The sequence below is a fragment of the Pseudoalteromonas sp. CNC9-20 genome, from assembly GCF_022347875.1.
In the GTDB taxonomy this organism is placed as follows: domain Bacteria; phylum Pseudomonadota; class Gammaproteobacteria; order Enterobacterales; family Alteromonadaceae; genus Pseudoalteromonas; species Pseudoalteromonas ruthenica.
Window position 1 is genome coordinate 519043 of sequence record NZ_JAKRFS010000002.1, and the last position, 230686, is coordinate 749728.

Consider the following 230686-nt stretch of genomic DNA (forward strand, 5'->3'; position numbering starts at 1 on the left):
ATATGCGCAAGATATTGAAAACGTGTTCTTCTTCTCTCCAAATCTTGCCAACCCAGATGAGGGTTATGATGGCGGTCAGTCGATCATTGCCTCGCAGAAGCAGGGCCTGCGCGCCACATTGAATACCTTGATAGATTTTGACAACACCGAAGCCACCTTTATTTATGGTATTGATGCGCTGCAAGACACCACATCTCAACCCTTAGTTGATGGCCGTGAGTGGGTCCCGGAAATGGACATGAGCAACCTTGCCGGCTTTTTTCAAAGTAAATGGGTGATGTTTGATGACTATGTTATCAAAGCCGGTGTACGCCATGAGGACATCGACCTCGAAGTTGATGATTACCGTACCCTTAAACTGTGCCGCAACGCCCAGCAATGCTCTGTGGCGTTCGAAGTGCGTGGTGACACCCTCAATTACACAGCCACCACCTACAATGTCGGGCTAAAATATAATGCGTATGAGCAATTTAGTCCGTTTTTTAGTTACTCTCAAGGTGCAGATATCTCTGATATTGGCCGCTTGCTGCGTAGCGCTACCGTGGATGATATTGCTCTGATCCGCACTGAAGCCGCGCTTATCGACAATTACGAAGTGGGCTTTACGTCGGTACTTGATAGCCTGCGAATTGAAGCGTCTTTATATCGCAGCACCTCTGATTTGGGAACCACTAACCGTTTTGATGAAGCCACTGGCGTATACATGCCTGTACGTGCTCCACAGGAGATTTGGGGGTATGAAGCGCTAGTGGATTACCGCTTTCACCCTGCTTGGCGAGCCACTGCCACCTATTCTTATGTCAAGGGCAAAAACACGGCTGAAGATATTTATCTCGGAGGCAAACAAATTAGTCCACCCAAGGCGACTGTGAACCTACAATGGCAAGCTACAGATGATGCCGCGCTCACGTTATCAAACTTATACGTGGGAAGCCGCAAACGGTTTACCGCCAACGATGCTGGCGAGTATGTTGGCGATCAAGGGCCGATTGACGATTATTTTGTCATGAACCTCAGCGGTAACTGGCAATTCAATTCAAGCGCCAATGCCTATTTCGGCATCGAAAACCTTCTAAACCGCGATTACTATCCCGCAAGAGCGCAAGCTTACACCTATGGCGGCTACAATATAAAAGGTTTAGGCACCACAATCACCGCCGGTATCCATTACCAATTCTAGGGCGGCAATAAGCAATCCAGTTGTATCAACAGTGCAAAGCCGGTTTACCGGCTTTTTTATTCGGCTTGTCTCACTGCGGTTAAAAAAGAATCACTCACAAGCATTAATCGAAACTTGAATGCGAATACTTTTTAATTGTAACCCTATGATTTATATATAAAAATTTGATTTATTCATAAGATCGACTACACTAGGGCTACATCTTTCTAAGGAGATTATGGCAAATGCAAGGTAAACAACGAGTTATAGACGCATTCAATAAGCTGCTTGCAAATGAGCTGGCCGCAATTGACCAATATTTCATTCATTCGCGCATGTACGAAGACTGGGGTTTAAATAAACTTTATGAGCGTTTGGAGCACGAGCGCGACGAGGAGACGCAACACGCTGACTGGCTTATCAAGCGTATTTTATTTTTAGAAGGCGTGCCCGATTTAACTAAACGTCGAGCTCTGCTTGTTGGTGGCAACGTCAAAGAAATGATGGCCAACGACCTTAAGCTTGAGCTTGAGGTTGTACAGTGTGTTAAAGAAACCATCAAAATTTGCGAAGAAGAACAAGACTATCAATCTCGCGAAGTACTTGAGAAGCTCTTGTTTGATACCGAAGAGGACCATGTTTATTGGCTTGAACAGCAACTGGGTCTTATTGAGAAGATCGGTATTCAAAATTATCAACAATCGCAAATGGGTGAGTCTGAGGCTTAATTATGAAAGGTGATAAAGACGTCATTGCAGCCTTAAACCAAGTGCTTGCAAATGAGCTAGTAGGCATTAACCAATACTTTTTGCATGCGCGCATGTTTAAAGATTTTGGTTTTAGCAAACTAGATAAAGCTGATTACAAGGTGTCTATCCAGAAAATGAAAAATGCCGATAGACTTATCGAGCGCATTCTGTTTTTAGAGGGGCTTCCTAACCTACAGGATTTAGGGCGCCTGCGTATTGGTGAAAATGTTGAAGAGATGATAGCTGCCAACATGCATTTTGAGCTGGAGTCATTAAAGGACTTGCAGGCAGCGGTAAAGCTTGCCGAAGAGCGTTTAGATTACATCAGCCGTGAGGCGCTAGATGCAATTCAAAATGAGCAGGAAGAGCAAATAGATTGGCTGGAAACGCAGCAACATCTAATCAAGGCCACGGGCCTCGAAAACTATCTGCAATCGCAGATGTAATCCTTGCCGCGCCTGATCTTCATTAAAAAAAGCCGCTAAGTTGCGGCTTTTTTATTTAAGTGTGGCCAACATGGCTGTGCTATAGAACATCTTCTATCGGCAATAAAGACATAAGCCATACTTTAAAACGCAACCATGCACTGGTATCAGGCTCAGTGGTCAATCGCTGTTGGTTCTTTCTGTCTTGCCACACAATATCGCCCTGCTCGTCGAGGCTTAGTTGCCACGCATATTTAGGCATCTCCGTTGTGATCCATCGACTTAATAAGCGATTCATACGCACGGAGTGAATCAACAGCCCTTGCTCTGTGTTTAAATTAAACGAGCGCGGGTCTAGATTTAGCGAACCCACAAATATTTTGTCATCATCCATGGTCATGCTTTTAGCGTGCAAGCTGGCAGTGGAAGAGCCACGAAACCCTTTACGCTTCGGTTGCTGCGCGGCTAAGTCCAGATTACGCTTAAGCTCCCATAATTCGACGCCCATAGCCAACAGCTGCTGACGATAATCGGCATACCCAGCATGCACAACCGGCACATCGGTGGCGGCAAGCGAGTTGGTGAGAACAGTCACAGCAACCCCCTGCTCACGCCATTTCTTAATGAGCTCTAATCCCTTATCTTTGGGAATGAAATAAGGGGAGATAATGTTCACGCGCTGGCGAGGCTCTCCCATGGCTGCAAACAGCTTCGGTGCCATGTGCGTACTATTATTACGGCTATCGGTTAACAGCTTATTAGGGTCATCAACATATAACTGCGCTTCTGCCCAGTCCATAGACAGCTTACCGTTAACCAATGTTTGTACCAAAGTGGACTCTTTAAGCCTTTGAATATAGGGGCTTTCGTTGTGAAATGCGGTGCTAACGTAACGACTTAGGCGGCTTGATAACTGCGCCAAATCTTGGCTGTCAGCACTGCCAGACAATTCATTGATATCCTCAGCGAGTGGATGATTCCAATATAAGTCGAAAGCCATGGTTGCCTTATCAACGATTGGGCCGACACCCAGTACGTCAAAGTCAACAAATTGTGAGTTATGATCACCGGAAAAATAGGCGTTGCCAATGTTCCGCCCCCCAGTAATGAAGAGCTCGCTGTCAACGATAAAGCTCTTATTGTGCATACGCCGCGATACACGGGAATAATCAGTGATAAAACTTAAGAACCGCAACCGCCTGTGATTCAAAGGATTAAACAGTCTCACTTCAACGTTGTTATGCACCGCCAAAGCACTTAAATCTTGCTCTAAGTTCGCTTGAGATAGGTCATCAAGTAACAGGCGAACTCGCACGCCACGCTCGGCAGCACGCAATAAATAGGCACTCAACAGCTGTGAGGTTTCTTCGCGATGATACAAATAGTACTGTAAATCGACAGAGTATTGCGCTGTCTCTATCAGCGCAATACGTGCAGCGAAGGCATCTAGGCCATCAATCAAGGGATAAAACCCCGACAGTTCAGGGCTGGGCTGTTCGTCTATAACATTCGATATCAAAGCTGTTCCCTTCGCTGGCATGGAATAACTGGCATCATCTAAGTTGTGCACGTTATACGCTTTAGGGGCTACGCAACCGGCAACAACCACCACGGCAAAGACAAGTAATAAACGCGCGTTGATAAGGGCATCCATTGTGATTACCTAAGCAACGTAGTCTATTGTTAATATAACAAATTCAGGGGGATATAAAAGGAGGTAGGAGGATCATACGTCGCTATAGGGATTAAGCGACGTCGTCAGTCACATCAACAATATCAATCAGCTTTTGGTTAAGAATTTTTTTGGTGCAATTGCAGCATTTGCCACACTGCGAACCAACCTTTAGTTCTTTTGTAAGATCGCGCATTGAACGGGCTCCATCATCAATCGCCTGCTCAATTTTTTTGTCTGATACACCATGACATAAACAGATATACACGAATACAAACCACTCTCAATTGCGTTATTGGCTATAGTTTAATCTAAACAAAAATAGTTATCAATAAAAAATTATTGCTCTTTTATTGCGCTATCTACACTTTGCTAACAAGCAATTAGACATCTAATCATTGGTGCTGATAAAAAAATTTTGTATCTCTATTCTCGAGCTGTACCCGCCACCAAAAAAGCACTTTGACAGAACTATAACTCAATGTTTTAAATTGATATTTATCAATTCACCGACCAGTAAAAATTAGCCTTCTAGTCAACATAGATCTTTGCCTACGTTTGGATCTGAACAAACTCTGAAGCTTGATCATTTCAGCTCAAACTATTAATCTTTATTTTAATTGAACGGTCAATTAATAAAAATATGCCTAAAGTCGGAATGGAACCTGTGCGGCGTCAACAGTTAATCGACGCCACTTTAAACTCAGTTGCTGAGCTTGGCTTACATGCCACCACCATCAACAGCATTAGCAAACGTGCCGGATTATCTTCGGGCATCATTAGCCATTACTTTGGTGGTAAACAAGGTTTGATTGAAGCAACGGTGCGTTACTTATTAACCCAGCTGAAAATTAACTTGCTGGCGAAGACCACCGCTGACGACACGCTCAGTCCACGAGAGCGACTAAACTTAATCGTTGAGTCAAACTTTGCCCCCGTACAGCAACAGCATGACAGCACCCGAACTTGGCTGAGCTTTTGGGCGCAGTCACTGCACGACCCTGCCCTATTCCGACTGCAGCAGGTCAACAGTCGTCGCTTACGCAGTAATTTACAGGTGTCGTTTAATACCCTGATGCCACGCGACAAAGCCAAGCAGGCCGCCGAGTTGGCCGCAGGCATGATTGACGGATTATGGCTACGCTGTGTACTCAGCCGCGGCGAAGCCGATGACTTTCATCACGCTGAGCAGTTAAGTAAAAGTTATATCGATACCCTGATAGCGCAATTTGGAGAACAGTAAATGTCTTACCCTCGCTTACAAAGTTTTATTGATGGTGCCCCCATGGCCAACGCCAGTGGCGATGTGTTTGATGTCATTAACCCAGCAACTGACGAGGTCATCTATCAGGTCGAAGTGGCCGATGAGCATATCCAACAGGCCGCCATCGACAGCGCTAAAGCTGGTTTCGCGCAGTGGTCAGCGATGCAGCCTATCGAGCGTGCCCGCATTTTGCACAAAGCGGTGGCCTTGTTACGCGAGCGTAACGATGAGCTGGCGAAAATTGAAGTATTAGATACCGGTAAACCGTGGCAAGAAGCCGAGTGCGTCGATGTAGTCACTGGTGCCGACGCCATTGAGTACTTTGCCTCATTAGCGCCCACCGTAGTCGGTCAGCAGCAAGAGGTTGCCGGCGACTTTTACTATACCCGCAAAGAAGCATTAGGGGTGTGTGCCGGCATTGGCGCATGGAACTACCCTCTGCAAATCGCGTGTTGGAAATCTGCACCGGCATTGGCCGCAGGTAACGCCATGATTTTTAAGCCTTCGGAAGAAACCCCAAAAGGCGCCAACATGTTAGCGGAGATTTTCATTGAAGCCGGCGTACCAGCAGGGGTTTTCAATGTCGTCCATGGCGCCGCCGAGGTGGGTCAGTGGCTTACAACCCACTCAGAAATCGAGAAGGTCTCTTTCACCGGCGAAGTGGGCACAGGTAAAAAAGTAATGCAAAGCGCCGCCAGCAACTTAAAAGACGTCACCATGGAGCTCGGCGGCAAATCACCGCTATTGGTATTTGATGATGCCGATATTAGCGAAGCGGTCAGTGCCGCAATGCTTGGCAACTTCTACACCCAAGGTGAAGTGTGCACTAACTGTACTCGTGTGTTTGTGCAGCGTGGTGTTTATGAGCAGTTTATGAGTGAACTGCTCGAGCGGACACAAAAGAATATTATTGCCGGCGATCCGTTAGACCCTGAGGTGAACTTAGGCGCGCTGATCTCGAAAAAGCATCAACAGCTTGTGCTTGAGTACATTGACAAGGGTAAACAAGAAGGGGCTACCGTTGCCATCGGCGGTCATGCACTGACCCCAACAAGTGCGCCGCAAGGCTATTTTGTGGCCCCAACCGTGTTTACCGATTGCGATGACAACATGACTATTTGTCGCGAAGAAATCTTTGGTCCGGTTATGAGTGTCTTAGTGTTTGATGACGAGCAAGAAGTCATTGAGCGCGCTAATAACACACCTATGGGCCTGGCCGCTGGTGTAATGAGCCAAGATCTACGCCGCGCCCACCGTGTGATCCACCAGCTTGAGGCTGGTATTTGTTGGATTAATGCTTATGGCGCCTCCCCGGCAGAAATGCCTGTCGGCGGCTATAAGCTATCGGGCATTGGCCGCGAGAATGGCTTAGAGGCTATCAACCAATACCTACAAACGAAATCGGTGTACGTGGGTATGAACCAACTTGAGAGCCCTTTTTAAGGAGGTGTCATCATGAACAGCGAATTTGATTATATTATCGTTGGCGCCGGTTCAGCAGGTTGTGTACTGGCAAACCGCCTGAGTGCCGATAGTAACAACCGGGTGTTGTTACTTGAGACCGGCGGCAGTGATAAAAGTATTTTTATTCAAATGCCTACGGCGCTGTCTATCCCTATGAATACCAGCAAATATGCTTGGCAATTCCACACTGAGGCAGAGCCGTATTTAGATAATCGCAAAATGCATTGTCCTCGCGGCAAAGTACTCGGTGGCTCATCATCTATCAACGGCATGGTGTATGTACGCGGTCACGCCAAAGACTTTGACGAATGGCAACAACACGGTGCACAAGGCTGGAGCTATCAGGACTGCTTACCTTATTTCAAAAAGGCCGAGCAATGGTACCTCGGCGGTGACACTTATCGTGGTGGCGATGGTCCTTTGGGCGTAAATAACGGCAACGACATGAAAAACCCGTTGTATAAAGCCTTTATTGATGCCGGTCAGCAAGCAGGCTATGCCTTTAGCAAAGATTATAATGGTGCACAGCAAGAGGGCTTTGGCCCTATGCACATGACCGTAAAAGACGGCAAACGTTGTTCGGCGGCGCGTGCCTATCTGGATCCGGTCAAAGAGCGTAGCAATCTCACCATCGTCACTCATGCGAAAGCGCAAAAAGTGTTACTAGAGGGCAAACAAGCTCGTGGCATTCAGTATCGCGTTGGTGGCAAAGTTCATAAAGCCATGGCCAACAAAGAAGTGATTTTAAGTGCCGGGCCCATTGGCTCTCCACATTTGTTGCAGTTGTCTGGCATCGGTGACAAAGCCCATTTAGATAATGCCGGTATTCCCTGTACACACCATTTACCCGGTGTGGGTCAGAACCTGCAAGATCACTTAGAGTTTTATTTCCAATTTAAGTGTAAGCAACCTATTACCCTCAATGGCAAGCTTGGGCTGTTTTCAAAAGCCATGATCGGGGCTCGCTGGTTATTATTCAAAGATGGCTTAGGGGCGACCAACCACTTTGAATCATGTGGCTTTATTCGCTCTAAAGAAGGGGTTGAGTGGCCTGATCTACAGTATCACTTTTTACCTGCGGCGATTCGTTACGACGGCAAGAGTGCCTTTGCTGGCCATGGCTTCCAAGTCCATATTGGTCACAATAAGCCGAAAAGTCGTGGTCATGTGTTGGTTAAAAACAGCGACCCTGACTGTGCGCCAAAAATTCAATTTAATTACCTTCAACACCCGGACGATATCGAAGGCTTTCGTGCCTGCGTGCGCCTAACGCGCGAAATTATCAATCAAAATGCATTTGATGCATTCCGCGATGAGGAAATTCAACCGGGTACTGACGTGCAAACAGATGAGCAAATTGATGCCTTTGTGCGCCAAGCCGTTGAAAGTGCCTACCACCCTTCTTGCTCGTGCAAAATGGGTGAAGATGAAATGGCCGTGGTTGATAGTCAGGCAAAGGTACATGGTGTTGAGGGTCTGCGTGTGGTTGACTCCTCAATTTTCCCGACCATTCCTAATGGCAACTTAAATGCGCCCACCATTATGGTAGCGGAAAAGGCAGCCGACCATATCTTAGGAAAGACTCCGCTTGCGTCGCAGCATGTTGAAGTGGTCAACGACCCGCAATGGCAGCAGCGACAGCGTAGCCAAACTCTGTAACTAATACGATTTCACAAGGCTTTCTTGGTGCAGCTCAATAGCTGCGCCCTGGGCGCCTTATATTTTAAAAACAACAAAATGGAGAAAATATGAACTATTTCTACTTATATTGGGAGGGTGATAATGACTTTATGGCTTAGTGCTGGCATTTTATTTACCCTACTCGCTATCGTCTTTATCTTGGCGAAATGGGGGAATGTGCAGTGCGTGGGTGTCACCCCAGTACGAACCTTCACCTTTATTGCTATCTTGTTCACCTCCGGCCTGGATGTGGGACTGATCATGTTCCCATTGACCGAGTTTGGCGGTTATGCAGACATAAACGCAAGCCCAGAATATGCATTCACTAACCCGCTCGCCATTGAGTTTGGTTTTTGGGGCTTTTTCATCTGGAGTTTTTACTTCCTCACCTGCTTTTATTTCTGCGTAATTGAGCCCAAAGTAAAGTTCTTTGAGATCCCTTGGGTGAAGTTTATTAATAACGTGGTGATTATTGGCACTTGTGCCTTTACCGCTTCATTATTGTTGGCCAACTTACCATGGTATTTGCCTAGCATCGGTGATGGCGAGAGCATCATTCCGTTATTTTACCTCATTGTCTTTGCCGCTATTGCCTTTTCTGTTTACTCCAGTACCGACATTAAATATGTACGTGTATTGAGTGTATCCACGACGTGGGTCTTTATTGGTCTTATCGCCTTTATGTGGGGCAGCGCCTTCTTATGGGGTGATAGCGCCATGGGTGAGTACGCTCAGTCAGTGGCCATGCTGGGAGGCTATTTTGGCAACATCCACGAATTTATCTTCCCTATCAATGATTACCACGCCTTCTACCTGTTTTGGTGGTTCGCATGGAGCATCATGATTGGCCAATTTACCGCCCGCTTTGTCGGTGGTCTTAAAACCTATCAGGTGCTAGCAGCAATGTTGATCTTCCCCTCTATTCCAATTGCGCTGTGGTTTGCGGTGTTATACCACTATCACGATGCAGGGCTAGATACGACGGGTATCCGTAACTTCGCCATGGTGTTTGTCGGCATTATCTTCGTGATCAACTCGTTGGACTCATTAATCCGTCTTTATAGTGACAACCTCAATCTGACGACTAAGCGTCTGGGTAAATGGCGTTACATGGGCTTCCATTTTCTAGCCTTAGCAGCGCTGACACTGTTGTTTACTTTTGACTTCTTACAAATCCAATGGGTCGGTGCCTTGGTAATTGGTCTATTCTTTAGTTGTTTAGGCTACATTTTGTACACCAAATTCAAAACCGTGAGCAACATCGATAGCTCACCAAAAGAAAACCGTCTTGATTATAAAAAAATAGAATCCGTACATTAGGAGCAATGATGAGAAAAACAATTTACTCTTTAAGCGCAATCTCGTTAATGATGGCCTCACAGGTCGCATTGGCTGATTGGTCAGCAACAATTACTGGTGCTAGCGACTACACCTTTAATGGTGTAAGCCAAACTGAAAACGACCCAGCGCTGCAAGGGAGCATTGATTACGCTGCCGATAACGGTTTCTACGCCGGCAGCTGGGCGTCAAACGTCGACTTTGGCGATGGCACTGACTTAGAGTGGGATTTCTACGTCGGCCAATTTCGCCAGTTGAACAACCAGCTGTCTGTGGATTATGGTATCGCTTATTACAGTTATCACGGCGCATCTAGCTCCAGTGACGGTAACTATTTTGAAGCCTACACCAAATTTGCCTATGACTCGCAACTGGGTACTACCGAGGCCAACTTCTGGTACACCTGGGATTACTTTGGCACCGATGCTGGCCATGTTATCTCCATGCTAGCTCATAACTATGCACTGGCAGAGGGTCATAACTTGCGCTTAAGCGTAGACGCGTCAAACTCGCTAGATGGCGATAAGTTCGCGTGGCAAGCGGATGGCAAATCCTACGTACATTACCGTCTCGCCTATCAAACCTCCTATTCAGGCTTTGATTTCGAGTTAGCGGCAGAAGATACCAACCTTGATAGCGAATACGCTGATGAGCGCTTGGTACTGTCAGTGAGCAAAACGTTCTCACTGTAAATCCCCACAATGGGCGCCGACCATGGCGCCTATTTTATTAACGCTAAAACCTCTTTAAATTGCGGATGCTCGCAACTGTGCATCCATCCGAATATAGCCGTTTCTGCAGAGCATACTTGCACGCCAGCTTGACGCAGTTGCAAAAGCGCCCATTGTTTGTTTTCTTGTTTTCGTGAACACACTGCATCGGCTATCACACTCACTGTGTAGCCCTTAGCCAATAGATCCATTGCCGTGAAGTAGACACAGACATGACTTTCCATACCACACAAATAGATGTGCTGGTGCGAGCCTAATGCTTGCTCAAAATCTTTATGCTGGGCGGCACTGAACGTTGTTTTGGTAATATAGTTGGCGTTCCCTATTTTAAGTTGTGCATCGGTTGGCCCAAGACCTTCAGGGTATTGCTCTGTCACCACACAATGAATATCAAGGCAGTGACTGGCGCTAAGTAGCAACTGCACCTGAGCACGTATATGGGTGTACTCGCTCATAGCGGGTGCTAACTTAGCTTGCATATCAACAACCACTAAGGTTGCATTTTGTGCATTATTGTTCATTAAACGCTCCACTTTGTTCCTTTTTGTTTTCCGAAATTCATCATAAGGTGTGGTTTTTTCAAAGTAAAATTATAAAGATATAGTGACGAACCAAGGTTCTATGCTAAATTTATGTATTATTGTTAACGATTAGTTGATGCCTAAATGCCCTGAGGGATTTAAGGCTAATATGTTGGTTTCAACTTCAATTGGGGTCAGCCATTGCGTCGTCTACATAGCGCATGTATTACTGTGCTTTTCATGCTTTTGCATTTATTTGCTACACCCTCACAGGCACACGTCAACGATGCTGGATACGGCTATCAGCTCCAACGTTTATCCACTGATGAGGGCTTGTCTCAGGGCTCGGTTAGTGCCATAGCCCAAGACGATTTCGGCTATATGTGGTTCGCCACAGGGCGTGGTTTAAATCGCTACGACGGCTATAAGGTGACGCTTTTTGAGAGCCAACACTCGGCACTAAGTAGTGACTTTATTTTGACCATGCTTAAACTAGCAAATGGCAAACTACTCGTGTCGACGCAGTTCAGCGGCGTGTACTTGGTCGACCCGGCCACGCTCACTTCCAAGCAAATCATTGCCAACACCCTTAGTGAACACAAGATAGACTATGTTAGCGTCTCTGCAATCGCTCAAGATCCCCTGAACCCTGAGCGTGTTTGGCTTGGCTTAAATCATCATATTTTCAGTCTCGATTTAACCGATAACTCACTCACCCATGCCTTTAGTATTGCCAATGAAACCCATATCATCCGCGCCTTGCTGCCACATCAAGATGGGCTTTATGTCGGTGCATCTAATGGCCTTTACCATTATCAACAAGGCCGAGTGAAGCAAATTAACTACCTACCCAAGAGCGAAGCGCCGAGCGGCGATCAGCAAAACGTGAAACTGTTGCGCTTTGACAGTGAATTCGGCCTGATGATCGGCACGGTAGAAGGCTTGTACAGCATGAGCCTCTCGAGCCCCAATACATTTAGAACATTATTGCCAAGCTACAACATATGGGGCTTCCAACGCTATGGGCTTTATGACTTTATCGCCACAGATGAGGGCTTAAAACAATTTAATCGGCAATCTTTGCGCGCGCAAACACTGGTCCAATTTAGTAAATCGCGCTTTGCCGTCAGCGACAACAGTATCCAAGTACTCTTTCGCGATAAAGGTGGCATGTTGTGGCTCAGCTCTCGCTCCCAAGGAGTATTCTCGTGGTCGCCGCTGTCTATGCGTTTTCGCCAGCGAACGCTTCCTAGCGGCCAATATAAACATGGGCATATCGCTTGGGGCATGCATGAGCAGGCCGATGGTACATTGTGGGTGGGCAGCGATAACGGCCTCAATCGTCTCAGTGCCAATGGTGAGAGTGAGGCATATTTGGTCAATAAGGACGATAAGCTCGCCATTGGCCAACAAACTATCTATCGTATCTCACCAGCTACACATCAACCAGACTCGCTTTGGTTAGATTCGAGCTACGGCAGTGAGCTATTTAACATCAAAACCAGTACCCTCACCCGACCGTTAGAAAAAGCAGATAGACCACAAAGCTTCGACCCCCAGAGTTACTATGGCGGGCTTGTGCAGTTACCTGACAATCGGGCGTTTTTTATCGCCCCCAGTGGCTTTTATATGTATGACCCCGAGGCCAACCGCATTACCGATGTGCCAGCACTAAATCGTGCGCTTTTGCCTGATTTAGCCACGCACTTTCTATCGCCGCTGCCTAATCATCCGAACGACCCACTGCTCAGCCATAGCGGTACGCTTTATCGCTATGACACCTCGCGCCAACAAGTTGAGGTGGTTTATGAATCCGCCAACACGAACCCGCAGCACTTTAATTATATTGATGGCTGGACGGTCGATCAGAATAATTCCTTGTGGTTAAGCATCGATAACGAGGGCTTAGTTGCTCTTGATATGGAAACACTTGAGGTTCGCGCCCGAATAGGCCTCGAACAAGGATTAAAAAATCTTGGCGTGTATACGCCGGTGGTGGATGATTTAGGTTACTTGTGGTTTGGCTCCAACAACGGCTTGTATCGATTAAATATAAACTCTGAACACGTGCGCTATTTCACCGTAGAAGATGGCCTATCCGCATCGGAGTTTAACGCCTTCGCGGTACTTAAGCGAAGCAACGGCGAGCTGGTATTTGGGACTGTAAAAGGGTTATTGGAAATAGACCCGACGGACTTCGTCTCTGGCAACACCCAGTATATTGCACCACCACCGCAAATCACCAATATTGATTTATTATCTCGTTCAATCGATTACTCCCCTATCAGTTATATTGACAAGCCGCTACAGTTACAACACGACGACCTCGGGCTGACAATATCCTTTTCTAGTTTTAACTTTTTACACCGTAGCCAAGTGCGCTACCGCATTAGTTTATCTGGAGCCAGCGACTTTACTTATAACGATTACAAAGACAACACCTTACAGTTTGCAAAACTCAACCCCGGACGTCATGAACTAAGCATTCGTGCTTTCGACCCGGTCTCCGGCAAGTACTCGCGTGAGGCGCGTCTTATTGTTAATGTGGCCTACGCGCCATGGCGTTCGCCGCTTGCAAAAACCATGTATGCCTTACTCGCCTTTGCGATTATTGGCGCTTGGCTAATGTACTTACGCGCACAACAACGCAAACTACGTGACGCCCACAGTGTAGCGATCAACTCGCAACAGCAAACCAACCTAGCTCTGCAAAGCAGTAACAGCGGTGTGTGGCACTACTATGTATCTGAGCGCCAATTTGCGCAGCGGCGTCTAAGCGACGAACTCGGTTATGCTAACAGTTTTTTGAGCTGCTCATTTGAGCAACATGCCGAACTTATTCATCCCCATGATGTGGAGCGCTATCGTACCCAGTGGAAGCGCTTTTTAAAGCAAGGAGAGCAAGGCACTTGGGAGTGTACCTATCGCATTGCTCACAGCAGTGGTGAATGGCTGTGGTATCACGAAGTTGGGCGCATTACCGAATGCGACTTACAGGGGCATGCGCGAGTAGTATCAGGCATCTATACCAATATCACCGACGCGAAAGCCTCAGCGCAGCAAGCCACAGTATTAGGTGAAGCCATCAGCCAGATCAGCGATTGGTTACTTATTTTAGATGAGCATATGCAGCCGTTCTCCGCCAATCATAGTTTCCTGCAAGCCTTTGCCAGCAAACAAGCGCCACAACTTAATATTCAGCCATTTGTGCGTGCTCTGGGTAAACACAAATATAAGAAGTACATGAGTATCATTGGCCGCTTAAAAGCGGGGCAGAACTGGCGTTGTGAAGAGCAGATCCGCACCAAGCATAACCGCCACCATCCGGTGCAGATAAGCGTCACTGCGGTGTGCCGTGATAATAACGACAACCGTGATGAGGTAAGCTACTACGTCATCGTGATCACCGATTTGACCGAGCAAAAGCGTGCTGAAGACGAGTTACGCTACTTAGCCAATTACGACCCCTTAACCGGGTTACCGAATCGCACTATGATGCGCTCAAAAATATCCCAAGCAATTGACTATGCTAAAGAAAATGCTTCCCTTTTGGCCCTATTATTTATTGATTTGGACAAATTTAAGCCGGTAAATGATTCGTTTGGCCATGCCGTAGGTGACCAAGTGCTGTGCTGCATTTGTGAGCGCATCAGCGAACAGTTAGACGACAATGCGCTGCTCGCGCGTCAAAGTGGCGATGAGTTCTTGTTACTGATAGAACATGTCCATTCACCACAGATGCTCAGTGAATTTGCTGAGCACTTAGCCAAGGTGTTAGAGCAACCCATAAAAATTGGCAATATTACTATCAATATCTCTGTCAGTGTGGGAATTGCGTTGTCTCCTTTCGATGCGGATAACGCCGAAGATCTTATTCGTAATGCCGATATGGCGATGATCCATGCCAAGAATGCGGGCCGTAATGGCTATAAGTTCTTCACCGAACAAATGAACAACCGCATTACCCATAAGTTAATGCTAGAAAATGCGTTACAAGATGCCTATCGCGATGAGGTGTTACTCAACCACTACCAGCCCATTGTGCATGACTTCCAAAAGCGCATCGTAGGTGTGGAGCTCCTTCTGCGCTGGCCACATGAAGGCACTTTTATCTCTCCGGGAGAATTTATCCCCATCGCCGAGGAAATAGGCTTAATTGATGCCATTACCGAGCAAGCACTACACAGAGCCCTGCGCGATTTAAAGCCTTGGTTTGAGAGCTCTGATGATTTCTATTTATCTTTGAACCTGTCGCCTATTCATATCTTAAAGTCGAATTTAAGCGACCGCCTACAAGATATTTTGGCTCTTCACCATGTTAGCCCCACCCAGCTTCGCTTGGAGATCACCGAAAACACCCTACTAGAGGATAAAACCAAAGCGGCAGAGCAACTTAACCGCTTGCACAGCGCCGGATTCAAACTTTTCCTTGATGACTTTGGCACTGGTTTCTCATCACTGACCTATTTGAGTCAATTCCCCATTGATGTCATTAAGATAGACCAAAGCTTTGTACGGCAAATTGGGGTAAATCCAACCAATGAATCCATTATTCGCACCATTCACAACTTGGCGCGCAGCCTTGGCCTATACTGTATCGCCGAGGGGGTGGAGACCAGAGAGCAAATCTTTTTCCTCAATAAGTTAGGGTGTCACCATTTACAAGGATTCTTCTTTGCTCGACCAGTGGACGCACAAACACTGCTATCGAGTGAGTTTATCGATGGCGTGATTGATAAAACCAAGAGTTTGTAGTGCTTGAGTGTCGTCGATGCTTTGAGTTTACGCCTAGTTAGTGGGAAATATTTAACACAGCGCGAAGACTGCGGTGCAACTCATGCGCTTGCAGTGGCTTGGAAACGAAGGCATTCATCCCCGCCGCCAAACAACGGTTTTTGTCCTCTTCATAGGCGTTGGCAGTAATCGCGATAACGGGCATGACGCCATATTTATGCGGCTCTTTGCGAATATGTCGGGTACATTGATACCCATCCATGTGCGGCATTTGGCAATCCATGAGCACCACATCATAGCGTTGCTGCTGGAGCATATCCAAAGCTTGCACCCCATCTTGAGCGATGGCCACCTCACAGCCCAAAGGTTCAAGCATCTTGGCAAGGACTAATTGATTTACAGCGTTGTCCTCAACCACAAGAACGTGTCGCTCAGTTAAATCAGGCGCCGAGAGTTCGCTATGTTGGTTAACCTCGATGTCCTCACAGGCTGGCGCTTTGATGGTAAAACTAAAGCAGCTGCCTTCTCCTTCATCGCTGGAAACGCAGATATCGCCGCCCATTTTTTGTACCAACGAGCGACAGATTGCCAGTCCCAGACCAGTGCCTCCGTACCGCCGAGCTGTTGACACATCAGCCTGAGTAAATTCCGTAAAGATACGTGCTTGCTGCTCTTCGCTCATGCCTATGCCAGTATCACGCACCGTCACTTGAAGCTCATCATCGCGGTATTGCACGCTAAGGACAATCTCTCCTCGCTCGGTGAATTTTTTCGCGTTGCTTAATAAGTTGGTGATCACTTGGTTGAGTCTGAGCTCATCAACACGAATACTAGAGGGCACATTCGGGGCAGTTTCGCACGCAAAGCGCACCTCTTTGTTGTCGTTGGCGCTATTAAATACCTGCTCTACGTGAGTGAAAAATGCCCGTGTAGCCAATGGCTGTGCGTTCAATTCCAAGGCATTGGCTTCAATTTTACTAAAATCCAGTATGTCGTTAAGAATTTGCAGTAGGTTTTGTGCACTTGCATCCAAGGTGGTTAAATACTGGCGTTGCTGGGCGCTCAGCTGCGAGTCTTGCAGCAAAATGTCGGTGATCCCAAGCACACCGTTCATGGGTGTACGCAGCTCATGGCTCATGTTAGCTAAAAACTGTGACTTTGCTCGGCTGGCCTGGTTCGCCCTATGCACCGCAGTCTTGAGCTCTGCAGTTTGCTCTTGTACTTTACGCTCCAGCTCTTGATTAAAGCGCGTTAGTTGTTTGTTCAAATCGCGGTTGCGGTCATCGGATTGTGCTAGCTGCTCAAAACTCTGCTGGAGTTGCACCACCAGCGAATCAAACTGTTCGTGTAGTTGCTGAACTTCCTGCCATTCGTGTTGGCTAAGCGGCGTCTTATTTGGCAGCATCGGGTAGCGCTGCATTACTTGGGTTAAAAAGTTAAGTGGCGCCACCAATCTTTGGCTTAGCTGGCGAATGAAAATTCCTGCCAGCAGCAAGAGTACCAGCGTGAGCAGCAACACGTACAACCAGGTTGAAGCGACCACAGAGTTTACATGGAGGCGGTTCATCATAGCGATGACCGTCCAACCTGTTTGGGAGCTATTAAGTGACCGGCTGTAATACAGCTCATTGTTAGCAGAGCGGTATAAAGCGCTTGAATCACCGTTAAACTCCGCTAAAGCAGGTTGCTCGAGGTGGCTTAGCACTTTGTAAGTATTTACACTGCTATACACCACGTGATTGTTGGCATCAATGACCAGCAATTCCCCTTGTTGCTCAAACAAGTAGGGCCGAAAGCGACGAAAGGACTCTAATCGCAGCGAACCTTCAATCACGCCTGCAAACTGTTGTTTTTCGTATATCGGTGCAGAGATGCCAACAATGGGGTTGTCACCTAAGCCACGACCGCGAAAAACACTGGAAATATAGCCGTTAGGGTGGCTGTGCGCTTGCGTGAAGTAATCGCGGTCTGTCACATCTCGCTGCTGTGCGGAGAGCCCATCGAGAAGCGACTTGGGCCATCCCACATACGCCACCCCTTGCTGATTGATCAGTACCGTAGAAATAAAGCCAGGGTACATTTGCCCTAAATGACTAAGCTGCCAACGCTCATCAACACCTTGCGCCAAGGTATCGCGCGCCGAAACAATAGCATTTTGGTGCTGTTCTAGGTAGCTATCTATTTGTTGCGATACCCTATCTGCATGGGCGCGTAATTGTGTATTGACCTCATACTCTATACGTTCATAGTGGTCGTTAACCAAAATCACGGTCGTCAACAGCACCACCAATAGAATCAATACACTGACCACGTAGCTGAGAATATGTTTGAGCGAGTTTTGCCGATAGTGCCAAACTATAAAGGGTAAAAAGTAGCTTAATAGGTCAACTACAGCTAATGAAATAATGGCGTTAAGTAAATACTTGAAAATAGCAGTGGTAAGCGATAACCACGGCAACTCGACCATCCAATGGCCAAAAGCCACCAGCAGCGGCAAGCCAATCAGCAGCCAAAAGACTCCACCCCATGGCAATAACGGACGCCTTAAGCGGCGACAACAAAACCAATGCAGCCATATCAACTCGAGCAAAAATGCGATACTGGGCCAAGCATGTTGCCAGCGATAAAAGATAAAAGCAGAGGCAATAGCCAAGGTGATAACACTGTAGCGTAAGCCCAAGGCAACGAGGCTCAGCAACACAAAAATTTGCCCGAATAAAAACTCAGAACTGTCCAAAAACCATACAGGTATTAGGTGCGTCAACCCGCCAATCAGGCCGAGTAAGCAAGCCACCATGAACTTGTTGCTGCTTTGAAGTCCGGTGCGAATTGTGCTCATTTGTAGGAAAGCTTAAAAACTTATAGGAACTGCATAGTCTTAGTGTTGTACACAGTGATGCGCTTGTCCATCTTCGGAGTGCGGATGAGCCTCTATTTGCAGTACGCTGTGCTCAACATTAAAGCGTTGTTTTAACATCTGTTCGGCATTGTTTCGACAGACAGCATCATGAGCCGCGACAGTACATTGATGTTTCAACACGATATGCGCGCCAACGGCGAGCTGCTTGTCAATTCGAGATACGGTCACATTGTGCACACTGTGTACGTGAGCGAGTTTAGTCATCGCCTTTTCAATAGCTTGTGCACTGGGCAAACGCCCTTCTTGATTCTGCAACCGCTTTATACACTGCACAATAAGGCGCAAACCGGTGAATAACACAAAGACGGCTATCACCATGCTAAAAAGCACATCCAATTGCTGCCACCCAGTGAGCGCGATAGTGACACCGGCCACTAAGGTACTGACGGTGGAGAGCAAATCAAAGAACGTATGGAGAAACACCGCGTACACATTAATGCTGTCTTTGCGGCCCTTGTACAGCACCCATGCGGCGCATCCGTGAAAGACAAAACCGATACTTGATACCCACGCCATAATGGTGGTGTTAACGTCTTTGTGATGCCCCTCATGCATTTCAAAATACCGCTCAGAGCCAAGAAACAAAATGGTTAAGCTAATTCCCAAATACAGACTGCCATTAATAAGCCCGCCCACTAATTCGGCTTTTTTATAGCCTTCATTAAAGTTGCGTGCCAAATGAATAGCGATAGAGGACGCCAAAATAGCGATAAATAACGTGCTGTTGTGCACAAATAAATGACCGGCATCGGCGAACACCGCTAAAGAGTTTGCGTGATAAGCCCCTATTAGCTGGATGACCATAAAGCTACAGGTTATAGCGAGCGCAATAAGTAAGCGTTTGCGAGAAGCCTGGTGTGTGGTGATGTCGGTCATGCGCGCCGGATGATACTCGGGAATGATATATAGTCGCAATTGTACTTGTTTTGCGACTATATTACACCCGTTTTCATCACCACCCATTGTGAATGCACAAGAACTGCTCATAAAAGAGTGATAGGCGCCACTGCCCGCTTTGGAACCAATCACCGCTCTAACTTGCCGGTCATATCGATAACTAAATTTCCCTAAAAATCATCCATATGTAACTTTTTTGTTAAATTAGCATTGAAACTATGCTTTTTTTAGCTAATCTCAAAGTCGCGTGGTGACACAACAGGACTGAAGGATTGCTCTTGTGTGTAACCAAAACGCAAAAACACATTTATATAAGGAAATATAATTATGAAACTAGTGAAATCACTCTCTACTGTGGCCTGTGTTATCGGCCTATCTCTTGCTTCAACCTCCTCTGTATTAGCTGCGTCTTCGACCTCGGTAGTCGGCACTTGGCGCAACCATGTCAATTGGAATTGTAATACTGCGGGCTCAACGCCGATTACCGCTGCGTTATTTACAATTAATGCCGATGGCACATGGAGCTACCCATACGGAGGCGGTAACTGGTGGCAAGAAGAGGGATTGGTGATCATCTCTTTCGATAGCTACCCGACTTTGCAGTACGTGGGTAATGTGACTAAAGATGCCGTTGTTGGCATTCAAGGCTACTCCGACAATCCAGGTTCTCGCGGCTGCTTCTATTTGTTGCGTGAACAAGCGGGTAAAGCCAGCGACGTTAAACATTATGTTGATGGTAAGGATGCGGTTACCAATCGTTGATCACTTTTATGGCGGTGCCCTATACACCGCCTTTTGTCCTTATTGCCCATTGCTGCGCAAATAAAATTCATGCTAAGTTGCTGAGGTAATAAATAAAAGCGTATGCAGGGTTTTACCTATCTCCAATTCATCTCTAAGCCATGCCCTTGTTGTTGAAGGGGGCGCGATGCGTGGTATTTTTGCCACCGGCGTACTCGATACGTGGCTGCAACAACGCTACCAGCCCTTTGATATGTATTTTGGTGTGTCCGCTGGCGCAACCAATATCGCCGCTTATTTGTGCCAACAACACCAGCGCAACTATAAGGTGATCACGGATTACTCGTGCCGGCCCGAATTTATTAATTACCTACGTTTTGCACGCGGCGGGCACCTGTTTGATTTGGATTGGCTATGGCAACAGACCATTGCTGATATCCGCTTAGATTTAGCGACATTTGCGAAGCAAGTCGCACCATTTTATGTGGTGGCCACCAACATCGCCAATGGTCAAGCCGAGTATTTAAAAGCCAACGCCGATAATTTAGAAGCGATTTTAAAAGCCTCTTGTGCGCTGCCTTTGGCCTATCGCGATTACCCGCAAATTGGCGATAAGCAATATACCGATGGGGGTCTGAGCGACTCCATCCCCGTGCAACAGGCTTACTTACAAGGAGCGAAACGCATCACCGTGATTTTGTCCCAGCCGTTGGGCTATCGCAAAAAACCGAGTCGCTCACACTGGGTAACACGACGCCTACTGCGCGACACCCCGGCACTGATCAGTGCCTCGAGCCGCCGAGCAGAGGGATATAACCAAAGCTTAGAATTTATTCATTCACCGCCGCCGGATTGTCATATCGAGGTCATTGCCCCCGAACCAGAGTTTGCTGTGGGCAGAACCACACGCAATGCGGCCAAATTACGCCACGGCTACACTCTAGGCTGTCAGCAAGGGCTAAACTATTTGCAGCGGCTAAGCATCACTTAGCGAGAGCGTATTTAGACCACAAAAGCTTTCACTTGCTGTTGCAGGCTATCAGCGAGCTGCGCCAATTCTTTACTGGCATCGGCGTTTTGCTGTGAGCTTTGCGATACGCTGGTAATGCTGTCGTTAAATTCATTAATATTTTGGCTTATCTCCGCAGCCACTGTCGTCTGCTCTTCGGTGGCTGTAGATACTTGTAAATTCATATCGGCAATGTCAGCGACCGCTTCACGAATACGGTTAATGGCGGTTGCCGATTCTTGGCTGTGATGCTCACTTTCTTTGGCGCTGTCATCGGCACTCTGCATCGCTGCCACCGCCTGGCCAGCCATATCCTGCAGCTTGGCGATCATGGTATTGATGTTTTCTGTGGCCTGTTGAGTATTGTGTGCCAGTGTACGCACTTCATCAGCAACCACCGCAAAGCCACGCCCTGAATCTCCGGCGCGGGCAGCTTCAATGGCAGCATTCAGCGCTAGCAAGTTGGTCTGCTCAGCCACCCCTTGAATCATGAGCACCACTTGGTTGATCTCATTTGACTGGGCATTCAGCTCACCAATCAATTGGGCGTTTTGCGCAACAATACGAGATAAGGTGCGAATAGCCTCAAGATTATCATCGATGGTTTGACTGCCCTGCTCTGCCAAGCCATCCGCAGATGCAGCATGTTGCGAGGTATTTTGCGCGTTTTGAGCCACTTCTTGAATCGCTGCACTCATTTGTGTAATGGCGGTGGCTATCATCGCACTTTGTTGCTCTTGCTGGGTTGCAGTCGAGGCCACCTGGGCACTGATCGCTTGCATTTGCTCTGACGCCGATGACAACGTCAGTGTCGCACCCGTGACGTCAGTAACCAAAGTGTGGATTCGGCTAAGCATATGATTGAAGTGCTCAGCTGTAGTGGCTATTTCGTCTTTCCCGGTGACTTTGGCACGCAGGGTCAAATCGGCTTGTTCGGCAATGGTTTGAATGGTGCCCTGCAAGTGGCTCAAAGGCCCATGAATAGAGCGGTAGATAAACCAAGCCAATAAAGACATGAAGGCAATGGTCAAGATGATAAAAACTAACAACAAGGTGGTGACGTGGGAAACTTGCTCATCGGCACTGTCGCGAAACCGCTGCGCTTCTGATAGCTGCAAATCGATAAGTGCCGCGTAGCTGCCACTGAGTGGGTCAAAAACACTGTAAAGGTCGGCTACAAACTGCGATTGGTCCATCGCTTTAAAGGTGCCATTTTCTATGGCCCGCATGTACGCATCAGTTTTCTCAGCCACCGGTGCGAGGTACTCATCCACGTCTTCGGTTAAGCGCTGCTCTTCAGTTGTGAGTTTAGTTTGTAAATAGTCCTGCCAGTGCTGCTGCGCGGTGGCTTTCGCCTGTTCAATCAAAGATATAACTTGCGATTTGTCGATAACGCCAGCGCGATACTTATGCAATAAATCGACAATGTTGACCGCGTAATTATCTGACACCACTTTAATTTGCTTTAATGGCACCACCCTATCTTTATAAATACTGTCAACGCCCTCGCCAATGGTATTAAGTTGAGACATACTCAGCGTCGCTGAAATAATAAGTAATACAATTGGAATTATGGACAAAATAATCAGTCGCATCTTTACAGACATGGTATTGAGCATGGGACACCCTCGTAATTTAAACTAAGATTTTTGTGCCTATCCATGCACTTCATGCAACAGCAGTTGCTACTTAATTATTTTCGAAGATAAGCAAATGCGCCAATCCAGTTTAAAAAATTACCGTTCTCACCCCGAGATAATATGTAAAAAACGAGTGTGATTAGCTATTCGCGCTAACCCATATGTGATCAATACGATGGACTACAGTTGGTCTTTTAATGGCCACGAACCCAACCATTACTTAACAAGTAACGACTGCCTGAGGTGACCTTAGTAACTGCATGCTCACTGATATCGGGGCGAAATAACTTGATTCGTTTAGAGCTGTAAATAGGCGATTTACAAACAAACTGACCGCCACAGCGTGCTTGTTTGAGGATAATATTAAGCCGATAATGCCTGCCTGCGGTTACTTTGTCAGTGTGCGTGGGCACCTCACAGCCTTGTGGGAACTTGAGCAAGTAGACATCGAATTTTAGCGGCCACCATGCCCTTGCCAGCAACATTTTCTCATAACCGCTTTTCTGGCGGCCTTTTTGCCATCTAAAAAGTGTATTGAACATGCGCATAATCACCTTAGGAACTCACTATCTTTTGCAATACTCAGTTATTCACTTATTTCATTACGGTCGCCATGGCGCGCAGGGATAGAGGCGACAAAAAGTGCAAATCAACCAAACTTGGCTGCCAGCCTTGGGCCAGATGTTAAGCTTTGTTGAGCATCGCACAGGACTGGCCCACTAAATAGCCATGTACTAGTTGCTTAATTTTATCTTGCAACCATCTTGGGCCGTGATCCGAAAGATCATTATGGCGAGCGTCAGGTATTTGCACTACGCAGATATCGCTTTGCACTGTGTTTGCAGGTAACACTCCTTCATCGGCAGCAAAGTCGCTTGTCCGAATTGAGAATATGTTGATATCGGTATTTCTAGGTAAAGGAACACGGCGGTGATCCAATGTAATTATTGATTTAATATAAGGCTCCTTTTCATTTCCTAGCCACGAAGAAATATCGCCACCATTGGAATGCCCAATTAAAAGCAGCTCATTAAACGCATAGTTCGAATAGCGAGACTGAAGCTGACTCTTAAGAAACGCCAATGTCTTGGCACCCCTGACCCAATTCTCGCGTCGAGTCTCGTATAGATTCCCCGTTACCGACAGTGGCGGATCTTGAGGGAGCTCGTGAGCGACAGAAACCACCATATAGCCCAACTCACGAAGCTGCTCCTCTAAAAAAGAATACTGGGTGTGAGCAACACCGTACCCCGCGCTGAGAAATGCGACAGCACACTTGCTCTCGATGGTGCAGTCCTGCTCATTAATTGGATAAGATATTTTAACAGGAATGCCTCTATCCCTAGCTTCATCATAGATAATCTTTGCTTGCACCAGGGGGATACAAAAAATAGGGATAAGTAGCCATATATACAGGTACTTCATTTTCTCTCCTTAAGGCCTCACACCCTACTCAATGGGCAAAGTTACTCATGGTATTTTCTTATTACCGCAATTTTGCCGTCTTCAATTTCCAATACTTCCATCATGACTTGGCTATATTCTATCGGTTGATTATTTTCAGGGTGGGTGCCCTTAGCGTAGTTTTTATATCTTATAGCAACTGCTGAGTGGTTAAATGTAAATACATCCAATAGCTCTGCATTGTATTCGCTGTGGGCGCCAAGATAAAAAGTCATCCCTTTTCTCATTGCCTCTTTGCCATTTGGTAAGCGCGAATCATCTGTCACCCAAGGTAAGTGCGAATGCCCAACATCCTCTGTAAGTAAATTAAGATGGGTCTCCAGCTCTTTCTTTGTTGCTCCTGGGCTTTGCGTGGCAACCATGGTATCGAAATACTTTTGAGCAAGTTCATTTAGATCAATTTTTGTCTCTTTGGCGGATAGCGATGCTGAAACCAAAATTGATACTGCAAAGAATAGGTATTTTTTCATTGAAAACTCCGTTTTCGGTTAATTCATATAACATGTTTATAAAGACCCAGCCGCGTTCCTCGAAGCCAGTAATGCGATTGAATTCAAGCGACTCATTCGCAAATTTATCCAAAGCGAGCACTGAATGCCACCCTAAGTTTTGGGTAATGTGACGAGTTACACCATTGTACGATTACAGTAAGTGGCCATTTCAAAGTCACTGATGTTCATGGCGATATTCGGAACATTCGGAAATAACGTTACCAGCTTTGATACCATTTGCTGCGATAGCATCGCCTTTTGCTCAGTCGTCCTGCCTTGCATGATGGAGGCGAAAACATGAATGAAGGGCTCTCGCTTATTACCTACAGAGTATTTTTCGAAAGAGTTTATTCTGACTTTGATATCACGTTCATCAAACAAATTGGTAGCACAAGCTTGCAAAAAAAGTTGTTCAATAATAAAGGCTTCATCATGGGAGACGAAGATGTCCTGTGAGCAATCCATTACAAAATGTGGCATTAATCCTCCGCCGACGGTCTGACTAACAGGTATTGTCCCTGCTTTACACGCTAGCATACCTTGTAAAATTGAAATTCGCTAATGAAGGTAAAGCAATGAAAAATAGACTGAAAAATGACAGCTAACAACACCGGTAGCGCGGCATAAGTATAAGTGGGCGGCATTCAAATAAAACCACTTAATCGGTAGGGGGACATGCACAATCAGCTTTACCGCTTACATTGGCAGCTGCTTTCAATTTTCACAGCACAGGAAAAAAGCCGCTCATTGAGCGGCTTGGGGACTACACATCTGGAGATTTCAGGGTGTGTGCAGTATCTACTTTAAGCGGCATCACTTTGCGCTTGGTCGTCGCTGTGACGAATTAAGTAATCAAAGGCGCCAAGACTGGCACTGGCTCCTGCGCCCATGGCAATAATGATTTGCTTAAAAGGCGTGGTAGTGGCGTCCCCAGCGGCAAAGACCCCAGGCAGGTTAGTCGCGCCTTTATCATCAATCGTTATTTCACCAAAAGAGCTTAAATCCAGACCACTGTCTTTCAGCCACTCGGTATTAGGCACTAAGCCGATTTGTACGAATACGCCGGCTAAGGCTACATGCTGCGATTGTTGTGTTTCGCGGTCGGTGTAATTAAGACCGGTCACCTTATTGCCATCGCCAACAATTTCGGTGGTCGCCGCATTGGTAATGATAGTGACATTAGTAAGGCTTTGCGCCTTTTTAACCAGTACGTCGTCAGCACGTAAGGTATCGGCAAATTCCAGCACCGTCACATGTTCAACAATGTTAGCTAAATCGATCGCTGCTTCAATGCCTGAATTACCGCCACCAATCACCGCTACCGACTTACCTTTAAAGAGCGGACCATCACAGTGCGGGCAATAAGCAACCCCGTGGCCTCGGTATTCACGCTCACCTGGCACATTCATTTCCCGCCAGCGTGCCCCCGTGGCGAGGATCAGAGATTTGCTCTGCAGTGTGGCACCATTATCCAAGGTGATGGCGCGGTTATCGCTGTCTAAACGCGCGGCGCGCTGATTATCGATGACATCGACATTATATTCTTTCACATGCTCTTCTAGCTGAGCTACCAGTTTCGGGCCCTCTGTGGCTTTGACCGAGATAAAGTTTTCAATGGCCATGGTATCGGCTACTTGGCCACCAAAGCGCTCAGCGACAATACCGGTGCGCAGCCCTTTTCGCGCCGCATAGATAGCTGCCGATGCACCCGCAGGACCACCGCCGACTACCAATACGTCATAGGGGTCTTTTTCATTCAATAGTTCGGCTTGGCGCGCCGCAGCTCCCTCATCGACTTTGTTAAGAATATCATTGAGGCTGATAGCGCCTTGGCTAAATAGCTCGCCATTCAAGTACACCGTAGGCACCGCCATGATGTTGCGCTGCTCGACTTCCTCTTGGAACAAGGCACCGTCTATCATGGTCACATTCACCTGAGGGTTCAAAGCCGCCATGGTATTGAGCGCTTGCACGACGGCTGGGCAGGTTTGGCAGCTCAGCGAGATGTAAATTTCAAAATTAAGGGTTTTATCTAAGGCCTGGATTTGCGTGCGTTGCGCCTCATCGGCCTTAGTTGCCACACCGCCGCTGTGTAGTACAGCGAGCACTAATGAAGTAAACTCATGACCCATCGGGACCCCAGCGAATGTAATCGAGGTGCCTTGCTCGCCAAGTACTTGCATCGCAGGGCGTCGCGCTGCTTGGTGGTCTTGTCGTATACTAATGCGCGGGCTCAACTCGGCCAAATCGTTGGCCAAGGTGTCTAATTCTTTACTTTTATTGCTTTCATCGAGGGCTAGAACCAGCTCTATATTGCCCGTCAATGCGCTAAAATGGCTTGATAATTGATTCTTAATGGTACTGTCTAACATGGTTAGCCTCTTCAAGCGTTAGAAAAATAAGGCGGTGTTGCCACCGCCCGAGTGTTGCGATTTAGGCGTTATTAGATTTTGCCGACAAGGTCGAGCGAAGGTGCAAGCGTTTCTTCACCTGGCTGCCAAGAGGCTGGGCATACTTCACCGTCGTGAGTAGCGATGTACTGTGCCGCTTGTACTTTACGTACTAACTCTTTAGCGCTGCGGCCTATGCCTAGGTCGTGCGTTTCAACCACTTTAATTTCGCCTTCTGGGTTGATAACGAAAGTACCGCGTAGCGCTAGGCCATCTTCTTCAATCATCACACCGAAGTTGCGAGTGATTTTGCCAGTTGGGTCGCCAATCATTGGGAACTCAATTTTATTAATGGTTTCAGAAGAATCGTGCCACGCTTTGTGGGTGAAGTGAGTGTCCGTAGACACTGAATAAACTTCAACACCCATTTCTTGCAATTGAGCGTAGTAGTCAGCCAAGTCACCTAGCTCCGTAGGACATACGAAAGTAAAGTCCGCTGGATAGAAAAACACGATTGACCATTTACCTAATAGGTCTTGCTCGCTTAGCTCAACGAAGTCACCTTGGTGATAAGCCGTGGCGTTAAAAGGTTGGATTTTGGTGTTGATCAATGAGTTGCTCATAAATTACCTCATGTTGTCTGTCATCAGTTTTAAATAATTAGCGGCGTGTGCCGCTTCGTTGATGAATAAGATAGAGGTTGTGCTTTAACAAATAAAACAGATTGATTCGATTACAACCATCGATAAATATGATTAACACTTAAACTTACTGCGATTTCTCAGACCGTTAATGGCTTTTTCGCCTGAACTCATTGAACTCTTTAACCTGCGCCACGTACAATTAGGAAAAGCATCCGCGCTGAGGTCTACTTTGTCTATTGCCCGTTATATCAATCATATCCAACTAGGTTACTTAGGATTACTGCCGTTTTTAGCCTTGGTTGGATGGAGCATGCTCAGTGGTCGCACTGAGTACGCTGGCACCATGTTCATTTATTATGGCATCGCGATTATGAGCTTCCTTGCCGGTCAGTTATGGCGCCCCGGTGAGCAAAGCTATGGGCGCGCTATTGCTGCCGTTATTCCCACCATCCCGCTGCCGCTGTTGGCGCTGGGCAATGAGCTGTTTACATTGGCGTGGTTAAGTGCCAGCTTTTGGCTGGTGCTGGCCATTGAAGTAAAACAGCCACAATGGGCAGAGCACCACAAGGACTATCGCAAGATGCGCTTTGTGCTTACCTCAGTGGTATTTGTGTGTCACTTGCTGATGATTGCCGCCATGCTCGACAGACCTTAGACAGCTTCACAGCAATACAGTACACTGCGCGCTCTGATTTTTCGGTGAGATGGCCATGATTGACGATTTACGCAGTGCCCTTGAGCAGTTGGGCGAACAGTTCAGCGAAAAAAACGCCGCATTCAAGGTAAAGGTGGTGCCGTTTTTTTGCTCGGTACGCATTAAAAAAGACCATAAGCACGAAGGCACCCTGCACTTTTATGCTAACCAATTTATAGATGCGTGGTTGGTGTGTTTGTTTATTTTATTCGGGGCATTAATTTATCAGCCTGAGCTTGGCCTTACCCACGGCCCTATCCACTTTGCCATTGCCGCTTTTGTGGCCCTGCGTTTAATTATCCGCCAGGTGGCTATTGAATCACTGAAAGCTCGGCTCTATTTGTTGCAACCCCGCTCCAATGCCCCGCAGAGTCACGAGTAACGATGTACTTAAGTGCTCAGTGGCGTATTTTAACGGTCGGCGACGGCGATTTAACCTTTACCCGGGCGCTTAAACGACGCTTTGCAGACGCCCATATCGTCGGCTCGGTGTATGACTCAGAAGCGGTACTGCGAGAGAAGTATTCCAGTCACGGCATTGATGAGTTACGCCAAGCCCAGGTACCGCTGTATTTCAGCTTTGATGTGACCAACCAGACCTGCTGGCAACGCCTTAGCACGGGCTTTGATGTCATCATTTTTCAGTTTCCATTGCTCAGCCAACTAGGCTCTAAAAGCGCCTTTGCTGCAGCGCAGCAACAAGGTGGCCTCAATACCTTGAATCGCGCCCTGTTACACCAATTTTTACGCTATGGTAGCGCCTATGGCCTAGCTAAACACGGTGCCGGGCTTTGCTATATCACCTCAAAAGACGTCAAACCTTACAGTCATTGGGGTCTTGACCACGCTCTGTGTACTGGTCTTGATATACAGTATGTCGGTGAGCAGCCCTTTAATATTGATGATTTCCCCGGTTACCGTATCCGTAACGTGGACCGCAATAAACATGTCAAAGACACCAAAGGAGTCACCTACAGCTACGCGCTGAACCCCAAAAACGTTGACTTTCCCTATCACCGTCCGCGTTATTTAGATGATACCAACTATTGCCCACTGTGCCATGCTGGCCCTTTTTGCAGTGAAAAAGACCAGGCTCAACACTTCGAGAGTCGCCAACACCAGCTTATGCTGGGTTATCAGCAACACTGGCAAAATTGGCTTGCGCACGCTTACAAAGGTTATTCATGACCTGATGCTGCTGTTGCAGTTTCGCCACTTCATGACATAACAAGGTTTTGCGCATTCGCAGTTGGGCTCGTTCCCACAAAAGCCAGGCGCCATCTCGTTGCACTAATGCTCGTTGCAGTTGAATACGCAGTGCTTGGCGCTGCTCAGCATTGAGTTCAGCGTAATATAAAAGGTAAAACTCAACACTGGTGATATTAACCTCTTTTATAAAGGGCCCATATTGTTGCGCCTGTTTTAAATACTGCCACACCGAATCGTTGATTCCATCCAGAGAATAGCTTACTTTTGCCAACTCCAGCCAAGTATACGGCCAGCTCGGTCGCAAGCTCAGTGAGTGCAACAATTGTTCTTTGGCTGTTCGCAGTTCAACGCTATCGGCATAGCCATGCGCAAAGCCATACAATGATAGCTGCGCCTGAATCGTGTGGTATTGTGCATGGTTAGGAACGAGCTCAGCAGCGCGCTGCAGACGCATGTGGGCGCGCATGTAATGGGTCGAGCCGACGGCTGGCCCCAACTCATCTTGTTGCAGCTGCAAGTGCGACAGCAATGTTTTACCTTGTAAATAGGCTAGATTGCCCTGCAAGGCAGCAATGGAGCCCGCTGCCAAGCCAATACTGATCAGCATAAGCACGGCGGCTGCCAAGTGCCGAGGAGTTAACCGAGCTAAAATAGACCTTGGCATAGACGCCATGGGTTCTCCTTGGTGTAGCGTTGGGCCAGCTCCTTGCCGACCAGTTGCTCAGAGCGCTCACGGGCCTGCGCTAGGCGAAAAGGTCGACGTTCGCAACTGTGGGCATCACTGGCTATCAGGTCAACGTCACCCTGCTCTAGCCACTGTACTGCGAGTTTTTCACTGTCATCACCAAAATCCCCTAGCAAACTCCCTGCCGTCACTTGAATTAAGCACCCCAAGCGCTTAAATCGTGCCAGCAAATGTGGCTTCGCCTTAATTTCTCTATTGCGCTCAGGGTGCGGCAGCACCACTGTTAAGCCTTGGCGATTTAACCAAGTGATCAGCTTGTCGGCACCGAGAGGTACATGCGAGTGCGGCAACTCTAAGAGTATTGCCCGCTCTGGGCCTTGACCATGAAATAGCGCAATGAGGTCCCTGGAGAGGGCTGCCATAATTTGCGAGTCAATGCGCACTTCACTGGCAAAAGCAACGTGAATATCGAGCTGTTGCTCACGTATAGCTTGCTGCAACCGCGCAAAACTTTGCGCGACTACGGGTTGGGTGTTGTCAAAGCGACCAAAGTGCAGATGCGGTGTGGCAACCACATGGGAGATCCCTTGCGCCTTAGCTTGTTCGAGCATGGCGATACTGTGTTGCCACTGCTGCGGTCCATCATCTATCCCGGCCAACACATGGTTGTGAATATCAATCATAGCAAGCCTTAAGTTGGTGCATTTGCTTGGGTATACCCATGGCTATCGTAGTAGCCATAATGGGCATTATGACCCTGCTTTTGTTTGCCATTAACTTGGTTCAGCAGCACCCCACAAACGTTTGCTTTAGCATCAATTAAGCGGTGTAGCCCGGCCTTCACTAATCCCTGACGTGTCGACCCTGATTTAACGACATAGATCACTGAATCGCTGTGCTGGGAAACAACAAGCGCGTCACTCACCGCCTCTAAAGGTGCCGTATCAAGCACGATATAATCGTATTGCTGGCGCAAGTGTGCCAACAAGGCCTTAAAGTTTTCGCTACTGAGTAGCTCTAACGGATTAGATGGGATTTGCCCAGCACACAACACGTGAATATTCGAATGTTCATCAACGTGAATACACTCCTCAAGCTGCTGAGTGTTCGCAAGGACATTCGCCAGACCTGGCTGGTAAGCCGGAAGAGAGAAGCGCCCAGCCAGCGAAGGACGACGCATATCAGCATCAATTAATAACACTTTTTCCATTTGCCCTAGCGAGAAAGCGAGGTTGATGGACGTGGTTGATTTCCCTTCACCCGGCACCGATGAAGTCACTTCAATCACTTGATTGTCACGGTCCATCTGACTGAGTACCAGCGACGTTCTAAAGGTGCGCACCGCCTCCGCAAAAGCCAACTTACCTTTATCAAAGAAGGTGTGCGTTGGCAGCGGCTTACGTTTTGATGACGGTAAACTCGGCAACACCCCTAGCAGTCGCTGACCGAGCTTATTTTCTACTTCTTCAGCGTTGTTCAGCGTGTCGTTTAGCGCGTCGGTTAGAAACGCCAGCACGATACCGAAACCTAAGGTCGCAACGAACGCCAATACGACGATTAACTTACGGTTTGGCTTCGCTGGGTTCGTCGGCTGGTAGGCATAATCGGTAAACCGAGCGATTGGCGAATTGAAATCACTGGTGACTTCGGTCTCTTTTGAGCGCGATAAAAAGGTATCATAGATATTGCGGTTGGTTTCCACTTCACGTTTGAGCTGATGATACTCAGTTTCTTTACGCGTTAGCATTTGAAAACGCTGACGCAATTGCTCCACATCTTGCTGCAACGCTGACACCGTACTATTGGCGGTGCGCATCTCTTTTTCTAAGCCCATCACCAAAGAGCGAATTTGTGCCGATAAGTTTTCCTGCACAGTAGCAAGCTCCGCTCGCGCGGCAATCATTTTAGGGTGTTTAGGGCCATATACTTGTCGTAATTCACTCACTTTGCGCTGCGCGGTCACAACCTCGCGCTTCACGTCTTGAATCACTTTGTGAGTGGTGATTTCGTTGATCGATTCCAACCTGGCAATGTCATCACGGCCATACTCATCCACCACGCGCATAATCGCGTTGAGCTCGCTTTGGTTACGCTTCGCTTCCACCAATTGTTGCGCGGTTTGCTCTAATTCACGACGCACTAACCCTACAACGCCCTCAATATCTACTAAATCCTCACGCTCTCGGTAGCTTTGCAGCTTCTGTTCGGACTTATCCAAGCGCTCTCGCAGGATACTTAGGCGGTCGTTTAACCACCCCGAAGCCTGTTTAGCAATGCCCATTTTCGCTTGCATCGCATGAGTAATGTACGCTTCACCAACGGCATTGGCGACATCAGCAGCCAGCGCCGGATCGCTCGACTCATAGGCGATAACCACCAACTGGGTTTTACGGATCGGATGAATACTCAGCCGCCGCGAAAACGCGGTGATAATTTTCTGCATTCGTTTTTCGTAAGCTTGCTGCGCATCGGCGGTGCTTGGCAGTGTCTGTGGCTTTTGTGGAATATATTGCTTCACCCATTGCTTAATATCGTACATAACCCAACTGAGCATACTAGGCTTGGGTTGAAAATCTCGATGCTCAAGCAGGTTCAATTGCTCTATCACATCTCTGGCAATGGCTCTGGAGCGCAGAATCTCATATTGGGTTTGATAGTACTCTTTTTTTGAGGCATCTAAACCATAGACCTCTTCAAAACTGACCGCTTTACGCTGCTGCGCCTCAATCAGTAAGGTGGCGCTAGCACGGTATGAAGGAGTCAATTGCAGCGCCCACACCATAGCTAGGGTGGTAACTAAAATCGCCAAGAGCGCAATGCGCCACTTAAACTTGTTAATGACTTTTAAGTAATAGCCCAGAGTCACAACCTCAGCGGCGCCTGTATTGCGTGTTGCTGTTTTCATTCTCTACCCTGAAATTAGAAGAACCGTTGCTCTATTTTTATGGTGTCACCGGCGGCGACCTGAGATTGCAAAGACGCTTTACTGCGCTTTGCCTGTTGCTGCTGTTCACTGAGCAAAAAGATTTTGTCTGTGGAGGCTCGCTCAGTGAGGCCACCGGCCAAGGCGATAGCTTGATCCACCGTCAGTCCTGGTTGATAGGGGTAGGCACCAGGCTCTTCAACTTCGCCATGAATATAGAAAGGTCGGTAGCTGACCACTTGGGCGTAGACATTGGGCTCAACGAGGTAGTCGCCTTTCAAGCCACTGTAGATCAGCTGCTCCACTTCTTTTACTGTGAGTCCTGTCAAGGTAAGCTCACCCAAAAAGGGGTAGCTGACTACGCCACTTTTGCCCAATAAAGCATCTATATTAAGGTCCGGCTGACCAAACACTCTAATTTGCACTTGATCGCCCGGCCCGAGCTTATAATCGCTGTTGGCAACCGCCCATTGACTACATAGTGCCAGCAGCACTGCAGCTAGCCACCGCATTAACGACTCCCCATCAACGCAAACTGTACAGTCAAACCAATGCGATTGCGGTCAAAGGCTAAATCGTCGCGAGTAGAGTTGTCATTGCGCAGTTCGTAATAACTTGATAGCACCACGCTTGGGCTCAACGCGTAATCCATCGCCAAAGTGAGCCCACGTAGCGAGTCTTGACGGTTTACACCGACAAACTCATCATCGGTGTACGAATACGCCACCTTAGTTTGCAGGTTTTCACGCCATTGGTGCACCCACTGCGCCTCGTAGAACGTCTCGCGAACATAATCGCCTTCAACTAAAGGGTCGCGAGCACTGCGTGAAGTGGTAAAGCGAAAGTGGCTATAAGTCAGCGGCTGCCACTTAATCTTGGCCTGCCAACTGACCCCAGAAAAGTTCTCACGGGCAGCATTAGCAAAGTCCTTTTTTTGATAACCGACTTTGATCTCACCTTCTGTTAGCGCCGTTGCTTCCCAGCTGTACCCAGCATAAGCCTGATAATCATCGGAATCGCGAGTGACACCATTGATGTCAACAACATCGTAGCGATAGTTGTTTTGATGTACGGAGACGAACACGTCTGAGCGTGATTGTGAATTAAAGTAAAGTGTGGCGCCGAAGTTTGCTTTGTCGTAATCACGATACTGCGTAATGGTCTCAAAACGCGTGTAGTTTTTGTTGTAATAACCCGCATCAAACTTAACACGGTACATCGCTGTTTGTGCGCCAAACTCATAGTCGGCGTGGTAATCCTGCTGCTCGTAAGTGAGCGGCTCAGCAAAGGCATTAGGTTGTCCTTCAGACAGGCCTTCACCACGGCGCTCAACATTCCAATCGGCGTCAACACGCACATTGAAGCGATGACGTCGTGACGGTTCAAAGTGAGACAAGTAACCAATATGGCCATCGGTATAATTGTCTGCACTACTTTGAATATAGGCCGCTGAGCTCAACCGTGTGGTAAGCTGATGACGGTTAATGCCGTCATCATACGCCATCTCTAACTCTGGCGTGGCAGTGTAAATCATACTGCTTTGTTCATTGTTGGCCGTACTGAAAATATTATCATCGTACATCGCGCCTACACTGAGCTTGGGCGTTAATTCAAGGCCATTTTGGGTGATATAGCTGCCTGGCTTTGGCATCGCTGCATGGGCTGTTGTCGCACTCAATAACGCTGCTGCCAGCATCGACTTTCTCATTCTCCACTCCCTGATATTAATACGCATTTTTCCCAACGAAGCCTTTGAAAATAGTCATAAATATAATTTTTATATCAAACCACAAAGACCAACTTTTAATGTATTGGAGATCGAACTCCACCCGCTTTTCCATTTTCTCTAAGGTGTCTGTCTCACCGCGCCAGCCATTAATTTGTGCCCAACCTGTGATCCCAGGCTTAACCTTGTGACGGATCATATAAAACTCGACTTTCTTACGATATTCCTCGTTATGTGCCACAGCATGCGGACGAGGGCCGACAATGGACATATCGCCGAATAAAACATTAAAAAACTGCGGTAATTCGTCCAAACTGGTGCGCCTCAAAAACCCACCGATGGGGGTAATGCGTGCGTCGTTTTTCGTCGCTTGACGCACCACAGCATCGTTTTCCATTACTTTCATTGAACGGAACTTCCAAACCCGAATACGCTCGCCGCCGAGGCCATACCGGTCTTGTACAAACAACACTGGTCCCGCAGAGGTTAATTTAATTGCAATTGCTATAGCGATAAGCAGTGGTGAGATGAGCAATAGGATTAACGCCGCGACGACGATATCTTCAGAGCGTTTGATAAATTCTCGCGCACCTAAATAAGGCGACTCAAACACGCTTAGGGTATCAAACCCACCGACGTGGTCGATGCGCGCATGAATCAAGTTCGAGAGTAAAAAGTCAGGGACAAAGTGTACGTCAACAGTGGTATCCCCAAGTTGACGCAAGATATCGGCAATACGCTTGTCGGCTTTCATCGGCAGAGCAATGAACAGCACATCGACTTCACCGCGACGAGCAGCGTTGACGGCCTCACAAATTGCTCCTTGAACATGGAAATGCAACTGCTCGAATACTCTATCTGGTTGGCGGTCTTCAAAAAAGCCCACAAAATCAAAGCCCAACTCATCATGCTGACTTATTTCCCTAAATAAATTGGCCCCTGACTCGGTCGCGCCAATAATAGCGACTCGTTTTAAGCTAAAACCAAGCTTTCTTTTATTCACTTTATATAAACGAATAAACAACCGCCAACTAAACAGAAATATAAATGAACTAAGAAACCAAATAAACAAAGTTAAACGTGACAAATTTTCACTAAACTTAAAACCAAAAGCGAAGATGAATAATGCACCAGTTGCAATAACTAAAGAGAGCCAAGACCAGCTCACCATATGCTGAAACTTACCCGCTCGCCAACTGCGATAGACGTTAAAAACTTCCGCAGTGTAGAGGTAGCAGATCATCAAGATAAGAAATGCTACTAGGTAATGCTGATCCAGCTCTACGCCACGTATAGCAGCGGCTATAAAGAGCCCGGCAGTGATCGAAAACAAATCCATCAAGCGGTAGAAAACACCGCTGGAGGTTGGGTTATTCTTAAATGTTTTATCGCTGGTCATGGGTGCTCCAAGCTTAAATTCAGCCATCCTAGTAACAGGTGAAATTATAATCCACAATCCCACCAAGTAAAATAGATTTAACTAACTTATCTATAATAAACATTTAACCATGAACAACGGGTTAACTATAAGCGCTGTCATCTATTTGTCATGCGCTCTTTCATTAACAAATAAGCGAAGCGGCTATTCGTAACAAGGTAGCGTTTCCACATTCGTCCGGGTTCTTGCAAAACGCGATATAGCCATTCCAACCCCGCATTTTGCATCCACTTTGGCGCCCGCTTTACTTTACCGGCAACAACGTCAAAAGTGCCGCCAACGCCCATAACGAAGTTGACGCCGAGCTGGTCTTGCCAGCGGTTGATAAAGTTCTCTTTTTTCGGCGAGGTGATGGCCACAAAAAGTAGCTGCGCACCGGATGCCTTGATTTTCTCAACCACAGCCTGCTCATCATCCCAAAAATAGCCATGGTGATACCCCGCTACATTTAATTGCGGATTTTGCTTTTGCACCACCTCAGCTGTACGAGCCACCACTTCGGGTTTAGCGCCAAGTAAAAACACACTGAATTGTTGCTCGGCGCTCATTGCCAGTAGCTCATGAAACAGGTCAACGCCGGCAACGCGCTCTGGTATGTCATGACCACAGGCTCTTGCTCCCCAGACCACACCCATGCCATCAATATTGATGATGTCACAAGCTTTAACTGAGTCAGCGAGTTCAGCATCACGTTGCATATTGACCAATTTGGCGACATTAACCACCACGTGCTGAAGAAAGTGCCCGCCCTTAATATGATCGCGGATCACCGTTACCGTCTCCGTCATTGTGGCGCTATCCATAGGGGCATTTAAAAATTGAATTCTTTTCATGATTTCTCCTTAATATCCGGCAATATAGCGACTATATCGCTTGCCGATAAGCCGTTGGCCAATAGTGAGCGCACCGCACGCAAGCGCAAGACACAGCGCCATTGCGACCACGGAGCTAAGTACATAGCTAATGTGTGCCAAGGGTTTGGTAAGTAGATACAACTCGTAGGTAAACAAGCCGTGAATAAAGAAGATGCCAAAGCTCATCATCGCCAATTGTGACAGCGGCTTGAGTAAACTGGGGTGTCGTTGCAACCACTGCTCTACGCGTAAATCGCTTAATAACAATAACAACACGCAACTGAGCATCGCTTTTTGTACAAACAGCCAATCAACAGCATACAAACCTAAGCGTGGATGATGGGCATTGCCAAACTGCTGTAAATGCAGGCTTTGATATAGCCATACGCTAGTAGCAGCCGCAGCTAAGCTGACTATCAATGCTGTCGATACTGGTCGACAGCGCTGCAGCTTTTCACAGCTCAAACCCAGTAAAAAAGCAGGTAAGAAATAGAGTAAATTGTGTGCGAGATGGGTCAGCTCTTGCGGGCGCCCAATACGCATGGAGAGGTAGCATAAGGGGATTAACATTAGGGCCTGCAACCACAGCGACTGAGCATGATACAGTTTGAGCATTGGCGTAAGCGAGAACATCACCATAATAAAGGGCACATACCAAAGCGGGAATAACGCTCCCCCTAAGCCCACCTCTATAAGCTGATAATCTTGGCAGTACAAACTTAAGGTGCATTTAGAATACGCTTTGGTAAGCGCCAATAAAGAGATACACACAAAAGGTGGAATCAACAGCGCCTCTTTCTTGCGCATAAAATCAGTCCAGCGCTGCTTCGGCCAGCTGATATGCGCCGCTAAAAAAGCGGACAAAGCAACAAAGAATACCGATGAGTTAGCGACCAAATTTTTATATAGATAGTCAACGGCAGTCTTTTCGTCGCCCATCAATGAGGTGTGCTGCGCGACGACCAAAATAATCGCCAGTGAGCGCATTGCGTCAACCCCAGCAAGCCTCACGCTGCCTCCTGCTCAACGCGGGTACGCTGCTGCACAAGCGCCAACTCACTAAAGCTGTAATATACCCAGGCCTGGGTCCAACGCATATAATTGACTTTATTGGTGTAGCGTTTGCCTTTTTGATACACAAAACGGCCACTGCGCTGCTCGTAGAGCAACTCCACGCTGCGAGTGAGTATTTTATCCGCCAATGCGAGTTGCTCGGCATTGGGGTTAACCTTTAGCAAAGTTAATAGCGCCTGGCAGACGCTGTGCATATCCAGTGGGTAGGGATTATCGTGATAGTACTTCGCCGTGCCTTGGCTATCAAACAAGTGCTCAGTATAAAACTGCAAACCACGTTCTATCGCCGCGTCAAACTCTGTCGTTTGCAATTGCGAACGCACAATATCCAACGCCTCGAGGTTATACCCGGTGTGAAAGCCGTCAATGAACTGATGATGATGACGTGTTCCATAGACCCACGCACCCTGCTCATTTTGTGCTTGTACTGATTGTCGCGCAACCTGCAAGGCTAAGTCGCCGTATAGGCTGTCATCATAATACGCAGCGTAGGTCGCCACCCAAGCCGCTGCCCACAAACTGGCATTGTGTACGAATGCCGACTCACCTGGAATATAGGCAAAATAGCATTGCTCTCGCCCCTGTTCGTCCGTGGTCTGCGTATATAAATGGTTTACCATAAAGTGGGCGCTTTGCATTGCACACTGTGTGTACTTATCTTGCTTCGTCACTTGCCCAAAAGCATGTAAGGCTTTGGCAACATACAGGGTGGTGATCACATTGGGCTTGCCTTTGGGCACATAAAACGCCCGGGCATTCCAATCAAAGTGATACCCCCAGCAAGGCGCTCCCCACTGCTGCTCATCGCATTTCTGCGTAAGTAACCAGTCCGCTAAATGTTGTGCTTCATGCAAGTACTTTTGCTCACCACTGCGCTGATAATCATTCACCAAGCCTAAGATAAATAATGCCACGCCTTTGGGGTTGCGTTTCTTGGGCACCAAGCATAAGGGCCTGAAGTTGATGGGCGAGCGTTTGAACAGCTGCGTCCATGCCAGCCCAAATACGCCCTTGCGCAATATAGGAGCAACAGAAAACAGTCGACTGTTCAGGCCATCAAAAGGGTCATAGCCGGCATAATCATCCGCTTGCGCTAAATTTAAGGTTTGCTGAGCCAGTGTATTAGCAGTCTTAGTGTTCATCGTGTAGCTCCCGGTACAGGGCGTCTAACTGCGGGATCACCGCCTGCTTGGAAAAGTTGTCTTCAAAGCGTTGTTTCGCATTAGCGGCTAATCGCGCGTTAAGGCCACGATCGCCAATGGCATTGATGAGCAACTGGGCCAACGCTTTAACGTCACCGGCAGGACACATCAAACCGCTATGTTGATGTTGCAAGGCGTCAGGTATGCCTCCGGCATTGGAGGCGACCACGACTTTTTGCGCAGACATGGCCTCGAGCACACCCATAGGGAAGCCTTCGTTGTAGCTAGGCAGGCAATAAATATCCGCTCGAGCAAGATAGTCGAGCTTTTGCTCACCACTGATCCACCCTAAAAAGCTAACATCCTGCTCTAACCCTAATTCAGCAACCTGAGCTTTAAAGGTGGCCATATCACCATCGCCACCGAGTGCTAAGCGTGCGTTAGGACACTGTTTTTTTACCTCAGCAAATGCCGCAATTAAATCTCCAACCCCTTTGCGTTGGCCTAGACGGCCCAAAAATAGAATCAATCCAGGCTCGGTGCGCTCAGTCCCTAATTGCAAAGAGTCCACGGCGTTGTATATCACTTGTACTTTACTGGGGTCATTAACTAAGCTCTCAACCCAGCTTTGCCACTGTGTGGAGAGCACAATCACCTTATCTGCGAGCTCGTAGGTATGACGAATATGGGCTTGTTTTTGGGCGTCACATTCGTTTTCGAAGAATTCACGAAATTCGGCGCCATGCAAATGCAACACAACCTTCACTCGAAAGCGTTTTAGCAATCTAATAAGCAGCGATTTGCGTTGATAACTGCCCCGCGATGCCATATGAATATGCGCCACCGCCACACGGGAACTCAATAAAGTCCACGCTGTTTGGGTATAGGCGAAGAGAAAAGTAAACAGCCGTTTTAGGCCCAACTTTGACGTGTCACGCTGATGGGTGGCGATATGCTTTACATGCCAGCGGGAGAAAAACCCCGAAGATTCCAACGTATGCAAGACCGTAGCTATACCGCCTTGGCCGCCTCGCGCGGTGGCTAACGTAATGTTTTTGTACTGTTTCATCCTCATTCCTCAATGCTACAAAGCGCTTGGCGTACCTTGCCCGATGCGGTTTTTTCTAGTTGCGATACCGGTGTTACTTTCACCTGCATGCTTTGACCCAAGCGCTCCTTGGTATTGCTTATTAATTGCTGGCGCTGGTGCTCATCAAAGCGCCTATCATCTATTTGCACTCTAACCTCGACCGCGCCTAGGCGATGTTGCACAAACTGACACCCTAGTAAGCCGTCAACTCCTTTAGGAATATGGTTAAGCACGTAGACCTTCTGCCCTTGTTCGGCCACCAAGTAATCCCCTTGGCGGCCCTCAATGGCGCTAATAACAGGATAATGACGACCGCAGGGACAGCTTTGTTCATCGCTAAGCTGGACAAAATCGCCCGTGCGATAGCGAATGAGTGGAAATAAAGAGTTGTTAAGGTTGCTTCCGATCAGTTCATAACGATTACCATCGATATGGTGCAACTCAACTTCAGCGTAATCGTTGAGAAGGTGGTAGTTACCATGCTCACAATTGGCGATCGCTGCAACACGCTCAAATAGACCATACCAATCAAATACTTTGCACTTAAAGCGTGACTCAATCAGGGCTCTGTCTTCGGCGCTTAAAGATTCTGATGAGGTGATGACTGACTTTAATGGCGCCGGGTAATAGGTATCACAACTTTGTAAATATTTTGCCAAGCTGACAATTGACGAAGGGTAGGCTTGGATAACATCGACACCAAACTCCACCATGGCGTCGATGTAACTCGCCATATTAGCTGTGGTTAAATGGAAGGAAGACAGCATGATCATATCTTCGAACCACGAATAACGCCAAAACGGCGCCTTTCGTTGCTCACCTGGGACAATCATATCTCCGCGAAGCCACGCTCGCTTATCTCCTTTTTGATACCCCGCCCACTGTCGGTGGCGATTAGTAAAAGCTCGCTCACGCATGACCGATTCTTTCGATTGGTAAATCACTAAAGGACTGCCTGTGGTGCCACTGGTTGCCCCTTTGATCTTGACCCCTTGATGTTCGGAGTCTAGAAAATCACGATGCTGAGCTTTGACAGTGGCTTTATCAATCACACTGTATTGCCCTAAATCAGTGCCTTTATCGCGATAAAAAGGAACCCGGCGAGCCGCGTGTGTAAGCATTTTTTCAAGCCGCGCTTGGCGATAGGCATCGCATTTGTGCACATCGTATTGCAACTGTTCAAGCTGCGCTGTTAGCGAGCGAGTGTGTCGGTTATCCCGTAGCTTCTGACGCAAACCACCATAGACCGAGGCCAACACATTTTGCAGCCAAATCGGACTGCGCTTGTACATACGAGACGTATACATTTACACCGTCTCCCGCGCATCTGAGAGAGTGATAAATTGACCCTGACGCTGTGCTCGTTTAAGCGTGTATGCAAAAGGAGAAAACCATGAATAGTCTTTGGCATGTCCAATAAGTACGGTGGTAGACAAGCACTTTTGCTGCGCCAAAGCTAAAAATCGCTGTACTTGTGCTCGGCTACTTAGACACACATCGAAGTTACTGTTTGTCAATTTGTGTGGCTGCAAAGGGGCAGCTGGCTTAACGCTACGCTGATAACCAATGCGCTTTAATTTTTTATTAAATAACCGCGTGTATAAACGCGCCAGAGAGATTTTTTCTGGTAACGAGCTGCGCAGCGTAAGCAGCGGGTACTCGATGACTTGTGTAGGCTCATCACTGCCAGGCATGGGCTGAGGCAAGAATGAGTCACAGTCGGTGTAGTCGTATTGACACAAGGCCTTATTGGCATAAAAGCCCGGGCACAAAGATGATTCAGTATCAAAGCCTGCAGCGCTTAGTGCTTTCACACTCTGCGGATTAAAGCCGATATTGTAGCCACCTGCACGAAAAGCATGACAACGATATTCGCTGTTGAGGGGCTGAATTAATGCTTCCAGAAAAGCTTTACCGGCGAGCAATAAATCAAGCTGACCTGGGGTGCCATCAGCACTGGTTTGATAAGGCAAGGCAGAAAATCGCCACCAGTCAAAGTTGAGCTGCCATTGTCCTTGACGGTACTGTGCTTGATACCATTGAGGGTGCAGGTGTAATTGTAAGTCGTGACCTAGAGACACCATACGCTCGAGCTGGGCTTTAATATGCTTGGCATCGTCGATAAAAAGAGCGTTGCCGCTGTCGGCTTCTTTAAAAATCGCTTCGAGCTCAAGATATTCGATGAAAAAAGTAGCGCGTATTCCCAACCGTTGCATGGTTTCGAGCATTTTGTCTGTGGGCGCGACCAAGTGCTTAAGCACATCGCCCTTGCCACTGCCAAACAACTCATAATCAAACGTCAAAATGTACTTCATTAGCTCTTCTTCCTTGAGATGTTTTGCGCGAATAGCTGCTGGCATTTAGGCAACAGTTTAGAGTTGTCGATAGCATAACAAGGCGAAACTAAACGCTGACTTAAGGTAACCAATTGGGGACAATGCAAATCAAAAAATGTGCTCGACTCCATCAGCGGCTCGCGAATGTCATGCACAAAAGTGGTTACGCGATGTTGTTTGCCTTCATGAATCACCGTTGCTGCAAAGGACTTGTCGCCATAGAGATATCCCAGATCTTGCTCATACAGGTCTTCAGCACAGTGCACCATCGAACAATTACGTACGCCCAAACCGATGGACTTGGAGTGCTCCAATTGTGCCAGCAAGTAATAGGGGCTATGCGCATCATAAGGCGTCTGGCTGCGCTGGTGATGAGCGGTAATTAGTCGGCTGTGTTGGCCCCAAGCGGCAACGGCTTTAATAGGGTGGATACTGATGTGACTGTGCTCATCATCAGCTAGAGTTTGCGCCAATACCCCGGTGCCACAGCGCATATGAGCGCTATCAAAAATACGCCCGGCCTTTAGCCAATCTTGCGACAACCCTGGCGGGTAAAATGGCATGGCCAAGGTCCCTGTAGGGCCGACAATTTGCTTTAGTAGCTCGAGCAATTGCTTGGGAGTAAAATCAGCATGCAAAAACCCAAAACCACAGTGCACTAACAATGCATCCCCTTGCGCTATCTGCAAATCATCGAGCAACACCGCTCGCATCTGCGCCAGCGTGGTTTTAGGTTGCGCGTTTAAAGCCTGACGTTGGCGACGGTACTTTATTTGCCGTAAATGGGCATAAATAGACGATGACTTAAGTCGCGCAAGCATGGCTAGCTCCTTGGGCCCGAATCGATTGTTGGGCTTTTTGTTGAAGTTTTAAAGCACAGAACAAGGCACAGTAAAGTAGTAACAATACCGGTGTTTTTGTTGTTAATGAGTTATTGGTTACCCCCACAATCATAAACACACCAATCGCGGTACGGCTGACTAAGTTCCCGTGATAAAAGAAATAACCTAGGGGCAAGAAAGCGGCGATAAAAAGCGGCACAGCACCAATCAAGCCAAAATTAAAAATCCATCCTACGAGGTAGTTTTCAATAACCGAGATATCAATATAAAACTCGATAGCAGCCATCAAACTCGCTGAGGCGCCGAACACCCACTCTTTTGGGCTTAACTGCTCAAGCAGATAAAACACATCTAAACGCGCTGTAGCACTGTGATCGATATACATTTTCGAAGCGATACGTTCCGTGATCCCCGACTCGATAAGCACCACAATAAAAGCAATAAAGGCGAAATAGCCGAGCATCATAAGTACCGCTAGATACCGCCTGTCAACGGCCACACCACGGGTTAAAAATCGCCACAATGCGGGCACGGCACACACTAAGGCGCCAAGGCAAAAGAGTGCTAACGCTGCCCGCCCACCAAAAGCAAACAGCGCCAAAATCACTAGGCCGATATAAGCAAAAGCAGGGAGTCGAGTGTAGGAGCAGAGCAACAAGGCTAAAGCCACGGTGATCAGGGCATTGTTCAGGGGGTGTGTCATCAATGCGGTTGAGCGAAAAAAAGCAAAAGAGTCAAACTCAACGCTTACTATACGAGTATTTAATACGTACTCCCCCACGGCAAGTAAGGAATTAAACAGCAACAAGTAAGCAAGTAGCACCAAAATACGCTGCAATTGCGAGTGTGATAATTGCGCTAGTAGCACTAACAACAACAATGGCGCTAAAAAGGTATTAACCATATAGGCCATGCCTGACGTGCCTTGTGTGGCTAGGCCATAGACGATAACAGCGCTTAGAGCGATAAATGACCACCACCAAATAGACGCTAACTGACCTAATTCAGCAACACTTGCTGCCATGCCTCTGCTCAACACCAATAACCCAAATAACGCCAGTAAAATGTATGCATAAAGGTGTATTTTAACCACTGGCGAGCCGCCTTCTGATACGTAGGCGATACCGAGATTTTCAAGCAGGTAGCCACCGAGTACCACTGCACTGAATAAGGCTAATTGTAGGTATTTTGCTAATTTAATTTCAGACACTGCGCCGCCTCCAGTTGAGGCTCTGGCTACGTATAGCGAAGGTATTTAGTAACCAGTGCATCAGCGCATAGGTCGTGATCCCTACCAGTACACCAATAACAAGCTGCTGCCAAGGCGCAAGTGATACAAGGGTGCTCAACAATGTATAAAGCACTGCGCCCATCACCGTTGTCGCCAGTAGCGTTTTATAAAGCTGTGCTGGCCAGGTAAAGTGGTAACGGTAATAATGCCCAGTTATCAACGACAGCAACGCTGCGACACTCATAGCAATAAGCAACGCCAATGCAGCACCTAAAGCACCTAGCTTGGGTACCCATGTAAACGCTAAAGCGAGCTGCAAGGCAAAGCCCACAGCAGTGATCAGCGGTAGCCATTGAGTGCGCAACCTAAACTGTAAGCCATGGTCTAAATAGTGGCCGCGTAGATTCAAAATAAAGGTGGCGGCGGCGATAGCATAAAATACGCGTAAATCTAGCTGCTGATAGCGCTCACCTAAAAACACAGTGATCAGCGGCTGTGCCAGTAAACACAGCCCGGTCAGCGCCGGTATCGCTAACGCACACAAATACCCACCATAGCGGCTATGAGCCTGACGCAATTGCTGCGGTTTGTCGGTGAGTTTGGTCAGCTCTGGATACAACGGCAGTGCCACGACCATAAACACCAGTGCCATTAAGCCCACTAACAAGTTGGCTATGCCGGCGTAGAGCCCAGCTTGCTCTAACGAAGTAAGCTGAGCAATGACGATACGGTCACTGCGTGTCGCCAATACTCCGAGAGCACCGGTAAACATAAAAGGTAAACCATAGTGTAGAAACTCTCGGCGCAGCACCGGTGTGCCCTTATGTCCCTGAGGGTTTCTACGCAAAGTAAATAACAAGGCGATGGCGTTACTCGCTACCAAAGCAATTAAGGCGCTATGCAGGGCACCATCAAGCCACAGGCAACCCAAGGTAAGCACCACGGATAACACCGCTTGGGTCAAGGTTGCATAACGATAGCGATTAACTTGCTCACACACTCGAGCGCGCTCAAGGTAGTAGGTATATGTTCCTTTGGCAACGAACAGCAGAGCAACCCAAAGCATATTGCTCCATGAGAACAGCGAAAACACCCACAAGCATAAGGCTACAACCAGTACTGCTACCGCTGCAAATAACCATAACAACGAGCTACTGAGGCACAAAAGCTGCTCACGCTCTGGACTTTGTGCACTGGGGTAAAAGCGTAACAGTGCAGTATTAATCCACTGCGCAAACATAGAGCGTGTGCTTTCCATGATCACCAGCAGTACTGCCAAAAGACCGTATTCGCTTACCGCGAGAAAGCGAGTTTGTATAGCTATGAGCGCAAACACACTCAATGCTGAAAATATCTGTACTGGGGCGTAGCTGAGTAACTTATTAAACACCCGCTAGCTCCTTGTACAACTGCTGATACTGGGCATTGACTCGTTGCGCCGAAAAAGCGTCGGCGATGAGCTGAGGCTCAGCACTGCCGCTATCCTCGAGCACCTGACTAACTCTTTGCACCGCAGCGTCGATATCATTGCTATCGATAAAGGCGCCACCCGCACTGATGAATAACTGTGGCTGCTCAGCCAATACACCCACGCGCGTCGAGACCACGTTAAGACCAGCAGCGACCATTTCCAAGGGGGCCAAGCCAAAAGTCTCCTCTTGTGAACAAAACAAGCCCACATGTGCTTTGCCATAATGCTGCGCCACTTCAGACATTGACAAGGCACCGGTAAATTGCACGTTAGTCGAGATCCCAAGCCGCTCGATTTGAGCGTCTAACTCCGCTTTATAGTCATGATCACGTACCGGGCCGATAATGCACAAATTTACCTCACGGCTTTGATTTAGCTTCGCCACAATATCAATAGCGACATGAATGCCTTTTTTCCGGTGGATCATTGCACAGGTCACTAAGGTGGGGGTGTTAAACTTCTCTACCGACGCTGTATTTACAGCAAAAAAAGTGGGATTAATGGGGTTTGCAACGACCTCTGCATTTATTCCCGTTTGCTGGGCAATACACTGTCGCAGCTGCTCGCCTACACAGGTAACTTTATTCGCCCTATGGCGTGACAAGCTCGGCAGAATACGCTCATAGAGCAAGTCATTGAGCATCGACACTGACTTACGCCCTAACTTTCCAAACGAATGCACTGTCACCATTTTCGCAATGTGTTTGGGCACGCCAAGCAACAACGACCAATAATGACTGTGCACCACATCCGCGCGGTGCGCCCGGCAAAACTTGCGCACTTGCCAGCACTGATAAATCACGCCAGGTACTGGCACTCCCGCGATCTTGCCCTTGCTAGGTACAAAGGTCACATGCACTTGTTCGCTTAGGCGATAACGCGTGAAATACTCTGCTGAAGACTGACCAACTTTCAACGCGAGCACTTCGTACTGACACCCGGGCGTTGGCGTCGTTATGAGTGCTTGCAATAACTGTTGGCACACACTATCGACGCCCCCGGCGTTATCGCTGCCCCAGTCAATGGTGCTTAACGGTGCAACAATCACTACTTGGGTCATGAATTAACCTGCACTGGATTTGCAATATAGGTTGCCTCACCATGTTCGCGCACCACTTTAGCCGGGTTCCCGACAACGGTGGCATGCGCAGGTACATCCTTGATCACCACAGCTCCCGCGCCTACCTGAGCACCATCGCCAATATGTACGTGTTCAACCACACTGGTGTGTGGTCCAATGTATACATTGTCACCAATATGCGCTGCGTGACCATGGTTTGAACCAATCACGGTATAAGGGCTTAAATTACAGTTAGCGCCAATTTTAGCGCTGGCATTAACAATAATGCCGGTGCCATGACCCAAGTACAGCCCAGGCCCGACCTGCACTTCCTTGGGCAACTGAATCTGATACCGTACTGATAAATGTTTATGCATCAACCGCGCAAAGCCGCGCACCAGGGTGCTGCGAGCACGACACAAGCGAAACCAAAACACATAGTTGAACGAGGGGTTCACTAATAAATGCTTGATCAGTAACACCCTAGAAACCCGCCCGGTTTGCCGATATAAATCGGCCTTAATGAGCTGCTTAGGTGTCATCACGCCAACACACCTCGGGTATCAATCACCACTTTACGGGCAAACTCGGTTTTGTCGGCATTTTTAAATTGCTTATGATCAACCAGTACAACGACGATATTTGCAAGCTCTAGCGCCTGCTCCAGGGAGGTCAGTTCAACCCCTTGGGCACCAAGGTGACTAGGAAGCTCATCGATGTTCGGTTCAACAGCCAATACGGCACCGATTTGTTGTTGCGCTAAGTCACTGACAATGTCTAAAGCGGGGCTTTCTCGTAAATCATCAATATCAGCCTTAAATGACAGACCAAGGCAAGCAATAACCGGGCGCTTAAACTCATCCGCCGCTTGCTTTATTTGCTCAACCACATAGCTTGGCTTGCCGTCATTGACCAAGCGCGCTTGTTTAATCAGCTTTGCCTGCTCGGGAGCACTGCTAACAATAAACCAAGGGTCGACTGCGATGCAGTGACCCCCCACCCCTGGACCGGGATTAAGGATATTGACGCGGGGGTGGCGATTGGCCAAGCGAATGAGTTCCCACACGTTGATTTTTAGCTTGTCACAGATCAACGATAATTCGTTGGCAAAGGCGATATTCACATCGCGGAAAGAGTTTTCGGTTAACTTAGCCATTTCTGCGGTGCGTGCATTAGTGATAATACACTCGCCGCGAACAAAGTTTTCATACAGCTCAACCGCGCGTTTTGAGCATGCTTGCGACATACCACCAATGACGCGGTCATTGGAAACTAGCTCCTGTAGTACATAGCCAGGTAGTACACGCTCTGGACAATGGGCGATTTTAATATCTGCGTTGTCACCCACTTGCTGTGGAAAGCTCAAATCTGGACGCGCTTCGCTTAACCAAGCAGCGAGTTGTTCGGTGGCCCCAACCGGGGAGGTCGATTCAAGAACCACTAGATTGCCTTTTTCCAACACCGGCGCAATCGCTTTGGCCGCACTTTGGATATAACTTAAATCGGCCTCTACTGGTCCACTGTCATTATCTTTAAAGGGAGTGGGCACCGCGACCATAAACGCATCCGCTCGCTGAGCTTCGGTCGTCGCACGCAGGTTGCCGGTGGCAACCACACCGCGTACCACAATGTCTAAATCAGGCTCAACGATGTGGATTTTTCCTTCATTGATGGTATCCACTGCTTGCTGATTTACATCAACGCCAATGACATTAATGCCACGCGAGGCGACAACGGCGGCGGTAGGCAGGCCAATATAGCCCAAGCCGATAACTGAAACTGTTTCAAAATTCATAGTAACTATCCTTATTGGGCATGAAAGTGAGCGCCGATGGCATCGGCAATGCGTTGACTGGCTTGACCATCACCGTAGGGGTTATGAGCACGGCTCATGCGCTGGTAGGCCTGCTCATCAGTCATTAAACGTTCAACGGCAGTGAAAATGGTTTGCTCGTCAGTGCCTACCAGCTCGACTGTGCCCGCCGCCACCGCTTCTGGGCGTTCAGTGGTATCACGCATAACTAATACAGGTTTCCCAAGGCTTGGAGCCTCCTCTTGAACGCCGCCAGAGTCAGTTACAATAAGGTGCGCACGATTCATTAAATAAACAAAGGGAAGGTAATCCAATGGCTCAATAAGTGAGATATTTTCCAAGCCTTGGAGCAGACGATTAACCGGCTCACGCACTTGCGGATTCATGTGCATAGGATAAACAATCCGGCTTTGTGGAAAGCGCTTAGCAATACGCGCCAATGCCTGACAAATACGCTCGAAGCCGCCACCGAAACTTTCTCGGCGATGCCCGGTCACTAAAATCACTTTCTCATCTGCGGCCAATGCCAATTGCTGCTGCAACTGTTCGCTAAGACTTGGCTCGGTATTAACCTTATCGACAACATCCAGCAACGCATCAATCACCGTATTACCGGTTACGTGCACGTTGCTCGGGTCAATATTTTCCTTCAGCAAGTTGTTCTTTGAAGTGTCTGTTGGCGCAAAGTGCAGCTGTGTCAATGCGCCTGTAAGCTTACGGTTCGCCTCCTCAGGCCACGGCGAATATAAATTCCCGGTGCGCAGCCCTGCCTCTACATGGCCGACGGGAATTTGCTGATAGAACGCCGCCAAACTCGCCGCAAAGGTGGTGGCGGTATCACCATGCACTAATACGATATCGGGTTTAAATTCATCAAGCACAGGAGCTAAACCCTGCAAAATGCGACATGTCACATCATTGAGTGACTGCCCTTTTTGCATAATGTCGAGATCATAGTCGGCTTTAATGGCAAAAAGGGCCATAACTTGATCGAGCATTTCTCGGTGTTGTGCCGTGATACACACGCGCGCTTCAAAGCGAGAGTCATTCGCCAAGGTTTTCACTACCGGCGCCATTTTGATTGCCTCAGGACGTGTACCAAATACACTCAGTACCTTAGTGGCCATATAAATCCTCTAATTTTTTAATTCGCTTAACAGGTGTTATGCCGATGCGCTGGCACTGTGCTTGGCTTGCTCGATAGCTAACATGCTTTCCAATGCAGCTTGAAATTCGCTGCCAAACTGTTGGCTGCGCATGGCATAGTGCACATTGGCAATCATGTATCCGAGTTTAGAACCACAGTCATGAGAGCGACCCTTCAAATGGAATGCCTCCACGGTTTGAAGTTGGCGAAGCTGATGTAGGGCATCGGTTAATTGGATTTCGCCACCGGCTCCTGGGGGCGTGTGTTCGAGCAGATCCCACGTTTGCGCACTGAGCACATAACGGCCGGTTATCGCCAAACGGCTTGGCGCTTGTTGCTGTGAGGGTTTCTCTACCATGTCACGAATAACAGCGCTGTCACCCGCGTGAATCGTCTTACCGTCAATGTCAACGATGCCATATTTGTCGACATCAGTGGCTGCTACAGGCTCAACCATGATTTGCGAATGCTCACTGTGCTCATAACGTGCAATCATCTGCGCAAGGTTTTCGCTGCGCAAGTTACACGCAAACTCATCAATAATCACATCAGGCAGTAACACCGCGAACGGATTTTCACCAACGATTGGACGCGCTGCTAATACCGCATGGCCTAACCCTAGCGGCTTGGCTTGGCGTACTGAAATGATAGTGACATCGTCTGGCACAATGCTGCGCACCTCTTCGAGCAAGCTACGTTTGACTCGTTTTTCCAACGTCGCTTCGAGCTCAAAGCTGGTATCAAAGTGATTCTCTACTGAGTTTTTTGAGGAATGAGTCACCAGCACAATTTCCTTGATCCCCGCCTCAACGGCTTCACGGACCACATGCTGGATAAGGGGTTTGTCCACTAATGGGAGCATCTCTTTAGGGATGGCTTTGGTCGCTGGGAGCATACGTGTTCCGAGACCGGCGACCGGTAATACCGCCTTTTGCACTTTCATATATATTTCCTTTGAAAACGGTGTGAGTGGCAAAACACTCAGTGAGCCCACTCCGTCCTTGGCACTGCACATCTAGTCTATAAGTACTAAACATTGTACTTGTTAACAAATAGATTTCAATAACTAGCACCAAAGAATTAGATTAAGTTTTTATTTCGCGTGTACCTGTTGTACATTTAAGTGATATCATTCTGGGAATGAACGCAAACTTATAAGGGACTGCAAAATTGTAACCGGAATCAAAACAGCAGTAAGATTTGCTGTCGCAGTCGCCTTAAGTTGCACGGCTGCATTGACCTACGGACAATTGTTGCAGCCGCAGCAGCTCGTTGAGTACGTGCAAAATAAAGGGAACATTAGCGCATCAAGGCGGGCCCAACACTGGCTAGAGATGCTTGTTATGCAGCAACATGCAGATGCATGGCGCCAGCTGCAGAGCGTCAACCAGTTCTTTAATGAAGTGGTGGCCTACCAAAGTGACGAAACGCTGTGGCATCAAAGTGACTATTGGGCCACACCGGCTCAACTGCTGATCCAAGGTGCCGGTGATTGCGAAGATTACGCCATCGCCAAGTTTTTTACCTTGGTTAGTTTAGGCATCCCCGATGAGCAGCTACGCTTAATGTATGTGCGCCATTTAACGCTTGATCAACCACATATGGTAGTGCTGTATTTTGATGGTCAAGATGATGAGCCTTACGTACTTGATAATTTTGATAATCGTATTGTCAAAGCCAGTGAACGCGAAGATTTAAAACCGATTTATAGTTTCAATGGCCAAGGATTATGGTTGGCTAAAGCGCAAAACCTCAGTGGCCAAGCCACTGGCAGTCGAGTGTCTGCTTGGGAGGAGTTGATTAAGCAGATCGAACAGGAATCAGCGAACAAGGAGTGAAAAGTCAATGAACAAACCAAGGATGAGTTTACAAACTCAAGTCTACGCCCTCATCGTGTTACTGGGAATAATCACTTTTGCAGTGAAGTTAAAGCTTAGTAGCGAACAAACCCAAGCCTTTTATCAGCAACAAATGGCGACTCACGCTCGTGATACCGCGACCAGTTTAGGTCTGGCTATTTCACCCTATTTAAATGAGCGCGATATGATGGTGGCACGCACCATGGTTCAAGCTATTTTTGACTCTGGTTACTATGCTCAGATAGAGCTTAAGGATGATCAAAGTAAGTCGCTTGTTAACCTCAATCACAACCCCGAAATACAAGGGGTGCCATCATGGTTTATGCGCCTATTTCAGCTCACAGCACCGACCTACACCAAGGAGCTCAATAGTGGTTGGAAAGTGGGTGGCTTTTTAAGTGTCACTACACATCCAGGTGCTGCATACATCGAGCTTTGGCAGCAGGTGAAGCAAGCGGCAATCAGCTCAGCAATGATTTTAGTGATTGCTCTAAGTCTTGCTTATTTCGTGCTGCGCTCGGTATTCAGGCCACTGCGCAAAGTAGAACAGCAGGCACAACGCATTGGCCAAAAACAGTTTGTTCAAAACAACGCGAGTCCGAAATCTCGAGAGCTGTTCTCCGTCACAAAAGCGATGAATGACATGGTGACAAGTATTCAGCGTACCTTTGATGCGTTAACCAAACAAAGCGATGCCTACTACCGCCAAGCGTATCGTGATGAGTTAACTGGGTTGGGGAATCGTCGCGCCTTTGATAATCAACTTAGCGCAGTGACTGAACAGCTGCAAGATGAGCATACCCACAGCGTGGCAATGGTCACCTTGCCTAGCCTGCAATTAATTAATGAACATCATGATTACCGTCAAGGTGACGCCTACGTGCTCGCGGTGTTGGAAGTCATCAAACGCTACCTCGCCCACCTAGGTGACTACCATATCTATCGCATTAGCGGTGGTACATTCACTATTCATATGCCCTACCCTTGCGACTTTGTTGCTGAAACATTATCGCGCTTACATCACAGCCTTCAAAAAGAGCAACACCATCGTTATGAGAAGGGCTTTGCACATCTGAGTATCGCCTCCGTTAACAGCTACAGTACCGTGGGCAGTATACTTAGTGAACTGGATACCGCCATTTCAACAGCGAGCCCTAACAAGCCGGCAATGTGTCAAACACACAATTTAGTGCAATCGCAAAGCCAATGGCGAGAGACCATTGTGAGAATTATCGAGCAAGGTAATTTTAGTTACTCATTTCAACCCGTTCGCAAACAACAGCAGCAGCAGGCTCATTATTTTGAGACCTTCGTGCGCATTAGCGACCAAGGTAAGTCTATTGATAACCAACAACTATTCGCCATGGCTGAGCGCCTCGGCTTGGCGTGTGAGTTAGAGAAAAAGCTATTCCAAGCTTTTATTAACTTTCGTAATACTCATACGGAGTTAGCCCTTGCAGTAAACCTAAGTAAAGAGGCGTTTTACAATGAAGATTTTATTACTTGGGTGTGTCGTCAGGCTCATCATTACGGGTGCTTACGCCACAACACGGTGTTAGAAATAGGTGAAGCCACCCTATTGGCCGACATCGCCATGGCCAAGAATGTGTTGGCGCGACTGAAAGCATTCAATATTAAAGTGTGTATAGAGCACTTTGGTTCCAGCCTTACCTCATTTAGGTATCTGCGTGACCTCAATATAGATTACGTGAAGGTGGATGCGGCCTATACCAAGGACTTACAGCAGAACGATGATGCACTTGCTTTGTTACGCTCCATTGTCACCACTTGCACAGGAATTGGAATAAAAACAATTGCCTGTCATATCGAAAACGCGGTGAGCTTTGACAAAGCTATGCAGCTGCAGTTTGACGGTCTGCAAGGAAACTACATAAAGCCGCCGATGCAATTAGAAGAAGGCCCCGAACAGGCTATCTTCAACTTTCAAACACGAACATTATAGCGATAAAGGAGTAGATCATGAGAAAGACCGGTTTAGTGCTGTGCATAGGGATGATATGCGCCATGATGATAGGCAATGCGCACGCTGTCGAAGCGACCGCTAAAAGCGATGCGATTATTACTGAGGCTATCGACCAAGGGCAGCCACTCAGTGAACAAATTACCGCACTTATGAGCCGCTACCCAGCATTAAACGCGGCTTTGGTTAATTCTGCTATCACCGCTGTTGGGGCTGATACCCGCGCAGCCAATGAGCTATTTTCCCGAGCCCTAGTCCACGTGGGCGTGACCTCAGATGAGGCCATGAATATCGTTGCAGCGGCGCTCAGTGCAGGCATGAACCCTGATAATGTGACCGCGTTAGCGATTGCCAACAATATGGATGCAACCTTAGTGTCACAAGCAACTGCAGCAGGGCCGGCAACAGCCCCAAACTTCGCACCATCCCCCATCGTCGGTCTCGGTGGTTCAGGCGGGGATGGCGGAATTTCTGAGTCGAACCAATAAGCGTTGATTCTTCAGTGTTAAGCCTGTCTCTGAAGACATCCGAAAGCTCGGATAATCGCCTTAAAGCGCATGGTTCACGTGCTATCTTTGCGCTGCTACTCATCATCTTATTTATAGCCCCCTTTGTATTAGGGGGCTTTCGTCTTTGGGCCAGTGCATTATTGTGCCTAGCTATCGCTGTAGTCAGCGCTTTGCATTGTGCTTATGCTATGACAACTCAACAACCGCTATGGAATATAAATAAGACACACCGCTGGCTTATCATCCCCATGCTAAGTTGTGTGTTTGTAGTGGGTATGCAGGATGTACTAGAGCTGAGCGCCAGCCCCGGTGCGACCAGGCATGCTTTGCTGGTCACCGTAGCACTGACCCTCTACGCCGTTCTGCTGCTCACTTACTGCACTAGCTATCAACGATTGCGGGCACTGGTCGTGTTATTGGTGATAACCGGGTTGGTGCAGGCAAGTTATGCCTGTATTTTGGTGTTAAGCCCTGACTTACCTAGCCTAGTCTTACAGTGGCAACGCAACGATAAAGCCTTCGGTAGTTTCACCTACCAGAACTTTTTAGCTAATTACCTTGGTTTGGTTTTAAGTTTAGGCGTTGGGCTCATCATAGCTCAGCTAAGCACCGGGCAAAATCCTCTCAGCTTTAAACGTCTGATCCAAGTATGGTTAAGCCCCAAATTAATGATTCGCTTAGCATTAATGGTTATGGTTATCGCGCTTATCCTGACCCGTTCCCGCATGGGCAATGCTGCTTTTTTCATTGCCTTGGCCTTAGCCTGTTTATTAGCACTGTTTTTTTACCGCAAGCCCTCAAAGCAATTTAAATGGTTAATTTTTAGTTTTTTCGTGCTTGATTTCATTCTTATTGGCGCACTGTTCGGGGTTTCCCAAGTGAAGGAACGTTTGAGTAACACCGCTTTGCTTTTCGAAAGCCGTGATGAAGTGCTTCGTGACGCATGGACACTGCTGTTCGAACACCCTTTTTTAGGCCATGGTGCGGGGAGTTTCTACACTGTATTTCCAAGTGTCCAACAAGGGCCCTACTCTGGATATTACGATAACGCCCACAATGACTATCTGCAGTTTTTAATTGAGCTTGGTTGGCCTGCTAGCATTGCCTTGGCAGTGGCGATTGGTGGTTGCTTATGGGTCTCGGTACAAGTAATGAAAAAGCGCAGAACGCGGCTTTATCAGGGGCTCGCATTCGGAGCAATAACCGCCATTATATTTATGTTATTGCACGCAAGTGTAGATTATTCCCTGCAAGCCATGGCCAATGCGCTCACTTTTATTACCGTGTTATGTATTGGGCTATTATGCAAAACCCTATCACCGCCTGTGCTTGCCCGTAATTAGCGTTTATACACTTGCTTACATTTGAATGTTGGCGAGGCATTAAAAGTTATGTCACTGTAAAGAAGTCATCTTGGGTCTGTACTTGCGTGAGTCGCTGGCCCCAAGGTAAATACCAGTGACAATACATAACAATAATGAGGTTTAACGTGACAGGAAGACACTTGCCAATTAAAAGTGCCATTGCCGCACTGCTTTTGCTAAGCAAACCAGTATGGGCTGACGCTTTTAGTGAACACCATCTTGATGTTGACTTTAACATTACTCAGGCCCCTATTAGCGCCGATATTTCGCCTCATCCGGGTAAAGAGATAATCGCTATCGGCCGCAGCAGCGCCAAAGCACAGCAAGTGGCCGTTCTGGCGTTGGTTGACGGGACACTAACCCAGGTGGACCGCTTTGCCATTGGTGAGCAGTATTTTGCCTATGACATTGGCAACGACCCACAGGGCAAACAGACTCTGTATTTCCTCGCCAAAGACCATGTTGGTCGTTATCAGTATCCACAGGGCCCTTCAGAGCCAAGGTTATTGTCCTATCTCGAAGTCAGCTCCGTATTCCAAATTCAACGCAGTAACTTTATGCGCCGCATGCCATTTATATTTGATTTTAATGGCGATGAAAGTGCTGATGTGATGCTGCCTAACTTTAATGAGTTACAGGTGTGGTTTAGCCAGCAAGATAAAGCGCACAAGCTCTCTAAATTGGCTATTACCGGCCAAAACGTATTAACTCGCGATGGCTTGAGTGTGACTCCGGCACAAACCTTTACCTTAGATATTAATAACGATGAGCGCATGGATATTGCTCATCTCACCCCCGGGCAGCTGCACATTTACACTGCTGCCAAGCGCCATTTTGACCATCAAACAGTGGCCATTCGCGAGGATATTCACGCCATCGACTGGTGGGATCAACTCGATGATGATGGCCGCTCTTTGGACCAAAGCGATCTCAACTACCGTAAGTTGGAACGCTTCGAAGACGTTAACGGCGATGCAATAGTGGATATGGTGGTGCGCTATACCCAAAGCTCCGGCGTGCTAGATAGAAAAAACGACTACGAGATATTTTATGGCAAAAACACCGCTGATGGCGAGCTTCGTTATGGTGCGCAAGCCGATACCACAGTCCGTGCAGAAGGAACGCTCACTGGCCTTGAGCTGCAAGACATTGATGGTGATGGCCGCAAAGAAGTGATGGTATCCAGTTTTGAGTTAGGGGTCTCGCAGGTAGTCTCTGCGCTGCTAGCAAGTAGCATTGACCAAGACGTGCTGCTCTATCGCCAAAATGCGCAAGGACAGTATCCGGAACAGCCGAGCATGGACTATGAAACCGAAATGGGCTTTAGTATCAGCAAAGGCCGCGCCAGCGAACCCTTGGTGAAACTCGCCGATATTAGTGGCGATGGCATTCTTGATTTACTACTTTCTGAGGACAGCGATGAGCTTATTTATCGCTTAGGTAACAAAGACGGCGGCTTCTCCCGCAAAAGCAGTCAAGATATTGCCTTGCCACAATCCGCAGCACAGATTAGCCATGCCGATATCAATGGCGATAACAAAGCCGACCTTATCGCCTATTATGGCAAACTCGATAGTGCCAAGCTGCACAAGCGCTTAACTCTGTTGGTCGCTAAATAACTGGCTACGTAATCACAGGCAGCGCGTTATTTCTGGCCGCGCTGCCTGAGAAAACCATTAAAAGTTAAGCACCATCGGCGCTATCACCAGAGTTGCCAGCGTGATCAGTACAATAGCAATAATGTTCAAAGCAAAGCCTGCACGGATCATATCGGTAATTTTTATCTCCCCCGAGCCAAATACAATCGCGTTCGGTGGTGTGGCCACCGGCATCATAAAGGCGCAACTGGCGGCAATGGCAGCGGGCACCACCCACACTAAGGGCGTACCAGTAATCGACTCTGCCACCGGCCCAAGTAAAGGTAAAAACCCGGCGGCAGTCGCCGTATTGCTGGTGATCTCGGTTAAGAAAGTAATTAACGCGGCCACCACGAGAACACTTATCACCAACGGCATAGCACTGGCCCCACTCAGCAGATTAGCGATGTAATCAGCCAAGCCTGAGCTTTTTATCTGCGCCGCTAAGGTCAAGCCGCCACCAAAGAGCAACAAAATCCCCCAAGGCACGTTTGCTGCGTTTTGCCAGTCTAAAACCCGCTCTTGAGAGTGCTTTTCTGCCGGTAACATAAACAACAGCAACGCCGCAGCAATAGCAATACCGGTATCTGATATCGCCAGCCCGGTGACATCACCGAGCACAGGGCGCAACACCCAACTCACCGCCGCTAAGGCAAAGACCGCGAGGACACTTTTCTCAGCCCGAGACATCGCTCCTAACTGCGCTAGTTGATTGCGAAACATGCCTTTGGTCTCTACTTGGCTGGCAGTTTTATCCACTTTATACATCACTTTCGTTAACCACAGCCAGGTTAGGGTCAGCATCACTAAAGACAAAGGGACGCCTATCATCATCCAGGTAGCAAAGCCGATTTCAATATTGTAACTGTCGGCCAGATACGCAGCCATCAAGGCATTCGGTGGCGTGCCTATCAAGGTTCCAATACCCCCAATGCTAGCGCCATAGGCAATACTCAATAGCAGCGCCTTGGCAAAATTATCACATTGGCTGCCATTATCCTTTAATAGGTGGACCACCGATAAAGCTATCGGTAGCATCATCACGGCTGTTGCGGTGTTTGACATCCACATTGATAAAAACGCGGTCACCGCCATCATCGCCATGATTTGCAAGCTTGGCTTGCTGCCCGCCAGCAATAAGGTAGTCAAAGCAATGCGTTTATGCAGCCCCCAACGCTCCATGGCAATTGACAGTAAAAAGCCGCCTAAAAAGAGGTAAATAAGAGGATGGGCGTAAGGATCTGCAACCGCCTTAATCGGTGCAATCCCAGCCAAAGGCACAATCACCAAAGGCAGCAACGAGGTGGCCGGAATAGGCACCACTTCGCTGACCCACCAAGACGCCAACCAAATTGTTAAGCCGGTAGTGCGCCACGCGGCCATAGACATCCCCGCTGGTGGGTCGAGCAAACAGGTCAACAACATGACGCATGGCCCGAAGGCCAACAACAGTTGACCCCGAAGTTGAGTAAATTTCGAATCTGACATGCTAAGACCTCTTAGAATTTATATTTTAGTCCAATTGCAGTACTGGTATCGGAGACTTGGTTGAGCTCAAGTTTAGTCGCTAAAAAGTAAAAAGATGTTTGCTTATCAACTACGTAGTCAACACCCGCTGAGAGCTGCTCGCTATCGCTGTCATGGCGAAGCTGGCTGGTATCACGCGCATATTGCAATTTGGGTTGCCATGCGTCACTTGCATAATAGCGCAAACTCACAAGCACACTATTACCGTCTTTATCACCGGCTAAATTTTCACTGCGCTGCACCAGCACCCCACCTTGCAGTCGTTGCCATTGATACACCGCATTGACGCGCAACGCTTGAATATCAGCTAAGGCATCGGTGTAGCTTAGGGCTAAATAATAAGGGGTCTGCTTTAGGGCGCGATCGCCATAACTCAATAAGGCGGCGACGCCGTTCTTTTCGGTTTTAGCGTCATCTTTCGGCGCAAAAGTCAGCGCCCATTGCCATTGCCCCCACTTTGGCGAGGTATAGGTAATGCTATCGGCAATACGGTCTTGACCGCCTATTGTTTGCGCTATGTCACTTTGGGTCTCATTGAATTGGTCAATTTTGCCCTCACTGTACTTGAAGCGGCTGTCATTACGGCCAAATAGCACCGTGCCATAAGCTGATTGCACCCCTAAGTAGGTGTTGCGTGCACTGAATGGCTCGCTGGTGTCGTCGCTTTCAAAGCCTTTCACCTGCACTTCGTATTTATATACCACTTGGGCTTGCGCACTGATATCGTGCTTGCCTTTTACGCCAATGCGCGAGAATGGCGCATCAATATGGGTGCCCTTATCGGTGTAACGCATCAACCCTTTATCGGTGTGCTCAAGTTGCACCTGTGCTTTACCATAAATGCTGTAGTCGCCGGCCGCAGCGCCATGTGCAGCCACCCCAAGTATCACGCATGAATATAATGTTATTGGTCTTATCATAGTGTTGTCCTATTGTTGTCTGCAACACTACACTCAAGAACCTGACCAATTTTAATAACCTAATATAAACAATGAGTTGTCATAATTTAAAGCATGTATAAGGCGTGACATGTGTGGATTCCCGCACATTCTTTTACTTATTTATCACCAATTCCACCCATTAATTAGGTTCGGTATAACTTGCTCGGGTGAGCTGGTACTTGGCCATTTTGTCATACAGCGTTTTGCGTGGGATTTGCAACAGTGCCATGGTCTGTTTGATACTGCCTTGGCTTTGGGCTAATGCATCTTCAATGAGTGACTGCTCATAGTAAGCGACTTTTTGCGCCAAACTCAGTACTTCTTGCTGCGATTCAAGCGCTTGTATTGAGTGAGTGGCTAATTGCTCGCCAAGCAATACCGTACGCTCAGCATGGTTGCGCAGCTCACGTACATTGCCCGGCCAATCGTATTGCATCAGTTGCGCACGCAGGGGCTCTGTTAACGCCATACTGGGTTTATGAAAACGCGTGGCGGCAATAGATAAGAAGTGCTGATACAAAAGGGGTATATCGGCTTTTCTTTGCCGTAGTGCCGGGATCGGCACTTTTAAAAGATTGAGGCGAAAGAACAAGTCGGCGCGAAACTGTCCAGTATCCACTAAGGTTTGCAAATCGACTTTGGTTGCCGCAATCACTCGCATATCAAGATCAATGCTCTGGTTCGAGCCGACGGGGGTGACTTGGCGCTCTTCGAGCACACGCAGTAATTTAACTTGTAAGCTTGCTGACATCGCTTCGATTTCATCGAGAAAAACCGTTCCGCCATTGGCGTAAGCGAACTTGCCTTCGCGTGCCTGATTAGCCCCAGTATACGCACCACTGGCAGCACCGAAGAGCTCACTTTCAATCAGCTCTTCTGGAATTGCGCCACAGTTAATTGCCACAAAGTGGCCTTGGCTGCGATCGCCATGTTCGTGTAAATAACGCGCGACGAGCTCCTTCCCGGTGCCGGTTTCACCTTCGATTAATACATCTGCGGGGGTGTCTCTAATCGCATCAAGTAACTGCATCATCTGCTGTATTTGTGGGGTTTCCCCCAAAATACGCACCCCAGGAGCACAATGATGCTCTATTTGCCGTTTTAATTGGCGATTCTCTAACACTAGTTTGCGTTTATCCAAGGCCCGCGCCAAACAATCTAATAGCTGTTCATTGACCGGTTTTTCAAATAAATCATAGGCCCCTTGCTGCATCGCCTTTACTGCGGTACTCACATCGGCATAGCCAGTTAAAAACACCACCGGCAACTCAGAGTCAAACTGCTGAACCTGCTGCAAAAACGCCAAACCATCCAGTTTAGGCATATTAATATCGCTAAGCACCACACCGGCAAAGCTACGGTTAAGCTTATGCAAGGCTTTATTGGCATCGTCAAAACACACGACCTGATAGCCCTCAAGCTCTAACAATTGCTTTAAGGAGTCACGGATACTTGGTTCATCGTCAATAACGTAGATAGTCTGTGCATTGCTCATATTTGTGGCTCTTGTTGATGCAAACTAATTAAAAATTCAGCGCCGCCATCGGGGTGATTATGAGCGCTAAGCGTGCCTTGAAAGGACTCGATAATTTGCTTAGAAATGGATAACCCCAACCCTAGGCCAAGCTCGGATTTGGTGGTGTAAAATGGCTCAAAAATGCTGCTTAGCGCATGATGCTCTATCCCCGAGCCGGTGTCGATAATGGATAAATACACATTCTCGTCGTCACTATCAGCTTCAATACGCAACCGCTTCACCGCCTGTTTTTCCATGGCTTGGCAGGCATTAGCAAAAAGGTTCACCAGCACCTGCTCAAATTGATAAGGGTCAACCCACACCGTCACATTGGGCGGGTGGTAGCATACCTCAACACCGTATTCTTTGAGTTGTGGCCCTGCAACCAACAAAGCGTTATCTATGGTTTGCGCCAATGACGTTGCTTGCATTTTATGCTCACGCTTTTGACTAAAAGATTTTAGTTGCGCCGCAATGGCATGAACGCGATTAACTAATTGCTCGATTAGCTGTAAGTTGCTGAGCGCTTTATCATATTGACCACGAGCAATAAGCCGTTTACTGGCGGCAATATACGCACTCATGGCACTGAGCGGCTGATTAATTTCATGGTTAACGCTGGCACTAAGTTGACCGATAGTGGCGAGTTTAGCGGTGCGTACTAGGGCATCTTGGGCTTGCTCCAACTCCTGACTTCGCTGCTTCACCTGCTCTGCAAGGGAGCGCTCGCTGTAAAGCAGTTGCCGATAACCCGCTACTTTCACCAATAAATACTCAACCAAGGCAATCAAGACCAATAAACACATGAGGGTGACACCAAGGCGCGCCACCAAGGTTTCATTAAGGTAATTGCGAGGTACGAGGGTCAATAGTTGATACGGTGCACGCGCCAAAGCGGTGTCATCAATCACAAAGGTGCGCTTGCGCTTTGCAATGTAAACCTGCGCTTGACCTTGCCACTGCCAAGGCGCCGGTGCGATGGTGCGTTCAAGAAATTGCTGCGACTGCTTTAGCTGCTGGCGCTGGGGCGTCGTCATTGGCGACAACGAGGTTAATCGCCACGGTTCAGCGTTCGACATCAACACCACATTGTTCTCATCAACCAATGCAAACAGCGTATCTTGCACGCTATCGAGTGCCGCTTTATCGGCCTCAAACTGGCTGGCATTCACTTTAACTACGATGACGCCGGCCGCCTCACCTGCGACTATGACAGCTTGAGAAAAGTAAAAACCGCGCTTGCGAGAGCGCTGCCCTAGGGCAAAATCAATGGCGCTATGGTGGCGCATAGCATCTCGAAAGTAGCCGCGAAAAGCAAAGTTATTGCCTTTGTAGCTGTAGGGTAAATGCCAATTACTGGTCGCAACCACAGTGCCTGATGTGTTGAGTAAATACACATCAGAGGCGCCACTGGCCAGTTGCATATCGTGCAGATAGCGGTCGGTATCTTGACTGGCCGCGCGCTTTATATCCAAGGCTTGGTGCACTGCTTTACTGCGGCTCAAGGAATCGACAATACGTTGATAGCGGCTAAATTGCCTATCGATATAGTCACTGAGGTGCGCCCCTTGCACCCTTGCTTGCTGGTGCGCACGTTGTGCCTGCTGCTGCAAGGTTACCTGCACGGTCAACACCATAGCGACCACCAGCACTACGCTATAAACAAGAAGCTTAATGACCAGCTTATTTGACACTTATTATTCGCTTATTGATGGTGATATTCGCTCTCAGTCTACCAGTGTGACGACCACGATGGTAGCGGTGCAACAACAAGCGATGGGCGAGTTTAGCGCGCATTCGAGCAATAAAAAGGCCGCTAATGCGGCCAACAGGAGACACAGCGATGACGCTGAAAAGGCTATTTTTGTAGCACTAAAGCAATGGACTCTGGTGCCACGAAAGCATAGCTGGCATCTGCACTGACATCCCCACTGACACGGTTAAGGATATTATCCCAGCGCATCACCAAGCCATTGGACTTTTCTGCGAGGTATAAATCGCGCCCACTGAACATAATGTCTACTGGGTTTCCTAACATCGAATTAGGCCCGCTAATAGCAATATCAATGTTGGTTAGCCCAGAGGCCATGGCCGCGCTATTGAGCACATAAATTTTACCGTCGGTAGCATCGGCGGCGCTGCCCACATCTGTCACGATTAAGGCATCGCTCAGCGGGTCGTAGTCAATGCCATGAATATTGGTGGGCGCCGCCACAGCCATACCTGACATTGCCGGGACAATAAGTCGGTCTTCGCCGGCCAAGGTGCTCATTCCACCATACATCTTAGCGCTAACTTCATCGAACACGGCAATGGTGCCATTGGTTAAGGCCACAAAAGCGCGATCGCTTTGGGCATCATAATCAACATCCCAAGGGCGTGCATCGTTGGCTGGCAGCAAGGTCATCAGCGGCGCCACATTGCCCGACGCACAGCGCGAAAAAACTTTGATACCGCGTTTACTAGTCGAGAATTCGGCAACAAACATGAGCCCTTGCTTTGATGCGATATCGATCCCTTTCGGTGAGGTTAACGTGGTGTTGGTGCCACTTACCATACGATCCTGACTCAAGGTGAACATGCCGTTATCACGGGTGTTGGCAATACGGTTTGCGATGATAACACCGCCAGAGCTGCCATCACTGCTATCGAAAGTGGCGTAACCGTTACCCTCAATATCAAAGGTCACGCTTTCAATGGTCGCTTGCGTATCAAAGCCCATGCTCATAGCCGACAGCGGCGCATTTAGTTGCGCTATCATTCCAGTTGTCGGCCCAGCAGTTCCCGGATTAGATGACACCGCAACGCCACGCACTGTGGCTGGCCTATCAATATCTGAAGCATCAAGATGCGTGGTGTGTTGTTTGCGAGCAAGAGACTCGGGTTTGCTGGTCATGGTCACAAAATCAGGAGCGATATCACCGCTGGCACCATTGAAAATATTGGTGTACACCAAAATCGCATCGTTCGACTTCTCGGCCACTCGCAAGGTAGCGCCCTCTAGGAGAATATCAACCGGATTACCTAGGCGGGTGTTTGGGCCCGCTATCATACGGCTTACAGGAGTATTGCCATCAGCCATTGCCGCACCTTCAATGACAAACAGCGCGCCATCATCGGGACTCTGCGCACTGCCAACATCAGATAACACCAAGCGGTTTTGGCTGCCATCGAAGGCGATGCCATGTAAATTTACGCCAATGGCGTCGCCGTTACTGTCGCTTGGAACAATCGTACGAGCTGGGGTGGCTGTCATACCTGAAGCAATGTAATTGTCGTACACCGCGACAGTGCCATTGGTGAGCGCAACGTAGAGGCGGTCATTAATATCGTCATAGGCGAGGTCCCAAGGAGCGGCATCGGTGGCGGTTACGGCAACTGGTACGTTATCACCACTGGCCATCGCACCAAAAGCGCTGATTTGCATAGCGCCAAAGTCAGCAACCAATAAAATCCCGTGCGCGCTGGCGAGCGTCATCCCCTTGGGGTTTACCAAGGTGCTATTGGGGCCAGATATTGCGCGATCCCAAGTGCTAGAGAAGCCATTGTTTTGTGCCCGTAGCGATGTTGCGCACAGAGTTTTAATACTGCCAGTATCGGCATCCCCGGCTTGAATAAGCTGATCTTGATGGCCGTATACCAGCCCTTGATTGTTGGTAGTTTCTAGCGTGTATAACAGTTCACCGTATTCATTAGTGATATCAACGGTGCCGGCATTATCGCTGCCATTATTTGCACGTAAGAAGGTGCCTGCTGACAAGGCCGGGCGGCCGTCTTCTCCGTCGTTGCCATCGCTACCTGGCGCGCCATCTGCTCCTGGCGCACCATCACTGCCATCATCACCGCTACAGCCAGCAATGAGTCCGGCGCAGGCCAAGGCGATGATACTCAGCTTTATCGCATTGGAGTGGGTAGAAGGTGTGAGCTGCTGCGATGCAGCAGAAGTATGTTGATTACGCATATCCATTCCTCGCAAGTTGTTAAACCGTGTTATAACGTGTCTTCGCTATACTGCTTCACGTCCTAGCCCTGACGTCGCTATCTTTCGTTACATCAGGGGCGTAACGGCTTAACCTCGCAATTGGATGCAAAATTATTCAAATTATCAGTGAAAAACTGGTAACCATCTGATTTGAAAGGGGTAATGATACCCCTTATTCAGTAACTAAAACGCCTTAAGCGTCTTTGAGTACCAGTTGTACCTCAATATTATCTCGGGTCGCATTTGAGTAAGGGCAGACTTGATGAGCTTTTTCAATCAATTGTTGCGCTTCATCTGTAGCCATATCTGGCAAATGGATCTCCAATTTGGCCTTGATGCCAAAACCGCCTTCAATCGGCCCTATTGAGACCTGCGCGTCAATGGCGGTGCCCTCAGGTAAAGAGGTATTTCCCTCGTTGGCAACATGGCGCATAGCGCCGATAAAACACGCTGAATACCCTGCTGCAAATAACTGCTCCGGATTGGTCCCCTGGCCATCATCGCCGCCTAACCCTTTAGGCGTGGACAGGGTCACGTCCAAACGACCATCGTCTGATTGAGCATGGCCTTCGCGGCCACCTTTGGTATGTACTTTCGCGGTGTAAGCAACCTCATTAAGTGTCTTCATACTGTGCTCCTCTTTAGCAGTTGATGCTAAGTGTGATAAGCGAATTACCAAGTTTTCCTTGGGCCTATAATGGGTGTTGCGACGCGAGCGATGGTTTTCAAGACCAATGACAATAAAAATGCGACCAGCAACCATTGGCCATGTTTACCCCACCAGCTCCCTTAGCTACACTAGCGCCACCTCATCAAACACGGATGATTGCTATGTTTTCTCCCCAATACCGTGTGCTACTCAGCGCTATTTTTTGTGTTTTATTGGCCATGGTCACGATTCAATCGGGCGCTTCAATTGCCAAACAGCTATTTCCCCTAGTAGGCCCTGAGGGGACTACAGCCTTGCGCTTAGGCTTCTCAGCCTTGGTACTGTGTCTGGTTTTTCGTCCCTGGAAAGCGCTTCCCCAGGGCACCGAGTGGCGCAGTATTATCACCTATGGCCTGTGCTTAGGCGGTATGAACATCACCTTTTATTATGCTATCGAGCGTATCCCCTTAGGGATCGGTGTGGCGCTGGAATTCACTGGGCCTTTGTGCGTTGCATTGCTGAGCTCAAAACGTAAACGTGATTTAGTGTGGGTGGCATTGGCCATCGCAGGTATTGTGTTGCTGCTACCGGAGATAGATGCGCAAACGGGCCTCGACCCCATCGGTGTTATTCTCGCATTAGCGGCCGGTGGTTTCTGGGCCGGCTACATCCTATTTGGTAAGCGCACCGGTGGGCAAAGCTCCGGTGGACGCACTGTTGCTTTAGGCATGAGTGTAGCAGCCCTGGTATTAGTCCCCTATGGCGCAGCATTTCAAGGCATGGACTTGCTGCGTTGGCAGGTGATCCCGCTTGGCCTATTGGTCGGTGTGATGTCCAGCGCCTTACCTTATACGCTGGAAATGATTGCTCTTAGAAATATGCCGGCCCAAGGCTTTAGCGTGATGATGAGTATGGAGCCGGCCATTGCCGCTTTGGCCGGATTCATGATCTTGGGCGAATTGCTGACGCCATTACAATGGCTGGCCGTAGCCTTAGTGATCACCGCGTCCATTGGCTCATCATTACAACCTAATAAAACATAACCGGGTCTATTTCGCTGGTTTTGAAAATAAAAAGTTAACTAATGTAAGCAAATTTGATCGTTTCTCATATGGCTTTCGTAATCGCCCTAGTTGGACACGCAGTATACGTCCCTCTGTGAGCAATCAATTTACAGGAAGCCATTATGAGATACCTACTGTTACTGAGTAGTCTACTATTTGTGAGTGCCTGTAGTGATGACGATGACGACAACGTTACTACACCGCCTCCCCCTCCTCCCGCAACAGAATTTTCTGCCACACAAACTTATGAGCTAACGCTCAGCGCCAAGCAAGAAGTACCGATGAACGATTCTATGCAAAGCGCTGCTGCCACTGTTGAGCTCGATGAGAACCTGATGCAGTTTCGAGCCTCTCTCGATGTCAGTGATGTCGAAGGCTTTAGTGCTGCCCACATTCATGATGGAGATATCGGCGAAAATGGCGATGTTGCCTTCACCTTTAGCGCTGCCAGTGAAGGCATGTTAGAGGTGGCCATCACCGATCTAAGTGAAGACTTAGTATCGGACTTAATGGACGGCGACTGGTACATTAATGTCCACACCGACGCCTACCCAGACGGAGAACTTCGCGCCCAGATTGTGCCTGATACCACCTCCATTATCACCTTTAAGCTAAGCGGCGAGCAGCAAGTTCCCGCTAACGACAGCGCCGGTCTTGGTTATGGCTATGCTGCCTTTGACAGCACCAACAATGAGTTAGCGCTGCGCGCGGTAACCATGGGCGTGGACGATGCCACCGCCGCACATATTCATACCGGACGCATAGGTAGCAATGGTGAGGTGTTAGTGGTACTCGAACAAGATGATGAGGTCATGACCGATTGGGTTGCACCTGAGGGCACGCAAATCGACGCCGATACACTCGCTGTTCTGCTCTCTGGCGGCCATTATGTTAATGTTCATACCCCTGATTTTCCCGATGGTGAAATTCGCGGGCAAATTCTCACAGATAACTTTGTTGTCGCGACTTTCCCACTAACCGGTGCTCAAGAAGTTCCAGCCGTTGACACTATGGCATCTGGTGACGGTTATGCCCTAGTTAACACCGACGACTATGGCGTTGAGCTGAAGGTCAACACGACCGGCGTTGATGATGCCAGCGCGGCGCATATCCATACCGGCCGTGTAGGCACCAATGGTGAAGTGTTGGTCGCCCTTGAGCAATCTCTTGACGATGCAGGTACGTGGATGGCCCCTGAAGGCACACAAATCAATGCCGATATTTTTGCTGTGCTGGCCTCTGGCGGTCACTACGTCAATGTGCATACGCCAGCCAATGCTGGCGGCGAGTTACGCGGACAAATACTGACCAGTAATTATGCGCTGGCCACCTTTGCCCTCTCCGGCGCGCAAGAAGTGCCGGCTGTTAGTACGACCGCCATGGGTAGCGGTTACGCCTTGGTGAATACCAGCGATTACAGCACCGAAGTACGGGTGGTAACCGAGGGCGTCGATGATGCCACCGCCGCCCATATTCACTCCGGTCGTGTAGGTACCAATGGCGAGGTCTTTGTTGCCTTGGAGCAGTCGATGGAGGATGCCGGGGTGTGGATGACCCCAGAGGGCACGCAAATTGATGCCGATATTTTCGCAGTGCTGGCTTCAGGCGGTCATTATGTCAACGTGCATACGCCAGCAAACACCGGCGGAGAAATACGCGGACAAATACTGACCAGTAATTATGCGCTGGCCACCTTCGCGCTAAGTGGTGCCCAAGAAGTGCCTGCGGTATCCACTTCCGCCTCAGGCAGTGGTTACGCCCTGGTGAATACCAGCGACTACAGCACTGAAGTACGGGTTGTCACCGAAGGCGTCGATGATGCCACAGCTGCACACATTCATACCGGCCGTATTGGTACCAACGGCGAGGTGTTTGTTACGCTCGAGCAATCCATGGATGATGCTGGGGTGTGGATGACCCCAGAGGGCACACAAATTGATGCCGATATTTTCGCAGTGCTGGCTTCAGGCGGTCATTATGTCAATGTGCATACACCAGCAAACACTGGGGGTGAGCTGCGCGGACAAATTCTTACTGATAACTATGTACTTGTCGCCTTTTCTTTGAGTGGCGATCAGCAAGTACCCATGGTGACCACAGACGCTTTTGGTGATGGCTATGCCTTAGTTAACACCAACGACTATAGCGTCGAGCTGCAAGTGCTTACCAGCGGTGTCAGTGATGCCACTATGGCGCACATTCACACCGGTAACCTGGGTGAGAATGGCCCGGTCTTAGTCGCCCTAGAGCAAGACATGGATGACGCCAACCGTTGGATGGCACCAGCGGACACGGCCATTACCGCAGAAATTTTCGCCATTTTAGCCAGTGGTGGTCATTACGTGAATATCCATACGCCTGCGTTTCCAGACGGAGAAATACGCGGACAGATTCAATAAAGCTTACATATAAGGCCAGCAAAGCTGGCCTTTTTTATTTCCTCGCCGTGCTAATTCATTCTTTATCTACCTGCTGGCGCTGCTTAGTGGTTAATTCATCGGCTACGGTTGCCCCACGCTCCCCTCTTGAGCGAGGCTCGCCTATAGTGCTATCTGTCAAGGTTTGTTGCTCAATACTGGCGTTAATCGCTGCGCCCAGAATGACAATATAGGCGCTGATATAGAGCCACATCAACATGATCACCACACCAGCCAGTGAGCCATAGGTTTCACTGTAAGAGGCGAACCGTGAGACGTAAAAAGAAAAGCCAATCGAGGCGACAACCCACATGCAGGTGGCAATGAGCGCACCGCAAGAAAGCCATCGCCATTTAGCCGCTCGACGATGCGGCGCGTAGCGATAAATAATACTCAGTGACAATAAAAAGATGGCAGCCAGCAGCGCCCACGTGATTAATTTTATAGTCCAGTCTATGTTACGCTCGAAGCCCACATAATTGAGTATTACCGGCAATATACCAATGGTGGCAAGGGCCACCACCGCAATAATGATGGCGCCAAAAGCAAAAACAAAACGCGTTAATAGGGCAATAAATAAATTGCGCTTTTTACTCTCGTGATAACTAATATTGCACGCAGTGATCATCGCTTGCGCGCCTTTGGAACTACTCCAAATGGTCAACACGAAACCGACAATGGCACTGATGCTTAGGCTTGCTTGAGATTGCGCATTCAGCTCTTGTACTTGGCTCATGACCAAGTCTTGGCTCGCCGGTGCAAGTAAGCTCAGCACTCTATCAAGTTGTTCAACCATATCTGCTGCTGAGAAGAAATAGCCATACAGTGATAATAATGCCGCAAGAGCTGGAAAAATCGCCAACAAGCCATAAAATGCTACCCCCGCAGCGACGAGGGATAAGTTGTCTTGGCCTAAATTATTGACCAGCCGTTTGCTTATATCCCACCAGCCCCGTAGTGGAACATCACTGGGCTTTTGAGCCTGATAACCTCGCTTTTTCAACATATTACTCCGTTATCTTGGCGGCACAGCCGCACCGTCATCGTACTTTGTTAACTAGCAATAACAGCGCCAACATAGTGGCACTGGATTTGCTCTTATATACCCCTATTCGTTCATTTGTGGGCTAAAAACACCATGAGTATTGACCTCACCACTGTGATTTTAAAGGCGGCTGAGCGCATTGCACCGCCAATGCCTGAACCCTCTTGGCAAGCATTGAGTGAACAGTTTAGGCAGTTTTTACACAATGCTTGGCAAATGTTACCTAATCTCAGCCTTGGCCTCGCAGTCATGATCCTATGCTGCCTGCTCGCTCGCCCTGTGGCCTACCTGTTGATCAAACCTTTGCATCGGTTCAGCCAAAGCCGTTTAGTTCAGGTGGTCATGCGCCGTTTTATCAGTATTCTCATTATGCTGCTGGGTGTTTATGTGTTTCTTCGTCTGGCCGCACTGACTGAATTTGCTGTCGCAGTAATGAGTGGTACCGGCCTTATCGGACTCATTCTCGGCTTCGCCTTTAAGGACATTGCCGAGAATTTCATCTCTAGTATGCTGCTAAGCATACAGCGACCTTTTAAAATAGATGATGTAATCGAGGTGGACGGCCGTTTAGGCGTAGTGCGTAAAGTGACCGCTCGCGCGACCACTTTGGTTGACTTTGATGGCAACCATATTCAGATCCCCAACGCCACCGTGTACAAAAATGTGATCAAAAACTTCACAGCCAACCCCAAGATGCGGGGTCACTTTATTATCGGCGTTGGTTACGACAATAACTTAAGGCAGGCTCAACAGCTTGCTTTACAGTGTATTAGCAGTAAAACCATGGTATTGAGCGACCCACCACCACAAGTGTTAATTGATAATCTCGGTGCATCCACCGCTAACCTGCAGGTTTATTTCTGGGTTGATAGCGAACGCTTCAGTGTGCTTAAAGTGGCCTCGCACCTGATGCGCGAGGTGGTCGATACCTTTACCGAACAGGAGATCAGCATGCCTGACGATGCTCGAGAGCGCATTATTGTTAACCAACCTGACGGCTCAGCCGAGACTACGCATGCACAGCCACAAAAGGCAAAGCCGCGTACTGGCGCCAGCCGCCATAATCAAGCGGTGGATGACATCAGTAGCGACGCCGAAGATATCCGTGAACAGGCGCAAAAATCCCGAGAGCCCGAACAAGGCAACAACATCATCTAGCTGAGTTCGGCTATCAGCGCATCAAGTTGCAGTGCCATGGCATTAAGTTCTTCTCGCTGACACTGCAGAGATTGACTTAGGGTGTCTCGCCACTGCTTAGCGTTGCTTTGCAGCGCCAAACCCGCCTCAGTAAGCGCTATTTGCAATTGCCGTTCATCATCATCACTGCGCACTCGAGATAGCAGCTCCTGCTTTTGCATCCGTTTTAACAGCGGCGTCAATGTGCCTGAGTCAAGGTGCAGCTCTGCGCCAAGTGATTTAAGGCTCATGGGCAATTGTTGCTGTTCATGGCGCTGCCAAAGCACCAAAAGCACTAGATATTGAGGATAGGTCAGGCCCAGCTCATTCAACATAGGTTGATAGCCCCGCACAACTAGCCGAGAGGCAGTGTAGAGCTTAAAACACAGTTGGTTTTGCAAATATAAGGTGCTGTTATCTGTCATTTAGGGTGCTAATAGTTGTTCAATATCGGCGCGTATAGCTTCGGGTTTTGTCGTCGGTGCGTAACGTTTCACTACCTGCCCTTGCTGGTCAACTAAGAACTTAGTGAAGTTCCACTTTATGGCCTTAGAGCCTAGCACGCCCGGCGCTTGTTGCTTTAAATAGGAAAACAAAGGGTGGGCATCGGCACCATTAACATCCACCTTAGTCATTACCGGAAACGACACGCCGTAATTAAGTTCACAAAACTCACTTATCTGCGCATCATCACCGGGCTCTTGAGCGCCAAACTGGTTACATGGAAAAGCGAGCACCACCAACCCCTTATTTTCAAAGTCTTGATAAAGTGCGTTCAACCCTTGGTATTGCGGTGTAAAGCCGCACTTACTTGCAGTATTGGCGATCAGTAAGACTTTGCCTTGATATTGCTCAAGTGACACTTGCTCGCCACGGTTATTGACTGCGTTAAACTGATAAATAGACATAAAAACCTCGAGATTTGATTGTGCACAATATAATTGATCGCAATATAAATGCTTTCAAGTTTTATTTATTGTATACAATATACATTAAGTGTATGGTCTAGCTAAATAATAAAAACTGATTCAGTATGAAGATAATAACGCTCATCCTTTTACTAATACTCATCACTGGGTGTGCATCACTCCCTCGTGATGAATCCACTCTTGCCCCCGCAATCGATGGCTGGTCGAGTACGCCAAGATTGGCCGAGGCAAAGCAAGCCGTTATCTTTTTGCACAGCCAAGCGAACCAGACACACCCACAGTGGCAGCAGATTAATGCGGTGCTTTATTTCTTACGCTCATATAGCTATCTCGGCGAACCCGATAAACTCAGCGAGCACCTGCGAACTAAGCTCGCCAACTCTTTACAACGCTTAGCTAACAAGGCCAAAGAGGCGGATAGCGCCGAGTATGATCGCTTTATGGAGCACTATGCGGTGAGCATCTATCGCTTGCTTGATACCCCCGCATTGCACCCTAAGGCACCCTCTTGGATTAGCACGCTCACTGACTTTATTGCCATGCAGCCTGATACTACAACCATTCACGCTGACTATGCGCTATGGGAAAGTTATCGGGCACTGGCCTTTTTGGCTTTCAGCGCGCGCACCGAAGCGCCGCTGCAACACACTCTTGTCCACTCGCCCTCAACCTTGACGGTGCTTAGTGATGCCCTTTCCCGCTCGCAATGGCAACAACAGCATGCACTTTGGGTATTGGGCTATTGGCATCAATTGTTGCCTCTGCCACAACAACACGCGCTTGATGCCGCGATTTGGCGAGCAGTGCAACAAAGTACTGACGATGAAAACGAGCAACAGCGATTGTTTTCGACCGTATATTTGGTCAACAGTTTTCGTGGTTTGAGCTACTGTAAAGAGGGCTTCCAAGCGCGCTGTGCGAGCCCCAATATTGATGATGTACTACCTATTAACCACCGGTGTAGTGAACGCTTGTTTATCCGCGCCACTTCCCTTAGCAGTGAGCAACTGCAATACAGCTGCCGCCGCTTAATCGCCCAAGAACAAGACTTTCATGAACTATTCGCCAGCGACTATACGCCCGTGGCCAACGATCATAACCATGCCCTACGGGTGGTCATATTCGACAATTACAGCGACTACAATCGTTATGGTCAGCTACTGTTTGATATTCAAACTAACAATGGTGGTATGTACATAGAGGGGACGCCCAGCGATCCGCAAAACCAAGCAACGTTTTACTCATTCCGTGCGTTTTGGCTAGCCGATACTAACCGGGTGTGGAATCTCAATCATGAATATGTGCACTACCTTGACGGCCGTTATAATAAATATGGCGGTTTTGGCCACTTTGCCGAGCACCTAGTGTGGTGGAGCGAAGGCCTTGCAGAACTCATCGCCAAAGCTCAGCACAACCCTCGTGCAATCGAAGTCATAAAAGACACCGATGCCATCGAAAGACCAAGCTTACAGGCTATTTTTGCCACTGATTACAACGATAGCAGCGAGCAAATTTATCAATGGTCATACTTAGCTATGCGTTATTTACAGCAGCATGATATTGATGCACTGCGCTCACTGCAGCGCCACCTTAGCGGTGACTTTTATCAAGGCTATACGCGTACACTCGCACATATCGCTAAGCAGCATCAACCGCACTTTGCGCGCTTTGTCAATGCGCTTGCAGCTACTGAGCCCAAGCAGCAACCGAGTGAGACTAAAAACCGACTATACCGATACCTTTATCGTGACTACCTAATGCCCTCACACCTAAGCTACGACGCGCATCACCGTCACTTGTTGTAATGTAAAGCCCCTTTACGCACGGTGCTAAGGTAAGGTGTTAGCACCGTGATTGCCCCTCGCCGCTTTACCGCCATAAAGCTATAACTTAATGTTTTGTGGTCAGTTTTGTGAAAACATCTATACTGCTAAGGGTAAGCAATGGTGCGCGCCCTGTATCTGCACAGCAATATCATCTTGGAGGCGAAGTGACGTTCACACATAGGTTATATCGGCTTTATCATTTCGGTCTTCGCCTCGCAGCGGCGCTTTTGCCCATTCGCACGCCGCATGTTTATGCCGGGCAGCAAGCGGTGTCACAATGGCTTTGTGAGGTTAAAAAGCAAAATCTGCGCACCTTGTTAGTGGTCAGCGACCCGGGCATCGTTGCTTTGAATTTGCAGCAACCCATAATTGCGGCATTACATCAGCAAGGGGTTAATACGGTGCTCTACAGCGATGTTGAGGCCAATCCAGGGATACCTTGCATTGAGCATGGGGTAAGCTGCTATCAGCAACACCATTGCCAAGGCATTATCGCCATTGGCGGTGGTTCGGTGATGGACTGCGGCAAACTGATCGCCGCACGCATTGCTCGACCGAGTAAATCCCTGCAGCAAATGCAGGGGTTATTTAAGGTGTTGCGCCCCTTGGTGCCACTTTATGCAGTGCCAACCACGGCGGGTACCGGCTCGGAAGTCACGGTCGCCGCCGTAGTCAGCGACCATCAGCGACAAATAAAGTTCGCTATCAATGACTTATGCTTAGTACCAAAAGGGGTACTCTTGCTGCCTGAACTAACCCTTGGCTTGAGCCCACAGCTCAGCGCAACCACCGCCATAGACGCCCTCACTCACGCGATTGAGTCCTATATTGGCATTAATGCAACGCGCTTTAGTAAAGCAAAAAGCGTGGCTGCCACTAAGCTGATCCTCACTCATTTACCCCTGGTTTACCAACAGCCCAACCACATCGATGCGCGCATGCATATGTTGTGGGCGGCCTTTTATGCAGGCCAAGCCTTTACCCGCACCTCGGTGGGTTATGTGCATGCTATTGCCCATCAATTGGGAGCGCTGTACGGCATTGGCCACGGCCTAGCCAACGCCCTGCTGTTAGCGCCAGTGCTCAATGCCTATGGACAGCGCATCGATGCTCAGCTCACGGCGCTGGCACAACAAAGCTTGACAGCAAATAGCGATGCTCAAGATATGCGCGCGGCGATTGCCACCTTGCTACATGACTGCGCTATCCCTAATACCATTGTGCAACTGCGCCAAGAAGACATAACCACAATAGCTAAACGAGCGATTGCTGAAGCCCATCCTGACTACCCGGTGCCCTGTTTTTTTAACCAGCACGACATCGAAACAATACTGTATTCGCTATTGCCACAACAGCAGCACTCCAAGCAAACAAGCGAGCAACAGTCGTTGGCAGGCCAGTACCACTGAGCGTGAATGCATAACAACGTCCCCGCGCTTGCTAATATAAAGCCAGCGCGGCGGTGCCGTATGGCTATAAAGCATATATGAATTGACTCGGCCGCCGTATCGGTAGGTCAACAAATAAGGCCTGAGGCTCATCAGCTCCAAGGGCATAGCCCGTAGGCTACGCCCCCGGGTGATTGTCAGTACTTCGCAGCACTGCACTTTGACTTTAGCGGTCGCTGAGTTGCTGGTACACATAATTGGCCGCAATGAGGTCACTGAGCGCAGTCCCCACGGATTTAAATAAAGTGATGTCATTATCACCTTGGCGCGCCGGACGATTAATGCTGGCCAAATCACTGAGTTGCCCTTGTATTTGCTCGGGTGAGAATACCCCCTCACTGATGGGGATTAATAGCTCCCCGGCTTCATTGAGAACGTTATCGCGGCTATCCACGTACACGCGACTGCGTTTTATCGTTTCGCTATCGCACTCACGAGCATCGCGATGATGATTGCCTATTAAGTCGATATGAGTCCCTGGCGTTAGCCATTGACCACTAAACAAAGGCGCGTGACTGCCGGTAGCACAGCAGATGGTATCGGCACTGGCAATAAGCGCTTCACTGGCTGAAGCATGCTCAAATTGACAATGAGCAAACTCTTGGCGCAGTTGCGCGAGGATGGCTTCAGCTTTGGCGGTGTTGCGGGCAACCAGACTGACTTGTTGATAATCTCGCACGCTTAGGTGCGCGCGGATCATAAACGGAGCGAGCTTGCCCGAACCAAATACCACCAGCTTTTTCGCCTGCTGCACAGCCAAATAACTGGCCGCTAATGCCGACACCGCTGAGGTGCGCCACAAGGTGATTTCGGTGCCATCCACCAGCGCTCGCGGCTCGCCATGCTGGCGCGAAAATAACATCACCTTGGAATACAAACTGGATTTACCATGGTGCTCATTATCTGGGAAATAAGTAAAAGCTTTAACCCCGATGACTTGATCATTCCATGCCGGCAGCACCGCGAACGCATCATGGTTATCGCTCTCGGGGCTGAGCGGGTAGACATTGCGTCTGGGCATAGTGGCTTGACCAGCAAAGCCTTGTTGTAGCGCTTTTAACAATGGCGCATAGGCCATCACTTGCTGTACTTGCTGTTGATTAATAATCTCCATGTTCACTCCTTAGCGCGAATTGTTGAGGGGCCTGAGTCAGGCGCTGATAGCCTGTCTCGGTAACGACAATGTCTTCTTCTAAACGCACACCGCCATAGTTGGGAATGTAAATGCCGGGCTCAATGGTGATGACGTTGCCACTTTCTAGCTGATAGGGGGCATTGGCTTTAATAAAGGGCAACTCATGAAGGGTTAAGCCAACACCGTGCCCCAACCCTTCGCCGGCATAACGATGATACGGGCTCGAGGCCAACACTTGCTGAGCGGCGTGGTTTAACTCATGGCAACAAGTGCCTGCACAGACCTGTTGCAGCGCTGCTTGTTGTGCCTTAGCAACGGTGTCAAACAAGGCTTGCTGCTCGCTAGTGGGCTCGCCCCACACATAGGTGCGGGTCATATCTGAGCGATAGCCGCTGCGCACAGCGCCAAAATCAATCAATATTAAATCGCCCTCGCATAAGCGCTTTGCTCCCGGTTCACCATGGGGCAAGGCCGTACGCTCAGCGAACAGTAAAATCGTGTCAAAAGACACCCCTTGCGAGCCACGTCGTTGCATTTGATAATCAAGCTCTATTGCCAATTCTCGCTCAGTTATGCCGCTTTCAAGCAAAGTGAGCGTATCGGCTAAGGCCGCATCGGCAATCTCAGCAGCGCCACGGATACAGGCAACCTCTTGGCTATCTTTAACACGGCGTAACCTCTCGACCACCTGTACTGTGGCAACACAGGTATTAGCGCGCAAATGCTCGGCGATATGCTGCCATTGACCAACACTAAAATGCTCTGCTTCAAAGCCCAGAACGCTGTGCTTGGCGCACACCCGGGCCAAACATTGCCCAAGGCTTTCGCGGTCGCGATCGCGCTGAATAACCTCCATCCCTGAGGTTTCCTCTAGCGCACGCAAGTAGTAACGGTAATCGGTGATCAGTAACGCTTGCTCGGCGCTGACAACTAAAGTGGCGCCATGTCCACTAAACCCGCAGAGATAAGCAATGTTTTCACCGCTGTGAATGATAAATGCCTGTACTTGATGACTCTCAAGCTGTGCTCTTAAGCGCGCCATACGGCGCTGAAAATCAAATGTTATCGCCATAATTCCTCGCTCTAGTTCCTCTATAGTGATTGCCGCTAAGGCGCACATATCGCACCTTAGTCGTTAACGAAAAATGCCGAGCACCTAAGGTGCCCGGCGGGGTTGCGTCATAACGCAGTTCAGGGAATTAAAAACGAATACGCGCCACCAATGAGGCGTAACGCGCCGCTGGACGCCAGGTTGTCATGCCATAATCTGGGTTCAGCTCGAGGCCATTGGCACCATATTGCGTGCGCTCTTCGTTAATGGCGATGGCGGTATCATCGTTCAGCACGTTATACACGGTACCCTTAAGCATCAGCTCTTGACCAAATAGCTCGCCGTAGTAGCTTAACGACATATCTATTTGTGTACTCCAGGGCAAGTTGCCTTTGCTGCCACGCGGTGCTGGCTCACCGTTTTCATCATAATGCGAGGCATGATCGTAGTAGCGGCTGATACACGCATCCCAGGGGTTGCCTGGGGCACAGCTATCAACGCCCTCAGGGTGCACACTGAAATAGCTTTTCGGGCGACCTGATATGCCCCGGGCAACCAAGCCAAAGGTTAAATTGTCGGTAATATCATACGTTCCCGAGAGCTTAATTGCGTGGCGGTGATCATTCGGCAGGTTGCCATAACCATGGTCCATTAAATCGCCATAGTCATAGGAGGTTGTCCAACCGGGGTCGGCTTGATCGTTGTCGGTTTTCACCAAGCCTTCGGTGTTGCCCCAGCTATGCGACCAGGTGTAAGAAGCGTCAATGCGCAGCTGCTCGGTGATGGCGCCATCCAAAGTGAACTCAAAAGCCAGATACTTGCGCTCAGCCTTTGGCAATGCCAGCTCTTGGGCACTTAAGGTCACTTCATCAACTTGTCCATCCCCGTCGAAGTCATAGCTCATTTGCACACTCTCGCCGGGGTTATTGAGCACATAATAGGAGCCTTGACCGACATTATCGGCAATACCTAATTCAGCCAGCTTTTTCGCCAGCACCGGCCCTACATCTGTGTCCTCGACACTGCGCCCAAGCTTGCGATAAATGGCACGTGCCCCAAAGGTCATGTCGCTGAACACTTCTTGTTGGTAGCCAACAGTCCACTCATCGGAATACATGGGTTTAAGATTACTGGATGCAATCAGCCCCGGCTCAGTGATCCCGCGTTGACGCCAGCGTCTGTCGCGTAGCATCGCGCCCCGACTAGGAGAGCCATCCGCAAGTAAGATAGGTTCGCCTGAACCATTGAGCTCGTCGAGCTCAAAATATTCAAACCATTCCACCGATGCCGAACCTTGGGTAATATTCATATTCGCCGACACGGGCTGAAAATAACGCCCATACGTGGCATAGACCTTGGCACTGCCATCGCCCCATAAGTCATATATGGCTTGCAGGCGCGGCGCTATCTGGTTGTCAATATCAACATAGGCGCGCCCGTCACTGACGGTGTTTTCAAATTGGCTATAGCGCAAGCCCAAATTCAGCACCAGCTGCTCGCTGACCTGCCATGAGTCGTTAATGTAAAACGCCAACGCACTGGTATCGGAATCAACGGCCCGGGTGCGTACTCGTCGCTCAATGTAATCTTCACCAGCGGCGGCACCGGAAATATCATTGTCTGCGGCGGTGGCAATGGTCCACCAGCCCATAGCATCACCTTCGCCATTTTGTCCGGAGAAGTAATCCACCTCGACCTGAGTGTAATCAACGCCAAACTGCAGCGCATGGGCGGCTAAGTCCCAGTTAAAATCTAGCCGCAGTTGGTCTCGGGTATATTCCTCTGCCGAGACATTGGAATTGGTGTGCTCGGAAAGCGTAATAAACCCATCGCGTTCGTCCCAAACTCCCGGGTTCGTTGAAGCAACTACATTTTCAACATTCTCGGTAACGCGCCCGGCTACCGCCGACACAGAAAAATAATCACTGAGGTAGCCATTGTACGACAGGCTATACATGTTGCCGCCGTCCTCACCGGGTGCCGTCACTCCCTGCTGATCGCCAATGCGGTCTTGCTGCCAGTTGTAGCCGTAGGTGTCCGTTTCCCATTCGCGCTTGTTGTTCATCGCTGAAAAGCCAACGGCGTGGTCTTCGTTAATAAACCAATCTAACTTGCTGAACCAGCGGTCTTCATCGCGGGAGAAATCACTAAAGGTTGTTTGCCCTGCGCCCTCTGAGCTTTCGCGGCGCGGATTAAACAAAGCATAGGCAAATAAGGTGTCCTCAATCAGGGCGCCACTGGCCCATACTTGCAGCTCACTGAAGTCGTAGGCACTGCGCTGAGTATTGGTGCTGATGGTGCCATTACTTTGGTAAATTGAGTCATGCTGGGAGCGCAGACTATCCCCCTCCCAGCGCACCTCGGCGCCAGCGCTAAAGTCATTGTCACCGGATTTAGACACTGCATTGACAATCCCCCCCATTGCGCCGCCAAATTCAGGGTTGATCCCTCCGGTTTTGACCTGGGTTTGCGAAATAGCCTCCCAAGGCAGGCGAATAGAGCCGAGCCCAGTGCGAATACTGGTTACATTCAACCCATTAAAGTAATAGCCATTTTCCGCAGAAGATGCGCCGCCAAAGCTAGAAGCGCCATTAAAACTACTGCCACCAGCAGCGGCGGTGCCCGGTGCCAGTAAAGCGATACTTTCAAAACCACTTTGCACGGGCATAACCTTGATTTCCTCATCGGAGAAAGTTAACCCAGAAGTCGATGAACCTAAATCGACACGGCGAATGGCAGCACCGGTAACAGCAATGCGCTCCATGGGCTGCGCACCGGCCTGTAGCATTTGCGCGTCTAAGATGATGGATTGACCAATGCTTACTTTCACACCTTGCTCAATGACGTTTTGATAACCCTCTTTGCTTACGGTGACGTTGTAAGTGCCCACCGGCACGTTCCGCAAAATGTACTCGCCATCGGCGTCGGTGCGGACTTCATAAGTTAACCCCTTGCTGATATGCACTAAAGTGATGGTGGCACGGGTAATATCTTCACCGGCGCTGCTGACTATGGTGCCTTTAACGATACTGCTGCCATCCACCGCCATTGCCGGCGTAGCGCTGGCTACTGCAAGGGCCAAGGTACTAACTTGAAAAAGACGATTTAACGATGCCTGCATGCCCTTGCGGGAGCGGCGCTTTGATGCTGTTGCCATGGTTTTATCCTGTTTGATGTTGTTGTTTTATTGCTCAAGGCGAACACACCATATCGCTTTTACATATTGTATACAATATTAAATATACACAAAATACTTATATACTTAGTCAATTCTCTTATGAGTGAGAGATCATCGCGGTTATAGCGGCGGTCGGGGTCGTTAGGGGATCACCGCAACCTGCTCAAATAGCTGAGCGAGGGCATCGGGCATAAATTTGCGCTGTGCTGTGATGGCGTAAAAGTGCTCGTAAGCATCTGGCAGGCTTTGATACTGACACAATATGCCTTGCTCTATTTCATCTTTTACCACCACCGGTGGTAGCACCGCCAGCGCACCGCTGTCCCGTGCCAATAGCCGAAGCATCGCCATATCATTTGCTTGTGCTTTAATATCGGGTTTGTACTGCCAGCGCGCGCACAAGGCGTTAAAAGAGTCACGAATTTCTGAGTTTTCGCTCGGCACCACCCACTGCACCTGCTCGTACCCCAAGGGAAAATCACTGTCTATTTTAGTGCTCGGCGGCCCGACTATCGCCAAGGCTTGACGGGATAGCAACCGGCTCTGCCAGAGATCGTCTTGATGGTTTGGGCTGATAGCACGATTGGTTAGCACCACATCCAGTTCATGATCAATCAAGCCATTGAGCAATCCCTCCATGCGCCGCGCAGTCAAAGAAAAGCTCACATCTTGATGATTCAGTAGTGGGGTAATAAAGCCCTCGATAAAGTTCCGCGATAAGGTATTAAGCACACCAATCGACAAATGCTGTTTCTCTTGCTGTACTCCTTTTAATAAAAACGACGAGAGCTCTTCACCTTTATTAAATATATCATCGGCATAGGCCAATACCCGCTTACCCATATCGGTTAACACAAGGTTGCGACCTTGGCGAGCGAACAACTTAATTGCCATTGATTGTTCGAGCTGCTTAATTTGTACCGATAACGCTGATTGCGATACATGCAACTCCTGCGCTGCTTGGGTTAGGTTTCCCAAACGAGCGACACGCCAGAAGTAATACAGGTGATGATAGTTGAGTCGATTCATTATACTTATATAAAACAGAACGGTTCGTTAAATTATATATATTTTTTTTACTTTTGCATCTTTGCCATACTAGCTGCACTCAACCAAGGAGCCATCGATGAGTGACATGTTAATTTCTGTTTTACTGGCCTTTATTCCTGTGAGCTTGGCGCTAAGTTCTTGGTATATAGGGACGCAGAAGCGTGCCAACAATGGCAACGGAGCGTTTCGCCTTATCTCTCTACTTGGCTTTATATTCGCCGCCACAGCGGTGCTTTACAGCCAATTTGATGCCACTCCCCTTAGCGTATTAACACTGTCCCCAGCGCGCTTAATCGTCCTTGGCCTAATCCTTTTCATGAGTTTGATATTAATAAAGTTTTGCCGCAATTACATGGCCGGAGAGCAGCGAATCAACTTATTTTGGCGACGCTTAATCGCTACCTTAAGTGCGGTCTCCTTAGTGGTAATTAGTAACCACCTTGTGCTGTTTTGGCTGGGCTGGGTAGCCATTAGCCTCGCCCTCCACAGATTGCTGATGTTCTATCCTGACAGACCGCGTGCGGTGATGGCTGCCCATAAAAAGTTTATTGTGGCACGCTGCGCAGAAACCTCGCTGTTAGTGGCCTTTGCTCTGCTTTATTGGCATCACGATAGCTTTTTAATCAATGAAATTACCGCTTCTTATGTTAACAACACGGTGCCATTGACACTTACCGAACACTGCGCCGGGTTTTTTATTGCCCTAGCGGCCTTGATTAAGTGTGCACAGCTACCCATTCATGGTTGGCTGATGCAAGTAGTTGAAGCTCCGACCCCGGTTAGCGCGCTTTTACACGCTGGGGTTATCAACTTAGGCGGCTTTTTGTTAATCATCTTCGCGCCCCTATTTATGCAAGCCACCGTGGGACAATGGTTAGTGCTTATCGTTGCCGGACTCACCACAGTGATCAGCGCCCTTGTGATGACCACTCGGGTAAGCGTGAAAGTACGTTTGGCGTGGTCCACTAGTGCGCAGATGGGGTTAATGCTGGTTGAATGCGCATTAGGGCTGTTTGAGCTCGCCCTGCTGCACCTTGTGACCCACTCAGCCTACAAAGCACACGCATTTTTAAATTCAGGCAGCGCCGTGCAAGAAGATATCGCTCGGCGGCTGTCACCAGGGCGCTCACCCAATGGCAAAGACTGGCTTGCCAGTGGCGTGTTCTCCTGCATTGCCGTAGCTTTGGTATACCATTTTAGCGGTTACTACGGCGCCATCAGTGTATGGGCCTTGGTTGCACTCGCCTTGAGTGTGCTTATTGCTACTCGTCGTGGGCTTATCACCAACGGCCACTTTGTCACCATGGCGCTATTAGCTCTTGCTCTGGCCAGCTGTTATGCAGCCCTTAAATCGCTGTTTGCGGTTGCTGTGCCCGCAAGTAACTGGCGAGAGGCCCCCTTGAGTGCTGCCGACCTGTGGACCTTATTACTGATTGTCAGCCTGATGTGTTGCAGTTATGTTTTACGCTATCAAAACCATAAACCTAGAGTGCAAGCACTCTCGGCTATCTTGTTCGCAGGTTTGTACTTAGATGAATGGCTGACTCGACTCACTCTGAGAATATGGCCTACGCGCTTGCCTACCCGGCAAAATGCTAAAACTGCCTCACACTCGTCCGCCAGTTCAGCTAAGGAGAACTTTTAATGAGCGCTCAGCAACCCTCGCCTTCACCGCTATTTAGCTTGAGCAGCACGCAGCAACAAGCTATTACTCAAGCGTGCCAATACATAGCGCCGAACTGGCCGTTAGATCAGATGATAGCGGTTAATCCGTTTTGGGAAATGCGCGGCCTTGCCATTGAAGATGTGGCTGCCCGGCTGGCAACCTTGGCCAATGTCGACTTGCTCATGCCTCGCGCGTATTATCGCCAGCGCTGGGCCGATGGCGACATCACCGATGCGCATTTGGCCATGGCCAACAGTCAACTAGGCTATGACTTCACCCCCGAGCAACTACACAGTGCTTTGGAAATCGCGCTGCCACAACAGCATTGGCACAATATCGCCGATTTACTAGACGCCCACCGCCCGGCCCACAAAATGGCGTGGCGGGATGAAATAATCCATCAGATCAGTCAGTTTTGCGCCGCCCATTACCAGAAATTAAGGCCAATGCTGTACCGTGACGATGTCTCGTCAATGCCAGACTTATACCAACACTGGCTCAGTGTTATTCGTGCTGACAAAGGCATCAGTATCGTCATGGATGAAGCTGGTTTGCATGAATATTTTCAGCAACTACCGGAAACGGCTGATGAGCTATTATCGCAAAGCCTGCGCTTATTAGAGCTTGATGATGACATGCTTGAGCCCTATGCCCATGCCTTATTGCTCGATATGAACGGCTGGGCCTCATGGGTGGCCTACATTCGCTGGCAAGGCCGGCTCTATCAACAACCGCAAGACGACATGCTACAACTGCTGGCGATCCGCATGGCTTGGGATGTGGTCATTTGGCGCTATTTAAAAGCGCAACACACTAGCACATTCGCGGTGTTACATGAGCAATGGCAATGTGAAAAACAGCACCTTCCTGAGCGAACACAAGCGTTTAAAGCAGCGCAAAAACCTTTGTGGGTGTGGGCCAAAGCGTTAGAGGTCAATTATCAGCAAAACTTGCATGCCACACTCAAAGCAGCAGAGCCTGCTCCCCCTAGCGAAAGTGCGCTACAGGCTGTGTTTTGTATTGATGTGCGCTCAGAAGTGATGCGCCGTGCCTTAGAGGCACAAAGTGAGCACATTCATACCTTTGGTTTTGCTGGCTTTTTTGGCTTGCCGCTAGAGTATCAACCGGCGGACAGCGCGCTCAAACGCCCACAACTTCCGGGGCTGCTTAAACCTGTTATCAAAGTAAGTGAAGCGCAGGCGCCTAAAGGTGCAAAACGCAAACGCCACTTCAGTGCTCATTGGCAAGGCTGGTCAAAGGCGGCGCCGTCGTCATTTTCGATGGTGGAATCCGCAGGCTGGATGTACGCCCTGAAAATGCTGAAAAACTCATTTAAACGAGCCAAAAAAGCCGCACACAATGAGCACATTGAGTGGCAACTGCATAAGGACGACCATAACCTAAGCTTAGCGCAGCAAGCTGAGTTCGCCTACGGCGTACTCAAAGCCATGGGCATACAACGGTATGCGCCCAAGGTGTTATTAGTGGGTCACGGCAGCCACACCACTAATAACCTTCACGCTGCCGGCCTTGAGTGCGGCGCCTGTGGCGGACAAAGTGGCGAGGTGAATGTGCGTGTGTTAGCGCAATTATTGAATGACGAAAAAGTACGTGAACAGGTGGCAAGCAAAGGAATCACTATTCCTAGCGTTACCGAGTTTGTTGCCGCGCTGCATAACACCACCACCGACCATATTCAGATTTTTGATAGCGAGTTGGACAAGCAAAGCCGTCAGTGGCTCAATAACGCCACAAATACAGCTCAGCGCGAACGGTTGGTCAATATTGCCCCTGAGCTTAAAGAGCACAGCGATAAAGACATCGACAAAGCCTATTTAAACCGCGCCGGCGACTGGTCGCAAGTGCGCCCGGAATGGGGGCTGGCAAATAATGCCGCCTTTATCGTCGCACCGCGTAGCTGGACACGCAATGCAAACCTGCAAGGGCGTAGCTTTTTGCACGACTACCACTGGCAACATGATGAAGCCTTTCGCACTTTAGAGCTTATTATGACCGCGCCAATGATAGTAACTAATTGGATCAACAGCCAATATACCGCATCGGTCACCGATAACTACAAATACGGGAGCGGTAATAAGGTATTGCACAATGCGGTAGGCGGTAACATAGGTATCTTTGAGGGCAACGGCGGCGACTTACGTATTGGCCTGGCGATGCAGTCTATCCATGATGGCGAGCGCTGGATGCACGAGCCACTGCGTTTGAGCGTGTACATTGCCGCGCCACGAAAGCCTATTGAGTCTATTTATGCGCGCCACGAGAGCGTTAAAAGCCTGGTTGATAACCGTTGGCTCAACTTAATGCGCTGGGATGACGATGGCCAGATTGAACGCTTTTGTGACGGCGCGTGGCAAACCTGCTAAGTATACACGCTGTTGTGCCATAAGTGCATAACAGCCAAAAGCAAGAATAGCTGCGCTACTTGGCTTTTCGGAGTCGCTCAGTGGTGATGCGCACCAGCATGTAAATTTGGAATAAGTGAAGTTGTCCACTAAGGTCAAAATGAGACTCATTATGCAGGGCAATTTTTGGCTCGAATAAGTAGAAAGTCAGGCTAAAGCACTGAAAATATTAAAGTTACTATTTTACATACCGTGCCATTGTTAGGCTCGGATATCTCAATGCTCGTTTCCCACAACCCTATTCTATTTAGACATTACCAATCTACTCTGGTAACTTTATGAATTTATGGAAAAATATTAAGTGTGCAACTAAGTGTTTATTATTTAAGTTTCTGGCTTAACCCGAAATGCACGCTAATGCACTGTTAGATTTCAGGAGAAACAATTGGAATCCATCTTAAATAAGAAGCACTACCGAAATATATTTTACGGATTCGTAAGTCTACTTTTCGCAATTTCAGTGATTCTCAGGCATTTGGTTTTACCGCAGTTTGATAACTCACTTGAGGCAAGCTTTATAAGATTCTTTGCCACAATACTGGATGGGTTTTCCATATCGCTTCTTGTTTCAGTTCTAATCGGGGGCTTTGTGTTTTGGGTAACTCCTGATATCGTCAAAAAATCTGTTATGGATGTAATTGACCCAAAAGAGATTGGGCCCCTTTTAAAGAAAGCCACTTCAGATTCTAGAACATGGACATATAAGGGTGCGTGTGGTCGATATACACGAGCGACGACACTTCCAACGATGGCAAAATCTGCAAGACAGGAAGGGATTGGTAGGGATATAAGGATCACCCTTCTGGACCCCAGCAATGATTTACTGTGTGAAGAATACGCTACGTATAGGAGGAGTCTAAAATCTGCAAAAAATGGCAGCAGATGGACAAAAAGTAAAGTTAAAGAAGAAGTTATAGCGACCGTAATATCTGCTCTCCGGTATAAGCATGAAGAACCATTATTAAGAATAGAAATTCACTTAATCAATCATTTCTCCGCCTTTAGATTTGATATATCTGACCGATACGTAATCGTAACAAAAGAAGACAGTGAGGCTGCTGGGCTTAAGGCGGACAAATCTACATATTTTTATGATTCATATGTGGATGATTCAAGGCTTAGTGAGCGCCAGTCTAAAGGTGTTTCGTACAACAAAAAGATACCACTAGATGGAGATTTGACATCAGGCAACATCAAAGGCCTTATAGTTGATATAGGATTTATGGCAGAGAGCGACCTCCATGATCTAGACATGGATCGCGTTGTACAAAGCATTAACTCACCAGAAGATCCTTATTCATGAACTTTAGTAACCTCTCGAATTCCGGATGGAATAACGCTCTAAAAAATAATGAAATCTGTCCATATGAATTAATAGAAGTACTGCTTGATAATAAGCATGAATTCTTATGGCATCCACTTGGCTTTGTAATGTGTAGAGTGGCTAGGTGGGGGAATTTAAGTCTGCGAGTCCATATCTGGCCAAGTCATAAAGGCTATCAACAAACTCCAGTCTTACTGATTCATGATCACCTTTTTCATCTTAAAAGCTGGGTTGTTTCGGGTGAAGTTGAAAACAAAGAATATGCGATAGAGCATCACGGAAAAGATCATGCAATTTACGAGGCTAGCTATAATGGTGATAAGTCAATACTTGAAAAAACTAATACATATTGCTCAAAGAGACTGACTAAAAAGTCAATTTATCGTGCGGGCTCCTCTTACGAAGTGAGTTCGGGAGTATTTCACCAGTCCGAGTCGTTATCTAATAGAACTACTCTGACTGTATGCGAAACACTTGATGAAATAGCTAGGCCGCCCAGAGTGTTGGGATGTGCCGAAGGACTGTTCTCTTATACTTACCATCGAGAGCAAGCTACCAAAGATGAGATATGCGAGTTAGCAAAAAAAATCTAACAAATCAAAGCACTCGGACGCAGCAAAACTGCGCCGGTGTTTTAGGCGTTAGGTAAAGGACTTACCCAAACTGCCAGACATCTAGCTAGTGAATTTATATGATCGAAAATCAAGAGGTTGAGCGCTAATTGACAGTAATAAGGTAACTCATTTTCCCGCACATCAGTGGTGAAGTTTTATCCAGTAAGCTTTTTAAAAAAAGCACAAAATGCTATTGACTTTACTCCTTCGTCGCTTATTCTGGCCAATCAAATTTTTTATTATTAACAGGACGTTAGTGCCATAAGGACTTAGCAATGAGAAAAACAGTTACATTATCAATTTTTAGCTTTTTTTTGATATCATGTGTCTCAACGACTCCCCCCAATTCTCCTAAAGAGCAAATTCAGTATATTGATTTGACCTCAGACGATAAAAAGGAATTAGTTAATGAGTATTGGGTAGTAGAAAAAAGACAAGACCCCAAATACCCAGTTGATGCTGCTAAGGAAGGTCTATCTGGCTGCGTAGAGCTTGTTGTAGGCATCAAGGAAAACGGGAAAGCGGGAGGTTATAAAGTCAAAAAGTCATACCCTGAAGGGGTATTTGACAAGCATGCAGCAGCAGCATTAAATAATTGGCAGTGGTCAGCTTCAGATAAAAATACTGATAAAGCGCCAGTACTAACTACAATCAAGTTGGACTTTATGGTTAGTAATTCTAAAAATAAAGCTGAAGCAGAGAAGCAATGTGGATTCTCGCATAAGCAATAAACTTAACCATCTTCTAAGATAAAATACAGTTGGCTTTGCTTCTTCGTAGCTTATATTAGCCAACTATATTTTCATCATTAACAGGACGTTATTTTTCAGGAGAATATGCACGATGTAAGCTCCTTTTGGCAGAAGAGTATTAAGCTTGTGGAGAGTATTGGCTTACGATTCGCGCACTTGGGGAGCCGGAAAATGGCTTTACCGAACAGTTATTGCTACGCTCGGCTTTTATCGCCCTACTCTCCTCACCCCTTATTATTCAGTGCTCGCAAGTATCTAAAATATCATCTGCTTTACAGTACCTGTGCTCAGAAGTTCTTTGTGTAATGCAACAATTGAAAAATACGGTCTCTAACTATACTTGCCCGATAACCACCACGAGAAATCGCTGCGGAGCTACCAAAACTTTTACGGTTCCAAGTATTCTTAATAAACTCAAATTCCGCATCACGATACTTTACCCAGTTCAACTGCGCAGCCATCAACTCTGAACGTCTATTATCTGGTAATTTGGACGTCATTTCTTGCGCAGCTTTCTCAAGCTCTTCATTCAAAAAGTTCAAGTAATGGTTATAGGCAACAAGATAGTCACTTGTACTATTTTTAGGGTTTTCAATCGCTAACAAATAGCTAGCCTCGCGTTTTACAAATTCTCCAATTAAGTCTGGTGCATCCGGATTATCGATTGCATGTGCCTTTACACCCCCCATAAACAGCCAAAATGCCAGAACAAATTTATAAACTATTCCTTTTTTGGTTTTTATCACTTTGCATAAACTCCTTTACTGTAGCTTTACCATTGTGCCTATCTTGTGCTTCTCAAGCCACGGTTAACTTCCCTTGATATTGATACTCGGCTTTTAAAGCAATCTCTACTTTTTATAAAGCTTTCTGATAAAAATTATTTATATTCAGCCTGTTAGGCATTGCTTTATCACCTTTAATCACAACTTTGTCACTCAATTTCTCGTCTTTATCACTTTTATTTGCGCTCATTCGCGCATCATCCAATGGTGTTTTACAACGAGAAGAAAAGATGAAAGATGCTCTAACCATTCAACGCTACTTTGTTAAGTTACTCATGTTATTTATTTGCTTACTAGGCACGCCAGTACAGGCAAAGTGGCAACAATTCACCCAAACCGATACGCCCATTCCCAACTTAAAAAATAAACCCAAAATCGATGGCAAATTCGCTCCAGGTGAGTGGCGAGATGCAAAACGCATAGAGGACTTTGTCGTTTTTCGCCCAAATATAGGCGAGCGCCCCGATTATCCGGTACAAGCTTATATCAGCTACGATAGCGAGTTCTTTTACGTAGCGGCGAAGATCAGCCAGCCTGAGCAAACTCTCACCGACAGGGTGCTCACTCAAGGTGAGTACATGTGGCATGAAGATTACTTCGGTTTGGTGTTAGATACCAACTTCGATAAATCTGATGCCTATCTTTTTCATGTCACCCCCTCCGGTGTAAAAGAAGACGGCCTAGTCGATGGCACCCGCTATATTGGCGAGTGGAAGACCCTTTGGTATGCCAAAACCAGCATTGAGGCACAAAGTTGGTATGTGGAAATTGCTATTCCCATGCAGTCCATCTCATTTGAAAAAGATGCCGAAAACTGGGGGCTACAGCTTCGCCATAGGGTTGCGAGTCCGAACACTCAGGTGTACTGGAACCTCAACAACCCCAGCAATTATGCCTGGCATACCAATCAGTTGGCGCCAATTAGCGGTTTAATGGGCTTAAAGCAAGGGCTTGGAATTGAAGCAAAGCCGAGCTTGGCCTATAAACGTAACCAAAGTGAGAGCAACTTAGCGCCATCGTTGGACCTACTCTATAAACTGACCCCAAGTCTCTCGGGAATGTTAACCCTCAACACCGATTTTTCCGGCACAGAAGTGGACGAAGTGCCGCTTAATACCACGCGCTTTAGCCAGTATTTTACTGAAAAGCGCGATTTTTTCTTGCAGGATAGTCAGATCTTTCGCTTTGGCGGTATGGATGATAACTACGCGAACGGCATGGCGTTTTACTCCCGGCGCATCGGACAAGGTAAAGAGTCGAACTTACTGGATATCAACTGGGGGACCAAGCTCACAGGGCAAATCGGCGACACTCGTTTAGGGATATTAAGCGTCAATCAAGATAGCGATACTTCGCGAGCACAACAAACGCAACTAAGTGTGGCGCGATTAACTCATCAAGTTGCCCCTGCGCATCAGCTTGGCGCCATTTTAACTCATGGTAGCCCAGATGATTCGGGGGATAGAACCCTAGTAGGTGCCGATTACCGCTACCAAAGTACGCTGTTTAATGACTATCCTCTAGTCGCCCATGCCTTCTACCAGCAAGCGGAGCTAGCAGATGAAGTGCAGCCTAACGATGCTGATAAAGCATCATATGGTGCCTCGCTGAGGCTGCTAAACGACGCTTTTTATTTACGCGGGCGCTTTCAATATATAGGTAAAGACTTTAACCCTGCTTTGGGGTTTGTGAATCGCAGAGATTTACGCTACTACGAGAGCGTGAGTCATTATCGGATACGGCCGAAATCGGGTTGGTTAGCTCAGCATATTAATTATTATCAGTTCACTGGTTTTTATTATCTAAGGGAGAACACTGAGGGGCATCGCCAAGGGCAAAGCATATTTATAAGGCCGCTTCAGGTTGAAACCAAAGGTGATAACTTCTTTTTCCTCAGTCACAACCGCTATCAAAAAATACTCGAGCGACCATTTAACTTTACCGATAAATTGACCTTCACAGCCGGAGAGTATAACTACAGCCACAATGAGCTCTATTTTAGAACAGCGAACAGTAAACCTTTTTACGTCACCGCCAGACTCGCAAAAGGGATGTTTTACGATGCCGACTTTGAACGACTCAGCACCACCCTTAATTACCGCCCGAATAGACATTTGTATTTGGAACTGAGCCGCGATATGTATTACTACGATACCGACACCGCCGCTGATAAGCTCTTCAACACTCAATTACGCGTGAATATCGCCTTTAACACTGAATGGTCGTGGAATAACCTGCTGCAGCATAACACCCAAGCTGACAGTTTTTCAGTTTTCAGTCGAGTGCGTTATGAGCCGTCGCCAGACGCCGTGTACTTGCTTAGCCTTAACCGGGGCTACGATTTGCAGCAGGGCTGGCACCAACGGGAGCAAGTGTTTGACGAAACTGCTATAAAAATGGCCTACACCTACAGATGGTAGCGCCACGAAGCTAACAGCTCCCCCCTTTTTAAGCCATAACCTGTTATTGCGCGTGTGTTGTATACAGATCACTGCTAAACGCACGCGTACCACCATAGACAATTTGCCCATTTTCAACATCAAAGCCATAGTAAGCATTAAGCGGTTGCTGAGTTAACAGCTGCAAAGAGGCTGAATTTATCTTGTAGGAGGAGAGCTGCGCCTCTTTATAGTTATTTAAATACAACACCCCGTTATCAATAATGGCATTTGAATAGCTTGCCACTTCTCCTATCGGCTCAGCCTCGGGCAGCCGGCCATCAAGAATCTCGGAAAAGGAAAAACGATACAACTCATTGCTTTGATTTATGAGGTAAGCAAATTGTGGCTCGCTGTTATCGACGAGAATGCGTACCCAAGGAGCGTCTAGTTCAGCCAATAACTGCATCTGTCGGTTGTAGATCCTCACTCGGCGCTGGTGCTGATTCTTCACCGTTAAAGAAAACAACGTCGGGTTAAGCCAAGACAGTGCAAAGCCATAGCCATCTATGTGTGCTCGTTTGGCTATACCGTGCTCTACAATATCCACCAGCCAGAGCTGACGATTATCATGATTAACTACGGCCAGCCTATCGTCTGGTGAAACCGCCAGCTCATTTAATACCATATGCTCGGACATAGGCACTATTTGCTGTGCTCTTTGTCCTGGGGCCTGAAAATAAATATGGTCGCTGCCAGCACGATTGGAAACAAAGTAAATACCGGGTTGAGTATGAGCGAATGCCGGCAATCGCTCATTGCCATTACTGTTGTCCAGCTTAAATCCAGGGTTTTGCCAGCGAATATCTATGTTTTTATCGTAGGTTGAGTAGATGTAATCTTTCTCATTGGGGTGGCGCGCCAGCGCGCAACATAGTCTATCGCCTAAACTGGCGATTACCTGAGACTCACCGCTTTGAATATTCAGCATTTGTAGTTGTGCGGGTTTTGATGCGGAAACATAAATAAGCTGATGCTGCGCATGGCCCCAAATAGCTTGATTCAACTGCTGCGCAACATCAATCAAAGGCTCTGCCGCCCCAGTAGCAAGGTCAACCTGGTAAAGTCGACTTTGCCCTTCACTATTATTGGCAACCAATAACAAATTTTTGGCTCCGGGCTTTAAATCAAGATCAACTAACTGCCATTGCTCGGGCAACTCAACTGCCACCGGCTCAAGGCCTTGGTTAAGATTGATTCGATAGAGCCTATTTCTATGTTCATGGTTGCGAGCATGACCAAGCAGCCAAACCGACTCGGTTTGTGTATCAAAAGTGTATCGGTGCGATATTAAGCTCTCGCAATCAAGTACTTGTGCACTTGGTGCAGTCAGCGCTGCACTTTCAAGACTAAACGGCACCTTGAACCAGCCGCATTGGTCTTGGTAGTAGCCTTTAACGATCAGTGCGTTGGCGGTTTGAGCAATAAGGGAGTCAAAGTAATAATCTTTACTATCAATAACCGCACCAACATCGTCATTGTTGTTGTCCAAGCGCTTGTGCCATAACTCATTACCATTGGCATAGGTATTATTGATAAAGGTTACAGTGTTCCCTTTTGGCGCCACCACTAGGCTTCTTTTAGCCCCGTCAACGCGGGTTAGTACGGTATTTTCACCGTAATTTAGGCCGCCGTTCTCGCCATTTTGCCAAAGTAACAACAATACAACCACCGCACAAATTAGTACGGGCAACGCTGCTTTAACGGCAAGGTTGCGGCTTTTGGGCTGGGTGTTGGTGTTAATTTCATCCACATGCCCGTTTGTGTTGAGACTATCTTGAGTGCGTACAGTGGCAATAAAGCGGTAGCCCTGCTTTGGCACAGTTTGAATATAACGCGGCGATTTAGGATCATCGGCCAATGTTTTTCGCAAGCTGGCAACAAGCTTATTAATAGCGTTGTCGGTGACTATCACCCCTTGCCAGATGGCTTGTTGCAATTCGTCTCGGCTAATAATTCTATTTGGGTTGGCAAGAAAAAACCGCAACAGCGCAACCATTCTTGGGTCTAAGGAAACGGAATATTCTTGGTTCTTTAATTCATGGGTGCTGGTATCAAACCGATACTCGCCAAAGAAAATACATTCCATTGATGGCTCGAATTGTTCTTTTTATTGCTCCCTAGTCTATAAGGAAGGCGGTTCAATGCAAGCTTAGGTTGTAACAAAATCCTCGGTGTAATCACGCGCTTAGGTTTCAGCACTGAGAATCACGCTTTGGCCTAAAATAAGCGTGGTTACAAGCTTTAATCAGCATTGCGGCAAGGCTTTTGCTCATGGCAGTAGGGAGTTATATTGGTTCTTTAAAGTAATTAAGCCCTAGCTTATTGCGATTCTTGATTTGGTAAGTAGATAATTGGACAGGCATAAGAGTAATTAAAATTTTAATCCGCTTTCGGTAACAATGAGCGAAAGTCTATAAATCCATTTAACTATTCTATTTTTCCATACACTGGGGTAAATCACCAACGGAGATAGGTAGCCCAGCAATACAATTAAACTTTCCCTTTGCGGAGTCGAACGCAAAGGAGAGCCCATTATCTACCCATTCAAAATCTTCAAACCAACTCCCCCCTGATCTATCGTGATTGATATTTACAACCTCGTTGCTTGGTACCCTAACTGAACACACCTTATTGCTACTTGTTAAACCAGCGTGGAGGCCGCCTTCATAGTTTTCAATGATAAAACAGGGTTCGTACTCTGAGTTAAAACTAATTACCCTAAAAGTTCCCTTTCCTTGCACCCAATGAGTTGAAACAAAGTTAATACTTTTTGGGATAACGCCTGACTCTTCAGCACACAATGAAAACGAAAAAGGAATAATTAACAATAAAAATCTCACACCACCTCCACTTAAAAAAGCACCTTTAAATATGCATTAAACTAAATTTAAAATAACCGCCCTTAACAACCAAATCCATCTTAAACCTTACCAATATTCATATTTATCGATGATTTTAAGCATTGCTTGCCCTATACATTAATATATTGGAAACTATGAAAAAGACATGTGTTGCGCGAACGGGACCCAGCCATTAGGCTGCCACTGCCCCCAATTACAAGGAAGGTATCAATGTTAGAACAGATAACCCAATGGATAGAGCATACCAACAATGAGTTTACACCGCAGAGGCAGAGTTGTTATCAGTTAATGGATAACTTTGCTGATTTTTATCCTACGGCCTTTCTACATAATGCCTATTTTGTTGTCGTCGATACCCTTCCTAAGCCCGACTTCCCAGAGCTTCGCCAACTTGGGCTTGGCACTTTTATCGATATGGATGCCGCTGGTATCACTTATAACAACACCTATTACTTGCAGCCTCATGTGGCAAAAAACCTCCGTGTTCATTTTCACGAGTTAGTGCATGTTGCCCAATGGCAGCACCTTGGTATGGCGCAATTTATTGCTCGCTATATGCAGGAAATTCAAAGTGTCGGGTATATGGATGCGCCATTAGAAAAAATGGCCTACGCCTTAGATAATCACTTTAGCCTAGATGGTGCCCCTTTCGATGTGCCGCGCTATGTAGCCCAGCATCTGTAGTGCGACGACGCAGAGCACACATCGGTAAGTGAAACGCTAGCTTTTTAATAGCACCTCAAAGCTCGTAAAGACGATGGGCATAGAGGGAGTAAACACCTTCTCACTGCCTGCGAATACCCGCTGGTAGTAGTCTTGGTGTTCGCGGCGCCAATACGCCAATGATCCATCGCCTTCGCCTTCTAAAGCAGCGTGAGCCTCAGTTACGGCGGAAAAGCTAAGCACCTCCACCGCACATATGCGGATCACGCACTGTGCGTGCCCCTGCCAATTGGTGACAATATGAATATCTCCAACTTGTGGTAGCGGCTCTGCGGCAGCTTCTAACTCCCACAAACTCGGAGCTGTGGCTTGTTTTCTTCCTTGTAATACCCACCGCGCGCAGGCATTGGCGTCGTGTTCATTATCGCAGAAATGCCAAACACCTTGCAGCCGAGCCTGCGCTCGCGGCTCACCCACAAGCGTATCCAGGTAGCGCAGCCATAGTTCTGTGACCGATGAGTGGGCGTGCTCAGCAACTTCGGTATTCGCTCTTTCGCTCATCACAGCTCACTAGGTTAGCGTGCCCACAACCCGCACCTCTGTAAGAATGGAATTGGCAATAAAACATTGGCTATGGGCCTTTTCATGTAGGGCATCTAGCTGCTGCTGTGAGGGAGTCGTGTGGTCGGCAAATTTAACCTCTGGAAACAGGGTTATTTCCGTCATTGCCAATTTACCAGCTTGGTTTTTTGCCATCACGCCTTGGGCATGATCATGATAAGCACTGATCTCCAACCCTGCTTTGCTCGCTAAAGCTAAAAACCACAGCATATGGCAGCTGGATACCGAAGCAACGAAGGCCTCTTCGGGGTCCACGTATTCACTGACCGAGTAGGGTATGGGCACCACTTGCGGTGACGACGAGGCCATAACCTCAATTCCGCCATCAAATTGCCAACGATGGCCTCGGCTATACGTGTTATCTAAAAAGCTCTCACCCTGAGGGAGAGACCATATCACCTTAGCTGTGTATTTTGACATGACTGCCCCTATTACTAATTATGTTCGCCAGTACGTTTAATAACTCGTGTTTTCGCTAACATATCATGCAAGCCTTGGTTCTTTTTTGAAATAAACAGGGGCAGTAGTAGCACTATATTAAACGAAACTAACATACAAAAGAGTATCGACCTCAAAAACAACTGCCATATTGACGCCTTTTCTTCGCTAAGCTCGTCAACAATAACCAGCTTAAATATGCGCTTGCCAAGGTTAATGTTGAGCGCCCAATAGACAAAAAAGCCAACTGGTACACAAACAAACATCACCAGCTCGACAGCTGGCGGCTCTTTTATAGTGTTGGTAAACAACAAGAGCTCGAGCAGGCCAACAAGGGCTGCTACTACGAACGCTGCATCAATAAAAAATGCCGGTATTCTCAGTGCGGCGGTTTTATTGTCTTTCATTATCACTTTCCTTAGTGTGTCATTATTATTTTGTCCGTACCCGCTTTATCAGAGTTTGTATATGCTCCACTACCCACTGCGGCTGCTCATGGTGTATAAAGTGGTAACTTTTATCGGTCAGTATCGCCTCTCCTTGTGGGAAGGCTTGAGCCCACTGGCTATGCAAGTCGCCCCACATAGCTCGGCCTTGATCAGTAAATAAAAGCAGTGAAGGCTCTTCATAGGTTTTCACCGAGGCAATAACGGTTACTGGAATATCGGGTATGTCTGGGTAGTCTGGCAATGGCCGCTTGGACCAAAAATCTAAATACTGATTAGACATGCCATTTTTCATATCATCGCGCTTAACTTGCGCGATTTGCCGCTCAGCGGTGGCCAAGTCAATTTGTCGCATAATATCAACGTCATGCTCGGAGGCCGGATCAATAAGCATCAGTGCCGCTATTTTATCGGGGTAACGCGCAGCGAAGGTGCGCGCGATGTACGCACCATAGGAGTGCGCGATATAAACCACCGGCTCAGTAATAGCTAATGCTTGCAGCAGAGCCAGCGCTTCTTGAGCATACTGCTCTGAGCTATAGTGTTTTTTTACCGCACTGGAGCCGCCATTACCGACGCGAGAGTAGCGGATCACGCGGGCATGCTCGGCTAACGCGTAAAAGATAGGTTGCCAATCATCCAACCCGGCAGAGCCGCCAGCTTCAAGTAGCAAGGTAACATCGCCGCTCCCTGCGATTTCATATTCAACGTCATATGCACCAATTTTCACTGTGGGGTAGTCGCGCGAACCGGCATAAAGTTGAGCGCTGGTGCAAATAAGTAGCAAGCCCAGCAAGCAGTGAGTGAATCGTTTCATTGTTTCTTCCTTGAGCAGATGGCTTGTTAATCCTGTGCTTCCATGGTTAATAACAGCTCTTTAATATCGTCTTTAGCGCCGCTGATGTGGCGATATAAAAACGCACAGGCATCGTCTACGCGTTGCGCGCGGCACAGTTTAAGTAACTCACGATGCTCCTCCGGTGCAGTATCTAACCCCCCGGCAAGAAGAATATGCATGCGCACGTAACGCTCTGAATTTTTGCTAAATTGCTCAACTAATTCACGGGTTTGCGGGCGCTGCGCACGGCTATATAATTTGGCGTGAAATGCGCTGTTAAGGTGCCCAGTTGCGGCTTGCGTATCCCCTGCTGCCATCGCCGCTTCTAAATCTTGCAATAGCACCTCGGCTTCGCTGAAATCAGCATCGGTGAGCTTAGTTAGAGAATGACGCAGTAGCTCGGCTTCTAACAGTGCCCGTAAGTCAAAAATTTCATCCACCTGAGATGCACTCACCTCGGTTACCGTTGCTCCTTTGTGGGCCTCAAAGTTCACTAACCCTTCAGATTCAAGCTGCAGTAGAGCCTCTCGCACGGGAATACGGCTAACATTGAGCTCTTGTGCCAACGCCGCTTGGCGCAGTGGCGCACCTGATTTTAGCTCGCCAAGTAAGATTTTTTCGCGAATTGCTTCAGCAACTAGTTGGGTACGGGTTTTATGCTCAATTGCCATATAAGAGTGTTGGTAGGTGGTCCATGGAATACAGTATACCACCCTGTATTTATCTTGCGAGTGCTATCTATGTACCTGTTTTACAATTAGAAAAATGCGGACAACAGAGGGAGTGTTGGCCGCATTGGGGGACACTTAAAACGAAAACGTTATCGGCTCAGCGCTGCACACACAGTGGCCGCAAGAACCGCCGCATCGCCTCTAACCCAACCGAGGTCGAACGCACATCGGTGGCAGCCGGGTATGGGCCACCATGATTCATTGATTGGCACACCTCTACACCGGTAGGCATTTGCCCATAAATCAACCGACCTACTTTATAGCTTAAACGTTCAATAAGCGGCTGATACTGGGCTTGTTCACCAAAAATTGAAGCGGTTAGCTGCCCTTCTAAGGCATCAATAAGGTGCATAAGCTGCTGCTCATCATCGTAACGAACAATAAGGGCTGTAGGGCCAAACACCTCTTGATGCAGCATCGGCGTATTGATAAAACCCTCAGCGCTGCAAGTAAACACCTGCGCTTGCGCGTGGAATGGCGCACTTTTATGCCCTTGTGCCAACAATTGTACACCGTTGCATTGGGCTAACGCTTTGGTATCACGCTCATAGGCGTCAACAATACTCGGGCTAAGCAGGGTATCCGATGGCGCATCACCTATATGCTCGCGCACTGCCGCGATAAGCTCATCGCTGCCGTGTGTTGGCACTAACCATAATCCTGGGCTGGTACAGAACTGGCCATGGCCCATCAGCAATGAAGCACACAGCTGTTGCCCTAAAGTACGCGCACTTGCCAGCGCCTCGGGTAAAATAACCTGTGGATTGATAGCGCCAAGCTCACCATAGAAAGGGATCACTTCTTCACGGCTATGTATGGTACTCATTAACGCCTTGGCCACGGTTAAAGAGCCAGTGAAACCCACCGCCTTAATTTGCTTAGCACTGACGAGTTGGTGAGCAATACTATGGTCGCTACCCTGTAACATGGCAAAGGTTCCCTCAGGCATCTGACAGCGACTTATTGCTTTAGCAATGGCTCGGGTCATCAACTCGCTGGTTCCCGGGTGTGCGGGGTGACTTTTGACTATCACCGGGCAGCCGGCGGCTAACGCCGCTGCGGTGTCTCCCCCGAGAGTTGAAAATGCATAAGGAAAGTTAGAGGCGCCAAAAACCGCCACTGGCCCCAGGGGTAAAAAACGCAAGGTGATGTCAGGCTTAGGCAACGGGGTACGATTTGGCTCGCCAGCATCGTGATAGTGCAAGTGCAAAGGCGCCAAATTGTCAGCTAAGGCATCAGCAAATGCGCGTAGTTGATTCATCGTCCGCCCACGCTCACCTTGTAACCGAGCCAAGGGCAAATTGGTTTCTAGATGAGTGGTATTGAGTAACTCATCGCCGAGCGCTTCAATTTCATCGGCAATAGCGTGCAAAAACTCACTGCGCTGCTGATACGAGGTGCCACGATAGGCAATAAAAGCGCGCTCAGCGCTCGCGCAGGCACTCTCTACATCCTGCAAAGAGGCATTGTAAAAGGGTGTGGCCATGTCCTCATTGCGCGCCGGGCAAAAGGCATGAAATACCTGCTGTTGCTCACTTTGCCACTGGCCAGCGATAAAGCTAAGGCCACTCAGGCTTGCTGTGAAGTTCTCCATCTTGGTCTCCTTATAACACTTGAAAGCCGAAGGCGTAGGGGTCGTCGTCATCAACCACAATGCAGTTGTGACCGGTGACGCGGGCCCAGCCCTCGATACTAGGAACAATGGCGGTGCGCCCTGCGATTTCGGTCACCGCCTCAATGCAGCCAATAAACTGGCTGCCGATGTAGCTTTCATGAACAAAGGCTTGCCCGATAGGCAAGCGCCCCTGCGCATATAACTGTGCCATGCGCGCGCTGGTCCCAGTGCCACAGGGCGAACGATCGATGGCCTTGTCGCCATAAAACACTGCATTGGCGGCATCGGAGCTGGCCTGTTTGGGCTGTCCGGTCCACAGCACGTGAGAGGCCCCGCGCATGGTGGGGTCTTGCGGGTGGATGCAATCGACTTGGGCGTTGACAATATCGCGGATCAACGGGCTGTAGCGCAGTAAGAACGAAGCATTGCAATGCTCTATGCCAGCAAAATTAGCTTGCGGCTCAACAATGATGTAAAAGTTGCCGCCAAAGCTAATATCCACGCTTAGCGCCCCCAGCTCAGGCACCACAATAGTAAGTTGCTCAAAGGCCAAAAAGGCAGGCACGTTATAAAGCTTGATTGCTTCGACCTTATCGCCACTACGACGCACATGGGCATCTACGCGCCCGGCCGGCGTATCTAAGCGCACCCGATGTGGGTCTTGCGGTGTCAGCAGGCCATTTTCCAATGCAAATGTCAGGGCGCCTATGGTGCCGTGGCCGCACATAGGCAAACAGCCCGAAGTTTCAATAAATAAAATCCCTGCATCGCCATCTGTTGTGGTCGGCGGATACAAAAAAGCCCCTGACATCATGTCATGCCCGCGCGGCTCGAACATCAACGCTTGGCGTATCCAGTCGTAATGCTGCAAGAAGTGTTGTCGTTTCGCACTCATACTCTGGCCGCGCAGCGGTGGGTGGGCGCTTGTTACCAAGCGCACCGGGTTACCACAGGTATGGCCGTCAATACAGAAAAAGGTCCCCCGGTTCATAGGCTAGTCCAGGTTGTACTTGCTTAAGTCGATACGATTGGCAATGGCCGTGTTATAGAGGCGCTCCACTTCAGCTTTTTGCTCTGTGGTTAGCGGCAGGCGCGGTGCGCGCGTGCGCTCACTGCCTCGTCCAGCCAGTTGCTCAGCGTATTTAATGCATTGCACTAAGGTGGGGATGGTGTCTAAACGCAGCAGTGGCAAGAACCATTGCCAAAGCTCCCGCGCCTCCTCATAACGCCCCTGTCGAGCCAATTGGTAAATGGCCACAGACTCACGAGGAAAGACATTGGTAAGCCCCGATATCCACCCCGTGGCGCCGAGCATTAAGGACTCAAGAGCAATGTCATCAACACCACCAAACACCACAAAACGCTCACCAAACGCACTAAGTAGCTCGGTGATACGGCGTGTATCTTCGGTCGCCTCTTTCACCGAAACGATGTTTTGCTCAAGCGCTAAGGTGTGCATGCCGGCAATAGACACATCGACGCCATAGGTCACCGGGTTGTTGTAAATCATAATAGGTAACTGGGTCGACCTAGCAATACGCTGATAGTGATCAATGGCCTCGCGCTCAGTGCTGCGGTACACCATGCCCGGCAATACCATTAAGCCATCCACTCCTGCAGCTTGCGCATCGGCGACAAATTCAATAGCAAATTGCGTGGTTGTTTCAGCCACCCCGGTTAATAGCGGCACACGTGTACCAACCACCTCTTTTGCCATTGCCAACACTTGGCGCTTTTCTTCACTGCGCAGCGAGCAGTTCTCACCGACGGTGCCAAGCACAATAATGCCATGCACTCCCTCGTTAATAAGGTTATCAATCATCGCTGCGGTGGCTTTAAAGTTGATGCTGTCGTCATCATGGAATTGCGTGGTGACTGCCGGATAAACACCCTGCCAATTTACGTTCATATTAGTTCCTCTGTTGTCGTTATGCTTGCCATCATAGATATATTGTATACAATATTCAACATACAAAATTAACAAAACCTGTGTAAGCCAGCTAAATGAGCGCACTCATAAACGTAATAGCATGAGTTATAAGCAGTTTAATTTTATAAAAAGAAATATCTAAGAGGTGAAAACGAGGAATGCAAAGTCAGGCTCAACATCATGCTGCTAACAACCGCGTTGCGGTGCTCGGTGCCGGCGTTATTGGCTTGAGCTGTGCGTATCAATTGCAGCGCCAAGGCTATCAAGTCACCTTGTATGACCCTGAGCCGCCGGGTAGCCAATGCTCTTTTGGCAATGCCGGCCACTTTGCCACCGAACAAGTGTTCCCCATGGCCTGCTCTTCATTACTCCCTAAGCTGCCGAAAATGCTGCTCAGCCAGCGCTCTGCCCTGCGTATTGCGCCCACATACCTACCCCAGCTACTACCATGGCTTGCTCGCTTTGGGGCCAATATGATGCCGCATCGTTATCGTCGCCACACTGAAGTCTTGAGCACGTTAAACAGCCATGCCCTCGGCGCGTGGCAGCGCTTACTCGCAAATGATTACCACCAGTACGTACAACACCAGGGTTCGCTGTTAACCTTCGAGAGCACGACAACAAATAAAATTAAAGCCGTGGCTGCGCAGTACTCGCACCAAGGCGTGGAGGTTTCGATACTCAAGCGCGCTCAGGTAAAAGAGCTAGAGCCTGCTTTAACTGCCCATATCGACGGCGCGCTTTATTTTGAAGCCGTGGGTCACAGCACCGACCCTGGCGCATTAAGCCAATACTTATTCAGCCAGTTTTGTGCTTTAGGCGGGCACTACCGCGCCGAGAAAGTCACTTCCTTGACCTGTGCGCATTCACATTGTCGGGTGAGTACCGCAACCAGCCGCGAGCTTTATCGCAAAGCGGTTGTTTGTACCGGCGCATGGAGTAAAGTACTGTGTCAGCAATTAGGCTATGCCCTGCCGCTAGAGGCGGAGCGCGGCTATCATTATCAGTTATCCGAACACCTCGGGCTCAAACGCCCGGTGGCCAGCTTTGAGCGACAGTTTATTATGACGCCCATGAGTGCAGGCCTGCGACTGGCCGGTACGGTTGAGTTTGCCGGTTTGCAAGCGCCTGCAAATATGACGCGCGCTCACGCTCTATTGGCTCATGCGCGGGAGTTGCTGCCGCAACTAGGCACTGAGTTTGACGAGCAGGCCTGTTGGCAAGGGGCGCGACCCTCTTTGCCAGATTCATTACCGGTCATTGGCGCAGCTCCCAGGCATCCAAGTCTATTGCTGGCGCTGGGCCATCAACATTTGGGGTTAACCCAAGCAGCCATCACCAGTGAGTTGATTGCTGCACTCATAAATCAACAACCCACCGCGATGAATATCGATGCCTTGAGCATCGCGCGGTTTCAAGGTAACAGGAGCAAAGCGTTATGAAAGGCATTGGCTATCAAAACCAACAACAAGCCTTAGCACAACTGAGCGATATGACCGGCGATATCAGCGCCATTGAAGAACACGAATATCGCCAACGCATCGCCAAAGCCCAGGCTTTTATGCAGGAAAATGGCATTGATGCCCTTTATTTAAATGCTGGTACCAACATGACCTATTTCACGGGACTAAAGTGGTATGCCAGTGAGCGCTTGGTGGGCGCGTTACTGCCTGCCCAAGGCGAGCTGGCCTTCGTGGCGCCTTTTTTCGAAATAGGCTCGTTGCGAGATTACCAGGTGATTGATGCCGATATTCATGGTTGGCAAGAAGAGCAAAACCCTTATGCATTGATTGCCGAGGTGCTAAAAGGCATGGGTTGTGGCGACGATGCGGTGCTGGGCATTGACGAAAGCGCGCAATTTTTCATCGCCGACGGTATCACTAAAGCGGCGCCACAATTAACGCTGGTCAATGCTGGCGAAGTCACAGCCCATTGTCGCATGCACAAATCCACTCACGAGCTTGCCCTTATTCAGCGGGCAATGGACATGACCTTAGAAGTGCACAAAGCCACGGCGTCGATGTTACATGAGGGGATCACCACAACTGAGGTCGAGGCATTTATTAATGCAGCGCATAAAAAAGTCGGTGCCAGCGGCAACTACTTTTGCATAGTGCTCTTTGGCCAAGCCACCAGCTTCCCCCACGGAGTGAAAGACCCACAAACACTGAAACAAGGGGATATGGTGCTAATTGATACCGGTTGCCAATTACACGGTTATCTCAGCGATATCACTCGCACCTATGTGTTTGGTGAAGCAAGCGCTCGACAACAACAGTTTTGGCAGTATGAGAAAAACGCCCAGTTAAAAGCGTTTGCTGCCGCCCAAGTAGGCAACACCTGTGGCGATGTAGATAAAGCCGCGCGCGATTATCTCAGCGCCCAAAGCCTGGGGCCAGACTACCAATTACCTGGTTGCCCCCACCGCACAGGGCACGGCATTGGCCTGGATATCCATGAATGGCCTTATTTAGTCAAAGACAACCCTCAGGTGTTAGCAGAACATATGTGTTTTTCTAATGAGCCAATGCTGGTGGTTCCCGGCGAATTTGGTATCCGCTTGGAAGATCATTTTTACACCACGGCTGAAGGGCCAAAGTGGTTTACTGAGCCAGCACACAGCATTGATAACCCATTTGGGCTATAACAAAGAGGTCGCAGCCGATGTCAAATTGATATCAGCTGCGACCATAACCCCCTCAGTCATTGTGGCTTTTGTTCGACAATAATCGCCACCACAGGGTGGGCACTGAGGTTTGTGACGCGATGGCGCCAAGACGGATGCCACATGACCTCACCATCGGCTACAGTGACCTCTTGCACACCATGCTCGGTTTCAATAGCAAGAGTTCCGCCACGCTGAAAATAAACCGTTTCACTGTGATGGCTGTGCCACTTATCTCGTTCATTGGCGGCCAGCGTCATTTTCAAGGTCAATACTTGGTCATTCTCAAACAGCACTTGATACTGCGCTGGCGCAGCGTTATGCGCTGGTATCGCCGCCTTAGCTACTCCTTGCAGGCTTGCCAACAGCGTCATCATGGCAATAACTAACTGAGTATTCATTTAGCCCACCTCTTTACGCATGCCCCGAATGGGGTAGTTATTGTTAACATCACGTATCCATTTGAGGCCACTAACCAAGGTATTGAGCTCGGGGCGTACAAAGGGGTTGTTAGAAATATCCACCACGTGCAAGCGCTGCTGAGCGTTGACCACAAAGAGTCCGGGCTCGGCAAAGGGGTGATCTGTTTCCTCTGGCGAGCGAGGATCCGAGACATACAACCCCAAAGCCCGCATCTGAGCAAGGCTTAAGTTATAGGCAATGGGGAAAGTCACAGTCAACTCCTCAAGGTGTCTTTCAAGTTGTTCTTTGCTATCAGCAGAGACCGCAATAACATCAACCCCCAGACTATGTAGTTGCTCAGTCACGGCCGATAACTGGGTAAGATACTTGCTACACATGGGACAATGTCGACCCCGATAAACCACCACCAACTGCCAGTCATAAGGTGAACGGGTATGCCCTAATTGCACTTCAGCGCCCGCCAACGTCGGCACTTTAATAACTGGAAACTCGCTGCCAGCGTGTAACTTTTGCGTATAGTCGTTCATGGCGAGCTCCTTAAAAATGTGTTTCTAGGTGATCTTGAAAGCGCGCAAAATCGGCCTCAGGCTGAGCATTTTTCATCACGTCAAAAGCGCTAAATGTCGGCATTGGCGTCATATCAAAGAACTTAAAGTTCATATGCATGGGCATTAATAAATCGTCGATGCTATGACCGTCAAAAAACTCTTCAGGGTCATTAAAGGCTTGTAGCGGCGCATTGGCCGTCACCGACAACATATAACGAGTACCGCCTAAGGTACCGCCACGGCCGTAGTTTTTTTGCGGTGCATCGGCGCTGCGTCCATCGCCATGACACAGTGCTCCGCCCATACCAGCGGTATACACTTCATCCATATACTTTTTGAATGACCAGGGGACCCCCATCCAATTCAAGGGCATTTGCACTAACACGATATCGGCCCATTGGTGCTGTGCCAACGCAGCTTCCACATCAAACCCCTCTGAGGGTTTGCTTATTTGGATGTTGTAACCTTTGTTTGCTAATAGTGTTTGTGCTTTATCAACAAAGCTTTGGTTGAGATTTCCCGGCGAAAACGGGTAGTGATGGTGTGCATTAATGATCAGTACGTTACTCATATGCAAGGCTCCTAGGTGAATGTTTAACTTTAAAACCACGTGGTTTATAATAGTGACCTAGAAACCAAAAACAATTAGTATACTTTTAGTAACCTAATAAAAAGACGAGGTTCTATCATGCAAAGTTCTGTAAAAACAGATAGTAAGGGCAGAAAAAAAGTATTGAACGCGTGCACCGAGCCTTGCGCTATTGAAAAAGGGATGCGCCTTATCGGCGGAAAATGGACGGGTTCAGTGATCTATCACTTAAAAGACGAGCCAGTGCGTTTTAATGACTTAGTACGCATGCTAGGCGGAGCCAGTAAAAAGATGATTGATCAGCGCCTTAAAGAGTTAGAAGCCAACAACATGGTTATACGCAAAGTGATCAGCACGCGTCCTGTGGCAGTAACTTATGAGCTTAGCGAGTTTGGCAAGTCAGCCTTGAGTATACTTGAAGAACTCAGGCAGTGGTCGGAGTCGAATAACCTGCCAAGCTAAACGTTATCGTCTTGCTTTTTCAGCCAGGCTCTCGCCTCATTAATATCGGTAAAAAAGGCCACTTTTTGGGTCGCTAATGCGGGCGTGCGCTGCATCAAAATATGCCTATTCATGGTGCTTTGAATGACAAAGGCTTTGGCTATCAGTGCTTGTGAGTTCAACCAGTCATTATAATTATCGAGGGTTTGATAAGCTTCTGGTGTGCCTCCTTCGAACTCCGTGTTATCAATTAACATTGAGAACTTCGCACCGTCAAAACCCGCAACAAGCGCTTTTACTTTACGTGCATATTCTTGTACGCCGAGCGCGTTAAAGCTGCCAATAAAGCGCGCCTCTATTACTCCATCTTGGGCGCTAACTTGCGATGTACCATGGGACAAACTTGTCATTATTATATTATTTGCCAATGAAACCTGAGCAATTATTAACACTCTTTTCATAGATAAACAATGACTCAGATCACTGCTCCAACCATTGCCTTCGATAACCACTGACCTTTGTAGCCTGTACAGGCGAGCGGCACTACTTCAGGGTATATAAATATAGATTGAACCTTTAAGCTCAGTGATAAGGCTACTTGTGTTATTGCTGCTTTGCCGAGCTATGAAAGCAAATAAGTGCGACTGCCGTGAGCGCAGCTATCCCGGCGAACAGCCCCCACATTAGTTCTGGACGCCCGAGCACTAAGGTAAGCTGCGAGTAACTCCACCCAGATAAAAACCCGGCAAACAAAAAGCCCAGAGCCATGGAAACAAAGTAGTAACCCATGTAAAGCGCCGCTTGCTGCTTTGGGGCAATGCTGGCTACGTATTCTTGGCTTTTTGGTGAAGTGAGCATCTCTGCCAAGGCGATAAGCAAAATAACGCAAACCACAGCCCAACCACTGGCATGCATATCCATCGTTATGAGGTAGCAAAACGCCATAGCCATCACCACTAATCCTGCGCTTAATACATAAAATGTTTTAAAGCGCTGACACAGTGCGCTTACCGCGATTTGCAGCAACACGATGGCGGCAAAATCTAAATTAATAAGATACTCCGGATTGACTTGCCGATACGCCGAAAGCGCATCGACCATGGCCGTAAGTTGCACCGTACTGAGCTGCGCTTGTTGCTGAGCCAATAGTGACAAGCGCTCCACCAGCTCTGCTAGCTCTGCGTTGGGAACATTGACTTTGTAATGCACCCACTGCAACCGTAACGCCTCTAAATCGATGTTGCTTGGGCCTTGTTGCAGCTGCAAAAACAATGCATTAACGGCTTCTGCTAAGGCATCTTGGTCGACATGGGCAAAAAAGTTCACCGCCGAGTCACCAAATACTGCCAGTAGCGCCAGCACATCGCCGGTATCAACGTAGTCGCGAATATACAAAGGCAAGGTATAAAAAAGCTGGTTATAGACGGTCCAAAACCCAGTCAGAATCAACAAGTACAAGGCAAAACGCGGGTTACTAATACGGATAGGTTGTCGCCACCAAGTCTTGGCGCTCATTGTTGCAACGGGTAGCCTATCCCAGAGCAAATTGGCCCCCACCCACAGAGCAATCAAGAGAAATGCACTGCCATAGCTGAGCCATTGTACACCGGCGCTCATCAGCACGATTACACTCAGGGCAATGAGCAGAGCAAACCGGGCATTGCCCAGGACCTGCTGCGCCTGCTTCAATATCATCCTTAGTGAGGCGTGTTGTTGACGCAAAGCAGGCGGATCACGATAAAACAACAACACTGGAATAAAGTTCAGTACTATCCATGCTGCCGACATAAGAAAAACCGCATCCCAGCTAATCGCTCGCATCGCTCCAGCAACCATAGGGCCTATAAAACCGCCAATATTAACCATGGTATAAAAAACGCCAAAGCCCACGCCCCGGTTATGATCATTGGTGCTGTGGGAAATGGTGCCAACCACTACAGGCTTAAAACACGCCGCCCCCAATGCCACCAACGACAGCGCAGCAAAAAACGGCCAAAAGCTACGCGCCTCCCCTAACAGGTAATACCCTGGCGCCATCAGCATAAATGACACAATAAACATCTTGCGATAGCCCACTCGATCGCCCAAGGCCCCTGTTAACACCGGCAATAAATACAAAAAGAAGGGAATAATGCCTTGAATAGCACCGCGTTGACTATCGCTAAAACCGACCCCTCCATGACTTTGTGGTGTAGTCATATACACCGATGAAACAGCGAAAAAGCCATACCAAGCAAGGCGTTCAAATACCTCCATTAAGTTAGCAATATAGAATCGAGCACCGAAGCGCCAGTGTTTGGTTGCGGGTTGTTGAGCTTGCAGCGAAGTGGCCATAATGATGTCTTTTTATTATTGTATACAATATACATACCATACTTATAGTGTGCTTCTCAACCACAACCAGCGCCCCTGACCAGCGAAGCAAATATCCAGCGAGTAACACACCGTCTTACTGACGCTTACAGGCATAAAAAACCCGAGATAAACTCGGGCTTTTAGCATGGTTTCAGTTATTCGCTAGGGGTATTGAGCAGATACTTATCAAGCCACTGCTCCTGCTCCCATAAAACATGAAGCAGGCTCTTACGGGCACGGTAGCCATGGGCCTCGTAAGGCAGCATTACCAAACGTGCGTCCTTACCTAGGCCCTTCATCGCCGCATACATACGTTCACTTTGCATGGGGAAGGTACCGCTGTTGGGATCTTCCTTGCCGTGGATCATCAACATCGGTTCGTTAATCTTATCGACATGGAAAAATGGCGACATGTTGGCGTACACGTCTTGCCCTTCCCAGAAATTGCGCTCCTCACCTTGGAAGCCGAATGGCGTTAGGGTGCGGTTATAAGCGCCACTGCGGGCAATTCCTGCTTTGAACAAGTCGCTATGGGCAAGCAAGTTAGCCACCATAAAGGCGCCATAAGAGTGCCCGGCGATAGCGATGTTGTCTTTATCGGCGACGCCTTTTTCTACCAGTACATCCACCGCTGCTTGGGCGCTGGCTACTAACTGTTTACGGAAGGTGTCGTTAGGCTCTTTGCCATCCACGCCGACAATGGGCATTTTCGGGTCATCAAACACGGCAATACCTTTAGCGAGATATGGCATTGGGCCCCAATAGCCGATATAGGTAAATTCATAGGGCGACTCCCGCACCTGAGAGGCCACGTCTTTATCTTTATACTCGAGTGGATAGGCCCACATCAGCACCGGAATGCTGCCCTGTGAAGGGTCATAACCTGGAGGTAGATACAGAGTACCCGAGAGCTCAACACCGTCATCGCGCTGATAACGCAGTTGCTCTTTTTGCACCCCTTTAAATGCCGGGTACGGGTGCGGGAACTCGGTCAGCTGAGTTAACGCATTATTGTCTAAATCACGAATAAATAAATTAGGCTGCTCGGTTTTTGACTCACGCACAGTGATAAAACGGCGTCCTTCATCATCAAGCATCCCCACCACGCGCTCGTAATAAGGCGCTTCACTTTGCCACAACCGCTGGGTGCTGTTGGTTTTTACATCATAGCGGTCTAAAAACGGAATATTGCCCTTTTCTGAAGCGCCATTACCGCGTAAAAACACATAGCGGTCGCCGATGACTTTCATTACTCGAGCGCCGAGATCGTTGGTGGTGTAAATCGGATTACCGGGGTCTTTGTAGGCGTCGTTATAGCTACGCTCTGAGAAGAGCACCGGGGAGCTGGATGCATCGTCAGGTTGAATAACCCAAGTACGTAACATGCGATCGCTAAAGCGCCATTCACTGAGAGTTGCCACCGTATCGTTACCCCAAGTAATACCAGCGAAACGACGCTCTACTTTAGTAAACAGCTTAGGTTTACGCTTAAAGGGGGCACTCAAGCTATAAACGTAATCATGGTGCGGCACATCGGTTTTCATATCGCCGCCATCTTGAGCCTCAGCCCAGATCACCGTTGCCCCTTTATCAGCACGCCATTCAAAGTCACGAGGGCCGGTGCGCACACTGTCAAAACCTTGGGGAATATTATCCGCCAGTGGCTGTTGCGCCAACTGTTTACGCTCATAGCCACTCATGCCCCAGATAGACCAAGTCGCGGCGAAACGATAATACGGCACCTGATAAGAAAACGGCTCATTCAATGCGCCAATCAGGAGATTGGTGCTATCGGGTGAAACACTAAAGCGACGAAATAACGCGGGTTTACCTACTTTTGTCGCCTTGCCATCGAGGCTAACGCGATACAGTTGCCCTTGTCCGTAAAACTTGAATAATGCTTCGTCATGAGGACTGGTGAGCAAGTTTTGATAGGTACGGGCCGGCGCTTTTTCCCCTGTGGTTTGCTGGATCACCGGCACCACGGTGCTGGCATCATCTTCAGGGGCTTGTTTATCGGCATTGATAGCATGGTTGAGAATCACCCCGCTGGCATCGGGTAGCCACTGATAGGGTTTAGCTGCCACCACTGAGTTCAGGGCTAAATCTGAAAGCTGCTGCAGTGCCTGGTTTTCAATATCATAAAACCACAATGTGGCGCTATCTGGAGTTTCCCACACAAAACTAAGGTAGCGACTATCACTGGACCATTGTGGTGAGCGCATAATACCCTCACCTAAACCGTCGACTTCGATGCTCTGGCTGCCTTCCACTGCCTTAAAGCTTAACGCCGTGTATTTATTACGCACGCGAGAGCGAGAGAAGTTCTTTGGATTTAGTTTAATCCCAGCGAGCTTGAGCTCCGGTTTAGCCAATGCTTGCAAGCTTTCAACTCGACGACGTTCAAGTAAGGCCACATATTGGCCATCAGGAGATAACATCGACCGGGGTGCAAGTTTCGCTTCCACGACTTGCGCCAGCTCTGGCGAGGGCATTTGATAGCCCGATTGTGCCGCAGCCTGTGAAGAGGCCGCATGGGTGTTCAAACTTAGCGTACAAGCTAAGCCCAACACACTGGCAATAAAGCGTTTTTTCATTATTTTTCCTTTATTGTTATGGATTCCTGTTAATGTCTTAAAAGTATTCTAATGCCTAAGTGTTACTGAGCAACTTTTTGGGTCCAATGCCCGGTTACCAAGGTAATTGCTCTGCGCGATAGTTATAAAAACCGCCGCTTTGCGACATCTGCAACGAGTCGATGACTTGTTTTAGGCCACGGGCCGACTCACTGGCATCAATAAGCGCATGGGGTCCGCCCATTTGTGTACGCACCCAACCCGGGTGTAAGGACACCGTTTTAATGCCGTGTTCACGCCAGTCGTTACTCAGGCTTTTCACCACTGAGTTCAACGCGGCTTTAGAGCTGCGGTAAATATAGCCACCGCCTTTAGTGTTCTCGGTGTGACTCCCGACTTTTGATGACAACGCAGCAAACACGCCGCTGTCGGCGCGCACTAAATGCGGGAAAAAGGCTTGCGCAAGTTTAGCCGGTGCTAACACATTAATGTCCATGACCTGTTGCCAAGCAGCAAAGTCGAGATTAGCTAGGCTGTAGCCTTTAGGGCCATAGATGCCGGCGTTACTGATCAGCACATCAATAGCAAGGTCACGGTAGTGCTCTGCAAGCGCCGCGATTTGCTCATTATCGCCGATATCTAACGCCTCAATGCTGATGTTACTGTGCGCTTGCGCCAGTTGTTGTAAGGCCTGCGCCTGTTCTGGATGGCGGCAGGTTGCGATTATTTGCCACTGCTGCTGACAATACTCTTGTACTAGGGCTAAGCCAATGCCGCGATTGGCACCGGTGATTAAAACCTGGGGCATAAATGTCTCCTTGCGCGTCTGTCATAGGTCTATGCCCAGCGTAACAAAGTCATCATCACAAGGCTGCTATTTAGGTCAATTTAAGCTAGTATGGCCCGTCATATTGCAGCTGTATTACGCCATGATAAAAAAGCACCCCAACGATAAAATCACCATATTTGATGTCGCCGAGCACGCAGGCGTATCAAAATCAACGGTCTCCTTAGTGCTCACCCACAGTGACAAGGTCAGTGATAAAAGTAAGGCAAAAGTCGAGCGCGCCATTGCCGAGTTGGGCTACGTATACAACCGCGATGCGGCGTCGTTGCGCTCAAGGCGCTCTCGTTTAGTGGCTTTGGTGATTAATGATTTAACCAATCCGTATTCGGCGCAGTTAGCGGTGGGCTTGGAGCAATATATTTATGATTTAGGGCTCGTTCCCATGTTGGTTAACACCGGCGAGAGTTTTGCTCGCCAGCAACAAGTGGTCAACACCCTAAAAGAGTATAATGTCGCCGCATTTGTTATGTGCCCTGCGCCGGCAACGGATAAGCAATGGCAGAATGAGCTGATCCAAAGCGGCTTCCCAGTTATTAATATCATGCGCGAAATTAGCTTAAGCAGCGCGCCATGTATTTTGCCTGACAATCGCAAAGGCACATTTTTAGCCGCCGAACACCTCCTCAGCCAAGCGGTGCAGGAGCTAGCATTTATCGGCGGCAATAGTGATATCTCTGATTATCATGAGCGTCTCGCGGGGTTTGAACAAGCGCTCAGTGAGCACCCAAGCGCTGTACACAGCCACATCATTAACTCTGCGACGACACGCCAAGGCGGGCATCAAGCCTTTCAGAAACTGCGCCGCCAAGCACCCTCGGTGCAAGCGGTGGTGTGCTTTTCCGATGTCATCGCCTACGGCTTTATTGAGGCCATGCGCGAGGTTGGCTTGACCCCAGGGAAAGACATTAAAGTGGTGGGCTTTGATGATTTGGATGATTCGGCGTTGATGACCCCAGCGCTGAGCTCAGTGCGCATTGACGCTGCAGAAATCGGCCGACGCACCACGGCGGTGTTAAAAGAAATCATGGCAGGTAATAAAGCCCCTGTGCGCACCTTGATAGATGTTGAATTACAAGTACGGGAGTCAAGCCTATGACCCAAGTGTTAGTGATTGGCTACGTGTGGCCAGAGCCGAATTCATCGGCGGCGGGCAGCCACATGATGTCGTTATTAAAGTTGTTTCGCAGTCAAGGGTGGCAGGTCGAGTTTGCCTCTCCTGCACAGCGCTCCGAACACATGCAAGATTTGACCGAATATGGTATCACCTGTCGCGATATCGCCCTTAATTGCAGTAGCTTTGATGCCTATATCAGCGAGTTGCAGCCGGATATTGTTATGTTCGACCGGTTTATGATGGAAGAGCAATTTGGCTGGCGCGTGGATAAGTTTGCTCCCGAGGCACTGAAACTGCTCGATACCGAGGACTTGCAATGCCTGCGCGGCGCTCGCCATGAAGCGCACAAAGCGGGCCGTGAGTTTAGTCATAACGACCTACACGGTGATCTAGCCAAAAGAGAAATCGCCGCCATTTTACGCTGCGATTTGAGCTTGATTATCTCCAGCTACGAAATGCAGCTGTTAGAGCAGGTGTTCAAGGTTGATAGCGCCTTAGTGCATCATTTGCCGTTTATGGTTGATACCGCCGCGCTGCATTCGCATTGGCCGAGTTTTGAGCAGCGCCAACACTTTATGACCATTGGTAATTTTCGCCACGCGCCAAATTGGGATGCGGTGCTGTATTTACAACAAATTTGGCCTCTTATTCGCAAACAGCTACCTAAGGCTGAGTTACATATCTACGGCTCATACCCACCGCCTAAGGCCACTGCATTACATAACCCGAAAACCGGCTTTATCATCAAGGGCTGGGCCGAAGATGCGCATCAGGCCATGAGCTCGGCACGGGTATGCCTTGCGCCGCTGCGCTTTGGTGCAGGCATCAAAGGTAAATTACTCGAAGCCATGATCACCCGTACGCCTTCGGTTACCACCGCCATTGGCGCAGAGGGCATGCATGGGGATTTGCCTTGGAATGGCGCCATTTGCAATGACGCGCAGCTGTTTGCCGATGCCGCAGTTAAGCTTTATCAACAACCCAGCGAATTTACTGCTGCACAACGTCATGGCGATGAGTTGCTGCAACGCTTTTATAACGGCGAAGCACTCGGTAAGCAACTGATCACGGCTCTTGAAGGGATACGCGCCGATTTAGCTGGCCATCGCCGCAATAACTTCACCGGGCAAATGCTCAAACACCACACCATGCGCAGCACCCAATATATGGCGCAGTGGATTGAAGCGAAAAATTCATTTAAACCTTGATAGAAATCAGTAGACAGTTAACCTTAGATCAATAAAATGCGCGAGCCCCTGCGATGCAAGGTGCTGTTTTATTTTAAAGATTTGAGGTCACTGCGTGGAAGACGCCCAATTTAAAGAAAAGCGTAAATTTATCGTTAAGCTCGGTAAAATGCTGCATAAGTATGGCACCCCAGCCTACCGCCTAGAGGCGCATTTGATGGAGGTGGCGACCTACTTGGAACTCAAATCCTCGTTTGTAATGTCGCCCACCTCGGTGACCTTTGTGATATGGACAGAAGGCCATGAGAATGAATACACTCATGTTGCCCGCGTCGACCCCGGCGATCACGATCTTGGCTCCCTCGCCAATACCGATGAAGTGGTGAACTTGCTGCTTAATGGCGAGCTCAGCATTAGTGAGGCCGATCAGCGCCTTGACGACATAGCCGTGATGCCCGCGCCTTATAATAAACTCACCACCGCAGGTGCCTTTGCCATGACCGGCGGTGCCTTTGCTATGCTGATGGGCACAAGCTGGAACGATGTGCTGTGGTCAGCATTGCTGACCTTGGTGGTGTATCTGTTTGTGTTATGGTCCGGGCGCTCAAAGCGCGTGGCACACATGCTAGAGCCCTTAGTGGCGGTAGTCTCGGCGCTTATCGCCTGCGCCGTCAGTGTCTATCTCGACCCTTACATCAATATCCGCTTGGTGGTGCTCTCCAGCATTATTGTGTTTATTCCCGGTCTCGCCCTGGCGCTCGGGCTCGCCGAGCTGGCGGCACGGCATCTGGTATCGGGCACGGCACGGGTTATGGACTCTTTCATGTTGCTGTTTAAGCTGTATTTTGGTGCTTTTATCGGCATTGGCCTGGGCTTTGCGCTGTTTGGTCAGGCTGACTTTGTGGCCCCGCAACCGCTGCCGAAATGGACCGCCTGGCTCGCAATTTTACTGTTATGCTTATCTTTGGTAGTTATTTTTCGCACCAAAACCAAACACGCACTGTGGTCTATTGCCTCGGGGTTCATTGCCTACGGTGCCAGCATTGGCTCCGCCGCCTACTTAGATTACACCCTCGGCACCTTTGTCGGCGCCCTAGCCGTAGGCATTTTTAGTAATCTGTTTAATCGCATTGCCAACGCCCCCGCTTCCATTGTGGCTATGCAAGGGCTAATCGTACTGGTGCCGGGATCAAAAACCTATATTGGCTTGAACTCCCTAATTGAAGGACAGGATTTCGTCTATGCCGATCACATCGGCCAACAAACCTTTTTGATTTTTATGTCGCTGGTCGCCGGACTTATCTTCGCCAATGTAGTCCTGCCACCGAAAAAGAGTCTATAGCATCAGTGACTAAGCTGAAATAAAGCCCACCACTAACAACACAAGGAGTGTGAGGTGATAGTAAATATGGAAGGCTTAATAAACGTACTCTTTATAGTTTTTATGCCGCTGTTTTTATTAATGACGGCGCTATTCCATCGGGTCTCTGCCGCTCATATTAGTAAAGGTATGGAATCTGAAGGGGTGCCGCCACCGAGCTGGGATAAAGGCCTTGGTGCTAGTGCTCCATGCTATGCCATGGCCATTTTCTTCAAGCGCTGGCGTGGCCCAACATTTATGTTTGATGGTCGACTCGCTCCCAAATATGCTAGAACTGTAGATAAAGTGCTGGCATGTATCTATCTTTTTTCCACGTTGGGTTTTGGCATCGCGTTGATACTGGCTGCCTACTTCGACCCATACTAGTTATAGATACCTATGGCGACCATTACAAAGGGCTATAGAATTGCCGACACAGGTTTAGGGGCCTTGAAAATCGAACTAATCCAAATAAAACTCTTTTTGCTCACCACTTCGTGACGCAGGATAATTTTCCATTGCTGTTTATATCAGCAATGGGAGATTACGCTTCCAAGAATTACCATTCATCTGTATTCAGGGTCTCTAAAAGAGAATTGAAATCAAAAACGGTGGTACCTATTTGCTTTTCTAATTCATCTCGAAAAGGTTTGCTTTGACTTTCATAGTGAGCCCTCACTTTTAAGAAGTTTGTAGATTCATATAAAAGCTCAGCGCTTGCTTTAGAATAATCTGAAACAGCCAGTCCTAGCTCGTTGCGCGTATAAGCTAATTGGCCAATAGCATACGCAAGCGACTCTCGAAGGCCATCTCCACAAAGGTTTTTATTTCGTATGTTTAAGTAGTAGAGTGCTTTTAAAAGATCTTCTCTGTTGACCTTTAACTTTTTAAAGACGTTAGTTTCAAGTACCACAGATGATGATTGAGCTTGCTGTTTGCACTTTGTAATCTTGGCAGATAAAAGTACAATTTTCGCTTTCACATCTTCGTCTAGCACTCTCAGTATTGCGTTATTATTGGCAAAGCTTTTCGTTGTCGCCACTAATAAAAAAACGAGTAAAAGGGAGTAAATTTCACTCACCCTCATCTAAAACTCCTAATAAAATATGAGTGACTCAGGGTTATTGTTCACTTTTTAGTGCCGCCTAAAATTCAGAATTTTCTCACTAAATCTTCTTAGTAACTACGCCATCATTGACTTAGTATAAAGATTTTCATTTGCCTTACTGACCTGATATGCCGCCAGAAAACATTCTCAGTCTATATACCTTAGAACATACCGACTGTTGAAGAAGCTGACAATAGGCTTGCAGATTATACCCTTAGTGATAACTGACTTTTATTCACGCAATAAATTTTAACTCTTTGAATCGACAATCAAATTTCAACAACTCTGACCCCTTGATCTCTGACCCCTTGATCTCCTGACCCCTTGATCTCCTTGTTCTCTAATCCCTTATGGTGAAAATACATTTATGGTCTCTAGGCAAGCAGCCACTGGTTTTTCGGGAATGGGCAACTTGAAATCAGAAGCTCTTGAGGAAGCCAGCGCACATTGCGCGGGTTCGGGTAAGCAAGTGAAGGTTTTGAAAGAAATAGATGCTGAACCAGCATATATTCTCGGTAATTATCCGCGAACAGAAATCCACTTTCAATGTATTTAGCTTTTGCTCACACAGTTGATGGCAACTATGTTGCCGCCAAAGTTTAACGAGCCAAGTCTGTGCTTGGCTCGTTCCTACCTATACACCTCTGAGCGTTCGATCACTTCAATATCGTAGCCGTCAGGGTCTTTGATAAAGAAAAACTTAGCGACTAAGTCATCACCATTGTAAAAGGATTTGATTTCTTTGGGTTGATAGCCTGCGGCGATGGCTTTGCCGTGCAGCGATTCGAGATGCTCTTCGGCAAAAGCGAGGTGGCCATAGCCGTTACCCAAGTCATAATCGCTATCATTGTGATGGTTCCAGGTCAGCTCTAATTCAAAGCTGCTGTGTTCATTAGCTAAATAAATAAGTGAGAAATCAGCAAAATCGACCCTTCTTTTCACCTGCAATGCGAATACATCGTGGTAAAATTTAATTGAACGTTGCGCGTCTTTCACGCGGATCATGGAATGAATCATTTTGGCCATTATTTACCCCTGAGAAATCTATGTGTGAACTCTATGCATCAACTTCCCCTGAGCGCTACAGTGTTAAAAAGCGCTCTATTCGTATTCAAGGTGTGGTTACCAGCCTCGCTTTAGAAAATGAAATTTGGCATACCTTGGAACGCATTGCTGCCCAAGAGCAGCTGCCCTTAGCGGAATTTATTTCCACCTTGTATCAGGAGGTGATTGAGCGTCATGGCAGCATAACCAACCTCGCCTCAATGCTAAGGGTCACGTGTTTAACGTACTTAGACCAGTGTAAACAAAGCTGAGTCGCTAAGGGTAGTAAAGGAATACTACATTAATAATAAAAAGCGGGTGAGCGCCTTATCGGGAGCCTCATGGGTAAAAGGCTACTCGCTCACCCCAAAGGGAAGGGATTAACTTTTCGCTGAGAGCTCTTGATTGACCTGGTCAATACCCACTTCGCTAATACGTGCAATGATCTCTTTTTGCTTCGCGTTGAGTAATGAGATGCCCTCAGCTACGAGGTCGTACACACGCCAGGTGCCAGATTTATCGCGGCGCAACTTAAACACAATATCTATGGTTGGCTTACCGGGCTCAACAATTTCGGTTTTTACCGAGGCATAGCCATTGTCACCGTGGCCGTTAGGTTTAATAAAACGCACTTCTTGGCCTTTATAACTCATCAATGCATCGGCATACGTCACCGTTAAGTAGGACTCCACCGCATCGATAAACGCCAGCGCCTGCCCCTTATTAATCTCGCGCACGTGTTTACCCAATAACTTAAACGACACAAACTTGGTATCAATGTGCGGTATTAACCGTGTTTTCACGACTTCTTTAAGTTTGGCTTTTTTGTCATCACCTTGAGCATCGACTGCGGCGATATCGACAAAGAGCTTATCGCCCACTTGCTTGAGCAGAGAAAATGGCGTATTGGTTTGCGCAGCATGAGCTGAGCCAAACGCAACAGCAAAAAAGAGTAATAAAAAATAACGATATGCTTTCATAGTGCATTCCAATGAGCTGTGAATGGTGAAATTCTAGCGCAGCGGCCTTCGCAAAGTAAGAAACAATAATGCACAGCATTGGTTCCAAAAATGCACATATCAATAACACCAGTAAAATCAGATAATTAAGGTTTTTGTGCCATAAAGGCACAGTTGTTGTGCACGGGTGCGCATTGAAACTAAAGGGGTGGATATAGATATTACCGCTACTTTTTAGCAGCTAAACACAGACGTATGAAAGCAGTAATCATCCCATTAACCTTAGCGCTAAGTTCGCTCGTTATCACGCCTGCTCAGGCAGGGCCTCGCCATGGTGTTGCCAGTCACTACATTCAAGGTGAAGGTGATGTTAAAGGCATAAAATTGGCCTATCAGTACTACGTCAACGACTATTTACCCGAGCAATTCTCCCAGTTTGATGTGTACTTCGAGAGCAGCATCAATTTTTGGCGTTACGGCAAGGACAATCAACACGATCAAAATGTGGTGGTGGCACTATCACCGGTGTTTCAATACCCGATGACCACATTCAAAGGACGACCCTTGGTGCTGGAGTTTGGTATTGGTATATCACTACTTGACGACACCCAGTTTGCTGGCAAAAACGTAAGCACTCACTACCAATTTGAAGACAGAGTTGGGGTGGTTTATAAAATGGAAAATGCCGATATTGGTGTGCGCTATATGCATTATTCGAATGCAGGGTTTAAAAGCCCGAATCCTGGCCTGGATTTTATCTCTTTTTCTTACACGCATTTCTTCTAACAGCAAAAAGGGCGCTAAGCGCCCTTTTATAAAACAATGTGCTACACCCGCATTAAGGCTGAATTTTGACCACCGGGCGCGATCGCGCACTGTGATTGTATAAGGTCGTCAGCGCATCTCGCACTGCCGCTTCGGTAAACGGGATCACTTCCAGATCCGGCGCAATAATCGCTCCCGATTGCACGTCTCCAATCAACTGTTGCCCCATAAAGCTAAGCTTTTGCTGTGCGCATAAGCTGTTCGCCAACCAAGCACCACCGAGCGACACCACAGAAATATTCGGTGCGCGGCGGAATAACAGTTCTTGGGGAATACTAGGAAAGCCATTCAAACAGGCGATACGGCCACAAAAGCGCAAATGCTCTAAGTCACATAAGAATGAGTCACCACCACAGGTGTTAAGGATAGCATCAAAGCCGCCCGGACCCAGCTCATGTTTAATGTTGCACTCCAGCCCTTCGCAATTGGCATCAAATACCACATCGGCCCCCAAAGCTTTCAGCCGCTCATGCTCCCCTGCTTCACTGTAAACGAACACCATAGCTCCGCGCAGCTTGGCATACTGAATAGCAAAATGCGCCACCGCCCCGCAGCCAGAGTCAATCAGCAGACTGTCTCCTTCTTCAAGCTGCAGCTTGTCGAGCGCTGCTAAGGCCGTCATACCGGCATTAGGCAAGGTGGCCGCAACCTCACTCGGCACCTCAGCGGGGACTTCCGATACCGCATAGTTAGGAACGGTGGCATACTCTTTGAGCATGCCTTGCGAGCCGAGGCTGGCGTTAAACATCACCCGTGCGCCCTTGGCGGGAAACACGCCTGCGGGCGCGTTCAGTACCGTTCCCACCGCATCTAGGCCCAGCACATGAGGATATTGCCAATGGCAAAAGCCTTCTGCTGCCAGCTTGGCGTCGATGTGGTTTAACGCCACATATTCAATCGCCACTAACAACTCATTGTCATCAGCGACGGGAACGCTCTGCTTATTCATGCAAAGGGCAAATTGCGGCGACGGTTCATTGATCACCATCGTTGTCATTTGCTGTGCTGACTCTGCCATAACTCTGACTCACCTCTTAAATACTGTTCATGCGCAGAACCCCTAGATGACCGGCACCTTGTGCAGTGCGCGACTCCAACGTCCACTGAGCTCGGAATATACGCCAACCTGGGCATTGAGCCAAGTGTCACGCGTGATCAGGGTATCCTGCTGTGCTATTAAAACATCTTGACGAGCGTCCAACAACTCAAGGTATGGCAACTGCCCTTCCTCGTATGCAGCACGCGCTTGTGCATAAGCCTGTTGCGACGCTTGTAAGCGCGATTGCGCCAAGTTCAATGTTTGCTGTTGTTGGAAAACGGTTTGCAGCGAAAGTTCCGCACCGGCTATGACATTACTCAAGGTTTGCCGATAGCTGTGATACTGCGCCTGCGATAAGGCTTTTTGTTGCCGCAATTGTGCCAATAGCTCGGGGTAGCTAAACAGCGACCATTGCACTTGCGGCGTAACCTGCCACTGCCCCTGAGTCTGTTGAAAATGACTGCCACCTACGCCCAACACACCGGCAAACGCACTAAGGCTAACATCGGGGTACAACGCACGTTGAGCGCTGGTGCTCAACGCCGCCTGTTCGGTTAATTGGGCAACACTGCGGCGTACATCGGGGCGTTGCATAAGCGCTTGTTGTGGGTCTAACAAGGCGAGGTTGAGAGCCCACTGTTGATATTGCGCCTCGCTTAGCGCCGTTAGCTGCAACTGCTGCGCGCTGCTATCGAGAATCATCGCTAAGGTGGCACGCTCGGCCAGCATCAAGGCTTGTAGCTGTGGCAGGCGTTGTTTTAGCTGGAAGTACTGTGAGCGGGTGCGATTGAGTTCAAACTCGGTCGCTACGCCCTCTTCGACTTGTACCGCCAATATATCCATACTTTGCGATAACGCCTCAAGTTGCCGCTCGGTCAGCTGCTGTTGTTGGGCAAACCCTTGCCAACGCATATAGCTGCGCACCGTGGTAACCACCAGCTCTTTACTGAGCTGTTGATGTGCCGCAAGTTGGGCATGGGTGCGGGCACTGGCAGCATCGGCAAGCGCGCGCAGACGCCCTGATAAATCCAGCTGCCAATTGAGCACACCGCGCGCACTGGCCTGTTCCTGCACGCCACTATATGCAGTTTGAACGTTCTTACCACGCTGCGCTTGAGCATTCAGGCCACCATTAGGCCAGTAGGCAAACTCACTGACATCCAAATTGGCCAATGCCGCCTTAATACGTGCGCTGGCGGCTTGTAAGTCTTGGTTGCGCACCAACACGCTATCCACCAGCTGGTTTAGCTCATCACTGTGCAGTTGCTGCCACCAACCGATTTCATCCGCACTGCGGTGCGCCATCAGCACCTGATTGCGCTCAAGGCGCTGCTGCGTTTGTTTGTCTGCCTGTTGCGCCTGAGCAATAATACGCTCGCCGGGAGCAGCGCAGCCTGCTAAGGCTGCGATACTCAGGGCAATGACACTCATTTTAGTTGTGTTCATGATGCGCTCCTTTTTGCCCTAAGGTCACCACATAGTAAAATACCGGCGTAAATAGTAGCCCAAATACAGTCACGCCAATCATGCCAAAGAACACCGCATTCCCCATAGCATGGCGCATTTCTGCACCGGCCCCAGAGGCCAGTACCAAAGGCACAACCCCTGCTGTAAAGGCGATAGAGGTCATAAGAATCGGGCGTAAGCGCAAGCGGCATGCTTCAATAATGGCCTGCCAATGACTGCGCCCTTGTTTGTGACTATCGCGGGCAAACTCCACCATCAAAATGGCATTCTTAGAGGCCAACGCCACCAATACAATTAAGGCGATTTGCGTGAAGATATTATTGTCGCCACCAAGTAGCCACACTCCCAGTAATGCCGAAAAAATCGTCATCGGTACAATCATAATAATCGCCAACGGCAAGCGTAAACTTTCGTACTGCGCCGCCAACACCATAAATACCAACAGCACCACTAAGGGGAATACGTAGACCATGGTATTACCGGCAAGAATTTGCTGATAGGTGACTTCGGTCCACTCATAGGCGATGCCGTTAGGCAAGGTGTCGCTGAGCACCTGCTCAATGGCCAACTTCGCTTGATCTGAGCTGTAACCCGGTGCCGGACTGCCGTTTAGCTCGGCACTGGGGTAGCCGTTGTAGTGCATGACACGATCAGGGCCGGTGGTAGCCGTGACCTTTAATACCGAGCCTAGAGGCACCATGTCGCCACTGCGATTACGCACTTTAAGCTGGGCAATTTGCTCGCGTTGCTGGCGATAATCAGCATCGGCTTGGGCTGTCACCTGATAGGTGCGACCAAAGACATTAAAGTCATTCACATACAGTGAGCCCAAATACACTTGCAGCGCATCAAACACCTCATTGAGCGGGATCCCCTGCAGCAGTGCTTGCTCGCGGTCGATATCAATGTTCATTTGCGGCACTTGAATGCGGAAGCTGGAGTATAAACCCGTTAACTCCGGTTGCTGACGCGCCTCGGCGATGACTTTTTGCAGCGCGGAAAAGAGCGCCTCAAAGCCTTTATTTGCTCTGTCTTCAAGCTGCAACTTAAAGCCACCTGTGGTGCCAAGGCCTTGAATGGGCGGCGGTGGAAACACTGCAACATAGGCTTCATCAATAGCCGCAAAACGCTGGTTAAGCTGGGCTGCGATAGCGTGTGCCGACATGCTCGGATCACTGCGCTTATCAAAGTCATCAAGGGGCGTGAACACAATGCCGCTGTTGGTGCTATTGGTAAACCCGTTCACCGATAACCCAGGGAAAGACACGGTATTAGCCACACCGGGAACTTGCAGCGCAATTTTCTCCATTTGCTGCACCACTTTGTGGGTACGCTCTAAACTGGCCGCGTCGGGCAATTGCGCCACCGCAACCAAATATTGCTTATCTTGCGCCGGAATAAACCCACCCGGGACTTGTTGAAATAACCCCACGGTGGAGCCCACTAATACCACGTACACGGCACCGACGACCACACTCATGCGCAATAACTTTTTCACCAGTCGCTCATAGCCGTTGGCGCCTTTGTCAAAGAGGCGATTAAAAGGTTTAAATAGCCAAGTTCCAAATAACCGCTCCAACAGCTGTGTTAGCTTGTCAGGCTTGGCATCATGGGGCTTAAGCAATAAAGCAGACAGCGCTGGCGATAAGGTTAAGGAGTTAAACGCCGAGATAAGCGTGGAGATAGTAATGGTTAACGCGAACTGCTTATAAAACTGACCCGATAACCCGGTGATAAACGCCGTGGGAATAAACACCGCACATAACACCAAGGCAATGGCGATAATGGGTCCGGTCACTTCGGTCATGGCAATGCGCGTGGCCGCCAATGGGCTATGGCCATTTTCAATATTACGCTCGACATTTTCGACCACCACAATGGCATCATCAACAACAATGCCGATGGCCAGTACCAGCCCAAATAACGACAAGGTGTTAATCGACACGCCGAGCCACTGCATCACCGCGAAAGTACCAATGAGGGAGACCGGCACTGCAATAAGCGGAATAATGGATGCACGCCAAGTTTGCAGGAATAAGATCACCACCACCACAACCAGTAGAATCGCCTCAAGCAAGGTTTTGATCACCGCATCAATCGAGCCGCGCACAAACACGGTAGGGTCGTAGGCAATATCGTATTCTACGCCAGCAGGAAAGTCTTGTGACAGGCGCGCCATGGTTGCACGAACATTATCGGAAAGTTCAATGGCGTTCGAACCCGGACGTTGGAAAATCGGAATGGCTAACGCCGGTTGCCCGTCTAGCATCGCCCGCAGGGCGTAATTGTCTTGCCCTAACTCGATACGAGCGACATCGGCTAAGCGGGTAATTGCGCCGTTGTCATCAACACGCACCACCACCTGCTCAAACTCGTCAACGCTGGATAACCGCCCTTTGACGTTTAACAGCACTTGAAACTGACTGCTCGTTGGTGAAGGCTGCGCGCCTAGGCTACCCGCTGCGACTTGCTGGTTTTGCTCACGCAGCGCCGCAACCACATCCATAGCTGTTAGCTGACGCTCGGCCAGCGCACTGGGGTTGAGCCACACGCGCATAGCGTATTTACCACCGCCAAACATCTGCACATCGCCAACACTGCTCAGGCGTGCCAACTCATCCTTGATATACAAATCGGCATAGTTCGACATGTACGAGGTATCGTGGGTCTTTTCAGGAGAATAGAGATGAACAACCATAGCCAAATTCGGCGAGGACTTTTGGGCCACCACGCCTAAGCGCTGCACTTCTTGCGGCAATCGCGGCAAGGCGCTATTCACTCGGTTTTGGACCTGCACCTGAGCGCGATCCAGGTCTGTTCCCAAGGCAAAGGTCACCGTCAGGGTGAGGCGGCCATCACTGGTGGCTTGAGAAGACATGTACAACATGTTCTCAAGGCCATTTATTTCCTGCTCTAACGGCGTGGCAACGGTTTCAGCGATCACCTTAGGGTTAGCGCCGGGGTAAGTGGCATTGACCACCACCGTAGGCGGCACGACCTCAGGGTATTCACTGACCGGTAGCTGGAATAATGAAATAGCCCCGGTGATCACAAACACCAAAGACAACATGGCCGCAAAAATCGGCCGGTTTATAAAAAAGTGTGAAAAATTCATACGCTCCCCTAACGCGCTGCGCTTAATGCATTATCAGCGCCCTGCGCCGGTGCCATAACAAAGCGCGTGTCGCTAAAGTTAAGTGGGATTTCGTTCACCGACACCGTCATACCCGGGCCGACACGCGCAGGACCATTGGCAACCACCAATTCACCCGGCTCCAGTCCTGATTGAATAGCGCGAAACTCACCATAACGCTCACCGAGCTGCACTCGGCGGTATTGCAAGGTGTTATCACCATCAACGGTCAGCACAAAACGGTTTTTCAAATCGGTGCCAATGGCACGCTCCGGAACAATGGCTGTTGGGCTGGCCCCTTGTGCCGCTAAATTAATGCGCGCAAAAGCACCGGGCTTTAACTGATGAGCGACAGCGTCAAATACCGCACGGATGCGCAAGGTCCCGGTTCTGGCATTAATTTCATTGTCGATAAAATCAATGCGCCCAGTGATTGCCTCGCCCTCTGCACTTTTACGCAAGTTTTGTAGAATAACGCGCGCCTGAGATTGCGCATTAATACCGGCAAAATCTTGATACCAGGTGCGCTCGTCAACATTAAAGTAAGCGTAAACACGGTCGTTAGAGACAATACGCGTTAACACATCTTGGCCTGCGGTGATGTGGTTGCCGGCTGTGATTTCGGCGCGGGAGATAACGCCATTAATCGGCGAGCGTATGGTCGCAAACGCTAAATCGAGCTCGGCGGCTTGCAGCTCAGCTTTAAGAGCACTGCGCTCGGCTTGGCGCTGCTTTAAAATCGCATCGCGTTGCCCTGCTTGTTCCGTGGACATGGCATTTTTTGCCAGTAGACGCTGCGCCCGCTGCGCCTCACGCTCGGCCTGTGCCAATGCTGCTGAGTTGCTGATCAATTGCGCTTTTAAACGGTCCACTTGGGCGGCAAAAGGACGTGGGTCAATTTGAAATAACGGCTGACCCTTCTGTACCTGCTCACCCTCACTAAAAAAGGTTTGCGTAATTTGTCCAGATACCCGGCTTTTCAGCGCCACTTTGCTCGGCGCCTCCAACCGCGTAGTGAAACTGTGCCAACGCTGCGCGGGTTGCATTTGCACGCTGGCCACATCGATGGTCATCATTGGCCCCTGAGGGGTTGCTTGCTGGCTGGCTTGCTCCGAGCAGCCTGCTAGTATCAATGCAGCACTTAATAGTACCGCTGTTGTTTGCGCCAATCGCATAGTTTATCTCCTTGTTCGAAAGTACTGTCGATCCTAAGGAAAGCGATTGATGATAAAAATAGTGGTTTTATAAAAACATTAATGCCAGAATGGCACCAATAAATCATCGCACTGTCATGCAGGCCGCACTATGGATACCACAAGCCGTTTAATTATGCTGCTCGAAGTGGTTGAGCAAGGCTCTTTTTCTAAAGCCGCAGAGATGCGCAATATCGATCGCTCGGTGATCTCAAAGCAAATTAGTAAGCTCGAAGATGAGCTCGGTGTGCGATTGCTCAATAGAACCACTCGTTCATTTTCGCTTACGGCGGCGGGCGCAGAAATGGTGAAAAAAGCCAAAGAACTGCGCTTGTTGCTCAATGACACCGTGCAATTGGCGGAAAACTACCACCAGGAGCCACGCGGTTTGCTGCGTATCACCACTTCCACTATTTTGGGCCGACGCTACATACAGCCGGTGATCAATGATTTTCAAAAGCGCTTTCCGCAGGTGAGCATTGATATGCGTTTGGACGATCGCTTAGTGGACATGGTTTCCGAAGGATTTGACTTGGCCTTTCGCGTAGGTGAGCCCCGCGATTCATCTTTGATTGCACGAAAGCTGGCTCGTAACCGCGTGCTACTGCTGGCTACTCCGCAGTTTGTCAATGCCTATGGCGAGCCGCAAAGTATGGAGGAGTTGGGTAAACTGCCTGCAGCCACTTATCATAGTGCGCACAAACGCGTCGATACTATTAGCTACATCAATGACCAGGGTGAGCAGTGTGAACAAGGGATCAATGCGGTCTACAGCGCCAATGATGGCGAGGTATTGCTGGATAAAGTGCTCTCGCATACGGCCTACGTGTTAGCGCCTGCTTTTTTAATTAACGACGAGATTAAAAGCGGTAAATTAGTGCCGTTGCTGCCCCATATTACTCTACCCGATTACAGTGCCATGTACGCCTTGTACCCACACCGTGATTTACCGGTGCGAACACGGCTTTTCCTTGATGCTGTGCGCCATTACATTGGTGAAGGGGTGCCACGTTGGGAGCGTAATATTCCCGGCTTAGATAACTTGTATCAGGGCCGTTAACGCCCGTGTAATGCATCGGTAATTTGCGTAAAGCCAACTGGTTTACCGATAAAGCTGTCCATTCCCGCCTCCAAGCAACGCTTTTTATCGAGCTCAGAAATATTGGCTGTGAGCGCGATAATATGGGGCTGCTTTATATCTGCGTTGCCGCGAATTTGTGCCGTAGCGCCAAAGCCATCTAGCACCGGCATTACGCAGTCCATAAAGACCACGTCATAACCGTCCTGCGTGTTACCCACCAACTCCACCGCTTGCTCGCCATGCTCGGCAAAATCGGCATTTAATCCCAGTTTACCTAACAACGCTTTCATTACTACGCGGTTCATCTGGTTATCATCAACCACTAAGATGCGTAAATCAGGGTTGATCCCTTGGGTATCAGGCAGGCTTCGCAGCTGCGTGGCAATCGGCTCGCCCTTCGCAAGCTTGATGGTAAAGGCGAACTGACTGCCCTGGTCGGGCTCACTCTCAACCTCAACATGGCCACCCATTAACCGGCACAGCTCATAGACAATCGACAAACCCAGACCAGTGCCGCCAAATTCACGAGCTATATGCGAACCACCTTGGGTGAAAGGCGTAAATAATGCCTTTCGTACTTGTTCATTCATGCCCACACCGGTATCTACAACTTGGGCCTGCAAGGTGTAACCTGTCTTACTTTCAGCAAGTTGGGCACTTAAGGTAATACTGCCTCGGTGGGTAAATTTAAGGGCATTACTAAGCAAGTTGGTGAGGATTTGTTTGATTCTCATGCCATCGGCTTTTACCCAAGCCTCGTTACTGACATCGAATCGATGGTTCAGGGTAATGCCTTTTTGCGCGCACAAAGGTTGATAGACAGAGATCACATCGTTAAGTAATAGCCCGACATTCAGGTCTTGATGCTCTAAGTGCATCTGCCCTGCATCTATCTTCGAATAATCAAGTACATCATTGACCAAGCGCACTAAGGTATCAGCACCACTGAGCGCAAGCTCAACACGCTGTGAGATTACCTGTAAATCTTCCTCTCCTTGCATCGCTAGCAACATGCCGTTAATGCCATTGATGGGGGTTCGCAGTTCATGACTGATTTTTGCTAAAAAGGCACTGCGGGTACTTAATAGGTGCTCAGCTTGCTCACGTTGCTGCGCGAGGGCCTGGCGTGTGTTGACAATATCTGTGATATCTTGAATTGCACCATTTATACGCACGCATTGACCCTGTTCACACTCTGGTTTGCCCTTTATCGCCACCCATTTTTGTTGGCCATCTCGGGCAGTCAATGCAACCTCACAGCTCCAGGGTTGGTGCTCAGCAATTGCATGATTGATGTGCTGTTCAATTTTGTCCCGCTCAGTTGGCACGTAGAATGATAGCGCTTCACTTAAGGTCGGTTGAAAATCATCAGTGACACCATGAATGACTTTGGTTTGTTTTGACCAATATAAGCTATCGCGCACTAAGTCGACCTCCCAGGCACCGATTAGCGCCAGCTCACTCATGGCTTTAAGGGATTGATGTTGCAATCTAAGTGCTTGAATGTCTTGATACCTGGCTATCTCAATGCCTATCCACTGGCCGAGTAAGGTCACGTAATCGAGCTGCTCACGAGTGAACGCTTGATGGTGAATATTTGGCGAGGAAAAGTTGATGGTGCCATAGACTCGACCCGCCACCTCAATAGGTGCACCAATGTAACTTTCCAATTGGAAGTTGATGTAACAAGGGTGGGTTGCGATATCGCTATTTCCTGCGTGCTCAAACGCCAAAGCGGACTTAGCATGCAGTGTATGCGTGCAGTAGGTTTCACCGAGGTTAAAATGTGTTCCTACAGCCAATGAATCATCAGGGGTTATAACATGCTCAACAATGTAGTCTTTACCATCAATTCGGCTGACAATGGCGATATCCAGTGCAAATTCATCAAGGCCGAAGCGCATTAAACGATGCACTTTTTCAAAGAAGCTGAGCTGTTGATCTGAGGTGATCTGATGTAGTCGAGCCAGTGTGCTCACGCAAATCCTTAGCAGCATTAAGCGAAAAAATAGCGGAGTATCCCCGCTGGGTACTCACTCTAGTATCACCAATAACAGCCGAATTATCTACCTCAGTGTAAAAATTCAGCCTTTGTTCGCAGCTAGACATAAAAAAACGCTCAAACCACGAATAAGTAAACTTAATTTATTTACCGGACCCCAAAATAAGCTTCAACTAAAAACAATTAATAATCATAGAGATAAAAAATAAAACCCAGTAATTCATAACTTTTCATAGTGATTCAAGACTCAAAATGCGTACTCGACCTAGGTTGATGGCAGACAAATGATAACGCTGTCATTTGTCGTGTTTGTAGCAGTCAAATAATAACTAAATGCGCTCCTTCGGGCAGTGTGCCGCCACAGGCCGAGCACAAGGGAGCACAACAACACCAAGGGGAAAGTTTATGAGTCATCAACTCACACCCGTCGCTTGGGCCATTGGCCTTGCTTGTATTGCGGGGTCGTTTAGCACACCGGTGCAAGCGCAACAGCCGCAGGCCACCAGCAGCGATATGGAAGTGATTCAAGTGCGTGGTATTCGTTCCAGCGTTGTGCGTTCGATGAATACCAAACGCTATGCCAATGCGGTCGTCGATGCCGTTACCGCAGAAGATATTGGCAAATTTCCGGACCAAAATGTTGCCGAGTCGCTGCAGCGTATTACTGGCGTATCCATCACTCGCAGTTACGGTGAGGGCGAGCGCGTCAGTATTCGCGGTACACCAGAAAGCCAAAACCGGACGTTGCTCAACGGCCAAGCGGTGGGCTCCGCCGATTGGTGGACCAACTCAGCACCCAGTCGCGGCTTTAATTACACCATGCTGCCCTCAGAGATTGTTTCTGGACTGGAAGTGTATAAATCACCAGAAGCCGACCTAGATGAAGGCTCTATTGGTGGCACCGTGATCGTGAAAACACGTAAACCATTGGACTTGCCCGCCCACAAGATTGCCGGCTCGGCATTAGCGCAATACAGCGAGGTATCCGGTGAGACCGATCCGCAGCTATCGATAATGTACAACTATAAAAATGAGCAAGAGAATTTCGGTGCGCTATTGTCGTTAATTCGCCAAGAGCGCAACCTTCGACGCGATGGTATCGAAGCTTGGAGTTGGATAGACAGAAACATTACCACCGCAGCGGGCGATACCTATAGCAATGTCTACAGCCCAGGAGGCGGCGGCTCAGCGATGTTCACCCAGGAACGCGTGCGCACGGGTTACACACTGGCATTGCAATATCGTCCCACCGATGAGCTCGACATCAGTTTCAACGCTTTAGATTTTACCTTAGATGCCGACAACACCAACCAAAACTTCCTTTGGTTACCCGGATACGGTGGCTCTAACTACCTTGATGCTGAGGTCATCGACCACCCCGTTGTTGGCGATATGCTGGTCGCTGGGACCTTAGGGTTATCTCCTGATGGCAATAATATCTTGGATGAAACTAAGGTACGTAACTCGCAAATAGATACGCTTTCTTATGACTTAAAAGTGGTGCACCAAGGTGTACTTTGGAAAAGCAGTGTACACCTTGGCTATACCGAAGGCAGCGGCGGTAGCCAAGCTGACCGCAGTGTCGGCTGGGAGGGTAACTATCAGCATAGTTTCGATACCAGTCTGGTTGAGGATGTACGCACTGAATATGGCGCCGACCCAGCGGATGGTCGTAATTGGGACTTAGGTTTTTTACGCTATGACAGCAATGATGCCAAAGATGACGAAAGCTACATTCAATTCGATTTTGAACGCCCTATTGATGTAGCGGTATTTAGCGCTATTAAACTAGGTATAAAGTACCGCGACCATACGCGCTTTAATACGAAACACACCACCGATGCGCGTACCGATCTGGGTTGGAACCTTGGCGACTATGCCAACACCATGCCCAGTGACTATCTTGACGGTTTAGGCAGTCCCGGCACGCTCACTAATTATGCCATTACTGACTCTGACAAAGTCCGTCGCGAGGGCGATGCCCTAGACTGGCAATATCGTGTCCTAAAAGCCAGTACTTTTGAGATAAGCGAGAAAATAACCGCAGGCTATGTCAAAGCCACGATTGATGTGGAAGGTATGCGCGGCAACTTGGGAGTACGCTTGGTTCAAACACAGCAAGACTCGGGCGCCTACGCGGGTGCCGAAGGCGCACAGGTGTGGACACAACAAGATAAAGACTATTTCGATATTCTCCCAAGTATCAACTTGGCTATCGACCTGAATGACGACTTGTTGATGCGCTTTAGTGCAGCGCGCGTGATGTCGCGCCCGGATTACGCAGACTTGAGCTCGGCCACCTCCTATAACAAGGAAACCCAGACCGGGACCGGAGGGAATCCTGACCTCGACCCTTATCGCGCTGATCAGTTTGATACTGGCTTAGAGTGGTACTTCAATGAAGCAGGGCTACTATCTGGCGTGTTCTTTTACAAAGACATTCAATCCTTTATCGATAGCACACCCAACTTAGAGGTACATGAAGGAGTTGAGATATTAATTAGCCGCCCCGTTAATGGTCGTGCTGGGCGCATTCAAGGCTTAGAACTTGGCTACCAGCAAGAGTTGTATCAAGGTTTTGGCATCGGTGCCAACTACACCTATGTCGACGGTGAGGCGAAAAATGATGAGGGTGACGATGTTACCATTCCTGGTAACTCAAAACACACCATCAACCTCAGCGCATACTACGAGAGTGCGCGCTTTAGTGGCCGTATTTCATATAACTATCGCACCGGTTACGACACCGGCCGAGATTGGCCCGGGTACATCGATGATTATGGTCAAATTGATGCCAATCTGACCTACAACATTAACGATAACGTCGCGGTGGTGTTAGAAGCCATTAACCTCACCGATGAGCATACGTTTAGCTATCAGGAGGAGGATGTAAAACAAGCCCTGACTTCGGTCTATGCCGATGGCCGACGATTTACTGCCGGCGTACGCTTTAACTTTTAGCCCCTTCCCCTCAATATCAACTCTGCCACTTATCGTTGGTATTGAGGGTGTTAGCAGCCATGCGCGGCTAGCACAGGCCCGCCAAGGAGGCCGTCTCCACGACCATAGGCAACGGGCCTTTATCCCCTAGTGGGGAAGCTAATAGCTCTTTGGCAAGGTGCCAATGATTATATGCTGTTAGCTTTTTTTTCACTTAGTTTGTACAATTGATTCGTTTTAAATCGCCAGAAGAAGCGCTTTGTTGCTGATATTAAAAGGCTTTACTTATATTGCGCCGTACTAACCTCGCCTCAACGACCTTTGTTATATTGTTGGTATCGCTCAGTTATGCGCTGCCGGTACGTGGCGATCTTGCTAGTGCCACCAAAGCCTACCAAGCGCAACAATACACTGAGGCGTATCAGCAATTTAAAACCCTAGCGACGCTGGGTAATGTCGATGCACTCTATAATTTAGCAGTGATGAATTTACACGGCCAAGGCCGTGAGCAAAACCTTAACAAAGCCTTTAGTTACTTTGTGTTAGCCGGTGATTATGGCTTGTCTGCAGCCGATAACCATGCCCGCCTCATTGCGCAGCAATTAGAGCATAACCCCGAGCACAGCGAGATCTTCACGCAGTTGGCGCATCAATTCGATATTAGGGAGTATAATCTTCGCTTGGGGTTCGAAAACAGTGACCTTGGCAATACCTCCACGCTCAGTACGACCTATCAAGTACAACCTAACTACCCCAGCCATGCGATTAAAAAAGGCATAGAGGGCTGGGTTTGGGCCGAGTTCGATATTGACGCCAGTGGCGCGGTAAAAAATACCGTGGTTATTGATGCCTACCCACCCCATGTGTTTGAAGAAAGCGTCCTTGCGGCGCTAAAGCGCTGGCGTTATGTCCCGCCCGAAAGCCAAAATGCCCGTCGCGGGCGTTCCTTGCTGTATCACTTCAATACTCATAAAGGTGAGCGCTATCGACAAAGTTTCACTAGCCAACAACGCCTTTATGCAGAAGAGATCAGTGCGCTTGTCGAAGCGGCAGAGCAAGGACAAAGCGACATTCAGTACCGCATTGCCACTTGGCTCAGCTCTGAGCAGTACAATGTCAGTCAATTACTTAAAGCGCACTGGCCAGATAACGATGCCAACATCACCTTATTGCGCGCCAGCGCGCAAAATAACAACGCTAAAGCGCAGTACCGCTTAGCAAAAAAATTGCTTAACAACAGTGATCCACGCACTCGCCAGATTGGCCTAAATTGGCTTCGTGTGGCCGCCAACAATCAACTGAGCGCTGCGCAATGGACCTTGAGCTTACACACCACCAACTCCGAGCGCAAAATGTGGCTCAAACGCAGCGCCAAGCAAGGTCATTTACGCGCTCAGATTGACTTGGTGCAGCTACTACTTGAGGAGCCAAAAAGCGCTGAGCAAGACATAACTTTTTGGCTGAACCAAGCACAACAACAGGACAACACGCACCCTGACTTATTGTGGGCACAGGCCCTATTTAATAAGCATCGCGGCCAAGCCTATCAGCAGCTTATGTTGCAAGCCCGACAACAAGCACAGTCACGAGGCTGGTCTGAGGCTGCATATCAAGATTAAAGGGTATTGATGACGATATCGTACTCAAAGTCAGTAACTTGGTTGTACACTAAACGCGAGCCATCGCTGGATGTCGCCAAAGACAACGATACATCGGCGCCGTAACCATAAAAACCAAGCTCTCCAATATACGTATTCTGCCTTGGATTGTGTGTGTAACGATACAAACTCAGCTGATGCCCTTGGCGAATCACATAATAAATGCCCCCTTTGAATATCGCCGGTCGATAGATACGCATTGAATCAGCAATCACATCGCTGGGGATAAAGGCGCTAATACGTGCTTGCCACACTGCTAAAGGCTCATTTTGCGGCGCTAGCTTATCGCTGCTAGGGGACGCCACCCGAGAGTCTAAATCATATTGCCATACCTTCCATGGCACGTTTTCATCATCGCGGATATGATACTGGATGTGCTTATCATTGGCGCTAAACTGCGCCATCTTCAGGCCATATTGGGGATCCACTATCTGCACCAGCGTGCGCGAGAACACATGCAGTAAATACAGGCTATTATCAACATTGTGTATCAATAAGTAGTCGCCATCGTGGGAGTAACGCATAGATTTAATGCGGGTATTAGCAGGGAATGAAGCTAATAAGCTTGGGGAGCTTTGCTGCTGGCGCTTTTGCCAAATTTCAACGGGCAAGTTCCTAGGATCGCCTGCTTTGGCATATGAGGCGTAAGCCAGCTGCTCGCCATTGGCTGACAAAGTGGGGATCACATCGAGCCGCGTTGATGAACTTAACTGGGCTGAATGAAGCGTCCCTGGGGAGCGCCACGTGGCGGCAAAAAGGTTGACTCCAAAACTCCCCTCATTATGCACCACTCGCGTGCCCGCTTCGCTATGACTTACACTCAAATCCTGACCTAACGCAGCGGTGTCGCCAAAGCTTTGCTTCCCACCATCTAAGGTAACCAGATGCAGCTTTTGCGCACCCACCCAAAGCCCATTTTCAGACCAGGTAAGACTTTGAATAGGGTGAGTGGAGGTAAACAACTGTTGTTGTGAGCCGCTATCAATATGTCGCACCCAAACCTGAAACTGATTTCGTTCGCTGACCACATACGCCAACTGATTATCCTGGCTTAACGCCGCCACTGTGCTAGGCAGCTGAGCAATAACTTGGCGCTGGGTTAAGTGCGCTCGGGCCTGCAATTGCAAGCGATACGTCACCAGAGCAATCTCACCTTGGTGCCATTCAAATAGCCATACCGTGTCGGCACTGGGCCAAAACACCGGGCTGCCTCCCACTCGTTGCTGACAGTGCCCTAAACTTATGTCTTTTGCTAGACGCCAAAGCTCAACGGGCTGCGATGTCGGTAAAAGACGTAAGTCACAGCCAAATGCATCAAGGCGCTCATACAGCAGCCAGTGACCGTCTTTGGAAAAGGCCAACGCCTGTTCACTATACCCTGAAGTGCGAATGCTGTGGTGGGCATGGCTGTGGGTGTCGTAAATCATTAAATCAAAATGTCGGCGGTTTTCAGCACGTTGCGAATAGGCTAGGTAACGGCCATGATGTGAAAGCGTTAAATGGGTCTCGCCACCGGGAGCTGAGGAAGCCCGGTATTGTTCACTAAAGTGCTGCACTGAAGAGCCTTTCGGCCACACCCACACTAGGATAACAAGGGCCAGTGTCAGTGCTGCCATCCCGAGCCAAGGCAACCGCTCATTAAACGCAGAACGCTGAATAGTTACAGGCGTAACCTCAGCAATAAGTTGATAGCCAATGCGCGGGACGGTTCTAATAAATCGAGGTTGACCCTTATCATCGGCTAACTTTTTGCGCAGCTGGGTGATCAATTGGCTCAACGAGTTATCGCTTACCACCACATCGCCCCATACCGCATTGAGGATATGCTCGCGACTCACGGCCTCGCCCGGACGCTCGGCAAGTACCCGCAACAGCGCACTTTGCTTTGCCTCCAAAGGATACCAACGACCCTGGCGACGCACGCGCATGGCCGCAAAGTCGACAAGGATATCGCCGATATAACATGATTGATTTGCCACAGCCGGGTTATTCAAAATGTTCGCAAGGTTAAAAAGTGGTTAATGATTGCCAAGCACGATATGATACCTCAACTTTGCGCTTTTATTAGTCGCTTAGCTTGATTTTACTGAGCATGGTGAGGTTGAAGATGCGTGCCCTAACACCCAGTCGTCGTTATTTATCTTTCGCTAGATTAACATTTTATTTCATCTTAAGCGTCCCTTTTTTGGCATATGCCGAGCAACAAGCCCAGCCTTCGCGCACTAAGGTGAGCATCAAAGGCTTAGAAACCATTGAAATTCGGGGCTTTCGTGACAGCGCTGTCAAATCACTCAGTGAAAAACGGCACCACGATGGTGTCAGTGAAGTGATCAATGCAGAAGACATCGGCCAGTTTCCTGATAAAAATGTCGCCGAGGCCCTGCAACGATTAACCGGCATTTCCTTGTTTAGAGCGCAAGGAGAAGGTGAGCGTATCGGTGTGCGCGGCACCACCGCTGAACAAAACCGTACTTATTTAAACGGCCAATATCTAGCAAGTAGCGATTGGTGGATCTCCAGCTTACCTAGTCGCGGCTTCAACTTTACCCTGTTACCAAGCGAAATTGTCCACTCGGTGAGTGTATTAAAAACCCCACAAGCTAAGCATGATGAAGGCTCTTTAGGGGGGGCTATTAATATCACCACCCCCTCTCCCCTTGATAACTATGCGCCAAGGACCGTGCTCGCCGCGCAGCTGCAATATAACGATCTTAGCCGCGCCTTCGACCCTCAATTTACGCTCCATAGTGAATGGCAAAATTCCGCTCATACCTTGGGGGTCATCGTGAGTTATAACCATAATCAGCGCAGTGTGCGTCGCGATGGACTGGAATCTTGGGGTTGGGATGACCGCCATTTCAGCCAGCAAGGCACACGCTTATACCCCTTGCTTGAAGAGCAAAACCCGGCTCAAAGCATCCAGCTTTGGTCACCCGGGGGCGGTGGCTCAGCGGTATTTCAGCAACATCGGGAGCTAAATACCTTGATGATTGCCGCGCAGTACGTACCCAATCCGCGTTGGCGATTTGCCTTCACCTCCTTGTACTCGCATTTGGATGCTGACAACACCAATCAGAATTTCCTGTGGCAACCCAGTAATGTGTATGCTCACGGTGGCCATCTCAGTGATTATCATGTTATCGATAATGTGCTCGCCTACGGCGCATATACCGAAGTGCCTGCAGATAACCCCAGCTCGCAACCGTTTAACACTGCGATGGAAGCTATATGGAGAGATTCTGCCATCGCCACCACCAGTAATACCCTCACAGCCACCTGGCAGCGAGGGTTATGGCAAGCTCAATACCAACTCGGCATGAGTCGAGGCAGTGGTGGCACACGAGAAGACCACACCACACAGTTTTCGGCAAATACCGCATTTCGTGTCGACACTCGCCAGCGACAAAACATCATCGCTGAATATGAGGTAGCGGCCACCGATGCACAGCAGTGGTTACTCAGTGACATTCGCAATGACGCTCAGGATGCCGAAGATGAGCAGTGGTATACCCAAATTGACATCACTCGCGCGGTGGATCATAGCGTTATTAATAAAATAGAGCTGGGTATCAAAGCCCGCGACCACCAACGAAGCTTCACTCGTCGGCGCTCTATTGGCGGCGACTACACTGGTTTAGCCGGAGATTTAGGCTGGCGTCTAAGTCAATTTTCAGCGCCCTTCCCTGAGCATTATTTACGCCATATTGGCAGCAGCGATACTTTGAAACGTTACGCCTATGCCGATACCCAAGCGCTGGCAAGGCAATATCGTAGTATTGACTTTCATCAGTACGAAGAGCGGCCCAGCCGCTTTGAAATTAACGAGCGTTCATTGGCCGGTTATACCCAGCTTCAGGTTGGGGCTGACACTTGGCAAGGGAACCTGGGGGTGCGCTTGGTGGCCACCGAGCAGCAAGCCGAGGCCTATGCCGGCCCAGTCCACTCGGGCCGAACCCATTCGGGAGGAACCCATTCAGTGGCAAACGCCAGTACTGTGCAGCTTGGGCAATGGCAACAAAGCCGACGCCGCTACTGGGATTTTTTACCTAGCTTAAACCTCAGTAGCCACTTAAGTGACAACTTACTGCTACGCCTTGGTGCGGCGCGGGTGATGTCTCGTCCGCAGTATCATCACCTTATGCCCTCAACCAACTACAACGTCACCCAAGCGCAAGGCCAAGGCGGCAATCCAGAACTTGACCCTTATCGCGCCAATCAATTTGATGCCGCCTTAGAGTGGTATTTTAATGATATAGGTTTGCTCTCTGGCACCGTGTTTATGAAGGACATTGCTTCGTTTATTGAATTCGAGCGCCGACAGGAGGAGCATGAGGGCATTTTGATGACCATAGATAGGCCCACCAATGGCGCGGGCGGTACCATAACCGGTGCAGAACTCGCATTACAGCATGAGTTTTGGTACGGCTTTGGGGTGCTGGCTAATTACACTTATGTACAAGGCTCTCGTGAAGCTCACTCTGCGGGGACACTCAATGCCATCCCCGGGACGTCAAAGCATTCGGTGAATTTTTCTGTTTATTATCAACAGCCATTGTTTGATGTTCGCTTGGCTTACAACTACCGGACCCGCTATGCCACCGGCGTAGGCGAAACCTTCATGGATAACTATGGCCAACTTGACGCCAGCGTTCGCGTCAACCTAACCGAGCAATTACAACTGAACCTAGATGTAATCAATCTCAATAATGAAATCACCTACCTGTATGAGCGTAGTCACTTGGCGCCCACTGGCATTTACGAAAATGGTCGGCGTTTTTACACGGGCCTGCGCTACACATTTTAAAGGCAAAATGTAACTTTCTGTCAACTTGGGTAATAGTATGTAAAACACGGAATTATTAGCCGTTTAGTGCGTCTTAGAGATAATTAATAAAGAGAGTGCGCAATCGTACTCGCTAATGTTTTTAGCCATTGCATAGATAGTAAACCCAATCCCAACCATAGGGGCTCCAGCATGGGGCCCTTTTATCGCAGCCAGTGTGACCTTGAGCGCAAACACTGGCTTTCACTTGTTGCTTTTGTACAATAGCCAAAGCTAATAACAAGTGAAGGACTAACATGAAACTACTGACAACAGCGTTAGCGCTGGCAACAGCCATGGGCACCAGCCTATCGGCCCAGGCCAGTGATACCATTACCGTTGAAGATATTCCGAAAATTAAAAGTGTGATCCAAACCGCCATCAGTCCAGATGGCGAGCAGGTTGCCTTTACGCGCTCTTTACCACGCGAGCTGTACGTTGATAAAAATGGCTACAACTACAGTGAACTCTATGTGGTTGATGACGAAGGCGTAGAGCGCCCTTTTATTACCGGCAAGGTAAATATTAAAAGCATTAGCTGGTCAGCAGACGGTCAAGACATCTATTTCCTCGCCAAACTAGGCGAAGACAAGCACACCGCCTTGTACCATATTCCGGTAGACGGTGGTCAAGCTCAGCAAGTGTTTGCCCTGAAAGGCCGCTCAATCTCCAGCTACGAACTTAGCCCAACAGGCAAGCAAGTCGCAATCCTGGCCATGCCAAGCAAAGATAAGTCGGAAAAAGAGCTAAAAAAATTAGGCTTTATGGCTGAGGTGTATGAGCAAGGGCTGAAAAACAAGCAACTGCATTTAATTGATCTAGCCAAAGCTGACAAGCCGCTAGACCCTGAAGCGATTGACATTGATGGCTATGTTAGCGACATGAACTATGCTGACGATGGCAGCAAATTATTAGTCAAAACTCAGCCGACGGCATTGATTGATGATAAATACATGAAGTCGCAGTGGCACTTGTTTGATGTCCAAAGCAAGGCCGTTACGCTGTCGTTTAAAACGGAAGGGAAATTAGGCGATGCCGAACTTTCTCATGATGGCCGTTATGTAGCTATTTTAGGCGCCGAAGATAAACATGACCCCGCCACCGGCCGTTTATATTTAGCCGATACGAAAAGTGGCGAGATTAAAGAGTGGTTACCTGACTTTATGGGCCACATTGCCGATATTGAATGGGCCAACACCGAAAACACCCTTAACTTTATTGCCGCTGTAAGCCCTGAGACCTTTGTTGGGCAAATTGAGGTAGGCGATGAGGACTATGACACCTTGATTGAGCAAGGCGAATTTATTGCCAGTCGTTTGAGTGTGTCTGACTCGGATAAAACTATCGCGCTACGCGCGAACACCGCCAAGCACCCGAACGAAGTATTTATGATCCGTGGTGATGAGGCAACGCGCCTAAGCGATTCAAACCCATGGCTCAACGATAAGCGCTTTGCCAAACAGCAAGCGCTTAGCTTTGAAGCACGCGATGGTGTAGAGATTGGCGGCGTTTTGGTATATCCATTGGATTATCAAGAAGGTCAGCGTTACCCACTGATTATGGCCGTGCATGGTGGTCCAGAAAGTCACGACAAGAACGGCTGGGTAACCAGTTATTCTGATCCAGGACAAATGGGCGCGGCGCGCGGGTATGCGGTCTTTTACCCGAACTATCGCGGCTCTACTGGTAAAGGCGTTGCATACTCTAAGCTGGGCCAAAATGACTACGCTGGCAAAGAGTTCGACGATCTTGTCGATATGAAGCAATACTTGGTAAAAATGGGCTTAGTCGATAGCGACCGTGTTGGTATTACCGGCGGCTCTTACGGTGGTTATGCATCAGCCTGGGGCGCCACTAAATTAACCGAGCATTTCGCAGCCAGTGTGATGTTTGTCGGCGTGACCAACCAGCTTTCTAAGTTCGGTACTACCGACATTTCCAACGAAATGTACTTAGTACATGCACGCTCTTACCCATGGGAAAAATGGCAGTGGTATTTGGAACGTAGCCCAATTTACTGGGCGGGTCAGTCTAAAACACCGCTATTGATTATGCATGGTAAAGACGATCCCCGTGTACACCCAGCGCAATCTATGGAGCTATATCGCTACATGAAGGTGCAAGGGAAAGACGTTCGTTTAGTGTACTACCCAGGTGAAGGTCATGGTAACCGCCGTGTCGCTGCCCAGTATGATTACAGCCTGCGCTTAATGCGCTGGATGGATAATTACCTGATGGAAGGCAACAAAGATATGCCTGATTACAAAATTGACCACGCCAGTAAATTAAAAGCAGTTAAAGACGCCAACAAAGCGGACTAAGCTGTACTCCTTGAGAAGCCTGCATCACGCAGGCTTTTTCATCTTAACAATTAACGTTCTGTTGTATAACTTCCGCCCGCGTGCCTAAATGGCTGCTTGGTGTGGTGAATTTTCCATTTTTACTTGTAAAAGCTACATTGCCTCACTTCTTTAAAATAAAAAATGTTTACTAATCATGGGCTTGAAATGTGGCATTTGACTTGCTCTGTGTAGTTGGTAGCAAAGTAAAAAGGAGACACTATGACCATATTTGAAGCACTACGTCATGACCATGACACCCAACGTGAGCTCATTGATAAATTGATCGAGACCAGCGGTGACACCAAAACACGCCATGGCCTGTTGGAAAAACTCAAACATGAGCTGCAAGAGCACGCCAAATTTGAGGAGCGTTACTTCTATGACCCACTTATTTTTAAAGACCTAACTCAAGAAAAAGCGCGTCACAGCATTGCCGAACATCATGATATTGACGAATTGATCGAAGAGCTTGAAAGCACAGATATGAGTTCACCTGCTTGGCTGGCAACGGCGAAGAAGTTACACCACAAAGTGCACCATCACTTAGATGAAGAAGAACAAGAGGTATTTCAATTAGCTGGGCGTGCCTTAAGTGATAAACAAAAACACGATTTGGCGCAAAAATACGATGCGAATATGCACTAAGCCGTAACAGTGATGACGCCCCTGCATCTAGAAAACTAGGTGCAGCCCTATCCAAGCTAGGCGATAAGCTCACTTACCCTTGCTATACATCCACCATTGAGAAGTGATGGCTGGCGATGTTAAAACCCTCACGCAGATAGAATCGATGTGCAGCAAAGCGTTGAACGCCCGAGTCTAAGTGAATTTGCTCACAATTATTAGCCTGCGCATAAGTTTTAAACCAATCCAGTAAAAATTGACCTACACCACGCGAGCGATGCTTCGCATTAGTCACCAAATCCTCAATATAGATATGTTTACCCCAAGCCAGTTTTTCACCAACACTGAACCCTGCCACAGCAAGCACTCCTTGTGAGGATTTCACATACACAAGCTGGTAATGATGTAGTTGTTGCTTGTCAATTTGCGCAGATAAAGCATCGAAAGAATACTGCGGGCGAAGCTGTAATAACACTTCCAGCACCGCTTTATAATCAGCATCCTTTTCAAGAAATTTAACTTCCATGATGTCTTCCTTATTTCAGCGAGATTTTAAGCTGTGCATAGACAGTTTTTGATAATAGCGACTATCGCCTATGTGCACCGAACACTTATTTGGACACCGGCGCTGTATACACATTAGCGGTTTATCAAACCGTACAATACCAAAGCGAGTCCACCAACGCTTTGCAGCGTGATGATGAGCCAATACAACACAGGAAAGCGAGCTTTGGATACGTCAAACCACACCCACCAATCGAGGAGCAATACGGTGTCAGTTTCCTCCTTGCGATAGTCCCAATAAGTAATCGCGAGCACGACCAACCCCAGAAATACTAAAAAATACACGTCAAAATCCTTTAAGCCGACTAGAAACTCAATACCGAGCGCTCAGGTGTGGTTGCTTGATCCTAAAAAGCCCCACCTTCATGCCATTGATAGCAAATTTAGCCAAACGGTTCTAGCTTTAATAATTTAAATGCGGTAGCGATGACACAAAGCTAATCTTGACGAATGACTCGATAGCAATGAAGGAATAAGCCTCAGTTTCCTAACCTACCAATGAGTTTCTACTTTGGTGGCAAGTGATGACTATTTCTGATATTGATCCTGTGTATTAGAAAGACGTATTTTTAAATTGGGTCGCGAACCTAACTCGACCACAGCAGTTTGAAACTACGGATAAGGAGTCATGAGTGTCTAAAATTCTTACGCCACTGAAAGATGCAGCTTATCACTTAGAGATTGTGCACCCATGATAATCGCCAAACACCCCCACCCCCTTACTCGCATATACTCATTGCTTGTTTCACTCGTCCTTGGGGTATTCAGCGTCGGATGCGCCGCCAACGAGTGCGTTTACGAGCAAAAAGAGAACAAAAAACAACTGTATGCCGCTAATCCAGCGATTAGCGTTCAGCAATGGCTGGAGTCGAGCGACGAAGTAAAAGGGGTGTTGGCTAATGGCAATTTATTTTCAGTGAAGCATTGGTCATGTGAGCATTATGGCAAACAGGCATTGATGGTTCTCGGCCCGCACATGGACACCGCTGCAAATCAATTGAACGCTTCTGTGTTACTGCTTGCAAAACTTGCTCTTGATGAGCACGAGTTAAAACTGCTCACGCAATCGCTGCAAAACAGTAAACTGCGTCTCGCTGATGCGCCACTTCAGCATAATATCGTCAGTAATGAATTTGATGAGTTTTACGTTCAAATCGCTATCACCGACAGCCTCATCATCATTGAGATTAAGCTATATCACAGTTAAGTTCCCTTTTTATGCAGCGAATGAACTTGTGCGGAGCACTCAAAACCTCTTCGCTGTATCGCCCCTTTATAACTCACTTTCTATCTAAGTAAGCTCCGCTGCAAAGCGCGCACTTCAGGCCTAAGCTTGCCTTCACTGAATATACTCATTACTCTAAACGCAGCGATTTTAACTAGGTGATTTAGCCTATGCAGCTTTGCATGTACATTATTGACGCCTTCACTCGTGAGCAGTTTGGCGGGAACTCTGCGGCGGTGGTGGTACTTGATTCACCATTACCCGATGCGCTCATGCAACAAATTGCCAGTGAAAACAACCTCTCGGAAACCGCATTTATCATTGCTAACCCAAGTGGTGATTATGCCATACGCTGGTTTTCACCGCTGATGGAAATTGACTTTTGCGGTCATGCAACTTTAGCCTCGGCTTTCGTGCTATTTGAATACTTTCAGTGTCATCAGACCATACGCTTTACCACTCAGCAGGTCGGTGATTTAACAGTATGGCGCCACCATGATGGTTGTATTGAAATGCGCTTTCCCAACCTTGCTCCTACAGCAGTAGAGGCTCCTGCGGCGTTGTTGGCAGGTTTATCACGCCCTCCGAAGCAGGTGTTGGCCAACGCGCAGGCCTATTTTGCGATATATGACGATGAACACGACGTGATCTCATTGCAAAGTAACAGTGAGCAGTTAAAAACCTTGGCACCACGAGATGTGGTGGTGAGCGCCAAAGGCAGTGATTGCGACTTTGTCAGCCGCTATTTTTGGCCCGCTAACGGCGGTGATGAAGACCCTGTGACCGGCTCTATCCATGCTGGACTCACTCCCTATTGGGCAGAGCAACTAGGTAAAACCAAGTTTCACGCAAAGCAAAAATCCATCCGTGGCGGTGAGTTATTTTGCTCATTAGATGCAGAGCATGTTTTGGTCAGTGGTTACGCTGTGCTTTACGCGCAAAGCACCCTGCATATAGCCACGGCTGCAAGCTGACGGTGGCCAACAATCGCTTATTTGGTAAGTAATACCCTATGGTGTTAAGACGTATCAAAGTCGCGCGCTGGCGCGCAAACAAACATATACAGCGGCAACAGAGCCAGTGGCAGCCGCATAAAATGCGCCTATTAAAACGTTGCCAGACGATTTGGTTTAACCTTGGCAGCGCACAAAAGCTCTACCTGCTTGCCATTCTCTGCTTAGTGGTGCTGCAATCAGGCTGGCTGGCCACTGTCATCACTATTATTGCTTTAGTGGTAGAGTTTTGGCCTAAGTTTAACCAGCTGTGGCACTCACTGGCAGGTAAAGCTCTGATTTTATTGTTCTATGCCACCATCGCAAACTTTGTGCTCGCCAGTGCCAGTGGCATTGTCAATGAAGTCACTGGAGTGTCGGCCAGCCACTTCAACTACACCCATAACTTTGCCACGTTGTTGTATCTGCCACCTTGGGCGCTGGGGATCACCTTATGTACCTTGTTGTTGTTACAGCTTTTTCTACCATTTTATATTGTCGCACTGCTGCTTATTAAACCCTTTGGCTCGCAACGCATTAAATTTATCAGTCAGAGCTATTCGCCATTAATGACCGCGTTGGTGCGGTTCTTTCTCGCCAGTGTGGTGATTGTAAATATCATTTCCTTCGTTGATGACAAACCTGCTGAGGCTGTGCTCGATGATATCACCGCTAGCTTTAGCGAGGGTAAAGCCTTAGTCGATGAGTCGCCTGCTCGTCAAGAGCAAGCGGTGCAGCAACTGAGCGAGAAAATCCAACAAGATTTGCCCACCCAACACTCGGGCGCAAAACAATCCGACAACAGCGCCGAAGTGCAGGTTGAGGGAGACACCGAGGCAGCAAAAAACATCCAGCAGTTTTTACACACTAAGGGCTATTTTGAGCGTAGCAAGCGCCTTATTGCCATGTTCGCATACAGCTACGAAGCCGATAGTTTCTCTCGCTGCGAAAAAGCGAACAGCGTCAAAGCGGTGGAGCTTAACGACTACGAAATCGTCGAAATTGCGCCGGATGATAGTATGCCTTATGGCTACCGCTTTCGCGTCAGAGCCTGTCAGTCACCTGGGATATCTCCGCCCTAGCAGGGATGAGTTGAAAACCTTAGGTTTTAGTCAGCACGGTTTATTACCGCAATGCTGGGTTATTGATGGCCATTGCGCTGGCTCAGCGCTTTATAGCCTACTTACTGAGGAGGTTTTAGTGTATGAGCACTCACCAGGATAAAGGTAAACGCGCTTTTGTCATTGCTGCGCTATTAAGCTTTCTTGGAGCACTGGCGCATTTACTGACCATTTTCGCAGGAGCGCACTGGTATCATACCACGGGAGCCGGTAAGGCGATGGCGGTCGCAGTGCCAGTGCTAAGCGATTACTGCTTGTAGGTGACGTGCAGGGGGATATCAATAAACCTCGCGAGGTTTTCTCCGTCGCGTTCCAAACGTTTTTTAAACCCTTTAGGAGCTAGGTTGAAACGATCGCCGTTAGTTAGTTGTAAAAAAAGCCGCGCATCATGACGGTCTAGCATCCGTTCATCTACAACAACCGCCTCGATATCACCAAATTGAATATGTTTCGTTTTTATTGGAAACAGCATCTTCGCGCGTATAGTCACGGCCTGTTTACGCTTATCAACCCACACCGCATAACTGCCAAACAACCCGATAAGGCCAAGTGTAGTGACCGATGCCCAGACAAACAGTGGCATATCACCACGGGCCACTGAGAACAAATTCGCCGCGCCAATTAAGGTAATAAATACACCGATAAACCGAGCAACGAAGATTTTACTGCCTTTGTTTAGCACCGCTAATTCATTAGAAATTTGCTTAAAAGACACGATGTAACTCCTTGGCAATAAGGCCGACCATTAGCAAAAAGAAAAACGGCCCGAAAATAAACTTAGCGAGCGCAGTTTTATCCCAAAAATACAGTTCTCGGCCAACGCGAGGGGGTGTATCAGTAGTCTGGTTTTGCACGGTTTCCGCTTGCACTTCACTTTTGTCAGTGCCGAAAGAAATCGTTTGCTCCGTAGCCGTAACACTCTCTTTCACGCTCAGTTGGCAGCCGAAGTGCTGCGCAAGAAAGCTGGCCGCCGCTTGAGTGTCAGCAAGTGTCCCTAGCGTATATCTTTGCCCACATAGCGCAAATTGATAGTGCGTGACCATGCTAGGGATAGGTTGCACCACAATTTTAACGTTTGCCAAATGACCCATAGGCATGGGAGTGCCTGCTCTGCCCGCGAAACGTGACTCTATATATGCTTGACCTTTCGCTGCATCAAGCACCAAATACTGGCTCTTAAGCCAACAAAAAAGACAAGGGATCAATAAAATAGGTGCCACCACCGCATAAAACAGTGAGTCATCAAAAACCGCGACCACGGCCGCTGATATTGAGAAAAACAGCAACAAAAAACGAAAGGTCACAATTACATGGTGCGTTTTTGTTTGCAGCGCGACACGCTCAGGTAAGAGATCCGCTTTAATATGATGACGCGCACCTTTGGATAGTTGGCTATACTGCATTTGCTTATTACTTCCTTGTTTACTCACTGTATTACTTTAAACGCTCTGCATCTTTGATTGAAGCCTTTTTATCATAAAAAGGCCTGCTTGATATCACTGTGGTTGGGTTGCTCTTTTAACGCATAGCTAGCAATCCACCCAATCAGTGAACAGTGAGCATAAGCGCAATTACCAGCACGTGAGTGGCAGCGAAAAGAGCGGTTCAGCTGTTATACCCCTTTGTTTTCGTTTACAATTAACATTATGTAAACACTCAGTCATGAATTAATAAGGATATCGCCCTATGGAAATGGCAGATTTAACATGGATACACTTTCTCGCCATCGTCGGTGCGGTGATTACCATGCTTTCAGGCATAGCGCTGACATTTTATCGCCTGCATGTACTCAATGCCGATTTTGGTCCTAACTCTATAAAAGCACTGGGAGTGATGGTGTTTTTACCGTCGCTGCTGATCCTTGCCGTGCTCACCGACTTCGGCAGTGAAACCTTAGCGGCATTACTCGGTACCGTGGCAGGTTATGTGTTATCGGGTTCAGAGTCCAAGCCCGAGCAAGGTCCTCACCAGTAAGTTCTAAAAATAGTAGCAGTGCCCTGTGCGCTGCTATCTCCTTTACCTCCAGTTACCTCGCCGATCACACTGACACAACGTGAATTTTTATCACTTTCTCCCGAACAAAGCGTCTCGCTTGGGTCCTTCCTCGCTTGCACCTGGCAGGTAGTCACCCCTTTAAATAGCCGGATTTACTTTAGAGCGGATGCATTATTCGAGTATGAATAATGGACATGTAATAAAAATGTAAGTTAAATTAATCCTTTTTTATTATTGCCAGTGATAACCATTATCATTACGATCCCGTTTCTAATCTTTGTACCTTAAATGGAGTTGCGTCGTGAATCAATTAGCCCCTGTGGTTGATAGCCAATCAGCTAGCAATAGTCATAGTGACCCAAGTCACCCCTATATTTTTAACGAGAGTAACCTGCTGCATTACGAGATGGCTTCTATGCAAACCATGTCGTTAATCCATCAGGCCATACGCCGTGCTAAAAAGGTTCATTCAGGTGTTAACCACCAGCAGCTTAGCCAATTGGTTGCCGATATAGATTTAAGTCAGCCATTACATAGTGTGGATAAAGCACTGGATGAAATAAAAGCACTGTACTTAGATCATGCAGTCTATTTTCACCACCCTAAGTACGTGGCGCATTTGAATTGCCCGGTCGCCTACCCTGCGGTGATAGCCGAGCAATTGCTCAGTGCCATTAATTCTTCGTTAGATACCTGGGACCAAAGCGCTGGCGGTACCTTAATAGAGCAAAAGCTAATTGACTGGAGCGTGCAAAGAATAGGCTTTGATAGTCACGCTGATGGTATCTTCACCAGCGGCGGCAGTCAGTCCAACCTCATGGCATTATTACTGGCGCGAGACGATGCGGCCAAACGCCTGCATGGTCACGTCATACGTGATCATGGCCTGCCCGCACAAGCCAAGCGTTACCGTATTTTCTGCTCAGAAGTAAGTCACTTTAGCATTCAAAAATCGGCAGCCCTATTGGGACTTGGGTATAACGCAGTGGTACCAGTGAGTGTTGATAAGCACTTTAAAATGGACTTAGATGCGCTCGATGCGGCCATGTGCCAAGCCCGAGCACAAGGTGACATTCCCATCGCCGTCATCGCCACGGCAGGGACCACCGATTTTGGCTCAATCGACCCCTTGGCGAGCATCGCTGAGCGCTGTCAAAAACAGCAAGTATGGATGCATGTTGATGCCGCCTATGGCTGTGGCCTGCTCGCCACCGATGATTACACCCATTTACTTAGCGGCATTGAGCATGCCGACTCGGTCACCCTAGATTACCATAAGTCTTTCTTGCAACCGGTGAGCAGCAGCGCATTTATCGTCGCCGATAAACAGCAATTCCAACATTTAACCCATCACGCTGATTACTTAAACCCGTTCAGTGATTGTCCGCAAGCAGCACCTAATTTAGTGGATAAAAGCCTGCAAACCACTCGCCGTTTTGACGCTCTGAAGCTGTGGTTGACGCTACGCATTATGGGCAGTGAACAGGTTGGCCGCGTGTTTTCAAGTGTGATGGCTTTGGCGCGCAGTAGCTTTGTGACGTTAAAACAAGATCAGGAATTTGAACTCGTTCACGAGCCAGAATTAAGCACACTGGTGTTCCGTTTTATTGACCCCCAACTCGATGACGAGCAGCTCAACACACTGAATTATCAGATTAAAGACGAGTTATTCAAACAGGGTGAATGTGCCATCGCACGCACCAAATTCAGGGGTATTAATTACCTCAAATTCACCCTACTCAACCCCAACACCGCCATTGAGGACATTAAGACCATTGCCGCCGAAATTAAAGCATGCGCCTACACCCTCAAAGCGCGCTCATTCGAAAAGGAGACAAACTATGAATAAGGTGTATGACTTCATCGCTATTGGCCTCGGCCCTTTTAACCTCAGCCTAGCCTGCTTAAGCGACCCAATTGAGCAATTGGATGCCTTGTTTCTTGAGCAGCGCCCGTGCTTTGATTGGCACCCAGGGTTGATGCTCGACGGCGTCACCTTGCAAACTCCTTTTATGTCGGACTTGGTGACTTTGGCGGACCCCACCAGCCGCTTTAGCTTTCTAAATTATGCCAAGCAGCAGGGAAAATTATACCAATTCTATATTCGCGAAAGCTTTTTCTTACTGCGTGAACAATACAACCAATATTGCCAGTGGGCAGCGAGTGAATTAGCCAGTGTGCGCTTTGGCCACTGCGTACGCCGGGTCGAATTTGATAATAGCCAAGATTGCTACCAATTGACCGTTGATACGCCGGAGGGTGAAAAGCGCTTTTTTTGTCGCCATCTTGTGCTCGGCACCGGTCCTTCGCCGTACTATCCACCCGCTGTGCAGCCCGATGCAGCCAATGTCTGTCATGCCACTGAATATCTGTATCGTCGCGATGTCCTTAACCAAAGCAAGAGTATTACCGTGGTGGGCTCAGGGCAAAGTGCCGCAGAAATATTCTATGACTTATTATGTGATATAAAACAGCAAAACTACCACCTACAATGGGTCACCCGCGCTCCGCGCTTTTTCCCCTTGGAGTACACTAAATTAACCTTGGAGATGACCTCTCCTGAGTACGTCGATTACTTTTACCAATTAGAAGACGCCACTAAAGAGCAACTGCTTGCCAATCAGCGTAACCTCTACAAGGGCATAAACAGTGAGCTGATAAACCAAATTTACGACAAGCTTTATGAGCTTGATGTTCAAGGTATTCAGCGAGCGCGGTTATTTACTAACAGCGAACTCCTTAAACACCAAGGAGAGAGCCTGCAATTCAAACATTTAGAGCAGCAACGTAGCTTCACCTTGCACAGCGAGCAAACGGTCATGGCCACCGGCTTTAATTATCAGTTACCCGATTTTCTCAGCGGCCTAATGGATGAGCTCTGTTGGCGTGACGATGGTCGTTTCGCCGTTAATCGCAACTACAGTATCGATAAACGCCAACGCGTATTCGTACAAAATGCCGAGCTCCATACCCATGGTTTTGTCACCCCAGATTTAGGGATGGCCTGTTATCGTAACAGCTGCATTCTGCGCGGCATTCTCAAGCGTGAGCCCTACAAGATTGAACAGCGTATCGCTTTTCAAGAGTTTGGCGTCCCAGCCAGTGTTCAGCAACCACAAAAGAGTCCAGTATGAAGCAACAAGCGCTGAAATCGACGCTTATACTGCTTACGGTGATCTCGGTGGTGTGCGACACCATGGTTTTGCCGTTTTATCCGCAGTTTTTTGCTACTGAGTTCAACGTCAGCTCCAGCTTGCACGTAGGCAGCTACCTTGCCACTTGCTGTATCACCGTGATGTGCGCCTTCCCGCTCTGGGCTAAGGTGGCACGTCGCGTTCATGAACTGCACTTGTGGGTGGTGACCCAGATCATTGCCGGAGGATTAGGAGTGGCGTGTTATTTTGCCACCGATCTCCTCGCATTCTGGCTACTTTCGCAAACGATGTTGGTGTTTAAGGCTAGCTATTTACTTATCTACCCCTTTGTTCTCAGCCTTGAAGAGAAGAAAAAGCACCTAGGCATCGTCGGCCTGTTCAGTGTGTTGATGCATTTCGGTGGCATTGGCGGGGCGTTATTGGGTGGTCTGGTCTTACACAGCTTTGACCCTCGGGCGCTGTATCTCATTATGGCGGCTGGCGATGCTGTACAAGTGCTGCTGTGCCTGTACTTAATTCGTGTTTTGGCGGTCACTTGGCATCAACGAGCGCTTGGTGAAAGTACCACTGAGCGGGCACGCATCCCCCGGTTTGTGCTCGTCCTTGGGCTGGTATCCATGGGGGTCTACTTCAGTGCCTTTTTGGCGCGTCCGTTTTTCACTCTCTTTTGGCAGCAACTAAGCGGGTTCAATAACGATATCCTCGCTGGCTTTATTTTTGCCATTCCGGCTTGGGTGGCACTGGCATGCTTGTACCGTAATCATCGTCGCCCGCGCTCACAAGCGCACCATGGCAAAGACATCGCCTGGGCTATGCTGCTTGCCAGCATCGGGCTACTACTGCATGGCGCACAGGCTTGGCCGGTGATGATCTTTGGCCGAGTGCTACTCGGTATCGGCTTATTTGTGGTCACGGTACGCCTTGAGGTGGTGCTTTTTGCCCTGAGCGAGCCTCGCTTTTATGGCAGCGACTTTGCCAAGGTGCACTTTATGCAAAACATAGGGCTGATCAGCGCCTCGTTTCTCGTCGGTTCGTTGGTAAGTGACGGCAATTACACACTGCCCTTTTTCGTTGCCAGTGCCGGTTTTGTGCTCACGCTGATGGTGTTTTATGGACTTTATATGCGCCCCGAAACACAGCAATTTAATCGTGTTTCGCAAACCAGCACACCGAGTCATTAATAAGGAAACAATCATGAATACTCACCGTCTAACTGCCGTCGACTTTGTTCGCGGGTTTAGTGTACTCATCATGGTCTGCGTACATACGCTGTGGATGTATGGTTCCAGTTATACCCAGGGGCAATCGTTACTGGGGGAGATTATCCATTTACTTGGCAAAGGCACCGCTGCGTTCCTTATTGCTATGGGGATTTCCTTATTGCTTTCTCGGCATCATAGTCCGCGAGCCTTGGCAAAACGGGGCGTAACTATACTCGCGCTGGGCTATGGTATGAATGCACTGAAGTTTGTGCTCCCTATCGCCCTTGGGGTATTACCTGAGAGCTTTATCAATGCGTATGGCTGGCAATCGCCGTTACAACTCCCGCACTACCTGTACTTGCTGGGCACCGGCGACATTCTGCAAATGGCTGGGCTCTCGCTACTGTTGTTAAGCCTTGTGGTGCACCCAAAGCGCAGCCCATGGCTTTATATTGCCTTAGCCTTGCTCGTTGCTTTTGTGACGCCGCTGATACGCGGCTGGCAAAGCGGTATGACTGGGCTGAATTACCTGAGTGATCTTTTTGTCGGCGCGCAGTTTAACGTCTACTTCCCGGTATTTCCATGGCTGGCGTGTGTGCTTTTTGGTCTTGCACTATCAGCGCGGCTACGCCAAGGCCGCCCTCTTGCGCGCAGCGCCCTACATCTTGGTCTGCCGTTGCTAATCGTCGGCGGCGCGCTTTGCCTATGGGATAAAGACACTCATTTTAATGACTTTTTCCATCTTGGCCCCGGTGGTGCCTTGTATTTAAGCGGACTGAATTTAGTCGCACTCGCGGCCATCGATAAGCTGTTGCGCTTGAGCCAAAACTGGCCTGTGCAACAACGGATTATGACGGTGTTGACCTACTGCTCCCGCCATGTAACCAGCTTATACATAGTGCAATGGGTACTGGTGTGTTGGGGCATGGCGTGGGTTGGCTTTAAAACTCTCACGCCTTGGCAATGCGCCGCGATGATGCCGGTGATGTTACTGCTCACTTTCGCGATTCATCGTCTTTTATTTGTACGTCAGAGGCAGCCTGCCACCACGCAGCCCCACACTCATAAAGTTATTGACTGAACTACTTTATCAACCAGATTGAGAACGAATTATGACGAAAAATACTGTATACACGCACTCTCATCCACTGTTAGGCACGCTTACCTTTCGTGCTCTGGATCTTGAACACGACTTACCCCTGTTGGTGCAATGGTTGCATCATCCGCAAGCCCATTTTTGGGGCGCAACGCAGCAATCTGCCGAAGAAATTAATGACTTCTATCAAGCACTCAATAACGACCCAGCGCAGCATGCTTTTATCGTCGAAATCAACGATAAACCCAGCGCGCTTATCGAGGTATATCAACCGCAGTTACTAAACCTTGAGCAGCACTTAAATCTACAAAGCGGTGACTTGGGCATGCATTTGCTTTTGGCACCGGCGCACTTGCCCGTACACGGCTTTAGTCTGGGGGTGATGACGTCGGTCTTACACTTTATGTTTACTGAGCTTGATTGCGAGCGCGTGGTGGTTGAGCCGGATGCCGGTAACCACAAAATTCATACCCTTAATTTAAAAGCGGGGTTCAGCCATCACAAGGTGATCCAGCTAGGTGATAAAACGGCGCTGCTAGGCACTTTAACGCGCGCGCATTTTAATTATCTCAAGCAGTTGCCTGAACGCTTTGATAGCTCAAGGCAAAGCCCAGAAAAACAGCGTATAACACCGAGCCTAAGTGGCCAACATTTGGATGATGAGTCATGGCAATACGCCAATCGTTTGCTGATCGCAAAAATGCTGAGCGAATTTTACCATGAGCGTATCTTTACCTACGACCAAGATGCCGAGGGTTATGTGCTCAACACCCTCGGCGGACACAGTTATCACTTCCAAGCCCACGCCATGGCGCTCAACCATTTGCAGGTTGACCCGCACAGCATTACCAAAGTGCACCTTGGACAACACCAAGCCCTAGACGCCATCGCCTTTGTGTTAGAGTGCAATGATAAATTAGGCATTGCCCAAACTATGCTGGGTACCTATTTGGAGGAGCTTGCCAGTACCCTCAGTGGCTTCGCATTTAAGTATCGCAATAACAGCCTCAGCAGTGCCCAACTAGCACAGGCTGATTTTCAGGTGATTGAAACGCAGATGACTCAAGGCCACCCCAGCTTTATCGCCAACAATGGCCGCATCGGCTTTAATGCTCAGGACTTTCATCAGTACACGCCTGAGGCGGCCAGCGCATTTAATATTGTTTGGCTTGCATGTCATAAACACCACACCACCTTTAAAAGCACCGCCGATTATAGCTATGAAGTCTTAATAGCGCAGGAGCTCGACATCGCCGAGCGACAACGCTTCGATGCTCAGCTAGGCGAGCAAGGGCTAAACCCTGACGACTATTACTTATTCCCCATGCACCCATGGCAGTGGTTTAATAAGCTGGTGCATGTTTACAGCTACCACGTAGCGCAAAAACAAATAGTATGCTTGGGCTACAGTCAAGATAAATACTTACCGCAGCAATCCATTCGCACCCTGTATAACATCACAAAACCGCATAAATGCTATGTGAAAACAGCCTTATCGATTCTCAATATGGGCTTTATGCGCGGCCTTTCCAGCGCGTATATGAAAGTAACCCCTGCCATCAACCAATGGTTATTTGATTTAGTTGCCGGTGATGATTACCTGCGCCAGTGCGGCTTTATACCGCTTCGAGAGGTGGCAACTCTGGGCTTTGACGAGCAGTATTACACCCACCCAGCGCTCGGTGATAACCCCTATAAAAAAATGATGGCGGCACTGTGGCGAGAAAATCCACGCCATTATATGGATGACGATGAAAGCTTAGCGACCATGGCCAGCTTACTGCATATTGACACCCAAGGTCAGAGCTTTATCGGCGCCAAGATTGCAGCGTCTGGGCTCTCGCCACAGCGCTGGTTAGCGCATTACCTGCAGGCCTATATGACGCCTCTGTTGCACTGCTTTTATCAATACGATCTGGTGTTTATGCCCCACGGCGAAAACCTGATTTTACGCTTTAAAGATCATATCCCAGTTGGGGTGTTCATTAAGGATATCGGTGAAGAGATTGCACTATTGAATAGTGACATGGCCATCGCCGACGAAATCAGTCGGATCAAGATTGAGGTTCCTGAAGAGGTGGCGGTTCTGTCTATTCTTACCGATGTGTTTGACTGCTTCTTCCGTTATTTGGCAGCGATTATGGTCGATGCCAAGTTGATTAGCGAAACAACATTTTGGCGCTGCGTGGCAAAGAGCATTCATGCATACCAACAGGCTCACCCCGAGCTGCAAGACAAGTTTGCCAAACATGATTTGTTTGCGCCCTCGTTCCCGCTGTCTTGCTTAAACCGCTTACAACTGCGTAATAACCAACAGATGGTGGATATCGCCAACCCCGCCAGCAGCATGCAATATGCCGGTGACTTGCGCAATCCGCTTGCCGATTATGCCGATGTCAGCGAACGAGCATAACAAAGCCATTGAGCAGCAATTACGCCAACAGTGCTCAGTGTTGGCGTTTGCCGAGCCGCGCCCGGGTGACATCTGGTTTGCGAATAACCACCTTGAGCGGCAGCCATGGCAGGCGTTGTTGACCCGGCTAAACGCTCGCGCCGAGAAGCTGAGCTCAGCGTATCTCAGCGTTAATAGCTTTTTGCAGCTTAGCTGGCAACCGCTTTACCTGAGTGTTGCCTGTGTCGAAGGGTTACATTGCGTACCTCAATTAGACGTGATGCAACAGCAGCTGCACGCCAGTGGCAGTATTTATGGTCTCAGCGCAGTGACCTATCAATATGTTGATAAGTGCATAGATAAGCAAGTATTAAGAAAGCAGTGCCATACTCAGCTGTTAACACTAAGCCAAGGTTGGCAGCAGCACATCGCAAGGTATGCGGGGTTAAGCCCAGGATTAGCCCAACGACTGCTTAGTGACACGTTAACTTCGGCACTGTTACATGGTGCCGGGTACGGCAACGAAGCGCACCTGCACCAAGCGCATCAAGGTTGGCAACAGCTTTTTTATCCGCGCTTTCGGCAAACCATTCACGACTCACAGGGTCAATACCACAGCTCACGTATGACGTGTTGCCTGCACTATCAACTCAAGGCACAAGAGGCTTGTCAGAACTGCCCTATCAAGTGCAAAGCACAGCAAAGCGCATAAAAAAGCCCCTAGATAGGGGCTTTAGCAGGGTAGAATAATATTAGAAAGTAACGTTCACGTTAGCGAAGAAACGACGACCTACGACATCGTAAATTGCCTCATCACCGCCGCTTGCTTGAATGTAAGCCGGTGGTAACTTATCAGTTAGGTTACGTAGACCCAAATCAACGCGGGTGTTATCTGTTAGCTGATAACGCGCTGATAGATCATGTGTGATCATGCTGCCAACATAAGATGGTGAGATATCTTCCTCAATGTCTCCCTCAGGTGACACATCGAAGCGAGCCGAACGATCGGTGTAACGAGTTGTCCACGTCAGGTTCAAATCCTGCCAGCTGTACTGGACAGTGAAGCGACCTTGCCATTGTGGATCACCTACTTCGCCGTCCTCTACGTCCACGGTATCAGGACGATTTTGGAATTCGAACTCTTCAAGTTCAAGTAAGTGGTTAACAAACAAGTTAAAGGTTAGCTCGCCATCTACATCAAAAGCAGCAAGGTCGGTGCGGTAATCGAAGTCTGCCTCGATACCACTGGTTTTAATTGCTGCGGCATTCAAATAGCCCGAACGGATAAGTTCAATATCGTTGGTTTCAGGGTTACGGTCAACCTGAGCACAGAAGTTACTATCTGGTGCGCCTGCTGCATCAACACAGTTTTCTGCCACCGTCTCTGCTGAGATAAATTGAATTGCATCTTCAATCTCGATGTCGTAGTAGTCGACCGTCATTGAGAAATTATCAGCAAAGCTTGGTGTCCAAACGATACCTGTGGTTAGAGACGTTGATTGCTCTGGTTTCAAATCAATGTTACCACCACTTAGAATATCAACACTCACTGCGTCCTGCGATACAAAGCCATCAGGAATACCTAATGCAGCACAGTTCGCGGCACGATTCGGGTTATCGTTAATGTTCGCTGCATCACAAGGGTCTGAGATATTTTGGAAACCAGGAGAAACTGGGTCAAAGGCCTCGGTGATGTTTGGCGCACGTTCTGCTTCGCCATACGTACCGCGAATGCGAAGATCATCAATTGGTTGATAAAGTAGACCTACTTTCCAAGAACCGCTTGAACCCGTGTGCGAGTAATCAGCTGAGCGATATGCTGCATCTAATGTCAGCTCTTTCGCGAAAGATAGACCCGAAAGAAGTGGTAAGCTTACTTCAATAAACCCTTCGGTAACATCATACTCACCGTATGCATCAGGTGTGGCAGCGGTGGTAAGGAAACCAGCCTTAGCAAATTCATCGGTAATTGTCTGCGAAGTCTCCTCACGGTATTCGAAGCCAGTTGCGATACCGATTGGTCCACCTTGCAACTCGAAGAACTCTGCAGAGTCAAAAGAGATGTATCCACCAATCACTTCTTGGGTAATCTTGTCAGTACGTGTTACATCAGCACTCACCCAGTCTTTTGCAGCTTGCGACGCTTGGTTGAAGCCAAATGGGTTGTAAGGAGCACAAGCACCACCATTTACACTTGCAGGGTCGCTGTAGTCATCACCTTGCGCCGATGCCACTTGGCTGCGACAGGCTGCTTCGCCAGTAGCCGGATCAATGACTGAATCAAGCGCGGCAACGAAGTTATCTGGAATAAGATCGTTTAAGGTATTACGCACATTGTCGGTGCGCCCGAATACATAGTAAGTGTCGTATGAGAAATCAGTTTCACTTAAAGTGAATAGACCTTCGAAGCCACCAACAAAACGGAAAAGCTCTCGCTTATTCGATGCGCTACGGTTACCAAGCTCACCAAAGAATTTTGAAAAGCCAATTGTTTCATACCCTTGAGACAGAAGATCTTGGCGTAAGGTTTCGTCTAAATAAGGGTTATCTTGAACATTTACAGACACGTTACCGAAGCGGAAAGAGGGCTGGAATTGCTGTTTGATATCAGAACGAACAAATTTAAAGTCACTGTAGAAGGCGTGATTATCAGTGAAATCAAAGCTAAATGACGAAGCTACGGTTGTTTTATCTAAATCAGGATAAACATTCTCATAATCTTGTGTCTTGAAGCAGTATTGACACCCATCAGGGAAGCTACCAAATGCACCGTTTGAAGAGTACACACGTTCAGGCATTTGTACCGGTACGCCATTCTCGTCGAAAGTCCAGTTAACATCTGCAGAAATAACACCATGCTCACTAATAAGCTCTGACATTACGTTAGGCACTGTTAAACGGTCAGGGATGCCGTCTGTCTCTCCGGTATCTTCTGGGTTAGCAACGCTACCATAATGCTGTACTTGGCGAATGTCATTTGCCATTACTTCAGCGATACGGTCTTTACCTGCGAAAAAGGTAACATTACCACGGCCGTCAAACACTTCAGCACCACCAGTAACACTGAAAGAGTGGTTTTTAGTACCCACACCCTCAGTAGAGTTACCTACGGAGCCATTAAATTCAAAGCCTTCATAATCGTCACGAAGGATGATGTTTACAACGCCAGAGACGGCGTCTGAACCATAAATCGCAGAGGCACCACCGGTGATCACTTCCACACGCTCGATCAGTGCTGAAGGGATAGTGTTAAGGTCCACCTGTGCACTACCTGGCGCACCTGCCACGTGGCGCTTGCCATTTACTAACACCAACGTCCGTGAAGCGCCCAAACGACGCAAGTCCGCAGACGTAACACCCGCAAATTCGTTACTGTCATTGTTACCAATGAGCGTGTCTGTCGAACCAATTGCAGGTAGCTCTGCAAGTACACTACCTAAATCTGGCACACCTGCTTGAGCGATATCTTTAGCGCCAATCGTAACAATAGGTGCTGGTTGAGAAAGCTTAGGCTTAACAATTCGAGACCCCGTAACTTGGATTTTTTCTACTTCTTGTACGCGATCAGAATCTGCTGCAAATGATGCATTTGTGTGAGCGACTGCGCCAATGACTACGGCCGATTTGACCGCCAGCGCAAGCTTGCTAAATGAAGTCATAATTATTCCCTGTAAACTGAAAGTTGTTTATTTTTTCTAAGAATGAAACCCATATAAAGGACTGGGTTCAGGAACAATTAGTATCACAAAAAAAAACAATTGGAAGCCTAAAGAGACAAATTTTTAACTTAAATAACAATGAGTTGTAACATCAAAGATGCAAACTAGTGTAATTTTTTTTAAATTTATGTTTAATTTTTTAACCTTTAAAATCATGCCATTGTCATTTAAGGGACATAAAGAAGACTCAACTTATCGAAAACACTCCCAATAAATAGCTGCGGCGAAATTCTCACTGCTAAGGACAGCACACACAAACAAAAAAACAGTTGCAATTAATGAAATAAAAAATCAAAGGGCAACATAAAATGCGCTATTAACAAAAAACTCTAATGCTGATTGTTAAAAAGGAGTGATTATAATAGCGAGGCTCCCTAAACATTCTTCAAGGACTCCCAGCACAGCTTGCGCCATGATTTTGGTCGAGGCTTTCACTGACCTATGAGCTTTTTGCCTTGAATGCTATTTAAACAACATGTTCCAGCTCAATTTGCAGCTGTCCACTGGTGGCTTGGGATCAGGTAACAACAAAACAGGGAAAAACAAAAGAATAAGAATAGAAAGGTGACTTGTAAAAACCATTTAAATGTAAAAGATAAAAACTGACTCCACCTTTATCAAGCGTTAAATGAAAGGTGATGATAGAAAAAGGCTCCTAGATTGAAATCTAGGAGCCAAGTTTTTTATCAATTTACATTAGAACTTATAGTTAAAGCCCACAGTTAAAGTGCGACCGTCTAGATCGTAGAACTCACCATCATCATACAGTACAGGGTTACGAGGTGGAGTGCGATCGAATACATTTAACACACCACCACGCACTTCTAGATTGTCCAACACTTGATAACGCGCCGTTAGATCCCACTCTGTGTAAGAAGGTACATCGTTATAGTCGTTATCTTCTGATGTCCACTCTCTATCAAGCACCGTGGCGTGACGATAGTTTGCCGCAAGGGCAACGGTTAGATCTTCCCAGTAGTAGTTAGTCATGAAACGAGCTTTCCAGCGAGGACGATGATATTCGCCTTGGTAACTACGCTCATCTTCAGCTTTACCAGTGTTGTTTTGAGTACGCTCGTCCAAGTAGGTAGATACTAATCGGAAGTTAAACTGACCAAAACTTGTATCTAAGCCATAGTTAATTTCAACATCGGTACCAGCGATAAAGCTCGTTGCCGCATTAACTGGCTTTTGATAGAAGTTATCGATTTCTAGGGTTTCTGGGTTACGCTCAATCAAATCGCAGTAAGGATTATCTAAGCTTTCAAACTCATAACAACCATTAACCACAGTAAGCGCTTCTGGTGATACGATCATTTCTTCGATATCGAATTCCCAGTAGTCCACTGTAATAGATAGATCTTCAACAAATTCAGGAGTATATATAAAGCCAATAGTCCAGTCGTTTGCTGTTTCGTTATCTAATTCGGTGTTACCTACGACAAAGCCTGGGTGGTTAGTTGACTTCCATAGGTTAGATGGAGCCCAACCCTCAGGGATCCCCGCTGCACGGCAGTTACGCTCAATGTTCTCGCGATATTCACCGGCGTTGTCAATTTCACCCTGTTCACAAGGGTCGTCAAAAGATGCGAATGTCTGCGCGGCAGGTTGGTAAAGCTCAGAAATACTCGGTGCGCGAACAGATTTTGAACGGTTAATACGAAAACGCAGTTCATCGTTCAGTACATAGTTAAAACCAACCTTCCACGCGTTATCAGTCCCTGTTGAAGAGTAATCCATGTAGCGGTAAGCCAATTCAAAATACACTTCATCAGCAAAGAATGTATCAACAACAACAGGAACCGAGAATTCGGCCGCAAGCTCTGTTACGTCAAACTCACCTTTAAGCGCATCTGATTGGTTGTTGAAAATAAGACCCTCGCGCATTGCAGGATCAGGCAAAGTAGATGATTTCTCTTCACGATACTCGGCCGAGAAAGCCGCAGCAAGTGGGCCTGCAGGAAGTTCAAACATGTAGCCAGAAACCGTACCCGCAATCACAGTTTGGTCAATTGAGGCTCTGCGTGTAGCATCGGTTCCAACATAATCTAACGCTTCTTGTGACGCTAAGCCTTTACCCCAAATATTCAATGGAGAACAGCCTGCTTTGGCACCGATCACTTCACCGTCTGCATCACGCTCAGCACACACAATATTGCCATCAATTTCTACTGCATCAATAGCGTCTCTAAAGCGTTGTTCGAATAGCTCACCATACCAAGTCGTGTCTGACTGAACATGGCCTTTGGTAATATATGCGTCATAGCTCCAATCGTCATTGATGATGCCTTCGAAGCTTAGCGCACCACGAATAAGGCTACGTTTCTGGTCGTACTGACGGTGACCGAACAAATCAGCTAGGTAGTAAGCATTGAACGTGTCCATACCTTGATCAGCAAAAAACTGCTTTGTTTGGTCATCGAAAAATGCATTATCTGTACTATTGCCACCTAGGTAGAAGAAAGCTGGCGATGACTCACCATATGCTGACGTATTTGAATATGTCATTTCAAACGCCATAGAGTGATCTTCAGCCAAATCGTAGTTTACATTGATCGACGCATTTAGACGTTCCAGTGGCGTACGAACATACTTGTGCTCTAAGAAGCTATAGCCATCACCTTCGCCAGTATAATATTGAGTATTACGGCTACCTGGTGTTGAGCTTGCAGGAAGAAAACCTTCCGCTGCGAACGGACGGATTGAGCCATCATCGCCAAAGGCGTAGTGGCCACCATCGTTAGCAAAGAAGTCACCATTCTTACTGTAGATAAATAATGATGTAGAACCTTCACGATCTAAAGTAGTACGCCCTGGAATGCCATCTTCGTTATCGACATTATCTGGGTGATCTAAGCTGATTACACCATTACGAATGAAATCACGCTGGTCACCTCGTAATTGTTCGTTTTTGGTGTAAGTAATGTTAGCAATAAAGCTACTATTCTCACCTTCGTCACCGAAAGTAAGTGATGTGTAATATGATTCGCCGCCGTCTTGCGTAGGTTGAGAAGTAGAGGCGTCGATTTCCAATCCATCGAATGACTTTTTAGTAATAATGTTTACAACACCCGCGACTGCATCGGAACCATATACTGCAGAAGCACCACCTGTTGAAATCTCAACACGGGCTATCATAGAAGTTGCAATGTTGTTCAAATCAACAGCACTGCTGCCAGGCGCACCGGCAACAAAGCGTCGACCATTAACAAGTACCAATGTACGCTCAGTGCCTAAGCCGCGTAAGTCGGTATTGTTTAAGCCATTTGCAAACACACTGTTGTTAGTTGTTTCTGGGGAAAGACCTACTGTTGAGTTAGGCATTTCAGATAAAAGGTCAGCGACATTGGTAATACCAGCGTCAACCAAATTATCACCGCTAATAACCGTAACCGGAGTTGGTGATAGCTCGCCAATACGTTTAATTTTTGAGCCTGTTACTTGAATACGTTCTACTTCTTGGTTTTGGCCGCCCTCTTCCGCTGCCCATGAAGCACTCGTGTGCGCTACTGCGCCTAAAACCACAGCCGATTTTACAGCAATGGCTAACTTGCTAAATGAAGTCATAGTTATCCCTGTTAAAAATGAAGTTCGTTATTTTTATGTGACTATAACCCCTATAAAGGGCCTAGCCTGAAAACATTTTGTAACACAAAGGAATAAAAATAAAAGCTTTTCTAGACAAAAAATTTAACTTAATTAACAGCAGGTTACACCATCACCAGTTTACTTTTGTTTTATTTTATTTAATTTTTTGTAAAAAAATAATGAGTAAAATCCAGATTTAAAAATGTTAGGTTGCAGAAAAAATGTACAGAAGTGAATAAAAACAAGCAAAAGCGGGACTTGAGACATCAATCCAAAAGACACAAGTTGCAAATTAAGAAATAATACAGAAACAGGTACTTATAGAATAAATTAACATCTACAGAGATTCGCTACAATTACCTTTAATTGCAAAAAAACACCCTATTGCTATTTTGGGCACAAAAAAAGCCCCTACGCAGGGGCTTTGTTAATTTTAACTTTACCTTAAAAGGTTACATTAACATTTGCGAAGAAGCGGCGACCTACTACATCGTAGATGGCTTCGTTACCACCACTTGCCTGGATATAAGCAGGAGGTAGTTTGTCAGTAAGGTTACGAAGACCCAAGTCTACGCGCATGTTATCTGTTAACTGGTACCGAGCAGATAGATCGTGAGTAACAATACTGCCTACGTATGCAGGAGAAATATCCTCTTCAATATCCCCTTCTGGTGATACATCAAAGCGCGCTGAACGGTCAGTGTAACGTGTCGTCCACGTAAGGTTCAGATCCTGCCAAGTGTACTGAACAGTGAAACGACCTTGCCATTCAGGGTCACCCACTTCACCATTTTCGACATTCACTTTATCAGGACGATTCTGGAACTCGAAATCTTCTAGTTCAATCAAGTGGTTAATGAACAGGTTAAAGGTAAGCTCACCGTCAATATCAAAGTCAGCTAAGTCAGTACGATAGTCAAAGTCGGCGTCAATACCACGTGTAGTGATAGCTGCCGCATTTAGATAACCAGAGCGAACTAGCTCAATGTCGAACGTTTCAGGATCTCGGTCTACTTGGCTACAGAACGCCTCATCAATACCGCCAGCCGCATCAACACAGTTGTCGGCGATACTTTGTGTTGCGATGAATGAAATCGCATCTTCAATCTCAATGTCATAGTAGTCTAAGGTCATTGAGAAGTTTTCAGCAAAGCTTGGGGTCCATACTAAACCACCAGTAAATGAAGTTGACTTCTCTGGTTTAAGGTCCGGATTACCACCACTTAGCGTATCCACACTCACGTTATCGTTAGCTTGGAAGTCAGCTGGAATACCCAGCGCAGCACAGTTTGCACGACGGTTCGGGTTATCATCAATGTTATCCGCATCACATGGATCGGATACGCGACCGAAGCCTGGAGATTGTGGATCGAACGCCTCTGCAATGTTCGGAGCACGCTCTGCTTCGCCGATAGTACCGCGAATACGTAAGTCATCGAAAGGTTGATACATTAGACCGACCTTCCACGAGCTGCTTGAGCCAGTGTGTGAGTAGTCTGCAGTACGATATGCCGCGTCTACTGTCAGTTCTTCAGCGAACGACATACCTGCAAGGATCGGGAAGCTCAATTCGATGAAACCTTCACTTACATCGTACTCACCGTATGAATCCGGTGTTGCCGCTGTGGTTAAGAATCCTGCTTTAGAGAACTCATCAGTAATGGTTTCTGATGTTTCTTCGCGGTATTCGAAACCGGTTGCAATGCCGATTGGACCACCTTGTAGCTCGAATAGTTCTGCACTATCAAACGCAACGTAACCACCAACAACTTCTTGGGTAATTTTGTCAGTACGCGTTACATCAGCACTTACCCAATCTTTAGCAGCTTGTGACGCTTGGTTGAAACCAAATGGATTGTATGGCGCACAGTCACCACCATTCACACTTGCTGGATCAGTATAACCTTCACCTTGCGCAGAAGGCACTTGGCTACGACATGCCACTTCACCTGTAGCAGGGTCAATTACCGCGTCCAGAGCAGCAACAAAATTATCAGGAATAAGATCGTTCAAGGTATTACGAACGTTGTCTGTGCGACCAAACACATAATAAGTGTCATAAGTGAAGTCTGTTTCACTTAACGTGAAGTACCCTTCAAAACCACCTACGAAACGGAATAGCTCACGCTTGTTAGCAGCGCTACGGTTACCAAGCTCGCCAAAGAATTTCGAGAATGTTGCAACTTCAGTACCTTGAGAAAGCAAGTCTTGACGCAACGTTTCATCTAGGTACGGGTTATCTTGAACATTGATAGCCACGTTACCAAAACGGAATGAAGGCTGGAACTGTTGCTTGATATCTGAGCGAACAAATTTAAAGTCACTGTAGAAAGAGTGGTTGTCACTCAAATCAAAGTTGAAAGTTGAGCCAACCGTTGTTTTGTCTAAATCAGGATAAACATTTTCATAATCTTGAGTCTTAAAGCAATATTGGCATCCATCAGGGAAACTACCAAAAGCAAAGCTATTGGTGAATTCGCGCTCAGGCATAAGCTCTGGCACACCATTATTATCAAATGTCCAAATTGAACCAGCGGCTCCAAATGGGTTGATAACACCGTTCTCACTGATACGCTCTGACATTACATTAGGTACGGTTAGCTGATCTGGAATACCATCTTCTTCGCCAGTGTTCTCTGGGTTTTGAATCGTACCATAGTGATTAACCTGACGAATATCATTTGCCATTACTTCACGAATACGATCTTTACCTGCGAAGAAAGTAACGTTACCGCGGCCATCAAACACTTCGGCACCGCCAACGATGCTGTAAGAGTGGTTTTTAGTACCAACACCTTCTGTAGAATTACCTACAGAACCATTAAACTCGAAACCTTCGAAGTCATCACGAAGGATAACGTTTACAACACCAGAAACTGCGTCAGAACCATAGATAGCTGATGCGCCACCGGTGATAACCTCAACGCGTTCGATTAGCGCCGCAGGAATAGTATTTAAGTCCACCTGAGCACTACCAGGTGCACCGGCAACATGGCGTTTGCCATTTACCAAAGTTAGAGTACGAGCTGCACCTAGGCGACGCAAGTCAGCAGAGGTTACACCAGCTAGTGCGTTGCTGTCGTTGTTACCAATCAGAGTGTCTGTCGAACCTATCGCCGGAAGCTCTGCGAGAACACTACCTAGGTCAGGTACACCTGCTTGAGCGATGTCTTTTGCGCCGATAGTCACGATAGGGGCAGGTTGAGATAGTTTAGGTTTTACAATACGAGAACCTGTAACTTGAATTTTTTCGACTTCTTTGACTCGGTCAGACTCTTCCGCAGCAATCGCGGTGCCCGAAGCAACAGTGCCAAGCAACAAAGAATATTGAATAGCTTTGCTAATTGAAGATTTGTTGAACATTGTTAATTCCCTGAATTTATTGTTATAAAGCGAACCATGACAAGCATTATGTTTAAATCATGTAACTCACAACATACTTTTTACATATAATTCTCAACTTTTACAATAAAAAACAGCACTATTTTCGTGCACCATTAATAATTATGTAAATAAATCTTTACCTGGATTAATTTTTGTTCTGATTAAGTCACTTTGTATGACTTATTACCTCATCTCGGGTAACTGCAACACATGCATTCACCTAGCGACAACATAGTCGTCAATAAAAAAAACCCCAAACTAACTGAGTTCGGGGTTTTATCATTGCGTCAGTGCTTTGCACTGCGTGTTTATAGTTACTCGAAAGTCACTGTCACTTCATTCGAACAAATATCGCCTTCTTGACAGATTTGATAGGTGTAAGAAGTTTGGTCTGCGCGGCGTTCAAAGTCACGATAGCCACCGGTATTGGCAGTGCTTTCTAAGAACTCGCCATTACGGTACACATCCACTTGCTCAGCGCTGCTTCCCTGCCATGCCAGTTCAACGCGCATAAAGCCTAAGCGTGTTTTATTAGCACGTACCACTTCGAGTTGCACATCATCTGCGCTTAAAGTGACTTCTTGAGTTAAAGTATCACTGTTACCTTCACTGTCGGTCACAGTCAGGCTTACACTGTACGTGCCATAATCTGCGTAGGTATACATAGGGCTAGCATCAGAGCTGCTGGCACCGTCACCAAAGTCCCACATCCAACTAACAATATCGCCGTTCACATCAGAACTTGCATCTGTAAACTGCACGCTTAGGTCATTAACGTCATAGCTAAAGCCTGCCTGCGGCGGCTGCGCCGTTACTTCGCCAATGCCTGTAAGGTTAAGGGTCCAAGCGTTTAATGTCCCCGTGTCAGCACCGACATTATCAGACACCGTTAGCGTCCAATCACCGGTGGCCACTTCACCATTAAAGGCCTCTGAGTTGAAGGTTTCGTTAATGTCATCCGCACTACCGCCACTGCGATTATGGAGCGTAGCTACCGTGCCTGATGGCGAAGTAAGCGTGACAATCAAATCGCCAATCCAAGTGTGGCTGATATCTACGAAGGTATTGGTATCAAACACCGTGACGTCATCTGCAACAGTGATCACTGACGTGATACCTGTTGCGTCATTATCAGGAATGTCCACAGCCGTGGTGTTTTCATAGCTAAACTCAGTTAACCCCTGAGGTAATACGTATAGATCAACTGACTTTTGCTGTGCTAAATCACCCGAGGTTGCATCAATGGTAAAGCTGTACTCACCCCATTGCGTTTGTGCCGTCGTTGGCACGCTCAGCGTTACCACATCACCTGGCTGTGCAGTGTTGCTCGACAAGCTTGCGCCATCAATGCCTGCAACAAGCGCAAGGTCGATTGTTCCTTGCCACTCGGCCACCGAACTAAAGCTCAGCTCATAGGTCGCAGTGTCACCGGCAACAATCTCTTGGTTACGGGGCGCAGCCGTCATTCTAAAGCCTGGCTCAGGGTCAGCATCAATCACCGCTTGGTTCACATTTAAACGTGTACCCGCAACGGTCATTCCATCTAAGTCAGCATTCGCATCGCCACTGCTCATTAGCAATTGCTTCACTTCTACTGCACTCAAGCTCGGATTCACCGACAGCACTAACGCTGCAGCGCCTGCAACATGAGGCGTGGCCATTGAGGTGCCGGAGTAGGACGCATAACCGCCCCCCGGCACAGTAGAGAGGATAGCGCTGCCTGGAGCACCCATATCAACACTTGTTAAGCCCCATTGTGAGAACCCTGACATCGCATCGGTGTGCGTTGTACTGGCAATAGAAAGCACTGATTCATGCTCATAGCTCGATGGGTAGTGAGGGTTAACATCGTTATCAACCGCGTCATTACCTGCAGCGGCAACAAAAAGAATGTCGGCATTCTCGCTCGCCGTAATGGCATCCGCAAGCGCTTGGCTAAAGCCGCCGCCACCCCAACTGTTGTTGGTAACACGAATGTTGTGACCGTCATTTTTCAGGGCCACGAAATAATCGATACACTCAATCGCATCCGATGTTGAACCCGTGCCTGCTGCACTGAGGAACTTACAACCAGCGATGGATACTTCGTGGTTTACACCGACAACGCCCTCAGCATTATTACCGGATGCACCGATGGTGCCAGAGACGTGCGAACCATGACCTTGGTCATCCATAGGGTCGCCGTCGCCGGTGATGGCATTAATACCGTGAACATCATCGATATAGCCGTTGCCATCGTTATCCACACCGTCACCAGCAACTTCACCTGGGTTCACCCACATGTTCATGGCAAGATCAGGGTGTGAGTAATCAACACCAGTATCGATAACACCGACAATTACATCTGCGGAGCCGGTGGTAATATCCCATGCTTCAACAGCATCAATATCTGCATCCTCTGTACCACCAGTTTGCCCAAGGTTATGCAGGCCCCATAACTCATCAAAACGGCTGTCATCAGGCACGCCTAATGCCTTTACTTGGTAATCTGGCTCGGCATATTCCACACCAGGGTGCTTATTAAGAGCCGCCAAGGCTTGTTTGGCGCTGACGCCATCGAGTTTAAAATTGGCAAGACGACCACCAAGCACATGCTTGTAGCGATCATCAACTTCATCAGCATTCAAATCGCTGATTTTTGCTTTGACTAAAGACCGTGCTTGAGCACGCACTGCGGCAGAAGTGCCTTGTTTGAATACCACAAGGATGCTGTCGTCATTGTCAGTGGCAGCTGTATCTTTAATGTGAACGCCCGCGTGAGCGCTTAATGAAAGTACCGGAACGAGCGCTAAAGTCAGCGCAGATAGTTTGGTTTTCATAGATCTATTCCATAGAAGTTGTCTGTGTGGCCCGAAGGTACACAGAAGTAAGTATCTCTTCTCCAAAAGAGCACATACGCAGTCAATGTGTGGCAACCTCTTTGTTGTAGCGACTGTTTTAGGAACACGCAAAACAAAAATGAACAGAAAGTTAAAAACCACTCTTTTTTGTTAAATTTAATCCATAAAGGTTGAGTCTCTCATGCTTTTTTTTGATCCCACTTCGAGCAATTTCAACTCATTTTTTCTCATACTTTTTTGGTAGCAGCCGCTAATCTCCACCATAAAAACCTACAAAAACAAACACAACACACTGATTTTAATAAACAAATAACCAACCATAAAAATTGCTAATTTATCTGCTTTCAAAGTGAACTTAGAGTGAATACCTCGGTAGGAAAATGAGTATTACTAATATTGATACCTTGCAGCACCAATCCATGCATTGTGCATGCAACTATCAATGACCCAGGAGGGAATATGGCTCGTTGCAATTACTCAACAAAGCATTGGAAGCAAGTTTTTCCCATGCATACTCGTAATTGCAACTTAGTGACGAGTTTTATTTCTCTCCCAACGCTTACCGAACTCTTAGGCTTCTCCGTATTCCAGCACCCGGCTACTTATTTACAGCTAAGGCAAAGGAATGACGCCATACGCACCAGTGACCGTTGGCTTTTACTACTGCCAACACCTTTTAGGACAACAACGCTGCGCTCGTTCACACGCTTTTTTGATTAACCCAGCTCAGGTCGGCAACCCTGAGATGAGCCTTTTCATTTGTAACGTCGTCGCAGTAATAACAAACAACAAGGAGATAAGCGTGAAGCTTTCTAAATCTATTTTAACCTGCGCCATCGCGATGGCCCTATCAACAGGTGCTTACGCACAAAGCGAAGACAAACCTGGGTCAACATCTGCACTTGCTAACGTAGAGCGTGCAGCCGCCGTTGGTAATGAGCTCACAATTTCACAAACGTCTGTACAGGGTTTAGGTAACAGCGCCAGCTCTTTGCAACAAGGCGACGCCAACCTTACTGAGATCACTACGGTAGGTGATGGTAACCAAACAGATGCCATGCAAATAGGTAACGGCAATGTGGTGTTGGTGACCACACAAGGCGACAACAACCAGCAATCTTACAACCAAGATGGCGAAGCGAATGGCGCATTAAGCGAAGTGACTGGCAGTGACAACCAAATCGCGGTTGAGCAAAACGGCACTGGTTTCTTAGGCATCAACAATGAGGCCATCAACGTGATTGGCGGCGATGCAAACCAAATTAATGTTGTTCAGGGCGACGGCGGGCACTGGTTCTACAACCTGGATATGCAGGGCAATGCCAACGTGGTTAATGCACAGCAAGCTGGACTATGGAACGAAGCGCAATTTACGTCGGTTCAAGGTGATGCCAACGACCTGAGCGTGGAGCAGGATGGTTTTTGGAACCAACTATCCGTCACTTCTATTAATGGCAGCATGAATGAATTTGCCAGTGAACAGCTAGGCGATACCAACGTCATCAGCATTGGCGATATTTTCGGAGATGAGAACGAACTCGCTGTTGAGCAGGAAGGCGCGAATAACAGCACTGATATCGTCTCTCTCGAGGGCAATGAAAATGCTCTGTCAATTGATCAAGAAGGCAGCGCGAATACTTTTGAGTCAGCTCTATTCTCTGGTGATGGAAACGAGCTAAACGTTATGCAAATGGGTGATAATAACGCAGCATCAGCTGAGGTATTAGGCGATGAGAACGATTTCAGCGCAACCCAAAATGGCAGTGGCAACGAAGTATATCTTGGCGTGCTAGGTAACAACAATGAGTTTGATGCCATGCAAATCGGCAACGATAACGCCACGCATGTTGTTAACTTCAACGGTAATGACAACGACGTAACAGTTGCCCAATCTGGTGACATGAACACCGCCGTTATTGAATCATCTTACCCAGATCCAAGCATTGCCAGCAATGATAATGATATCGCTATTACTCAAAGTGGCATGGGCAATGAAGCTGTATTGACCATGGGCTCAGTGATGGAAAGCTCAAGCAACCAAGTCGACTTGGTACAAAGTGGTGAGCTCAATGCTATCGACCTCATGGTAGAAGGCAGTGGCCACAGCATTGATATCGCCCAAGAAGGCGGCATGAACATGGTTGCCGGCATGGGACAAGGTGCGTTCGCAGTCGCAGGTGAAGGTAATACTGTGTCTATCAGTCAACTTGGTGAGGGTAACTTGGTTGAAGGCTCGGTTATGGGCACTGGTAACACCGTTGCTGTCACTCAAGTCGGTGACTATAACTCTGCAACTGTTGTACAACAGTAAAGCTCTAATGGGAGGGGTAACCCTCCCTTTCAGCCGATGATGAAGTATTTTCTCAGCACCCTGATTGTGCTCCTTGCCCTGACTCACACGTCAAGCAAAGCACAAGAAGTGGAAATTGACGGCCTCGTACTCGATCGCAGTATTAGCCGCTTTGGCCACCAATTTTACTTTAATTTCTCACAGTTATGGCGCGATCTACCTGATACCAGCGGCACCAACGTGGTGATCAAAGAAACAGTGCTCCCTCGTGCTGGCACCCGCCTTGAAGTACTCATGAATAATGAATTGGTATACGTCACTTTTATGGGCCGACGTGGTGGTCCACTTAAAGAGCGCGTCGAGAGCGCGATGTTCGCGATTATGGACGCCATGGCGCGCGCCAGATTTAAACAACACTCCCCTGATCTAGCAGCAAGTGGATGGTAAAAATGAAAACAATAATTTATGCACTTTTGCTTTGTGCGTCACTGCCACTGATGGCCACTGAGCTTGTATACAAACCTATTAACCCATCATTTGGCGGAAACCCGTTAAATGCCAATATGTTGCTCTCTAAAGCACAAGCCCAAAATAAGCACCGGGCCCCTATCAGTGAAAAAACCTATGGTGAAAAGTTTCAAGAATCGTTGGAGCGTACGTACCTCAACCGCATGGTTCGTGAAATTACCGATATCGCTTTCGGTGACGATGTTGAAGACAGTATTTTTAACCAAGACTCCATCTTTATGAGTGGCGACTATCAAATCCAGATTATCACCAGTACCCCTGATAGTATCACCGTGCAAATAACCAATACCCTGGATGGCACTGTCACCGTAATCGAAGTACCGAGGTTTGGCTAATGAAACGTATATGTGCATTTTTATTATTGGCTTTGCTCAGCGGCTGTTCCGCTATCACCTCGACTGTGCCCCCAGATGAGCAAATTGCTGAGCAATTGGCGCTCACAGAGACCTTTGCCGAACTAAAAGCGCTACCTAATCCCAGAGGCGCAATCCCCGTGTCAGTTTATTCATTTCGCGACCAAACGGGACAATATAAGCCGCAAGACAACGTCAGCTCGTTTTCTACCGCCGTAACCCAAGGTGCGAACTCTATTCTGATGCAAGCGCTGCATGAAACCGACTGGTTTGTGCCCGTGGAGCGTGAAGGATTACAAAATTTGCTTACAGAGCGAAAAATCGTGCGAGCGGCGATGAGTGATAAGGGCGACAATGCCCCAGAGCTGCCACCATTAACCACCGCCAAAATCATTCTTGAGGGCGGGATCATCAGTTACGACAGCAACGTTAAAACCGGAGGCTTAGGTGCAGAATACTTTGGTATCGGCGCATCAGAGCTGTACCGTGAGGATGTTATCTCTATTTATATGCGTGCGGTCGATGTGCGCACCGGGCAGGTATTGCTGTCGGTTGCCACCAGCAAAAAAGTACTCTCACAAGAGATGCGTGCTGGCTTTTTCCGCTATGTGAGTTACAAGCGCTTGTTGGAAGCCGAAGCGGGCTTTAGTGATAACGAACCCATGCATATTTGTGTCACGCAAGCGATTGAAAAAGCACTGACGTTACTCATAAAAGATGGCATTAACAAAGGGGTATGGTCGGCGCGAGCCAGTTGATCACCTCTGCACTGACACAATAAAGGCGCCTCGTTTGGCGCCTTTATTTTTGCTCAATGGTAACCTTGCGTTCAATAGCATGCTGAGCAGGTTATTGACGCTGTTCCATGACGCGAGATGCCACCGGAATATAGCGCTGTGCCCAATTGGCCAATTCAATACGATTACGCGAGTTGGTCTTACGAAAAGCACTGTATATATGCGTTTTCACTGTGTGGTTACTGATGTTCAAAGCGCAGGCGATATCATCATTTTTAGCCCCCTTAGCCAACAGTGAAATCACCGATTTTTCCCGTGCGGTTAGCACACTTAAGTCGATATCGCTGTGGCGTTGCGCCGATAGTGCATCGGTGGCGGGGAGCTGTTGAATTAGATCGCCAAAAGCATTGGAGATAGCCTTGCGGCAAAACCATAGCTCGCCGCCGAGGACGCGGCGCACGCCTTTAAACATATGCTCAGGACTGTCATCGTTATAAAGCGCGCCTTTGAGATTCGCCAGCAGCGCTGTGCGTTCGTTGAGCGCGTGGCGCTGAGCATTAAACACCGCAACACTGTGCTGGCGCGCTAACTGAATGATCTCCTCGCTGAGCATTTCTTGGCAATCACAATACGCAGCATCCACTAAAAATAGTGCAATGTGTTCGCGCTCACCCACCTCAGGCAGGCGGGTATCGACCTTAACGGTTGTTGCGAGCGTTTCCAATACTTTGAGTAACAACAAGAAATCGTCGCTTTGAGTATTTGCATTATCTTTTGTTAAGACAAACAACTGCTTGTTATTCATTACTTCTTCCTCTGAAGCACCCAAACACTGGGGGGGAGCATTGAGTGTACCTATTTAAGCTTTACTATCAAGACTAACCCCTCACAAAATAAACATCTTGTTTACATAACAACAATAGAGCTAAGCCTCTAACAACGCCTTTATTGCATCATAAGAGTGCAAAAATGCACTCTGTGAACTAATAAATTTAATGGCATCTAGAGATAGTAACCACTCGCAGACATTCATTTTATATTCAGCTAATTTTGCGCTTGAACGAATAATTGCAAAATAATCACTAATTTATCTAATAAGGCCTGCTTGAGTGTTCAACAAGGCATACAACTTGCGCCACCACATTTGTCTTTTAGGGTATTGCACGGCCACAGATTCAGGGTCTGCAGCGCCAGCATGATAGTGAGTGACAAATTGCATCCCTAGGTAGGTGGCAGTATGGATGAAAGGGTCCACAAACGCTTGCGGCGCCCGCTCGGTATAACTAGTGGAGAGCAAGGATGCTTGCTTAGTGCGCAGTTGTCGTAACTGGCTACGCAATTGGGGCTGATCCATGTATTCCGTGAGTCTATCAAAAAACGCCTTCATCTGCGGTGTGGTGTTATACCAATAGACGGGCGATGCAAATACCCAATGGTCAAACTCCAGTAATCGCGTAATTAACGCGCGGAAATCATCGCTTTGTTCGCGAATATCATACCGATATGGGTTAATCTGATAGGCGTCTAAATCAATGAATTGCGCATCGAGGTGTCGGGCGAGAGTGTTGGCAGCTTGGCGAGTGTTACCTTGGCTTCTAGCACTTGAAAAAATAATAACATGTTGGTTCATAATTGCTTTCCTGCATTTGTATGTTTAACCTAAGGCTAAAAGCTCAAGTTAAGTTTAGGTCAACAACAAAATGACATTGGAAGCAAATTTATCTGTCGGCACTGTCGCCAAACGTGCTGGGGTCGCCGTATCGGCGCTGCATTTTTACGAGAAAAAAGGACTTATTCGCAGTTGGCGAAACCAAGGAAATCAACGCCGCTACAAGCGAGATGTACTAAGGCGCATTGCGGTTATCAAGGCCGCACAAAAAATGGGGATCACCCTAGAGGAGGTAAAAGAAACACTCAGTACCCTGCCCGAAAAACGCACCCCGAATAAAGAGGACTGGGCCAACATGTCACGCCAATGGCAGCGCCAACTCGATGAAAAAATTGCCTACATGCAACGAGTACGCGCCTATGTTGATGGCTGTATTGGATGCGGCTGCCTATCGATGCAACGCTGTCCTATTTATAACCCTGAAGATAAGCTCGCCAATGTCGATGATGGAGCCGTGTTATTGGATCATCCTGAGCTGGGAGACTAGCGCCAACAATGCACAGGCTGTTTATTACAGAGCGCAGACAATCACTCAGTGAGCTATAAGGGGAGTCACTTTGGGCCGGCCTAAAGATGTTAAATTTCTGTATTTAAATGTATAAATTCACTTGTTTATTGCATAGAGTAACGTCTTACTCTTTCAAATTTGGATATGAACTGGTAGCGTACGCGCCTTTTTTTAACCTCGACAGGTGATATATGAAGTTAGGACCTGGACTACTGGTTGCCGCCGCCTTTATTGGCCCAGGCACCATTACCACCGCCAGCGTAGCCGGTGCAAACTTTGGCTTTGCTTTGCTATGGGCCTTGGTATTCTCAGTGCTGGCAACCATTTTATTGCAATCACTGGCCGCGCGTTTAGGCGTAGTCACCGGCCTAGATTTAGCTCAAGCACTGCGCGCGCATATTGAAACTCCTGTGTTTCGTTGGCTTGCCGCATTTTTGGTGATCAGTGCCATTGGCATTGGCAGTGCCGCCTATGAGGCAGGTAACCTCAGCGGTGCCAGTCTCGGTTTACAAGGGTTATTTCCCTCCGCTTCAGCGCAGCTATGGACGCCCTTGATTGCTATTATCAGCGCCGCACTGTTATACAGCGGCAAATATAAGCTGATAGAGGGCGCACTGATCTTTTTAGTGTTGCTGATGAGTTTAGTTTTTTTAGCGACTCTGGTCATCGCCAGCCCCGATCTCAGTGCCATGTTTGCAGGTTTTAAGCCTAGCTTCCCTGAGGGATCACTGACCACCGTATTGGCGTTAATTGGCACCACCATCGTACCGTATAACTTATTTCTTCACTCTGGGGTGGTCGCACGGGCCAGCCAAGGTGAGCAGGATAAACAACAGGCCATTCGCAGTAGCAACTGGGATACCGGTTTATCAATTGGTCTTGGGGGATTGATCACCTTAGCTATCGTGTCCACCGCAAGCGTGGCCTTTTTTGGTCAGGGCAATAGTCAGCTCAGTGCCGCCAACCTGGCCTCGCAGTTAACGCCTTTATTGGGTGACAGTGCCCATTACTTTTTTGCACTCGGACTGTTCGCCGCTGGGTTAACCAGCGCCATAACAGCGCCTCTGGCGGGTGCCTACGCGGTGTGTGGCATGCTCGGGTTACAAGGAGATACCAACAGTCCTCGCTTCAAGCAAGTGGCGTTGGTGATATTAGTGTTTGGTGCTGTTGTGGCCAGTCTTGGTTTAGACCCAGTGGCAGTGATTATTTTCGCGCAGGCCACCAATGCGCTGTTATTACCCATTATCTGCATTTACCTGCTGTGGCTAATGAATCAAAATAAGGTCATGGGCAGATTTAAAAACTCACTGCTGATTAATGTGCTGACGATGCCGCTGCTGATACTGATTATCACGTTGAGCGGATACAAACTACTTACGCTCATATAATGCCTATTAAGTGAGCGCAAGGCGCTTGCCTCTGTGCTCACTTTCCCCTACCATCTCGGCTCATTTTACCAAGGAGTCGGTTATGGCAACATCCCCACCACAGGACAAAAAAATCCCCAAAGTGCTGCAACAAGTCGACAACAAAGAACTACGCAGTACCGGTTTTTGGCTCAACCAAGTATTTTTGGTGCTATCCACCATTTTTGGTGTCTACCTCGCCGCACAAAGCGGTTTAGAGCAGGCAATTAAATTCGATACCTACTCTAAAATGGAAGATAACTACTATCTGCGCACGTCTCTGTACGATGAGTTGCTCGACAATCAACGTAAAATTCAAGCGTATGCCGAGATACTGGCTAAGAGCCCGCCTACATCTGAGCTTGAGTTCAATAAACCCACTTTAGATAAATATGTGTGGCACACCATGCAATACTCACCCACGACTTTGGAAACCCCAAGTGCCATTCTCTCCGCTGCGCGGCGTTTTTATAGTCAAAGTGAGTTTTATATTGAACGCGCGCTAAAGCGCAAGGTGTCAGCGCGTCACGCCAGTGAGAAGCTAGGCAAACTTGCAACCGACCTAGAGCAAAATACGCTCCCCTATTTAAAGCGCAGTGCCCAGGCACTGAAACAAGAATTAGCTGATAACGACGTACAAATTGGCAGTCTCAAGGAGTTAGAGCATGAATAAACGCTGTCCCCATTGTGTTGATGAATACTTAGAAGTGACCGAGTATCAAGGTGAAGAAATTGATGTGTGTTTAGAATGTGGTGGCCTTTGGTTTGAAAAAAATGAAGTCAATCGCATGTTGCGCGAGGTCAACGACGGTCCTGTGGGTGAGAAATATGAACACAATTTTGGTGAGCATTTAGGTATATCTGAGCGTGACTGCCCCGACTGCTCAACATTGATGGAGCGCTACCACTTATTAGAGCACTACCACAGCGAAATCGATGTATGCCGTCATTGCGATGGCAGCTGGATAGAAAAAGAGCAGTTAGAAAGTGTCGAAAATAGCCCACAGCTAAAAACGGCACTTGGCGAGCTCAACCAGAAGGTGTCATGGAAAACCTACTTATTTCAATTTCTAACGCAAATGCCAGTAGAGTACAACATCAAACCACATCGTACCCCGTGGGTAACTCGCGCTTTGGTGGCGTTGAACGTGTTGATATTTGCCGCTTACTTTTTTGTTCCCAGCCATTTTGAGTTTGTACTTGAATATTTCGCCATGCGCCCAGTGGATGTGCTCGCCGGGGAAGAGCCTTGGACCTTGCTCACCTGTGTGTTTTTACACGGCTCTATTATGCACCTAGTAGGCAATATGTACTTTTTATACATCATTGGCGATAACCTCGAAGATGCACTTGGCCACTGGCGCTTCTTAGGCTACTACCTGCTTTGCGGGGTGCTTGCCTCCGTTGCCAGCCTCATGCTCTCAAGTAATGGTGCAATCCCCAGTGTCGGTGCCAGTGGTGCCATTGCTGGTTTATTTGGCATGTATTTAATGTGGTTCCGCTACGCCAGCTTGACCTTTATGTTCATTATTTACCAGAAGAAGCTCTCTGCTATGTGGTTCTTCATTATTTGGCTGGGCATTAACTTATTCGGTTTATTTAGCCTGCCCGATGGTGTTGATTATGGCGCACATATTGGCGGCTTTATCGTCGGTCTACTCATTGGCTATGCGCTTAAAACCAAAGTAATGAGCGACAGACCTATGATTGCACTACTAAATAAGCCAGCCGCCCAGCTTAAACGCTAATACCGGGTTTCATCAGGTGAGTAGCGTGCATATATGCCATGCTGCTCACCATCACCTACCCCTTATTCATGATGGCGGCGCTCGATGGCCTCTAACTCGCTTTGCGGTTCGCTAGGCGCACTTGATTGCATGGGCGCAACTAAATCACACTCAGTAATAGTGTCGGACAGTTTCTTACACTCTTTATTGCTTTTACTCGACGTTGGCTTTTGCAATGCACCGAGGACCGCCGAGTCAATCGCCAAACCAAGTTTAGCGAAGCTAAAGCCGTCATTATCTGTTGGCGTGTAACTGGATTTACCCGGGTCGCCTTGGGTGCTGGCGGTATAGTGCTTTTCTGCGCGCTGCTGCATATTTGGCTGCGCATAGCCATCGACTAAGATGCCCACCACCGTACAACCATTTAAAATACTCAGCGCGGCCAGCGCGATAAATAATTTAAGCATGCTACGTATCCTTTCATGCCTTCGTGTGCTCGTTCCATCACTTTAACGGTAAACATTAACGCAAACTGTAAGAAAATGTACCTATTTATTTTTTGCACCTTGGCGGCGGTGGTTTACGCTTAAAGCTATGCACACATTATATGCTGTAAGCGCCATTGTACTGCTCATGATGCAGTTGTGGTCATCATCAAGCTGGGGCTCACCGGCGCCACTGCGGATCTGCTTTGAAAGGTGGTGGCCCTACAGCTATGTCGACGAATCGATGCAAGCAAAAGGCATTGAAGTGGATTTAATTCGCTATGCACTGTCACACTCAGGCACTGACGTCATCTTTACTGAGCTGCCCTACAAACGCTGTGTTGAAGCCGTTAGCCAAGGTAAGCTTGATTTCACCTTGCACGTGGATGAAACCGATGGCTTGGCAATGCTCGACCAGTCGTTCGTGAACTGGGAGCTGACGTTAGCGGTGGCCATCAATCGCCAAGAGAGTTTTTACGAGCAGGCTGTGCAGCGCTCCCCCATTATTCTCATCGCTGAGGAGTACCCATACCCTGATGAAGTCTATAGTGCACTAAAAGCACTCAATGCTGATATTGTTACTCGCTCCTACTACGAGTCAACAGACGCGCAAGCTAAATCATTTTTCTCAACCCTGAGCGATAGTCGCGTTGATGCCATTGTGGTGGATAGAACCTGGGCTGCGAAAATTATTCACGATTTCGATTTGCCCGTTGCGCTTTTACACAACCTGCATATTGAGCCTCAATACATCGGCTACCATCCTAATAACGAAAAAAAGGCGTTGCGCTTGCAACACCTTTTGTCATCTATTCCTGAGAGCGTCAAAAAAGAGATTGAACGCCGCTATCAGCAACCCTAGGCTGGTTTTGTTAGCCTGTTATTGCACAGAAATATTCAAGGTTACACCGGAGTAATTGCTGTAAGCACGAAGACCTACATGCCAAGTGCCAGCTGCTGCGGCCTCTGAACACGACTCGTTATTGCCTGAACGAAACGGACGACAATCATAGCTAGACGTCGTTGGCTGCGCGCCTTGACGAACATACAAGTCAACATCACCGCTGCCACCGGAGGTACTTACATCAACCGTGCTCGCGCCCGCAGGCACATCAACAGTAAAGTATTGCCACTGACCTTGGCTGCCTGAGAGGTTTGACTCAGTGATCTCAATCGGTAAATCGCTGCCACTTTGCTCATAGCTTGCCACTAAGGTTGCGCCACTATAAGCGTTGTAACCATGCACCATAATTGAGTAAGTACCTGCGCGCGTATCTGTACAGCTCTCGTTATTCCCGTTTTCATAAGGGCGGCAATCATAGTTATTCTGCGATGCCGTTGCGCCGTATTTTACATACAAGTCTAAGTCACCTGAGCCACCTGAGCTGGTAATGCTAATATTGCTGGCACCAGCTGGTACTTCAAAAGTGTATAGCGTTTCACTGCCATTAGCACCGCTGATGCTAATAGGCTGACCATTTTCAAGCTCATTTGGAGGCGGTGGTGGTGTGCCGCCACTGCGGAAATTAGCAATCGTTGGACTGGTAATATTCAAAACACGTGTGTTGTCGCTGCGCGTGGTTGTGCCCATCGCCGTGCCGTTGTAGCTCTTGTTTGGATTTGACCAATAATTGATACGAGTACAACCACTGTTACAGTTATACGCCATCACCGTACGCCATTGCGAGCTTGGGTCTTGGTAGCCGTGACCGTAGGCATAAGGCGAATTAGTGGGATCGTTTTCAGGGTTGTGACGCGCCGCTTGGAGGTGGCCAATTTCATGACCGAAAGAGTAATAGCCGGTAGCACAATCATAATCAACCATGGCAAAAGCACTACTGGCGCTGGCACCAATGGCATCAGCTTGACCACAATAGCCATTTACATCGTTCACTAATACCACCACATCGGCACCATACTGGTCACGCAAACCGTGCACCTCATCCATGTAGCCATCGTTGGTCCCGGCCAAACGGTTTAAATCGGTGCCTGAGCTACTCGCTTCGGTGTAGTTGACCTGTGCTTTATGGGCAAGACTGACGGTGGCATTCACACCTGAATTTTGATAACCCTGATTGGTTTCATTGATAGCAAGGTCTATCAAGGCATCAATGTCGCCAGAGAGCTGAGCAGCCTTGGCAGTGTAAACCACCAGTAGGTCGATTTGCGTATCGGCAACGGCCTGCGGTTGCGCGAAAATACTAGGGCTATTATTGACGCTAACCTGCTTTGCAAGTGGGCCTTCAGGCATAACGTGTCCTGGTTGGTGCTCTGGTGGCATTTGCTCAGGCTTGAGTGTACGCAGCTGATGACCATGAGCGCCAACAGGCTTAAGCTTTAGCACGTCACCGTTGGTTTTAACCGTACCAGAGATGCCTTTTGCAGTTTGCACTAATGTGACCGAGTCACCATTGTCATTTTCACCTTGCCAAATAAGGTTACCGCTGGCGCTAAGGCTAGCGTTTTTGCGGGTAAAGTGTACCTGCGCACCATCAACAGGCAAAGACAAGGAGGCAGTATTACTGGTTAATTGGAACTGCGCGCCACTGAGCTGTGACATATTTGCTTGTGCAGCGTTAACGCTGTTAGCCATTTGCTGCGATGACACTTCAAACAGTGGACCTTGAGCAAATACAGCGGTACTGCTAAGCAGCGCGCTGGCGATAAGGGTGGGTTTAAACATGGGATATCCTAGTTGTTTCTTTTATGGGAAACAGCAAAATAAAACAACATCAATTTGTTTTCAATTATTTTACATTTAAACCACCAAAACTTTGTAAACGCTTGTAAATATGAGATATTAAAGAACCAAAAGCAACAAAAAAAAGAGCCAACTATTAACCCAAGGTTAATAATTGGCAAAAGTGATCTCTTTATTCTTTTTTCTTGAGCTTATCGAGGCTGTGTCTCAAGCTTAAATAAGGCCATGCTCCACCATTAAGGAACTACTATGAAACCTTTGTTTGCAGCGCTCGTGCTGCTATTACCGACTCTCGCGCTTGCGAAGAGCTCATTGTCACCTCAACTGAGTGTTTTCGAACCCTACTTAGGCACTTGGCAGGCACAGTTTCAACCCGCTCCCGCTCAAGAGCAGGTCACAGATGTAAGCCAATGGCAGCGTGCCCTCAATGGCACTGCTATTCGCACCTTACACAGCATCAATGACGGCGATTATGGTGGTGAATCACTGATATTTTGGGACCAAAGTAAACAAAAACTGGTGTTTTATTATTTCACTACCGCCTCTTTTTACACTCAAGGCTGGCTTGAAGTGGGCGATGACGGCAGCTTCACCGCTTATGAGGAAGTAACCGGCAGTGCTCAAGGGATCACCCAAGTAAAGTCCACGAGCCAATTCGTGGATGGCAAAATAGTAGTCAGTACACAATACTTACAAAACGAGCAATGGACATCACCGCAAATCCGCACCTACACTCGCTCAGATAAAGCGGTCGTTTTTAAGTAGATTTTCACAAAGAGGTATTCATGTTTCGTAAGCTGCTAAGAGCTTTGTTGCCATCGTTTGTGCCCGCTGAGGTTGACGCTAATTATGCGTTTTTTGATAAAACACCGGAAAATGAGCCCTTACCGTTCGCCGATAAAGCCCCTGTTAACGACCAAGCAATACCTTACGAAAACGACTTAGAGGGTGCCTATCTCGATTACTTATTTGGCTGTGATGCTCGACCAATGCAGCAGAGCGACAGCCTCAGTCACTTCATTTACCATCAACTGAGCCTGTTAATGCATGAGCCTGAGCAGTTGCTGTCACATCTACCCGTTATGCCGGCCTCCATCAGTCAGGTGCTTAAAGAGCTGGATAACCCTGATTTCGACGTGCAGCGATTACTCGCTGTGGTAGAGCGGGAGCCTGCGATGGCAGCGGATCTTATCAAGCTAGCGAACAGCCCTCGTTACCGCCGCCGCGAACAAGAAATCACCGAGCTTAAAGCCGCTTTTATGAGTATGGGGGCCAACGGCCTGCTTGAGGGCGTGGTGCAATCTTATATTAAGCGCTTTACGCCGCGCCCGAGTATTTATTACCGCCAGTTTGGCGAAAAAATATGGCAGCACGCGTTGCAAACGGCTGACTTTGCCAAGTTAGCAGCTGTCGATAGCCAAACCGACGCTGGCGCCGCATATTTTACCGCACTGCTTTACAACCTCGGCACCATGATTATTTTTGAGCTTATGATAGAGGCCTTTAATGTTGTTGACCCCGACGTCACTCCTAGCAGCGCAGCCTTTAAACGCCTAATTAGAGAATACAGTCACGATTTAACCTTAACCTTGGCAAATTATTGGCAGTTGCCGCAACTGATTGTAAAAGGGTTGCACCACAGTAGGTTGGAGCGCAGTCGGGCTCAACTCTCGCCTTTAGCGCAATTGTGTGAGCAAGCGGACATAGCCAGTAAACTGTGTTGCTTACAAAACCAGCAGCAGGCGAGGCAGCTCAGCGACCACCTCACCCACCCTGTACTTAAACAGCGAGTCGACACCCATTTATCGGGTGTTTGAACTGGGCAATAAACACTTAGTTGGGCTGCGCTATCATAATCGATTTAACATTAACGAATTCACGCATACCAAAGCCGCCGTGCTCGCGACCGTAACCGCTGTCTTTAACGCCGCCAAAAGGCAGGTTAGGCTGTGCTAACGAATAGCCGTTAATGTTGACCATTCCGGTATCGAACTCGGTTTTTGCCAGCGCCACGGCTTTTTCTGTGTCCTCACTGAAAATACCGCCACCTAAGCCATAACGCGAGTCGTTAGCCAGTTGCATGGCATGCTCATCGTCATTGGCACGAATGAACGACGCCACCGGGCCAAATAACTCATCATCGTAGGCGGGCATGCCCGATTTAACGTCTTCCAATACGGTGATCGGGTAGAAGAACCCTTCCCCTTGGGGCACATCACCACCGAGAATACACTTTGCACCGGCTTCAATGGATTGCTGCACTTGCTGATGCAATTGGTCGCGCAAATCATCTCGCGCCATCGGCCCAAGATCGGTGCTGGACTCTTTTGGGTCGCCCATTTTCAGGTCTTTGGCCGCTTTAACAAAAGCATCGCGAAATTCATCGTACACCGCGTCAGCGATAATGAAGCGTTTGGCGGCAACACAGGTTTCACCGTTGTTGACCACACGGCCTTGAATACAACACGACACCGCATGCGCAATATCAGCATCGCTGAGCACCACAAATGCGTCGTTACTGCCAAGCTCTAGTACCGACTTTTTCGATACCGACGCGGCCTGCTCCGCCACTTTCTTACCGGTTTCGTCACTGCCCGTAAAGGTTACCCCGCGTACTTTATCGTGCGCAATAAGTTTACTGGCGGTAGCGCCATCGATAAGCAGTGATTGATAACAGCCCTCAGGGAACCCTGCTTCAAGAAACAGCGCTTCAATTTTCTTCGACATACCAAACACATTGCTGGCATGCTTCAACACCGTGGTATTGCCCGCCATAATATTCGAGACGCTATAACGGATCACTTGATACAGTGGGAAATTCCAAGGCTGGATCCCTAAGATCACACCTATGGGCTGATAAGTCACCAAGGCGTGCCCATCTTCAAAGAAACGGTGTTCATCTTCTAATTCTTTGGCGCCATGCTTGGCGGTGTAGCGGCAAATTTGCGCGCACAACGCCACTTCTTGTTTACCTTGGTCGGTGACTTTACCCATTTCCTCGGTCATTAAGGTCACCAAAGCGCTCTCATTTTGTTCGATCAGGTCGGCGAGTTTGTTCAGTTTCTCAGCGCGCTCTGAAAAAGACGTTTTGCGCCATTGGCCAAACGCATCATGGGCAGCATCGACTGCCTGCTCTGCTTGAAACTGTGATAATAAGGTGTACTCAGCTAATGGGTTACCATTACTTGGATTTACGGTTGTTACCGTCTTTGCCATAACCTTCTCCTTTAAATTTAATCGTCGAGCTTATGGGAGCAAAAACAGCACCAACTATTTAAACCTTTAAAAATCAACAAATTAAGCTGAAGCAGTGAAAATAAGTGGCTCTGTACCAGCAAGCACTACACACACTCAGTGAAGATTTTTCAAAAGCGCGCTTGAGCAATGCTGAGCCTATCTTTTGTTGCACTAAAAATAGGGTCAGATAAAATAGCCGCAAAACAAAGGAGTGTAAGATGTTAAAAAAATCTCTCAATATCGGCCTATTGGCTTTACTAGGCTCACCTTGGATGAGTGCCGCCGCACCCACACCTGATTTCGATGCCGCCTATGACGCCTTTGAGCAAGCTCTGCACACTGGCGAGAATGTGCAGCAACATGCACAAACCGCCTATGAGGTTGGCCTGAACACCTTTGGTGAAACATCGCCAGCTGTTGCTAAGTTAGCCATTAACTACGCCAACGCGATGGCCCCTTCACCCACTAATGCGCAGCAACGCGCGACCCTTTATAAGCAGGCGCTGACGATTTTAGAGCAGCAGCCTAACCCAGACCCGCTAAGCCTTATCGACCCGTTAATGGGCATCGCCAAAAGCGCGGATAAGGCACACACCGTTGAGAAGGCCATCGAACGTGCAATAGATATTGCAAAGCAGCAACAAAAAGCTAAATTGGTCGCCGATTTAAAAGTAGACGGTGCCGAAATTTACTTTCGCCGCTTGGACTTTGATAAAGGCCGTGCGGCGGTAGTCTACCTCAACGAAGCCGAAGCATACTATCAAGCGCATATCGCCGATGACACGGTCGAAATGATTAATGTCACCATGCTGTTAGGTGCGGTAGACAAAGCCCGAGGGCGTCGGCATACGGCCATTGAGCGTTTTAACAAAGTGGTCAATATTTTTGATGATAACTTTAGTTTCGACCACCCTGCTGAGCTGCAAGCTCATTCGCAGCTCGTCGCGCTGTATGAGCAAGAAGGTGAATCCGAGCAAGCCACTAAGCATTGTGTTGCCATCGCAAAAATGCGTCCGTGGGCGAAGAATCAAGAGCAAACCCCATTGTATCGCACTCCCCCGCGCTACCCCGCTATCGCCGTGCGCCAACACCGCGAAGGCTGGGTACAAATGGAGTTCACCGTGAACGAGAGCGGGTTTGTTGAGGATATCAATGTACTGGACTCCGACGGCAGTGCGGCATTTGAAAGAGCGGCGGTTAATGCCGTAAAACAATGGCGATACGCACCAAAGTTTGAAAATAATCAAGCTGTTAAAGCAAAAACCTCGGTCCAGCTTGATTTCAAAATAGGCTAATCACTCGGCCCTTGGAACATCGGGGCCTCCTACTTTTTACTTAATTTAGAAACAAATGTTAATTTAATGTTTATTTTTTGTTTATTCTCTTATAGTGTAATTCCACTGCCTTAATCAAAGGCAATATCGATGGCTTACAGGAGTATAAGCAGTTGTAGAGCCCGTGGAATGATTCAAATGGAGAGAACAATGAAAACACTTATTGCATCAGCCGCTCTACTGATTGGTGGACTATTTAGCGCCCAAGCAAGCGCCGACAGCATGGAATGTTATGTCGACACTCAGGCATACGACCAATTTACCCCTAACCGTTGTTTCGCACTGGTTTATGGTGCGAGATCAAGCACCGCCGTTTTTCGTGTGGTAGGGAACGGTTCACAAATCGACAGCGTTATTTGGTCTAATGCGGCCTCATCGTGCGGCACCTCGGGCACGTCGTGCTCTTTTGAAATTCGTGCTTTCCGCCCATATACAGCCGAAGCAACCATTCTTTACAGTAACGGCTCGTGGAGCAAAGTTTCAGCTACGGCGTCATTTGAAGACGGCCGATAGTTAACAGCAACCGTCACACGGTTGCAGGTACCTCGTTCATTGAATGGACACTTCGTGAATGTGCAAAAGCCGACTCGTTCGGCTTTTTTTATGGTTCACACAGCAAAAAACGCAGTCAGTTCTTTTTATCACGCTAAAGAGCAATAAAAACAAAGAGCCTGCTCTTATCAAGCGGTGTAGAAAAAATCGCCATCACTTCCTATTAAGTCATAAAACTGTCATTTAACTGCGGCATAATTGTGCGCAAATTATCAATATTAAGCAGGATATGGCGCAGTATCGCTCCCCTCTCGCTGTGTTCGCATTGCGAAGCGAAGGGTTATTATCAGATTTCGAAACTTTGGCTGCCCGGCCAACCACTCTGGGCGGTGTGGGTGTGCCTGTGCAATTGCTGTGTCGATTGCCCAGCAGTGCGCAGCAAGGCGATGCGCTGCAGGCTAGTATCACCTTTGCACAGCAACGTGATGCCCAACTTTTGGCGCATCAGCCATTGCATTACAAAGATATCGACAGCGGTATGGTGGCATTGACCCTCTGCGCGCATAGCACGATGCAGGGTGAGTGTGAGTATGAACATGCACAGTTGCAACTTACGCTGCATGGCCTGCACAACACCGTAAAAGAAAGCGCGCAATACACCGTGCATATTCATCCGCAAGCGCAGTTAAGCTCGCCACAAATGGTGAATTGCACCGGCCTGCGCCAACGCCTGGGCCAGTATTGTCAACGCCTTTGGCGCAGCACGGCGTCAGTCGGGAAAGCTTAATTTACCCATAGAGATTTGCGGCATCCCCTCTATGGCCGCTGCTTTCGCTGGCTGACCGGCAAGGGTTTCATTGGCGAGTAAGGCAAACAACACCGCCTCTTTGGCGTCTGGGTTCATGCCCAGCTGTGTCAGTGAATCTAGCTGCACCTGTTCACCGCTGAAATAGGCAATGCGCGCCATTAGCAATGGGTTGTGCACACCGCCGCCACTGGCATAGACATGCAGCGGACCGTGGGATTTCGCCAACCGTGCTAACTGCGTTCCTACTTGATAAGCCGCAAACTCACATAAGGTTGCCAGCACATCTTCATGAGCTAGGTGCGTTTCTCCGAGTGCAGCTTGGCACTGTGCTAAATAGGCAAGATTAAACACTTCCGGCCCCGTGGTTTTGGGCATAGCGGCGTGCAAAAAAGGGTGCTGCGAGAGCTTCGCCAAAAGAGGCTCATGCACCTGCCCCTGCCGCGCCAGGGTGCTATTTTCATCGAATTGTCGTGGCGCAAAATAGCGCTGCACGTAGGCATCTAGCATGGTATTGCCAGGGCCAAGATCAGCACATAGCGTATCGCTCAACTCCCCGGCCTTGGGCAGCAAGGTAATATTGGCAATGCCCCCTAAATTTAACAACACCCGATGCTCATCGATGCTAGCAAAGTATAGGTAATCGCCATACGCGGCCAAAGGCGCGCCTTCACCGCCTGCGGCGATATGCTTTTGGCGAAAATCACTGATAGTCAAAATACCGCTGGTGCAGGCAACATGGCAGCCATCGCCAATTTGTAAGGTGGCATTAGGGTAACCATCCAAACCATGCTGAGCTTTAGGGCAGTGGTACACGGTTTGCCCGTGACTGGCAATGGCATCGACCTCATCCGCATTGACCTGCCACTGTGCTAAACATTGCTTGACCAACTGGCCGTGCAAGCGCCCCACCCACGCATTTAATAAGGTGAGGTGTTGTAAATCGATATCGCGCTTGGCGAACACTTGACGCAGTCGTTGGGAATACTCTTTCGGGTAGGCACAGGTGGTGAAATGTTGCACCTTAATACGGGTATCGCGACCCGCGCCGCTGATTTGGCACAAGGCTACATCCAACCCATCCATGGATGTGCCACTCATCAGGCCAACAATCGTGCGCTGCGGCTTGGCACTGAGCTCATATAGGGCATGAATATGTGGATGCATAAGGGCTCCATGGAATAATTTATGACAACAAAATAGCCTGTTTATTGTCATCATTCAATCTTTACGCTGCGGATGACATTGCCATGTTTTAGGCGTAAGCTAAGAGTCGGAAATCCTCAAAAACAAGCAGTTAGCCCCTGGGTTAATGATACCCAAGTGCATTTAAGCGTTACTGGGCGTGCATTTGGGTATGCAATTTTTGAGGAATAAACCATGAACCAAGACTCTGTGGAGCGTATAATTGTTATTGGCGGTGGTGCTGGCGGACTCGAGCTGGCAACCGGTCTAGGAAAGTCTCTAGGCAAAAAAGGCCGCGCTGAAATTGTACTCATTGATAGAAATCGCACCCATATATGGAAGCCGCTGCTGCACGAAGTCGCGACGGGCTCTCTTGACGCCAGTTTAGATGGCGTGGTGTACTCCGCCCATGCCGCCAAGCACCATTTTCAATTCCAGCTTGGCACCTTCTGCGGCCTAGACCGCGATAGTAAACACATTACCTTAGCCCCACTTCGCGACGAACGCGGTAACGCTATTCTCCCCGAGCGTACTCTCAGCTACGACAAGCTGGTAATTGCCATTGGCAGTGTCAGTAACGATTTTAATACCCCTGGGGCGCAAGAGCATTGCTTCTTTTTAGACTCGGTCAAAGGAGCGGAGCACTTTCAACATACCTTATTGGACAGTTTTACCCGTTTACAGCAAGGCGAAAGCGATAAAAGTGCGCTTAATGTGGCGATTATCGGCGCTGGCGCAACCGGTGTGGAACTCTCCGCCGAGCTTTACCATGTTACCAATTTGCTCAAAGCCTATGGCCTTAATAAAGTCTCCAAAGAACGTTTAAAAATTCATTTACTGGAAGCAAGCCCACGCATCTTACCGGCTCTGCCAGATAAAATCGCAATCAAAGCCAGCAAAGAGCTGCAAAAAATTGGCGTACAGTTGCACCTTGGACAAATGGTAAAAGGTATCGACGAACACGGTATTGATGTCGGCGATGAACGTTTGGATTGCGATATAAAGGTATGGGCCGCCGGTGTAAAAGCGCCCGATTTCTTACGCGACTTAAATACTTTTGAGCTTAATAAAAACAACCAAATTTTGGTTAATCAGTACTTACAGGTGCGCGGCGATGACACGCTTTTTGTGATTGGCGATAGCTGCGCTTTTGAGCAGCCAGATGGCAGTTTTGTGCCGCCGCGAGCACAGTCTGCGCACCAAATGGCCAGTAATGTACTTGCGAATATTAAACGTCAATATAAAGGTCAAGCGCTGCGTCCATTTCACTATAAAGACCATGGTTCACTGGTCAATTTAGCGCGCTTTAGCGCGGTCGGGAACCTCATGGGTAATTTAAATAGCAATGTGTTTATCGAAGGTAAACTGGCGAGGTGGATGTACATGAGCTTGTATCGCATGCATCAACAAGCAGTGCATGGCACATTAAAGATGATGGCCTTATGGATAAGCGAAAAAATAACGCGGGTGGTACGACCAAAGATGAAGCTACACTAAAGTATCACGTTGTTAGGGGTGCGCGGCACCGAGCTGGTTTTGCAATAACGCCGTGATAGCCTGTTGCTGCGCTGTGATGGCTTGGTTGAGCTCGCGCATAAAGCCTGTGTTACTCAGCTGATGGCTAATCAGAAAATGAATGGGTTGTGCCGAGACTACCTTGGGGTGCAGCATCAGTTGCGCGCCGCCATACTCGCTCAATAAATGCTTGGCGACCTGCTCATCCTCTATGGTGACATCAGCACGGCCCGCTTTAAGCATTAAGTAACGCTTCACCGGCTCACTCACGGTTTGAATTTGCTGTTGATAACGGCTTTGTTGCACCAGCGTTTCCACTTCTTCACCATAATAAGCGCCTGGCGTGTACACCAGCGTTAGGCCACTTTGCAGCATAGCCTGTAAATCGGCCAAAGCAGATGCTTGCACTCGCTCGCTCACAACCAAACGCACGATTTCTTGCCGATAAGGTGCGCTAAATTGGCCGATGTCTTGGCGATAAGCGGCGAAACTCACCCCACTGAGCAAGTCAATTCGCCCAGCGCGCAGCTCGTTCATAGACCGCCCGGCACTGGGCAAACGCACGTAGTCAAAACAACGGCCCATACTTTCAAGTAATAAAGTAATGATGGCCATGTCTAAGCCGCTGATATGGTCATTCTCAATCGAAATATAAGGCGGCCACTCGCTGTTTACGCCAACTCGAATAGGGTTTGTGCACTGGCCAAACGCGGTGCTAGAGAAAAGTAAAATAATAAGCAGAAATTTGCCCACGCACATCTCTGTGGAAACAACCTTAAGTATCCTTGAGTATGGTGGCGAACATGAAAAAGGGCAACTTTCGTTGCCCTTGGTCTCTCAAGTAGGAATCTTATTTATAGCTGGTTCCACACAGCAGCAACACCAGGCTCTTCACCTTTTGTCCACCACTTAGCTTCAAAACGTGCGCCGTTATAAGACACAACATCACCGGTGTTGTAGATAGACGAGGCACTCCAAACTAGGTCGCCGTTACCGTCTGTAGGTGCTGATACTGGCTCCCAAGGACCACCCAAGTCAGGTTGGTCGCCTTGAGTCCACCATTTAGCACGGTACTCAACACCGCCATAGATCACGGTATCACCACCGGTATACACAGCTTGTGCATCCCAGGTGTCACCCGGTGTGGTGGCGCCTGAATCGGTCACCGTAACGACAAAGCTCTGGCTGCTGCTGGCTTGACCATCACTGACTGTCACTGTGACGGTATAGCTAGTATCCGCATCCACAGGGTCCGCACTCAGTGTCGCACTGGCACCGCTGCCAGAAAGCGTCAACCCGGCTGGTACGTCCCAGCTGTAAGTCAAAGCGTCATTGTCAGCATCGCTGGCAACCACGTTAACGGCTAGGCTTGCGCCCTCTTCCATACTGGCATCAGCGATAGCATCAACCACAGGTGCAGTGTTGCTGCCGCTGCCATCCGCTACAACATTAACACTAACCACTTTACTGACCGTGTCTTTGCCATCAGAAACCGAAACAGTCGCACTGTACTGCGTGTCTTGGCTTACTTGCGGCGCATTGATCACTAAGGTCGCTGAGTTTGCACCGCTCACGCTTAGCGCGCTATCAGCCTGCCAGCTAAAGCTGAGCGGGTCATTATCACCGTCAGTGGCTGAGGCAGTAACTGACACTGAGCCACCACTTTGCACTGTGACACTGCTGTCTACACTGAGCACAGGGCGTTGGTTGGCCGGCGGTACATCACCTAAACCTTCATGCATAGCATTAAGAATATCGCCATTATCGGCATCAATTTCCCATGCGAACAAACCACCGAGGTTATGCTGTTGCACGTATTGACCTTTGGCCATGACTGTTTGCGGGGTGTCTAAAGTGATCAGCTTACCGCTGCTGCGGTTCCACACATAAGCCGCTTGTGCTTGCGCATCATAACCCGCTTCAAAACCGTTAATACCTTGGAAGTTCGCACCGAGCATATTAGCTTTTACGCCTTTATAATCAATGACTCCGTCTTCCCATACACCTTGTGCTGTGGTGCCTTTAAGCGGTCCATTACCAGATGCGGTCATCGGGTTGCCTGCGGTACTCGCGTTTTCAGGATACACGCCTTCCCAACCACGTCCGTACATAGCCACACCCGCCACTATTTTTTGCGATGGCACGTTTTGCGCTAGCAACAGCTGAATGGCGTTATCCATGGTGTAAGCCGGGCCTTTATAAGGCTGGCCGTTTTCATCAGTGCCGGAGCCGTCACATTGACCTGGGCGGAAGTGTTCACCACAATAAACGGCCGTTTGGTGTCCGGTCACATTACTCCAAGCCCCATAAAAGTCATAGGTCATGGCAAAGATGTAATCCATGTACTGCGCTGCGGTAGCATAGTCAACATCTTCAATCTTGTCGTAACCAGCACCGATGGCTGAAGTCAGCTCATACTGGCGGCCTGTTTCCGCTTCCAGCTCATCGAGCATGACGCGTAACTCGCGCATCAACGCAATGTAAGTAGCGCCATCGGTGGTTGGGTCGCCAAGGTTCGGGTTAGCACCATCACCCCCTGGGAATTCCCAATCAATATCAACCCCGTCATAGAACTTCCACGTTTTAAGGAACTCTTTCATCGATGCCACGAAGGTATCGCGGTTGGCTTTATCGGTGAAATAGTAGAACGGATCAGAGAGTGTCCATCCCCCCACTGAAGGCACGATTTTCAGATCTGGATAACGCTGCTTCAGCGCCATTAACTGTGCATAAGTACCACGAATAGGGTCATCTGCACTGACACCCGGTAGGGCTTTTTGCACTGCCGCCCACGGATCGTGAATAACCACCTCAAAGTCTTGTGAACCCTGACAAGCGGTATCAAGCGCACGCTTTGGCCCGCCAGTCAGTGAGTCATTCGGGCCACAAATCGGAATAAAGCCGTATAAAATGTGGCTAAGGTTTTGTGCTGGCATGTTAGTGACATCATAGTCACGACCATAAATGCCCCACTCTACAAAGTAGGCCCCTGTAACCATGCCTTGCTTTAAGCCATAGTCTTTGTTGTTAGGATCATAATCCATCGGTAACGGTGCTAGATGCGCGCCATCGGTATCGGCAATGACGATGGGCTTGCCATCACTGCGCGCACACACGGTGCCTTCACACAATTCAACATACAAGGTATGACGGCCAGCCTTGTCATACGGGAAAGTGATCACGCCACTTTTAGTGCCCGCTGGCAGCGCACCAGAGTTCACAACTTGGTCATCAAAATACACTTTATAGTTGTCACCGCCATCACCACTCCAGGCATTCCACTCGATGTTGATGTTGACTTGGTCTTGGCGACGCACCAAGGATTTATAGCCACCTGTGCCTTCTAAATCTACTTCAACAAAGGAGTACTCTTGTGGCTCCCAGTTTAAGCTCGGTGTCGAAGGCGCGGCAACGGCGACACCCGATGCCATGGCCAGCGTAATCGCTGCGGTTAATTGAGTTAATTTCATATCTTTCTCTTCTTGTTGTCTTATTAAAGGCTAAGCACGACGCATAGGTACTTGCCCGACTAGCGGCAATTTAGGCGCCTCCGTGTGTCCATCATCGCCATTGTTTACTGCTTAAAGTGCTTGCCAAACGGAGGCCTGACCCGGGGTATCCCCTTGAGTCCACCACTTGGCTTGGTATTGTTGCCCTTGATAGAGCACCCTCGCGCCACTTTCATAAGCGCGCTGACTATCCCATTGTGCGCTGCCAGCATCTTTACTCAGCGTTTGCCATGCCGAGGATTGATCGGGTTGTTCACCTTGATTCCACCACTTCGCCTCATAGTCGCTGGCGTTGTAGCTCACCTTGTCGCCCGCTACATAAGTAGCACTGGCCTGCCACGCAGGGTAACTTGGATCAGGGTTAGTGCTGGTATCGGTAACGGTGACGACAAAGCTTTGGCTGGTACTGAGCTCACCATCTGAGACAGTGACAGTAATGGTGTACGGGGTATCGATATCGACATTGGCAGCGGTGATCGTTAGGTTGGCACCCTCACTGCTCATAGTCAGTGGTGCTGGCACATCCCAGCTGTAGTTCAGGGTACTTTGCTCATCGTCAAAAGCATGCACATGAACGACACTGGATTGTCCTTCAGCCAAAGTAATGTCATCAGGCTTAACCACAGTGGGCGCACTATTGCCTGGTGCCTGTTGCACACTCAAGCTATAGCTGTAGTTGGCATTGGTGGTGTATACCTGATTTACCAGCGGGTCACCGCTTTGGTAGACCACTTGACCTTGCTGGTCTTGCAAACCAATTTGCATATATTGGCTGTAGTCGAGATTAAGCATAGCCGCGAGGTCTTGCTGCCAGCTTGCTTGGTTATCGGCGCTGACGGCAAACATTTGGTTAACTAGCTCTTGACCGCTCTCGTCAAATAGCCGCACCCAAATAGAATCACCCACCGCCGGTGTTTGACCTTGTTGCAAGTAGTAACCAATGCTTTGCCACTGGCTGGGATCACTAGGCCCGCCATCACGCACTATGGTGATGTCACTACAGTTGTAAAACCCCTCTCCAGCTGCGTCATCACGCTGCCAGCGTGTGTACAAGATGGCATCACCTTGGCGCTCAGCGGGAATAGCGACATTCATTTCATAGTAGCGATGACCCTCAGCGTCCTTGATAAAGTCGATATTGCCCACTTCTTGCACCAGCTCTAGATCGCTCCAAGCAAGTGTTTGCGTGGCGCCATCAAACCCGGGTTTGCTTAGGTAAAACTTCCAAAAGCTGGGGTTATGTGGAGTGGTCGCACGAAAGCGCACCTTAATCTCGCCATTAGCATTGGGGGTCACGTCACTGCGTTGCCAATGCGGTGAAGGTAAATTCATACCGCGCTTGTTGGTGTCTCCAGCGGCGCATAAGGTGCCATCGGGAACGCTGGCCTCAACCGCTGCTTGGTTGTAGTAATCAGCGGTGTTAACGGCAAATTCATGTTCTTGAATAAACTGAAAGTGCCCTGATTCCAAATAGGCTGCGCGACACGCCAAGTTAGGAATGTTGGAACCATCTTCTGGCCACCAATAACCGCCCTGAGCCTGACAAATAGCTTGGCGGGCCTTCGGGCTATCCATGTAACCATGAGCATAAGCTTGGCTGGCGCTGAGCGCAGCACCAACAGCTAGCGCTGACACAGCCAGTGATAATAATTTCGCTTGTGGTGTTCTCATATCAATGTCCTCGTTGACAAAAGAGACCCGAGGCAGCCCTTGCAGGGAGGGCATGGGGCCGCCTCAAGTCTAAGATGGCGAGTTACAGGCTACAGACCTGATCCCAATCGGCGCTGCTACCCGGCTCAGCAGATGTCCACCACTTCGCCTTATAGACAGCATTACCGTTGACCATTAAGTCGCCACCCGCAGCATGGCTAGGGTTGCCGGCGTAGTCACTTTGTGGCCAGTTAGGATAAACGGGGATATCGGCAATCGCGGTGCCTTCACACGTACCATCGCCGCTGCCATTGCCACCGCCAGTGTCGCCGCCGCCTGTTCCAGGCTGGGCATCAGGAAGGTGCGGGTATTGCGATTTAAAGGCATAGGTTTTGCCATTTTTCTCGATGGTAAAGTTTGCAGGACCGGTAATAGGCATGTAATACATTACCTGCGCATTCACCGTGTCACCTGGAGCAAAGGCTTTCTCTTGTCCGCCCCATTCGTTGGTCAACGTGATTGAGAAACGGTGGAACTCATTCTCAAAACCACCGATATTGTTACCTGCTGCATTCGAGCCATTGACGTCGACCGCCATGCCCAATTTCTCTTGTGCGTTCCAGTTAGACTTGAAAATGGCGGAGGTCGCCACTGGCACATCGAAAGAAATCTTGGCACCACTTAAATCAATGTTTGAGTTGTTAGTGAAAGCAAAGGTTGGAGCAATCGGGTAGTTGTCATCACCGACTGGAAAGTCCTTGGCTTCAAAGCTCACATCAACCGCTTCTGTTGGCACTACAAAATTAGTATTGCCTTGGTCAATGCTGTACGGCACGCCGCTTTGATTAAACTGATTATAAGCAAGGGTAGTGAGCGTTGAGCCCATGAAGTACTCGCCCTTGGCCTGGTCATAATCATAGTCACCCGCCAATTCCCAGAACATAATGCCACCAATGCCTTGGTCGATAACGTATTGCACTTTAGTGGCCATTGATTCCTCGTCTTCCATAGACAAGAACACATTTTTATCGGCATTCCATAACCATGGCGCAACGGCCACGTTGTCATAATGACGCGTGTAGGTGCCAATCAGCTGATCATCTGGATCGGTTTGTGGCGTTAGGCCATAGGTTGCGCCATAGCTTGGGTAAATGCCGTTTTCTAAGTTCTTGGCATGCCAAAGAGGGTTAGAGCCTGCTGGCATTTCTTCGCCATTGGCATCTTTATCGTGCCAAAGGTTATCAATGCCAATGGCACCGTTACCGCATTTGTTTTGCTCGCCAACGCCCGTGCCTGCTGGACACTCGCTTTGGTTCGGCAGCGCCGCCTGGCCCCACAATCCATTGGTGCCACCTTGTACGTCTTTAAAACCACGGGTGTAATAAGGAATACCAATATTGATACGCCCGGCCGCTAGCGCGCCACGGAAATAGCGTACCGCCCAATCGGTGTTCAAATAGCCAATGCCTTCGAACTCCTTGGTGCTGTATACATTCCATTGTGCCAACTCCGAGTCTTCACCGGTGTCGTACAATGCCGCATTGTGCCCGACATGAGAGTTCCACGCGCCGTGCAAGTCGTAAGACATGATGTTGACGTAGTCTAAGTATTTAGTGACCTGGAAGGTCTCCATACCCCGCAGTAGGTAGCCCGATGACGGTGAAGCAATCGTGAGCATATAGTGCTGACCATCTTGTTCACCCGCTTTATCAAGCTCTTCACGTAACACCTTCATCAATTCTTTGTAAGATGCATTGAGACTAGCGCGCAAAGGGTTGGAGATAGCAAAGTCATCTGGGTGACCAGAGTCCTTCATTGACGATGGGTATTCGTAGTCAATATCCACACCATCGAAATCGTAGGTACGAATAAATTCAACCGCACTTTGTGCGAACGCGGCAATACCTGCGTGATTAATTGAGCCATCAGCATTGGTGGTCATAGTGTAGAAGCCACCGCTGTTGACGCGGTTGCCATTTTCGTCAAAATAACCGCCAGTTTCAGCCCAGCCACCAACAGAGATCAGCGTCTTCACGTCTGGGTATTGTTTCTTGTACTTATTAAGTAGGTTGAAGTGACCTTTGTACGGCAGGCTTGGGTCCATTTCAGCGCCCGGTTCACCTGGCCATTCCATGTTGGTTGCTGGATTGCCTGGGGCACTGGGATTGCCGATGGACAACTTATTGTTGGCATCAACGTGTGCGAAGGCATAGTTAATATGGGTAATTTTATCCCATGGAATATCGTCAACTAAATAACTAGGTTGCTCATTGGCGCCGTTACGCCAACTGGTAAAGTAACCAATGATACGACGTGGGTGATCTGGGCCCATGAGCTCACGGCCGTCTTGATCATAAATAGTACAATACGGCGTGTTCACTCCCGGCGTTTGGTATAAACCTGCTGGGCGACAAGCGTCAACGCCAGTTCCTGGCTCAGACACATCTACCACATTGATCACTTGAGTGGCCGTCCCCGTGGCCCCTTGATCGTCAGTCACATTGAGTACGAATTCAAATTGCCCCGTTGCTGGAGCCTGCCAAGTGTAAGCTTCACTGGCGTTTGCTGAACTCAGCACTTGGGTGCCATTCTCACTGAATGTCAGCGCGGTGACTTGGCCATCGCTGTCCGTGCCGCTGAGGGTAAAGTTCAAGCTATCTCCCACCATCACTTGCGTGGGCAGATTAGCAATTTGAATGCTTGCGCTTGGCGCTTCATTCACGGGGGTGCCGCCGCTTACGCTAACAGCATTAGCAAGAGCTGTAGATAGCGCGCCCTGATCGTCTGTAGCCACAGCGCTTATGGTCGCGTCGCCGGCTACAGCTTGCCACGTAGTGCTAAATGGCGCGGTGGCATCAATCGCGATAGATTGATTATTAACGAAGAATTCTACCTGGCTAACTTGACCATCACTATCACTGGCTGACGCCTCGATGATAACGCTGTCATTTTCAGCAAATTGACTGCCTGCAGCGGGGCTCAACGAGGTGACCTCTGGCGCCTGGTTGACAGCGCTGTCACAAGCACCCAAAAGAGTCCAGTCTTGCCATTGTCCAGAATTCTCCACAGGATTCGTTTGCGTCCACCAGTTCGCCTCATAGGCACTGTTTTGGGCCTGGACTTGGGTTCCGCCAACGTAAGCGTCACCACTTTGCCATTGGGCTAAATTGCTGCAATCAACAGCAAAAGCACTGGTGCTGCTCATACCTAAGCTGGCAAAACACATCGCCAGGGCGCTGCGTTTAAAGCCGCTTTCGCGCATACTTTGTTTACTCATTTTGTTCTCCACGACGTAAGGTTTGTTGCGTTATTTTTATAACAATATATTTACAATGCTTTTAAAACTTATCACACCTATCCGGCTCTTCAAGCAATAGTCGACCACTTTTTAGACGTTTTAGTTCTAGAAGAACCGTTTGTTTATTCGAATAAATTGCTAAAAACGGGGGTAAGCATGCCACTTTATTCATTCAGTTTTTTGTAAGTTTGTACCTCAAAGCCGCGTGGAGTCTAGCAATCACAAAATGAACAAAAGATTAACCTTTGGTAAACAATTAGAGTTATATTGGGTACATATTTATTTCGTCTAGTTTATAACCAAAACAGTTTTTTAATAGCTTTGATGATAGAAAATGCAAAGAGTTATGCAATTTTGAAATATGACATTAACGTCAACGTTAATGCTTCTGCACACGTTGGTGGTTTTTACTTGCCGTTCACAAGCACTGGGCAAAGGGTTGACGGGGGAGTTAAGTGAAGCGTGAGCTAACAGATTCACCGCCATAAGCGTTACTCAGGCGGTGATAGGCCTAGTCAGCACGCTAGCGCGCTGACAGTTTAGGTATTAATCATGTGAGCGAGAGAAACGCACCACCAGCTCACAGAGTTCATCTGATACAGTTGTTAAGCGAGTAATAGCTTGTTGCGCTTGATCCGAGCTTTGCTGACTATCATCAGCCAGGCCGGCAATACTGACCACTTGCTGGTTAATATCCTCAGCCACATGAGCCTGCTCTTCAACAGCCGCTGCCATTTGATTCGCCATGTCGTTAATGTTGGCCACCGCCTGAGCAATACCACTGAGTTTTTCGGTGCTTAGTTGCACTTCATCAAGGCCTTGTTGCGACTCTTTACGCCCTTGCTCAGCAATAGTGACCGCCTGCTCACTGCGGCTATTGAGCTCGCTAATGATCCCCTGGATCTCCCCGGTCGATTTCTGTGTGCGTTGTGCAAGTTGCCTTACCTCATCAGCTACCACCGCAAAGCCTCGGCCTTGCTCACCAGCACGTGCCGCTTCAATCGCCGCATTGAGTGCCAATAGATTAGTTTGCTCAGCAATTTGTTCAATCATTTGCGCCGCTTGCGCAATCAAGGCTGACTGCTCTGAGACCCCCTGTACCGAGTCACCTATTTGCTGCACCGTGTGCCCCAAGGTTTCAATAGATTGACGAGTTTTATCTGCCACTGCGGCACCTTCTGAGGCTAAATCATTGGCCTCGCTGGCTTGCTCAGAGGTCAGCTGTACATTTTGTGATACTTCGCCAATGGTGGCCGTCATTTCGTTCATTGCCGTGGCGACTTGCTCGGTTTGCTGATGCTGAGCGTCTATTTTCTCCCTCGCATCGACCGACATTGAATAGCTGCTGCTGGCATCTGCAGCAACACGGTTCGCGGCATTGTCGATACGCGTTAAGATGGTATTTAAATGCGCCCTGTCTGATTTCACCGCTACGCTTAAACGCCCCAAAGGGCCACCATGATCGCAGTAGCTTTGCACCGCAAGTGGGTCGCAGAAGCGATCGCCTATGAGTGTGTCTAAGCGTTTTTTCAAACGCACCCGGGAAAAGGTATTAAATCCGGCAAACACTAATACACTCACTAAGGCCACCGCCTCGGCGGCGACAGTGTTGCCACTTAGGAAGATAATAAAAGCGACTGCGAGGGCAAGGCCCAAGGCATAAAATTCAGTATTGTTAGGCAGCGTGAACGTGCTTTTATTGCCTCTGATGCGCGCGTAAAGTGCCTCTGCGCGGGCAACATCCTCACGTCGTGGGCTGGTGCGTACCGATTCATACCCTACCACTTTACCTTGTTCGGTAATGGGCGAAACATGGGCATCAACCCAGTAGTAGTCACCATTCTTACAGCGGTTTTTTACTAGCCCCATCCATGCTTTACCTTGCTTTAGGTAACTCCACATTGTTTTAAACGCCGCAGGTGGCATATCGGGATGGCGGACAATATTGTGAGGTTGGCCAACCAATTCGTCGCGGCTAAAGCCACTGATATCGACAAACGCTTGGTTACAATCAAGGATAGTGCCGTTTAAATCAGTGACGGAAATGAGCTTTTGCTCGGGAGGAAAACGCTTTTCACTAGCGGTGATGGGTTGGTTATTTCTCATTAATGATTCCCTGTTACGACGCTCGTGCCATGCTGCACGTATAAAACTCTATATTAACAAAAACTTATACTTCATAGATAGCATTTGCTTGGCAAAAAACTAGCAGCTGCGATACTAAACAGTGATGGTGTTGTAAGCTGCTGTAATTTATTACTTAGTTCAGTCTAGTTAAGCTCTGCGCGAAATAGCAAAGAATTCGCTGGGTACAGAGCCGTTGTCGGTCAGTTTTGCATAAACAATACATCTTATCGGTAAGTTGTTTACCTTTGTTCACCCTAGGTAAATTATTGCGTAGACGCATTACCCAGGAATGTGACATAATAGCGACAAACTCACCCTAAAGAATTAGTTTCAACAGCAGCAGTTTGTAGCAACCTATTAAAGGGCTTACCCAGCCGCACATCGTCACTTGGTTTAAGTTAATTGGCAGTATTACTATTGACTAAATGTAAATTTGTTTTCACTGTGGTTGTTGCTCTGGTTGTCTCGGGTTTAATAGCGCAGCCTACAAGAGCAGTTGCACCCACCCACTTCGAACAGTCAATCGCTTTTTATTACGGCGAAGTTGACTCCGTGCGCGAGCTTATAAGCTATCAGCGGGTTGTGGTGTCACCGGAGCAGCTGTCAAAACGCCAGTTACAGCAATTAAAAAATGCCAATACGCAAGTGTATGCATATCTCAGTGTGGGGGAATACCTAGGCGCAGATCCCCGGCTTTTAGACGCCGCAAGCATGGGCCGTAACAGCGCCTGGCAAGCCGAAATTATGGATGCGGCATCGCTTGTGTGGCGTCAACATCTGCAACAGCAAACTGAGCGCTATCAGCGCCAGGGATTCAGCGGTGTTTTTCTCGATACCTTAGATAGTTATCAACTTGCACTACCTCGCGAGCAACATGCCTCGCAACAACAAGCGCTTGTCTCGCTCATCGATAATATCGCCACATCACTGCCAGTGATGCTCAATCGCGGCTTTGAATTGGTCGACAAGCTGGCCCAGTCGCCGCAAGCGGTGGTCGCCGAATCACTGATGTACGGCTTCGATATAACCAAGAATGACTATACTCGCCAAAGCGATAGCGATATCCAGTGGCTTCGCACCAAGCTTGAGCACATTGAGGGCTTGGGCATTGAGGCCATTGTGATTGACTACCTGCCAGCGGGTGTAGAAGCCAGAGTCGCGGCAGCAAAAGAAATCGCTGCTTTAGGCTTCACCCCCTATGTCAGCGACGGCTTATTGCAGCAGTTTGGGGTCTCTTTGCACTACCCTGTTCGTCGGCGAGTACTGGGGGTCTATGACTCGAGCGTAGTGCTTAAAAAGCAATCTGCGTGTCATAAATATTTAGCCACCTTAATCGAGTATCAAGGCTATGTTCCCCAATGCGTTGATATTCGTGATGGTCGCCTTACACAACTTGACTTGAATCGGTTCGCCGGCGTCGCGTTTTGGCTCCCCCAAGCCAGTTATCAGCATTTAGATGCACAACAGCTGCTACTGCGCAGTATTTCTCAGCGGCCAACAGTCATTATCGGTGAGCTTCCCGATGATGAAGCCTTGCTAGCGCGTTTAGGGATACGTGAAAACGGCAGTTACATCGGCGCGCTTGAAAGTAGCGGAGCCAAGCTCACCTACCCTATGCCCCATGCTGCGCCCAAACAATTTCCTCGATATCAGTTAATGGACTCGCGCACACCGGCGTTAGTGAGCATTAATGATAGCCAAGGCAATACGGGCGTGGGCGTAGCGCGTATGCCCTGGGGTGGGCTGTTTCTTGAACCTCTGACGGTCCAAGAGTTAATAGGCGATCGCAACCGTTGGCCACTAGAGCCATTTGCGCACCTAATGCCACTGTTTTCTCTTGCTGCTATTCCGGTGCCCGATGTCACCACAGAATCCGGGCTGCGCATCGTTACCGCGCACATCGATGGCGATGGTTTCCCCTCAGTCGCTTGGCTTCCTGGGCGCCCCTATGCTGGCGCATCAATACTCAATAATGTGCTGAAAAAATCGCCCCTCCCCCATACGGTTTCAGTGGTTGAAGCGGAAGTTGCTCCTCATGGCTTATACCCTGACATTGCCAATGAACTAGAGGAAATAGCGCGGCAAACCTTCGCGCTTGATAACGTTGAAATTGCTTCGCACACCTTTAGCCACCCTTTCTTTTGGGACGACCGTATTGATGCGAAAGAAAAGCTCTACGGCGATTCCTTACCGGTCCCTAATTACACCCTTGATTATGACCGTGAAGTGTTTGGCAGTGTGCGTTATATCAACGAGCATCTAGCCCCTAAGCATAAGCAAGTAGAGGTGTTCTTGTGGTCTGGCATGGCCGACCCAACCGCTGATGTCATTGCTAAAACCAGGCAACTCGATTTATACAACGTCAATGGCGGCAACACCTATGTACTCAACGACAACTACTCTATTGCCCAAGTATATCCACACCTAAACTGGTATAAAGACGGCATTCAAGTCTACGCTGCGGTGATGAACGAAAATCTCTACACAGAGCTGTGGACTGAAAACTACCGAGGCTTTGCCCGTGCCAGCGAAACCTTTGAATTACTCGGTGCGCCACGACGCTTAAAGCCTGTGAGCATTTATTACCATATGTATTCCGGGGTTTATCCTGCTTCTTTAGGCGCATTAGATCACCTCTATGATTGGGTAGAGAAGCACGAATTAACACCACTGTACTTAAGCGAATACGCCCACCGTGCGCGCACGCTTTATGAAACTGGGGTAGCTCGCGCCATTGATGATGATAACTGGCATATTACCAGTACCGGCGTGAAATCGTTGCGTATCGCTAGCAATCGACTGCCAGATGGTGACAGTAAAGGCATCGCAGGGGTCACCCCAGGCCCGGATGGCAACTACATCACCTTAGTACAGCCACGCTCAACTTTATCGCTTAGCCAAGGCGATGCGGCGGCGTTTTCTAACCGTGCCTATTTAGCTAAAGCCAACGCGGTGATTGAACACTGGCAGTGGCAAGGAGCGAGGTTACGCTTTACGGTGCTGGCTCATCGTGATTTGCAACTAACGTTAGATAATGTCGCTTCATGCCAAGTAAACAAGCTCAGCGACCCCGCGCTTACGCTTGATAAAGCAGCTAATCAATGGACAATTCGCAGCTCTAAGCGTGGACGCTACCATGTTGAGCTCCATTGCCCGGGGCAGGGTCAATAACGATGAACCCGCCAGCGCGTATTCACACCAAGGGCGACCCTCGCGGCGACAAGCGTATCGTGTTGATGAGTCGTCGTGCGCTGATCACCCTTGCAACGGTAACGTTGGCGCTGTTGTGGATACTGCAACCCAATCGCGCTCTGCTGATTGATATGCTTGAAGACGCGCAAGACCCCACAGTGGCCATCGCCTTCTTGAACGTGCTTAAAAGCAACCAAGTACCAAGTTTAAAACTGGATTTAACCCTCGCAAAGCAACACTTCAAGCTCGATCAATATCATCAAAGCTTGGCCCAGCTAACACCGCTGACTAAATTTGCCGACTCCGCTATACTTGCGCAAGCGCAAACGCTCTACGCCGATAGCCTACTGCGACTGATACAGCGCCAAGACCCAACGGCGCGCAGACAATTAATCGATTATTTAAACGCCCTAGTGCCAGAGCTTAACTCATCACAACGCCAACACTTTGCCAGCTATGCCTTGCAAATAGGCGAGCCTCGCCTTGCTTATCAGCTGCTAAGTCAACAACAAGGTGAACATCAGGCTTTATTGTCTTTAGCGTTGCAGGCGGGGCTTAAAGAGCGGGCTATTTTTCACAGCCAAGCCTTGTACGAGCAACAACCCTCCGATGCGCACTTTGAGCAGTTACTTGGGTTATATAGCGCCCAACAACACTGGCAACAAGGTGAGGCGCTTATTCGCCGCCATCAGCATCAGTGTGACAACACCTGTTTGCAGTTGAGTATTAATTTTTTACGGGCCGCCAACAAGCCAACGTTAGCAGCCCAATTAAGTGCGAGTAAGGCCCAACAAAGTACTGATCCCGCTGATTGGCGCCAAGCCAGTGAACGCTTTGCTGAGGTGGGTGATATTGAACAAGCCGCAGTGTGGCTTGCTAAAGTTTTGAGTGTTGCACCTACTTTAGCCGATAAGCGCCAACTTCATGATTACTATCTTTGGCTGGGCGATACCGCCAGTGCGCTGGTACTTGCAAAGCAAATTATTGCCACGCAACCTGACAAAGCACTTCTGTGGCAAGGCGTCAGTGAAGCTTTAGCAGAGAGTGACCTATTTGCTTTGAGCGACTTTTACTATCAGCTAGCACTCAAAGACGAGCTCGATGATAGCACCCTTAAACAATGGGTCGACTTCAGTGACAAAGCCTTAGGCGCACAAACGACTCTCACGCATTTGCAAACGCTGCATCAGCGCTTTCCAACTCGAGAGTTTTATTGGTTCCAACTCGCGCGTTTTTATAATTTTGTCGGCGCACCAAAGCAAGCCACGGCCTTGTGGGCAACGTTGCCGCTTGAGCCGACATACGACTACATCAACTTGAATTACTTTGCGCAAAGCTTTGTCGCGATTGGCGAGGTAGATAAGGCGCTGATGCTACTTTATCGATACAGCGATGAAGAAGCCCTAGATGTAGAGCAGCTTACCAACTTACAAGAGCTGGCGACCTATATTGCAAACAGGCCATTGCAACAGCGTTTTCAGCGTGCTCGTGTGCATCGAGGCGATACCAGTTTGGACCCCTACTTACTGATTGCCACCCACAATAAGCTAGACCAACAAAGCTTGGATACCTTGTGGCTTTATTATGCGCAAACAAAAAGCATTGTGGTGCTCAATCATCTCCTAGAATATGGCCTCAGCGAGCAAAATACAGCACTGATAAAACGTGCCAGCGACGCCTTAACAGCCGATCACAGTGGCGACAAACGCTTATCCGTGCAGCTATTGCGTGTGCGTTTAGCCATGTATAAAAAACACCATACTCGCGCCAAAGAGCTGCTAAGTACATTACTCACCCAGTACCCGCGTAACCCGAACGTGCAACAAAGTGCATTGTGGCTGGCGATAGACAGTCAAGACACCCCATGGCTGCGTGAGCTGTACTGGTATTTAGCACCACACAACCAGCAGACTGCGTCTATGTATCAGGCTTTAGCTTATGCGGCGCAACAACTGGGCGAATATACTCATGCTGATAGCTGGTATCGCAAGTTAGATAACGCCGAGTTAAGCACCGCCGCTGATAAATTAGCCTGGGCTTCGCTGTTGCAAAATCAAGGTGCTTTAGCGCAGGCTCACCGCTTGCGCGTGCAAGTGCTCACACAATTAAGTGCTGAGCTTCGCGCCCTCCAGGACGGCGAAATCAGCTACGTATCATTGCTACGCACCTTAGTATCGCCCGCCTATGCCAGCGCACAGCTCAATTGGCATCTGCACCAAGGCAACGGTGGCGCTGATATCAATGCCTTGTTTAGCGACCCAACGCTTGGAGCCTTACAAAAGATAGCCTTGTTACAAGCCCATCAAGTCATCGCTTCCGAGCAGTTCAATGACAGCATTTTATTGTCTTTAGCGCTGGCACAGCACAACCACTCGCAAGCGCGTACTTTGGCTTACCAATCAACAACACTGACCGCCACTGAGCGGGCCACAGCACTCTCGCAATTAGGTGATAATTTTGCCGCATGGCAACTGGGCCAACAAGCCCTTAATGGTGGTGTCGCCAAACAAGATTTAGCACCATTGCAACGCTTTTTAGCAGCCCAACACGACCGCCATGCTCATGGTGTGCGTTTTGAACATAGCCTGCTTGATACGTGGCAGCTAAGCACAGAGCAGCTTAGCTATTATCGTCCTTTAGGCGATGGTCATATGGCGCTCTCTTATCAATATGATAGTGGCGACCCCACCTCATCCCTAATCGATCATTACCAAGACCAGAGTGTGAATCTAGATTGGCGGATACGCGCTCGACCGCGTTGGCAAGACCTGCACTTTGGTATAGCCATCAGCGAGCGCGATACCAACACGGTATTTGGTCAGCACGCAAGCGCAACGTGGCAATCAGATAGACGTCTAAGCCACACCTTGAGTGTGCGTCACAGCATGCCCTCGCAGCAAAGTGAAAACCTCTACATGTTCGGCAATGAGGATAGGCTCGCCTACCAACTGAGTTGGCAGCCAACGCGCTACGAGCAAGTAAATATAAATATTTCGCGGGCGCTATTTCATTCCGATTTTGGTGAGCCTATCGGTCAACAATGGCAAAGCAGCGTGCGTCTGAGTGAGCAATTCAACTTTACTCCAAGTTGGCAGGTGTATGCGCAATATGACCACCAGGAGAATACCTTGGACGAGCGGCCATTACAGCGATTAACAGCACACTTGCAGCGCCCAGAGCCAGTTAGAGCTGTGGATTTTCTAACCCCTAAATACCGACGTTTAGCGTTGGGCCAATCGTTGCTGCGTGGTGAAGTCTCACAGCCTGGACGAAACACCCCAGGTATGCGCTATTGGCTTGATACGGCCGTGGGTTATAACTTTATTGAGCAACGCGTCGATTATTCGGCTAACGTAGGGCTGGGTGTGCAAGCATTTGGCAATGATGAATTTTTCATAAAGGGTGTGTGGCAAAGTGCCGACCAAAATGGCCGTGAGAGCTTAACACTCAACGTGGGATACTTTATCGACTTTTGATGTGAGGATAAAATGATGAAAACAATAATGGCATTGGCTTTGGCCTTCATACTCAGTGGTTGCGCAACGCACTATGCCGGTGAAAGCCCGACGCTCAGCGCCAGTCAACAGGTTTATATTATGCCCTTGGCAAATCAGTCAAATATGCCCATGGCGCAGGCTCAGGCTGAGCAACTGCTGGCATCTGCACTTGCTGAGCAAGGGTTGAAGGTAACACTCTACCCCAAGCAACAAGTGGGTGATTTACAGGCGAGCCTTGAGCCTGCCCAGCGTAATCAAGAGGCGCAGCGGTGGCTGAGTGAACAGCAGCCGGGCTATGTGGTATCTGGTTCAGTACAAGAGTGGCAATACAAGTATGGCTTAGATGGTGAGCCGGCTGTGGGGCTGACACTGACCCTTGCAGATAGCAGTGGCAATGAGCTTTGGCGTGGTTCCACATCAAAAACAGGATGGGGCCGTGAGTCGCTCTCGCAGGTCGCACTTGAGGCCATCGATACCCTGATTGATGAACTAGACTGGGATTAGTCGCGCTATGCCTCACAGTAAACGTCGTGGCCTTAATGCCGTTATCAGGCGCCTGCTTTTTGGCAGTGACCACCAGCCTATCGCCTGGTTTGAACTGGTTTTTATCACCTTTATTGCCCTGAGCATCTGGGTGTATCAAGCCAGCCTCGCTCATGAACACGCCACTGATTACTTCTATTGGCCGATGTTGGGACCCCTTGTCATCGCCCTGCGCTACGGGTTTGGTCGCGGAATGATGAGCTTCGTGCTGTTACTTGTGAGTGTCGGTGTGGTCGATAATTTTATCGCCACCGAAGTATCGATTAGCCTATCTGTGTCTGTGGGCACAGCAGTGGTGACCATGTTGGTGGGCGAATTTCGCGATCACTGGCATGATATAAATCAGCGCTTTGAGCTAAACCACCGCTATATGGAACAAAAGCTAAAAAGCTTTACGCAAAATTACCATTTATTGAAGATATCCCACGACCAGCTTGAGCAGCGCGCGGCTGGCAAACAAATGAGCCTACGCACTGGCATTCAACTACTCCAACAAGCGGCCTCCGGCCATGCAGAAAACCGTCTTGCCAACCTGGCCCAAAAAAGCCTCCAAGTATTTGCTGATGTGATTACCATGTATCAAGCAGGTTTGTACGAAATACGTGACGGCAAGCTGGTGCCCGGCGCACTGGCCACCATTGGCAGTGAGCATGCCCTTATCGCTGATGATTTAATGCTACAAGATGTGTACACCTCTAAGGCTGTACTCTCTCCGGCGAACTTTATCGACAGCGATGAGTATAATCTCAATTATCAGTTGGTGATCCCCCTCGTTGATGTCAGCGGCGAGCTGCAAGGGGTGGTGCTTGCAGAGAAGGTCAAGTTTGTGTCCCTCACGCAAAGTAATATTGCCCTGATTGCATTACTGGCCGGTTATATTGCCAACTTTATGTCACACCAGTTGTTCGCACCCATTCTCAAACCCGAACAACGCCAGCTGTTCCGCCAGTATTTGGAAAACCAACTTTGGTATAAGCGCCATTACGGTGCAGATAGCGCCATGGTGGTGTTTTACGACAACAGTGAAGCGCAACACCTCGATTTAGAACATGTTACCGATTTTCGCCGTGGTGCCGATATTTACTGGTCTTGCGAGCGTGAAGATGGCCGCCAAGCATTGTGCGTGCTGTTACCGATGACCACAGTGATGGAAGCTGAGCAATTTGTGCAGCGGATCCGCAGCATCCTCGCCAATAATGCCCCCCTTGCCGAAGGCGATTTAGACGTATTTGGTCCGCTGTTGGTATTTGAGCAATACCAGCAAGTAAATACCTTGCTCGAAGACTTAGGAGCGTTCGATGAAGATTTGGCTGATTCTTCAAACGATTCTCTTTGAGTCGGCAAGCCTTTACCTACTCGGCGAGCAAGACCTTAGTTTGCTCGGCTGGTTGGGTTATGCTGCCAGCCATGGCGCCGCTGCGGGAACCTTCACCTTAGTGTGTTGGCTGGCGCTGCCGCGACGCTACAAACAACCCGTTATCGGTGCCATTACCTTTATTTTTGTGATTGCGTTCAGTATGCCGATGGTTGGTATGCTGGGGTTGGCGACGATTTTTATCGTCGCCTTGTATTTCCCGAAGAAAAAGCAGCCGGCACTATGGGAGCGCTCCGAAAGCTTGGAATTACCCCTGCACCCAGAGCAACTTGAACAAAGCCAGTTTGGTGCCGCCGCACTGAAAGATATTTTGTTGTTTAATCCCTCCGACGAGCGTCGCCTGATTGCGGTCAATGCCTGTCGCTTTTTACCAGAGCGCGTGGCGGTGCCGTTGCTTAAGTTAGCGCTGACCGATAAGGTCGATGACGTGCGTTTACTTGCCTACGCCGCCATCGAAAAAATAGAATTTGGTATCAACCGCAACATTGACGCATTGAAAAACAAACTAAGCGAAGGCGCACAAGCCTCGTTGCATTTTCAAATTGCTGAGCTGTATTGGGAGCTATGCTACCTTGGCATCGCTGAAGGGCCACTGCGCAATCACTATTTAGAGCAAGCGAAAAGTTACCTACTGCAAGCCGAAGCCCTCACCCCTTCACCGCGCAGTGAGTTACAACTCGGCCGGGTGCTGCTGGAATTACAAGAGTATGATTTAGCCACGCAGTATCTAGAAAAAGCGCGTCATCGCGGCCTGTTATTAAAACAAGTGGCGCCCTATTTAGCCGAGGCCGCTTTTGCTCAGGGCGATTACGACCATGCCGCTTTATTAGTCAGTCACCTGCCCACCGAGCCCGGTGATGCGTTAAATGAATTAAGGGAGTTTTGGCGCCGTGAAGCGTATTGATGTGTGTTTATTGTTAGAGGGCACGTACCCTTACGTGCGCGGCGGTGTATCAAGCTGGGTGCATCAGCTGATCAGTGGCCTTAGCCACCTTAACTTTTACCTTGTATTTATAGGCGGGAGCCGCTCTTTTTATCAACAGCAGCATTACACCTTGCCTGACAATGTGGTCGGCATGGAGACCCATTACTTGATGGATAAAGACGGCTTGCTGGCACCGCGCGCTCGACGCGGGAAAAAATCCGCCTTCAGCCTTTGGCAAAATGTCATCTCACGCTTTAAAAATCCGGAGCAAACCTTAGATGGTGAGCATTTACAAGGCTTGTTGGCTAACTTGGGTAAAAAGCATGGCCTAAGTTATGATGACTTTTTATACAGCGAGCGCTCTTGGGATGTGATTGTTGATTTGTATTTCCAACACGCACAAAACCAATCGTTTGTGGATTACTTTTGGACCTTTCGCAACATCTACAGCCCCTTATTCACCTTAGTCAAAGTGGCTGAAAACCTACCCCCTGCGCGGCTATTTCACAGTATTTCGACCGGTTATGCGGGGTTTCTCGGCGCCTTGGCGAAACAAAAACAGCAGATGCCTTATTTATTAACCGAGCACGGTATTTATACCAAAGAGCGCAAAATCGATCTCACTCAAGCAAGCTGGATCAAAGACCGCCACAGTGCGCTGGACACCAGTATCCATAAAAAAATGGAGCAAACACGGCAAACCTGGATAGATTTTTTTGAGCAATTAGGGCGTACCGCCTACGACCAAGCAGATAGCATTGTCGCTTTGTATGAAGGCAATAGACAGCGGCAAATAAAAGACGGCGCACCGGCCGATAAAACTGGGGTGATTGTCAACGGTATCAGTATGGAGCGCTTCAGTGAGGCCTACGCCAAGCGACCGCAACAGGCACCTAAAGTCGCGGGGTTAATTGGTCGCGTGGTGCCCATTAAGGATATTAAAACCTTTATTCGTGCTATTCGTGTGGCCCTTAATAGCGAACCAGAACTACAAGGGTGGATCATTGGCCCCACCGAGGAAGATCCAAGCTATGTTCGCGAGTGCGAACTGCTGGTTAATAGCTTAGGGCTGCAAGACAATGTGCTGTTCTTGGGCATGCAAAATGTTGCCGAAATTCTTCCCAAACTTGGCGTGTGTATGCTCACCTCCATCAGTGAGGCGCAACCCCTGGTGCTACTTGAAGCCATGGCCGCAGGTATCCCTTGTGTGGCCTCAGAAGTTGGCTCATGCCGCGAAATTCTCGAAGGTATGAACGAACACGACCAGCAACTTGGGCGCTGTGGCTATGTAACAAATATAGCCGACCCCAACCAAGCCAGTGAGGCCTTGCTGGCGCTATTGGAAGATGACCAGCGCTGGCGACAAATGGGTGATAACGGCTATCGCCGAGTGCAAGCATATTATCAGGAACATACGATGTATGAGCGCTACCAAACGCTGTATGAGGAGCATTTAGCATGGCAGGAATAGGCTTTGAGCTACGCCGAATATTAAAGAAAAACACCCTGCTCTCTTACCTCGAAGCATACGGCTTGGCGGCAGTAGTGGGCTCAGGGCCCTGGGTGCTATCCATTTTAGCGCTGATGATCATCGGTATGATAAGCATCGGTCGAGTGTTCCCCAACACTCTGATCATACAGTACCTAGTGCTAGTCACTTACATGATGGCTGGCTCCCTGATCCTCAGTGGTATGTTCCAACTGCTACTAACACGGTTTATCTCCGACCGGCTATTTGAAGGCAAAGATCACAAGGTAACCCCAAATTTATTAGGCTGCATGTTACTTGTTTCGGCGCTTGGCACAGCCATTGGTATTGCGGTATTGGCCAATACATCGTTAGATGCAGCGGTGAAAATGGCGTTGTTATGCGGCTTTGTGGTGCTGTGCAACCTGTGGTTAATCATCGTATTCCTAAGCGGTATGAAGCAGTATTATCGGATTGTAGCTACCTTGGCGATTGGCTATACGCTGATGGTGCTGGCTTCATGGTTACTGCCACCTTACGGTATTTTGGGGCTATTGATGATCTTTGCCGCGTGTCAGGGGCTGATCACCTTTGTTTTGCTCTTTTTTATTTTACGCAATTACAGCGCCGGTTCGCTTATCGCCTTTCAGTTTTTAAACCGCAAGCAAGCTTTTTACTCGCTCGCATTATGTGGGTTGCTTTATAACTTGGGAGTGTGGGTAGATAAATTCGTATTTTGGCTACACCCCGAGGTGTCTTTTGCCGTTATCGATATGTTCCGCGCCTCATATATCTATGATTTGCCAATTTTTATCGCGTACCTCGCCATTATCCCTGGCATGGCGGTGTTTATGCTGCACATGGAAACCGACTTTGCCGCCTCAAACGAGCGGTTTTACCAAACGGTGCGCGAAGGCGGCACCTTGGAGTCGGTGTACTTACTTAAAGACCAAATGGTATTGCACTGCAAAGACAGCTTATATCAAATTTTTAAAGTGCAAGGGATCACCCTCGCGTTGCTGCTGTTGTGGAGTGAAGAGATTCTCACACTGCTGAAAATAGACCTCGCGTATCTACACTTACTGTATGTCGATTTAGTCGGCGTGTCTTTGCAAGTTATTTTGATGGCCATACTCAACGTCATGTTTTATTTAGATAAACGTTATCAGGCCACGGCCTTGGTGACGGTGATGACCCTCGCCAACTTGATGCTCACCGAGCTCTCCATTCAGCTTGGGCCTGAGGTCTATGGCTACGGTTTTGCTTTAGCCATGCTGATCAGCACCGTCTTGGGGTTAGTGATGCTAAATCGTCAGTTTAACCGCCTCGAATATGAGACCTTTATGCTGCAACGCTAATAAGTAAAGCCCTCATTGCTCGCTACAGCTAAAGCGATACGCGTCATTCAATGCCGTGGGCAGCACCAAGGTGGAAAAGCCCAGCGGCTCGGTTTGTGCACAGACTCGTTGCAGCTCACCGCTGCCGACCTCGGCCACCGACAAATATTCCACGTGAAAAACCGCCTTTTTAGCATCAACAAAAGGAGCTAAGCGTGCACACTCATTAAAGCGAAAGCACGATTCATTGACCGCAAAATCAAAGTAAGGCTCCAAGGTTTGCGCCAAGCCAACATTGTTTTTAAGACCCACATACAAGCCGAGCGAGCGCGCATATTCAGCAATAAACTGGCTGTAATTAATGCTGTTCTCACGAGTGAGTGCAAAACCAGTGTTATTAATGTGACCATCAACATTATCCGGCTCCACCGCATCACAGCCTTTGGCGGCGGCCAAATCCATGCGCGCGCGCATGATAGCGCGGACATTGCTACTGCGCGTGTCCAACCAACGCTCATTAGCAAAGTTCGCCAGGGTATTGCCAAGCTCTGAGTCTAAAAACTCGCCGGCATCCTCACGGTAAGATTCATAACTTCCGGCTGAAAAATAACAGATGACGAAGCGCCCTTGCTGTTGGAGGCTAGCAATGGTCTCGGCAGCGGTATTAAACAAATCAATGTCGTAAGCGAATACATCGTACTCGCTATTGAGCGCCCCCAATAATTGCCACTGCCATGTACTACCTTGCGGTGGATACGGCGGCGGCCCTGCAGGCGCTTGTGAGTCGGAACTTGACCCACCGCAGCCCACCAACATACCCATACTTAGCAGCAATGCACTGCTTAACCGTCTTATCATTGATGACTCTCTTTTCTCTGCTTAGCAGTCCATTGCGCTGTTATTGTTTATTAATTGTGTGCCTCATGAGCCCATACCCTGAGGCCAAAGCACTTGGTTATCTAAAAGCGGCCATCATTTGGGGCAACGCTGCGCTTTCGTATAGGTGTTATATTCCGTATCATTGGGTTTTAGTCAAGTGAAAGAAGCGGATGAATATTCAACAGGTTATTGACGACATTAACACCGATGTACGTTCACGATTGTCGCAGTTCGAGGGCGCGGTGGCCAGTTATATTCCGGCTTTGGCTGAGGTCGACAGTGAGCAGTTTGCGATGGCGGTGCATACCGTGGATGGGCAAACCTTCAGCACCGGCGATGTGGACGTGCCTTTTACCATTCAATCGGTCTCCAAAGTGCTCACTCTCACCTTAGCATTGCAACGCTATGGCAATTCGTTGTGGCACCGTGTTGGCAAAGAGCCTTCGGGCACTGCGTTTAACTCGCTTACCCAGCTTGAATTTGAACAAGGCATTCCGCGCAACCCGTTTATTAACGCCGGCGCGATTGTTACCTGCGATGCGCTTTACTCCCGCTTAAGCGCGCCCACTCACCACATGTTAGAAACGGTGCGTTGGCTCAGCGGTAATCCTCGGGTGTGTATCAACCAAACAGTATCCCGTTCAGAGTTTCAACACCGCCATCGTAACGCGGCTATGGCGCACTTAATGACCTCGTTTGGCAATTTTGAAAATGATGTAGAAGAAGTGCTCAAGGTTTATTTTGGCTTTTGCGCCATCGAAATGAACTGCCAAGAATTGGCGCGCACCTTTGGCTATCTCGCTAATCGTGGTGTCGACATCGCCTCAGGCGAGCGCATTCTGACCAGCAAACAAAACTCGCAATTGAACTCGCTGCTCTTTACCAGTGGCCTTTATGACGCCGCTGGCGATTTTGCCTATCGCGTTGGCATGCCCGGTAAATCCGGAGTAGGCGGCGCCATTGTTGCCGTTGTTCCAGGGCAGTTTGCGGTCTCGGTGTGGTCACCCAAACTCAATGCCTTTGGCAACTCCAGCGCCGGTCTTTATGCGCTGGAGCAGTTCGCCGACAGACTTTCGCTGCATCTGTTCTAAACCTTAAATTGACTCACTAAATCGCGCAGATGCTGCGCCCGCGCTAATAAACTTTGCGTTGCGCTTTGCTGCTGCTCGGCATAAGAGTGAATACTGCCGGCACTGTCTGATATTTCATGGGCCGACTGGTTAATGTGCTCAACCACTGTGCCCTGCTCTTCGGTGGCGGCGGCAACCTGATGATTGCCTTGACTTATCTCCTCAAACTTTTGCTGAATCGCGCGCAGCGACGCCACCGCCGTTTGCGTGTGCTCAGTGACTTGGCGGCTACTTTCTGTGCCTCGTGCGATCGCCTCTTGTGATTGCGTCGAGGTGCTTTGCAAGCGCGCCACTTGATCGCGGATCTCTGAGGTAGACTTTTGCGTACGCTGCGCCAGTGAGCGCACCTCATCCGCAACCACAGCAAAACCGCGCCCTTGCTCACCGGCGCGAGCAGCTTCGATAGCGGCGTTCAGGGCTAATAAATTCGTTTGTTCGGAAATGGCATTGATCACTTCCACCACCGAGTTAATTTCTGCCGCCTGATTAGCAAACTCACCCACGCTGGTATCCACATTATTGAGAATATCGTTGAGTTCTTGCATGGTTTGCGCGGTGAGCGTCATATTGTCGTTGGTAGTGGTCGTTTCACGCACCGCTTCTTCGGTATCACTGGCGGTACGGTGGGCAATATCGGATACCTCGGTAATCGTTTGCCCCATTTCAGTGATCGCTGTCGCGACCTGATCCGTCTGTGAGCGCTGGCTTTCTGTGGCGCTGAAGGTTTTATCGGAAAAATCAGCCAGCTCAGCAATGCCCTCGCGCATCGCTTGTTCGGTGACACTGATTTCATCCACCAGCTCAGCGACTTTGGTAATAATGGCGTTAAAGCCCTTGGCCAGATGCCCCAACTCATTATCAACGCTATCATCAAGGCGCGTACTTAAATCGCCTCCTTGCCCAGACATGGCAAGGAGGTCATCACCCACAGTACGAATGCGGCTGCTTAGCCAATTGGCAAAATACATGGTTAGCACCAAGAACACCACTGCAAGTACCACACTGGCAAGAACCGACGTCCAAATAACCGAGTTAATCGCGCCGGAGATCTCATGCTCTGGCAGCACCGCGACCAGTTTCAACTCGGTGCCTTCAATGGGCATCACCGCACCATAAACCGCCTCGCCATCGAGCTCAGTTTCATTGAGTACAAAGCCACTGCCATTGCTAGAGAGAGCCGAGCTCAGTGGTGCTAACTGGTTTACCTCGGCCACCGTTTTACCAATAAAGCGGCTGTTTTCATGAGCAATAATACGCTGTGTGTCATCAACCAGGAACAGATACCCTTGCTCGCCAACTTTACGTGAGGTAACCATATTGGCAATTTTCGACACATCATAACCCAGTCCCGCGACTCCTGCGTGCTGGCCATCAATACTCACTAGGGTATTAACGTATAAAGTCAGTTGCCCACCTTGTTCACTGGCATCCAGCGCCAACTGTTGCTGTGCACTGCTGGAAATGAAATCAAAGAACCAGCTGTCCCGTGATTCACTGCGCGATACCTGTTTAAACAGTCCACCCTCGGTGTAATAATTCAGGCTTTCTCGGCTTACCCAAAATACCGATGTCGCACCGGATTTTTGCTGTAAGTCGCGAAAATAATCAAGCACCAGTCCATGCTGAGCACTCCCTTGCTCGCCATCGCGCACCCATTGATGCAACATCGCGTTTTGCGACAGCGTTTTTGAGACCGTAGTGGGATACATCAGTTCAGCTCTAATTTCGTTCGCTACTCGCCCAACAGTATCTGGTAATAACTGCGTTTCAGTTTGCCGATAATAAAGGCTGGAAAACTGCCCAGTATTAATGAGTGCGGTCACTAACGTAACCACAAACAGGGCGACAAACACAAAACCAATGAAAATGGTTTTGAGGGTGAGGTTCTGCATGGTGTAGCTCCTAAAACATCGGTCTTATTCACTATGGCACAAGATTGTTAAATTGCGATTAAAACGCTGCTAATCGCTTCATTTTTAACACTTTTTGAACCTATATTGGAAAATTCATTGGGGCCGTTGTACATCGCCATTATGCTTGGCTAACAGCACCATCGCCTCTTTTAAAGGAACTGCAGGAGAGTAATAATAACCTTGGCTAAAGTGACAACCATACTCACGCAATTGTTGCTGTTGCTGCTGTGTTTCCACGCCTTCAGCAATCACTTCCATATCCAGCTCTGAGGCAATACGAATAACGCTGGCAATCACCACTTGGTGTTTGTGTTCGCTGAGCATTTGCTGAGTAAAGCTCTTATCGATTTTAATATAATCAGCATGTAGGTCGATAAGGTGACTCAATGATGAATACCCTGTACAAAAGTCATCCAAGGCCACCATGACTCCTTTGCTGCGTAACTCATTAAGCACCCCTTCGGCTTGCTTTCGGGCATGAATGGCCACCGATTCGGTCACCTCAATGGTCAAACAGCTGGGCTTTAAGTTATAGTCAGCCAAGGTATCGAGCACCGTATCAACGGGATGCAATACATGGTTAAATTCTGAGGCTGAACGATTCACTGCCATGCTGATGTCGTTGTAGCCTTGGCTATGGATCCATGCCAAATCGGCCAGCGCTTTGCGCAGCACAAACTGACCCAAAATAGCCACAAGTCCGAACTCCTCAGCGATGGCGATAAACTCATCGGGACGGATCACCCCAAGCTCTTCATCGCGCCAGCGTGCTAGGGCTTCAAACTTAACAATACGCCCGCTTTGGTTATCGATAACCGGTTGGTAGGCCACATCTAGGCCATCAAAGCGCAGTAGCTTATGGAGTTTGTCGCGCAGTTTAAGTTTACGCAGGTAAATGGCTTCAATCTCTTGGCTGTGTACGGCAATGCTGTGAGACTGAGCGCGCTTAACACTCAACATGGCATGATTGGCGTTGCGAACGAGCACCGTGGCGCTATCGGTATCGCTATGCATGTGGGCAATGCCAATACTGCAACTTAGTTCAATGCTTAAATCACCCAAGCGTATGGGCTGGTGGATTCGCTCCAACACTTTCTCGGCGCAGCGGTGCGCGTGCCCAGGTTTGGCATCGGCAATCAAAATAGTGAATTCGTCACCGCCATAGCGGCTGATCACATCATGATTACGCACACAATTTTGCAGCCGCAACGCCACCGCAATCAGTACCTTATCGCCAATTTCTGGACCATATAAATCGTTGATATCTTTAAAGCGATCGAGGTTTAAAAACAGCACTGACGCGTGCTGCTCCTGAGCGCGAAACAACGAAATATGTTGCTCCACTTTCTCTAAAAAACTGCGACGATTAAAAAGCCCAGTTAAGGGTTCTTGACTGGCGTAAAACCGCAGTTGGCGCTCACTTTCTTTCCATTGGCTAATGTCACGAAACAAACCAATATAATGGGTAATTTGCCCATTCGCACCACGGTTAACAGTGATCGACAGCTCTTCTGGGTAAATTTCACCATTTTTACGACGATTATAAATCTCGCCTCGCCAATGGCCCATTTGCTCGAGCTGCCGCCACATTTCATGATAGAACTCTGGAGGATGCTGACCTGAGGAAAGCACTGCGGGTGAACGCCCTTTTAGTTCACTTTCACGATAACCGGTATACAACTCAAAGGCGGGGTTAACCCGCAGGATGCGGTTATTGTTATCGGTGATCATGATGGCTTCTTTGCTTTGCTCAAACACGATGTTACGCAGTGATAGCTCGGCTAACAGCTTATCCTTTCGCGCCAAATCGGCATCATGGCGGGCTTGAGCAGCAACGATAAATGCCAAGTCCTTGAACCACTGCTCATCAACTTGGTCAAACGTTCGCTGTTGGTCAAATAGCGCCACCAAAATACCAATGGGTTGGCGTGATACATCGCGCAGCGTCACACCGATGTAGGCTTCAATCCCCAGCTCCGCAAGCATGGTATCGTCGGGAAATAAATCAGCCACATTATCGCCAAAAGCGCACACATCGACGCTCTGTAATGCATCGGCGCACGGAGAGCCAGCCAGAGGATATTGGAAATTTGCGCGTACGGCACCGTCTTGATGGTAAGCCACAGTCTGTACTTCTGTCGCGTTGGCGCATAACTTACCAACAAAGCAATGGGCTGCGCCAAAAGCTTCATCAATCATACTCAGTGCCAGCTCATAGGCTTGCTCGCTGCAGCTACATTGGTAAAGCGCGTTAAAAGACGATGTCATATGATTCTTGTAATTTTGTATACCATTTCATAAGAAGCTTAGCACAGTATCAGGAACAGGCTTTGAGGGAAATTCTGGTTATTGGTTAGCTGGCAAATGTATGATTCAAATCAATAAATTAAAAGAGTTTAATTGTTACTTTCCAACAGTTTAACAGCTGTGATCGGCGCGCATGCTAGCCGGTGGTGAAACTTTGCTCATCACATCTTGAATTACGTCGTTAAGTTACAAAGTGAAGGATGATCAGCGCCCAGAAGTTGATATACTATCAGCAGTTTCTAAAACGGTAGGTGTGCATGACTAAACAGGCGAATAAACGCAAAAATACTTTACTGAGCATTTGTGTGTTTTGCTGCATTGTGCTGAGCCTAAGCTGGTTGTTTATTAATGACTCGGCGCTACTATTGGTGATCACACTGCTGATGATTTTGCTGTTAGTATGGGGCATTGCGCAGCGCCTATTGTCGCTTTGGGATAAGCAGCAACCACGCAAATAGCCCTAATCTAGCAACTCCACCTCGCAGCGATTGCGGCCTCGTTGTTTCGCCCGATACAACGCATTATCAGCAGCTTTAAGCACCGCATCCACCGAGCAACCCGGCTGCCATAAACTCACACCAAGAGACACCGTTACTTGCGGTACTGGTGTAAAATCATGGGCCTGGATAGTCACTCGCAAGCGCTCTGCCAGCTCTAACGCAATGTCTTTACCTATGCCTGGGAGAATAAGTAGGAACTCTTCGCCACCACTGCGACACACGCCATCGTACTCTCGACAACTGCTCTGCAATAGCTGCCCTAACCCTTGTATAACGTCATCACCCACATCGTGGCCATAGTTATCATTGACACGCTTAAAGTGGTCGATATCCAAGGTGATCACCGCAAAGGCTTGTTCATCAGCGACCATAGATTGAATAAACACTTCCATATAACGACGATTGCCAATGCCGGTGAGCGGATCGGTTAAGCTTGCTTTATTCAGGTCGTTAATACGCTGGTGCTGCTCATTGCTGTATGTTCTCAGTGCATTGCGTAGCGTTTTCGCTTCAAAAAACCAGGTTGGCACATCATCATATTCTTTACTTGAATCGGCCACGCGTTGCGCGAGCTGTCGCAGCGGAGCACTAATTAAATTAGCTAAATACCAAATCACTAATAAGGTGATCACGGTCACTGGTGCAGCTTTGGCAAGCACGTTCATTATAGTGTTGCCGACACTCTCAACGACTTGATTGCGCTCAGTCCCCACTAGCACCACCCAATTCGCTGTGCGCACAGGTGCATAGCCCACTAACATAGCGCCAACACCTTCGCTGCCACTTTGCATTTGCGCATTGGCAAACGCAGGCCACAATGGCGAAGCGGGCGTGATTTTGGAACCCACACGCTGGCGTTGAGAATGATAAATAATACTGCCATTTGCGCTGAGCACCATAATATTGGCTTTGTCGTTGTGAAAGTGCTGCCCGAGTAGCCGCGAGAGAATATTGTCGCCATGCAAATAAATGGTGCCAGCAATGTAGCCTTGATATTGCTCATCGGCGCTAAAAATGGGGTGTGAGGGGCTCACAATTAAATTACTAGCCGGCGATACAAACGGTTGAGGAATAGTAGGTGCTTGTGCGCGCAAAGATTGCTTAGCACTGTCGCTTTGTAATCTCACACCTTTAACACCCAAGGTTAACGGCGCAGTGCTGGTAATAACGCCTTGCTCGTTCACCACCACCACAGAGTTAAAAGACGCGGTTTGCTCTAATAAGCGCAGCGTTTCTTGCTGCTGTGATTTTAGGGTATTGTTATCAGCTAATCGCGCAGCGCTATAGCGCAACTGCATTTGTAAAGAATTGAGGAACTGTTCGGTAATATCAGAGAGCTTACTGGCATAAGCCTGATTGGATGCCAAGGTATGGGCCACCATTTGCTGGCCGTGTACTCGGTAGTTAATAATGAACTGATTACCGAGGGTGACCATCACACACAGCACCGCAAACCCGAGAATAACTTGGCGTAAGTCAATCACACCAAAACGGGAAAACTTCATATACACAGCCCAACTACAAGCACTACCTACTACTTTATGAGTATAACAATAGCACTAATCATCAAGCTTGTGCTACATCAAATGATCTTCCTACTGCGATGCCCCGTACTGCTCGGTAGAGAACTATGTATCACCTTAGGTGCAATCGTTTAACTACGGTTGTCGAACAACAATGCTATTGCTGACACGGCTGTAACTATGAATCAACCAAGCGCACATTTAGATTTAGCCGAACTCACTGAGCTGGAACTATTTACCTTATGGCTTTGCCTGCATGCAGACAAAAGCAAAGAACAGGTTTTGGCACAATTACAACCCATGCTTGGCAGCGCTTTTTTATCGCCGCAAACCATGGCGCAGCGTTGGCGTGAGGATGTTTACAGGCAACTTATGCACAAAGGTATGGCCACAGAGCAGCGCCCGGCAAAGCCTGGGTTCGCGGATTATCTATTTTGCCTGTTATCAAAAGTGCCTGATGTAGAAACGCACTATGCTAAAGAGCTGGCGCTATTGGAGTCCATTATTCAGCACCCTGAGAAGTATCAAAACAATCCAACCATCATTCAGCATTGGTTGGAATCCCCTATTCACTGACCTGAAAAACAGACGAAAAATTCATCAACTGTTCAGTATGATTGCGAATCGCGCTTTTTGGCTATAGCTAAATGTGGCCACAAGCTTTAGACTACGTGTAGATAACACCTTGTTTACCCATGTTTATAAAATGAGATTCGCGTATTTCGTCTTATTCCTAACCTTGAGCCTTGCGAGCACTCAAAGCAGTGCCCGCGAGTATAACAGTGCCATGTGTATTCTTTTGAAGCAGCAAATGGCGCAGTTTGATCACTCTCGCACGCACCCAAGTTATCGCAGTGCCAAACGAGATTACGATGCCAATTGTAAGAATATAGAAAAGCGCACACCGCAAGCGAAAGCGACCTCAAAACCCGAAAATGACCAATCTCAGCCTCAGGAAGTAGCCAGCAAACCTAAGAAGGTATTAAAAGAGCAAAGACCTGAGGCCGAACCAACAGTTACCACCTCTGAGCCGCAACTTACTATTGTCGAGCAGCGTGCCGCCGAAAAGGCTGCAAAACAAGCGAAGGCAGAGAAAACAAAAGCCACCGCGCCAAAAACAGCTCCGGTGACAGCGAAAAAGGTGGCTCCAGCCCCAGTACAAAGCCAACCTTCAGAGCCGAGTTCACCTTTCGTTGGCTTGATTTTCCCTGCATTAATAGCCTTGGTGCTTATTGCCATGCTAATTACGTTGCTGATTTTTATTCGCAGCAACCGCAGCAGCCAAGGTAAAGCTGTGAAGCCGAAAAAGACAGCGGCTATCAAAGCTATTCCTGTGCCGAAGTTGCCTAAGAAACAGGTTAATTACAAAAAGATGTGGCAAAAGGTCACCGGTAAACAACCTGACACGCTCGACCCACAAGTTTATAAACGCTTTTCTTCGGTCCCTGTACTGGTGGGTCCAAAAGCCAAATCATCAGCCATCGAGCAGTTATATATTAGCCCGTACGGCGTGTTTATCGTGGCGCGACCAAACCAAGAAGGCGATATTTTTGGCGGCGAGCACGCTCAAGAGTGGACCGCCCGAAACGGCGATGAAGAAATCAAGTTTGATAACCCCATCACCGAGCTCAAGGCCCAGGCTGGCGCGCTAGCCAAAGTACTGGACATACAAGAGCAACAGGTTAACTTACTGGTACTGTTTAGTAACAACGCTTTATTCAAATCTGATTTGCCTCCGTTGGTGATGCAGCGTGAAGACTTGGTTGACTACATTCTTAGCTACAGTGTTGAAAGCTTCGACGCCCAACAATGTTCTAACCTGGTCGACAAGGTGAAACAATTGCTTGCTCAGGGAAGCAACGCCGCGCTGGGCGCGTCTTCAACCAAGCCGTTAATCGAGACGCCCGTGCAGCCACCAAAATCAGAGCCGCGCACTGAGCCTACGCCTCAACCAAGCGCTGCACAAGAAGATATATCTCGCCCTGAGGTGCCCGCCGAGAACGTTGCGCCGATGCCCAAACCTGCCGCAGAGCCTCGCTCCAGCGATCCGGAAGGAGCAAGCAAGAGCGCGGAAATTCACCCGTTCAAACGCAAAGACGACGCACCCAACTCGGACGATACAGCACACTCTAGTAAAGATTCAGCACCCGCGCCGACTCCCAAACCGACACCTGCAACGGAGCAACAAGAGCAAACTCCTCTGCCCAGCAGTGACAACAGTAGCAAAGACTGGTCGAATATGAGTGATGAGGAGTTTATGGCGTTTTTAGAAGCCGCCAATAAACGTGCAGGTGGCGAGTCCGACCCAAGCTCCGATGAGCAAGCATCATCCACTTCTGCCACAGAGCCGCCTGCATCAAGCTCGCAGCAAAGCCACGATGATTCCAGCCAAGGGGATGACCCGTTTGACGACTTTGACCCGTCACAACCCTTGTTAGAGACCCCTGAGCCTGAGCCTGAACCTGAGCCTGAGCCTGAGCCTGAGCCTGAGCCTGAGCCTGAGCCTGAGCCTGAGCCTGAGCCATCAATTATTGAGCCCCAAAGCACAGCAACACAAGCGCAAACATCATCAAGCGATGAAGAGTTGGCGCTTGATATTGACGATGGTAACAGTCAAAGCCTTGATGACGCGCTTGCGGAATTAGAGTCCGCGCTTTCAGAACAAGACCAGCAAAGTGAAGAAGCTCGCACTGATGACTTAGAGCCGGAACAAACGAGCGCTGAAGACAAAGACAAAGACAAAGACAAAAAGTCGAACCCTTTTGCTAACCTTTCGCTAGACCCTGACTTTAAGCCAAGCGAAGAAAAAGTAGATATTGGCGCCGGCCCGCTCGATGACGAGAAACCAAAACGTTAGTGCCTACGTATTATTCACTGGTGCGCGTGGTATTGAGCGAACGTGCAAAAATAGTCAGGCTACAACGCCGTGTGGTGCCTATAATAAATAATTGCCAGTGGCTCACACTGGCGCAGTAAAGCTCCAGTTACGTATCTAGCGTACGGAGCAAGATTGGGCATAGTCACAACGTTTTTGTTGTGAGGAGAGTGGCAAATGGTTGATTTATTTCAGCTTAACTTGGCTTTAACTAACCCAGGTTTAAGCCACATAGAAAAGCTGCAAAAGATAGTTCACACTGCAGCAGAGCATGTTCCCCAAGCCGATGTCGTAAGCCTTTGGGTGGCCAATGAAAACACCTCAAGTATTGTGTGCATCGCTAAATTTGATAAACACACCGGCGCCTATTCTGACGGCGGGGTTATTGGCCAAGATACAGCCCAGGCTTATTTTTCTGCGCTTTTCAGCCATGATTTTCTTGCCATTGAAGATGTGCGTCACCATCCGTTTACCAAACACATGGTCGCAGGCTACTTTGAGCCATGTGGCTTTTACTCTTTGCTTGATTACGTGCTGCACGATAACTTCGAGCCAAGAGGGGTGCTTTGCTGTGAAAGCCGCACGCAAGTGCCACAATGGCAGGACCAAGAAAAGGCAGCATTGAAGCGCATTGCCAATATGAGTTCGCTGTTTTTCGATTTGCCCACCTACCAACGTGCCGTGGGCTAGTTTATTGACTGATAAGTGCTATCACTCACACCGAAATAACACATTGATTTGTGAACTAAAGCTGCTAATTTAGACGCAGGTCAATTATCTAGGAGTGATGATGGCGCACATCGATTTTACTACAAAAATAAACACCGCACGCCAAGTGAACCCGCTGAAAACTTTGCATACCAGCTTAGAGAGCGATCGCGGCCGCATCATCAATTCCTCCGGCATACGTCGATTGCAGCAAAAGACTCAGGTATTTCCATTAGAGCGCAATGCCGCCGTACGCTCACGCCTCACCCACTCTCTTGAGGTACAGCAAAACGGCCGCTTTATTGTGCAAAAACTGTTTTCTAAGCTCAATGCACAAGAGCGTGCACACTATGGCCTCACCGACATGGAGCGGCCCTTTGAGACCTTAGTGGAAATGGCGTGTTTGATGCACGATATAGGTAATCCGGCCTTTGGCCATTTTGGTGAGGCCGCCATCAACCACTGGTTTAGCCGCTACCTGCAGCAACGCTTTGGCCCGTTGCCGACGCTTGCGCAAACACACCCGCTAAAGCACCAGCTAATGCTTGATTTACAAAACTTCGAAGGCAACGCGCAAGCGATCCGCGCAGTTCACTCGCTGTTAGCGCTGAACTTAAGTTACAGCCAAATAGCGGCCATTCTTAAATACACTCGCCCCGGCACTATGGCGAAAAACGCGCGCCCTGAAGATAAAAGCTACCTTATGAAAAAAGTCGGCTTTTACCACAGCGAGGCCGCGTTCATCGCTCAATTGGGTGATGCCTTAGAAATGGATAATGGCTGTCGTCACCCCGCCAGCTACATAATGGAAGCCGCCGACGACATCGCTTATTGCTTAGCCGATATGGAAGACGCGGTAGAAAAAGGCATACTCTCGGTGGAGAAATTAGTGCACTACTTAGATGACGCTTATCGCCAGAGACTGGCCGCACTGGATACCGCAGAGCAAGGTTACAGCGACCTGGTGGCCAAAGCCTGCGAGTTTGCCCTACAAAAAGCAGATGAGGCCGAGTTTAACTACAACAACACCTTTTTCATTTATCTGCGTGTAAAACTCTTACACCCATTGGTCGAGCATGCGGCAACGCGCTTTAAAGACAACATAGAGCAGGTGTACGCCGGCACTCTCAACGCCTCATTAATCGAAGATGGCAGCCACCACCAAGCCATTACCGATGCCTTGAAAACAGTCGCTCGTGAACGCGTATTTTGTCATCCCGAGGTTGAAAAGCTCGAGCTACAAGGCTATAAAATCATCTCCGGTTTGCTCGATGAGTACCAAGTGCTACTTGATTTAGAGCACGAGCAGTTCACCCAAGTGCTGAGCCACCACAAAGACTTTTTAATTGCCACACGCATGGTGAAGAAACTCTCGGGGAAATACCTCAACGTTTATGAAAAAGCCGTTGCTGCGCTGGATACAAACGCCGAACACTTTCACCTGTACGAGTTTTACCACCGCTGTCGACTCATTCAAGACCACATCAGCGGCATGACCGACCAATTCGCCTACGACGAGTACCGTACCTTAAAAGTGGTGGAATAAGTGATGATGATAAAACTTCGAGCTTTATAAAATCTAAAAGTAAGGCATCACCATTCTTGAAGCTGTTGCATTTCTCGTAAACGATCACGCTGCAACACTAAGGCGTCGAAAAGATCATCGACTGAGGTATTATTAATATCTAAATTCGGCAGAGCCAGATTAGCCTCTGCAAAAAACCGTTGCTTTTGTCGATTCGCTGCATCGCCAGTATTAAGCCAAGCACTACGCCACCAGTGCTTTATTAAACCTTCTTGAGCTTCTAGGCGCTGCACACTTGGCAAGCGGTCACGCTTTTCGTTGTTGGCTTGAGCTGATGCGGGAAGCAGATTCCACAGGTCATTATTGGGCCATCGCGCAAAGGGCATGCAATGATCAATGTCATACTCTCGTTGCAGCTTGCGGGTTGTCCAGACACAAGATAAACTCTCACCTGCATGGCGCAATTCGTCGAAGCGCTGGCGTACCTCGGTTGTCGTTCTTTTCGGTTCCAACCAACTCAATGCTTCCATAAAAATATGACGCTTAGTGGGGCACTGGTACTGGTTGTTGCCCTGATAGGATTGCATGGTTTTAGCCCACTCATTGACTAAAACAGGCTCAATCCAACAGGCATAGCGATTAAGCGCTGTCCAGGTGTGCTCAGGCAAAGAGAACTCGCCCCATTTGCATAACGTTTGAAAATCAAGAAATAGTAAATCAGTAGCTCGCACTACCGAACTGCTGAGTTCAAACACGCATTGCTGCGTATTAGGGAAAGTAATGTAACGACAAGGCATATCACGAATGTTACTCACCGCATGCGACAACGTGCGACACACAGATTTTGCCTCTTCTCCTTTAAAACCGTTCCCGACTTTCAGATCTGAGGCGGTGAGGTGGCCTAATTTGTGCCAACCATTTTTCTTCATAAAACCCATATTAGGGCTTTTATTGGGCGTTTGATAAAGGCGGTAGTGATCAATTAAGGTTTTATATTGATGGCACCAATAAAGAGCAACTAAGCCAGCTGGCAATATCACGCGATTATCCTCGCGCCGTATTACAGCACCGGGGTGGCCATCGGCAATACGCAGTAGCACTCGCATTAAGGCGAGCTTATGTGTCGCTGACTTACCATCATTTAACGCCACATGGCGGATCAGCGGAAATGCACCGGAACCATCATCTGGTAAACGAAAAACCAGCGTTTGCCAGCTTACTTGTTCACGTTTTAGCTTATCGCCCTCACGTTCAGTACATAGAGTGCAACTAAGGCCCAAATTGCGAGCCATCGCTTTAAGCGAGTCAGCGCAAACTTGATACATAGCTCGCTCGCTACGCTCATGCTCACCTTGACCATAACGCAGGGAAATAACAATTTGTCCGCCTGGCTTAAGTAAGTTGGTCAGTTTACGCAACGAGCGTTCGCGTTGAGACTCCGGAATGTGCATCCAAACAGCGCTAAGTAAAATAAGATCGAAACTGATTTCTAATCTTGTCACGGCATGAAGTGCTGGTAATGAGTCCGTGAGCCAGGTCACAGATAAGCCTTGCGTATGCTGCTCACCGAGCTGAGCTAACAGTTCCGCTGGCTCCACAGCATAGACTTGAGTTTGGTTACCTTGTTCAGCAAAATAGCGCGCGTCCCGACCTGCTCCAGCACCAATATCAAGGATCCGAGCGCGAGCCTTGCTCAGTACCGGCACAATATATGGCATACACTGCTCATGTACCTGCTCAAAGTCAGTGCTTAGATACTGTTCAGCTAAGCGCTCAGCATGGGTGTTGTAAAAGTCGCTACTCACAAAAAGCTTTGTTATTTATAAAGTTAGTTAAAAGCTATCATATAACAAACAAAAAGTAATGGAGTGCTTTGCACATAAAAAACGCCTCACTGAGGCGTTTTTAAAAATTAATGTCTCCGGCTGATAATCTCAACTATTTCTAGGCTGTTCTCTAATAGCCGGAACACATCACCGTGCATATCCACAATTACATGGCCATGGCGGTCTCGCCTCAGAACTTTGCCATGGCGGTCTCGCCTCAGAACTTTGCCATGACGGTATACGTCATAATCAATATGTCGGCCTATACGCCAGTAGTCATCGTCGTATCTATGGCTGTAATGATCACAGTGATGGTGGCGCTCATAGCGCTCTTTGTGTTTGTGCTTATGTTTTTTGCCGTGGTGCATTTTCTTCGCATGGCCTGGGGGCGTGAAGTGTTCAGGCTTAGCCATTGCCTCACTCATAGGAAGGGCACCGGCCAGTAACGTAGTTAAGCATAAAGCTGTCAGTCGCATAGCAACCTCCTTAATTGGTCTGTTGACCATTTCGCAATAACTTTACTGTAAATGTGCGCCAATGAACCCAAGCTAAACGTATTGAGGGCAAAAATATTGCGGTTTTCTCATTTTTTAATCTAGTAACGCACTAAAAATAAATAGCTTTTAATAATTAGCCTATACTTTTGTATGAGCTATCGAAATAAATACACTCTAAAGTATCGGTACCTTAAATAGGTCATTGTTTTGGCTAAGGAAGGAGGCACTTTGCAGACACAGTCGCACACATCACTGCTTATTTTCGACTCGCAAGGAGTTTGCAGCGCTGCGCACCCCGCTCAGCTTGAGCGCTATGTAGGTCTGCATTTTGATGACTTTTCATTTTTTAACAAACAAGATGTGTGTGTGTTCACTACGTTTTGCAAGCAAGCCCC

183 protein-coding genes (2 of these 183 running past the window's edge) are annotated in these 230686 nt (G+C 48.4%); 86 read left to right on the plus strand and 97 right to left on the minus strand.

Features of this window, described 5'->3' with window-relative positions; translation table 11 throughout:
* From MHM89_RS06005 to bfr (MHM89_RS06015), 3 genes are all read left to right on the plus strand, one after another.
* Nucleotides 1–1180, plus strand: the 3' portion of a protein-coding gene (locus MHM89_RS06005) for a TonB-dependent receptor (RefSeq protein WP_239408489.1). The gene continues 914 nt to the left of window position 1, outside the view; only the last 1180 of its 2094 coding nucleotides appear in the window; its start codon lies beyond the left edge, outside the window; the stop codon is at nucleotides 1178–1180.
* A 224-nt stretch (nucleotides 1181–1404) separates the two neighbouring features.
* Nucleotides 1405–1887 carry a bacterioferritin gene (bfr, locus tag MHM89_RS06010; RefSeq protein WP_045978988.1) on the plus strand — a complete coding sequence of 161 codons (483 nt, stop codon included), beginning with the start codon at nucleotides 1405–1407 and terminating at the stop codon, nucleotides 1885–1887.
* Between the two features lie 2 nt (nucleotides 1888–1889).
* Entirely contained in the window at nucleotides 1890–2354 is a 465-nt protein-coding gene (gene bfr / locus MHM89_RS06015) for a bacterioferritin (RefSeq protein WP_022944623.1), read from the plus strand.
* 79 nt (nucleotides 2355–2433) lie between these two features.
* Here bfr (MHM89_RS06015) and MHM89_RS06020 read toward each other — a convergent pair whose 3' ends face one another.
* A complete protein-coding gene (locus MHM89_RS06020) occupies nucleotides 2434–3987 on the minus strand; it encodes a phospholipase D family protein (RefSeq protein ID WP_239408353.1) in 1554 nt (517 codons plus the stop codon).
* A gap of 91 nt (nucleotides 3988–4078) precedes the next feature.
* The gene (locus tag MHM89_RS06025; protein ID WP_022944621.1) at nucleotides 4079–4273 is read right to left on the minus strand and encodes a (2Fe-2S)-binding protein; all 195 of its coding nucleotides are present in this window, start codon (nucleotides 4271–4273) and stop codon (nucleotides 4079–4081) included.
* Nucleotides 4274–4648: 375 nt separating this feature from the next.
* On the opposite strand from MHM89_RS06025, the gene betI reads away from it, so the two are divergent.
* The 5 genes from betI to MHM89_RS06050 all read left to right on the plus strand — a co-directional run bounded on the left by betI (nucleotide 4649) and on the right by MHM89_RS06050 (nucleotide 10443).
* Nucleotides 4649–5248: a transcriptional regulator BetI gene (betI, locus tag MHM89_RS06030; protein WP_026111069.1), complete on the plus strand. Its 600-nt coding sequence runs from the start codon at nucleotides 4649–4651 to the stop codon at nucleotides 5246–5248.
* Entirely contained in the window at nucleotides 5249–6712 is a 1464-nt protein-coding gene (gene betB, locus MHM89_RS06035; RefSeq protein ID WP_239408354.1) for a betaine-aldehyde dehydrogenase, read from the plus strand.
* A 12-nt stretch (nucleotides 6713–6724) separates the two neighbouring features.
* Entirely contained in the window at nucleotides 6725–8392 is a 1668-nt protein-coding gene (gene betA / locus MHM89_RS06040) for a choline dehydrogenase (RefSeq protein WP_239408355.1), read from the plus strand.
* 123 nt (nucleotides 8393–8515) lie between these two features.
* On the plus strand, nucleotides 8516–9733 hold the full coding sequence (locus tag MHM89_RS06045; protein WP_022944617.1) for a BCCT family transporter: 1218 nt from the start codon (nucleotides 8516–8518) through the stop codon (nucleotides 9731–9733).
* 8 nt (nucleotides 9734–9741) lie between these two features.
* Entirely contained in the window at nucleotides 9742–10443 is a 702-nt protein-coding gene (locus tag MHM89_RS06050) for a TorF family putative porin (protein ID WP_138542787.1), read from the plus strand.
* A 29-nt stretch (nucleotides 10444–10472) separates the two neighbouring features.
* Here the strand turns inward: MHM89_RS06050 and MHM89_RS06055 are convergent, their stop codons facing one another.
* Nucleotides 10473–11003, minus strand: coding sequence for an isochorismatase family protein (locus MHM89_RS06055; RefSeq protein WP_130145775.1), 531 nt, complete (start codon nucleotides 11001–11003; stop codon nucleotides 10473–10475).
* A 240-nt stretch (nucleotides 11004–11243) separates the two neighbouring features.
* Here MHM89_RS06055 and MHM89_RS06060 point away from each other — a divergent pair, with 240 nt between their 5' ends.
* On the plus strand, nucleotides 11244–15758 hold the full coding sequence (locus MHM89_RS06060) for an EAL domain-containing protein (protein WP_239408356.1): 4515 nt from the start codon (nucleotides 11244–11246) through the stop codon (nucleotides 15756–15758).
* Nucleotides 15759–15795: 37 nt separating this feature from the next.
* Here the strand turns inward: MHM89_RS06060 and MHM89_RS06065 are convergent, their stop codons facing one another.
* Entirely contained in the window at nucleotides 15796–18576 is a 2781-nt protein-coding gene (locus tag MHM89_RS06065; RefSeq protein WP_239408357.1) for an ATP-binding protein, read from the minus strand.
* Between the two features lie 39 nt (nucleotides 18577–18615).
* Nucleotides 18616–19533: a cation diffusion facilitator family transporter gene (locus MHM89_RS06070; RefSeq protein ID WP_045979060.1), complete on the minus strand. Its 918-nt coding sequence runs from the start codon at nucleotides 19531–19533 to the stop codon at nucleotides 18616–18618.
* 348 nt (nucleotides 19534–19881) lie between these two features.
* Here MHM89_RS06070 and MHM89_RS06075 point away from each other — a divergent pair, with 348 nt between their 5' ends.
* Nucleotides 19882–20316, plus strand: coding sequence for a hypothetical protein (locus tag MHM89_RS06075; protein ID WP_022944611.1), 435 nt, complete (start codon nucleotides 19882–19884; stop codon nucleotides 20314–20316).
* 118 nt (nucleotides 20317–20434) lie between these two features.
* Nucleotides 20435–21286: a patatin family protein gene (locus MHM89_RS06080; RefSeq protein ID WP_343224219.1), complete on the plus strand. Its 852-nt coding sequence runs from the start codon at nucleotides 20435–20437 to the stop codon at nucleotides 21284–21286.
* A gap of 11 nt (nucleotides 21287–21297) precedes the next feature.
* Here MHM89_RS06080 and MHM89_RS06085 read toward each other — a convergent pair whose 3' ends face one another.
* From MHM89_RS06085 to ahpC, 7 genes are all read right to left on the minus strand, one after another.
* Nucleotides 21298–22923, minus strand: coding sequence for a methyl-accepting chemotaxis protein (locus MHM89_RS06085; protein ID WP_239408359.1), 1626 nt, complete (start codon nucleotides 22921–22923; stop codon nucleotides 21298–21300).
* Nucleotides 22924–23138: 215 nt separating this feature from the next.
* The gene (locus tag MHM89_RS06090) at nucleotides 23139–23492 is read right to left on the minus strand and encodes a 2OG-Fe(II) oxygenase (RefSeq protein WP_239408360.1); all 354 of its coding nucleotides are present in this window, start codon (nucleotides 23490–23492) and stop codon (nucleotides 23139–23141) included.
* 136 nt (nucleotides 23493–23628) lie between these two features.
* Nucleotides 23629–24369: an alpha/beta hydrolase gene (locus MHM89_RS06095; protein WP_239408361.1), complete on the minus strand. Its 741-nt coding sequence runs from the start codon at nucleotides 24367–24369 to the stop codon at nucleotides 23629–23631.
* A 41-nt stretch (nucleotides 24370–24410) separates the two neighbouring features.
* The gene (locus MHM89_RS06100; protein WP_045978977.1) at nucleotides 24411–24878 is read right to left on the minus strand and encodes a nuclear transport factor 2 family protein; all 468 of its coding nucleotides are present in this window, start codon (nucleotides 24876–24878) and stop codon (nucleotides 24411–24413) included.
* 156 nt (nucleotides 24879–25034) lie between these two features.
* Complete coding sequence (locus MHM89_RS06105) at nucleotides 25035–25379, minus strand: 5-carboxymethyl-2-hydroxymuconate Delta-isomerase (RefSeq protein ID WP_130145786.1); 345 nt, start codon at nucleotides 25377–25379, stop codon at nucleotides 25035–25037.
* A 323-nt stretch (nucleotides 25380–25702) separates the two neighbouring features.
* Nucleotides 25703–27271: an alkyl hydroperoxide reductase subunit F gene (gene ahpF, locus MHM89_RS06110; protein ID WP_130145788.1), complete on the minus strand. Its 1569-nt coding sequence runs from the start codon at nucleotides 27269–27271 to the stop codon at nucleotides 25703–25705.
* A gap of 71 nt (nucleotides 27272–27342) precedes the next feature.
* On the minus strand, nucleotides 27343–27912 hold the full coding sequence (gene ahpC / locus MHM89_RS06115) for an alkyl hydroperoxide reductase subunit C (RefSeq protein ID WP_045978974.1): 570 nt from the start codon (nucleotides 27910–27912) through the stop codon (nucleotides 27343–27345).
* Between the two features lie 256 nt (nucleotides 27913–28168).
* On the opposite strand from ahpC, the gene MHM89_RS06120 reads away from it, so the two are divergent.
* From MHM89_RS06120 to MHM89_RS06130, 3 genes are read left to right on the plus strand one after another with little or no spacing between them, the layout of a single operon-like run.
* Nucleotides 28169–28588, plus strand: coding sequence for a DUF3429 domain-containing protein (locus tag MHM89_RS06120; protein ID WP_045979059.1), 420 nt, complete (start codon nucleotides 28169–28171; stop codon nucleotides 28586–28588).
* Between the two features lie 55 nt (nucleotides 28589–28643).
* Nucleotides 28644–29009: a hypothetical protein gene (locus tag MHM89_RS06125; RefSeq protein WP_026111246.1), complete on the plus strand. Its 366-nt coding sequence runs from the start codon at nucleotides 28644–28646 to the stop codon at nucleotides 29007–29009.
* 2 nt (nucleotides 29010–29011) lie between these two features.
* Entirely contained in the window at nucleotides 29012–29815 is an 804-nt protein-coding gene (locus MHM89_RS06130) for a Rossmann-like fold-containing protein (RefSeq protein WP_239408362.1), read from the plus strand.
* Here MHM89_RS06130 and MHM89_RS06135 read toward each other — a convergent pair.
* The 20 genes from MHM89_RS06135 to galU form a co-directional block, all read right to left on the minus strand.
* A complete protein-coding gene (locus MHM89_RS06135; protein ID WP_239408363.1) occupies nucleotides 29751–30509 on the minus strand; it encodes a hypothetical protein in 759 nt (252 codons plus the stop codon). The two genes, MHM89_RS06130 and MHM89_RS06135, sit on opposite strands and share 65 nt — an antisense overlap.
* Entirely contained in the window at nucleotides 30482–31204 is a 723-nt protein-coding gene (locus tag MHM89_RS06140; RefSeq protein ID WP_239408364.1) for a CpsB/CapC family capsule biosynthesis tyrosine phosphatase, read from the minus strand. Before MHM89_RS06140 ends, MHM89_RS06135 begins: the two co-directional genes overlap by 28 nt.
* A gap of 8 nt (nucleotides 31205–31212) precedes the next feature.
* Nucleotides 31213–33426 carry a polysaccharide biosynthesis tyrosine autokinase gene (locus tag MHM89_RS06145; protein ID WP_239408365.1) on the minus strand — a complete coding sequence of 738 codons (2214 nt, stop codon included), beginning with the start codon at nucleotides 33424–33426 and terminating at the stop codon, nucleotides 31213–31215.
* A gap of 14 nt (nucleotides 33427–33440) precedes the next feature.
* Nucleotides 33441–33956, minus strand: a complete 516-nt coding sequence (locus MHM89_RS06150; RefSeq protein ID WP_022945851.1) for a polysaccharide biosynthesis/export family protein — start codon at nucleotides 33954–33956, stop codon at nucleotides 33441–33443.
* Nucleotides 33956–35152 (minus strand): outer membrane beta-barrel protein, encoded by a 1197-nt coding sequence (locus MHM89_RS06155; protein ID WP_239408366.1) that lies wholly within the window; start codon nucleotides 35150–35152, stop codon nucleotides 33956–33958. The genes MHM89_RS06150 and MHM89_RS06155 overlap by 1 nt, the downstream gene beginning before the upstream one ends.
* A gap of 16 nt (nucleotides 35153–35168) precedes the next feature.
* A complete protein-coding gene (locus MHM89_RS06160; RefSeq protein ID WP_239408367.1) occupies nucleotides 35169–36569 on the minus strand; it encodes an undecaprenyl-phosphate glucose phosphotransferase in 1401 nt (466 codons plus the stop codon).
* A gap of 137 nt (nucleotides 36570–36706) precedes the next feature.
* On the minus strand, nucleotides 36707–37441 hold the full coding sequence (locus MHM89_RS06165) for a WecB/TagA/CpsF family glycosyltransferase (protein ID WP_022945848.1): 735 nt from the start codon (nucleotides 37439–37441) through the stop codon (nucleotides 36707–36709).
* 9 nt (nucleotides 37442–37450) lie between these two features.
* Nucleotides 37451–38473 (minus strand): acyltransferase, encoded by a 1023-nt coding sequence (locus tag MHM89_RS06170; protein ID WP_239408368.1) that lies wholly within the window; start codon nucleotides 38471–38473, stop codon nucleotides 37451–37453.
* Nucleotides 38470–39678 (minus strand): aspartate-semialdehyde dehydrogenase, encoded by a 1209-nt coding sequence (locus tag MHM89_RS06175; protein WP_239408369.1) that lies wholly within the window; start codon nucleotides 39676–39678, stop codon nucleotides 38470–38472. The genes MHM89_RS06170 and MHM89_RS06175 overlap by 4 nt, the downstream gene beginning before the upstream one ends.
* Complete coding sequence (locus MHM89_RS06180; RefSeq protein ID WP_239408370.1) at nucleotides 39668–40747, minus strand: glycosyltransferase family 4 protein; 1080 nt, start codon at nucleotides 40745–40747, stop codon at nucleotides 39668–39670. Before MHM89_RS06180 ends, MHM89_RS06175 begins: the two co-directional genes overlap by 11 nt.
* A 2-nt stretch (nucleotides 40748–40749) precedes the next feature.
* Nucleotides 40750–42075 carry a phenylacetate--CoA ligase family protein gene (locus MHM89_RS06185; protein WP_239408371.1) on the minus strand — a complete coding sequence of 442 codons (1326 nt, stop codon included), beginning with the start codon at nucleotides 42073–42075 and terminating at the stop codon, nucleotides 40750–40752.
* Nucleotides 42076–43083 carry a hypothetical protein gene (locus tag MHM89_RS06190; protein WP_239408372.1) on the minus strand — a complete coding sequence of 336 codons (1008 nt, stop codon included), beginning with the start codon at nucleotides 43081–43083 and terminating at the stop codon, nucleotides 42076–42078. It abuts the gene before it with no gap.
* Nucleotides 43083–43925, minus strand: a complete 843-nt coding sequence (locus MHM89_RS06195; RefSeq protein WP_239408373.1) for an AAC(3) family N-acetyltransferase — start codon at nucleotides 43923–43925, stop codon at nucleotides 43083–43085. Before MHM89_RS06195 ends, MHM89_RS06190 begins: the two co-directional genes overlap by 1 nt.
* On the minus strand, nucleotides 43909–45156 hold the full coding sequence (locus tag MHM89_RS06200) for a VpsF family polysaccharide biosynthesis protein (protein WP_239408374.1): 1248 nt from the start codon (nucleotides 45154–45156) through the stop codon (nucleotides 43909–43911). The genes MHM89_RS06195 and MHM89_RS06200 overlap by 17 nt, the downstream gene beginning before the upstream one ends.
* Nucleotides 45149–46567, minus strand: a complete 1419-nt coding sequence (locus MHM89_RS18895; protein ID WP_239408375.1) for a lipopolysaccharide biosynthesis protein — start codon at nucleotides 46565–46567, stop codon at nucleotides 45149–45151. The genes MHM89_RS06200 and MHM89_RS18895 overlap by 8 nt, the downstream gene beginning before the upstream one ends.
* Entirely contained in the window at nucleotides 46560–47708 is a 1149-nt protein-coding gene (locus MHM89_RS06210; protein ID WP_239408376.1) for a VpsD family glycosyltransferase, read from the minus strand. The genes MHM89_RS18895 and MHM89_RS06210 overlap by 8 nt, the downstream gene beginning before the upstream one ends.
* Nucleotides 47705–48250 (minus strand): serine acetyltransferase, encoded by a 546-nt coding sequence (locus MHM89_RS06215; RefSeq protein WP_138542793.1) that lies wholly within the window; start codon nucleotides 48248–48250, stop codon nucleotides 47705–47707. The genes MHM89_RS06210 and MHM89_RS06215 overlap by 4 nt, the downstream gene beginning before the upstream one ends.
* Nucleotides 48250–49503: a UDP-N-acetyl-D-mannosamine dehydrogenase gene (wecC, locus tag MHM89_RS06220; protein WP_022945837.1), complete on the minus strand. Its 1254-nt coding sequence runs from the start codon at nucleotides 49501–49503 to the stop codon at nucleotides 48250–48252. The genes MHM89_RS06215 and wecC overlap by 1 nt, the downstream gene beginning before the upstream one ends.
* A gap of 11 nt (nucleotides 49504–49514) precedes the next feature.
* The gene (gene wecB / locus MHM89_RS06225; protein WP_239384754.1) at nucleotides 49515–50648 is read right to left on the minus strand and encodes a UDP-N-acetylglucosamine 2-epimerase (non-hydrolyzing); all 1134 of its coding nucleotides are present in this window, start codon (nucleotides 50646–50648) and stop codon (nucleotides 49515–49517) included.
* A gap of 36 nt (nucleotides 50649–50684) precedes the next feature.
* On the minus strand, nucleotides 50685–51611 hold the full coding sequence (gene galU, locus MHM89_RS06230; protein WP_045978959.1) for a UTP--glucose-1-phosphate uridylyltransferase GalU: 927 nt from the start codon (nucleotides 51609–51611) through the stop codon (nucleotides 50685–50687).
* A 292-nt stretch (nucleotides 51612–51903) separates the two neighbouring features.
* On the opposite strand from galU, the gene MHM89_RS06235 reads away from it, so the two are divergent.
* The 5 genes from MHM89_RS06235 (at nucleotide 51904) to MHM89_RS18900 (ending at nucleotide 58000) form a co-directional block, all read left to right on the plus strand.
* The gene (locus MHM89_RS06235) at nucleotides 51904–52506 is read left to right on the plus strand and encodes a transglutaminase-like cysteine peptidase (RefSeq protein WP_045978958.1); all 603 of its coding nucleotides are present in this window, start codon (nucleotides 51904–51906) and stop codon (nucleotides 52504–52506) included.
* Nucleotides 52507–52513: 7 nt separating this feature from the next.
* Nucleotides 52514–54490 (plus strand): EAL domain-containing protein, encoded by a 1977-nt coding sequence (locus MHM89_RS06240; RefSeq protein ID WP_239408377.1) that lies wholly within the window; start codon nucleotides 52514–52516, stop codon nucleotides 54488–54490.
* Between the two features lie 17 nt (nucleotides 54491–54507).
* Complete coding sequence (locus MHM89_RS06245) at nucleotides 54508–54996, plus strand: hypothetical protein (protein ID WP_052698172.1); 489 nt, start codon at nucleotides 54508–54510, stop codon at nucleotides 54994–54996.
* Between the two features lie 209 nt (nucleotides 54997–55205).
* Nucleotides 55206–56360: an O-antigen ligase family protein gene (locus tag MHM89_RS06250; protein WP_239408378.1), complete on the plus strand. Its 1155-nt coding sequence runs from the start codon at nucleotides 55206–55208 to the stop codon at nucleotides 56358–56360.
* A gap of 146 nt (nucleotides 56361–56506) precedes the next feature.
* Complete coding sequence (locus MHM89_RS18900; protein WP_239408379.1) at nucleotides 56507–58000, plus strand: VCBS repeat-containing protein; 1494 nt, start codon at nucleotides 56507–56509, stop codon at nucleotides 57998–58000.
* Nucleotides 58001–58057: 57 nt separating this feature from the next.
* Here the strand turns inward: MHM89_RS18900 and MHM89_RS06260 are convergent, their stop codons facing one another.
* The 6 genes from MHM89_RS06260 to MHM89_RS06285 form a co-directional block, all read right to left on the minus strand.
* Nucleotides 58058–59506 carry an SLC13 family permease gene (locus MHM89_RS06260; protein ID WP_239408380.1) on the minus strand — a complete coding sequence of 483 codons (1449 nt, stop codon included), beginning with the start codon at nucleotides 59504–59506 and terminating at the stop codon, nucleotides 58058–58060.
* An 11-nt stretch (nucleotides 59507–59517) separates the two neighbouring features.
* Entirely contained in the window at nucleotides 59518–60465 is a 948-nt protein-coding gene (locus MHM89_RS06265) for a porin (RefSeq protein ID WP_045978954.1), read from the minus strand.
* A gap of 160 nt (nucleotides 60466–60625) precedes the next feature.
* Nucleotides 60626–61981, minus strand: a complete 1356-nt coding sequence (locus MHM89_RS06270) for a sigma-54 dependent transcriptional regulator (RefSeq protein WP_022945827.1) — start codon at nucleotides 61979–61981, stop codon at nucleotides 60626–60628.
* Nucleotides 61978–63696, minus strand: coding sequence for an ATP-binding protein (locus MHM89_RS06275; protein ID WP_239408381.1), 1719 nt, complete (start codon nucleotides 63694–63696; stop codon nucleotides 61978–61980). The genes MHM89_RS06270 and MHM89_RS06275 overlap by 4 nt, the downstream gene beginning before the upstream one ends.
* A 164-nt stretch (nucleotides 63697–63860) precedes the next feature.
* On the minus strand, nucleotides 63861–65963 hold the full coding sequence (locus tag MHM89_RS06280) for a collagen-like protein (RefSeq protein WP_239408382.1): 2103 nt from the start codon (nucleotides 65961–65963) through the stop codon (nucleotides 63861–63863).
* Between the two features lie 214 nt (nucleotides 65964–66177).
* Nucleotides 66178–66612 (minus strand): organic hydroperoxide resistance protein, encoded by a 435-nt coding sequence (locus MHM89_RS06285; RefSeq protein WP_239408383.1) that lies wholly within the window; start codon nucleotides 66610–66612, stop codon nucleotides 66178–66180.
* Nucleotides 66613–66815: 203 nt separating this feature from the next.
* Between MHM89_RS06285 and MHM89_RS06290 the strand changes: the two genes are divergently transcribed.
* Both MHM89_RS06290 and MHM89_RS06295 read left to right on the plus strand, forming a co-directional pair.
* On the plus strand, nucleotides 66816–67676 hold the full coding sequence (locus MHM89_RS06290) for a DMT family transporter (protein ID WP_239408384.1): 861 nt from the start codon (nucleotides 66816–66818) through the stop codon (nucleotides 67674–67676).
* A gap of 143 nt (nucleotides 67677–67819) precedes the next feature.
* The gene (locus tag MHM89_RS06295) at nucleotides 67820–70096 is read left to right on the plus strand and encodes a CHRD domain-containing protein (protein ID WP_239408385.1); all 2277 of its coding nucleotides are present in this window, start codon (nucleotides 67820–67822) and stop codon (nucleotides 70094–70096) included.
* 55 nt (nucleotides 70097–70151) lie between these two features.
* Here MHM89_RS06295 and MHM89_RS06300 read toward each other — a convergent pair whose 3' ends face one another.
* The gene (locus MHM89_RS06300; RefSeq protein ID WP_239408386.1) at nucleotides 70152–71120 is read right to left on the minus strand and encodes a YihY/virulence factor BrkB family protein; all 969 of its coding nucleotides are present in this window, start codon (nucleotides 71118–71120) and stop codon (nucleotides 70152–70154) included.
* Nucleotides 71121–71309: 189 nt separating this feature from the next.
* On the opposite strand from MHM89_RS06300, the gene MHM89_RS06305 reads away from it, so the two are divergent.
* The gene (locus MHM89_RS06305; protein ID WP_239408490.1) at nucleotides 71310–72317 is read left to right on the plus strand and encodes a mechanosensitive ion channel family protein; all 1008 of its coding nucleotides are present in this window, start codon (nucleotides 71310–71312) and stop codon (nucleotides 72315–72317) included.
* Here the strand turns inward: MHM89_RS06305 and MHM89_RS06310 are convergent.
* Together MHM89_RS06310 and MHM89_RS06315 are read right to left on the minus strand one after the other, a co-directional pair.
* Nucleotides 72314–72760, minus strand: coding sequence for a MarR family transcriptional regulator (locus MHM89_RS06310; protein WP_022945819.1), 447 nt, complete (start codon nucleotides 72758–72760; stop codon nucleotides 72314–72316). The genes MHM89_RS06305 and MHM89_RS06310 overlap by 4 nt on opposite strands.
* Entirely contained in the window at nucleotides 72761–73243 is a 483-nt protein-coding gene (locus MHM89_RS06315) for a glutathione peroxidase (protein WP_022945818.1), read from the minus strand.
* Between the two features lie 125 nt (nucleotides 73244–73368).
* Here MHM89_RS06315 and MHM89_RS06320 point away from each other — a divergent pair, with 125 nt between their 5' ends.
* Both MHM89_RS06320 and MHM89_RS06325 read left to right on the plus strand, forming a co-directional pair.
* Nucleotides 73369–75069 (plus strand): collagenase, encoded by a 1701-nt coding sequence (locus MHM89_RS06320; protein ID WP_239408387.1) that lies wholly within the window; start codon nucleotides 73369–73371, stop codon nucleotides 75067–75069.
* 185 nt (nucleotides 75070–75254) lie between these two features.
* Nucleotides 75255–76499, plus strand: a complete 1245-nt coding sequence (locus MHM89_RS06325; RefSeq protein WP_239408388.1) for an iron-containing alcohol dehydrogenase — start codon at nucleotides 75255–75257, stop codon at nucleotides 76497–76499.
* A 205-nt stretch (nucleotides 76500–76704) separates the two neighbouring features.
* On the opposite strand, the gene MHM89_RS06330 is transcribed toward MHM89_RS06325, so the two are convergent.
* The 4 genes from MHM89_RS06330 to MHM89_RS06345 all read right to left on the minus strand — a co-directional run bounded on the left by MHM89_RS06330 (nucleotide 76705) and on the right by MHM89_RS06345 (nucleotide 82931).
* On the minus strand, nucleotides 76705–77652 hold the full coding sequence (locus MHM89_RS06330; RefSeq protein WP_239408389.1) for an ornithine cyclodeaminase family protein: 948 nt from the start codon (nucleotides 77650–77652) through the stop codon (nucleotides 76705–76707).
* Nucleotides 77639–78745 carry a Xaa-Pro peptidase family protein gene (locus MHM89_RS06335; RefSeq protein WP_239408390.1) on the minus strand — a complete coding sequence of 369 codons (1107 nt, stop codon included), beginning with the start codon at nucleotides 78743–78745 and terminating at the stop codon, nucleotides 77639–77641. Before MHM89_RS06335 ends, MHM89_RS06330 begins: the two co-directional genes overlap by 14 nt.
* A gap of 127 nt (nucleotides 78746–78872) precedes the next feature.
* Nucleotides 78873–81881, minus strand: coding sequence for a TonB-dependent receptor (locus MHM89_RS06340; RefSeq protein ID WP_239408391.1), 3009 nt, complete (start codon nucleotides 81879–81881; stop codon nucleotides 78873–78875).
* 162 nt (nucleotides 81882–82043) lie between these two features.
* The gene (locus tag MHM89_RS06345) at nucleotides 82044–82931 is read right to left on the minus strand and encodes a LysR family transcriptional regulator (RefSeq protein WP_022945812.1); all 888 of its coding nucleotides are present in this window, start codon (nucleotides 82929–82931) and stop codon (nucleotides 82044–82046) included.
* Nucleotides 82932–83028: 97 nt separating this feature from the next.
* On the opposite strand from MHM89_RS06345, the gene MHM89_RS06350 reads away from it, so the two are divergent.
* From MHM89_RS06350 to MHM89_RS06370, 5 genes are all read left to right on the plus strand, one after another.
* The gene (locus MHM89_RS06350) at nucleotides 83029–84597 is read left to right on the plus strand and encodes an NADH-quinone oxidoreductase subunit L (protein WP_239408392.1); all 1569 of its coding nucleotides are present in this window, start codon (nucleotides 83029–83031) and stop codon (nucleotides 84595–84597) included.
* Entirely contained in the window at nucleotides 84597–87002 is a 2406-nt protein-coding gene (locus MHM89_RS06355) for a DUF2309 domain-containing protein (RefSeq protein WP_239408393.1), read from the plus strand. Before MHM89_RS06350 ends, MHM89_RS06355 begins: the two co-directional genes overlap by 1 nt.
* 424 nt (nucleotides 87003–87426) lie before the next feature.
* Nucleotides 87427–88344 (plus strand): hypothetical protein, encoded by a 918-nt coding sequence (locus tag MHM89_RS06360; RefSeq protein ID WP_138590010.1) that lies wholly within the window; start codon nucleotides 87427–87429, stop codon nucleotides 88342–88344.
* Complete coding sequence (locus MHM89_RS06365; RefSeq protein ID WP_138590012.1) at nucleotides 88341–88958, plus strand: hypothetical protein; 618 nt, start codon at nucleotides 88341–88343, stop codon at nucleotides 88956–88958. Before MHM89_RS06360 ends, MHM89_RS06365 begins: the two co-directional genes overlap by 4 nt.
* A 296-nt stretch (nucleotides 88959–89254) precedes the next feature.
* A complete protein-coding gene (locus MHM89_RS06370; protein ID WP_239408394.1) occupies nucleotides 89255–89710 on the plus strand; it encodes an energy transducer TonB in 456 nt (151 codons plus the stop codon).
* Between the two features lie 308 nt (nucleotides 89711–90018).
* Here the strand turns inward: MHM89_RS06370 and MHM89_RS06375 are convergent, their stop codons facing one another.
* Nucleotides 90019–90477: a lysozyme inhibitor LprI family protein gene (locus MHM89_RS06375; RefSeq protein ID WP_239408395.1), complete on the minus strand. Its 459-nt coding sequence runs from the start codon at nucleotides 90475–90477 to the stop codon at nucleotides 90019–90021.
* 269 nt (nucleotides 90478–90746) lie between these two features.
* Here MHM89_RS06375 and MHM89_RS06380 point away from each other — a divergent pair, with 269 nt between their 5' ends.
* Complete coding sequence (locus MHM89_RS06380) at nucleotides 90747–92936, plus strand: DUF5916 domain-containing protein (protein ID WP_239408396.1); 2190 nt, start codon at nucleotides 90747–90749, stop codon at nucleotides 92934–92936.
* Between the two features lie 43 nt (nucleotides 92937–92979).
* Here the strand turns inward: MHM89_RS06380 and MHM89_RS06385 are convergent, their stop codons facing one another.
* The gene (locus MHM89_RS06385; RefSeq protein ID WP_239408397.1) at nucleotides 92980–95043 is read right to left on the minus strand and encodes a winged helix-turn-helix domain-containing protein; all 2064 of its coding nucleotides are present in this window, start codon (nucleotides 95041–95043) and stop codon (nucleotides 92980–92982) included.
* 346 nt (nucleotides 95044–95389) lie between these two features.
* On the minus strand, nucleotides 95390–95797 hold the full coding sequence (locus MHM89_RS06390) for a hypothetical protein (RefSeq protein WP_239408398.1): 408 nt from the start codon (nucleotides 95795–95797) through the stop codon (nucleotides 95390–95392).
* Nucleotides 95798–96028: 231 nt separating this feature from the next.
* On the opposite strand from MHM89_RS06390, the gene MHM89_RS06395 reads away from it, so the two are divergent.
* Nucleotides 96029–96502: a hypothetical protein gene (locus MHM89_RS06395; RefSeq protein WP_022945803.1), complete on the plus strand. Its 474-nt coding sequence runs from the start codon at nucleotides 96029–96031 to the stop codon at nucleotides 96500–96502.
* A gap of 36 nt (nucleotides 96503–96538) precedes the next feature.
* Here the strand turns inward: MHM89_RS06395 and MHM89_RS06400 are convergent, their stop codons facing one another.
* From MHM89_RS06400 to MHM89_RS06435, 8 genes are all read right to left on the minus strand, one after another.
* Complete coding sequence (locus MHM89_RS06400; RefSeq protein ID WP_239408399.1) at nucleotides 96539–97042, minus strand: ASCH domain-containing protein; 504 nt, start codon at nucleotides 97040–97042, stop codon at nucleotides 96539–96541.
* Between the two features lie 9 nt (nucleotides 97043–97051).
* Complete coding sequence (locus MHM89_RS06405; RefSeq protein ID WP_151173985.1) at nucleotides 97052–97522, minus strand: OsmC family protein; 471 nt, start codon at nucleotides 97520–97522, stop codon at nucleotides 97052–97054.
* A 14-nt stretch (nucleotides 97523–97536) separates the two neighbouring features.
* Nucleotides 97537–97947 carry an RDD family protein gene (locus MHM89_RS06410; protein ID WP_235418683.1) on the minus strand — a complete coding sequence of 137 codons (411 nt, stop codon included), beginning with the start codon at nucleotides 97945–97947 and terminating at the stop codon, nucleotides 97537–97539.
* Nucleotides 97948–97972: 25 nt separating this feature from the next.
* Entirely contained in the window at nucleotides 97973–98803 is an 831-nt protein-coding gene (locus MHM89_RS06415) for an alpha/beta fold hydrolase (protein ID WP_239384783.1), read from the minus strand.
* A 26-nt stretch (nucleotides 98804–98829) separates the two neighbouring features.
* On the minus strand, nucleotides 98830–99495 hold the full coding sequence (locus tag MHM89_RS06420) for a GntR family transcriptional regulator (RefSeq protein ID WP_045978931.1): 666 nt from the start codon (nucleotides 99493–99495) through the stop codon (nucleotides 98830–98832).
* A gap of 157 nt (nucleotides 99496–99652) precedes the next feature.
* A complete protein-coding gene (locus MHM89_RS06425) occupies nucleotides 99653–101149 on the minus strand; it encodes an aldehyde dehydrogenase (NADP(+)) (protein WP_239408400.1) in 1497 nt (498 codons plus the stop codon).
* Nucleotides 101150–101159: 10 nt separating this feature from the next.
* Nucleotides 101160–102161, minus strand: coding sequence for a 4-hydroxyproline epimerase (locus MHM89_RS06430; protein WP_239408401.1), 1002 nt, complete (start codon nucleotides 102159–102161; stop codon nucleotides 101160–101162).
* Nucleotides 102162–102164: 3 nt separating this feature from the next.
* Nucleotides 102165–103079, minus strand: a complete 915-nt coding sequence (locus MHM89_RS06435) for a dihydrodipicolinate synthase family protein (RefSeq protein ID WP_239408402.1) — start codon at nucleotides 103077–103079, stop codon at nucleotides 102165–102167.
* A 179-nt stretch (nucleotides 103080–103258) separates the two neighbouring features.
* On the opposite strand from MHM89_RS06435, the gene MHM89_RS06440 reads away from it, so the two are divergent.
* Nucleotides 103259–104542 (plus strand): FAD-binding oxidoreductase, encoded by a 1284-nt coding sequence (locus tag MHM89_RS06440; protein WP_239408403.1) that lies wholly within the window; start codon nucleotides 103259–103261, stop codon nucleotides 104540–104542.
* Nucleotides 104539–105747 (plus strand): Xaa-Pro peptidase family protein, encoded by a 1209-nt coding sequence (locus MHM89_RS06445; protein ID WP_045978926.1) that lies wholly within the window; start codon nucleotides 104539–104541, stop codon nucleotides 105745–105747. The genes MHM89_RS06440 and MHM89_RS06445 overlap by 4 nt, the downstream gene beginning before the upstream one ends.
* Before the next feature lie 56 nt (nucleotides 105748–105803).
* Here MHM89_RS06445 and MHM89_RS06450 read toward each other — a convergent pair whose 3' ends face one another.
* Genes MHM89_RS06450 through MHM89_RS06460 form a run of 3 tightly spaced genes read right to left on the minus strand, consistent with a single transcriptional unit; the run spans nucleotide 105804 to nucleotide 107307 of the window.
* Nucleotides 105804–106166 carry a cupin domain-containing protein gene (locus MHM89_RS06450; protein ID WP_138510519.1) on the minus strand — a complete coding sequence of 121 codons (363 nt, stop codon included), beginning with the start codon at nucleotides 106164–106166 and terminating at the stop codon, nucleotides 105804–105806.
* On the minus strand, nucleotides 106167–106715 hold the full coding sequence (locus MHM89_RS06455) for a redoxin domain-containing protein (RefSeq protein ID WP_239408404.1): 549 nt from the start codon (nucleotides 106713–106715) through the stop codon (nucleotides 106167–106169).
* 10 nt (nucleotides 106716–106725) lie between these two features.
* A complete protein-coding gene (locus MHM89_RS06460) occupies nucleotides 106726–107307 on the minus strand; it encodes an NAD(P)H-dependent oxidoreductase (protein ID WP_239408405.1) in 582 nt (193 codons plus the stop codon).
* A 117-nt stretch (nucleotides 107308–107424) separates the two neighbouring features.
* Between MHM89_RS06460 and MHM89_RS06465 the strand changes: the two genes are divergently transcribed.
* Complete coding sequence (locus MHM89_RS06465) at nucleotides 107425–107787, plus strand: helix-turn-helix domain-containing protein (RefSeq protein WP_022945478.1); 363 nt, start codon at nucleotides 107425–107427, stop codon at nucleotides 107785–107787.
* Here the strand turns inward: MHM89_RS06465 and MHM89_RS06470 are convergent.
* The 4 genes from MHM89_RS06470 to MHM89_RS06485 all read right to left on the minus strand — a co-directional run bounded on the left by MHM89_RS06470 (nucleotide 107784) and on the right by MHM89_RS06485 (nucleotide 113505).
* Nucleotides 107784–108176, minus strand: coding sequence for an STAS/SEC14 domain-containing protein (locus MHM89_RS06470; protein ID WP_239384789.1), 393 nt, complete (start codon nucleotides 108174–108176; stop codon nucleotides 107784–107786). The genes MHM89_RS06465 and MHM89_RS06470 overlap by 4 nt on opposite strands.
* Nucleotides 108177–108369: 193 nt before the next feature.
* The gene (locus tag MHM89_RS06475) at nucleotides 108370–110100 is read right to left on the minus strand and encodes an MFS transporter (RefSeq protein WP_239408406.1); all 1731 of its coding nucleotides are present in this window, start codon (nucleotides 110098–110100) and stop codon (nucleotides 108370–108372) included.
* A 176-nt stretch (nucleotides 110101–110276) separates the two neighbouring features.
* Entirely contained in the window at nucleotides 110277–112718 is a 2442-nt protein-coding gene (locus MHM89_RS06480) for a prolyl oligopeptidase family serine peptidase (protein ID WP_239408407.1), read from the minus strand.
* A gap of 94 nt (nucleotides 112719–112812) precedes the next feature.
* Entirely contained in the window at nucleotides 112813–113505 is a 693-nt protein-coding gene (locus tag MHM89_RS06485) for an SDR family oxidoreductase (protein ID WP_239408408.1), read from the minus strand.
* 121 nt (nucleotides 113506–113626) lie between these two features.
* Between MHM89_RS06485 and MHM89_RS06490 the strand changes: the two genes are divergently transcribed.
* From MHM89_RS06490 to MHM89_RS06505, 4 genes are all read left to right on the plus strand, one after another.
* Nucleotides 113627–114640, plus strand: a complete 1014-nt coding sequence (locus MHM89_RS06490; protein WP_045979043.1) for a LacI family DNA-binding transcriptional regulator — start codon at nucleotides 113627–113629, stop codon at nucleotides 114638–114640.
* Entirely contained in the window at nucleotides 114637–115866 is a 1230-nt protein-coding gene (locus MHM89_RS06495; protein WP_239408409.1) for a glycosyltransferase, read from the plus strand. Before MHM89_RS06490 ends, MHM89_RS06495 begins: the two co-directional genes overlap by 4 nt.
* Before the next feature lie 94 nt (nucleotides 115867–115960).
* Nucleotides 115961–117187 (plus strand): threonine/serine exporter family protein, encoded by a 1227-nt coding sequence (locus MHM89_RS06500; protein WP_022946616.1) that lies wholly within the window; start codon nucleotides 115961–115963, stop codon nucleotides 117185–117187.
* Between the two features lie 54 nt (nucleotides 117188–117241).
* Nucleotides 117242–117592, plus strand: a complete 351-nt coding sequence (locus MHM89_RS06505; protein ID WP_239408410.1) for a hypothetical protein — start codon at nucleotides 117242–117244, stop codon at nucleotides 117590–117592.
* Between the two features lie 172 nt (nucleotides 117593–117764).
* Here MHM89_RS06505 and MHM89_RS06510 read toward each other — a convergent pair whose 3' ends face one another.
* Both MHM89_RS06510 and MHM89_RS06515 read right to left on the minus strand, forming a co-directional pair.
* Entirely contained in the window at nucleotides 117765–118286 is a 522-nt protein-coding gene (locus MHM89_RS06510) for a hypothetical protein (protein ID WP_239408411.1), read from the minus strand.
* 657 nt (nucleotides 118287–118943) lie between these two features.
* The gene (locus MHM89_RS06515; RefSeq protein WP_239408412.1) at nucleotides 118944–119339 is read right to left on the minus strand and encodes a VOC family protein; all 396 of its coding nucleotides are present in this window, start codon (nucleotides 119337–119339) and stop codon (nucleotides 118944–118946) included.
* 20 nt (nucleotides 119340–119359) lie between these two features.
* Here MHM89_RS06515 and MHM89_RS06520 point away from each other — a divergent pair, with 20 nt between their 5' ends.
* A complete protein-coding gene (locus MHM89_RS06520) occupies nucleotides 119360–119629 on the plus strand; it encodes a ribbon-helix-helix domain-containing protein (protein WP_130145898.1) in 270 nt (89 codons plus the stop codon).
* A gap of 108 nt (nucleotides 119630–119737) precedes the next feature.
* Here the strand turns inward: MHM89_RS06520 and MHM89_RS06525 are convergent, their stop codons facing one another.
* Nucleotides 119738–120337, minus strand: a complete 600-nt coding sequence (locus MHM89_RS06525) for an ABC transporter substrate-binding protein (protein ID WP_022946612.1) — start codon at nucleotides 120335–120337, stop codon at nucleotides 119738–119740.
* A 234-nt stretch (nucleotides 120338–120571) separates the two neighbouring features.
* Between MHM89_RS06525 and MHM89_RS06530 the strand changes: the two genes are divergently transcribed.
* Complete coding sequence (locus tag MHM89_RS06530) at nucleotides 120572–121102, plus strand: acyloxyacyl hydrolase (protein ID WP_239408413.1); 531 nt, start codon at nucleotides 120572–120574, stop codon at nucleotides 121100–121102.
* A gap of 52 nt (nucleotides 121103–121154) precedes the next feature.
* Here the strand turns inward: MHM89_RS06530 and MHM89_RS06535 are convergent, their stop codons facing one another.
* From MHM89_RS06535 to MHM89_RS06550, 4 genes are read right to left on the minus strand one after another with little or no spacing between them, the layout of a single operon-like run.
* The gene (locus MHM89_RS06535; protein ID WP_130145902.1) at nucleotides 121155–122159 is read right to left on the minus strand and encodes a zinc-binding dehydrogenase; all 1005 of its coding nucleotides are present in this window, start codon (nucleotides 122157–122159) and stop codon (nucleotides 121155–121157) included.
* Between the two features lie 42 nt (nucleotides 122160–122201).
* Entirely contained in the window at nucleotides 122202–123626 is a 1425-nt protein-coding gene (locus MHM89_RS06540; protein WP_239408414.1) for a TolC family protein, read from the minus strand.
* Nucleotides 123613–126762: a multidrug efflux RND transporter permease subunit gene (locus MHM89_RS06545; RefSeq protein ID WP_239408415.1), complete on the minus strand. Its 3150-nt coding sequence runs from the start codon at nucleotides 126760–126762 to the stop codon at nucleotides 123613–123615. Before MHM89_RS06545 ends, MHM89_RS06540 begins: the two co-directional genes overlap by 14 nt.
* A gap of 8 nt (nucleotides 126763–126770) precedes the next feature.
* Nucleotides 126771–127955, minus strand: coding sequence for an efflux RND transporter periplasmic adaptor subunit (locus MHM89_RS06550; protein WP_022943684.1), 1185 nt, complete (start codon nucleotides 127953–127955; stop codon nucleotides 126771–126773).
* A gap of 130 nt (nucleotides 127956–128085) precedes the next feature.
* Between MHM89_RS06550 and MHM89_RS06555 the strand changes: the two genes are divergently transcribed.
* Complete coding sequence (locus MHM89_RS06555) at nucleotides 128086–129033, plus strand: LysR family transcriptional regulator (protein WP_022943685.1); 948 nt, start codon at nucleotides 128086–128088, stop codon at nucleotides 129031–129033.
* On the opposite strand, the gene MHM89_RS06560 is transcribed toward MHM89_RS06555, so the two are convergent.
* Complete coding sequence (locus MHM89_RS06560; RefSeq protein WP_239408416.1) at nucleotides 129030–131033, minus strand: GAF domain-containing hybrid sensor histidine kinase/response regulator; 2004 nt, start codon at nucleotides 131031–131033, stop codon at nucleotides 129030–129032. The two genes, MHM89_RS06555 and MHM89_RS06560, sit on opposite strands and share 4 nt — an antisense overlap.
* A gap of 428 nt (nucleotides 131034–131461) precedes the next feature.
* On the opposite strand from MHM89_RS06560, the gene MHM89_RS06565 reads away from it, so the two are divergent.
* Entirely contained in the window at nucleotides 131462–134017 is a 2556-nt protein-coding gene (locus MHM89_RS06565; RefSeq protein ID WP_239408417.1) for a TonB-dependent receptor, read from the plus strand.
* Between the two features lie 269 nt (nucleotides 134018–134286).
* On the plus strand, nucleotides 134287–135615 hold the full coding sequence (locus MHM89_RS06570) for a TonB family protein (protein WP_239408418.1): 1329 nt from the start codon (nucleotides 134287–134289) through the stop codon (nucleotides 135613–135615).
* Here the strand turns inward: MHM89_RS06570 and MHM89_RS06575 are convergent.
* Nucleotides 135612–137633 (minus strand): transcriptional regulator, encoded by a 2022-nt coding sequence (locus MHM89_RS06575; protein WP_239408419.1) that lies wholly within the window; start codon nucleotides 137631–137633, stop codon nucleotides 135612–135614. The genes MHM89_RS06570 and MHM89_RS06575 overlap by 4 nt on opposite strands.
* 128 nt (nucleotides 137634–137761) lie before the next feature.
* On the opposite strand from MHM89_RS06575, the gene MHM89_RS06580 reads away from it, so the two are divergent.
* From MHM89_RS06580 to MHM89_RS06590, 3 genes are all read left to right on the plus strand, one after another.
* The gene (locus MHM89_RS06580) at nucleotides 137762–140458 is read left to right on the plus strand and encodes a TonB-dependent receptor (protein WP_239408420.1); all 2697 of its coding nucleotides are present in this window, start codon (nucleotides 137762–137764) and stop codon (nucleotides 140456–140458) included.
* A gap of 275 nt (nucleotides 140459–140733) precedes the next feature.
* Nucleotides 140734–142797 (plus strand): S9 family peptidase, encoded by a 2064-nt coding sequence (locus MHM89_RS06585; RefSeq protein WP_239384805.1) that lies wholly within the window; start codon nucleotides 140734–140736, stop codon nucleotides 142795–142797.
* 240 nt (nucleotides 142798–143037) lie between these two features.
* Nucleotides 143038–143463: a hemerythrin domain-containing protein gene (locus MHM89_RS06590; RefSeq protein WP_045978902.1), complete on the plus strand. Its 426-nt coding sequence runs from the start codon at nucleotides 143038–143040 to the stop codon at nucleotides 143461–143463.
* An 82-nt stretch (nucleotides 143464–143545) separates the two neighbouring features.
* On the opposite strand, the gene MHM89_RS06595 is transcribed toward MHM89_RS06590, so the two are convergent.
* Nucleotides 143546–143968 (minus strand): GNAT family N-acetyltransferase, encoded by a 423-nt coding sequence (locus tag MHM89_RS06595; protein WP_138509267.1) that lies wholly within the window; start codon nucleotides 143966–143968, stop codon nucleotides 143546–143548.
* Nucleotides 143969–144081: 113 nt separating this feature from the next.
* Entirely contained in the window at nucleotides 144082–144291 is a 210-nt protein-coding gene (locus tag MHM89_RS06600; RefSeq protein ID WP_239408421.1) for a hypothetical protein, read from the minus strand.
* 406 nt (nucleotides 144292–144697) lie between these two features.
* Between MHM89_RS06600 and MHM89_RS06605 the strand changes: the two genes are divergently transcribed.
* From MHM89_RS06605 to MHM89_RS06620, 4 genes are all read left to right on the plus strand, one after another.
* Nucleotides 144698–145213, plus strand: coding sequence for a hypothetical protein (locus MHM89_RS06605; RefSeq protein ID WP_239408422.1), 516 nt, complete (start codon nucleotides 144698–144700; stop codon nucleotides 145211–145213).
* Nucleotides 145214–145401: 188 nt separating this feature from the next.
* Nucleotides 145402–146205 (plus strand): PhzF family phenazine biosynthesis protein, encoded by an 804-nt coding sequence (locus MHM89_RS06610; protein ID WP_239408423.1) that lies wholly within the window; start codon nucleotides 145402–145404, stop codon nucleotides 146203–146205.
* A gap of 38 nt (nucleotides 146206–146243) precedes the next feature.
* On the plus strand, nucleotides 146244–147305 hold the full coding sequence (locus MHM89_RS06615; RefSeq protein ID WP_239408424.1) for a hypothetical protein: 1062 nt from the start codon (nucleotides 146244–146246) through the stop codon (nucleotides 147303–147305).
* Between the two features lie 122 nt (nucleotides 147306–147427).
* Entirely contained in the window at nucleotides 147428–147604 is a 177-nt protein-coding gene (locus MHM89_RS06620) for a hypothetical protein (RefSeq protein ID WP_170269007.1), read from the plus strand.
* Here MHM89_RS06620 and MHM89_RS06625 read toward each other — a convergent pair.
* Nucleotides 147592–148059 carry a hypothetical protein gene (locus tag MHM89_RS06625; protein WP_239408425.1) on the minus strand — a complete coding sequence of 156 codons (468 nt, stop codon included), beginning with the start codon at nucleotides 148057–148059 and terminating at the stop codon, nucleotides 147592–147594. The two genes, MHM89_RS06620 and MHM89_RS06625, sit on opposite strands and share 13 nt — an antisense overlap.
* Nucleotides 148049–148774 carry a hypothetical protein gene (locus MHM89_RS06630; RefSeq protein WP_138509261.1) on the minus strand — a complete coding sequence of 242 codons (726 nt, stop codon included), beginning with the start codon at nucleotides 148772–148774 and terminating at the stop codon, nucleotides 148049–148051. The genes MHM89_RS06625 and MHM89_RS06630 overlap by 11 nt, the downstream gene beginning before the upstream one ends.
* Before the next feature lie 256 nt (nucleotides 148775–149030).
* Between MHM89_RS06630 and MHM89_RS06635 the strand changes: the two genes are divergently transcribed.
* From MHM89_RS06635 to MHM89_RS18905, 7 genes are all read left to right on the plus strand, one after another.
* The gene (locus MHM89_RS06635) at nucleotides 149031–149318 is read left to right on the plus strand and encodes a hypothetical protein (protein ID WP_022945058.1); all 288 of its coding nucleotides are present in this window, start codon (nucleotides 149031–149033) and stop codon (nucleotides 149316–149318) included.
* Between the two features lie 322 nt (nucleotides 149319–149640).
* A complete protein-coding gene (locus MHM89_RS06640) occupies nucleotides 149641–151188 on the plus strand; it encodes an aspartate aminotransferase family protein (RefSeq protein WP_239408426.1) in 1548 nt (515 codons plus the stop codon).
* A complete protein-coding gene (locus MHM89_RS06645) occupies nucleotides 151181–152473 on the plus strand; it encodes a SidA/IucD/PvdA family monooxygenase (RefSeq protein WP_239408427.1) in 1293 nt (430 codons plus the stop codon). The genes MHM89_RS06640 and MHM89_RS06645 overlap by 8 nt, the downstream gene beginning before the upstream one ends.
* Entirely contained in the window at nucleotides 152470–153675 is a 1206-nt protein-coding gene (locus MHM89_RS06650; RefSeq protein WP_239408428.1) for an MFS transporter, read from the plus strand. Before MHM89_RS06645 ends, MHM89_RS06650 begins: the two co-directional genes overlap by 4 nt.
* A gap of 13 nt (nucleotides 153676–153688) precedes the next feature.
* Nucleotides 153689–154777: a heparan-alpha-glucosaminide N-acetyltransferase domain-containing protein gene (locus tag MHM89_RS06655; RefSeq protein ID WP_239408429.1), complete on the plus strand. Its 1089-nt coding sequence runs from the start codon at nucleotides 153689–153691 to the stop codon at nucleotides 154775–154777.
* 31 nt (nucleotides 154778–154808) lie between these two features.
* Nucleotides 154809–157205: a GNAT family N-acetyltransferase gene (locus MHM89_RS06660; protein ID WP_239408430.1), complete on the plus strand. Its 2397-nt coding sequence runs from the start codon at nucleotides 154809–154811 to the stop codon at nucleotides 157203–157205.
* Nucleotides 157153–157896, plus strand: coding sequence for a (2Fe-2S)-binding protein (locus MHM89_RS18905; protein ID WP_239408431.1), 744 nt, complete (start codon nucleotides 157153–157155; stop codon nucleotides 157894–157896). Before MHM89_RS06660 ends, MHM89_RS18905 begins: the two co-directional genes overlap by 53 nt.
* Nucleotides 157897–157936: 40 nt before the next feature.
* Here the strand turns inward: MHM89_RS18905 and MHM89_RS06670 are convergent, their stop codons facing one another.
* From MHM89_RS06670 to MHM89_RS06685, 4 genes are all read right to left on the minus strand, one after another.
* Nucleotides 157937–160843 carry a TonB-dependent receptor gene (locus MHM89_RS06670; protein WP_045978890.1) on the minus strand — a complete coding sequence of 969 codons (2907 nt, stop codon included), beginning with the start codon at nucleotides 160841–160843 and terminating at the stop codon, nucleotides 157937–157939.
* Between the two features lie 756 nt (nucleotides 160844–161599).
* Nucleotides 161600–164470 (minus strand): TonB-dependent receptor, encoded by a 2871-nt coding sequence (locus MHM89_RS06675; protein ID WP_239408432.1) that lies wholly within the window; start codon nucleotides 164468–164470, stop codon nucleotides 161600–161602.
* A gap of 465 nt (nucleotides 164471–164935) precedes the next feature.
* Nucleotides 164936–167854, minus strand: a complete 2919-nt coding sequence (locus MHM89_RS06680; RefSeq protein WP_045978888.1) for a TonB-dependent receptor — start codon at nucleotides 167852–167854, stop codon at nucleotides 164936–164938.
* A 335-nt stretch (nucleotides 167855–168189) separates the two neighbouring features.
* Complete coding sequence (locus tag MHM89_RS06685; RefSeq protein WP_239408433.1) at nucleotides 168190–170694, minus strand: S8 family serine peptidase; 2505 nt, start codon at nucleotides 170692–170694, stop codon at nucleotides 168190–168192.
* 823 nt (nucleotides 170695–171517) lie between these two features.
* Between MHM89_RS06685 and MHM89_RS06690 the strand changes: the two genes are divergently transcribed.
* Genes MHM89_RS06690 through MHM89_RS06705 form a run of 4 tightly spaced genes read left to right on the plus strand, consistent with a single transcriptional unit; the run spans nucleotide 171518 to nucleotide 174644 of the window.
* Nucleotides 171518–173026 carry a curlin gene (locus MHM89_RS06690; protein ID WP_239408434.1) on the plus strand — a complete coding sequence of 503 codons (1509 nt, stop codon included), beginning with the start codon at nucleotides 171518–171520 and terminating at the stop codon, nucleotides 173024–173026.
* A 39-nt stretch (nucleotides 173027–173065) separates the two neighbouring features.
* Nucleotides 173066–173452, plus strand: coding sequence for a CsgE family curli-type amyloid fiber assembly protein (locus tag MHM89_RS06695; RefSeq protein WP_045978886.1), 387 nt, complete (start codon nucleotides 173066–173068; stop codon nucleotides 173450–173452).
* Nucleotides 173446–173868, plus strand: a complete 423-nt coding sequence (locus MHM89_RS06700; protein ID WP_022945045.1) for a curli assembly protein CsgF — start codon at nucleotides 173446–173448, stop codon at nucleotides 173866–173868. The genes MHM89_RS06695 and MHM89_RS06700 overlap by 7 nt, the downstream gene beginning before the upstream one ends.
* Nucleotides 173868–174644 (plus strand): CsgG/HfaB family protein, encoded by a 777-nt coding sequence (locus MHM89_RS06705; protein WP_239408435.1) that lies wholly within the window; start codon nucleotides 173868–173870, stop codon nucleotides 174642–174644. The genes MHM89_RS06700 and MHM89_RS06705 overlap by 1 nt, the downstream gene beginning before the upstream one ends.
* 91 nt (nucleotides 174645–174735) lie before the next feature.
* Here the strand turns inward: MHM89_RS06705 and MHM89_RS06710 are convergent, their stop codons facing one another.
* On the minus strand, nucleotides 174736–175428 hold the full coding sequence (locus tag MHM89_RS06710; RefSeq protein WP_022945043.1) for a response regulator transcription factor: 693 nt from the start codon (nucleotides 175426–175428) through the stop codon (nucleotides 174736–174738).
* Nucleotides 175429–175710: 282 nt separating this feature from the next.
* Nucleotides 175711–176253 carry an NAD(P)H-dependent oxidoreductase gene (locus tag MHM89_RS06715; protein ID WP_239408436.1) on the minus strand — a complete coding sequence of 181 codons (543 nt, stop codon included), beginning with the start codon at nucleotides 176251–176253 and terminating at the stop codon, nucleotides 175711–175713.
* Nucleotides 176254–176323: 70 nt separating this feature from the next.
* Here MHM89_RS06715 and soxR point away from each other — a divergent pair, with 70 nt between their 5' ends.
* The 4 genes from soxR (at nucleotide 176324) to MHM89_RS06735 (ending at nucleotide 179954) form a co-directional block, all read left to right on the plus strand.
* A complete protein-coding gene (gene soxR, locus MHM89_RS06720) occupies nucleotides 176324–176779 on the plus strand; it encodes a redox-sensitive transcriptional activator SoxR (RefSeq protein ID WP_235418638.1) in 456 nt (151 codons plus the stop codon).
* A 212-nt stretch (nucleotides 176780–176991) separates the two neighbouring features.
* Entirely contained in the window at nucleotides 176992–178188 is a 1197-nt protein-coding gene (locus MHM89_RS06725) for an Nramp family divalent metal transporter (RefSeq protein ID WP_239408437.1), read from the plus strand.
* An 82-nt stretch (nucleotides 178189–178270) separates the two neighbouring features.
* Nucleotides 178271–178879, plus strand: coding sequence for a hypothetical protein (locus tag MHM89_RS06730; protein WP_235418636.1), 609 nt, complete (start codon nucleotides 178271–178273; stop codon nucleotides 178877–178879).
* Nucleotides 178872–179954 carry a rhomboid family intramembrane serine protease gene (locus MHM89_RS06735; protein ID WP_239384819.1) on the plus strand — a complete coding sequence of 361 codons (1083 nt, stop codon included), beginning with the start codon at nucleotides 178872–178874 and terminating at the stop codon, nucleotides 179952–179954. The genes MHM89_RS06730 and MHM89_RS06735 overlap by 8 nt, the downstream gene beginning before the upstream one ends.
* Nucleotides 179955–180016: 62 nt before the next feature.
* Here MHM89_RS06735 and MHM89_RS06740 read toward each other — a convergent pair whose 3' ends face one another.
* Nucleotides 180017–180400 carry a hypothetical protein gene (locus MHM89_RS06740; RefSeq protein WP_239384820.1) on the minus strand — a complete coding sequence of 128 codons (384 nt, stop codon included), beginning with the start codon at nucleotides 180398–180400 and terminating at the stop codon, nucleotides 180017–180019.
* Nucleotides 180401–180527: 127 nt separating this feature from the next.
* Between MHM89_RS06740 and MHM89_RS06745 the strand changes: the two genes are divergently transcribed.
* Entirely contained in the window at nucleotides 180528–181280 is a 753-nt protein-coding gene (locus tag MHM89_RS06745; RefSeq protein ID WP_239408438.1) for a transporter substrate-binding domain-containing protein, read from the plus strand.
* An 18-nt stretch (nucleotides 181281–181298) separates the two neighbouring features.
* Here MHM89_RS06745 and MHM89_RS06750 read toward each other — a convergent pair whose 3' ends face one another.
* A complete protein-coding gene (locus MHM89_RS06750) occupies nucleotides 181299–183101 on the minus strand; it encodes a pre-peptidase C-terminal domain-containing protein (protein WP_071209382.1) in 1803 nt (600 codons plus the stop codon).
* 267 nt (nucleotides 183102–183368) lie between these two features.
* Here MHM89_RS06750 and MHM89_RS06755 point away from each other — a divergent pair, with 267 nt between their 5' ends.
* Together MHM89_RS06755 and MHM89_RS06760 are read left to right on the plus strand one after the other, a co-directional pair.
* Complete coding sequence (locus tag MHM89_RS06755; RefSeq protein WP_138548406.1) at nucleotides 183369–183884, plus strand: hypothetical protein; 516 nt, start codon at nucleotides 183369–183371, stop codon at nucleotides 183882–183884.
* A 20-nt stretch (nucleotides 183885–183904) separates the two neighbouring features.
* Nucleotides 183905–184936 (plus strand): HDOD domain-containing protein, encoded by a 1032-nt coding sequence (locus MHM89_RS06760; RefSeq protein WP_239408439.1) that lies wholly within the window; start codon nucleotides 183905–183907, stop codon nucleotides 184934–184936.
* Between the two features lie 16 nt (nucleotides 184937–184952).
* Here MHM89_RS06760 and MHM89_RS06765 read toward each other — a convergent pair whose 3' ends face one another.
* On the minus strand, nucleotides 184953–186335 hold the full coding sequence (locus tag MHM89_RS06765) for an NAD-dependent succinate-semialdehyde dehydrogenase (protein WP_045978877.1): 1383 nt from the start codon (nucleotides 186333–186335) through the stop codon (nucleotides 184953–184955).
* 239 nt (nucleotides 186336–186574) lie between these two features.
* Here MHM89_RS06765 and MHM89_RS06770 point away from each other — a divergent pair, with 239 nt between their 5' ends.
* The 3 genes from MHM89_RS06770 (at nucleotide 186575) to MHM89_RS06780 (ending at nucleotide 188969) form a co-directional block, all read left to right on the plus strand.
* Entirely contained in the window at nucleotides 186575–187651 is a 1077-nt protein-coding gene (locus MHM89_RS06770) for a TonB family protein (RefSeq protein ID WP_239408440.1), read from the plus strand.
* Nucleotides 187652–187840: 189 nt separating this feature from the next.
* Nucleotides 187841–188203: a hypothetical protein gene (locus tag MHM89_RS06775; RefSeq protein WP_022945031.1), complete on the plus strand. Its 363-nt coding sequence runs from the start codon at nucleotides 187841–187843 to the stop codon at nucleotides 188201–188203.
* A gap of 268 nt (nucleotides 188204–188471) precedes the next feature.
* Nucleotides 188472–188969 (plus strand): hypothetical protein, encoded by a 498-nt coding sequence (locus MHM89_RS06780; protein WP_022945024.1) that lies wholly within the window; start codon nucleotides 188472–188474, stop codon nucleotides 188967–188969.
* On the opposite strand, the gene MHM89_RS06785 is transcribed toward MHM89_RS06780, so the two are convergent.
* The gene (locus MHM89_RS06785; protein ID WP_239408441.1) at nucleotides 188952–190154 is read right to left on the minus strand and encodes an anhydro-N-acetylmuramic acid kinase; all 1203 of its coding nucleotides are present in this window, start codon (nucleotides 190152–190154) and stop codon (nucleotides 188952–188954) included. The two genes, MHM89_RS06780 and MHM89_RS06785, sit on opposite strands and share 18 nt — an antisense overlap.
* 213 nt (nucleotides 190155–190367) lie before the next feature.
* Here MHM89_RS06785 and MHM89_RS06790 point away from each other — a divergent pair, with 213 nt between their 5' ends.
* Nucleotides 190368–191669 carry an NAD(P)/FAD-dependent oxidoreductase gene (locus MHM89_RS06790; RefSeq protein ID WP_045980615.1) on the plus strand — a complete coding sequence of 434 codons (1302 nt, stop codon included), beginning with the start codon at nucleotides 190368–190370 and terminating at the stop codon, nucleotides 191667–191669.
* Between the two features lie 12 nt (nucleotides 191670–191681).
* On the opposite strand, the gene MHM89_RS06795 is transcribed toward MHM89_RS06790, so the two are convergent.
* The 5 genes from MHM89_RS06795 to MHM89_RS06815 all read right to left on the minus strand — a co-directional run bounded on the left by MHM89_RS06795 (nucleotide 191682) and on the right by MHM89_RS06815 (nucleotide 202250).
* A complete protein-coding gene (locus MHM89_RS06795) occupies nucleotides 191682–192440 on the minus strand; it encodes a transporter substrate-binding domain-containing protein (protein WP_197275931.1) in 759 nt (252 codons plus the stop codon).
* 101 nt (nucleotides 192441–192541) lie between these two features.
* Nucleotides 192542–195157 (minus strand): glycosyl hydrolase family 18 protein, encoded by a 2616-nt coding sequence (locus MHM89_RS06800; protein WP_053909608.1) that lies wholly within the window; start codon nucleotides 195155–195157, stop codon nucleotides 192542–192544.
* Nucleotides 195158–195268: 111 nt separating this feature from the next.
* Nucleotides 195269–196921, minus strand: a complete 1653-nt coding sequence (locus MHM89_RS06805) for a lytic polysaccharide monooxygenase (protein ID WP_343224217.1) — start codon at nucleotides 196919–196921, stop codon at nucleotides 195269–195271.
* A 28-nt stretch (nucleotides 196922–196949) separates the two neighbouring features.
* Nucleotides 196950–200123 (minus strand): glycosyl hydrolase family 18 protein, encoded by a 3174-nt coding sequence (locus MHM89_RS06810; protein ID WP_239408442.1) that lies wholly within the window; start codon nucleotides 200121–200123, stop codon nucleotides 196950–196952.
* A 567-nt stretch (nucleotides 200124–200690) separates the two neighbouring features.
* Nucleotides 200691–202250, minus strand: coding sequence for a PAS domain-containing methyl-accepting chemotaxis protein (locus tag MHM89_RS06815; protein ID WP_239408443.1), 1560 nt, complete (start codon nucleotides 202248–202250; stop codon nucleotides 200691–200693).
* Between the two features lie 573 nt (nucleotides 202251–202823).
* On the opposite strand from MHM89_RS06815, the gene MHM89_RS06820 reads away from it, so the two are divergent.
* Genes MHM89_RS06820 through pelG form a run of 7 tightly spaced genes read left to right on the plus strand, consistent with a single transcriptional unit; the run spans nucleotide 202824 to nucleotide 214629 of the window.
* Entirely contained in the window at nucleotides 202824–205442 is a 2619-nt protein-coding gene (locus MHM89_RS06820; RefSeq protein ID WP_239408444.1) for an endo alpha-1,4 polygalactosaminidase, read from the plus strand.
* A gap of 2 nt (nucleotides 205443–205444) precedes the next feature.
* The gene (locus MHM89_RS06825) at nucleotides 205445–208939 is read left to right on the plus strand and encodes a tetratricopeptide repeat protein (protein ID WP_239408445.1); all 3495 of its coding nucleotides are present in this window, start codon (nucleotides 205445–205447) and stop codon (nucleotides 208937–208939) included.
* Between the two features lie 12 nt (nucleotides 208940–208951).
* Nucleotides 208952–209464, plus strand: a complete 513-nt coding sequence (locus MHM89_RS06830; RefSeq protein WP_157576232.1) for a hypothetical protein — start codon at nucleotides 208952–208954, stop codon at nucleotides 209462–209464.
* 7 nt (nucleotides 209465–209471) lie between these two features.
* Nucleotides 209472–210839, plus strand: a complete 1368-nt coding sequence (locus tag MHM89_RS06835) for a PelD GGDEF domain-containing protein (protein WP_053909601.1) — start codon at nucleotides 209472–209474, stop codon at nucleotides 210837–210839.
* On the plus strand, nucleotides 210802–211782 hold the full coding sequence (locus MHM89_RS06840) for a hypothetical protein (protein ID WP_045980607.1): 981 nt from the start codon (nucleotides 210802–210804) through the stop codon (nucleotides 211780–211782). The genes MHM89_RS06835 and MHM89_RS06840 overlap by 38 nt, the downstream gene beginning before the upstream one ends.
* Nucleotides 211769–213274, plus strand: coding sequence for a GT4 family glycosyltransferase PelF (gene pelF, locus MHM89_RS06845; protein WP_239408446.1), 1506 nt, complete (start codon nucleotides 211769–211771; stop codon nucleotides 213272–213274). Before MHM89_RS06840 ends, pelF begins: the two co-directional genes overlap by 14 nt.
* Complete coding sequence (pelG, locus tag MHM89_RS06850; RefSeq protein ID WP_138588544.1) at nucleotides 213262–214629, plus strand: exopolysaccharide Pel transporter PelG; 1368 nt, start codon at nucleotides 213262–213264, stop codon at nucleotides 214627–214629. The genes pelF and pelG overlap by 13 nt, the downstream gene beginning before the upstream one ends.
* Nucleotides 214630–214641: 12 nt before the next feature.
* On the opposite strand, the gene MHM89_RS06855 is transcribed toward pelG, so the two are convergent.
* The gene (locus tag MHM89_RS06855) at nucleotides 214642–215466 is read right to left on the minus strand and encodes an endo alpha-1,4 polygalactosaminidase (protein ID WP_040643388.1); all 825 of its coding nucleotides are present in this window, start codon (nucleotides 215464–215466) and stop codon (nucleotides 214642–214644) included.
* 191 nt (nucleotides 215467–215657) lie between these two features.
* Here MHM89_RS06855 and glsB point away from each other — a divergent pair, with 191 nt between their 5' ends.
* Nucleotides 215658–216578 carry a glutaminase B gene (glsB, locus tag MHM89_RS06860; RefSeq protein ID WP_022946966.1) on the plus strand — a complete coding sequence of 307 codons (921 nt, stop codon included), beginning with the start codon at nucleotides 215658–215660 and terminating at the stop codon, nucleotides 216576–216578.
* Here the strand turns inward: glsB and MHM89_RS06865 are convergent.
* Both MHM89_RS06865 and MHM89_RS06870 read right to left on the minus strand, forming a co-directional pair.
* Complete coding sequence (locus tag MHM89_RS06865; protein ID WP_239408447.1) at nucleotides 216575–218509, minus strand: methyl-accepting chemotaxis protein; 1935 nt, start codon at nucleotides 218507–218509, stop codon at nucleotides 216575–216577. The genes glsB and MHM89_RS06865 overlap by 4 nt on opposite strands.
* Before the next feature lie 114 nt (nucleotides 218510–218623).
* Nucleotides 218624–220798, minus strand: a complete 2175-nt coding sequence (locus MHM89_RS06870) for an EAL domain-containing protein (protein ID WP_239408448.1) — start codon at nucleotides 220796–220798, stop codon at nucleotides 218624–218626.
* A gap of 296 nt (nucleotides 220799–221094) precedes the next feature.
* On the opposite strand from MHM89_RS06870, the gene MHM89_RS06875 reads away from it, so the two are divergent.
* Nucleotides 221095–221295, plus strand: coding sequence for a hypothetical protein (locus MHM89_RS06875; RefSeq protein ID WP_045980600.1), 201 nt, complete (start codon nucleotides 221095–221097; stop codon nucleotides 221293–221295).
* 2 nt (nucleotides 221296–221297) lie between these two features.
* Here MHM89_RS06875 and MHM89_RS06880 read toward each other — a convergent pair whose 3' ends face one another.
* Entirely contained in the window at nucleotides 221298–222842 is a 1545-nt protein-coding gene (locus MHM89_RS06880; protein ID WP_239408449.1) for a sensor domain-containing diguanylate cyclase, read from the minus strand.
* A gap of 198 nt (nucleotides 222843–223040) precedes the next feature.
* On the opposite strand from MHM89_RS06880, the gene MHM89_RS06885 reads away from it, so the two are divergent.
* The 4 genes from MHM89_RS06885 (at nucleotide 223041) to dgt (ending at nucleotide 227989) form a co-directional block, all read left to right on the plus strand.
* Complete coding sequence (locus MHM89_RS06885) at nucleotides 223041–223436, plus strand: hypothetical protein (RefSeq protein ID WP_026111298.1); 396 nt, start codon at nucleotides 223041–223043, stop codon at nucleotides 223434–223436.
* A 130-nt stretch (nucleotides 223437–223566) separates the two neighbouring features.
* A complete protein-coding gene (locus tag MHM89_RS06890; protein ID WP_239408450.1) occupies nucleotides 223567–225717 on the plus strand; it encodes a nuclease-related domain-containing protein in 2151 nt (716 codons plus the stop codon).
* A 195-nt stretch (nucleotides 225718–225912) separates the two neighbouring features.
* Nucleotides 225913–226425 (plus strand): GAF domain-containing protein, encoded by a 513-nt coding sequence (locus MHM89_RS06895; RefSeq protein ID WP_022946437.1) that lies wholly within the window; start codon nucleotides 225913–225915, stop codon nucleotides 226423–226425.
* Nucleotides 226426–226525: 100 nt separating this feature from the next.
* Nucleotides 226526–227989: a dGTPase gene (dgt, locus tag MHM89_RS06900; protein WP_239408451.1), complete on the plus strand. Its 1464-nt coding sequence runs from the start codon at nucleotides 226526–226528 to the stop codon at nucleotides 227987–227989.
* 47 nt (nucleotides 227990–228036) lie between these two features.
* Here dgt and MHM89_RS06905 read toward each other — a convergent pair whose 3' ends face one another.
* Both MHM89_RS06905 and MHM89_RS06910 read right to left on the minus strand, forming a co-directional pair.
* Complete coding sequence (locus tag MHM89_RS06905; protein ID WP_239408452.1) at nucleotides 228037–229773, minus strand: methyltransferase domain-containing protein; 1737 nt, start codon at nucleotides 229771–229773, stop codon at nucleotides 228037–228039.
* Nucleotides 229774–229880: 107 nt separating this feature from the next.
* Nucleotides 229881–230270: a hypothetical protein gene (locus MHM89_RS06910; RefSeq protein ID WP_239408453.1), complete on the minus strand. Its 390-nt coding sequence runs from the start codon at nucleotides 230268–230270 to the stop codon at nucleotides 229881–229883.
* 249 nt (nucleotides 230271–230519) lie between these two features.
* Between MHM89_RS06910 and MHM89_RS06915 the strand changes: the two genes are divergently transcribed.
* Nucleotides 230520–230686: the beginning of a sensor domain-containing diguanylate cyclase gene (locus tag MHM89_RS06915; RefSeq protein WP_239408454.1), read on the plus strand. The gene runs 1783 nt beyond the window's last position; the window shows 167 of its 1950 coding nt (coding positions 1–167); its start codon is at nucleotides 230520–230522; the stop codon falls past the right edge of the window.

Excerpts from the sequence above, each read along its gene's own strand:
- MHM89_RS06295 (WP_239408385.1), top strand. The coding sequence starts at position 67,820 with ATGAGATACCTACTGTTACTGAGTAGTCTACTATTTGTGAGTGCCTGT.
- MHM89_RS06210 (WP_239408376.1), bottom strand. The coding sequence starts at position 47,708 with ATGACCCAAGTAGTGATTGTTGCACCGTTAAGCACCATTGACTGGGGC.
- MHM89_RS06740 (WP_239384820.1), bottom strand. The coding sequence starts at position 180,400 with ATGCTTAAATTATTTATCGCGCTGGCCGCGCTGAGTATTTTAAATGGT.
- MHM89_RS06180 (WP_239408370.1), bottom strand. The coding sequence starts at position 40,747 with ATGAAACAGTACAAAAACATTACGTTAGCCACCGCGCGAGGCGGCCAA.
- MHM89_RS06565 (WP_239408417.1), top strand. The coding sequence starts at position 131,462 with ATGAGTCATCAACTCACACCCGTCGCTTGGGCCATTGGCCTTGCTTGT.
- MHM89_RS06305 (WP_239408490.1), top strand. The coding sequence starts at position 71,310 with ATGCCTGAACCCTCTTGGCAAGCATTGAGTGAACAGTTTAGGCAGTTT.
- MHM89_RS06535 (WP_130145902.1), bottom strand. The coding sequence starts at position 122,159 with ATGGCAGAGTCAGCACAGCAAATGACAACGATGGTGATCAATGAACCG.
- MHM89_RS06245 (WP_052698172.1), top strand. The coding sequence starts at position 54,508 with ATGAGAAAGACCGGTTTAGTGCTGTGCATAGGGATGATATGCGCCATG.
- MHM89_RS06710 (WP_022945043.1), bottom strand. The coding sequence starts at position 175,428 with ATGAATAACAAGCAGTTGTTTGTCTTAACAAAAGATAATGCAAATACT.
- MHM89_RS06890 (WP_239408450.1), top strand. The coding sequence starts at position 223,567 with ATGAGATTCGCGTATTTCGTCTTATTCCTAACCTTGAGCCTTGCGAGC.
- betI (WP_026111069.1), top strand. The coding sequence starts at position 4,649 with ATGCCTAAAGTCGGAATGGAACCTGTGCGGCGTCAACAGTTAATCGAC.
- MHM89_RS06855 (WP_040643388.1), bottom strand. The coding sequence starts at position 215,466 with ATGATAAGACGGTTAAGCAGTGCATTGCTGCTAAGTATGGGTATGTTG.
- MHM89_RS06800 (WP_053909608.1), bottom strand. The coding sequence starts at position 195,157 with ATGAAATTAACTCAATTAACCGCAGCGATTACGCTGGCCATGGCATCG.
- MHM89_RS06270 (WP_022945827.1), bottom strand. The coding sequence starts at position 61,981 with ATGAGCAATGCACAGACTATCTACGTTATTGACGATGAACCAAGTATC.
- MHM89_RS06635 (WP_022945058.1), top strand. The coding sequence starts at position 149,031 with ATGGAAATGGCAGATTTAACATGGATACACTTTCTCGCCATCGTCGGT.
- MHM89_RS06345 (WP_022945812.1), bottom strand. The coding sequence starts at position 82,931 with ATGAATCGACTCAACTATCATCACCTGTATTACTTCTGGCGTGTCGCT.
- betA (WP_239408355.1), top strand. The coding sequence starts at position 6,725 with ATGAACAGCGAATTTGATTATATTATCGTTGGCGCCGGTTCAGCAGGT.
- MHM89_RS06165 (WP_022945848.1), bottom strand. The coding sequence starts at position 37,441 with ATGAAAAGAATTCAATTTTTAAATGCCCCTATGGATAGCGCCACAATG.
- MHM89_RS06340 (WP_239408391.1), bottom strand. The coding sequence starts at position 81,881 with ATGGCAACAGCATCAAAGCGCCGCTCCCGCAAGGGCATGCAGGCATCG.
- MHM89_RS06065 (WP_239408357.1), bottom strand. The coding sequence starts at position 18,576 with ATGAGCACAATTCGCACCGGACTTCAAAGCAGCAACAAGTTCATGGTG.
- MHM89_RS06415 (WP_239384783.1), bottom strand. The coding sequence starts at position 98,803 with ATGAAACGATTCACTCACTGCTTGCTGGGCTTGCTACTTATTTGCACC.
- MHM89_RS06140 (WP_239408364.1), bottom strand. The coding sequence starts at position 31,204 with ATGATTGATATTCACAACCATGTGTTGGCCGGGATAGATGATGGACCG.
- MHM89_RS06320 (WP_239408387.1), top strand. The coding sequence starts at position 73,369 with ATGAAGATAATAACGCTCATCCTTTTACTAATACTCATCACTGGGTGT.
- MHM89_RS06530 (WP_239408413.1), top strand. The coding sequence starts at position 120,572 with ATGAAAGCAGTAATCATCCCATTAACCTTAGCGCTAAGTTCGCTCGTT.
- bfr (WP_045978988.1), top strand. The coding sequence starts at position 1,405 with ATGCAAGGTAAACAACGAGTTATAGACGCATTCAATAAGCTGCTTGCA.
- MHM89_RS06775 (WP_022945031.1), top strand. The coding sequence starts at position 187,841 with ATGAAAACACTTATTGCATCAGCCGCTCTACTGATTGGTGGACTATTT.
- MHM89_RS06760 (WP_239408439.1), top strand. The coding sequence starts at position 183,905 with ATGTTTCGTAAGCTGCTAAGAGCTTTGTTGCCATCGTTTGTGCCCGCT.
- MHM89_RS06550 (WP_022943684.1), bottom strand. The coding sequence starts at position 127,955 with ATGCGATTGGCGCAAACAACAGCGGTACTATTAAGTGCTGCATTGATA.
- MHM89_RS06070 (WP_045979060.1), bottom strand. The coding sequence starts at position 19,533 with ATGACCGACATCACCACACACCAGGCTTCTCGCAAACGCTTACTTATT.
- MHM89_RS06825 (WP_239408445.1), top strand. The coding sequence starts at position 205,445 with ATGAACCCGCCAGCGCGTATTCACACCAAGGGCGACCCTCGCGGCGAC.
- MHM89_RS06880 (WP_239408449.1), bottom strand. The coding sequence starts at position 222,842 with ATGAAGTTTTCCCGTTTTGGTGTGATTGACTTACGCCAAGTTATTCTC.
- MHM89_RS06085 (WP_239408359.1), bottom strand. The coding sequence starts at position 22,923 with ATGCTCAATACCATGTCTGTAAAGATGCGACTGATTATTTTGTCCATA.
- MHM89_RS06055 (WP_130145775.1), bottom strand. The coding sequence starts at position 11,003 with ATGAACAATAATGCACAAAATGCAACCTTAGTGGTTGTTGATATGCAA.
- MHM89_RS06400 (WP_239408399.1), bottom strand. The coding sequence starts at position 97,042 with ATGAGCGAAAGAGCGAATACCGAAGTTGCTGAGCACGCCCACTCATCG.
- MHM89_RS06370 (WP_239408394.1), top strand. The coding sequence starts at position 89,255 with ATGAGAAAAACAGTTACATTATCAATTTTTAGCTTTTTTTTGATATCA.
- MHM89_RS06715 (WP_239408436.1), bottom strand. The coding sequence starts at position 176,253 with ATGAACCAACATGTTATTATTTTTTCAAGTGCTAGAAGCCAAGGTAAC.
- MHM89_RS06705 (WP_239408435.1), top strand. The coding sequence starts at position 173,868 with ATGAAACGTATATGTGCATTTTTATTATTGGCTTTGCTCAGCGGCTGT.
- MHM89_RS06355 (WP_239408393.1), top strand. The coding sequence starts at position 84,597 with ATGAGCGCTCAGCAACCCTCGCCTTCACCGCTATTTAGCTTGAGCAGC.
- bfr (WP_022944623.1), top strand. The coding sequence starts at position 1,890 with ATGAAAGGTGATAAAGACGTCATTGCAGCCTTAAACCAAGTGCTTGCA.
- MHM89_RS06050 (WP_138542787.1), top strand. The coding sequence starts at position 9,742 with ATGAGAAAAACAATTTACTCTTTAAGCGCAATCTCGTTAATGATGGCC.
- MHM89_RS06515 (WP_239408412.1), bottom strand. The coding sequence starts at position 119,339 with ATGGCCAAAATGATTCATTCCATGATCCGCGTGAAAGACGCGCAACGT.
- galU (WP_045978959.1), bottom strand. The coding sequence starts at position 51,611 with ATGAAAGTGCAAAAGGCGGTATTACCGGTCGCCGGTCTCGGAACACGT.
- MHM89_RS06870 (WP_239408448.1), bottom strand. The coding sequence starts at position 220,798 with ATGACATCGTCTTTTAACGCGCTTTACCAATGTAGCTGCAGCGAGCAA.
- MHM89_RS06445 (WP_045978926.1), top strand. The coding sequence starts at position 104,539 with ATGAAAGGCATTGGCTATCAAAACCAACAACAAGCCTTAGCACAACTG.
- MHM89_RS06330 (WP_239408389.1), bottom strand. The coding sequence starts at position 77,652 with ATGGAGATTATTAATCAACAGCAAGTACAGCAAGTGATGGCCTATGCG.
- MHM89_RS06430 (WP_239408401.1), bottom strand. The coding sequence starts at position 102,161 with ATGAACCGGGGGACCTTTTTCTGTATTGACGGCCATACCTGTGGTAAC.
- MHM89_RS06425 (WP_239408400.1), bottom strand. The coding sequence starts at position 101,149 with ATGGAGAACTTCACAGCAAGCCTGAGTGGCCTTAGCTTTATCGCTGGC.
- soxR (WP_235418638.1), top strand. The coding sequence starts at position 176,324 with ATGACATTGGAAGCAAATTTATCTGTCGGCACTGTCGCCAAACGTGCT.
- MHM89_RS06650 (WP_239408428.1), top strand. The coding sequence starts at position 152,470 with ATGAAGCAACAAGCGCTGAAATCGACGCTTATACTGCTTACGGTGATC.
- MHM89_RS06480 (WP_239408407.1), bottom strand. The coding sequence starts at position 112,718 with ATGAAAAAACGCTTTATTGCCAGTGTGTTGGGCTTAGCTTGTACGCTA.
- MHM89_RS06125 (WP_026111246.1), top strand. The coding sequence starts at position 28,644 with ATGATTGACGATTTACGCAGTGCCCTTGAGCAGTTGGGCGAACAGTTC.
- MHM89_RS06385 (WP_239408397.1), bottom strand. The coding sequence starts at position 95,043 with ATGGAATGTATTTTCTTTGGCGAGTATCGGTTTGATACCAGCACCCAT.
- MHM89_RS06440 (WP_239408403.1), top strand. The coding sequence starts at position 103,259 with ATGCAAAGTCAGGCTCAACATCATGCTGCTAACAACCGCGTTGCGGTG.
- MHM89_RS06495 (WP_239408409.1), top strand. The coding sequence starts at position 114,637 with ATGACCCAAGTGTTAGTGATTGGCTACGTGTGGCCAGAGCCGAATTCA.
- wecB (WP_239384754.1), bottom strand. The coding sequence starts at position 50,648 with ATGGCCACTAAGGTACTGAGTGTATTTGGTACACGTCCTGAGGCAATC.
- MHM89_RS06770 (WP_239408440.1), top strand. The coding sequence starts at position 186,575 with ATGTTAAAAAAATCTCTCAATATCGGCCTATTGGCTTTACTAGGCTCA.
- MHM89_RS06215 (WP_138542793.1), bottom strand. The coding sequence starts at position 48,250 with ATGACACCTAAGCAGCTCATTAAGGCCGATTTATATCGGCAAACCGGG.
- MHM89_RS06745 (WP_239408438.1), top strand. The coding sequence starts at position 180,528 with ATGCACACATTATATGCTGTAAGCGCCATTGTACTGCTCATGATGCAG.
- MHM89_RS06155 (WP_239408366.1), bottom strand. The coding sequence starts at position 35,152 with ATGAGAAAGTCGATGCTGGCAGCAGCGTTATTGAGTGCGACAACAGCC.
- MHM89_RS06580 (WP_239408420.1), top strand. The coding sequence starts at position 137,762 with ATGCGTGCCCTAACACCCAGTCGTCGTTATTTATCTTTCGCTAGATTA.
- MHM89_RS06755 (WP_138548406.1), top strand. The coding sequence starts at position 183,369 with ATGAAACCTTTGTTTGCAGCGCTCGTGCTGCTATTACCGACTCTCGCG.
- MHM89_RS06840 (WP_045980607.1), top strand. The coding sequence starts at position 210,802 with ATGAAGATTTGGCTGATTCTTCAAACGATTCTCTTTGAGTCGGCAAGC.
- ahpF (WP_130145788.1), bottom strand. The coding sequence starts at position 27,271 with ATGTTAGACAGTACCATTAAGAATCAATTATCAAGCCATTTTAGCGCA.
- MHM89_RS06610 (WP_239408423.1), top strand. The coding sequence starts at position 145,402 with ATGCAGCTTTGCATGTACATTATTGACGCCTTCACTCGTGAGCAGTTT.
- MHM89_RS06060 (WP_239408356.1), top strand. The coding sequence starts at position 11,244 with ATGCTTTTGCATTTATTTGCTACACCCTCACAGGCACACGTCAACGAT.
- dgt (WP_239408451.1), top strand. The coding sequence starts at position 226,526 with ATGGCGCACATCGATTTTACTACAAAAATAAACACCGCACGCCAAGTG.
- MHM89_RS06485 (WP_239408408.1), bottom strand. The coding sequence starts at position 113,505 with ATGCCCCAGGTTTTAATCACCGGTGCCAATCGCGGCATTGGCTTAGCC.
- MHM89_RS06805 (WP_343224217.1), bottom strand. The coding sequence starts at position 196,921 with ATGCCCTCCCTGCAAGGGCTGCCTCGGGTCTCTTTTGTCAACGAGGAC.
- MHM89_RS06350 (WP_239408392.1), top strand. The coding sequence starts at position 83,029 with ATGAGTGACATGTTAATTTCTGTTTTACTGGCCTTTATTCCTGTGAGC.
- MHM89_RS06785 (WP_239408441.1), bottom strand. The coding sequence starts at position 190,154 with ATGCATCCACATATTCATGCCCTATATGAGCTCAGTGCCAAGCCGCAG.
- MHM89_RS06475 (WP_239408406.1), bottom strand. The coding sequence starts at position 110,100 with ATGGCCACTTCGCTGCAAGCTCAACAACCCGCAACCAAACACTGGCGC.
- MHM89_RS06765 (WP_045978877.1), bottom strand. The coding sequence starts at position 186,335 with ATGGCAAAGACGGTAACAACCGTAAATCCAAGTAATGGTAACCCATTA.
- MHM89_RS06435 (WP_239408402.1), bottom strand. The coding sequence starts at position 103,079 with ATGAACGTAAATTGGCAGGGTGTTTATCCGGCAGTCACCACGCAATTC.
- MHM89_RS06100 (WP_045978977.1), bottom strand. The coding sequence starts at position 24,878 with ATGAAAAAATACCTATTCTTTGCAGTATCAATTTTGGTTTCAGCATCG.
- MHM89_RS06645 (WP_239408427.1), top strand. The coding sequence starts at position 151,181 with ATGAATAAGGTGTATGACTTCATCGCTATTGGCCTCGGCCCTTTTAAC.
- MHM89_RS06655 (WP_239408429.1), top strand. The coding sequence starts at position 153,689 with ATGAATACTCACCGTCTAACTGCCGTCGACTTTGTTCGCGGGTTTAGT.
- MHM89_RS06335 (WP_239408390.1), bottom strand. The coding sequence starts at position 78,745 with ATGGCGATAACATTTGATTTTCAGCGCCGTATGGCGCGCTTAAGAGCA.
- MHM89_RS06885 (WP_026111298.1), top strand. The coding sequence starts at position 223,041 with ATGAATCAACCAAGCGCACATTTAGATTTAGCCGAACTCACTGAGCTG.
- MHM89_RS06310 (WP_022945819.1), bottom strand. The coding sequence starts at position 72,760 with ATGACAGATAACAGCACCTTATATTTGCAAAACCAACTGTGTTTTAAG.
- MHM89_RS06730 (WP_235418636.1), top strand. The coding sequence starts at position 178,271 with ATGGCAACATCCCCACCACAGGACAAAAAAATCCCCAAAGTGCTGCAA.
- MHM89_RS06250 (WP_239408378.1), top strand. The coding sequence starts at position 55,206 with ATGACAACTCAACAACCGCTATGGAATATAAATAAGACACACCGCTGG.
- MHM89_RS06865 (WP_239408447.1), bottom strand. The coding sequence starts at position 218,509 with ATGCAGAACCTCACCCTCAAAACCATTTTCATTGGTTTTGTGTTTGTC.
- MHM89_RS06660 (WP_239408430.1), top strand. The coding sequence starts at position 154,809 with ATGACGAAAAATACTGTATACACGCACTCTCATCCACTGTTAGGCACG.
- MHM89_RS06620 (WP_170269007.1), top strand. The coding sequence starts at position 147,428 with ATGAGCACTCACCAGGATAAAGGTAAACGCGCTTTTGTCATTGCTGCG.
- MHM89_RS06420 (WP_045978931.1), bottom strand. The coding sequence starts at position 99,495 with ATGGCAATTGAGCATAAAACCCGTACCCAACTAGTTGCTGAAGCAATT.
- MHM89_RS06875 (WP_045980600.1), top strand. The coding sequence starts at position 221,095 with ATGACTAAACAGGCGAATAAACGCAAAAATACTTTACTGAGCATTTGT.
- MHM89_RS06520 (WP_130145898.1), top strand. The coding sequence starts at position 119,360 with ATGTGTGAACTCTATGCATCAACTTCCCCTGAGCGCTACAGTGTTAAA.
- betB (WP_239408354.1), top strand. The coding sequence starts at position 5,249 with ATGTCTTACCCTCGCTTACAAAGTTTTATTGATGGTGCCCCCATGGCC.
- MHM89_RS06190 (WP_239408372.1), bottom strand. The coding sequence starts at position 43,083 with ATGAAGTACATTTTGACGTTTGATTATGAGTTGTTTGGCAGTGGCAAG.
- glsB (WP_022946966.1), top strand. The coding sequence starts at position 215,658 with ATGAATATTCAACAGGTTATTGACGACATTAACACCGATGTACGTTCA.
- MHM89_RS06020 (WP_239408353.1), bottom strand. The coding sequence starts at position 3,987 with ATGGATGCCCTTATCAACGCGCGTTTATTACTTGTCTTTGCCGTGGTG.
- MHM89_RS06895 (WP_022946437.1), top strand. The coding sequence starts at position 225,913 with ATGGTTGATTTATTTCAGCTTAACTTGGCTTTAACTAACCCAGGTTTA.
- MHM89_RS06315 (WP_022945818.1), bottom strand. The coding sequence starts at position 73,243 with ATGTCTATTTATCAGTTTAACGCAGTCAATAACCGTGGCGAGCAAGTG.
- MHM89_RS06135 (WP_239408363.1), bottom strand. The coding sequence starts at position 30,509 with ATGGCGTCTATGCCAAGGTCTATTTTAGCTCGGTTAACTCCTCGGCAC.
- MHM89_RS06465 (WP_022945478.1), top strand. The coding sequence starts at position 107,425 with ATGCAAAGTTCTGTAAAAACAGATAGTAAGGGCAGAAAAAAAGTATTG.
- MHM89_RS06195 (WP_239408373.1), bottom strand. The coding sequence starts at position 43,925 with ATGCTTGCGCGACTTAAGTCATCGTCTATTTATGCCCATTTACGGCAA.
- MHM89_RS06130 (WP_239408362.1), top strand. The coding sequence starts at position 29,012 with ATGTACTTAAGTGCTCAGTGGCGTATTTTAACGGTCGGCGACGGCGAT.
- MHM89_RS06260 (WP_239408380.1), bottom strand. The coding sequence starts at position 59,506 with ATGTCAGATTCGAAATTTACTCAACTTCGGGGTCAACTGTTGTTGGCC.
- MHM89_RS06045 (WP_022944617.1), top strand. The coding sequence starts at position 8,516 with ATGACTTTATGGCTTAGTGCTGGCATTTTATTTACCCTACTCGCTATC.
- MHM89_RS06700 (WP_022945045.1), top strand. The coding sequence starts at position 173,446 with ATGGTAAAAATGAAAACAATAATTTATGCACTTTTGCTTTGTGCGTCA.
- MHM89_RS06285 (WP_239408383.1), bottom strand. The coding sequence starts at position 66,612 with ATGAAGACACTTAATGAGGTTGCTTACACCGCGAAAGTACATACCAAA.
- MHM89_RS06300 (WP_239408386.1), bottom strand. The coding sequence starts at position 71,120 with ATGTTGAAAAAGCGAGGTTATCAGGCTCAAAAGCCCAGTGATGTTCCA.
- MHM89_RS06615 (WP_239408424.1), top strand. The coding sequence starts at position 146,244 with ATGGTGTTAAGACGTATCAAAGTCGCGCGCTGGCGCGCAAACAAACAT.
- MHM89_RS06095 (WP_239408361.1), bottom strand. The coding sequence starts at position 24,369 with ATGAAGTACCTGTATATATGGCTACTTATCCCTATTTTTTGTATCCCC.
- MHM89_RS06670 (WP_045978890.1), bottom strand. The coding sequence starts at position 160,843 with ATGACTTCATTTAGCAAGCTTGCGCTGGCGGTCAAATCGGCCGTAGTC.
- MHM89_RS06735 (WP_239384819.1), top strand. The coding sequence starts at position 178,872 with ATGAATAAACGCTGTCCCCATTGTGTTGATGAATACTTAGAAGTGACC.
- MHM89_RS06680 (WP_045978888.1), bottom strand. The coding sequence starts at position 167,854 with ATGTTCAACAAATCTTCAATTAGCAAAGCTATTCAATATTCTTTGTTG.
- MHM89_RS06555 (WP_022943685.1), top strand. The coding sequence starts at position 128,086 with ATGGATACCACAAGCCGTTTAATTATGCTGCTCGAAGTGGTTGAGCAA.
- MHM89_RS06290 (WP_239408384.1), top strand. The coding sequence starts at position 66,816 with ATGTTTTCTCCCCAATACCGTGTGCTACTCAGCGCTATTTTTTGTGTT.
- MHM89_RS06280 (WP_239408382.1), bottom strand. The coding sequence starts at position 65,963 with ATGCGTAATCAACATACTTCTGCTGCATCGCAGCAGCTCACACCTTCT.
- MHM89_RS06675 (WP_239408432.1), bottom strand. The coding sequence starts at position 164,470 with ATGACTTCATTTAGCAAGTTAGCCATTGCTGTAAAATCGGCTGTGGTT.
- MHM89_RS06405 (WP_151173985.1), bottom strand. The coding sequence starts at position 97,522 with ATGTCAAAATACACAGCTAAGGTGATATGGTCTCTCCCTCAGGGTGAG.
- MHM89_RS06605 (WP_239408422.1), top strand. The coding sequence starts at position 144,698 with ATGATAATCGCCAAACACCCCCACCCCCTTACTCGCATATACTCATTG.
- MHM89_RS06105 (WP_130145786.1), bottom strand. The coding sequence starts at position 25,379 with ATGCCACATTTTGTAATGGATTGCTCACAGGACATCTTCGTCTCCCAT.
- MHM89_RS06365 (WP_138590012.1), top strand. The coding sequence starts at position 88,341 with ATGAACTTTAGTAACCTCTCGAATTCCGGATGGAATAACGCTCTAAAA.
- MHM89_RS06695 (WP_045978886.1), top strand. The coding sequence starts at position 173,066 with ATGAAGTATTTTCTCAGCACCCTGATTGTGCTCCTTGCCCTGACTCAC.
- MHM89_RS06725 (WP_239408437.1), top strand. The coding sequence starts at position 176,992 with ATGAAGTTAGGACCTGGACTACTGGTTGCCGCCGCCTTTATTGGCCCA.
- MHM89_RS06460 (WP_239408405.1), bottom strand. The coding sequence starts at position 107,307 with ATGAGTAACGTACTGATCATTAATGCACACCATCACTACCCGTTTTCG.
- MHM89_RS06090 (WP_239408360.1), bottom strand. The coding sequence starts at position 23,492 with ATGCGCATGTTCAATACACTTTTTAGATGGCAAAAAGGCCGCCAGAAA.
- MHM89_RS06160 (WP_239408367.1), bottom strand. The coding sequence starts at position 36,569 with ATGACCAGCGATAAAACATTTAAGAATAACCCAACCTCCAGCGGTGTT.
- MHM89_RS06830 (WP_157576232.1), top strand. The coding sequence starts at position 208,952 with ATGATGAAAACAATAATGGCATTGGCTTTGGCCTTCATACTCAGTGGT.
- ahpC (WP_045978974.1), bottom strand. The coding sequence starts at position 27,912 with ATGAGCAACTCATTGATCAACACCAAAATCCAACCTTTTAACGCCACG.
- MHM89_RS06395 (WP_022945803.1), top strand. The coding sequence starts at position 96,029 with ATGTTAGAACAGATAACCCAATGGATAGAGCATACCAACAATGAGTTT.
- MHM89_RS06815 (WP_239408443.1), bottom strand. The coding sequence starts at position 202,250 with ATGAGAAATAACCAACCCATCACCGCTAGTGAAAAGCGTTTTCCTCCC.
- MHM89_RS06545 (WP_239408415.1), bottom strand. The coding sequence starts at position 126,762 with ATGAATTTTTCACACTTTTTTATAAACCGGCCGATTTTTGCGGCCATG.
- MHM89_RS06780 (WP_022945024.1), top strand. The coding sequence starts at position 188,472 with ATGGCGCAGTATCGCTCCCCTCTCGCTGTGTTCGCATTGCGAAGCGAA.
- MHM89_RS06835 (WP_053909601.1), top strand. The coding sequence starts at position 209,472 with ATGCCTCACAGTAAACGTCGTGGCCTTAATGCCGTTATCAGGCGCCTG.
- MHM89_RS06470 (WP_239384789.1), bottom strand. The coding sequence starts at position 108,176 with ATGACAAGTTTGTCCCATGGTACATCGCAAGTTAGCGCCCAAGATGGA.
- MHM89_RS06185 (WP_239408371.1), bottom strand. The coding sequence starts at position 42,075 with ATGTATACGTCTCGTATGTACAAGCGCAGTCCGATTTGGCTGCAAAAT.
- MHM89_RS06455 (WP_239408404.1), bottom strand. The coding sequence starts at position 106,715 with ATGAACGACTATACGCAAAAGTTACACGCTGGCAGCGAGTTTCCAGTT.
- MHM89_RS06410 (WP_235418683.1), bottom strand. The coding sequence starts at position 97,947 with ATGAAAGACAATAAAACCGCCGCACTGAGAATACCGGCATTTTTTATT.
- MHM89_RS06590 (WP_045978902.1), top strand. The coding sequence starts at position 143,038 with ATGACCATATTTGAAGCACTACGTCATGACCATGACACCCAACGTGAG.
- MHM89_RS06490 (WP_045979043.1), top strand. The coding sequence starts at position 113,627 with ATGATAAAAAAGCACCCCAACGATAAAATCACCATATTTGATGTCGCC.
- MHM89_RS06150 (WP_022945851.1), bottom strand. The coding sequence starts at position 33,956 with ATGCGGTGGCTAGCTGCAGTGCTGCTGGCACTATGTAGTCAATGGGCG.
- MHM89_RS06685 (WP_239408433.1), bottom strand. The coding sequence starts at position 170,694 with ATGAAAACCAAACTATCTGCGCTGACTTTAGCGCTCGTTCCGGTACTT.
- MHM89_RS06750 (WP_071209382.1), bottom strand. The coding sequence starts at position 183,101 with ATGTTTAAACCCACCCTTATCGCCAGCGCGCTGCTTAGCAGTACCGCT.
- pelG (WP_138588544.1), top strand. The coding sequence starts at position 213,262 with ATGGCAGGAATAGGCTTTGAGCTACGCCGAATATTAAAGAAAAACACC.
- MHM89_RS06540 (WP_239408414.1), bottom strand. The coding sequence starts at position 123,626 with ATGAACACAACTAAAATGAGTGTCATTGCCCTGAGTATCGCAGCCTTA.
- MHM89_RS06145 (WP_239408365.1), bottom strand. The coding sequence starts at position 33,426 with ATGAAAACAGCAACACGCAATACAGGCGCCGCTGAGGTTGTGACTCTG.
- MHM89_RS06240 (WP_239408377.1), top strand. The coding sequence starts at position 52,514 with ATGAACAAACCAAGGATGAGTTTACAAACTCAAGTCTACGCCCTCATC.
- MHM89_RS06450 (WP_138510519.1), bottom strand. The coding sequence starts at position 106,166 with ATGAATACTCAGTTAGTTATTGCCATGATGACGCTGTTGGCAAGCCTG.
- MHM89_RS06265 (WP_045978954.1), bottom strand. The coding sequence starts at position 60,465 with ATGATAAGACCAATAACATTATATTCATGCGTGATACTTGGGGTGGCT.
- MHM89_RS06595 (WP_138509267.1), bottom strand. The coding sequence starts at position 143,968 with ATGGAAGTTAAATTTCTTGAAAAGGATGCTGATTATAAAGCGGTGCTG.
- MHM89_RS06075 (WP_022944611.1), top strand. The coding sequence starts at position 19,882 with ATGAAACTAGTGAAATCACTCTCTACTGTGGCCTGTGTTATCGGCCTA.
- MHM89_RS06790 (WP_045980615.1), top strand. The coding sequence starts at position 190,368 with ATGAACCAAGACTCTGTGGAGCGTATAATTGTTATTGGCGGTGGTGCT.
- MHM89_RS06585 (WP_239384805.1), top strand. The coding sequence starts at position 140,734 with ATGAAACTACTGACAACAGCGTTAGCGCTGGCAACAGCCATGGGCACC.
- MHM89_RS06910 (WP_239408453.1), bottom strand. The coding sequence starts at position 230,270 with ATGCGACTGACAGCTTTATGCTTAACTACGTTACTGGCCGGTGCCCTT.
- MHM89_RS06175 (WP_239408369.1), bottom strand. The coding sequence starts at position 39,678 with ATGAACACTAAGACTGCTAATACACTGGCTCAGCAAACCTTAAATTTA.
- MHM89_RS06380 (WP_239408396.1), top strand. The coding sequence starts at position 90,747 with ATGAAAGATGCTCTAACCATTCAACGCTACTTTGTTAAGTTACTCATG.
- wecC (WP_022945837.1), bottom strand. The coding sequence starts at position 49,503 with ATGAATTTTGAAACAGTTTCAGTTATCGGCTTGGGCTATATTGGCCTG.
- MHM89_RS06810 (WP_239408442.1), bottom strand. The coding sequence starts at position 200,123 with ATGAGTAAACAAAGTATGCGCGAAAGCGGCTTTAAACGCAGCGCCCTG.
- MHM89_RS06525 (WP_022946612.1), bottom strand. The coding sequence starts at position 120,337 with ATGAAAGCATATCGTTATTTTTTATTACTCTTTTTTGCTGTTGCGTTT.